The 230,686-nt window shown below is 44.9% G+C and carries 203 protein-coding genes, 1 tRNA gene and 8 pseudogenes; 138 read left to right on the forward strand and 74 right to left on the reverse strand.

The genetic code is table 11. The features are described 5' to 3' along the window. Nucleotides 1–134 precede the first annotated feature (134 nt). Nucleotides 135–971 carry an HAD hydrolase-like protein gene (locus MHI21_RS02630; RefSeq protein WP_023986748.1) on the forward strand — a complete coding sequence of 279 codons (837 nt, stop codon included), beginning with the start codon at nucleotides 135–137 and terminating at the stop codon, nucleotides 969–971. A 171-nt stretch (nucleotides 972–1,142) separates the two neighbouring features. On the opposite strand, the gene MHI21_RS02635 is transcribed toward MHI21_RS02630, so the two are convergent. Next, complete coding sequence (locus MHI21_RS02635) at nucleotides 1,143–2,093, reverse strand: beta-ketoacyl-ACP synthase III (RefSeq protein ID WP_025723691.1); 951 nt, start codon at nucleotides 2,091–2,093, stop codon at nucleotides 1,143–1,145. Between the two features lie 245 nt (nucleotides 2,094–2,338). Between MHI21_RS02635 and MHI21_RS02640 the strand changes: the two genes are divergently transcribed. After that, nucleotides 2,339–3,019 (forward strand): Lrp/AsnC family transcriptional regulator, encoded by a 681-nt coding sequence (locus MHI21_RS02640; RefSeq protein ID WP_209949297.1) that lies wholly within the window; start codon nucleotides 2,339–2,341, stop codon nucleotides 3,017–3,019. A 115-nt stretch (nucleotides 3,020–3,134) separates the two neighbouring features. After that, complete coding sequence (locus MHI21_RS02645) at nucleotides 3,135–3,941, forward strand: patatin-like phospholipase family protein (RefSeq protein WP_025723693.1); 807 nt, start codon at nucleotides 3,135–3,137, stop codon at nucleotides 3,939–3,941. A gap of 180 nt (nucleotides 3,942–4,121) precedes the next feature. On the opposite strand, the gene MHI21_RS02650 is transcribed toward MHI21_RS02645, so the two are convergent. From MHI21_RS02650 to MHI21_RS02660, 3 genes are all read right to left on the reverse strand, one after another. Next, the gene (locus MHI21_RS02650; RefSeq protein WP_342419377.1) at nucleotides 4,122–5,873 is read right to left on the reverse strand and encodes a methyl-accepting chemotaxis protein; all 1,752 of its coding nucleotides are present in this window, start codon (nucleotides 5,871–5,873) and stop codon (nucleotides 4,122–4,124) included. A 165-nt stretch (nucleotides 5,874–6,038) separates the two neighbouring features. After that, nucleotides 6,039–7,070: a ribonucleotide-diphosphate reductase subunit beta gene (locus MHI21_RS02655; RefSeq protein WP_029517885.1), complete on the reverse strand. Its 1,032-nt coding sequence runs from the start codon at nucleotides 7,068–7,070 to the stop codon at nucleotides 6,039–6,041. 20 nt (nucleotides 7,071–7,090) lie between these two features. Beyond that, nucleotides 7,091–9,424 (reverse strand): ribonucleoside-diphosphate reductase subunit alpha, encoded by a 2,334-nt coding sequence (locus tag MHI21_RS02660; RefSeq protein ID WP_342419378.1) that lies wholly within the window; start codon nucleotides 9,422–9,424, stop codon nucleotides 7,091–7,093. Nucleotides 9,425–9,949: 525 nt separating this feature from the next. Here MHI21_RS02660 and MHI21_RS02665 point away from each other — a divergent pair. The 6 genes and pseudogenes from MHI21_RS02665 (at nucleotide 9,950) to MHI21_RS02690 (ending at nucleotide 13,673) form a co-directional block, all read left to right on the forward strand. Then, the gene (locus MHI21_RS02665; RefSeq protein ID WP_013308518.1) at nucleotides 9,950–10,297 is read left to right on the forward strand and encodes an MTH1187 family thiamine-binding protein; all 348 of its coding nucleotides are present in this window, start codon (nucleotides 9,950–9,952) and stop codon (nucleotides 10,295–10,297) included. A 73-nt stretch (nucleotides 10,298–10,370) separates the two neighbouring features. Beyond that, nucleotides 10,371–10,442: transfer RNA gene (locus MHI21_RS02670), tRNA-Thr, on the forward strand. A gap of 514 nt (nucleotides 10,443–10,956) precedes the next feature. Then, nucleotides 10,957–12,375: a transcriptional regulator gene (locus tag MHI21_RS02675; RefSeq protein ID WP_342419379.1), complete on the forward strand. Its 1,419-nt coding sequence runs from the start codon at nucleotides 10,957–10,959 to the stop codon at nucleotides 12,373–12,375. A gap of 280 nt (nucleotides 12,376–12,655) precedes the next feature. Continuing rightward, nucleotides 12,656–12,763, forward strand: a complete 108-nt coding sequence (locus MHI21_RS02680; RefSeq protein WP_226887801.1) for a YjcZ family sporulation protein — start codon at nucleotides 12,656–12,658, stop codon at nucleotides 12,761–12,763. Nucleotides 12,764–13,209: 446 nt separating this feature from the next. Beyond that, nucleotides 13,210–13,380, forward strand: a pseudogene (locus MHI21_RS02685) (transcriptional regulator); the annotation flags it as partial. A 62-nt stretch (nucleotides 13,381–13,442) separates the two neighbouring features. Next, nucleotides 13,443–13,673, forward strand: coding sequence for a hypothetical protein (locus MHI21_RS02690; protein WP_342419380.1), 231 nt, complete (start codon nucleotides 13,443–13,445; stop codon nucleotides 13,671–13,673). 113 nt (nucleotides 13,674–13,786) lie between these two features. Here the strand turns inward: MHI21_RS02690 and MHI21_RS02695 are convergent, their stop codons facing one another. The 4 genes from MHI21_RS02695 to MHI21_RS02710 form a co-directional block, all read right to left on the reverse strand. After that, nucleotides 13,787–14,884, reverse strand: a complete 1,098-nt coding sequence (locus MHI21_RS02695; protein WP_342419381.1) for an endospore germination permease — start codon at nucleotides 14,882–14,884, stop codon at nucleotides 13,787–13,789. Nucleotides 14,885–14,913: 29 nt separating this feature from the next. Beyond that, a complete protein-coding gene (locus MHI21_RS02700; protein ID WP_342419382.1) occupies nucleotides 14,914–16,140 on the reverse strand; it encodes a Ger(x)C family spore germination protein in 1,227 nt (408 codons plus the stop codon). A gap of 12 nt (nucleotides 16,141–16,152) precedes the next feature. Beyond that, the gene (locus tag MHI21_RS02705; protein ID WP_342419383.1) at nucleotides 16,153–17,769 is read right to left on the reverse strand and encodes a spore germination protein; all 1,617 of its coding nucleotides are present in this window, start codon (nucleotides 17,767–17,769) and stop codon (nucleotides 16,153–16,155) included. Between the two features lie 390 nt (nucleotides 17,770–18,159). Further along, nucleotides 18,160–18,654, reverse strand: a complete 495-nt coding sequence (locus tag MHI21_RS02710; protein WP_061830029.1) for a MerR family transcriptional regulator — start codon at nucleotides 18,652–18,654, stop codon at nucleotides 18,160–18,162. Between the two features lie 173 nt (nucleotides 18,655–18,827). Here MHI21_RS02710 and MHI21_RS02715 point away from each other — a divergent pair, with 173 nt between their 5' ends. After that, nucleotides 18,828–19,679: an aldo/keto reductase gene (locus MHI21_RS02715; RefSeq protein WP_342419384.1), complete on the forward strand. Its 852-nt coding sequence runs from the start codon at nucleotides 18,828–18,830 to the stop codon at nucleotides 19,677–19,679. Nucleotides 19,680–20,146: 467 nt separating this feature from the next. Beyond that, a complete protein-coding gene (locus MHI21_RS02720; RefSeq protein WP_342419385.1) occupies nucleotides 20,147–20,269 on the forward strand; it encodes a hypothetical protein in 123 nt (40 codons plus the stop codon). 90 nt (nucleotides 20,270–20,359) lie between these two features. On the opposite strand, the gene MHI21_RS02725 is transcribed toward MHI21_RS02720, so the two are convergent. Beyond that, nucleotides 20,360–21,352 (reverse strand): YiiG family protein, encoded by a 993-nt coding sequence (locus MHI21_RS02725; protein ID WP_342419386.1) that lies wholly within the window; start codon nucleotides 21,350–21,352, stop codon nucleotides 20,360–20,362. Between the two features lie 604 nt (nucleotides 21,353–21,956). On the opposite strand from MHI21_RS02725, the pseudogene MHI21_RS02730 reads away from it, so the two are divergent. Together MHI21_RS02730 and MHI21_RS02735 are read left to right on the forward strand one after the other, a co-directional pair. Then, nucleotides 21,957–22,121 (forward strand): annotated as a pseudogene (locus MHI21_RS02730) (transcriptional regulator); the annotation flags it as partial. Next, a complete protein-coding gene (locus tag MHI21_RS02735) occupies nucleotides 22,084–22,206 on the forward strand; it encodes a hypothetical protein (RefSeq protein WP_341162412.1) in 123 nt (40 codons plus the stop codon). The pseudogene MHI21_RS02730 and the gene MHI21_RS02735, both read left to right, overlap by 38 nt. 97 nt (nucleotides 22,207–22,303) lie before the next feature. Here MHI21_RS02735 and MHI21_RS02740 read toward each other — a convergent pair whose 3' ends face one another. Continuing rightward, complete coding sequence (locus MHI21_RS02740; protein ID WP_029516021.1) at nucleotides 22,304–22,822, reverse strand: DUF3231 family protein; 519 nt, start codon at nucleotides 22,820–22,822, stop codon at nucleotides 22,304–22,306. A gap of 155 nt (nucleotides 22,823–22,977) precedes the next feature. Between MHI21_RS02740 and MHI21_RS02745 the strand changes: the two genes are divergently transcribed. The 4 genes and pseudogenes from MHI21_RS02745 (at nucleotide 22,978) to MHI21_RS02760 (ending at nucleotide 25,495) form a co-directional block, all read left to right on the forward strand. Then, nucleotides 22,978–23,223, forward strand: a complete 246-nt coding sequence (locus MHI21_RS02745) for a WGxxGxxG family protein (RefSeq protein ID WP_341162411.1) — start codon at nucleotides 22,978–22,980, stop codon at nucleotides 23,221–23,223. 230 nt (nucleotides 23,224–23,453) lie between these two features. Continuing rightward, a pseudogene (locus MHI21_RS02750) lies at nucleotides 23,454–23,690 on the forward strand (glycosyltransferase); the annotation flags it as partial. Nucleotides 23,691–24,358: 668 nt separating this feature from the next. Next, a pseudogene (locus MHI21_RS02755) lies at nucleotides 24,359–25,241 on the forward strand (glycosyltransferase). A gap of 146 nt (nucleotides 25,242–25,387) precedes the next feature. Then, entirely contained in the window at nucleotides 25,388–25,495 is a 108-nt protein-coding gene (locus MHI21_RS02760; protein ID WP_023986758.1) for a hypothetical protein, read from the forward strand. A 347-nt stretch (nucleotides 25,496–25,842) separates the two neighbouring features. Here MHI21_RS02760 and MHI21_RS02765 read toward each other — a convergent pair whose 3' ends face one another. Continuing rightward, nucleotides 25,843–26,484, reverse strand: coding sequence for a hypothetical protein (locus MHI21_RS02765; RefSeq protein ID WP_342419387.1), 642 nt, complete (start codon nucleotides 26,482–26,484; stop codon nucleotides 25,843–25,845). A gap of 421 nt (nucleotides 26,485–26,905) precedes the next feature. Here MHI21_RS02765 and MHI21_RS02770 point away from each other — a divergent pair, with 421 nt between their 5' ends. After that, on the forward strand, nucleotides 26,906–27,961 hold the full coding sequence (locus tag MHI21_RS02770) for an acyltransferase family protein (RefSeq protein ID WP_341162409.1): 1,056 nt from the start codon (nucleotides 26,906–26,908) through the stop codon (nucleotides 27,959–27,961). A 257-nt stretch (nucleotides 27,962–28,218) separates the two neighbouring features. Here the strand turns inward: MHI21_RS02770 and MHI21_RS02775 are convergent, their stop codons facing one another. Then, complete coding sequence (locus MHI21_RS02775) at nucleotides 28,219–29,121, reverse strand: discoidin domain-containing protein (protein WP_342419388.1); 903 nt, start codon at nucleotides 29,119–29,121, stop codon at nucleotides 28,219–28,221. Between the two features lie 503 nt (nucleotides 29,122–29,624). After that, complete coding sequence (locus MHI21_RS02780) at nucleotides 29,625–29,870, reverse strand: helix-turn-helix transcriptional regulator (RefSeq protein WP_061830021.1); 246 nt, start codon at nucleotides 29,868–29,870, stop codon at nucleotides 29,625–29,627. Between the two features lie 520 nt (nucleotides 29,871–30,390). Here MHI21_RS02780 and MHI21_RS02785 point away from each other — a divergent pair. The 3 genes from MHI21_RS02785 to MHI21_RS02795 all read left to right on the forward strand — a co-directional run bounded on the left by MHI21_RS02785 (nucleotide 30,391) and on the right by MHI21_RS02795 (nucleotide 32,086). Continuing rightward, a complete protein-coding gene (locus MHI21_RS02785) occupies nucleotides 30,391–30,765 on the forward strand; it encodes a hypothetical protein (RefSeq protein WP_061830020.1) in 375 nt (124 codons plus the stop codon). A gap of 76 nt (nucleotides 30,766–30,841) precedes the next feature. After that, entirely contained in the window at nucleotides 30,842–31,075 is a 234-nt protein-coding gene (locus MHI21_RS02790) for a hypothetical protein (RefSeq protein WP_342419389.1), read from the forward strand. A 195-nt stretch (nucleotides 31,076–31,270) separates the two neighbouring features. Further along, complete coding sequence (locus MHI21_RS02795) at nucleotides 31,271–32,086, forward strand: DUF2935 domain-containing protein (protein WP_342419390.1); 816 nt, start codon at nucleotides 31,271–31,273, stop codon at nucleotides 32,084–32,086. 133 nt (nucleotides 32,087–32,219) lie between these two features. Here the strand turns inward: MHI21_RS02795 and MHI21_RS02800 are convergent, their stop codons facing one another. The 3 genes from MHI21_RS02800 to MHI21_RS02810 all read right to left on the reverse strand — a co-directional run bounded on the left by MHI21_RS02800 (nucleotide 32,220) and on the right by MHI21_RS02810 (nucleotide 34,122). Next, nucleotides 32,220–33,119, reverse strand: coding sequence for an alpha/beta fold hydrolase (locus tag MHI21_RS02800; RefSeq protein WP_342419391.1), 900 nt, complete (start codon nucleotides 33,117–33,119; stop codon nucleotides 32,220–32,222). 77 nt (nucleotides 33,120–33,196) lie between these two features. Beyond that, on the reverse strand, nucleotides 33,197–33,562 hold the full coding sequence (locus MHI21_RS02805; protein ID WP_023986767.1) for a cupin domain-containing protein: 366 nt from the start codon (nucleotides 33,560–33,562) through the stop codon (nucleotides 33,197–33,199). A 17-nt stretch (nucleotides 33,563–33,579) separates the two neighbouring features. After that, nucleotides 33,580–34,122: a GNAT family protein gene (locus MHI21_RS02810; protein ID WP_061830017.1), complete on the reverse strand. Its 543-nt coding sequence runs from the start codon at nucleotides 34,120–34,122 to the stop codon at nucleotides 33,580–33,582. 175 nt (nucleotides 34,123–34,297) lie between these two features. Here MHI21_RS02810 and MHI21_RS02815 point away from each other — a divergent pair, with 175 nt between their 5' ends. From MHI21_RS02815 to MHI21_RS02825, 3 genes are read left to right on the forward strand one after another with little or no spacing between them, the layout of a single operon-like run. Further along, nucleotides 34,298–35,152, forward strand: a complete 855-nt coding sequence (locus MHI21_RS02815; RefSeq protein WP_342419392.1) for an aminoglycoside 6-adenylyltransferase — start codon at nucleotides 34,298–34,300, stop codon at nucleotides 35,150–35,152. Then, nucleotides 35,136–35,729: a dienelactone hydrolase family protein gene (locus MHI21_RS02820; RefSeq protein WP_341162403.1), complete on the forward strand. Its 594-nt coding sequence runs from the start codon at nucleotides 35,136–35,138 to the stop codon at nucleotides 35,727–35,729. The genes MHI21_RS02815 and MHI21_RS02820 overlap by 17 nt, the downstream gene beginning before the upstream one ends. Then, nucleotides 35,726–36,310 (forward strand): hypothetical protein, encoded by a 585-nt coding sequence (locus tag MHI21_RS02825; RefSeq protein WP_341162402.1) that lies wholly within the window; start codon nucleotides 35,726–35,728, stop codon nucleotides 36,308–36,310. Before MHI21_RS02820 ends, MHI21_RS02825 begins: the two co-directional genes overlap by 4 nt. A gap of 24 nt (nucleotides 36,311–36,334) precedes the next feature. Here the strand turns inward: MHI21_RS02825 and MHI21_RS02830 are convergent, their stop codons facing one another. Then, nucleotides 36,335–37,024 carry a winged helix-turn-helix domain-containing protein gene (locus tag MHI21_RS02830; RefSeq protein WP_209940884.1) on the reverse strand — a complete coding sequence of 230 codons (690 nt, stop codon included), beginning with the start codon at nucleotides 37,022–37,024 and terminating at the stop codon, nucleotides 36,335–36,337. 98 nt (nucleotides 37,025–37,122) lie between these two features. Between MHI21_RS02830 and MHI21_RS02835 the strand changes: the two genes are divergently transcribed. From MHI21_RS02835 to MHI21_RS02845, 3 genes are all read left to right on the forward strand, one after another. Next, on the forward strand, nucleotides 37,123–37,761 hold the full coding sequence (locus tag MHI21_RS02835) for a flavin reductase family protein (protein WP_341163734.1): 639 nt from the start codon (nucleotides 37,123–37,125) through the stop codon (nucleotides 37,759–37,761). 152 nt (nucleotides 37,762–37,913) lie between these two features. After that, nucleotides 37,914–39,206 (forward strand): homocysteine synthase, encoded by a 1,293-nt coding sequence (locus tag MHI21_RS02840; RefSeq protein ID WP_341162401.1) that lies wholly within the window; start codon nucleotides 37,914–37,916, stop codon nucleotides 39,204–39,206. Nucleotides 39,207–39,387: 181 nt separating this feature from the next. After that, nucleotides 39,388–41,052 carry a CoA-disulfide reductase gene (locus MHI21_RS02845; RefSeq protein WP_342419393.1) on the forward strand — a complete coding sequence of 555 codons (1,665 nt, stop codon included), beginning with the start codon at nucleotides 39,388–39,390 and terminating at the stop codon, nucleotides 41,050–41,052. Here the strand turns inward: MHI21_RS02845 and MHI21_RS02850 are convergent. Continuing rightward, nucleotides 41,037–41,405, reverse strand: a complete 369-nt coding sequence (locus MHI21_RS02850) for a VOC family protein (RefSeq protein WP_209940887.1) — start codon at nucleotides 41,403–41,405, stop codon at nucleotides 41,037–41,039. The genes MHI21_RS02845 and MHI21_RS02850 overlap by 16 nt on opposite strands. A gap of 141 nt (nucleotides 41,406–41,546) precedes the next feature. Here MHI21_RS02850 and MHI21_RS02855 point away from each other — a divergent pair, with 141 nt between their 5' ends. From MHI21_RS02855 to MHI21_RS02880, 6 genes are all read left to right on the forward strand, one after another. Then, nucleotides 41,547–41,876: a hypothetical protein gene (locus MHI21_RS02855; RefSeq protein ID WP_023986776.1), complete on the forward strand. Its 330-nt coding sequence runs from the start codon at nucleotides 41,547–41,549 to the stop codon at nucleotides 41,874–41,876. A 338-nt stretch (nucleotides 41,877–42,214) separates the two neighbouring features. Further along, nucleotides 42,215–42,337 (forward strand): hypothetical protein, encoded by a 123-nt coding sequence (locus MHI21_RS02860; protein ID WP_257785344.1) that lies wholly within the window; start codon nucleotides 42,215–42,217, stop codon nucleotides 42,335–42,337. A 99-nt stretch (nucleotides 42,338–42,436) separates the two neighbouring features. Further along, nucleotides 42,437–42,745 carry a hypothetical protein gene (locus MHI21_RS02865; protein WP_023986779.1) on the forward strand — a complete coding sequence of 103 codons (309 nt, stop codon included), beginning with the start codon at nucleotides 42,437–42,439 and terminating at the stop codon, nucleotides 42,743–42,745. A 785-nt stretch (nucleotides 42,746–43,530) separates the two neighbouring features. Continuing rightward, nucleotides 43,531–45,033 (forward strand): HD domain-containing phosphohydrolase, encoded by a 1,503-nt coding sequence (locus MHI21_RS02870; protein ID WP_341162399.1) that lies wholly within the window; start codon nucleotides 43,531–43,533, stop codon nucleotides 45,031–45,033. A gap of 173 nt (nucleotides 45,034–45,206) precedes the next feature. Further along, nucleotides 45,207–46,652: an ATP-binding protein gene (locus MHI21_RS02875; protein ID WP_342419394.1), complete on the forward strand. Its 1,446-nt coding sequence runs from the start codon at nucleotides 45,207–45,209 to the stop codon at nucleotides 46,650–46,652. 48 nt (nucleotides 46,653–46,700) lie between these two features. Further along, nucleotides 46,701–47,420, forward strand: a complete 720-nt coding sequence (locus tag MHI21_RS02880; protein ID WP_342419395.1) for an NAD(P)H-binding protein — start codon at nucleotides 46,701–46,703, stop codon at nucleotides 47,418–47,420. Between the two features lie 77 nt (nucleotides 47,421–47,497). On the opposite strand, the gene MHI21_RS02885 is transcribed toward MHI21_RS02880, so the two are convergent. Beyond that, the gene (locus MHI21_RS02885) at nucleotides 47,498–48,766 is read right to left on the reverse strand and encodes a DUF4179 domain-containing protein (RefSeq protein ID WP_342419396.1); all 1,269 of its coding nucleotides are present in this window, start codon (nucleotides 48,764–48,766) and stop codon (nucleotides 47,498–47,500) included. After that, the gene (locus tag MHI21_RS02890; protein ID WP_165178857.1) at nucleotides 48,763–49,290 is read right to left on the reverse strand and encodes a sigma-70 family RNA polymerase sigma factor; all 528 of its coding nucleotides are present in this window, start codon (nucleotides 49,288–49,290) and stop codon (nucleotides 48,763–48,765) included. The genes MHI21_RS02885 and MHI21_RS02890 overlap by 4 nt, the downstream gene beginning before the upstream one ends. 263 nt (nucleotides 49,291–49,553) lie before the next feature. Between MHI21_RS02890 and MHI21_RS02895 the strand changes: the two genes are divergently transcribed. Next, nucleotides 49,554–49,934, forward strand: a complete 381-nt coding sequence (locus MHI21_RS02895; protein WP_069290971.1) for a RidA family protein — start codon at nucleotides 49,554–49,556, stop codon at nucleotides 49,932–49,934. 329 nt (nucleotides 49,935–50,263) lie between these two features. Here MHI21_RS02895 and MHI21_RS02900 read toward each other — a convergent pair whose 3' ends face one another. Continuing rightward, entirely contained in the window at nucleotides 50,264–51,019 is a 756-nt protein-coding gene (locus MHI21_RS02900; protein ID WP_342419397.1) for a tryptophan-rich sensory protein, read from the reverse strand. 241 nt (nucleotides 51,020–51,260) lie between these two features. On the opposite strand from MHI21_RS02900, the gene MHI21_RS02905 reads away from it, so the two are divergent. The 3 genes from MHI21_RS02905 to MHI21_RS02915 all read left to right on the forward strand — a co-directional run bounded on the left by MHI21_RS02905 (nucleotide 51,261) and on the right by MHI21_RS02915 (nucleotide 54,280). Further along, entirely contained in the window at nucleotides 51,261–52,211 is a 951-nt protein-coding gene (locus MHI21_RS02905; protein ID WP_061830004.1) for a bile acid:sodium symporter family protein, read from the forward strand. A 246-nt stretch (nucleotides 52,212–52,457) separates the two neighbouring features. After that, nucleotides 52,458–53,582, forward strand: a complete 1,125-nt coding sequence (locus MHI21_RS02910; RefSeq protein WP_165178861.1) for an NADH-dependent flavin oxidoreductase — start codon at nucleotides 52,458–52,460, stop codon at nucleotides 53,580–53,582. 110 nt (nucleotides 53,583–53,692) lie between these two features. Continuing rightward, the gene (locus MHI21_RS02915) at nucleotides 53,693–54,280 is read left to right on the forward strand and encodes a GNAT family N-acetyltransferase (RefSeq protein WP_341162396.1); all 588 of its coding nucleotides are present in this window, start codon (nucleotides 53,693–53,695) and stop codon (nucleotides 54,278–54,280) included. Here MHI21_RS02915 and MHI21_RS02920 read toward each other — a convergent pair. Together MHI21_RS02920 and MHI21_RS02925 are read right to left on the reverse strand one after the other, a co-directional pair. Next, nucleotides 54,246–55,880 carry a response regulator gene (locus MHI21_RS02920; protein WP_165178862.1) on the reverse strand — a complete coding sequence of 545 codons (1,635 nt, stop codon included), beginning with the start codon at nucleotides 55,878–55,880 and terminating at the stop codon, nucleotides 54,246–54,248. The genes MHI21_RS02915 and MHI21_RS02920 overlap by 35 nt on opposite strands. A 7-nt stretch (nucleotides 55,881–55,887) precedes the next feature. After that, the gene (locus MHI21_RS02925) at nucleotides 55,888–57,702 is read right to left on the reverse strand and encodes a sensor histidine kinase (protein WP_342419398.1); all 1,815 of its coding nucleotides are present in this window, start codon (nucleotides 57,700–57,702) and stop codon (nucleotides 55,888–55,890) included. A 208-nt stretch (nucleotides 57,703–57,910) separates the two neighbouring features. Between MHI21_RS02925 and MHI21_RS02930 the strand changes: the two genes are divergently transcribed. The 3 genes from MHI21_RS02930 (at nucleotide 57,911) to MHI21_RS02940 (ending at nucleotide 61,147) form a co-directional block, all read left to right on the forward strand. Beyond that, entirely contained in the window at nucleotides 57,911–58,792 is an 882-nt protein-coding gene (locus MHI21_RS02930) for a sugar ABC transporter permease (protein WP_025721893.1), read from the forward strand. After that, nucleotides 58,793–59,629 carry a carbohydrate ABC transporter permease gene (locus MHI21_RS02935; protein ID WP_025721894.1) on the forward strand — a complete coding sequence of 279 codons (837 nt, stop codon included), beginning with the start codon at nucleotides 58,793–58,795 and terminating at the stop codon, nucleotides 59,627–59,629. A gap of 222 nt (nucleotides 59,630–59,851) precedes the next feature. Further along, nucleotides 59,852–61,147 carry an ABC transporter substrate-binding protein gene (locus MHI21_RS02940; RefSeq protein WP_342419399.1) on the forward strand — a complete coding sequence of 432 codons (1,296 nt, stop codon included), beginning with the start codon at nucleotides 59,852–59,854 and terminating at the stop codon, nucleotides 61,145–61,147. Between the two features lie 81 nt (nucleotides 61,148–61,228). Here the strand turns inward: MHI21_RS02940 and MHI21_RS02945 are convergent, their stop codons facing one another. Continuing rightward, nucleotides 61,229–61,768, reverse strand: coding sequence for a dihydrofolate reductase family protein (locus MHI21_RS02945; RefSeq protein WP_342419400.1), 540 nt, complete (start codon nucleotides 61,766–61,768; stop codon nucleotides 61,229–61,231). Nucleotides 61,769–61,874: 106 nt separating this feature from the next. Between MHI21_RS02945 and MHI21_RS02950 the strand changes: the two genes are divergently transcribed. From MHI21_RS02950 to MHI21_RS02990, 9 genes are all read left to right on the forward strand, one after another. After that, nucleotides 61,875–62,828: a YafY family protein gene (locus MHI21_RS02950; RefSeq protein ID WP_076295418.1), complete on the forward strand. Its 954-nt coding sequence runs from the start codon at nucleotides 61,875–61,877 to the stop codon at nucleotides 62,826–62,828. A gap of 157 nt (nucleotides 62,829–62,985) precedes the next feature. Continuing rightward, nucleotides 62,986–66,111, forward strand: coding sequence for a DEAD/DEAH box helicase (locus MHI21_RS02955; protein ID WP_342419401.1), 3,126 nt, complete (start codon nucleotides 62,986–62,988; stop codon nucleotides 66,109–66,111). A 20-nt stretch (nucleotides 66,112–66,131) separates the two neighbouring features. Beyond that, entirely contained in the window at nucleotides 66,132–66,857 is a 726-nt protein-coding gene (locus MHI21_RS02960; protein ID WP_342419402.1) for a phosphoribosylglycinamide synthetase, read from the forward strand. Between the two features lie 151 nt (nucleotides 66,858–67,008). Next, nucleotides 67,009–67,914, forward strand: coding sequence for a M15 family metallopeptidase (locus MHI21_RS02965; RefSeq protein ID WP_342419403.1), 906 nt, complete (start codon nucleotides 67,009–67,011; stop codon nucleotides 67,912–67,914). Nucleotides 67,915–68,004: 90 nt separating this feature from the next. Beyond that, nucleotides 68,005–68,562, forward strand: a complete 558-nt coding sequence (locus tag MHI21_RS02970; RefSeq protein WP_342419404.1) for a hypothetical protein — start codon at nucleotides 68,005–68,007, stop codon at nucleotides 68,560–68,562. Continuing rightward, complete coding sequence (locus tag MHI21_RS02975; RefSeq protein ID WP_023986799.1) at nucleotides 68,562–68,900, forward strand: hypothetical protein; 339 nt, start codon at nucleotides 68,562–68,564, stop codon at nucleotides 68,898–68,900. Before MHI21_RS02970 ends, MHI21_RS02975 begins: the two co-directional genes overlap by 1 nt. 1 nt (nucleotide 68,901) lies before the next feature. After that, the gene (locus tag MHI21_RS02980; RefSeq protein WP_342419405.1) at nucleotides 68,902–70,335 is read left to right on the forward strand and encodes a glutathionylspermidine synthase family protein; all 1,434 of its coding nucleotides are present in this window, start codon (nucleotides 68,902–68,904) and stop codon (nucleotides 70,333–70,335) included. A 94-nt stretch (nucleotides 70,336–70,429) separates the two neighbouring features. Further along, nucleotides 70,430–70,843, forward strand: a complete 414-nt coding sequence (locus MHI21_RS02985; protein WP_341162388.1) for a DUF350 domain-containing protein — start codon at nucleotides 70,430–70,432, stop codon at nucleotides 70,841–70,843. A 227-nt stretch (nucleotides 70,844–71,070) separates the two neighbouring features. Next, nucleotides 71,071–72,147 (forward strand): Gfo/Idh/MocA family oxidoreductase, encoded by a 1,077-nt coding sequence (locus MHI21_RS02990; protein ID WP_342419406.1) that lies wholly within the window; start codon nucleotides 71,071–71,073, stop codon nucleotides 72,145–72,147. Nucleotides 72,148–72,312: 165 nt separating this feature from the next. Here the strand turns inward: MHI21_RS02990 and MHI21_RS02995 are convergent, their stop codons facing one another. Then, entirely contained in the window at nucleotides 72,313–72,813 is a 501-nt protein-coding gene (locus MHI21_RS02995; RefSeq protein WP_061829990.1) for an NUDIX domain-containing protein, read from the reverse strand. Nucleotides 72,814–72,948: 135 nt separating this feature from the next. After that, a complete protein-coding gene (locus tag MHI21_RS03000) occupies nucleotides 72,949–74,418 on the reverse strand; it encodes an MFS transporter (protein ID WP_165179027.1) in 1,470 nt (489 codons plus the stop codon). Nucleotides 74,419–74,582: 164 nt separating this feature from the next. Here MHI21_RS03000 and MHI21_RS03005 point away from each other — a divergent pair, with 164 nt between their 5' ends. Then, on the forward strand, nucleotides 74,583–75,005 hold the full coding sequence (locus tag MHI21_RS03005) for a MarR family transcriptional regulator (RefSeq protein WP_069290990.1): 423 nt from the start codon (nucleotides 74,583–74,585) through the stop codon (nucleotides 75,003–75,005). A 98-nt stretch (nucleotides 75,006–75,103) separates the two neighbouring features. On the opposite strand, the gene MHI21_RS03010 is transcribed toward MHI21_RS03005, so the two are convergent. After that, complete coding sequence (locus MHI21_RS03010; RefSeq protein ID WP_104497208.1) at nucleotides 75,104–75,682, reverse strand: TetR/AcrR family transcriptional regulator; 579 nt, start codon at nucleotides 75,680–75,682, stop codon at nucleotides 75,104–75,106. A 189-nt stretch (nucleotides 75,683–75,871) separates the two neighbouring features. Between MHI21_RS03010 and MHI21_RS03015 the strand changes: the two genes are divergently transcribed. Next, nucleotides 75,872–77,095 (forward strand): MFS transporter, encoded by a 1,224-nt coding sequence (locus tag MHI21_RS03015; RefSeq protein WP_342419407.1) that lies wholly within the window; start codon nucleotides 75,872–75,874, stop codon nucleotides 77,093–77,095. Between the two features lie 17 nt (nucleotides 77,096–77,112). On the opposite strand, the gene MHI21_RS03020 is transcribed toward MHI21_RS03015, so the two are convergent. Then, a complete protein-coding gene (locus MHI21_RS03020; protein WP_342419408.1) occupies nucleotides 77,113–77,541 on the reverse strand; it encodes a DUF3995 domain-containing protein in 429 nt (142 codons plus the stop codon). A 12-nt stretch (nucleotides 77,542–77,553) separates the two neighbouring features. Further along, nucleotides 77,554–78,117: a TetR/AcrR family transcriptional regulator gene (locus MHI21_RS03025; protein ID WP_341162386.1), complete on the reverse strand. Its 564-nt coding sequence runs from the start codon at nucleotides 78,115–78,117 to the stop codon at nucleotides 77,554–77,556. Between the two features lie 548 nt (nucleotides 78,118–78,665). On the opposite strand from MHI21_RS03025, the gene thrS reads away from it, so the two are divergent. Next, a complete protein-coding gene (gene thrS / locus MHI21_RS03030) occupies nucleotides 78,666–80,579 on the forward strand; it encodes a threonine--tRNA ligase (RefSeq protein ID WP_013308583.1) in 1,914 nt (637 codons plus the stop codon). A gap of 157 nt (nucleotides 80,580–80,736) precedes the next feature. On the opposite strand, the gene MHI21_RS03035 is transcribed toward thrS, so the two are convergent. Then, a complete protein-coding gene (locus tag MHI21_RS03035; protein ID WP_061829985.1) occupies nucleotides 80,737–81,537 on the reverse strand; it encodes a GTP pyrophosphokinase family protein in 801 nt (266 codons plus the stop codon). Between the two features lie 277 nt (nucleotides 81,538–81,814). On the opposite strand from MHI21_RS03035, the gene MHI21_RS03040 reads away from it, so the two are divergent. Genes MHI21_RS03040 through MHI21_RS03050 form a run of 3 tightly spaced genes read left to right on the forward strand, consistent with a single transcriptional unit; the run spans nucleotide 81,815 to nucleotide 83,962 of the window. Next, on the forward strand, nucleotides 81,815–82,276 hold the full coding sequence (locus tag MHI21_RS03040; RefSeq protein WP_029515967.1) for an S-ribosylhomocysteine lyase: 462 nt from the start codon (nucleotides 81,815–81,817) through the stop codon (nucleotides 82,274–82,276). A gap of 5 nt (nucleotides 82,277–82,281) precedes the next feature. Then, a complete protein-coding gene (locus tag MHI21_RS03045; RefSeq protein ID WP_165178874.1) occupies nucleotides 82,282–83,052 on the forward strand; it encodes an SDR family NAD(P)-dependent oxidoreductase in 771 nt (256 codons plus the stop codon). A 25-nt stretch (nucleotides 83,053–83,077) separates the two neighbouring features. Beyond that, on the forward strand, nucleotides 83,078–83,962 hold the full coding sequence (locus MHI21_RS03050; RefSeq protein ID WP_023986814.1) for a MetQ/NlpA family ABC transporter substrate-binding protein: 885 nt from the start codon (nucleotides 83,078–83,080) through the stop codon (nucleotides 83,960–83,962). Between the two features lie 163 nt (nucleotides 83,963–84,125). Here MHI21_RS03050 and MHI21_RS03055 read toward each other — a convergent pair whose 3' ends face one another. Continuing rightward, entirely contained in the window at nucleotides 84,126–84,965 is an 840-nt protein-coding gene (locus MHI21_RS03055) for an AraC family transcriptional regulator (RefSeq protein WP_165178875.1), read from the reverse strand. Nucleotides 84,966–85,205: 240 nt separating this feature from the next. On the opposite strand from MHI21_RS03055, the gene MHI21_RS03060 reads away from it, so the two are divergent. The 6 genes from MHI21_RS03060 to MHI21_RS03085 all read left to right on the forward strand — a co-directional run bounded on the left by MHI21_RS03060 (nucleotide 85,206) and on the right by MHI21_RS03085 (nucleotide 94,563). Next, complete coding sequence (locus tag MHI21_RS03060) at nucleotides 85,206–87,389, forward strand: alpha-galactosidase (RefSeq protein ID WP_342419409.1); 2,184 nt, start codon at nucleotides 85,206–85,208, stop codon at nucleotides 87,387–87,389. A gap of 131 nt (nucleotides 87,390–87,520) precedes the next feature. After that, nucleotides 87,521–89,302: a sensor histidine kinase gene (locus tag MHI21_RS03065; protein ID WP_341162385.1), complete on the forward strand. Its 1,782-nt coding sequence runs from the start codon at nucleotides 87,521–87,523 to the stop codon at nucleotides 89,300–89,302. Next, entirely contained in the window at nucleotides 89,299–90,849 is a 1,551-nt protein-coding gene (locus MHI21_RS03070) for a response regulator transcription factor (protein WP_341162384.1), read from the forward strand. Before MHI21_RS03065 ends, MHI21_RS03070 begins: the two co-directional genes overlap by 4 nt. Before the next feature lie 86 nt (nucleotides 90,850–90,935). After that, complete coding sequence (locus MHI21_RS03075; protein WP_069010822.1) at nucleotides 90,936–91,892, forward strand: sugar ABC transporter permease; 957 nt, start codon at nucleotides 90,936–90,938, stop codon at nucleotides 91,890–91,892. 14 nt (nucleotides 91,893–91,906) lie between these two features. Then, nucleotides 91,907–92,845 (forward strand): carbohydrate ABC transporter permease, encoded by a 939-nt coding sequence (locus tag MHI21_RS03080; RefSeq protein WP_165178879.1) that lies wholly within the window; start codon nucleotides 91,907–91,909, stop codon nucleotides 92,843–92,845. A 38-nt stretch (nucleotides 92,846–92,883) separates the two neighbouring features. Next, nucleotides 92,884–94,563, forward strand: a complete 1,680-nt coding sequence (locus MHI21_RS03085; RefSeq protein ID WP_341162383.1) for an ABC transporter substrate-binding protein — start codon at nucleotides 92,884–92,886, stop codon at nucleotides 94,561–94,563. Nucleotides 94,564–94,782: 219 nt separating this feature from the next. Here MHI21_RS03085 and MHI21_RS03090 read toward each other — a convergent pair whose 3' ends face one another. Both MHI21_RS03090 and MHI21_RS03095 read right to left on the reverse strand, forming a co-directional pair. Then, the gene (locus MHI21_RS03090) at nucleotides 94,783–96,753 is read right to left on the reverse strand and encodes a glycosyl hydrolase (protein ID WP_342419410.1); all 1,971 of its coding nucleotides are present in this window, start codon (nucleotides 96,751–96,753) and stop codon (nucleotides 94,783–94,785) included. A gap of 324 nt (nucleotides 96,754–97,077) precedes the next feature. Next, a complete protein-coding gene (locus MHI21_RS03095; RefSeq protein WP_342419411.1) occupies nucleotides 97,078–97,971 on the reverse strand; it encodes an AraC family transcriptional regulator in 894 nt (297 codons plus the stop codon). Between the two features lie 157 nt (nucleotides 97,972–98,128). On the opposite strand from MHI21_RS03095, the gene MHI21_RS03100 reads away from it, so the two are divergent. Continuing rightward, entirely contained in the window at nucleotides 98,129–99,034 is a 906-nt protein-coding gene (locus MHI21_RS03100) for a DMT family transporter (protein WP_342419412.1), read from the forward strand. Nucleotides 99,035–99,090: 56 nt separating this feature from the next. Continuing rightward, nucleotides 99,091–99,423 (forward strand): chaperone CsaA, encoded by a 333-nt coding sequence (gene csaA / locus MHI21_RS03105; RefSeq protein ID WP_053324545.1) that lies wholly within the window; start codon nucleotides 99,091–99,093, stop codon nucleotides 99,421–99,423. A gap of 266 nt (nucleotides 99,424–99,689) precedes the next feature. Here csaA and MHI21_RS03110 read toward each other — a convergent pair whose 3' ends face one another. Then, nucleotides 99,690–102,116: a UvrD-helicase domain-containing protein gene (locus MHI21_RS03110; protein WP_328801621.1), complete on the reverse strand. Its 2,427-nt coding sequence runs from the start codon at nucleotides 102,114–102,116 to the stop codon at nucleotides 99,690–99,692. A gap of 310 nt (nucleotides 102,117–102,426) precedes the next feature. On the opposite strand from MHI21_RS03110, the gene MHI21_RS03115 reads away from it, so the two are divergent. After that, complete coding sequence (locus MHI21_RS03115; RefSeq protein WP_342419413.1) at nucleotides 102,427–103,278, forward strand: zinc ribbon domain-containing protein; 852 nt, start codon at nucleotides 102,427–102,429, stop codon at nucleotides 103,276–103,278. Between the two features lie 65 nt (nucleotides 103,279–103,343). Then, nucleotides 103,344–104,132: a TrmB family transcriptional regulator gene (locus tag MHI21_RS03120; RefSeq protein WP_165178885.1), complete on the forward strand. Its 789-nt coding sequence runs from the start codon at nucleotides 103,344–103,346 to the stop codon at nucleotides 104,130–104,132. A gap of 7 nt (nucleotides 104,133–104,139) precedes the next feature. Here the strand turns inward: MHI21_RS03120 and MHI21_RS03125 are convergent, their stop codons facing one another. Beyond that, nucleotides 104,140–104,772 carry an NUDIX domain-containing protein gene (locus MHI21_RS03125; RefSeq protein WP_165178886.1) on the reverse strand — a complete coding sequence of 211 codons (633 nt, stop codon included), beginning with the start codon at nucleotides 104,770–104,772 and terminating at the stop codon, nucleotides 104,140–104,142. Nucleotides 104,773–104,945: 173 nt separating this feature from the next. Here MHI21_RS03125 and MHI21_RS03130 point away from each other — a divergent pair, with 173 nt between their 5' ends. Continuing rightward, the gene (locus MHI21_RS03130; RefSeq protein ID WP_025719794.1) at nucleotides 104,946–105,239 is read left to right on the forward strand and encodes a hypothetical protein; all 294 of its coding nucleotides are present in this window, start codon (nucleotides 104,946–104,948) and stop codon (nucleotides 105,237–105,239) included. Nucleotides 105,240–105,310: 71 nt separating this feature from the next. Further along, complete coding sequence (locus MHI21_RS03135) at nucleotides 105,311–106,012, forward strand: histidine phosphatase family protein (protein WP_025719795.1); 702 nt, start codon at nucleotides 105,311–105,313, stop codon at nucleotides 106,010–106,012. Between the two features lie 83 nt (nucleotides 106,013–106,095). On the opposite strand, the gene mscL is transcribed toward MHI21_RS03135, so the two are convergent. After that, on the reverse strand, nucleotides 106,096–106,587 hold the full coding sequence (gene mscL / locus MHI21_RS03140) for a large conductance mechanosensitive channel protein MscL (RefSeq protein ID WP_209949353.1): 492 nt from the start codon (nucleotides 106,585–106,587) through the stop codon (nucleotides 106,096–106,098). A gap of 151 nt (nucleotides 106,588–106,738) precedes the next feature. On the opposite strand from mscL, the gene MHI21_RS03145 reads away from it, so the two are divergent. Beyond that, on the forward strand, nucleotides 106,739–107,182 hold the full coding sequence (locus MHI21_RS03145) for a carboxymuconolactone decarboxylase family protein (protein ID WP_209949355.1): 444 nt from the start codon (nucleotides 106,739–106,741) through the stop codon (nucleotides 107,180–107,182). An 18-nt stretch (nucleotides 107,183–107,200) separates the two neighbouring features. Then, complete coding sequence (locus MHI21_RS03150) at nucleotides 107,201–108,151, forward strand: sigma-70 family RNA polymerase sigma factor (RefSeq protein WP_342419414.1); 951 nt, start codon at nucleotides 107,201–107,203, stop codon at nucleotides 108,149–108,151. Nucleotides 108,152–108,214: 63 nt separating this feature from the next. Here the strand turns inward: MHI21_RS03150 and MHI21_RS03155 are convergent, their stop codons facing one another. From MHI21_RS03155 to MHI21_RS03180, 6 genes and pseudogenes are all read right to left on the reverse strand, one after another. Further along, nucleotides 108,215–108,553, reverse strand: coding sequence for a hypothetical protein (locus tag MHI21_RS03155; RefSeq protein ID WP_342419415.1), 339 nt, complete (start codon nucleotides 108,551–108,553; stop codon nucleotides 108,215–108,217). Nucleotides 108,554–108,652: 99 nt separating this feature from the next. After that, a pseudogene (locus MHI21_RS03160) lies at nucleotides 108,653–108,748 on the reverse strand (YggS family pyridoxal phosphate enzyme); the annotation flags it as partial. Nucleotides 108,749–108,864: 116 nt separating this feature from the next. Beyond that, nucleotides 108,865–109,548 (reverse strand): MOSC domain-containing protein, encoded by a 684-nt coding sequence (locus MHI21_RS03165; RefSeq protein ID WP_342419416.1) that lies wholly within the window; start codon nucleotides 109,546–109,548, stop codon nucleotides 108,865–108,867. Nucleotides 109,549–110,102: 554 nt separating this feature from the next. Beyond that, entirely contained in the window at nucleotides 110,103–110,384 is a 282-nt protein-coding gene (locus MHI21_RS03170; protein WP_134904816.1) for a transposase, read from the reverse strand. 30 nt (nucleotides 110,385–110,414) lie between these two features. Beyond that, complete coding sequence (locus MHI21_RS03175) at nucleotides 110,415–111,566, reverse strand: glycosyltransferase (protein ID WP_342419417.1); 1,152 nt, start codon at nucleotides 111,564–111,566, stop codon at nucleotides 110,415–110,417. Nucleotides 111,567–111,610: 44 nt separating this feature from the next. Continuing rightward, on the reverse strand, nucleotides 111,611–112,648 hold the full coding sequence (locus tag MHI21_RS03180) for a serine hydrolase (protein WP_342419418.1): 1,038 nt from the start codon (nucleotides 112,646–112,648) through the stop codon (nucleotides 111,611–111,613). Between the two features lie 365 nt (nucleotides 112,649–113,013). Here MHI21_RS03180 and MHI21_RS03185 point away from each other — a divergent pair, with 365 nt between their 5' ends. Both MHI21_RS03185 and map read left to right on the forward strand, forming a co-directional pair. Beyond that, a complete protein-coding gene (locus MHI21_RS03185) occupies nucleotides 113,014–113,202 on the forward strand; it encodes a hypothetical protein (RefSeq protein ID WP_007428354.1) in 189 nt (62 codons plus the stop codon). 105 nt (nucleotides 113,203–113,307) lie between these two features. Further along, nucleotides 113,308–114,090 (forward strand): type I methionyl aminopeptidase, encoded by a 783-nt coding sequence (gene map, locus MHI21_RS03190; RefSeq protein ID WP_081317543.1) that lies wholly within the window; start codon nucleotides 113,308–113,310, stop codon nucleotides 114,088–114,090. Between the two features lie 66 nt (nucleotides 114,091–114,156). Here map and MHI21_RS03195 read toward each other — a convergent pair whose 3' ends face one another. Further along, a complete protein-coding gene (locus MHI21_RS03195; RefSeq protein ID WP_342419419.1) occupies nucleotides 114,157–115,443 on the reverse strand; it encodes a hypothetical protein in 1,287 nt (428 codons plus the stop codon). 112 nt (nucleotides 115,444–115,555) lie between these two features. On the opposite strand from MHI21_RS03195, the gene MHI21_RS03200 reads away from it, so the two are divergent. Next, nucleotides 115,556–116,068 (forward strand): GNAT family N-acetyltransferase, encoded by a 513-nt coding sequence (locus tag MHI21_RS03200; protein ID WP_342419420.1) that lies wholly within the window; start codon nucleotides 115,556–115,558, stop codon nucleotides 116,066–116,068. Here the strand turns inward: MHI21_RS03200 and MHI21_RS03205 are convergent. After that, nucleotides 116,057–117,316 carry a DUF438 domain-containing protein gene (locus tag MHI21_RS03205; RefSeq protein ID WP_341162373.1) on the reverse strand — a complete coding sequence of 420 codons (1,260 nt, stop codon included), beginning with the start codon at nucleotides 117,314–117,316 and terminating at the stop codon, nucleotides 116,057–116,059. The two genes, MHI21_RS03200 and MHI21_RS03205, sit on opposite strands and share 12 nt — an antisense overlap. Nucleotides 117,317–117,330: 14 nt before the next feature. After that, a complete protein-coding gene (locus MHI21_RS03210) occupies nucleotides 117,331–117,558 on the reverse strand; it encodes a DUF1858 domain-containing protein (RefSeq protein WP_209949371.1) in 228 nt (75 codons plus the stop codon). A gap of 235 nt (nucleotides 117,559–117,793) precedes the next feature. Here MHI21_RS03210 and MHI21_RS03215 point away from each other — a divergent pair, with 235 nt between their 5' ends. The 5 genes from MHI21_RS03215 to MHI21_RS03235 are packed head-to-tail and all read left to right on the forward strand — an operon-like array spanning nucleotide 117,794 to nucleotide 122,151. After that, nucleotides 117,794–118,513: a hypothetical protein gene (locus MHI21_RS03215; protein WP_209949373.1), complete on the forward strand. Its 720-nt coding sequence runs from the start codon at nucleotides 117,794–117,796 to the stop codon at nucleotides 118,511–118,513. A gap of 42 nt (nucleotides 118,514–118,555) precedes the next feature. Beyond that, nucleotides 118,556–118,957, forward strand: a complete 402-nt coding sequence (locus MHI21_RS03220; RefSeq protein ID WP_039270421.1) for a GntR family transcriptional regulator — start codon at nucleotides 118,556–118,558, stop codon at nucleotides 118,955–118,957. Between the two features lie 41 nt (nucleotides 118,958–118,998). Then, nucleotides 118,999–119,934: an ABC transporter ATP-binding protein gene (locus MHI21_RS03225; RefSeq protein ID WP_342420166.1), complete on the forward strand. Its 936-nt coding sequence runs from the start codon at nucleotides 118,999–119,001 to the stop codon at nucleotides 119,932–119,934. 2 nt (nucleotides 119,935–119,936) lie between these two features. Next, a complete protein-coding gene (locus MHI21_RS03230; RefSeq protein ID WP_023986841.1) occupies nucleotides 119,937–120,839 on the forward strand; it encodes an ATP-binding cassette domain-containing protein in 903 nt (300 codons plus the stop codon). Further along, on the forward strand, nucleotides 120,832–122,151 hold the full coding sequence (locus MHI21_RS03235; protein WP_342419421.1) for an ABC transporter permease: 1,320 nt from the start codon (nucleotides 120,832–120,834) through the stop codon (nucleotides 122,149–122,151). Before MHI21_RS03230 ends, MHI21_RS03235 begins: the two co-directional genes overlap by 8 nt. Before the next feature lie 215 nt (nucleotides 122,152–122,366). Here MHI21_RS03235 and MHI21_RS03240 read toward each other — a convergent pair whose 3' ends face one another. Both MHI21_RS03240 and MHI21_RS03245 read right to left on the reverse strand, forming a co-directional pair. Further along, nucleotides 122,367–122,948 (reverse strand): TetR/AcrR family transcriptional regulator, encoded by a 582-nt coding sequence (locus tag MHI21_RS03240; protein WP_013369248.1) that lies wholly within the window; start codon nucleotides 122,946–122,948, stop codon nucleotides 122,367–122,369. Between the two features lie 93 nt (nucleotides 122,949–123,041). After that, complete coding sequence (locus tag MHI21_RS03245) at nucleotides 123,042–124,052, reverse strand: fumarylacetoacetate hydrolase family protein (protein WP_342419422.1); 1,011 nt, start codon at nucleotides 124,050–124,052, stop codon at nucleotides 123,042–123,044. Nucleotides 124,053–124,217: 165 nt separating this feature from the next. On the opposite strand from MHI21_RS03245, the gene MHI21_RS03250 reads away from it, so the two are divergent. Further along, nucleotides 124,218–125,240 carry an MBL fold metallo-hydrolase gene (locus MHI21_RS03250; RefSeq protein ID WP_341162370.1) on the forward strand — a complete coding sequence of 341 codons (1,023 nt, stop codon included), beginning with the start codon at nucleotides 124,218–124,220 and terminating at the stop codon, nucleotides 125,238–125,240. Nucleotides 125,241–125,384: 144 nt separating this feature from the next. Here MHI21_RS03250 and MHI21_RS03255 read toward each other — a convergent pair. Continuing rightward, nucleotides 125,385–126,333 (reverse strand): annotated as a pseudogene (locus tag MHI21_RS03255) (transposase); the annotation flags it as partial. Nucleotides 126,334–126,914: 581 nt separating this feature from the next. Here MHI21_RS03255 and MHI21_RS03260 point away from each other — a divergent pair. Next, a complete protein-coding gene (locus MHI21_RS03260; RefSeq protein ID WP_341162369.1) occupies nucleotides 126,915–127,067 on the forward strand; it encodes a hypothetical protein in 153 nt (50 codons plus the stop codon). A gap of 268 nt (nucleotides 127,068–127,335) precedes the next feature. Next, a complete protein-coding gene (locus MHI21_RS03265) occupies nucleotides 127,336–127,506 on the forward strand; it encodes a hypothetical protein (protein WP_155399775.1) in 171 nt (56 codons plus the stop codon). A gap of 1,190 nt (nucleotides 127,507–128,696) precedes the next feature. Here MHI21_RS03265 and MHI21_RS03270 read toward each other — a convergent pair. Next, nucleotides 128,697–129,071: an aldo/keto reductase gene (locus MHI21_RS03270; protein WP_341162368.1), complete on the reverse strand. Its 375-nt coding sequence runs from the start codon at nucleotides 129,069–129,071 to the stop codon at nucleotides 128,697–128,699. Between MHI21_RS03270 and MHI21_RS03275 the strand changes: the two genes are divergently transcribed. After that, nucleotides 129,030–129,425 (forward strand): hypothetical protein, encoded by a 396-nt coding sequence (locus MHI21_RS03275; RefSeq protein ID WP_341163792.1) that lies wholly within the window; start codon nucleotides 129,030–129,032, stop codon nucleotides 129,423–129,425. The genes MHI21_RS03270 and MHI21_RS03275 overlap by 42 nt on opposite strands. Before the next feature lie 177 nt (nucleotides 129,426–129,602). Here MHI21_RS03275 and MHI21_RS03280 read toward each other — a convergent pair. The 3 genes and pseudogenes from MHI21_RS03280 to MHI21_RS03290 form a co-directional block, all read right to left on the reverse strand. Beyond that, a pseudogene (locus tag MHI21_RS03280) lies at nucleotides 129,603–129,863 on the reverse strand (Tn3 family transposase); the annotation flags it as partial. 136 nt (nucleotides 129,864–129,999) lie between these two features. Then, entirely contained in the window at nucleotides 130,000–130,563 is a 564-nt protein-coding gene (locus tag MHI21_RS03285) for a receptor-mediated endocytosis protein 6 (RefSeq protein WP_341162367.1), read from the reverse strand. 141 nt (nucleotides 130,564–130,704) lie between these two features. Continuing rightward, nucleotides 130,705–131,145 carry a nuclear transport factor 2 family protein gene (locus MHI21_RS03290; protein WP_341162366.1) on the reverse strand — a complete coding sequence of 147 codons (441 nt, stop codon included), beginning with the start codon at nucleotides 131,143–131,145 and terminating at the stop codon, nucleotides 130,705–130,707. Nucleotides 131,146–131,283: 138 nt separating this feature from the next. Between MHI21_RS03290 and MHI21_RS03295 the strand changes: the two genes are divergently transcribed. The 4 genes from MHI21_RS03295 to MHI21_RS03310 all read left to right on the forward strand — a co-directional run bounded on the left by MHI21_RS03295 (nucleotide 131,284) and on the right by MHI21_RS03310 (nucleotide 134,519). After that, nucleotides 131,284–132,177 carry a helix-turn-helix transcriptional regulator gene (locus tag MHI21_RS03295; RefSeq protein WP_341162365.1) on the forward strand — a complete coding sequence of 298 codons (894 nt, stop codon included), beginning with the start codon at nucleotides 131,284–131,286 and terminating at the stop codon, nucleotides 132,175–132,177. Between the two features lie 119 nt (nucleotides 132,178–132,296). Further along, entirely contained in the window at nucleotides 132,297–133,625 is a 1,329-nt protein-coding gene (locus tag MHI21_RS03300; protein ID WP_341162364.1) for a replication-associated recombination protein A, read from the forward strand. 46 nt (nucleotides 133,626–133,671) lie between these two features. Next, complete coding sequence (locus tag MHI21_RS03305) at nucleotides 133,672–134,019, forward strand: MmcQ/YjbR family DNA-binding protein (protein ID WP_341162363.1); 348 nt, start codon at nucleotides 133,672–133,674, stop codon at nucleotides 134,017–134,019. Nucleotides 134,020–134,093: 74 nt separating this feature from the next. After that, complete coding sequence (locus MHI21_RS03310; protein ID WP_342419423.1) at nucleotides 134,094–134,519, forward strand: MaoC family dehydratase; 426 nt, start codon at nucleotides 134,094–134,096, stop codon at nucleotides 134,517–134,519. Between the two features lie 672 nt (nucleotides 134,520–135,191). Here MHI21_RS03310 and MHI21_RS03315 read toward each other — a convergent pair. Further along, the gene (locus MHI21_RS03315; RefSeq protein ID WP_328801634.1) at nucleotides 135,192–135,764 is read right to left on the reverse strand and encodes a DinB family protein; all 573 of its coding nucleotides are present in this window, start codon (nucleotides 135,762–135,764) and stop codon (nucleotides 135,192–135,194) included. 812 nt (nucleotides 135,765–136,576) lie between these two features. On the opposite strand from MHI21_RS03315, the gene MHI21_RS03320 reads away from it, so the two are divergent. From MHI21_RS03320 to MHI21_RS03335, 4 genes and pseudogenes are all read left to right on the forward strand, one after another. Next, on the forward strand, nucleotides 136,577–137,395 hold the full coding sequence (locus MHI21_RS03320) for an alpha/beta hydrolase (protein WP_190298551.1): 819 nt from the start codon (nucleotides 136,577–136,579) through the stop codon (nucleotides 137,393–137,395). Nucleotides 137,396–137,748: 353 nt separating this feature from the next. Next, complete coding sequence (locus MHI21_RS03325; RefSeq protein ID WP_341162361.1) at nucleotides 137,749–138,408, forward strand: hypothetical protein; 660 nt, start codon at nucleotides 137,749–137,751, stop codon at nucleotides 138,406–138,408. Between the two features lie 527 nt (nucleotides 138,409–138,935). Next, nucleotides 138,936–139,631, forward strand: a pseudogene (locus MHI21_RS03330) (DUF418 domain-containing protein); the annotation flags it as partial. A 240-nt stretch (nucleotides 139,632–139,871) separates the two neighbouring features. Further along, nucleotides 139,872–140,297, forward strand: coding sequence for a MarR family transcriptional regulator (locus MHI21_RS03335; RefSeq protein ID WP_025719952.1), 426 nt, complete (start codon nucleotides 139,872–139,874; stop codon nucleotides 140,295–140,297). A gap of 266 nt (nucleotides 140,298–140,563) precedes the next feature. On the opposite strand, the gene MHI21_RS03340 is transcribed toward MHI21_RS03335, so the two are convergent. Then, nucleotides 140,564–141,538, reverse strand: a complete 975-nt coding sequence (locus MHI21_RS03340; RefSeq protein ID WP_076295395.1) for a bile acid:sodium symporter family protein — start codon at nucleotides 141,536–141,538, stop codon at nucleotides 140,564–140,566. A gap of 115 nt (nucleotides 141,539–141,653) precedes the next feature. Next, complete coding sequence (locus MHI21_RS03345) at nucleotides 141,654–142,535, reverse strand: helix-turn-helix domain-containing protein (RefSeq protein WP_342419424.1); 882 nt, start codon at nucleotides 142,533–142,535, stop codon at nucleotides 141,654–141,656. Between the two features lie 136 nt (nucleotides 142,536–142,671). Here MHI21_RS03345 and MHI21_RS03350 point away from each other — a divergent pair, with 136 nt between their 5' ends. Genes MHI21_RS03350 through MHI21_RS03360 form a run of 3 tightly spaced genes read left to right on the forward strand, consistent with a single transcriptional unit; the run spans nucleotide 142,672 to nucleotide 149,686 of the window. Then, nucleotides 142,672–146,028, forward strand: coding sequence for a DUF5107 domain-containing protein (locus MHI21_RS03350; protein ID WP_342419425.1), 3,357 nt, complete (start codon nucleotides 142,672–142,674; stop codon nucleotides 146,026–146,028). Continuing rightward, nucleotides 146,021–147,307, forward strand: a complete 1,287-nt coding sequence (locus tag MHI21_RS03355; protein WP_342419426.1) for a cellulase-like family protein — start codon at nucleotides 146,021–146,023, stop codon at nucleotides 147,305–147,307. The genes MHI21_RS03350 and MHI21_RS03355 overlap by 8 nt, the downstream gene beginning before the upstream one ends. Before the next feature lie 21 nt (nucleotides 147,308–147,328). Continuing rightward, nucleotides 147,329–149,686: a beta-galactosidase gene (locus tag MHI21_RS03360; protein ID WP_342419427.1), complete on the forward strand. Its 2,358-nt coding sequence runs from the start codon at nucleotides 147,329–147,331 to the stop codon at nucleotides 149,684–149,686. A gap of 94 nt (nucleotides 149,687–149,780) precedes the next feature. Here MHI21_RS03360 and MHI21_RS03365 read toward each other — a convergent pair whose 3' ends face one another. Next, entirely contained in the window at nucleotides 149,781–150,764 is a 984-nt protein-coding gene (locus tag MHI21_RS03365; RefSeq protein WP_341162355.1) for a glycoside hydrolase family 5 protein, read from the reverse strand. Between the two features lie 496 nt (nucleotides 150,765–151,260). Here MHI21_RS03365 and MHI21_RS03370 point away from each other — a divergent pair, with 496 nt between their 5' ends. The 5 genes from MHI21_RS03370 to MHI21_RS03390 all read left to right on the forward strand — a co-directional run bounded on the left by MHI21_RS03370 (nucleotide 151,261) and on the right by MHI21_RS03390 (nucleotide 157,157). Next, nucleotides 151,261–151,827 carry a hypothetical protein gene (locus MHI21_RS03370; protein WP_342419428.1) on the forward strand — a complete coding sequence of 189 codons (567 nt, stop codon included), beginning with the start codon at nucleotides 151,261–151,263 and terminating at the stop codon, nucleotides 151,825–151,827. Nucleotides 151,828–151,948: 121 nt separating this feature from the next. Continuing rightward, nucleotides 151,949–152,743: a Nif3-like dinuclear metal center hexameric protein gene (locus tag MHI21_RS03375; RefSeq protein WP_342419429.1), complete on the forward strand. Its 795-nt coding sequence runs from the start codon at nucleotides 151,949–151,951 to the stop codon at nucleotides 152,741–152,743. Between the two features lie 79 nt (nucleotides 152,744–152,822). Next, nucleotides 152,823–155,165 (forward strand): glycoside hydrolase family 2 TIM barrel-domain containing protein, encoded by a 2,343-nt coding sequence (locus MHI21_RS03380; RefSeq protein ID WP_342420167.1) that lies wholly within the window; start codon nucleotides 152,823–152,825, stop codon nucleotides 155,163–155,165. A gap of 211 nt (nucleotides 155,166–155,376) precedes the next feature. Further along, complete coding sequence (locus MHI21_RS03385) at nucleotides 155,377–156,567, forward strand: MFS transporter (RefSeq protein ID WP_342420168.1); 1,191 nt, start codon at nucleotides 155,377–155,379, stop codon at nucleotides 156,565–156,567. 20 nt (nucleotides 156,568–156,587) lie between these two features. After that, nucleotides 156,588–157,157 (forward strand): sugar O-acetyltransferase, encoded by a 570-nt coding sequence (locus MHI21_RS03390; protein ID WP_342419430.1) that lies wholly within the window; start codon nucleotides 156,588–156,590, stop codon nucleotides 157,155–157,157. A gap of 113 nt (nucleotides 157,158–157,270) precedes the next feature. Here the strand turns inward: MHI21_RS03390 and MHI21_RS03395 are convergent, their stop codons facing one another. After that, complete coding sequence (locus MHI21_RS03395; protein WP_342419431.1) at nucleotides 157,271–157,822, reverse strand: XRE family transcriptional regulator; 552 nt, start codon at nucleotides 157,820–157,822, stop codon at nucleotides 157,271–157,273. 113 nt (nucleotides 157,823–157,935) lie between these two features. Here MHI21_RS03395 and MHI21_RS03400 point away from each other — a divergent pair, with 113 nt between their 5' ends. The 7 genes from MHI21_RS03400 to MHI21_RS03430 all read left to right on the forward strand — a co-directional run bounded on the left by MHI21_RS03400 (nucleotide 157,936) and on the right by MHI21_RS03430 (nucleotide 167,824). Beyond that, complete coding sequence (locus MHI21_RS03400) at nucleotides 157,936–158,517, forward strand: LysE family transporter (protein WP_341162351.1); 582 nt, start codon at nucleotides 157,936–157,938, stop codon at nucleotides 158,515–158,517. A gap of 272 nt (nucleotides 158,518–158,789) precedes the next feature. Beyond that, nucleotides 158,790–160,529 carry an alpha,alpha-phosphotrehalase gene (gene treC, locus MHI21_RS03405; protein WP_342419432.1) on the forward strand — a complete coding sequence of 580 codons (1,740 nt, stop codon included), beginning with the start codon at nucleotides 158,790–158,792 and terminating at the stop codon, nucleotides 160,527–160,529. Between the two features lie 90 nt (nucleotides 160,530–160,619). Next, a complete protein-coding gene (gene treP / locus MHI21_RS03410) occupies nucleotides 160,620–162,578 on the forward strand; it encodes a PTS system trehalose-specific EIIBC component (protein WP_069291029.1) in 1,959 nt (652 codons plus the stop codon). Between the two features lie 76 nt (nucleotides 162,579–162,654). After that, complete coding sequence (gene treR, locus MHI21_RS03415) at nucleotides 162,655–163,404, forward strand: trehalose operon repressor (RefSeq protein WP_342419433.1); 750 nt, start codon at nucleotides 162,655–162,657, stop codon at nucleotides 163,402–163,404. A gap of 210 nt (nucleotides 163,405–163,614) precedes the next feature. Continuing rightward, entirely contained in the window at nucleotides 163,615–164,355 is a 741-nt protein-coding gene (locus MHI21_RS03420) for a LytTR family DNA-binding domain-containing protein (protein WP_342419434.1), read from the forward strand. Between the two features lies 1 nt (nucleotide 164,356). Next, on the forward strand, nucleotides 164,357–165,658 hold the full coding sequence (locus tag MHI21_RS03425) for an ATP-binding protein (protein WP_341162347.1): 1,302 nt from the start codon (nucleotides 164,357–164,359) through the stop codon (nucleotides 165,656–165,658). A gap of 123 nt (nucleotides 165,659–165,781) precedes the next feature. Then, nucleotides 165,782–167,824: a serine hydrolase domain-containing protein gene (locus MHI21_RS03430; protein ID WP_342419435.1), complete on the forward strand. Its 2,043-nt coding sequence runs from the start codon at nucleotides 165,782–165,784 to the stop codon at nucleotides 167,822–167,824. A 112-nt stretch (nucleotides 167,825–167,936) separates the two neighbouring features. Here MHI21_RS03430 and MHI21_RS03435 read toward each other — a convergent pair whose 3' ends face one another. The 3 genes from MHI21_RS03435 to MHI21_RS03445 are packed head-to-tail and all read right to left on the reverse strand — an operon-like array spanning nucleotide 167,937 to nucleotide 171,936. After that, nucleotides 167,937–169,136, reverse strand: coding sequence for a Ger(x)C family spore germination protein (locus tag MHI21_RS03435; RefSeq protein ID WP_342419436.1), 1,200 nt, complete (start codon nucleotides 169,134–169,136; stop codon nucleotides 167,937–167,939). Continuing rightward, nucleotides 169,129–170,232 carry a GerAB/ArcD/ProY family transporter gene (locus MHI21_RS03440; protein WP_342419437.1) on the reverse strand — a complete coding sequence of 368 codons (1,104 nt, stop codon included), beginning with the start codon at nucleotides 170,230–170,232 and terminating at the stop codon, nucleotides 169,129–169,131. The genes MHI21_RS03435 and MHI21_RS03440 overlap by 8 nt, the downstream gene beginning before the upstream one ends. Before the next feature lie 24 nt (nucleotides 170,233–170,256). After that, nucleotides 170,257–171,936, reverse strand: a complete 1,680-nt coding sequence (locus MHI21_RS03445; protein ID WP_342419438.1) for a spore germination protein — start codon at nucleotides 171,934–171,936, stop codon at nucleotides 170,257–170,259. Between the two features lie 233 nt (nucleotides 171,937–172,169). On the opposite strand from MHI21_RS03445, the gene MHI21_RS03450 reads away from it, so the two are divergent. From MHI21_RS03450 to nirD, 8 genes are all read left to right on the forward strand, one after another. Next, a complete protein-coding gene (locus MHI21_RS03450; RefSeq protein WP_341162342.1) occupies nucleotides 172,170–173,180 on the forward strand; it encodes a LacI family DNA-binding transcriptional regulator in 1,011 nt (336 codons plus the stop codon). A 408-nt stretch (nucleotides 173,181–173,588) separates the two neighbouring features. Further along, nucleotides 173,589–174,245 (forward strand): ribulose-phosphate 3-epimerase, encoded by a 657-nt coding sequence (rpe, locus tag MHI21_RS03455; protein WP_341162341.1) that lies wholly within the window; start codon nucleotides 173,589–173,591, stop codon nucleotides 174,243–174,245. A gap of 19 nt (nucleotides 174,246–174,264) precedes the next feature. After that, nucleotides 174,265–174,714, forward strand: a complete 450-nt coding sequence (gene rpiB / locus MHI21_RS03460) for a ribose 5-phosphate isomerase B (RefSeq protein WP_023986894.1) — start codon at nucleotides 174,265–174,267, stop codon at nucleotides 174,712–174,714. Nucleotides 174,715–174,756: 42 nt separating this feature from the next. Further along, on the forward strand, nucleotides 174,757–175,716 hold the full coding sequence (locus MHI21_RS03465; protein ID WP_023986895.1) for a hypothetical protein: 960 nt from the start codon (nucleotides 174,757–174,759) through the stop codon (nucleotides 175,714–175,716). A 137-nt stretch (nucleotides 175,717–175,853) separates the two neighbouring features. Next, nucleotides 175,854–177,713 (forward strand): beta-glucoside-specific PTS transporter subunit IIABC, encoded by a 1,860-nt coding sequence (locus tag MHI21_RS03470; protein WP_342419439.1) that lies wholly within the window; start codon nucleotides 175,854–175,856, stop codon nucleotides 177,711–177,713. Next, nucleotides 177,710–178,381 carry a DUF4867 family protein gene (locus MHI21_RS03475; RefSeq protein ID WP_342419440.1) on the forward strand — a complete coding sequence of 224 codons (672 nt, stop codon included), beginning with the start codon at nucleotides 177,710–177,712 and terminating at the stop codon, nucleotides 178,379–178,381. The genes MHI21_RS03470 and MHI21_RS03475 overlap by 4 nt, the downstream gene beginning before the upstream one ends. Before the next feature lie 258 nt (nucleotides 178,382–178,639). Then, a complete protein-coding gene (nirB, locus tag MHI21_RS03480; protein ID WP_342419441.1) occupies nucleotides 178,640–181,069 on the forward strand; it encodes a nitrite reductase large subunit NirB in 2,430 nt (809 codons plus the stop codon). A 39-nt stretch (nucleotides 181,070–181,108) separates the two neighbouring features. Then, the gene (nirD, locus tag MHI21_RS03485) at nucleotides 181,109–181,438 is read left to right on the forward strand and encodes a nitrite reductase small subunit NirD (protein WP_250267393.1); all 330 of its coding nucleotides are present in this window, start codon (nucleotides 181,109–181,111) and stop codon (nucleotides 181,436–181,438) included. A 72-nt stretch (nucleotides 181,439–181,510) separates the two neighbouring features. On the opposite strand, the gene MHI21_RS03490 is transcribed toward nirD, so the two are convergent. The 3 genes from MHI21_RS03490 to MHI21_RS03500 all read right to left on the reverse strand — a co-directional run bounded on the left by MHI21_RS03490 (nucleotide 181,511) and on the right by MHI21_RS03500 (nucleotide 187,430). After that, entirely contained in the window at nucleotides 181,511–182,914 is a 1,404-nt protein-coding gene (locus tag MHI21_RS03490) for an exosporium glycoprotein BclB-related protein (RefSeq protein ID WP_342419442.1), read from the reverse strand. A 235-nt stretch (nucleotides 182,915–183,149) separates the two neighbouring features. Further along, the gene (locus tag MHI21_RS03495; protein WP_342419443.1) at nucleotides 183,150–187,040 is read right to left on the reverse strand and encodes an immunoglobulin-like domain-containing protein; all 3,891 of its coding nucleotides are present in this window, start codon (nucleotides 187,038–187,040) and stop codon (nucleotides 183,150–183,152) included. Nucleotides 187,041–187,088: 48 nt separating this feature from the next. Further along, a complete protein-coding gene (locus MHI21_RS03500) occupies nucleotides 187,089–187,430 on the reverse strand; it encodes a tail fiber protein (protein ID WP_342419444.1) in 342 nt (113 codons plus the stop codon). Nucleotides 187,431–187,669: 239 nt separating this feature from the next. Between MHI21_RS03500 and MHI21_RS03505 the strand changes: the two genes are divergently transcribed. From MHI21_RS03505 to MHI21_RS03515, 3 genes are read left to right on the forward strand one after another with little or no spacing between them, the layout of a single operon-like run. Beyond that, on the forward strand, nucleotides 187,670–189,370 hold the full coding sequence (locus tag MHI21_RS03505; protein WP_342419445.1) for a spore germination protein: 1,701 nt from the start codon (nucleotides 187,670–187,672) through the stop codon (nucleotides 189,368–189,370). A 25-nt stretch (nucleotides 189,371–189,395) separates the two neighbouring features. Beyond that, entirely contained in the window at nucleotides 189,396–190,490 is a 1,095-nt protein-coding gene (locus MHI21_RS03510) for a GerAB/ArcD/ProY family transporter (RefSeq protein ID WP_160789451.1), read from the forward strand. Next, a complete protein-coding gene (locus MHI21_RS03515) occupies nucleotides 190,487–191,686 on the forward strand; it encodes a Ger(x)C family spore germination protein (protein ID WP_342419446.1) in 1,200 nt (399 codons plus the stop codon). The genes MHI21_RS03510 and MHI21_RS03515 overlap by 4 nt, the downstream gene beginning before the upstream one ends. Nucleotides 191,687–191,750: 64 nt before the next feature. Here the strand turns inward: MHI21_RS03515 and MHI21_RS03520 are convergent, their stop codons facing one another. After that, complete coding sequence (locus tag MHI21_RS03520) at nucleotides 191,751–192,299, reverse strand: PadR family transcriptional regulator (RefSeq protein ID WP_285061831.1); 549 nt, start codon at nucleotides 192,297–192,299, stop codon at nucleotides 191,751–191,753. Nucleotides 192,300–192,465: 166 nt separating this feature from the next. Between MHI21_RS03520 and MHI21_RS03525 the strand changes: the two genes are divergently transcribed. Further along, nucleotides 192,466–192,957, forward strand: coding sequence for a phenolic acid decarboxylase (locus MHI21_RS03525; protein WP_104497281.1), 492 nt, complete (start codon nucleotides 192,466–192,468; stop codon nucleotides 192,955–192,957). 103 nt (nucleotides 192,958–193,060) lie between these two features. On the opposite strand, the gene MHI21_RS03530 is transcribed toward MHI21_RS03525, so the two are convergent. From MHI21_RS03530 to MHI21_RS03540, 3 genes are all read right to left on the reverse strand, one after another. After that, nucleotides 193,061–193,507, reverse strand: a complete 447-nt coding sequence (locus MHI21_RS03530) for a hypothetical protein (protein WP_342419447.1) — start codon at nucleotides 193,505–193,507, stop codon at nucleotides 193,061–193,063. A gap of 270 nt (nucleotides 193,508–193,777) precedes the next feature. Next, on the reverse strand, nucleotides 193,778–194,164 hold the full coding sequence (locus MHI21_RS03535) for a winged helix-turn-helix transcriptional regulator (RefSeq protein WP_250259483.1): 387 nt from the start codon (nucleotides 194,162–194,164) through the stop codon (nucleotides 193,778–193,780). Nucleotides 194,165–194,328: 164 nt separating this feature from the next. After that, a complete protein-coding gene (locus tag MHI21_RS03540; RefSeq protein WP_342419448.1) occupies nucleotides 194,329–195,672 on the reverse strand; it encodes a glycoside hydrolase family 30 protein in 1,344 nt (447 codons plus the stop codon). A 211-nt stretch (nucleotides 195,673–195,883) separates the two neighbouring features. On the opposite strand from MHI21_RS03540, the gene MHI21_RS03545 reads away from it, so the two are divergent. The 7 genes from MHI21_RS03545 (at nucleotide 195,884) to MHI21_RS03575 (ending at nucleotide 201,701) form a co-directional block, all read left to right on the forward strand. After that, nucleotides 195,884–196,564, forward strand: a complete 681-nt coding sequence (locus MHI21_RS03545) for a response regulator transcription factor (RefSeq protein WP_342419449.1) — start codon at nucleotides 195,884–195,886, stop codon at nucleotides 196,562–196,564. Continuing rightward, complete coding sequence (locus MHI21_RS03550; RefSeq protein WP_342419450.1) at nucleotides 196,561–198,330, forward strand: HAMP domain-containing sensor histidine kinase; 1,770 nt, start codon at nucleotides 196,561–196,563, stop codon at nucleotides 198,328–198,330. Before MHI21_RS03545 ends, MHI21_RS03550 begins: the two co-directional genes overlap by 4 nt. A 23-nt stretch (nucleotides 198,331–198,353) precedes the next feature. Beyond that, entirely contained in the window at nucleotides 198,354–198,863 is a 510-nt protein-coding gene (gene pssA, locus MHI21_RS03555; RefSeq protein WP_025677988.1) for a CDP-diacylglycerol--serine O-phosphatidyltransferase, read from the forward strand. Nucleotides 198,864–198,885: 22 nt separating this feature from the next. Then, nucleotides 198,886–199,380 (forward strand): DedA family protein, encoded by a 495-nt coding sequence (locus MHI21_RS03560; protein ID WP_013308662.1) that lies wholly within the window; start codon nucleotides 198,886–198,888, stop codon nucleotides 199,378–199,380. Nucleotides 199,381–199,467: 87 nt separating this feature from the next. After that, on the forward strand, nucleotides 199,468–199,884 hold the full coding sequence (gene psiE, locus MHI21_RS03565) for a phosphate-starvation-inducible protein PsiE (RefSeq protein WP_254327328.1): 417 nt from the start codon (nucleotides 199,468–199,470) through the stop codon (nucleotides 199,882–199,884). 55 nt (nucleotides 199,885–199,939) lie between these two features. Beyond that, nucleotides 199,940–200,947, forward strand: a complete 1,008-nt coding sequence (locus tag MHI21_RS03570) for an AI-2E family transporter (RefSeq protein ID WP_023986914.1) — start codon at nucleotides 199,940–199,942, stop codon at nucleotides 200,945–200,947. A gap of 196 nt (nucleotides 200,948–201,143) precedes the next feature. Further along, nucleotides 201,144–201,701, forward strand: coding sequence for an NADPH-dependent FMN reductase (locus MHI21_RS03575; protein ID WP_342419451.1), 558 nt, complete (start codon nucleotides 201,144–201,146; stop codon nucleotides 201,699–201,701). 129 nt (nucleotides 201,702–201,830) lie between these two features. Here MHI21_RS03575 and MHI21_RS03580 read toward each other — a convergent pair whose 3' ends face one another. Together MHI21_RS03580 and panB are read right to left on the reverse strand one after the other, a co-directional pair. Next, on the reverse strand, nucleotides 201,831–202,754 hold the full coding sequence (locus MHI21_RS03580; RefSeq protein ID WP_342419452.1) for a ketopantoate reductase family protein: 924 nt from the start codon (nucleotides 202,752–202,754) through the stop codon (nucleotides 201,831–201,833). Next, complete coding sequence (panB, locus tag MHI21_RS03585; RefSeq protein WP_342420169.1) at nucleotides 202,754–203,626, reverse strand: 3-methyl-2-oxobutanoate hydroxymethyltransferase; 873 nt, start codon at nucleotides 203,624–203,626, stop codon at nucleotides 202,754–202,756. The genes MHI21_RS03580 and panB overlap by 1 nt, the downstream gene beginning before the upstream one ends. Before the next feature lie 624 nt (nucleotides 203,627–204,250). On the opposite strand from panB, the gene MHI21_RS03590 reads away from it, so the two are divergent. From MHI21_RS03590 to MHI21_RS03600, 3 genes are all read left to right on the forward strand, one after another. After that, nucleotides 204,251–204,622: an MmcQ/YjbR family DNA-binding protein gene (locus tag MHI21_RS03590; RefSeq protein ID WP_165178939.1), complete on the forward strand. Its 372-nt coding sequence runs from the start codon at nucleotides 204,251–204,253 to the stop codon at nucleotides 204,620–204,622. A 140-nt stretch (nucleotides 204,623–204,762) separates the two neighbouring features. Next, a complete protein-coding gene (locus MHI21_RS03595) occupies nucleotides 204,763–205,389 on the forward strand; it encodes a nitroreductase family protein (protein ID WP_039270528.1) in 627 nt (208 codons plus the stop codon). 55 nt (nucleotides 205,390–205,444) lie between these two features. Further along, the gene (locus MHI21_RS03600; RefSeq protein ID WP_341162323.1) at nucleotides 205,445–206,395 is read left to right on the forward strand and encodes a ring-cleaving dioxygenase; all 951 of its coding nucleotides are present in this window, start codon (nucleotides 205,445–205,447) and stop codon (nucleotides 206,393–206,395) included. A 93-nt stretch (nucleotides 206,396–206,488) separates the two neighbouring features. Here the strand turns inward: MHI21_RS03600 and MHI21_RS03605 are convergent, their stop codons facing one another. Continuing rightward, entirely contained in the window at nucleotides 206,489–209,848 is a 3,360-nt protein-coding gene (locus tag MHI21_RS03605; protein WP_342419453.1) for an SNF2 helicase associated domain-containing protein, read from the reverse strand. Between the two features lie 158 nt (nucleotides 209,849–210,006). Here MHI21_RS03605 and MHI21_RS03610 point away from each other — a divergent pair, with 158 nt between their 5' ends. After that, nucleotides 210,007–211,095, forward strand: coding sequence for a site-2 protease family protein (locus MHI21_RS03610; protein ID WP_039270534.1), 1,089 nt, complete (start codon nucleotides 210,007–210,009; stop codon nucleotides 211,093–211,095). 152 nt (nucleotides 211,096–211,247) lie between these two features. On the opposite strand, the gene MHI21_RS03615 is transcribed toward MHI21_RS03610, so the two are convergent. Further along, complete coding sequence (locus MHI21_RS03615) at nucleotides 211,248–212,168, reverse strand: AraC family transcriptional regulator (protein ID WP_235307181.1); 921 nt, start codon at nucleotides 212,166–212,168, stop codon at nucleotides 211,248–211,250. A 349-nt stretch (nucleotides 212,169–212,517) separates the two neighbouring features. On the opposite strand from MHI21_RS03615, the gene MHI21_RS03620 reads away from it, so the two are divergent. From MHI21_RS03620 to MHI21_RS03645, 6 genes are all read left to right on the forward strand, one after another. Continuing rightward, nucleotides 212,518–214,524: a beta-galactosidase gene (locus MHI21_RS03620; RefSeq protein WP_342419454.1), complete on the forward strand. Its 2,007-nt coding sequence runs from the start codon at nucleotides 212,518–212,520 to the stop codon at nucleotides 214,522–214,524. Between the two features lie 133 nt (nucleotides 214,525–214,657). Beyond that, nucleotides 214,658–216,457 (forward strand): sensor histidine kinase, encoded by a 1,800-nt coding sequence (locus MHI21_RS03625; RefSeq protein WP_342419455.1) that lies wholly within the window; start codon nucleotides 214,658–214,660, stop codon nucleotides 216,455–216,457. After that, nucleotides 216,454–217,521, forward strand: a complete 1,068-nt coding sequence (locus MHI21_RS03630; RefSeq protein ID WP_341162319.1) for a response regulator — start codon at nucleotides 216,454–216,456, stop codon at nucleotides 217,519–217,521. Before MHI21_RS03625 ends, MHI21_RS03630 begins: the two co-directional genes overlap by 4 nt. Before the next feature lie 219 nt (nucleotides 217,522–217,740). After that, nucleotides 217,741–219,021, forward strand: coding sequence for an extracellular solute-binding protein (locus MHI21_RS03635; RefSeq protein WP_341162318.1), 1,281 nt, complete (start codon nucleotides 217,741–217,743; stop codon nucleotides 219,019–219,021). 38 nt (nucleotides 219,022–219,059) lie between these two features. Further along, the gene (locus tag MHI21_RS03640; RefSeq protein WP_023986930.1) at nucleotides 219,060–219,944 is read left to right on the forward strand and encodes a sugar ABC transporter permease; all 885 of its coding nucleotides are present in this window, start codon (nucleotides 219,060–219,062) and stop codon (nucleotides 219,942–219,944) included. Further along, nucleotides 219,941–220,768, forward strand: a complete 828-nt coding sequence (locus MHI21_RS03645) for a carbohydrate ABC transporter permease (RefSeq protein ID WP_028541047.1) — start codon at nucleotides 219,941–219,943, stop codon at nucleotides 220,766–220,768. The genes MHI21_RS03640 and MHI21_RS03645 overlap by 4 nt, the downstream gene beginning before the upstream one ends. Before the next feature lie 406 nt (nucleotides 220,769–221,174). On the opposite strand, the gene MHI21_RS03650 is transcribed toward MHI21_RS03645, so the two are convergent. Beyond that, nucleotides 221,175–221,573 (reverse strand): hypothetical protein, encoded by a 399-nt coding sequence (locus MHI21_RS03650; RefSeq protein WP_342419456.1) that lies wholly within the window; start codon nucleotides 221,571–221,573, stop codon nucleotides 221,175–221,177. A 173-nt stretch (nucleotides 221,574–221,746) separates the two neighbouring features. Between MHI21_RS03650 and MHI21_RS03655 the strand changes: the two genes are divergently transcribed. Next, nucleotides 221,747–222,793 carry a hypothetical protein gene (locus tag MHI21_RS03655; RefSeq protein WP_134904622.1) on the forward strand — a complete coding sequence of 349 codons (1,047 nt, stop codon included), beginning with the start codon at nucleotides 221,747–221,749 and terminating at the stop codon, nucleotides 222,791–222,793. A 268-nt stretch (nucleotides 222,794–223,061) separates the two neighbouring features. Here the strand turns inward: MHI21_RS03655 and MHI21_RS03660 are convergent, their stop codons facing one another. Further along, nucleotides 223,062–226,361: a DUF5695 domain-containing protein gene (locus MHI21_RS03660; protein WP_342419457.1), complete on the reverse strand. Its 3,300-nt coding sequence runs from the start codon at nucleotides 226,359–226,361 to the stop codon at nucleotides 223,062–223,064. 151 nt (nucleotides 226,362–226,512) lie between these two features. On the opposite strand from MHI21_RS03660, the gene MHI21_RS03665 reads away from it, so the two are divergent. Then, nucleotides 226,513–227,151, forward strand: coding sequence for a pentapeptide repeat-containing protein (locus MHI21_RS03665; RefSeq protein ID WP_342419458.1), 639 nt, complete (start codon nucleotides 226,513–226,515; stop codon nucleotides 227,149–227,151). 9 nt (nucleotides 227,152–227,160) lie between these two features. Here the strand turns inward: MHI21_RS03665 and MHI21_RS03670 are convergent, their stop codons facing one another. Then, on the reverse strand, nucleotides 227,161–228,675 hold the full coding sequence (locus tag MHI21_RS03670) for a PLP-dependent aminotransferase family protein (RefSeq protein ID WP_342419459.1): 1,515 nt from the start codon (nucleotides 228,673–228,675) through the stop codon (nucleotides 227,161–227,163). Between the two features lie 115 nt (nucleotides 228,676–228,790). Between MHI21_RS03670 and MHI21_RS03675 the strand changes: the two genes are divergently transcribed. From MHI21_RS03675 to MHI21_RS03685, 3 genes are all read left to right on the forward strand, one after another. Further along, nucleotides 228,791–229,402 (forward strand): pyridoxamine 5'-phosphate oxidase family protein, encoded by a 612-nt coding sequence (locus MHI21_RS03675; protein ID WP_061831284.1) that lies wholly within the window; start codon nucleotides 228,791–228,793, stop codon nucleotides 229,400–229,402. Between the two features lie 200 nt (nucleotides 229,403–229,602). After that, nucleotides 229,603–230,187, forward strand: a complete 585-nt coding sequence (locus MHI21_RS03680) for a TetR/AcrR family transcriptional regulator (protein WP_342420170.1) — start codon at nucleotides 229,603–229,605, stop codon at nucleotides 230,185–230,187. Between the two features lie 113 nt (nucleotides 230,188–230,300). Beyond that, a complete protein-coding gene (locus tag MHI21_RS03685) occupies nucleotides 230,301–230,402 on the forward strand; it encodes a hypothetical protein (RefSeq protein ID WP_014599460.1) in 102 nt (33 codons plus the stop codon). Nucleotides 230,403–230,686: the final 284 nt, after the last annotated feature.

Here is a 230,686-nt window from a genome sequence, read left to right on the forward strand (position 1 = left end):
AACCAATCAAGGAATTTATTTTCAATTACAATCCGCTTACCGTTTACGACATTTCAGTTTACGTTAGCTGTGTATCATGTTCCTAAGCAAAATAAAGATTGCGGATAGCCGCGGTACGGAAAGGCGGGGATTGCATGATACAGGCGGTTATTTTTAATCTCGAAAGTACATTGTTAGACCCCGGAGGACGAGGCTTAACCCAGGGAATGCGTGACATTTTCAGATGGAAAGGTATACAGGTAACTGAAGAACAGGTATCTCATGGGCGAGGAATGCCGATCCGGGATCATATTGCGAATGTGCTGGGACTTTCAGAGGTTCGGAAAAAATGGCTGGAGTGCTTTGGTGCGCATCCTGGCAGAGCGGATATTGAGCATATTTATCTTGAGCTTGTCCCTGTTCTCCGCTCCTTGATCCAAGGGGCTGAGCCTGCTATCGGTATAGACAGGGCGCTGCAGGAGTTGCAGGATCGTCGCATTCAGTCAGGCGCCACTGCATCCTGTCCGATGGAAATGCTCAGTCACAAGTTTACGCCTGCACAGTCACCCTATACGTTGGATTGTATGGTAGCCCCTTGTGAAGTTTCGCAGGGGAGGCCTTATCCGTGGATGATCTATGAAATTGCACATCGCTTGCAGGTATTCCCACTTAGCGATATTGTGAAAGTAGGAGATACAGTAGCCGATATGCAAGAGGGACGGAACGCCGGTGTATGGACGATTGGTGTGTTGAACCATAACGAAAGCGTGACGACCGCAGCTCAAACGACCAGCCATGAAGCGGATGACAGAGTGGCTGAGGAACGGCGCAGACAGAGTGTATATGGTTTGAAAAGGGCAGGAGCCCACATCGTGATGAACTCGGTCGCTGACTTGCCGCGTATTTTGCGTGAAATCGAAATGCTCCAGCATACGGGAGGCTATCCTTCTTATACGAAACAGGTGAAAACAGCCGCGCTACCTCCATCATAAGAACAGGTATGAGTCTGGAGTGCTTGAATACACACTTCTAGGTTATATGTATGCACCTACTCGGATAAAGGTGAACTCTGCTTGGCTTTCAAAACATAAAAATGGAGCACTCGCTACGTTTGCGAATGCTCCATTTTAGTTTACTCCTTTTTGTCTGTTGAACTGAAGAATTTATGCGATCTGAATAACTTGAACACCCCAGGCTAATCCTGCGCCGAAGCCAGCCAGGACGACAATATCACCAGCTTGAATTCGCTGCTGTTCCATAGCTTCCGCGAGCGCAATGGGAATAGAAGCAGCTGACGTATTTCCGTATTTTTCGATATTTATAAAGAACTTATCCAGTGGAATTTTCAACTTAACTGCCGCATGTTCAATGATTCGGATATTGGCCTGATGCGGAATGATCAAAGCAATATCATCTATGCTTAATCTTAATTCCTCCATAACTTTAGTCAGCATAGATTCCAGAATGCGCACCCCAAACTTGAAAACCTCTCGTCCATGCATTGTAATAGGCCCTGTGACGGGGGAGATCAGCATGTCTGCTCCACGTTCTTCCGAGCCAAGCAAGGAAAAAGACGAGAAAGCACCGGGATGAGATTGAAGGACAACAGCACCTGCTCCATCTCCAAATAAAACGGCGGTATTACGGTCCTGCCAATCTACGATTTTGGAGAACTTGTCTGCTCCAATCACCAGGACGTTGTGGTATGCACCCGCCTTCATCATGTCACTGCTGATCGAGAGGGCATATACAAAACCGGAGCAGGCTGCCGATAAGTCGAATGCAGGTGCGCGGCTTCCTAGCTTTTGCTTGACCAACATGGCCGTGGAAGGGAAAGCATAGTCAGGGGTGGACGTTGCCACTACAATAAGATCCACATCTTCCGATGATAATTGAGCACGGTGTAAAGCATGAGTTGCAGCCAGGACGGCAAGATCAGAGGTTTCTGCGGATGCTTCTGCGATATATCGCTGACGGATACCTGTTCGCTGAGTGATCCATTCATCGGATGTATCCAGAGATGCGGCTAATTCCAAATTGGTGAATAGTGATGCCGGTACATAGAATCCTGCACCCGTAATAGTAATGCCGTTGGGCTTGAGAGCTGATTGCATGAACGTTTCCCTCCAATAAAATAATCACACAAAAGACCGTAAAGACCAAAAAAACCAAAAAACGATATGGATAAAAATATAACACAAGCCAATTAAAAAGGAAATATGTAAAAGAGCAGCCCGCTGTGTGAGAATCAATAATCATTATGAGGCTTGCTTATATGGGTATTCAGTGCTAATATTTAGACACAAAAAACCCAAAAACGAATTCATAGAGAATTACACAGGGAGGTTACAACGCTATCGTGTCACTTACTAAACGCCGACTGCAATTTTTGCATACATTAGTGGAACTGTACCAAAAAACAAAACTACCTATTCATTATGAGGCCTTGGCTAAATCATTAGGGGTTAGTAAGTGGACGGCCTATGACATGCTGAAAGAAATTGAAAAGCTCGGGTTTATTACGCGCAGCTATGAGGTGAATACCAAGGTAACCGGACGTTCACAGGTTGTATTTGTACCTACAGATAAAGCTTCGGATTTGTTCAACCAGTCCCGGAATGAATTAGTGGATCTGGTGGATTGGAAAAATACCGTCGAGAATATCTCGGGACTGCTCAAGGATTTGAACAATACAGGTCCCAATGAGGCGGTCCGAAAAATTTGGGCTGAAATTCCTGAAGCCAGTGTCAGAATCAATTTTTGCGCCTATATTATAGGGCTGCTTTTGATGTACTTGAAGAAGCTGGGAGGTAAAAGAGGTCCCTGGATTCAGCGGATTGTCCTTACAGCGCCAAGCAAGGAAATGGGCATGACCATGTTTGTTGGCACTGTGTTGGGTATGGCCTTACAAACGATGAACGATGAACTAGGCCTTGAAATTACGGAGCTGGTTTCCCGTTTTCTGCAATCCATTTCGGATCTTTCTGACGAGGAAAAAGGGTTGCTTTCCGATTTTCTAAGCGAGGCTTTTCATTTTTGAATATGACAGGAATGAGTCATTTGTGAGGAGAGGAAGCTGGCCTCCTTACGTTTAGTTTTTGGGTCTTTTGTGTGTTTGGACGCATGCAGTAAATACATGTAAAGGGGTTGCGTATATGCCGAAGGTAGGATTGGTTTTGGGTGGGGGAGCAGTCAGAGGACTTGCTCATTTGGGGGTACTGAGAGCGTTCGAAAGACACGGGATTCAGGTCGATTGTATCGTCGGTACGAGTATGGGCGGCATTGTTGGCGGACTTTATGCGGCGGGTGTTCCTACGGATGCTCTATTGGATTGTATTAAAAAGACACCTAAATACCGCCTGTTGGATATCGGCATACGCCATCGTGGTTTAATTGGCGGTAACAGCATGAATACGGTGGTGAATGAGCTACTGCAGCAGTATGGACAGCATACGCAGAAGATTGAGGATCTTCTTATCCGTTTTGAAGCTGTTTCTGTCGATTTACTGGAAGGCAAGCAATTCATTTTTGAACAAGGTGATTTGGTGACAGCACTACGGGCTACGATGGCGTTTCCTGGCTTATTCGCTCCTGTGATGCATGAAGGCAAGATGCTGGTCGACGGAGGGGTATTAAACAATTTGCCTGTAGAAGAGATGAGTCGGGAAGCAGATTGTTTAGTAATTGCTGTTGATGTGGCACGGGGACATGAAAAGAAGCCGCCGCGAAATATGGTGGAAGTTGTATACCGCTCTTACAGCTTGATGACCGCCGAACGAAAGCATAATAGTCTCCGGCTAGCAGACGTTGTTATTCGCCCTGAAGTCGGACATATTGCGGCGTTTGATTTTACAAAATGGCCTGAATGCGTCGAGGCTGGCGAGGAAGCGGCTGAATGCATCATGGATGAACTGAAGCCGCAAATAGCCAATCATGGGCAATCAGCACAGATGCATGTTTAGTATGTAAAGAAAAGAAGTGCCTCTTAGTCGACACGCACGCATAGATCATCTGCCACTGATCCGCTCCAGACACATCTTGTATTCATCTGTTGAAAATGCAAATGACCCGTAAAAGAAACGCTTTTTCAAAGGTTCATCTTACGAGTCACAATTCATCATGCATGGGTAATCCCTTTTTTACTATTCAGCGTTTTTCACCCGGAACTGGTCAGCATGTCGCTGCAGATTGTTTGATAGTGTGGTCAGATTGCGGGCTACTTCGGATAGTTCTTTTACCGCTAGGGCCTGCTTCTGAGCGCTTGCTGATACATCTTCGGTCATTCCGGCAGTCTGCTGTGCCGCGCTGGCTGTGTGATTTAAATGTTGATCTACGCTGTGACGTACCTCTTGCATCTCTGCCGTCAATTGAGCCAGATGTGCAGCTAACTCCTGAACTTCCTGTGAAACCTGGGTGACTTTGTCAACAGACTGTAGACATACAGAAATTTGGGTTTCTTGTTGATTGACGGTCTTTATGTTTTCATCAAATTGATCACCCATTTGCTCAATTTGCTCAACAAAGCTTTTTAAGATTTCGTCGATTTCACGAATCGATATGGCGGATTGTTGGGCAAGTTGTCCCATTTCATGAGCGACCACAGAAAAACCCTTGCCAGCTTCGCCTGCACGTGAGGCTTCAATAGATGCATTAAAGGACAAAATCTGCGTCTGCTTTACGATGCCCTGTACCTGCTGACCGATGTTAGCCGCCTCGCGGGATTTTTCGGTTAACGCGTGTGACATGCACTGCATCTGCTTGATACGCAAGGCGCTTTCTCGTCCTTTCTCTAATAACAGTTCATGCTCACTGGCTACCTGATTACGAACCTCATTGAGATGATGGGCCGTATCCGTAAATTGTTGCACATGGCTTCCGACTTCATCCAGCGTTTGTCCTAATCGGTCAGATTGTTGAACCGATTCCACTGCTTGATCCGCTTGGTTAATAGAGACATCGGCAATTTGCTGGAGTGTGCGGGACAGTTCCTCAGTTTGGTGGAGTGTCCCCTCCGTTGTCACGACGATATTCTCTGATGCATGCTGGAGTGTGCTAGAACTGCTTTGAATATCCACAATCATATTGGACATGGCTTCCACCATTTTGTTTGTCAATTTGCTGATTTCGCCTAACTGATCATATGTTACTTGCGACGATGTAACCGTAAGGTTGCCGTCGGCTACTTGCTCCAGTGTATTTTTAATAAATCTCACCTGACGCAGTATCCGCCGGGTTACCATCATCATAGCGGCAATTGAGATGATCAGAATGATGGAGATAACAGGGATAACTAATCGGTAGGCCTCGGGCAAGGTATGTTCGTATACTTCAGTCACAGAGGACAGGGATCTGTCGATTCCCAAATAACCAATGATGGTTCCATCTGTATCCTTAATGGGAGTGAAGGAGGAAAACATCGTCCCCCACTCAGGATCCGTTGTAATATCAGTAGTTACCGTTTCCCCTTGTTTTAATTTCTCTTCCGTTTCTTTAAGGGTAAAACTTACAGGAGTTCCGAATGGACTGTAGTCTTTGTCGTCCCATGCGGCTCCATCCACTGTAATTTTCCATTCATCTCCAACCCGGTTGTACATATAGATGTACAGAATTCCAGTTTGCAGTCTGAGCGTATTTAACTCGTTCCGAAGCTGCTTATACTCGCTGCTTTGCTCAGATGAATCAGTGTTTAAGCTCTTGACTGCAGATTTGTCCAATGACTGGGCCGTGTTCTTTGCCAGCGTTTCATTGTTTAGCTGCATGGTTGATAGAGAAGCATTTTGGATAGATTGATTGGTCGTCCACAGAACAATGACGCCAATCACTATTAAAGGAATGAGCAAGATGAAGTAGAGTTTGGATTGTAATCCCATTCTTTTTTTAACGCTGCTTTTCATAATATGCTCCTTACTATATTTTTTTCACCTTCATATATATCGTGTACAAATAGGAAAATATGAATAGTTATTTAGATGTTTCATGATTTTTTTGCGTATTTGCGTAAATTCTCATGAAAAAAGCCTTAGCCCGGTAAGTACCGAGCTAAGGCTGTATCTTATGAGTTACAAATCGTCAAATCCGTTGTCATCTCCGACCTTGCCATAATTGCGTGATTTTGCTTCAAAAAAGTCCGTTTTTGTCGCATTCAGCGCTTCATCTGAGAATGGCTTGATCCAAGGCATACAGTTTACATCTACGCCTTCGTACGCTTTGTCCATACCAAGCAGTCTCAGGCGCATATTTGCCATGTATTTGATGTAATCGCTCAGCTCGTTCAAGTCGATGCCGCGAACCTCTTTGAGCGTATAATGCGCCCAATTCGTTTCCAACTCCACAGCTCGGTCAATCATACGATAGACATAGTCCGTATTTTCCTTGGTATTCAACTCAGGGAAATCGGACAATAGCTGCTTGAACACTTCGGCGAAGAAGTAGCAATGCTGATTTTCATCACGCTGAATATACGAGATCATTTGGCTGGTTGCCATCATTTTCTGATCACGGGCCAAATTGTAGAAGAAAGCAAATGTGCTGTAAAAGAAAATGCCTTCCAAAATCAAATCGGCTACCATCGCTTGGAAAAAGGTTTGTGGGTTCTGCTCATCGCGGAACTCCTGATAAATATCCGAGATGAATGTGTTACGCTCCAGCAGGACAGGATCGTTTTTCCAGTATTCAAAAATTTCCTTCTGTTCCTGATCTGACACCAAAGAAGACAGAACGTAGGAGTAGGACTGGTTATGCACCACTTCCTGCTGCCCGATAATCGCTGAAATAGCTTCCAGTGACGAGTCGGTAAAATAGCGTTTTACATCCCCGACAAACATCGTTTGCATCGAATCCAACACAGCCAGCAGGCCGATGTTAATTTTGAAGGTGCGCTGTTCTTCGGCATCCAGCACAGGGAACTGGGACGCGTCCTTGGACATCGGAATTTCATCTGGAATCCAGTGGTTCAGCAGTAGCACTTTATACAATTTGTACATATGCGGCATCCGAATATCGTTCCAATTCAAAATACCGGAGCTTTCGCCTTCAATAATACGGGTAGAGCGATTTGGCGCTTCCGTGTTAAAAATTTTCTGTAACTGCATGAGAGCTTCTCTCCTTTAGTTTAGGATGCGCAGCTATCACATTCTTCAATCGTCAGTGCGCGGCTGCGTACATAATAGGTCGATTTCATACCTGATTTCCAGGCATGGATGTGCAGCTCTAAAAATTCAGTTGCTTTAATATCAGGCCGTACATACAGGTTAAAGCTTTGGCCCTGGTCAATATGACGCTGACGTGCAGAAGCCATGTTGATCGAAGCGTGTTGATCCAGCAAGAAAGCCGTCTTGTAGTACCAGATGGTTTTTTCGTTCAAATCCGGTGCAGGGTTAGCAATCTTGTAAGTTGTTTTCTCTTCATAGGAAAGCAGCTCGTACAATGGATCAATGCTGGCGGTAGAGCCTGCAATAATAGACGTGGACCCGTTAGGCGCGATGGCGAACAGCCATGCGTTGCGGACACCATTTTGTTTGACTTCTTCTGCAAGCTCGCTCCACTCGGACGTAGTGACAAATTTGCCTTCACGTGTACCATCCGTATAGCCACGGGAAGTGAAATAGTGCCCAGTAGACCAGTCAGAACCCTCGAATTTGGCATAACGGCCTTTTTCTTTCGCTAGCTCCATGCTGGATTTGACTGCCAGGTAGTTAATTTTTTCATACAAATGATCATTATAGGTTACCGCTTCATCGGATTCCCAACGGATACCTTCCAGTGCGAGTAGATGATGCAGTCCAAATGTACCCAGACCGACAGCGCGATATTGGCTGTTCGTATATTGTGCTTGCAGTACTTCAATGTTGTTGATATCAATAACATTATCCAGCATACGTACCTGAATCGGTACGAGGCGATCCAGCACACCTGCCGGAACCGCACGAGCCAGATGGATGGAGTTCAGGTTGCACACCACAAAGTCGCCAGGAATTTTGGAAATAACGATGCGTGTTTGTCCGTCCTTGGTGACCAATTCTTCTTTTTCTACTACAGTTGCAGATTGGTTTTGCATAATTTCCGTACACAGGTTGGAGGAATACACCATACCATGGGCACGGTTCGGGTTCGCCCGGTTTACCGTATCACGGTAGAACATGTAAGGTGTACCTGTTTCCAGTTGTGACTTCATCAGGCGCTTCATAATGTCGATGGCAGGCACTGTAATACGAGAGAGAATGGGATGCTGCGACGCCTCTTCGTATTTCTCGCGGAAGGTACCTGAACCGAAGGTTTCATCATAGAAATCTTCCAGTCCCAGTGGACGACCGTTGTCATCTTTCCAGCCCATCACCTTCTTCACTTCATGCGGACAGAACAGATTCCATTCGCCCCGTGCTTCGACCCGCTCCATGAACAGATCAGGCAGACATACGCCATGGAACACGTCATGTGCACGCATCCGCTCGTCACCGTTGTTCAGCTTCAGGTCAAGAAACGCGAGGATGTCCTTGTGGAATACGTCCAGATATACGGCAATTGCACCTTTGCGAGTACCCAATTGGTCTACGCTAACAGCTGTATTGTTCAACTGGCGAATCCACGGAATGACACCGGAACTTGTATTTTTATGTCCACGGATATCGGAGCCACGCGCCCGTACTTTACCGAGGTACACGCCGATGCCGCCGCCCATTTTGCTAAGACGGGCTACATCCGTATTGGAGTCGAAAATGCCTTCCAGCGAGTCGTCTACGGTGTCGATAAAGCAGCTGGAGAGCTGTCCGGCCACCTTTTTTCCGGCATTGGACATGGTTGGTGTAGCTGCTGTCATGTACATGTTGCTCATCGCCCAGTATGCTTCCTTGACCAGATCCATACGCTTGTCAGCAGGCTCTTGGTGCATCAGGTACATCGCGATGATCATGTAGCGTTCCTGCGGCAGTTCCATTACGCGTCCGTCAAAATCATTGGCCAAATAGCGCTCAGACAGCGTTAACAACCCGATATAATCGAACAGCAGATCATTTTTCGGAAATATGGAATCGCCCAACTCATCAATCTGCTCCTTGGTATAGTAGTCGAGCAGTTCTTGACGGTAAATTCCTTTTTGGACCAAATCCGTGATCAGTGGATAAAAAGCACCGTAAGGCTCGTCCGCATAGGATTTATAACGGCGGTGAGTGGCCGCTTTTTTATACAAGGAAGTGAGCAAAGCACGTGCAGCGGCAAATTTCCAGTCCGGTTCTTCCTTACTAACCAGTTCAAGGGCAGCCATCGCAAACGCGTTGCTGATGTCATCCCCCGTGACTTCGTCCCGGCGCAGCTTGCTAGTTACACCGCGAATGAGACGATCTTTATCCAGCTTGTCTAGCCCGCTGAGTACACGGTCGGCATATACGGAAATGCGTATTTCATCAAAAGCCAACTGGCGATTGTTTGGTTTGGTTACGAGTTGTGGCATAGGATTAATTCCTCGCTTTCCTGATTTGGAATCATACTTGGGAATAGGCATGAAAATGATCATGATGAGAAGATAATGGCGAAAAAAGCGATGGTCAGACAGCATTTGGGGGCTGTATGTAATCCAATAACATAGAAATAGCGATGCACCTGCCAATGAAGGGGGAAAAGATGGTTCCCGTACGATTTATCGGCTACATCACTATATTTAGACGTGTTATGAATATTTAACCCAACATATTGTGTGTATAAACTTAAAATTTCAAATAAGTGCAAGGAGTATTATAGCAACATTCGAAGCCATACGTAAAGGAAAAGGAATGGAAAATCAAAATATGCAGAGAAGTCGCGGGCTGTATTTGAATTGAGGCAGTTTGAACGGTACAATGAATGATAGAGTGTTTCCTACAGAAACAAGCAGCATACATATGAACTTTTTTTATGAAATAGGGTTACTCGCTCTATCGGACTGAGATTTTAGATTTTTAAAGAAGCGACGATTTTAAATTAAAGGAGGAACTTGGCGATGGCTATTGCAGAAGTGACAGTGATCCCGATTGGAACGGGGAGTACAAGCCTGAGCGACTACGTTGCCCAGATGCAAAAAGTGTTGAAGACGCAAAAAGGAATTACCTATGAGCTTACCTCTATGAGTACGATTATTGAAGGTTCGTTGGACGATGTGTTCACCGCCATTGCTGCGCTGCACGAAGCGCCATTCCTGTCTGGAGCTAAGCGTGTTTCCACTTCGGTCAAAATTGATGATCGCCGTGACAAGCCTTCCTCCAGTCACCAAAAGCTCCGTTCCGTCGCAGAGAAACTATCTGGCACCGCGACAGGAAATGTTACCGAACTAAATCCAAATCCTAGTTGATAAAGTTGATGTAAGTGATTGATTTTTATGTAACTAAGAGTATAATAGTTTTTGTTGTCAGTTACACTGACCTGCTGGTGTAGCTCAGGGGTAGAGCAACGCACTCGTAATGCGTAGGCCGGGGGTTCAATTCCCTTCACCAGCATAGCTATCAACTCAAGCACAGCGTGACTTCCAAGCTTTTTGGAGGGCGTGCTTTTTTGTGATTCTGGGCAATCTTCTAACAATCTTCTAACCTTTAGTATAGTAAAGTGGTTTTTTCAGTGTTCATGAGTTCCCTGTTATGAGCGTGTCTTAGATCATAGAAACGAATCCGCGGAAAGTCAGGGTGCTCTTTTACGATTGTGTCTAAAATACGATAGTAATGTCGTGATTCGGTGCAGTGATTGCTTATATTCTGGCTGAGGCTTATGTGGATGGTAAGTCGGCTGACAGTCCAACTACAGATAATGAGGAATAATCACAAGCGTTTGGAAATACGAAACACCCTGCTGGCTTAATGTCGGTGGGGTGTTTTTTTGTTTACAGGGGTGCCCTTATGACAAACGTGGCTTTTCCACATGATTCGCAAAAAAAGATATTGACAACTGTTAATTACTGGACAAAAATAGTAAATGATTATAAAATACTGGAATTTCTATGCGAAGGGTGGCTATGGCATGAAGCATACACCTACGATTCGAGCAGAATTAGACAGATACCTACAACAAGAAGGATTGAGTCTAACACAATTTGGTCATATTGCGGATATGAATAGGGGAGCAGTAAGTGCTATCGTGACAGGAAACAAGCCTTTGTCTGTTAACCAACTGGATCGAATTACTGAGGCTATGGGTTTACCAGAAGGTCACTTTTATGACTTGTTCATAGAAAACTACATCATCGACCATCCTCCGAATATGAGGCGAATCGAGCCATTTTTGTTTCGCTGTGCGGAGTTGGACAAGTTGGATGCGATCCGTCGAGTGGTTGGAGCCATCATGGACAATCTACTGTATTCACCCAAGCTATTTGAAATTGCAGAAGAATTGTTGGCGCAGGGAAGACATGCGGCTGCATTGCTGCTCTATAAGGGGGTAGCTGAAGCGGAGAAATATCAACATTCAGAACGATTGGCAGTCTGTCAATATCGTATATTTACGATTCAAGTTGGAGACGATCAAAGCCGTAATCTTAGTGCAGCTACGATTTTTGAAGTTTTTGTTGAGCGCCTTGATGAAATAGACCAACTTGATGCTTTAAAGGATTTAGCGAACGTATACAGGTCTTTGCGTAAATGGGACAAGGTTGACGAAATGGCGAAGAAAATGAGAGCTAAAGCCGAAATCCAATATACACTGAAACATCAACAGAACAGTCGAGAACACACTGACTCTACTGATAAGCTAAGCCGTCCATTGTTTGTATACATTTCCTATGCTGACCTGTTGTGTGCTAGCGTCTGTGAAGCCCAAGGCGATTATCAACAAGCTCTAGACTATACATACACCTACGCTAATTTAGATTGGGTAATGGAGACTGACGAAGATACCCGGCACTGGATTAGCTTGTTCAAAAGTTGGGCAGAAGGTAATACTTACGTATATAAACTTTTATCAGGAGATATAAATGTGCTGCATGATTATGTTGAATATATTGTAGCCACATCAGCGACTAACGAAAACGAGAAGATATCAAAACTACTCAATGTTATAATTGCCGCAAACCAATATAGCATAGATGTAGACGAAATACTCAAACGATTTGAATCAGAGATTAATTCGTTTTCTGAACATCCTCTATCCGATGATATGTATACACAGCAAGTGATACCGGACTATATCGCGTGGTTTGGTTACGAGTTAGCTTATTATTATTTACATCGAGGCTCCTACAATGATGGTTTTAAACATTTGATGTATTCAACGGTAAGTTATCATACACTAAATAATGAGACTTATTTCATTAATTGTATGGGGCTATTTTTACATTTTCGGGATCATGCTGTTCCTGAAACCAAAGCTGGTTTTTTAAATCTTATTGAAAAGGTGTGGATGACTAATGTTGAAAAAAACGGTACTGCTGATTATTGCGGCTAGCTTTTTGTTATTTATTATAACTGTGCCGGATCAAGCCTTAAACCACCATAGTATCCAGCCTCAGGTTACCATTGGAGGAGCTTAAACATCAGTCCCGAAAATCCCCGCAAGCCTTAACTGGTCGGCGGGGATTTTTGTTTTATTAGACGATAAACTCCTTAACATCTGACTACGTAATAACCCCGACTGGTAGAGTGTCTTTCTTTTTACCTGAATGGCCCGGTCACAGAACGTATTTACACATATACTAAGGTGACGATAAATAAAGGAGGGCTAAGCAATGAGTGGATGTGCAGGTCCAGCTGTTTGCAATGTGTGGACTTCTACAGCGGCAATTTTGGTGCTCTATATCCTTTTGGTTATCATCCTTAAATCATGTTGGATTTAATTCTGTGAGAAAATGTATGAATCCCACATTAATCAATTTTCATCCGCGATTTGCCCGAAATCAGATTAGATAGTGAGCTCTGCTATCCTTATGGTCGGCAGGGCTTTTTATGCTCTACATAGACGGAGAGAGGTATTTTAGAGAGTATTAAAGTATCTGTCGCGTACTTGTTATCTCGGCTACTTTCTTCTACCAAATCTTCTACCGAAATACGGATATTTATACTACCTGCGGGAAGTTTATTTCTAATAGAGCGGGCTACAGAAGCCTTATTTCAACGCACTCGTAATGCGTAGGCCGGGGGTTCAATTCCCTTCACCAGCATAGCTATCATCTCAAGCACAGCGCGGCTTCCAAGCTTTTTGGAGGGCGCGCTTTTTTATGATTCTGGACAATCTTCTTTGTTTTTAGAAAATATGGAATTCTATGCGAAGGGTGGCTATGGCATGAAGTATACACCTACGATACGAGCAGAATTAGACAGATACTTAAAACAAGAGGGCACGAGTCTAACGCAATTCGGGCATATAGCAGGCATGAATAGGGGAATAGTAAGTGCTATTGTGACAGGGAATAAGTCTATGTCTGTTAACCAGATAGATCGCATTACTGAGGCCAGATAAATAGTTGTAAAATGACAAGACATGCTGATTTGGGTGCCAACATTTGGAAGCTTGTCTTGGTAAGTGTGAGACGTGTACTGGAAGCCCTAGTCGCTGTGAACGACCAGTCCGGTCACGTCTTTTTGCTTGGCAAAGGCTTTGGCGAACGTCTATACAATCAATTCGTTGTCGTTATGTTCGCTGAGTTGGTGGGCTACAATTTCATTGTTGAATTATCTTTAATCGCAGATAGATATACCCAGCAACCCCCTACACGATATTGCGTGATATCTGTGACCCATTTTTGATTAGGTTTTTGCGCCTTGAAATCCTGTTTTAGCAGGTTTTTCGCCACACGACCTTCCGTAGAAGAAGTTTCAACCGGTGCGTAAAATCAACATGCTCATGCCTACAGTAGCTGCTAACTATAAGCCCTTCTCTTCTTCTTCCGAATTAGCATGGTCAGGAAAAGGAGGACAGGTAGAGCAATCTGAAAGATAGGCCAGATTTGAATCAAAGCAACATTAAGACCGAACCACAAAAATTCGGTTAACCTTGGGGAGAGAAACGTAAGGCCGTATATGATAATGCTCAGCAACAGTAACGCAGGCTTATATCTAAAAGGGGTTATCGTTTGAAGTCCAATAACGGCACCAAACATAAAACCAGCTGTTTTGACTCCGATTCCAATAAATAGAATCATCGAAAACAGAACATCAGCTCTCTCGAATGTTTTTGGTAGCTGAATAAGTTGTGTAACCTCAAATAAGGGATAGGTGCTTGATGCTGCCCATTTCGGACCTAGAACGAGGATTGTTAGCTCATTCATTACAATAAGGAACACAGCAGTGATCCAGTAAACAATGACGATCGACCGCTGTAATTTACGTTTATCCGTGACAAGCTTGAACAGCACAAGAAAAAGAATCGTCTGACCGAAGGGAAAAGACATGATCTCGGGAATGGCAGCCTTCACTACGGGAGTTAAACCGTTCTCCAATACAGGAAACAAAAACTCAAAGTGAATGAGTCCCGTAAAAGGAGTAAGCAAGAGTAAAGTGCTGTAACCAAAAAAAAGCAGAAGAAAAAATATATGACATAGAAGGAACCAGACTCTCGGCCCAAACCATACCACATCGGCACAGGCAATTAATGCTATAAATGTAATAACTTCGGTAGGGGTTCTGTTCAGCAATGTCAATGCGCCGAGCTCACCCATGTCTCTGACATTCCTGGAAGCTTCATAAGCAAAGTAACTGATGAACAGAAGACCACCCAGACTACCAACCCATTTTCCCCAATAATGGCATAGGAGTTCATACAAATCCCGGTGTGGGTCAAGCTTATGCATGTATAAATACATGATTAGCAGGACGAAGCCTGCAAGTGCACCGATCAGCATGGCTAGCCATGCATCCTGCTTGGCTTTAGCTCCCAATAGGAATAATGTTGTACTGCCAACCTGAAACAAGGAGAAGGCGATAGCTAACCCGGATACCCTGGTGACGGTTTCCCTCATACTTTTTGAGTCCTTTCATACAAATTGGTTTAGGTTTGACTTCCGATACCCTTTTGTAGGAGTCCAGGACGCTTAATCCGTGCATCCACTCGAATGTCCAGTTCTATCCTCTTGAATTCCTGTTCCCAGTCTTTTTTCACTGTGTTCCACTCTTTTGGGAACCTCCGGTGAATCCGGTCAGCGAAACCAGTTGCATCTACCCCAAGTTCCTGAAGTTTAGCCCAGCCCTCATTTATCGTACTGGTCACTTCTTTTGCAATCTCTTCTTCCAAATCATGTATGGTCTTCATCTTGGAAATATCCTTAGTGCATGTTGTTTCACTTAAAGTCCCGTTAATTTTCACTCCAACCTGCATAGTGTAATGAGAACTCGTTTTTTGTGGTGTGATCTTCACATTAGTTGAGTTTACTAGCAGGGAAGAGTACATTTCCCTACTGGGTTGTTCGTCGCATGGGAACGAAACTTCAGTATTGCTAACCTTTTGAGACAGATAAGATACTCCCAGACTCTCTTTCTTGTTGAGAAATCCTTTAAGCTTTCCGTTTTGGAATATCGCCAATTTAGTCAATGCCAGTTTGAGCGGGGCCGAGGTTTTTTTGAAGACATCTAGACTCTCTGCTTCCTGCTCGTTCTGGTAGTCTCTTTCTCCGATCAACTCGGCGACAGGTACCCCGATGGATTTGGAATCCGAGTTCATGCTTAATACAAAATCATATATCCTGACTTTTGGAAACATCGATAACATATTACTCTCTTTGTCAACTAATTCAGCCATAGCGGCGCCTTGAAGTTTTTCAGGCGGCAACAATTTCTTTATTAGATCGGATGCTAATCCGTCCGTTACAATCATATTGACCATCTCCCTCGCTTCCGTATTACGAAGATAAAAATCGATTAAACGGTCCATTCCCTTCTCAGCCGCTCTTTTGCCGATAAATACAACACGATTATGTGCTACGTAAATTCGTCTTGATGTTTTTAAATTGCTGTACGATAACGCCTGGCTATAGGTTTTGGACTTTACAGAGAATACATGGAATGCTGGTTGAGAAGACCCTCCGGTTCCTCCTCCGGTACCACTTGCAAGGGCGGAGGGAACAATAAGCTGATAGGACACCATCCACTGTCCATCGTCCATCATATCTACTCCTGTAGCTGCAGTTACCCACAGCTCATTCAGTTCGACTCGGTTCCAGCAACCCGGCAAAATGAATAATATGACCAAGACCCAAATAAACCTGCCTAATTGAGACAAATCGATTCCTCCTTACGCCATGGGATCTCGGCCGTGTTCCCCCGCCTGTTCTGCAAATGATTCCTGTTCCGTTGCCTGCTTTACTGGATTGGAATCCCCAATCATTACAGGGCGCTTCTTCATCTTCCACCTAGGTACACGCACAAACAGGTCTTTCATATTGCTCTTATAGAAAGGTGCGAGCGGCATCATATAAGGAACGCCAAACGAATTCACAGATACTAATCGAACGAGGATGGGAACCAAGACTGACAAAACGCCGTATAACCCCAATAAACCTGCCATTAGCATAAGTCCAAATCTGAGCAAACGAACAGACCCAGCCATACTGAATGCAGGTAACACAAAGTTGCAGATGGCTGTGAATGATACCACAATGACCATAGCTGCGGAAACCAATCCCGCCTGAACGGCAGCTTGTCCAAGAACCAAAGCCCCAACGATAGAGATTGCAGGCCCTACGGCACGAGGCATTCGTACTCCTGCTTCACGGATGACTTCGAAGGTGAGCTCCATTATCATTGCCTCAAGTAGGGCTGGCAATGGTGTATTTTCTCTCTGTGCAGCTAAAGTGATGAGCATTGTTGTAGGTAGCATTTCCTGGTGAAATGTAGTTGTTGCAATAAAGAACGCGGGTAAAAGCAATGCCAAGAAAAAGGATGCCATCCGAACGATCCGAAGAAAAGATGCTAGATCATAACGTTGGTAGTAGTCCTCACTGGAAGAGATGAACCGAAAAAAGGTTACGGGAGCAATCAGGGCAAATGGGGTCCCATCAACCAATATCGCTACTTGCCCTTCAAGCAAGCTGCCTGCTACAGTATCCGGCCGCTCGGTGTTAACCATGGTTGGAAAGGGTGTCCATACCCCATCTTGAATAAATTCCTCGATATATCCACTTTCGAGAATACTATCAGTGTTAATGGAATCTAACCGTCTGGAGATTTCCTTAACCACCTCTGGATCTGCAATGCCTCGAACATAAGCTACCGATACCTTCGTCTGCGTGTATGATCCAATAATTCGAGAATCAAAGTGGAGTTCAGTTGATTTGATCCTTCTCCGGAGGAGTGCGATATTGGTGGAAATATCCTCGGTAAACCCTTCTTTAGGACCGCGAATTACTGTCTGCGATGTTGGCTCCTCAACAGCTCTTTTAGCCCCGCCGCTGATAGAAGCTGCAAAGGCCTTGGATCTGCCTTCGACGAGGAGAACTGCCTGTCCATAAAGAACGGCATCGATAAGTGATTGCTCATTTTCAAGGCAAGTGATACCCCCAATAGGGATAAGACTCATCAACCAACTTTCAGCATTACGATTAGAGAGATCTCCATTTCGAATACCTGCAGTGAGTTCCTCCAACAGTGTCGTTAAAATTTGTTGATCAATCAAACCTTGAAGAAAACCTACAGCGAGAACCGGATTGCCCTGTTCATCGTTCAAACAACGAAGGTTGAAATCCGTGCTATGTCCTATTTTCTGCTTCAGTAGGGTCATGTTGTCCTTAAGCGTGATACTCAGCTCTTCGGATAGCTCAGTCGATTTTTCGTCATTAACTGGCTCAAGGCTCGTGCCACTATTAGATCGTGAAGGCTGCTTAAATAGCCATTTTTTTAGCTTGTCAACCATAGCAATACAGTTCCCTTCTAGTTAGCGGTCAATTGTAATATGCTGCTATTCCACGATTTATATGTACTGTTCTTGTAAAAGATGGTTGCAACCCAATCCATTGCAACTATGATTACAATTGTGGAGGCCCCTGTTGCCTAACGACGTATTATAGTCTACAGGCTTATTCATACTGAAATATATTTTAAAATCCGCAGTATTAGAGCAACAGAAGTAATTTAAGATATAAGTTTAGAAAAAAGCAGACTGACTCTAGAAATTGAAACAGCGACAGCAAAGGACGGAGAAATCAAAGTCCTAGACTGTCGCTGTTTTCATTGAACTCACGCTTCTGTGCTTAGTGCAATCTAGACTGATGTAAATCTTGTTCATCCTAAGCCAACCAGGAGTTTAAAAAAGAGTATTTTCTTCGAGCAGTTGTGTTTCACGTAGATCTCTAGCCTTCCGAACAGAGGGCGAGTAAAAAACGTCACTATGCATATGCTGAATTTTATCCCAGTTGCCAGGATTGGTCGTGTCTGGAGAACGATGCTCCAGAATGGCCTGATATAGGGCCGTTTTTTGTTCCAAATGGGCAACGTGCTGTTTGGCTTCTTCGAGCTTAACGAGCGCCGCTTTCTTATGCTCCATCATGAGTGTGTAGCGTTGCGGAATGGTCGAATCCCCTTCGAGACAGAAATCGACGTACATTTTTATGACTCCAATCGGCATCCCGGATTGCTTGAGACATTTGACGCCATGTAACCAGTTGATCGATTCTTCGTCGAACATCCGAATGTTGTTTTGATTGCGCTGTACGCTTGGTACTAGGCCTTTATCCGTGTAAAAGCGTACAGCGTGCTCGGTGAGTCCCGTTATCTGGGCGGCTTCTTTGACTGTATACATGTGGAATCCTCCTTGGAAAAGTAAATTTTTTTGAAGACGGCTTGACTTCGTGTAACACGAAGGCGATAGGTTTATTGTAATGCAAGTCGACCGTAAGCGGAATCCCACTGAGGTGCCCGATTTCCCAGTTCCGCGGCCGTTTGCTTTACATTTGAACAATGGGAGGAATTACAATGCAAACCGTGACATTAAACAATGGTGTGAAAATGCCGATTATCGGCTTTGGTGTCTACCAAGTTCCAGAGGTTGAAGAATGCGAGAACGCCGTATATGAAGCGTTGATGGCTGGTTACCGCCTGATCGACACCGCCGCCGGTTATCTGAATGAGGAAGCGGTCGGTCGTGCGATCAAGCGCAGCGGCGTACCGCGTGAGCAACTGTTCATCACGACCAAGCTATGGGTTCAGGATGCCGGCTACGAGAGAGCCAAGCTCGCGTTTGCCAAATCCTTGAAGAAGCTGCAACTCGACTATCTCGATCTGTACCTTATTCACCAGCCGTTCGGCGATTACTACGGTGCTTGGCGTGCGATGGAAGACCTGTACCGGGAAGGCAAGATTAAGGCGATCGGTGTCAGCAACTTCCTACCCGACCGCCTTATGGACCTCATCGTTCATAACGAAATCGTGCCCGCCGTCAACCAGATCGAAACGCACCCGTTCTACCAGCAGACAGAGAGCGCAGCTTTTATGAAAGAGCAGAGAGTTCAACACCAGTCGTGGGCCCCGTTCGCTGAGGGACTTAACAACATGTTCAGAAACGAAGTGCTGGTCTCGATCGCAGAAAAACACAAAAAGTCCGTCGCTCAGGTCGTATTGCGCTGGCTTGTTCAGCGTGAAGTCGTTGTAATTCCAAAATCGGTGAGAAAAGAGCGGATCGTTGAAAACTTTGACATTTTTGATTTTGAGTTGAGCGCGGACGATATCGAACAAATTTCGACCCTCGATACGCGGGAAAGTCTTTTCTTATCGTACCGCGACCCGGAAGTCGCCAAGATGATGGGCAACTGGAGATTCGATCTGTAAACCTTGAATCGAACCGTAAACTGATCACGCGTTTATCCTCATCTATAAAGAAAGGACAGGGCGGTCACCCCTGTCCTTTCTTTACTTGGATTGACCCTTGGATTCGCTTTTCTGCTTTATAATGATGTCATCTTTGGCTTAATCATAATAAAACCTCCTATTAGAGCAATTAATTCTAGTCTGCTTATAATAGAGATTTAGACTGATTTATTCAACGAGCGTCTCTGTTAGCGCAATTCTCAGCTTGTGTTCGTGACTATTATTTTCCGGTTTTGTCAGTTGGAAGCTGGGACACACAAATATCTACGCGAAGTGCCGATTCGTAGGCCGGGGGTTCAATTCCCTTCATCAGTATCCTATGAAACTAAAGCACAGCGCGGCTTCCAAGCTTTTGGAGGTCGCCCTTTTTCGTTGGAGCGAGCATTTTTCTAACACTCTTAAATCTTATTGAAAAGGTGTGGATAAAAATGTTGGAAAAATCGGTACTGCTGCTTATTGTGGCTAGCTTTTTGTTTATGGTTAATGTGCCGAATCAAGCTTTTAACCACCATCATAGCATTCACTCTCAAGTTACCATTGGAGGATTTTAAAGCAAAAGCTCTGCTGACCTTATGGTTGGCAGAGCTTGTTCGTTACCGGAACTCCGTATTTGTTTTCGCAGCCCCTATCGTTAGATACGCTTAATTTATTTCATTATATCGTTCGACTGCCTTGCTTAGCTTATAATTGAAATTCTCAGGTGTGCCATCCGTAGTGTTCAGGAACTGGCCGTTCAGGTCAGAATCAGATACAGGTTCCTTCTTATTGATGCGTTCAATGACTTTCGAAGCAGCCGCTTTTGCCTCAGTGGCTGAATCAACATAGTTCCTGATACTGAAGCTGTTAATCCCTTCTTTTTGAACTCGATTCTTGTCTTTTGAGATGGTCATGAGCGCACTCAGATCTGCGGTCATAATGTCGTATTTGGCTTTAAACTTCGTCATATCAAGCTGCAGCACATTATCGGCGGTGATACCCTGCTCATCCATTTCAATGGCCGTAGCCTCGGCATCTATCATGAACTTCAAGGCATTATATCTGATCTGCTGGTCTGAATCCTTGAGTTTTTGCAGTTCAGCCAGACGCTGCTCGTTACCCAACTTTTGCATAGCCGTGAAGTATTGTTTGGAGACAGTCTCGTAAGCGAGATTGGCACTTACCAGCTTGGTATGCAGCTGTTTTCCTTTTGCGAAATCATCATCCACGTAGCCTTTTGTATCATAGTAGGCTTTCATCTCGTCCAGGACGGACAACAGATCATTGATGACCGGTGTCAGTTTGATCACTACGGGGTCTGCGTTCGCAAAAGCAGGTTGGCTTGCGGTATAGCCGTTCGCTTTATCAATAACTTCCCGCTCACTTTCAGCAACGCCGAGCATGATGAAGCTGAAGTTCTTCTCGATTACAGGCTGTGTATCAACTCCGAACTTCTCGAAATAATGAACCAGAACCTCATTGATTCTGCCTGTCATCAAGTTATTCAGCCTCACATACGCATTGTATTTTTCGATTTCTTTGCTCTCGCCGGACGTAACACCTGCAGACGCTTGATCCACGGTGGATGTAATGGCAGAACAAGCGGACAACATTGCACCTAACATGATAATGGCAATAAAGAATGATAGCTTTCTCAAAATAGTGATTCCTCCGACTGAGTAATTTAACGTGCTTTTCTTTTGTAAGATGTCTGAATAGAAGAGAGAACAACTGACCTCTTCTGGTCGATTAAATTCCCTCTTCGCCGCATATCAATGTTGATTGTGAACAATCTATTCAATTTTAAAATTATTTGGTGAATAGGTCTTGAGACTTGAGTAGCATAATTTTATAAATTTCTTTGTTGTTGACGATTGTTCTGCCAACTTCCTAAAAGCTTGTATTCCTCTAGTCTCAATGGTGATTTCCCCATTGGAAATATTCCTGAATATGATGTCCCTTATTTCTTTACTAACCATAATCGTACTCCTCTCCTTCACATAAAAGATGATACCTTTGTTTACCTAGACGAACTCATTCTCAGTACAGTTTTACTATATATTGGAATTATCCTGCCCGTTAGCTTAACGTCGCCGTTCAGACTAGTCTGCAACTTTTCGGCAGGCTGCTGTAATATGCCAATATGAAGGATCTGGGGATAAAGACAGGGAGGCGCACAGAGGACATAAAAATTAGGCTGCTTGCTTTAGAACAAGATAACTATATTTATGGGACGGATAATTCTACACTACGGGACTAGGTTATCATACACTAAATAATGAGACTTATTTTATAAACTGCTTGGGCTTGTTTTTACATTTTCGGGATTATACGGTTCCTGAAACCAAAGCAGCGTTTTTAAATTTTATCGAAAAGGTGTGGATGACCAATGTTGAAAAAAATGGTACTGCTAATCATCGCGGCTAGCTTTTTGTTTATTGTTACTGTGCCGGATCAAGCCTATAACCACCACAATAGTATTCAGCCTTACGTTACCATCGAAGGTGCTTAAACGTAAGCAAAGCAAATCCCCGCAAACCTTAACTGGTCGGCGGGGATTTTTGTTGAACAATCTAAGGAACGGTGTGTTGAAGAATCGTACAGGAAATTTAGGCTTTAACTGGTTCAGGTCTTTTTAATTGAAGAGGAGGAGGTATTAGCCAACCCTTTTCTTTGTTCATTTTTAGAATACGGACTCCCAAAGCAGTCTTAGTTAGATGATATTTCGCAAATAAAGCCCCGATGTCTTCTCTAATAGATTGACCCATAGCTTGGCTGCAAGATGTCAATCCCACAGAGGTATCTAATGCGATTTTAGCTGCAATTTCGGGATCAGTAAACCTTGCACCAACCGGGATATCTTCAAGTTTCACAGGGGGTCTTTCAGGCAAAATAGGAGCTGGGGCAATCCCATTATCAGTAAGCATTGCGTCGCATTCTTGGATTTCCAGTTTAGCTTGATCAATAAGATCATCCAGTATTTTTTTGAGCTCTTTGTCTCCTGCGTGGTTTAAACATGCTTGGTAAAATGAAACGCTGCCTTTCGCTAACGCTGAAAACTGCCACACACTATAAACTTCTCCGTAATGCATGGGCTCGTCTTTTGGATTCCCGCTTAGGATACCCATTATAAAAACCACTCCTTTTTTAATTTTAATGATGTACAAATTTATGATTCCCAGTAGTGAAGATTTAATGTGTGTATAAGAAATAAGTTCTACTGGGCATGCTAAATACATTAAAAAATTGATTGCAAACACAAATTTAAAGGAGTGATTTAGGTATGTTGAAAAAAATGAAGATAATGGTTGTTGTTGCATTAATGATTTCAAGCTTTGGAGCGGCAGTAGCATTTGCTGAAAACAGTCAAAACAATATGGGCACAAACGACAATGGTAGAACACAAATGCTAACTACTAATAATAATAATGATGACGATAATAATAATTGGGGGTGGCTTGGTTTGTTGGGGTTAGTTGGATTGGCAGGTTTAAAACGTCGCGAGCCTGAAAATCACAATAAAAGATAATCGTAAATACAACTCAAAAACAACTTAATAATCCCCGCTAACCATACTTGGCCGGAGGGGATTGTTTTTATTCGAACTATGTCTTCAGACGGAAAATAAAGATTAAGACACCACTTTTGAGCAAGTTTCTCTTTCGCGTTCAAAATATCAGCAACCTTTTGGTTTGACACTGTATTTCACCCATAATAAGACAGCCTGTTTTATTCCAAGCGTAAGAGAAGCAGATGAATGTGAAAAATAAATGGTTACTGGCGTTGCCGTTAACCTTGGCGTTCGTTTTTAGCATGACTCCGTTAGTAGTCGCGCAAGCGAAGGTAGGCGAGGAGAAGGATTCTGCTTGCCTAAGTTCCAAAAATGGCAACTGAAAGGCGATATGCAGAAGGTATGGATCGATCATACGATATGGACGAGAAGCTATATTGTGCGCCATATCTAATCGTCAAGATCAAAAGGACGTATTGGACCGGTTAGCGGACATCTTGACAGAAGGCATTGTCAAACAGTTTCCTTGAAAAATTTTAAGTGAGCGCTATAGACGCTGCCAAGCAGATTAGCTTTCTATAATCACCCCAAAGGGTGGTATAGAAAGCTTTTTTATCGGTTTAATGAATCGTTAATACAATTATGAATGCAGTTCGGCATGTCGAACCGAAATGCGTTCTCCCGCAAGCTCAATTTTATTGACTCTATTTCAACGTACTCGTAATGCGTAGGCCGAGGGTTCAATTCCCTTCACCAGCATTCTATGAAACTCAAGCACAGCGCGGCTACCAAGCTTTTGGAGACCGTGCTTTTTGTTGGAATGGGTATTATTAAACGATTAATCGAATTAGAGTAAGAGTTTGAAGATTTCACTTTAAGTAAACTTAAAAACCAGGGTAGTTCATGAACAAGAAAATTTATAATAATCCTATTTTATTTCAATAATTTTAAAAAAGAGGAAATTATATTATCGGTTCAACAAGTTCTTTTTAGTAGAACCTTTTTTACCAAGAAGCCGCCTCGCAATGTATTCCAATACATATACTTAGAACATGATTATATGAAGAACTAGTTATCGAGAAAAATAGGGAAGTTCGCTTTTATGTAAAATAATATTTTCTTAATTTAAAACGTAGAATGGAGGGAACTTCTTGTGCCACGAGCTTCAGTTATACTGCCAGTTTATAATACTGTGGCTTTTATTTGGGAAGCAATCCACAGTATTTTAGTTCAAACCTACTCCGATTTTGAATTAATTATTATTGATGATGGCTCAACAGATGGATCTGCTTTTCTATTTCACAGATAACAGATCCTAGAGTGGTTAAAATCTTTCATAGTACCAATCAAGGTTTGGTCGCTACTTTAAACGAGGGATTCAATAGAGCAACTGGTGAATATATCGTTCGTATGGATAGCGATGATATTTCTACGCCAGATCGATTGGATGTGCAAATATCATTTATGGATCAAAACCCCTTAATTGATGTATGCGGTGCTGCTTTTACTACATCTAGTGGAGGGGCACTTAAGGTGAATCCGGCTAGTCATGAAGAAATTAAAACATGGTTGTTATTTCATTGCTGTATCTGCCATCCTGCTACAATAATACGCAATAGCATGATACATCGGCTAAACATTCAATATGATAGTAGTTATCCTCATGCCGAAGACTACGAACTGGTTGGAACCGATTAGCCTCTCAGGTACAAATAGCGAACCTCCCCATAAACTTATTGTTTTATCGTCAACATAAAGGACAAGTGTCCATTCAGCACAGAGCAATACAAGACGACACCGCTCGGAGAATTCGGCAAAGACAGTTTAGCCAGTTGGGCTTGGAATTATCAGATGAAGAGAATCAGATTATGCTGGATATTCTTGAGTTTAAAATTAATCCCTATGATTATAATTGCTACATTAAAGCAGTAGGATTTGCGAATTGGGTGTTGGATCAAAACTGTAAGTATCAGATTTACAATCAGGAACTATTAAGCATGGCTTTTTCACGGTGTATATCTCATCTTCCATATTAACAAAGATATCAGCAAGCGATCGGAAAGTATCCTAATATCCCGCTGGCATAAGTAAATGGGGTGTTTATATGTTTACCTGAATGCCCGGTCATAGAACGTATTTACACATATATTAAGATGACGACAAATAAAGGAGGGCTAAAGCTATGAGCGGATGTGCAGGTGCAGCTGTTTGCGGTGTATGGACTTCTACAGCGGCCATTTTGGTGCTCTATATTCTCTTGGTTATCATCCTTAAATCTTGTTGGGTTTAATTTTGTGAAAAGAATTGTATGATTATGACCCATCCATCAAGTTCAACGACTTTTTTTCATAATCTGCCCGAATTTAGATTAGATAAAAAGCTCTGCTAACCTTAGGGCTATCTGTTTATTTAAGCCGAGTTTACGGGCCGCATTTCAAATGTTCTATCCCCCCTGCTATAGAGGGCCGACCCTATTCCAACGCACTCGTAATGCGTAGGCTGGGGAGGGGAATGCAAACAATTTGCCCTTTAGTGAATATAAAAAAAGGACTCTTCGGGCATTTATCCAGATAGAGTCCTTCTTGTTGTTTATTTCGTTGAATACTCGTTAAAGATAAGGGCTTACTTGATTAAAATTTATTGATTTTCCTTCGTGAGAAAAGAGGCTGCTAACAGTGTAGTATTCGTATAGCCACCTGAAACATTTTCATATGAAAAATTAGCGATAGGAACTCCAATAACTGTAGCAACGTCTCCTTCAAAAATTTCTCCACTTGCTCCCGGATAAACTGCCATTACTGTATTATCATTTTCATCACTAATATAAACGATAGCCGTTGTCCCTATAGGAATGTTATCTTCTTCTATATCTATTACATCCCCGCTTATTTTTACAAAGTTGTTTAAGTATAAGTTCAAATTTTTATTTAAGTGTTTTGTTGTTACGGATTTGTCTACTAGATTAATGACTTTGCTTTTATCTGTGGAAGGAAATAAGTCACTGTTTTTAGCAATGAAGTCATAAGAGGTTTGTTCCATAGAAGCTTGATCTTCTGTTAACACGGGTGTTCCATCTTTCAAGAATTCAGCAAATAAATATTCTTTATCTGTGACCTCATTTGTAGAAGCTTGCTGGGCAGTACTTTCATTGCTTGCTGTTTGTTTAGTAGCAAAGGATGTACTTGAAGACCCAGACCTTGTCGTTGTTTCCTTAAAATTGCTTCCACAAGCTGTTAAAGCTACAGAAAGTAGAGCAATAGATAAAACTTTTTTTAACATGACGAATTCTCCTGTGTATCCTCATCGGTTGAGGTAGTTGCTCATTTTATCTTGTTACCTTTATTATCGAATATTAATGTTGAATATATAATACTTTTAAGTTTTAACAACAAGGATATAAACAGTGGCTCAATCTTTTCTAAAGGTATTTTTTTTAGTATACGATATCGGATGCACTGTATTGTTAGAAATTGTATAAATGACTCATTCTATCAAATTAGGCAACGTCGCAAAGACGGGGGCTAATCCCCTTCGATAGTATCTAAAAAACTCAAGCAAAGCGCGGTCTATACGCTTTTGGAGACCGTTTTTTTTGTATAAAAATGGAGAGTGTTATGGTATTTAAAAAAATAAATATTTTATATTTTTGGTTTGTGCTAATATATCTCTATTCAATTACAACTAGAAAAGAGGATATTGTGTGCACCATGACAAGGAATTAAAGCTTGCAGAAACAAATATTGCAAAAGGTATTGCTGTAATACTACTTTTGATCCATCACCTCTTCGCTTTTCCTGATAGATTAAAGTATGACTATGTTTCATTATTTAGTTTATTTCATGAAAGAGGGGAATTTTATTTAGGACATTTTGGTCAAATAGCAATATCTATTTTTTTGTTTCTAAGTGGTTATGGATTATATAAGAGCAATGTTCAAAATCCACATCATTTAATGCAGAAAAGCTTTACAAGATTAAGCAAAATAATGATAAATTACTGGGTTGTTTTTTTGCTTTTTATCCCAGCTGGTCTATACTTCTTTGGAAATTCTGATAGATTTCAACATAATTCAATAATGGATTTTTTGCGGAATTTTATAGCCCTATCCAGTTCATATAATGGTGAGTGGTGGTTTTTATATGATTATATTCTGTTGCTATTAATTTTTCCGGTCACCTTTCAAGCCTTTCAACGTAACGCATGGGTAACTCTACTCATTTCCGGTCTTGTTTTTTATAATTCATATTCACAAGGAAATTATTACAGTATTATGTATTGGCAGTTGCCGTTTATGATAGGGTTGTTCTTTGCTAAATATAATTTGTATTCATGGATGAGTAAGATTTATAATTCCATCATATTTAATAACATACTGTTTGATATTATAATAATTGTAGTGTTATTTCGCTTTCGTACCACGAGTCAACTATTTGAGAAGACAACAATTGATATGATTATTGCCCCTTTATTTATCCTCGTTAGTATTCATTTAATGAATAAATTAAAACTAACCAGACCTTTTGCTTACTTAGGTAAAAATTCAATGAATATTTGGTTAACCCACACTTTTTTTTGTTATTATTATTTTCAGAGTATTGTTTTCTTCCCCAAGGTATCTATCTTGATCTTGTTGTGGCTAACGTTGTTAACGGTACTTACTTCAATTGTAGTTAACAGCATCATTAGTCTCATTAATACCAAAGTGTATACAAAAAATATTGATCTCAATCCAAACAAAGTAGGGGGCCAAGTGTAAAGTCTTACTATCTGTTTGGAAAAGACTACTGAATTGTACTTCACGGTCACTCATTCGAGAGTATTTTATTAAACTTAAGCACAGCTTCCAGGCTTTTTGGAAGCCGTGCTTTTTTTATTGAAACAAACGATTTGCAAACCTTTAGTCTAGAAATAATGTATCGTCCAGTACAGCAATTTGGGCGTGATCTCGAGATTACAGTAAATGTAAAGAAGGACTTCATCGGCATGTTAGCCGACATGAAGCCCTTCATATGTTTATTTAGTTGAATATTCGCTTACTTCAAATGTGAGAATTTTGTTGAAGATTACGTAGTCTTTGCGATTGCTGAATGGACCTTTGTTGTTATTGTGCTTGTCAATGGCAAAGAAAGAGGCACCTCTACCAGCATCTTTAGCGTCATACCAAGCGATGAAGGCATTGAGTTCTTTTTTACTCAGATCGAATTCTTTATCAAATCCATTGTCCATCGTTACAGTCAGAATGGCGCGATCACCAGTTGGTTGGGAGGCCCCATCTGTATCTGACGGATCAGGTGTTGTAGAAGGATCCGGCGTAGTAGAAGGATCAGGCTTTGTAGATGGATCCGGCTTTGTAGATGGGTCTGGTGTTGTAGGTGGAGCAACTGGGTTAGTATTATACATTTCAAAAGCTCCAAGAGTCAGAATATTTTGCCCATTATTCATTGATACATTTAGACGATACTTTATATATTCTTTTGTGTTACTAAATGTAAATTCTTTTTTTACAGGTTGGTCCCAATTACTTTGATTTTTTTGTGTATCAAGAATGATCCATGATGTTCCATCCCAGCCTTCAAAAGTCCAATCTTTTGGAGATTCGGCTTTGTAATAATTGCCTCCACGAGCTTGTAATACATATTTGTTTACAACAACTGGTTTCTCGAATTGGTAACCAATCCATCCAGGGATGCCATTTGCAGCTGTAGACCATCCGTTATCATTAATGAATTGATCAAAAACGGTCCATGGTTGATGACTATCACTATAACTACTGCTAGCACTAGCGATTCCAGAGGGAATGTTGTTCCCTGACATTTTTGGGATTAAGTTAACATCACTTGAGCTAGCAAAAGAAGAACTTGCAAACACAGATGCTAATAAAAAGATAGATAATAGCGAGAAAAATATTTTTTTCATGTTAAATCCCCTTTTGTTTTATTTGCTCATTAAACATACAAAAGCCAAAAAGGATTGTCTAAACATTAATTACTATATATATAAATAAAGGGTTAATTTAGGTTTTGAATTTTTGAGATAATGATCGGATACTTTGAGATAGAAGGGCTTAACGAATTATATGGAGATTATTTATTCTCAAATGGTGTCTTTTAGCTATTATTTTTCTGGTGATTCTGTTTTGTTCGAGGGTATATTTAATGATCTTCAATAACGAAGGTTCCTACAATAATATTATACGAGCAATTCGCGTCCAGTTTAGTTGTGGGAGTATCTAATTTAATTGTTTTTGTATCACTATTTGCTAAGTAAGAACACGTGTTTGGGATTTATTTCTATTGTTTTAGTAAACGATGGATTCAGCTTAAAGTTTATTTTACTATCGACAAAATGTCCTTTTCGATAATAATAGAAGCTTTGTCCCAACGTAAAAAGGACCCTCAGCATCTGCGGTCCTTTTTGGGTTATTCAGTACTTTCCTTGGCATTTGATATGTAATCAATTTCAATAATGTCCCCGATATTTGTAATTTCAAGTACCTCAATAATCTTTGCCAGATGGTCTTTATTCAAAACACTACGGGAGCCACGGACAATTTCACTAATGGTACTTGGGCGTAGCCCTGTTAACTGAGATAAAGTCCCTTGTGTCATTCCTTTTGACTCCAGAATCTTTCCAAGCTTGACCACGATTATAGCTTTTTTTGACATATAACCGACCGTTCCTTCCCCTTGATTCTTGCTTAGTTATGCTTGTGTTGATTTTAAGTGAAACTAAAAGATAACGCAAAAAGATGTTGACAATAACGTTATATGGTTATATTATGAATAACGAAATAACGTTAAACTGTAACGTTGATTTATGCGATGGTAGCAATCTCGTTATTGTCATCGTTGATGATAAGGTAGTGTCGAAAATACGCATCTAATCAGAGTGATTCTTTCCTATTGTACAGCAAGTAAATCTGCAATTCTACGTGAGTGAACATGAGGCATGTATATATTCTTGATGCGATGAACACAGCTGTTAGCATTTTAAATCCCAATTTTGCTTATAACAATGTATTTTCGATATAAATATGTTGAATTGTGGTAGCTTCAATTACTCCCTCTATAGCAAAAAACTAAATTCCCTTCTTACCTAATGGGTTATGTAGCAGCGATTCACTATCATTACGATCAGGTACCCTTACCAAGTTGGACGGATAACACTACGAAGGAGTGCATAAAAATGGAGACTAAATCAACCATACTAGAATGGGCGGCAATGGTATATGGACCTTTTGACCATTTATATATGTATGAAATATATGAAGGTGTGCTTTATGGTGGACGCTACTTCTTTCACATTGAGGACGGACGTTTGTGGATGCGTCATGTACGCAGAATAGAACACCCCGAACATACACGCTTATTCGTCGATGGAGACAGTGGTGGGCTGCAATTGGCAGAAGGCATTCAGCGTGACCTCATGGAGGTTGTTTCGGAAACCATTGACCAGCTACGCTCAATGGATGGCATGACTTTTTTGCTTAACGAACTGCTGTGGTTGGAAGGAGAGGATCGCTATGACATTCAGTTGAATCTCGTAAAGAACAAAGGCTAACACGAACATAAAGAAATTTTTGTCATAGAAGGAGTTGTTATACTGTTCACCGAATGGAATATTTGAGGTGATCATCGTGAAACGCACATATAAAGTAATGAAGACAGACATGGAGTTGTTTGGAGCTGCTTTGGTCCAGGCACATGTATACGTTGTATCCGTTGATGAGGAATTGCGTGTGACATTTGAGGATTATGGGGGAGTAATAGAGGAGGTTAAGCCAGAATCAGTTAAGATAGCGGGTAAAATTTTTATGCGAGACCAGCTTGAATTTCGAATAGACCTAGTATCAGGAGAGGACCCAGAATAACTAATAACTCCGACGGTCAATAGCCAGTATAGAGAAATATTTCACGTACATAAATAAGGCAACAGAGTTACGAGTCACAATAGCTCAACTTCGGAATTAGATTGTATGAGGCGTAGGATTCGATATTCATAATGACAAGGCATATCCCATATGACTAAGTAAGTGCTTTTTTGCTCACATAGAGGAGGGATATGATTGGATGCATTCGTTTCACGCTCATTAGATGAAATACGATTTTGGTCCAGGATCATGAAGGAGCATTCCTTTTTTCTGGGGTTAGGTTTTCGAGCGGAGGATACTCAACTTAAAACAGAAGCCAATCGGTTCTACGCCATTTTTGAGGATATTGAGAAAAGGTCGCATGAATTTAATACCGAGACAGATCCTTATACAATCAAAGAGTTTAATACGGAAGTTCAGAATGCGGCGACGAATATTTGGGCATTTAAGAGAATGGTATTGGGCCTTATATTACAATGCAAGCTTCCTGGACAAACCAATTTTCCTTTACTGGTAGATCACGTAAGCCGGGAAGCCAATTATTTCAGAAATCGTTTAGGGGAACTCAATTCAGGAAAGCTTGAACCATTACCCGATGCAATTATTGATGAAAATGTATTTTTCTTAAAAATCATGGCTGATCACGCAAAATTTATAGGCCATTTGCTTGATCCATCCGAGCGTAAACTGGTTGAACAAGCTAGGGAGTTTAGTAATGATTTTGATATGCTGATGTTTCAAGCGATTGATTTAAGTCATATGCGGCCACAGTCACAAACCGTTCCACTTCTGAGTCAATTTGTTGATGAAAATCGTGTCTCTGTGAAGTCTTTGCGTGATTTTAAGAAAACAGCGCGCGATTTAATCGACGAGTGCCGAATAAAAAGCATTATCCATCCTTTATTGGCCGATCATGTATTTCGTGAAGCGGAGAGGTTCCTTTTTATTCTCGAAATGTTTGATCAATCCTTATCAGGTGTTAAGGTGAATAAGAGAGAAATCATGCACTGAGAGAGCCCAGTAAAAGGAGTACAGTTTCTGTAAAATATCCAGTGGAAATAAAGCTTTAGACTGAACAAAAATCAAACAGCGGCAGACCAAGACTTAAAAAATAAAGTCTTAGACAGCCGCTGTTGCCATCCAACTAACGTGTATGAGTACATAGAAAATCCAATATGTCAGCATTAAGCTTCCTATGGAAATGTTCGCGATCAAAGCCGGGAGGGTCTTGCGATGGGAGAAATGCCGGAGTCCTCATCGATTCCGGGAAAGGACTCAGAAAGGAGAAATGTCCGGCGTTTTTTACGGTTTTATATTGTACCTTCTTAGGATCTGGCACGCCATCCAATATTATACGCGCATGTAAAGAAGGAGTGTACTGATCCTTCTCTGCATCCATCATTAAGATAGGTAGATTAACCGCACGTAGGCTACCTTCAGCTCGAAACCAGACCGACGCTGGTGCGAGTAAAACGAGGCATTTTACTCGGTGATTTGGTGTAGCCTCTATAAGCTGAGGTTTCCCATCCGGGGTCTCGTGAGGAAAAGAAGTCGGTACGCCACCCACCGCTGCTAATGCCGTGTAACCGCCCATGGAATGTCCAATGAGCGACACAGCATTCTGTATTAATTTGTCCTTGAACAGCATACTATCAAAAAACCAGTCGGTGGACATATTAAGATGTCTAGGTCTATAGATAAGATTCTGGGCTGTTCCTTCCAAACTATTGTCATTACGATTGTTAAATGGATGCTCTGGAATGCCGACAATAAAACCGTTGCGTGCTAAATGCTGCGCCAAAATCCGATACGCAAGCGGCGTACTGCCAGTACCGTGAGAGATGATAACCAAAGGGAACCTTCCTTCCGATGGCTCTGCCTCTCTCGCCAACTCTAACTGGTATGGACCCAATCGCTCTATTTGTTCGGGCTCGTCCGCTGGATACATTACCGTCATGGGAAATGTAATGCCTAGGGAGGAATCCTTTATTTCTACTTCTCGCCATCCTGCATAACTATTCTTAAATTCTGCGTTTCTTATCATCCACCATACCTTTCCTTTCTCGAATTAGCACAAAATACGTATGTTTATTCTGTATTAAAGCTTGTCATTATTGCATTTTAAATCCAAATATCATTGACTGCCGTTAATTCTGACTCCGCTCCTCCAGTATTTACTACACCTCTCGGCTCTACTAGCATGATATGGCACTCTTCATGTGCGAAAGGCTTGTGTTCGACTCCCTTAGGCACAATAAACATTTCTCCCTGAGAAACCTGTACCCGTCCATCTCTAAAATCAATGAACATCTCGCCCTCAAGTACAATAAAGACCTCGTCGGTATCTTGATGATCGTGCCATACAAAATCCCCAACTATTTTCACCAATTTAAATTGATAGTCATTCATTTCACCAATAACTTTCGGAGACCAATGATCACTAAATTTAGATAACTTTTCATGCAGTTTGATGGATTGATACTTCATAATACCCTCCTTTTAAACTAGATATCCTCAGACGGATTTATAATCGCCAGTACCTGGTGATCCTCCCACTTTCCGTTGATCTTTACGTTGCTTCGAGAAATGCCTTCTTTGTGAAAGCCAGCCTTCTCAAGCACACGGATGGATCCTGGATTCCGAGGAGAGGCTTCCCCGAAGATCCGGTGAAACTTTAGCTCATCGAAAGCATAGCGAACCACCTGCTTCACCGCCTCCGTCGTATAACCCTTGCCGTTATATGCTTGGTCTAGGCTGTATCCGATCATACAGCTCTGAAGCGGTCCTCTCACCACAAAAGATAGACCTATGCTGCCTATAATCCGGTCGTCCTCCTTGTGGCATACCACAAAGGAATATTTCCGATCCTCCATCATGTCGGTCTTGCTCTTAATAATCGTCTGGAGCTGGTACTCCTCCGTATAGTACTTCTCTTGGTTGTTTGGCGAAAACTTATCAAAGAACTCCTGATTGCGCTTGTACATTGCTGCCAATTCTGCGGCGTCCGTTTCCTCAGAGAACCGGATGTATACTTGCTGCTCCGACATCTGCACCATCCTTCCAAACTGTAATATTGAAAGAATTATATCACAGGATGAAGATTGGGAAATGATTTGATGAATGGTGTATATCAGGCAGCATTCCTTTGAATGTTAACTAAAAATATATACCATAATTATTGGATTGGATATAATGTTTTCTAAAAAAGGAGGATATATTGTAATGAATAATGCTTACGAAGTGCTTGAGGAGCGTATATCCGAATGGGGAATCTCTAATGAGGAAATTATTGCGGTTTATATCGTTGGGTCCCGGGCAAGAGAGGACAAACCTTTTGATGAGTTTTCTGACTTGGATGTAGTCGTCTTTTCAACGAATCCAGATTACTATCTTCAAAATGATCAATGGTTACTAAACATCGGCAAGGTTTGGACCAGCTTTATGTTTCGAACGGCAAAAGGAGATCCGGAAAAACTCGTTCTCTTTGACCAAGGGGCTGAGGTTGATTTTCTATTCCGTCATACATCCGATCTGGATCATATAATCAAAAATGGACGTATTCCTGAAGGGTTTCAGCGGGGGGTCAGGATGCTGCTCGATAAGACGGGAAATGGAAACCAAATCATCCCTCAAACCACTACGATCACGGTTACTCCTCCGATATCTGAAGGTGCTTATCTACAGGTTGTTAACATGTATTGCTTCGCCTCTCTCTATGTGGCTAAACAAATTTTGCGCAATGATCTGTGGGTAGCTAAGCAAAGAGATATGGACTGTAAACAATTACTGCTGCAAATGATAGAGTGGCATGCAAAAGCTGTACATGGATCGGAATATGATACTTGGCATGCAGGGAAATTCATAAATGAATGGGCTGATCAAGATGTCGTTGCTGATTTGAAAAAATCTTTTGGGGAATATGATCCCAATCATAGTTGGGAAGCACTGGTCGTATCCTTTGAGTTGTTCAAACGATTATCCTCGGAAGTGGCAGCTAAGTATAAATACGCGTATCCGGATGAATTATTTTTCCATATCCAATCCTGGTTAGGGGGACAACATGATAAGCATAGATAAAAAGTCGGACACCCTAATTGTTGTGCTGCATGAGATTTATGGGATTAACCAGCATATACAAAATTTTTGTAGCTTATTATCGGATCAGGGTTATGACGTCATTTGTCCAAATTTACTAGGCAAGGAAACGCCTTATGACTATTCTCAAGAGGAAACTGCCTACACCAATTTTATGGAGAATGTAGGATTTGACCGCGCTTTCTATCATATCGAAAGTTTATTATTAAGTAATCGAGCTCGTTATAAAAAGGTATTTATCGTCGGCTTTAGCATAGGGGCAACGATTGCCTGGCTGTGTAGTAAAGAAAAGTATGTTGATGGAATCGTAGGATACTATGGCTCTCGTATTAGAAATTATTTAGAAATAGCTCCACATGGTCCAATACTGCTTTTTTTCCCACAGGAAGAACCATCATTTAATGTGGATGAGCTCATTTCAACTTTAGACAACCGTAATATCCGGGTACATAAATTCAGTGGACAGCACGGATTCAGTGACCCGTACTCTCCCCGATATAACGTACACTCAGCTCAGCAATCATTTAAAGAAATGGTAAACTTCTTCAAGGAAGGTTGATCAATAAAAGCAGTCGTTTGCTTCCAGCCCACACCTTTTTCATTGCTATTGCCAATTCAAACAGTCTGCTTAACCCGAGGTATCTGATTAACCAGAGTGGTGGCCTCATTACCGTACCCGGGCACTTATTGAGCTACCGTCTGGGAATGACGTTTAAAAGAATGGCTAAAACCAACGGCTTTGCCAGAGGAGTCGTGGAGGCGATTGGCGTGGAACAAAGGGTGAGAGGCGATTCGGGAATCAAGATTTTCCGTGATCAAACGGTCATTCGTTTTACCCAGAGACGAACTGGGCCTGGAGATTCAGGTTCCGTATGGTTGAATGACAGTAACGATCGGTTGAACAACTATGCGGCCGCGGTCCATTTTGCCGGATCTACAGACGGAACGCGTTCTACATCTTTCCCGATTGAACGAGCGATGAGAACGTACGGAACCTTGGTCGCCATCCCGGCTGGAGCTGGAAGATATAAAGCAGGTGTAGCAAAGGGAAAGGCTCCAAAAAACAATTATGCCTATGTCCGTCCAATGACGAGAAAACAACTGGCCTTGTCTCCAATCATAAAATCCAATGCGGAATAAGAGAAGGACTAGAACTATGACGATCTAGTCGACTTCTATCGAAAATATCTCTTTAAAACCTCTTTTACCATCGGCTGTAATACGTATCGCTCGGGTTGTGGGCAGACGCTCGATCCAATTTAATTCGAATAATCTGTCTAGAACAGCACTTCCTAAAGCACCTGCAAGGTGATGGCGTCGTTCACTCCAATCCAGGCATTTATGTGAGAAGGAGCGGCGCTTTTGTCTTGTTTTTTTTAGATCAATCTGAAAGTCAGTGAAGAAAGCCTCTCCTGGTTCCGTGATATGAAGCCCGTCCTGATCCTCGAAAAGAATCCCCTTTTGAATGAAAAAATTCATGAGCTGTACGCCTAATTGACCCGCAACATGATCGTAGCAAGTTCTTGCCAACCGTAGGGCCTCGTTTTCAGAGGCATGTTTGAATGAATGGATAGGGACAGGCGGAGCTATGGATAAAAATGACTCCATCACCCGGGCAACTTCGGGGTCTTGAATGCCATAGTAACGGTGCCGCCCTTGTTTTTCCACAGTAACGACTTGTGCCTCGGTCATTTTTGCCAGATGGAAGCTGGCTGTTTGCGGTTTGATGCCTGCCATATGGGCCAATTCACTTGCCGTGTGGAACCTGCCGTCTAATAAAGCGGTGAGTATAGCTGCACGGGAAGGCTCGCTAACAAGAGAAGCAATCATGGCTACATTTGACTTGGTACTCATGGCACGGTTATCCCCCTTTGTAATCCATACTTCGATGAAGGTTGAAATATTTATATTTTACAATAGGGAGGTAGATCTGAATAGAAGGAGAAGAGATGATGAACCCAATACATCAGATGAATGAGATGAATCATAGCCCAGACGTTAAAACGATTAACCCTAGCATTTTATATTACGGAACCCCTGTGATTTTACTCAACACGCTGAATGAGGATGGAACAACCAATATTAGCCCCATTTCCTCCTCGTGGGCATTAGGAGATTGTGTGGTACTAGGTATTGGAATTGGTGGCAAAGCATTAGAAAATATGGAGCGGCATCCCGAATGTGTAATCAACGTCCCGGGTCCTTCCATGTGGGAAAATGTAGAACGTTTGGCTCCTTATACAGGCAAGAATCCTGTTCCAGCGGAAAAGAAGGAAAATGGATTTATGCACCATAAAGATAAGTATGAGATCAGCGGACTAACTTCGATTGAGTCGAATAGGGTCAAGCCCGCCCGAATCAGGGAATGTCCTATTCAAATTGAAGCCAAGGTGAAGGATGTGAGAATCCCTAACCATTCTCCTTATTTTGCGATCGTCGAAACTCAAGCCATACAGGTGCATGTTCATCAGGATATCATCCTCGGTGAGAACCATATTGATCCGACAAAGTGGAGCCCACTCATCTATAATTTCCGTCATTATTTTGGTCTGGGTGAGCATTTGGGCAAAACCTTCAGATCTGAAACCTGATATTTCAATAAAATTATAATATCCTACCTGAATAATGAGAATTATCTTCCCAAATCGTTCTTTTTGTGCGAGAATGATTGAAAAATCATCCATGAGTACGCATACAGGAAGAGACGATTCATACAGCACGTATAACAAGGGAGGAAATAATCATGTCAGAAGAACGCAAGCTGTCATTCGAAACTTTGGCTGTCCATGCCGGACAACAAATTGATCCTACTACCTTTGCCCGCGCCGTTCCGTTGTATCAAACCACTTCATATGGATTTCGGGATGCGGAGCATGCGGCTGATTTGTTCTCGCTGAAAGAATTCGGCAACATTTATACGCGTCTGATGAATCCGACCACGGATGTATTCGAGCAACGGATCGCCGCGTTGGAAGGCGGGGCTGGCGCGTTGGCAACGGCTTCGGGAGCGGCGGCGATTTCATTCTCCATCCTGAACATTGCGGGAGCTGGGGATGAGATTGTGTCGGCCTCCAGTCTGTATGGCGGTACATATAATCTATTTTCTACGACACTGCCGAAATTGGGCATTAAAGTACATTTTGTCGATTCGGATGATCCAGAGAACTTCCGTAATGCCATTACGGATAAGACGAAGGCATTATTTGCCGAAACGATTGGTAACCCACAGGGCAATGTGCTGGATGTGGAAGCTGTAGCGGCGATTGCGCACGAATATGGTATTCCGCTGATTGTGGATAATACGTTCCCAAGTCCTTACTTGTTGCGTCCTATTGAATACGGAGCAGACATTGTCGTGCATTCTGCAACGAAGTTTATTGGCGGACACGGTACGTCTATTGGTGGGGTGATCGTGGACAGCGGCAAGTTTGACTGGAAAGCGAGTGGTCGTTTCTCTGGACTGACTGAGCCGGACCCGAGCTACCACGGAGTTGTTTACACCGAGGCGGTGGGACCTATCGCATATATTATCAAGGCACGGGTGCAATTGCTGCGGGACTTGGGAGCGGCCATTTCTCCGTTTAATTCATGGCTGCTGCTTCAGGGCTTGGAGACACTTCATCTGCGGTTGGAGAGACATAGTCAAAATGCCTTGAAGGTAGCGCAATATCTCGAAGGCCACAAGGATGTGGAGTGGGTCAGCTACACCGGGCTGCCAAGCCACCCGTCCTACGAATTAGCTCAGAAATACTTGCCAAAGGGACAGGGAGCGATTCTGACCTTCGGTATTAAAGGTGGAAGCCAAGCGGGAAGCAAGCTAATTGCGAATGTAAAGCTATTTTCTCATTTGGCGAATGTGGGTGATTCCAAGTCTTTAATTATTCACCCGGCAAGCACAACACACCAGCAGTTGAATGTGGAAGAACAGGTCGCTGCCGGAGTCAAACCAGAGCTGTTACGCCTATCTGTCGGGACAGAAGCGATAGACGATATTTTGTACGATCTGGAGCAGGCGATCGCGGCCAGCCAGCAGTAGACCCTTCTTAGACTAAGTGTGACAGAGCAATCGTGTAGCATCGCAAGTGATTTTTCGACCCAGATCAGTATTCGTTCAGGGTTGATCAGGCGGGGGGCGACCTCCGTCTTTTTTTGCGTGTTGACATCATACCCCCATAGGTATATATTATACCCCATAGGGTATATAAGGAGGGGAAGAAATGGGTAGGAAAATAGTTATTATTGGCGGGGTAGCAGGTGGAGCTTCTGCTGCTGCGAGATTGCGTAGATGGAATGAGGAAGACGAGATTATTCTGTTTGAACGCGGAGAGCATGTTTCTTTTGCGAACTGTGGCCTTCCCTACTATATTGGCGGGACAATCCATGCGCGGGAGAAGCTGTTTCTCCAGACGCCTCAAGGGATAAGAGACCGTTTTAATATAGATGTAAGGGTACTGAAAGAAGTGATACAAATAGACCGCGAGCAGAAGCTCGTCCGCTTCCGCGATATGATTACAGGGGAAACGGATGAGCAGCCGTACGATATTGTGATATTGTCGCCAGGAGCCAAACCGATGATACCGGACATTCCCGGATTACATGAAGCTGTGAATGTATTTACATTAAGAAACATTCATGACACGGACGTTATTAAGGCATATGTAGATGAAAGGCATCCAAAACATGCCACGGTGATCGGGGCCGGATTTATTGGGCTGGAGATGGCCGAGAATCTGCGGGAGCGTGGACTTGCAGTAACCATTATTGACATGGGACAACAATTGCTGAATCCGCTAGACCCTGAAATGGCCAAATGGGTGGAACAACATATGAAGCTGAACGGGGTGGAGGTGCGTTTAGAGGAAGGAGTCACGGCTTTTGATGAGCAGGGTACACGGCTCCGTTTGACCTCCGGGGGTGTGCTTCAGACGGACATGGTTATTCTGGCGATCGGTGTTGTTCCTGAAAATGAGTTGGCCAAGCAAAGCGGATTGGAACTTGGTTTTCGCGGCGCCATTCAGGTCAACGCCCAACTGCAAACCAGCGATCCGGCCATTTATGCGGTGGGGGATGCCATCCAGGTCAAAGACCGCAATCATGGGTTTGCAACGATGGTATCACTAGCTTGGGGAGCCAATCGTCAGGGGCGTTTGGTAGCGGATCATATTAACGGTCAAGCAATTTCTTATGATGGGGCGCTTGGAACATCCGTAATTAAGACCTTTGCATTGACTTCAGCTTCTACAGGTAATAATGAAAAAACATTACAGCGGCTGGGCGTTCCTTATCAGGCTGTTCATATTCATCCTGGTTCGCATGCCGGCTATTACCCTGGCGCATCACCCATTGCTATGAAGCTGCTCTTTAATCCTGAGAACGGGATGATCTATGGGGCGCAGGCTGTTGGAGCTGATGGAGCAGACAAAAGGATTGATGTCATTGTGACGGCTATTCGTGGCCATTTGAACGTCCGTGAACTGGCTGATATTGAACTTGCTTATGCACCTCCCTATTCTTCAGCAAAAGACCCTGTGAATATGGCGGGTTACGTGGCTTCGAATATCATGGATGGGCTGGTCCAAACGATACAGTGGCATGAAGTTGATGATTTTCACCGCAATGGTGGTCTTATAATTGATGTAAGGGATGCGGTGGAGCTACAGGCAGGAGCCATTCCAGGTTCTGTTCATATTCCTCTGGCCGAGATTAGAGAGCGGATGGCAGAAATCCCTAGTGATCTGGAGATCGCGGTATCCTGCCAAGTCGGTCTGCGAGGCTATATTGCGGCCAGAATTTTGACTCAATACGGTTATCGGGTGAGGAACGTTGATGGTGGCTATAAGACGTATTCGGTTATGGCTGAACGTGATCATCTCTTAAAATAGTTCATCACCCATCCAATCTGGTTGAGGTGATCCGTTACTTCGCCGTGCAGCGCACCAAAGAAAGTATCTTGTAGCTCCACGGTAACGGTACCTTTTTCTGTTAGTGCGTGGTAAGCTTGCTTAAGCTCGTCCTCACTTTCACAGTCGAGAATGATTTGAACATGCTGCGCTTTCAGCGGTTTACCGTAGGAATCTGAAAAATGGATATGACTGCTACCCAGGTGAAGTTCAGCGTGCAAGAGTCTGCCTTCCTGCTTGTTTAACACTTTGATTTTCCCGCCTAACACCGATTGGTAATAATCAATGGACTGCTGCACATCGTTTACAATGACAAAAGGACTTGCACTTCTCATGGGATCATTTCCTTTCATGTCTTTGGTGTAGGATCGCTACTGTACATTATTTACGTTATCCGCAGGGTTTACCCCTTTTCTGATCAAATTATGGCTTGGTTCACTGTGTGACGTCTGTTACAATAGAATAGGCATATACGAATGGATAGAAAAGAGGTTGAACAGGTGGGCACTTCAGTGATTTGGGAAGCAGTTATATATTGGGTGATCTTGGTGATTTCCGCTCTGTGCGTGATCGCAGTATCTGGTACTCGGAAGACAGCAAGCACGATTATTTTAGCGCCCGTTGTTTTGTTCTGTACCATATTTATGATGCAGGGATCAGTGTTTACTGCCATGAATCACCCGACGATGGGGTCTAATGTCGGTTTGGGTATGGCATTTCTGACAACATGGGTGGTCAGCGGAATATTGTTTGCTGTAGCGCTTGTAATTGCTTTTATTAAATATAACAAGAAGAACAAGGCGTAATTTTAGCCTTAACCTCAGAGGGATAAAGGCTTTCGGTGATGTGCCGAAAGCCTTTTTTTGTATTTTTTAACGATGGAGGATGACTCTGCTTATCTGCGTCTTCTCATAAGCAATACAACGATCAGCACGACGATGATCACGATCAATAGGAATTTCATATTCAATAACCTCCTTGGTCTGTCTCATATTTGGTATTAACCACTTTGAGTTAGTATGTACCGATGGATCTCAAGCAAGTATCTATTGTCGAGGGCTTGGGGAAAATTAGAATGTGGGACTAAAAAGAGGTTTACAGGCTTAGCTGGAAAGTGTATACATAAAGTAAGGAGGCGATTGCCATGAGTGATCGTGCATTTCATTTGTTCTATATTATTTTCTTAACGGTTCTGGCACTTGGAAGTGTTGGTGGAATCGCCTGGTGGTTACGCTCTATTGGTCGTCAGGAGAAGGAAAAAAACTAAATTCAACATGGGCATACAAGCCCGAATGCATCTTCCAGTAGGAGGGTGCATTTTTATATGTTATAATGGGAACATATGTTCTTTGTAGGAGGGAAGACGATGTTGCCAGATTTGGAACGAAAGCTGCTACGTATTTTGTATAATTATTTCGCCCAGCATCGCCACATGCCCACAATGGCGGAATTGACCGTAAAAACAGGCAAGCGAGACGCTGAAATTACAGTCGCCTTGCGACATATGGAACAGGAGCGTTACATCACTTGGGAAAACAATTCAGGTACCCAGCATGTTGTTTTACTGGAAGGGTGGGAACGTCCCTCGACCCAAAGGCGCACCCAAGCGGAAACAAGACGTTCCACTACGCAAACGATGCCGCCCGATGGTACAGAATATTGGACGAATTATTAGAAGGTATATAAAACTGGAAAATTAATGAGTTTTTAAGGTGCATATCATTTAGTTTTAAGAAAGCGAGACTATAATGACCCTATTAACCCCTTTTTGATCAAGCTATAGGCCCTGCCGATGTATCGGCAGGGCCACTTTTTTGTTCATAGATATGCTTTCCGTATATGAAAAATCCCCCGGGGATCATCCGGAGGATGGTGCAGTTTGCATATACTGCACGGCCTGCTCAAACTTCATCGTTTGATGGCATAATATATATTCAACCCCTGCTACCTTGCATTATATGGTCAGCATGTTCATAAGGGGCAGTGTGATTCCACTGTTCATTTTCCAAACGACAAAAGCCCTACCTCTCTTTCGTCCTTGCGGCTCCGATGACCGCGCCAGTGTGAATGTGAAAATCTTCGGCAAAAGCTCAAAATTCTACATTAGGGTTATACATAAAATTTGGAGAAGCTCCATACGGTGATTAGGAGTAATAGCTTGTTGCGTGGAATCTTATGGGGTTAATACATATTCTAATAGTATAGCAAGAATGATTATAAAACACAAGTCATTTTTTGCTTTTTGATGATAGACTGGAAAAAATGTTGTCTAAAATGTCCTTCCCTCGCGAGTTTCTTAATTAAGAATAAGATGATTTTCCATCTATAAATTGCAGATTAAAAGCCGTCCTCGTATTTATGTAAAATGCTCGAGCAAGAAGGTAAACTTTTGATGGATGGACTCCGATATTGAATACACAAGATATTTTAGAGTGTACGGATGAAAAGAGGGGTAGCAATTTGCCGACCTATAAGCGTTTTATTCAGCATGTTATCCTGAACTATATTATAGGTTCGTTTATCGCTGTATTGTTGGTAGGTATGATTTTTGTATTTTCCACGTTAAATGTAGCCCACTATGAAATTCTGGGTCTTGTAAAAATTATTGCATTTTCCAGCGTCATTATGATTGCTTGTGAAACCATAGTGTTTCGAATGCATTTGAGACCCGTTCATCGTTTTTTTTACGGCAATCAGGAAACACTCAAGGATGTAGAAGCGGTGTATATCCGGGTTCATCATCTGCCTAATTTGTCAGTTTTACGTATTGTTGGACCGCATTTGTTAGGCTTCTCTATCCCGGCAGCCGTCATTGCCTTATGGATGATACATACTGGACAACTTACCTTTCCCTTGTATTATGTAGGAATCGCCTGTATAGGAGCTTGTCTGGTTGCTTCGATGCACGCACTGGTTGAATTTTTCCTGACAATGAGAGCAATCAAACCGCTTCTGGAGGAAATTCGTGATCGAACCTACCAGCAATATGGATTAAACCTGTCTCTGCGAGGACGAGTCCTGCTATCGCTTCGGCATAAATTTCAGTTAAGTGCGACGCTCATTGGTGCTTTTCCTTTATTTTTATTTTGTTTAGCTACACAGATTCGCCTGGAACGTTTGGAGGCGACGGATTCTAGCTCCTATTGGGCTTGGGCGGGTACGATTTTAATTTTTGGTGTAGCCTTTGCTTATCTGGGCGGCAGGTTGCTGACCCGTGAGATCGAACAACCGATCCACCATCTGCTGGAAAAAATGAATGAAGTGAAGGAAGGCCGCCTGAACAGTAATGCCAGCGATTTGTATTCGGACGAATTTGCGGAGCTGGTCGAAGGATTTAACATGATGATCGAGGGCCTGAAGGAACGGGAAGAAAAGAACGGTCAGCTATTGGACAGTTACTTCGCCACCTTGGCGGCAGCACTGGATGCGCGAGATGCCTATACAGCAGGACATTCTTTGCGTGTAGCTGAATACTCCGTACTCATTGGGCGCAAGGGAGGTTTGAATGAGACGGACCTCGACTTGCTGCGCAAAACAGCCTTGCTGCATGATATCGGTAAAATCGGCGTAGCTGACGCTGTGCTGCTCAAGGACGGCAAGCTGACGGACGAGGAGTTTGATCAGATTAAAATGCACCCGGTTATGGGAGAGAGCATTCTCCGGCAAGTTGAGCCGGCTTATGCTATGGCCCCTTATTTGCCCGGCGTGCGCTCGCACCATGAGCGTTATGATGGCAAGGGATACCCTGACCAGCTCGCAGGGGAAGATATCCCCTTATTCGGGCGAATCATTGCTGTAGCGGATGCTTATGATGCGATGACGTCTGATCGTCCCTATCGGCAAGGTATGAAGGAAGAGAAGGCGGTTATGATATTGGAAGAGGGAAAGGGAACCCAATGGGACCCTTATTTTGCCGAATTATTTGTCAAAGAGTGGCGCCGGAACAAAGGCATCACAAGCTGACTCTATAGGTATCAGTACTAGGGCGAGCCATTGAGGTTCGCTTTTTTTATATACGGATATAAGATCTTTTGACATGTCGAAAGATGGGGCTTCATGTTATGATGTACAAGAAAGGCAAACGCGGTTAACATAGGCCTGGCATCCAATTTTTTGCGCTATGGGAGTGTGAGTCCATGCAATTTTCAATGATGTTTTTAATGAATTTGGGGATGCTGATTGCCGTTGCCTATGTGGCGAACGTGATTTATAAATATGGTTTGAGTCGTACCTCTTCGCGGTTCAAATATGTCAGCTCGGTGCTGCTAGTGATATTTGGCGGATGGGTCAGCTCTTGCTTTGGTTTTAACTTTAGTGAAACAGTTATTTTTGATCTGCGTTTCGTACCGCTGATTATCGCGGCGTTGGTGTATCCTCGCTCTTATACGCTTATTATTATTGGGGTCGCAATCGGACTTACGAGATTTACCTTCGGCCTGCATATGGCGGCGTGGGTCGGCTTTTTGAATATGAGCATTCTGGGTGTCCTGTGCGCTGGATTGAATTACTGGATGCGCCGTTCCACCTGGCGTTTGATTATCAAGGCATCGGTAACCATTTTAGCGGTTAATATCGTAAATACGTTAAATATTGCCTGTCTAGGCGTCATTCCCTGGCGCTATTATGTAGCGGAGGTTGTTCCTCTTACACTGCCAATCGGCATCGTCCTCAGTTTTTTATTTGCTCTGATTTTACGGGACTTTCAGATGGAGCAACAGCGCAATCATCAGATTAAGCAGGCGAATGAGTTGTTATCTGAGCAGCGAGATGAGTTGCAGAAGGCAAAGGTCATTCTAGAGGAACGTGCCAAGCAACTGATGATGGCTTCCCAATATAAATCAGATTTTATGGCAACGATGTCGCATGAGTTACGTACACCTCTTAACAGCATCATTAATCTGGCGCAAATTATCAACGAGCAGGGAAAAGAGCTGGATGAGGACGAGCTAGACCAGTACAGTGATCTAATTTATGCCTCCGGGCATGATTTGCTCCAATTGATCAACGATATTCTGGACCTATCCAAGGTCGAGGCTCGGCACATGGAAATCGTAAGTGAGCCAGTCAGTGTGCGTGAGATTGCGCAGGTGATGATGATGCATTTTGAAGTCACAGCGAAGGATAAAAATCTGGAATTCAGCTTGAAGGAGCATGAGCCTATACCGAATGAAATCAGGTCTGATTCCAAACGCGTACAGCAAATTTTGCGTAATCTGTTGTCCAATGCCTTTAAGTTCACTCATGAAGGACGTGTATTGCTGGAAATCAGCACACAACATCTGGATCGAAAGGGACAAGAGGGAGATTGGGTTGTATTTGCTGTAAAAGATACGGGCATCGGCATTTCCAAGCTTCAGCAGCATGTTATTTTTGAGGCATTCCAGCAGGCGAACGGTTCCATTAATCGTAAATATGGAGGAACTGGGTTGGGATTGTCCATCAGCCGTGATTTTTCCCGCTTGTTGGGCGGGTTTATCCGTCTGGAGAGTGAGGAGGGCAAGGGAAGTACATTTTCCCTGTACCTACCGATGTGTCCGTCCAAAAGCAAGGAGGCGGACGAACAGCCGTTTAAATTAACCTAATCGCAATTGTAGGAGCAGGAGCGCTATGGCACAAAGGAGAGGTCTATCATGGAACGCAAAGCGGTCGTTGTGGGTGCAACAGGGCTTGTCGGGGGTTATGTTGTACGAGAGCTGCTGGTGCAAAAGGAATACAACCACGTCATGGTTATGGGCAGACGTCCATTGGACATCAAGCATCCCAAGCTGGAGCAGGCGCTCATCGATTGGGAACAGCCGCAGAAAGCGGCGTTCGCCTTCGAAGGAGTGGATGATGTTTTTTGCTGCCTTGGGACAACGATGAAAAAGGCGGGCTCCAAGGAGCAGTTCCGTCAGGTGGATCTGGACTACCCGGTGCTGACAGCCCAGTTGGGCAAAGAAGCTGGAGCGGTACAGATGCTTGCGGTCTCTGCGATGGGTGCCGATCCAGACTCACGCGTGTTTTATAATCGTATCAAGGGTGAGGCTGAAGAGGCGCTTGCTGCTGTCGGATTGCCTGCGCTGCATTTGTTCCGTCCGTCGCTGATTTTGGGCGCGAGACCTGAACGACGTTTGGGCGAAGCCGCTGCCGCTGTTGTCATGAAGGCACTGGACGGCCTGATGACGGGCAAGCTCGCTTCCTACCGCGCTATCCCGGCCCCGGTCATCGCACGAGCCATGGTACGAATTGCTCTCGCACAGGCGAGCGGCGTACATATTTATCCGAACGACATCATTCGAGTCATCGGTGCAGAACTAACATCCGATGATGAGAAACCCGGTACAGGAACGGCTCCTGATGAGAATATGTAAAACCACAGCTAGGGTTAAAAATGACAATAACGCTGCTGCTGCCCGATGATTCGGACAACAGCGGCGTTATTTGTGTTTTATTGGCGGTTTGTATGTTGCGACACATCTATCGTAATCTCTAATTCATCAATATAATGACGTGTCCAGTTGCCATTAGCATCGAGTAGGGCACTGCCTCCTGGTTGTGTTGGCAAGATATAAGGCTTGAAGATGATCTTCTGGGGAGTGTCCACAAAAGCAGTAAATAGGGTGATCATTTTGCTGTTACGTTCTTTGGTAAGAGGAACTCCAGAGCCGCTTAGGAGTTGGAGTTCTCTTCCCTGCTCGTCGAATACAGCATAATCAAGCATATCCAATTCCTTTTTGGTGTACTGGATCGTTTGTCCGTTTTTGATGTCATTGTACTCTCGCTCCACGGTGTACTCATCCGGCATATGTGCAATATCGGTCAGCATTTTGAACGACGTTGTGATCTTGGTCGTGATGGGTGTGATTTCTACCTTTTCTGCCATAAATGCAAGATACGGATTAGACTTACTCATTTGCAGCTGAAGTATCTTGTTATTTATTTTAGTTTTGTGAACCGTGGTTTGTATGCGAAACGGCTCGGCTACACCTTTTAACTTTGCATATACCTCTAGCTCAAACTGATCTGGTAAGGCAGGTTTACCACTGGCAGGGTCACGTATATACGCAATCAGCATAGAATTACTATCTTTGCCTGGGCGGCCATACATGAAATTAAAGGCGCCGTTATTGCTATTGACCGATGTCCCATTGATGAACAGGTCCACTTTCTCCAGAATGTCCTCTTCGGGCTGTCCTTGCGTTTGGATCGCCGGATATAGGGTTTGATGTTGTGAATCTCCGCCGCTCTTTTCCAACGCCACGACCAAGCGTGTCCCGTCAAATATGATTTGTGGTACCTTTAATGTAATACCGCTATGGGTAACACTGAGATTCGAGGAAGTTGCCAATCCTTTCTGATCAGCGGTTTGCAGCCCGAGATCCCCAGCAAGCTTGAACACGCTATCTACAAGGGGGACCTGTTTCAATGATTCTGCCATTGTAGGCGAAACAAAGGCGCTACCGATGATCATAACGCTAATGACAGCCGCAGAAGCAGCGGCAATTGCGGTTCCCCGGAGAAATTTTTTGCCCGGTCGATGTAAGGAAGGAGACTTGGATAACGGCCCCCCATCCGATTCCATTTGTGTGTAAAATGCATCTAAGCGTTCTCTTACCAAATCGGGAATCATTACCGTGTCTGCGTCCAAGTTTACTTTTTCTGATTGTAATTTCCGATCCAGCTCTTGATTCTGTTTCTCAATCTCTGAAGGGCTCATTGAAAGGTCACCTTCCTTTCTCCACGATTTTGTAGCAGGTCCATTAATATTCTGCGAGCACGGTGCAATCGTGTTTTGACGGCCCCCTCTGATACATCCAGTACCTCTGATATTTCTCTGATCGGCATATCGCGCAAATAGTGCAGGGAAATTACGGTTCGCATGGATTCCTCCAAGTGGTCGATGGCCTCGCGCAGTTCGATTTTTTCATATCCGCCCGAGGTGGAGGGTTCCTTTATAAATTCCGCCACGGGTAAGATCCGTTTTTGCTTGCGGATAATGAGATGGCACTCATTAATGAGGATACGAAGCAGCCATGTTTTAAAATAACGAGGTTCACGCAGCTCACCCAGAGACTGGTATGCCTTGAGCATCGCTTCTTGCATCGCGTCCGCGCAATCTTCATTGCTGCGAAGAATGGAACGCGCCATGCCATACATATCGGATTCCATATGTTTCATCAAGGCGACGAATGCCTTGCGGTCTCCCTGCCTTGCTTGGTGTAAGTTTGTTTCGAGATTCAAAGGATGGTGCCCCTTTCCCGTCTATACTAGCTATGTTCATTGTACCTGTATCTGGATTTATAAAATTTATTTTGTAGCTGGTTATAGGAGTTAGATGATACATAGGTGCTAAAGGTTACAGCGGAAATAAAAAAATATAGCACCTTCCCAATGAGGTGTCTTAAAAGAAACCCTGTGCGTTATTCCGTCGCACGGAATAGTGGCTTTGGACTGCACATGCTATAATACGGTGAACCAGTATCAGGAAGGAGAATCCAACCCATATGAAAAAAACAATTGCTACTGAAAAAGCACCTGGTGCTATCGGCCCTTATAGCCAAGCGGTAGAGGCAGGCGGGTTTATTTACACTTCGGGACAGCTTGGACTGAATCCGACAACAGGTGAGTTTGGTAAGGATGTACAGGAGCAGGCACGCCTGTCCTTGAGCAATGTACAAGCCATTCTGGAAGAGGCAGGCAGCAACATGAACCAGGTTGTGAAAGCGACTGTATTCCTGAAGGACATGAACGATTTTGTCAGCGTCAATGAGGTGTACAGTTCTTTCTTTGAACAACCCTACCCAGCACGCAGTGCGGTGGAGGTAGCTCGTCTGCCTAAGGATGCACTGGTAGAGATTGAAGTCATTGCATTGAAGGGCGAATAGTCTGAAAGATCCGTTCATAAAATAAAAAGTTTGCATGGCAAACGGGTGTCCCTGTTAAATAGAGACACCCGTTTGCTCAAATTTAATGTGTTTTGTTTGGAATCTGAACGATTTGTTGACATGATTCTTCGTATGTATGAAAAAAGGTCGGATTACATTTTCAATATGAAGAAAACAAATGCAGATCACTCGACAAGCAAGCTTATAGATTTGATTAAAGTCTATACCTAATCATATTGGATAAAATGAATAAACAAAGCAAGCGAGCTTGGGCTAGATGATTCAGACCCAAACTCGCTTGTTCTTGCTAGAGATCATATTCGTTTTCTTTAATCCCGGTCTCGATTACGGGCAAAGAATAGCCATAGCGCGTACACCAGAATGATTGCCGCCAAGATCAATGCGGCTAGCCGTGCATTTTCATTGTTGGGATGCTCGACGGCGATGGCGACATAGGCCCATACAAATACGAGAGGATAAATGCTGTCGCGATAAGGGAAGCTGACCATGATCGCCAATGCGGTGCCGATGAGCAGGAAAATGATCGCCCATGTCGTATCGCTGAGTCCCCAGCCACTCCATTCATTCTTTTCCAGTGCCACTGCAATGTTGATAATAGTAGCAACGGATACCCAACCGAGATTGAGGCTGAATGGTAGCTTGACGAACCACATTTCTCCAAGGGTTGGCTGCGGCGTGCGGGTACGTACATATACGACGCTCAGGGAAAGCAAGTATAGAATAATGACGATGACGCACAGCTCTACGTATACATACTGCCAGAGGAAAATCCAGATGATATTGAAGAGACAGCTTAGAATAAAAAAAATACCGATGGACTGAACGCTTGTCTTGGATTGCCCTGTAGGTGTAGCTTGGTACACGACAAAGCAGGCGAGCAGTACGTAGATGACCGACCAGATGGAAAAAGCATAACCCGCTGGTGTGATCAAGGTAGGGTACATGTTGGATACAGCAGCAGTGCTTCTGCCGCCGATAGGAAGTGTAGAAGCCAGAATGTTAACGAGAACGACAGCGATAAATGCAATAATATTCCACCATTTATACGGATGACTTCGTGACATAGGGATATCTCCTCCTCAACGAATGATGATCCAAAATGACCGACTGGTCACAACTTCTATTATGAATATACCCACTTTGCTTTCGAATATGTCCTAACGGAAAAAGTTTCTTGATCCCAGTATAATCATAAAAAGTTGTATGTATATGCAGTCATATGTAGTACAATGGTGAAAATTTTAAGCACTATATAAGCTGAAATTCCTCAGATTCGACTTATATAGAAGTAAGGAGATAAGTAGAATGAATGGCTTGGAGAAAGTAGGGAAATTTGTAGGAGGAACCTTTTCCATCTGGGTACTTTTATTTGCATGCTTGGGATTTTTCTTTCCTGCGGCGTTTACAGGGTTGAAAGGATACATACAGTTATTTCTGGGCATTGTCATGTTTGGGATGGGATTAACTTTATCTGCGGCTGACTTTCGTGAAGTATTCCGGCGCCCAGTGGATGTGGCTATTGGTGTGGTCGGGCATTATCTGATTATGCCGTTTCTGGCCTTTGGATTGGCATTAGTATTGCAGCTGCCACCGGATATTGCGGTAGGTGTCATTTTGGTAGGCTGTTGTCCGAGTGGAACTGCCTCCAACGTAATGACGCTCTTATCCAAAGGCGACGTGGCATTGGGCGTGTCGATTGCTTCGGTGTCAACGCTGATTGCTCCACTGGCTACTCCGGCGATGATTAACCTGCTTGCTGGACGTTGGATGAATATTGATGCGAAGTCGCTGATCATGGATATTCTCATCGTAGTTATTGTCCCCATAGTGCTGGGTGTTATCGTTAAGTCGCTATTTCGCAAACAGGCAGAAGCCAGTGTTCAGGCGCTGCCGCTCATATCAACACTGGCGATTGTACTCATCGTGGCTATTGTGGTTGCAGGCAGCAAAGGCAAGATTTTGGAGACAGGTCCGATTATTTTTGGTGTGGTTATTTTGCATAATGGTATCGGGTTCCTGCTTGGATATTGGTTTGCCAAGCTATTCGGTATGAATCTTTCCAAGCGTAAAGCTGTTACGCTGGAAACGGGAATGCAGAATTCCGGACTGGGCGCTGCGCTTGCAGCAGCTCACTTTAACCCGATTGCTGCTGTACCAAGTGCGATTTTTAGCGTGTGGCATAATATTTCCGGCTCGTTGCTCGCGACCTGGTTTTCCCGCCGGGAGGAGAAGAACAGCACAGCCGGGAACCATTAAAAGCTTTGTCAGTGGCTTGTGATAAGTAGCTGCGGTTCAGCTTCTTCGAACAGTTTAGAGAAGGTCAGAAAGGATAGATTTGACTTTGTAGTTGCGGATCTTTATACTGTGGTTATTACAACCACTGTATTTAAGTAAGCAACAGGAGTTTAAGTTCGTTATGGAAGGAAAACTGCATCGTATTCGGCTTCATGCTCAACAGCCTTATATTATCTGATCTGATTTAAACTGAAGGAGAGAGAACGAATGAACCCAAAATATAAGTCTCTATTTGAAGCTTTTACCCTGCCATCCGGTGTTACGTTGAAGAACCGTATTACCATGGCACCTATGACTAACTTTGCTTCCCACGAAAATGGTGAAGTCAGTGACCAGGAGCTGGCATACTACCGTGAACGTTCCGGTGGTGTGGGCGCGGTTATTACCGCTTGTGTGTATGTAACTCCAGATGGCAAAGGCTTTGTTAATGAGTTCGGTGCGGACAAGGATGAAATGATTCCGAGCCTGCGTCGTCTGGCGGATACGATTCATCAAGAAGGCGCAAAAGCGATCCTGCAAATTTATCATGGTGGCCGCCTGTGTCCACCAGATCAAATTCCAGATGGACAGCCGATCAGTGCAAGCGCAGTAGCCGAGGAAAAAGAAGGTGCGCCTGTGCCGCGTGAAATGACCTCCGATGATATCCACCGCGTCATCCGTGCCTATGGCGAAGCAACTCGCCGAGCGATTGAAGCAGGCTATGATGGTGTGGAGCTTCACGGAGCGAACGGTTACCTGGTCCAGCAGTTCTTCTCCCCGCACTCCAATCTTCGTACCGATGAATGGGGAGGAAGTCTTGAAAAACGATTGACCTTTCCGCTGGCGGTTGTTCACGAAGTGAAGAAAGTGATCGCAGAACATGCAAAGCGGCCATTCATCTTTGGATACCGCTTGTCTCCTGAGGAAGGACACACACCAGGCATTACGCTGGAGGATACGATGGTGCTTGTAGACCGTCTGGCGGATCAAGGGCTGGATTACCTGCACATTTCCGTAAATCATTTCTTCGGTGGTTCATTCCGTGACCGCAGTGACGAACGGTCACGTACGGTTCTCATCCATGAGAAGGTAGGTAACCGTGTGCCGATTATGGGAGTCGGGTCGCTGAATACACCGGACGAAGCGCTTGCAGCACTGGAGACAGGTGTACCGCTTGTATCGCTGGGACGTCCGCTTTTGATGGAGCCACAATGGGTTCAGAAGGTACAAAACGGCACAGAAGATACCATTCGCACGACATTATCCAAGCAAGCCCAGCAGGAGCTAGTCATTCCTGACTACTTGTGGGGTGCGTTGACGACCCTTCCAGGCTGGATGCCTGTTACGGACTAAATTTTGAATGATGGAGATACCCTAGGCTGCTCTCATGCACCTGGGGTATTTTCCTGTCTTGTGACCGTGAACAATAATATAGGAATAACTGAGAAAGAAGGAAAATGACAATGTTACATAAAGCTAATGGCGCCATTTTGATAAAGTCCACCCATTTGGGGCTACAGATTCGATTGTTACAAGTAAGTGATGCAGAACGTTTATTAGAGATCAGACGTGAAAATTTTGATTTTTTCAAACCGTTCGAGCCAGAACGACCTGAAATTTACTTTACGCTGGAAGAACAGGCGCGTCTGATTTCTAACGGTTTGGAAGCGGCACAAGCCGGACAGGGATATACGTTTGGACTTTTTTTGCCGGAAAATGATAAGCTGATCGGCAGAATGGAGCTGTCGGGTATCGCTAGAGGCCCCTTTCAAAACGCCAGTCTGGGTTACTTTGTAGATCCTGCATACCACGGACAAGGCTATGCCACTTCCGCAGTGAAGGATATTGTACGCTACGCCTTAAATGAGTTGGAATTACACCGTATTCAAGCTGGAGTGATGCCAAGAAATACGCCTTCCAATCGAGTGATGGAAAAGGCAGGATTTCGCCGCGAAGGGCTGGCTCTCAACTATTTGAAGATTAATGGTGTGTGGGAAGATCACGTGTTGTATGCGGTCACGGCTGAGGATTTGCAGAATGGCGTTTTCTGAATTCGCCGGGCGTGACCCCCTCCAGTTTTTTGAACACCTTGCCAAAATATTTTTCATCCTGATACCCGACCATACCGGCAATATGATGAAGGCGCAGCTTGTCATTCAGCAGCAATAGTTTTGCCTTGCTCATCCTGATCTGACACAAATAGTCTGACAGATTAACCCCGTACTCCTGCTTGAATTTACGTGAAATATATTCCCGACTGAGATAAAAGCGGCTCGCCATATCCTGTAGAGAAATGTCCTCGTCATAGTGTGCATCCAGATAGCGGGCAATATCACGGATGGTCGGGTTGTTTGGGCTATGGTTTGGTGTAAGTGCCTGACCGGCTGCTAGCAGTCGGTTTTCAACCTGTCTTTGCCATAAGGGCAGGGAAAGCATGCCACGGTTGTCGACCGGCAATGCATGAATGGAGCCAGACTCATCTGCCAGTTCCTCGCCATCGGTATCTCCGGGTCTGTCATTCAGCCAACGGGCCAGCATCCAGTCCAACTCCTGATTCCAACTGGCTAGCTGCTCTGCTGTCACCGAAGGCAGCTCGGCTACGGCTGCTATCCAGTGGCCTACCGCTATCGACACACGATTGGCATTACAGCTGAGCGCACTAAGCCGTAGCTCTTCTTCCATCTCAGGCAACTGGGGAAGACGAATGTTCTGCCGTGTCTGGGAACTCTGGTGCATCCAGTCGGCGGTTTGCAACACATCCCGTTTCCACAACGCTTGCCGTGCCTCTTGGTAGGCAGTGGCTGCCGCTATGGGAAAAGCGCCAAAAGAGCCATAAGAGCCAACCCCGATGTGCATGTAACACCGCAAAGCCGTTTTGATCCCTGTGTGAATATCCTGCAAGAGCAGCGGCCAACGAGATGGCTCGCCCCAATATAGCAGAATAATTTCGTCCATACGCTCCAGATGACGGAATGCAATTCCGGTTTGAGAAGTTCCAAGAAATTCGTTGCAGATGTTAATCAGGGAAAAGCTCAAAAGCGCACGACGCGTTTTATATTTGTCCAGTATATCGGCATCCAGCTGCGTGGTACTCATCACAGCTGCATTACATATCTGAATAGCTGCGGGAAGACGTAACTCCTCACGTAAGGGTGTAATGGAAAGAGGGGTACTCGCTATACCGGAAACGATCTCAGTCAGGAGCTTGTCAGCATAGTGCGGCCTCATCCGGTTGACCTCCATGGCCTGCATCGTCTGCCTGTTCCGGTCTTGCTCCGCTGTCCGCCAGGCTTGAGTGGCTTTATTTAGAGCCTCGTTAATCTCCACTGGATCTACGGGCTTAAGAATATAGTCCATGCCTCCCCGGCGGATGACCTGTCGAACCAAGTCAAAATCATCATAACCACTAACCACCACAACTCGGGTTGCTGGGGAATTCACTTGAATCCACTCCATCAGTGCTACTCCATCCTTGCCGGGCATCCGCATATCCGTAAGTACAACGGGTGGGGAAAGGGCGGTAATGACCTCAATCGCCTGATCGCCCGACTCAGCTTCAAGTACCTCGCTCACACCGCACGCTTCCCAATGTACGAGCATCCGAATGGCATGGCGTACATGCTTCTCATCATCCACAATCAGGACTTTCATTGACAGATCACTCTCCCTTAATATGAATTTCTGCAGGGGCTTCAGTACGAATTTCGAGTGTATAACGGACGCCATGAGGCAGAATGTTGTCTACGCACAGGGTGTTAGATCCATCCTCCGAGTGAAGCTGAATACGCAATAGAACATTACGAAGGCCAATGGAGTCCTGCTCGCTAGTGTCCGGCTCCTCGTAGGCTTTCAGCGGACGTTTTAACATATGCTGGAGCTGCTCCAACTCGGCCTGTGGAATGGAAATTCCGTTATTTTCCACGGTTATTTTCACAATACCTTCCCGGATTCGGCTGCCTGTAATGCGAATTTCACCGGGCCCCAGCCGGGGATCGGCACCGTGTTTAAAGTAGTTTTCCACCAACGGTTGGAGAATCATTTTAGGCACCCGATCATTCAGGACCTCATCCTCCCACTGGTAAGTAACCTCTAATTGCTCACCGAAGCGTTCCTTTTGTAAATCAAGATATTGTTTTACATGTTCGGCTTCTTCCTTAAGTGTAACGACCGTATGGTCCCTCATATTATAGCGCAGCATTTTGGCAAGGGAAGAGAGCAACGAATAAATTCGCGGTACCTCATGCTGTAGAGCCAGGGTTCCAATCGACTGTAGCGTATTATATAAAAAGTGAGGATTAATCTGTGCCTGAAGCGCTTTCAATTGATGTGTCTTGTTAGCCAGCTCCAGCTTGTATTCCTGTAAAATGAGGTTATTGATGGTATCCATCATCTGTCTGAAACGGCGCGACAGTACTCCGATTTCATCGTTACTCATGGCCCGAATGTCTACATCCAGTTGACCGGACTGAATCTGGTTTATGTAGCGAGTCAGTCGCTTAATAGGTGCCGTGATTTTTATCGAAATCCATAACGTGGCCACAATGGCAAGTAGCAATGCTGCGCCTGTAATGACCGCATTGATCTGAGTCAGGCGGGTAGCCCGTAAATACAGCGTACGATGTGGAATTTTCTTGACGAGCGTCCAGCCTGACAGGTTGGCATCCAGCTTGCCGTACACGTGCAGTGCCGTATCATCCTCAATCACTCCGTGCTCGCCTTCTTTAGAAATTCGATTAAGCAGGTCAGATTCCTTCCAGTGCGTTCCAATCGCTGCTTCTTTTCCGCTATATATGATTGTTCCGTTCCGATCGATCAAAAACAGCTCTTCTGTATCCGCATCATACAATTGACGGCAAATACTGCGCAGCGGCTCCAGATCAACATCTATAGCCAGTACCCCAAGTGTCTCTGAGGCAGGAATGTTCCGAATCGCCCGATGAAGTGTAAATACCTGCTGCTTTGTGCTGTGCTCCGCATAGGAAACCGCCGAAAAGCCGTACAAATGCTTCATGTGCGAAGGCTGTATGAATAGTCCGGAAGGGCCGTAATGAATAGAACCAGTAAAGGGCTCCAGTCGGAATTCCCGTAGCGGGACTGTACTGGTAATCAACGTGGATTGCCCAGCCTCAAAAGAATGCAAATACACTTGGTCAATGCCTGACGAAGCATTCATCATCGTTTGCAGTGTGGTGTAAATTTCAGCGACGGCCCGGTAATCATCTGGAATTTTGGCCAGATTACGCAGAAAATGGGGGTCATTATAGACTCCGATGGACGCACGATTCAGTCCCTGTAAATAGTTATCCAGATTCGTAATTCCCTGAAAAATAAGCCGTTCATTTTCTTGTGTGGCCTGCTCCCGCAAGGATTGCTTGGTGAGAACGAAGGTCATAGTCATCGACAGCAGTAGCGGCAGAGTGACCGCAATGAGCAAAAACCAGATCAGGCGGGAACGAATACTGTGAAATTTCATGCAGTGAGCTCCTTTCACAATTCAAGGCGAGCCAGAGGTCAATATTTTCCCCCCTAATGGTTCACGATCCTACGTGTTCTCCAGAGCGCTTATTCGACATAATGAACATGTGAATCGCATATCCGTACGGCCCAAGCATCATGCTGCTGAAAGAAAGCCGTAAGGGAGCGTTCCAGACACCAACAGACAACAAAAGGGGGGGATCGGATTGAATCGCGCCAAGTCGTCGCAATGGCTCCAGCAATGCATTTTTGTAGGGCCGTCGACGTTATTTTTCGTTATCATTATTGTAATCCCTTTTATGCTCGGAATGTACTATTCTTTTACAGAGTGGAATGGGGTAGCCAATGAGGCAAAGTGGGTCGGGCTGGATAATTTCAGTCACATTTTATGGAATGATGACAAATTTGGGACAGCGTTCTGGTTTACGGTCCGTTTTACGGTGGTAGGAGTGGTGGCTGCGAATATTTTTGGCTTTCTGCTGGCGTATTTTCTAACCAAACCGCTGAAAACAAAAAATGTACTCAGGACCATCTTTTTTATGCCTAATGTGATCGGAGGTCTGTTGCTGGGCTTTATCTGGCAGTTTATTTTCGTCAAGGGATTTGCAGCAATCGGAGAGAGCACGAACTTGTCCTTCTTCAACCTGTCCTGGTTGGGAGATGAGATCACGGCCTTCTGGGGCATTGTAATCGTGTTTATCTGGCAAACTGCCGGGTATTTGATGGTTATTTATATCTCTTCCCTGACCAATGTGCCCCGCGATATGCTGGAAGCAGCCGAAATTGACGGAGCAAGCCGGATGCAAATTTTGCGGTCGATTATACTTCCTTTGATCATGCCTGCCGTTACGGTATGTCTTTTCCTGGCGATATCATGGTCATTCAAAATGTTCGATCTCAATTTGTCACTGACCAAGGGCGGTCCCTTCGGGTCCACAGAGTCGGTTGCACTTAATATTTACAATGAAGCGTTTGTGAATAATCGTTATGGGCTGGGAACAGCTAAAGCACTCATTTTCTTTATCATTGTTGCTCTGGTTACGAGCCTTCAGGTACGACTGACGAAAAGTCGGGAGGTGGAAGCGTAAATGGAAACAAGCAAGCGCTACCGCTTTGGAACATGGGCGACCGAGATGGTGATGATCCTCGTCGCATTGTTATTCCTCGTCCCGTTTTACTTTTTATTCGTGAATTCGGTCAAAAGCTTTGGTGACCTGCTCACCGATTCTGCGGCCTGGCCACAAACCTTTGTATGGAGCAACTACGCTAGAGCGTGGAGCATCACGCGTTTTCCCGAAGCTTTATGGAATTCACTTGTAGTTACGGTAGTTAGTAATCTACTGCTCGTACTGATCAGCTCAATGGCTGCTTACCGAATGGTCCGGCGTCCGACGCGTTATAATCGAGTGTTGTTCAGCCTGTTCGTAGCTGCCATGGTCATTCCTTTTCAATCGGTGATGATTCCTTTGGTCAAGGTTGTAAGTACACTGGATTTAATGAACAGTATAAGTGGTCTGGTAATCTGTTATCTGGGATTTGGAGCCCCTATGTCGATCTTTCTCTTTCATGGATTCGTCAAAGGTGTGCCAGTCGAGGTGGAAGAAGCAGCTACGGTGGACGGCTGTACGCCTTACGGAGTATTTTTCCGAATTGTGTATCCGTTGATGCTACCGATGATGGTAACTGTTATTATTTTAAATACGCTCTGGATTTGGAATGATTATCTCCTGCCTTCTCTGGTACTGCAAAAGGCTGAACTGCGCACGATTCCGATTGCGACCTATGCCTTTTTTGGACAATACACGAAGCAGTGGGATTTGGCTTTGCCTGCTTTGGTGTTGGGCATCTTGCCAGTCATTGTATTCTTTCTGGCCATGCAAAAATATATTATACAAGGTATTATGGCTGGTTCGGTCAAAGGTTGAGTGTGGCGATGAGCTGAAAATGTACACGGTGTGCCACTCCGAAAACGGATGGTGCTTACCATCGCTGTTGCCTCCAGATTCCCCAGAATAAACGAATAAAGGTGGGAATTTAGAGACAAAGGCGAGCGCTATCGCTTGTTCAGCACCATTCCGTTTGCTCCGTTTCCACATGAATTTTTCGAGTTCATCTGATATGAATTTAGAATAGAAAGGAACATAAAAATGAAAACGCATACTTTTAAAAAGAAAGCTCAAGCACTAATCTTGCTTCTCGCGGCCTTTGCCCTGGTTTTGGCAGGTTGTAACAGCAGTGGAGGACAAAACGCAGGCAAAGAGGAAGTGAAGGAAAAAACAATTCACATTTTTCAGTTTAAGGTAGAGATTGCAGAAGCGCTGAATCGCATGAAAGCGGAATACGAAGCGTCTCATCCAGGGATCAAGCTCGATATTCAGACCGTGGGCGGGGGCAGTGACTATGGAGCGGCGTTAAAGGCGAAGTTCGCCTCCGGGGAGCAGCCGGATATTTTTAACGTAGGAGGTTACCGCGAGCTGGATACGTGGCTGGAATATTTGGAGGACCTGTCTGACCAGCCTTGGGTTGGCGATGTGGTCGATGTCGCCAAAGAACCGATGACCAAAGACGGCAAACTGTATGGCCAGCCGATGAATCTGGAGGGGTACGGCTTTATTTATAACAAGGATTTGTTCAAGAAGGCGGGGATTACGGAGACCCCTAAAACATTGTCCGAACTGGAGGGAGCTGCGCAAAAGCTCCAAGCCGCAGGGATTACTCCATTTTCTAATGGATATCAGGAGTTTTGGGTGCTAGGCAATCATTTGCTGAACGTGGCATTTGCCAATCAGCCGGACCCTTCGGCCTTCGTCAAAGGACTAAATGATGGAACAGCAAAGATTCCGGGCAACGCTGTATTCGCGGAGTGGGTTAAGTTGTTCGATCTGACACTGAAGTATGGCAATTCGAAGCCGCTCACGACCGATTACAACACGCAGGTAACGAACTTCGCCACTGGAAAGGCTGCCATGATGCAGCAAGGGAACTGGACTCAGGTCCAAATTGACGGTATTAATCCGAAGCTGAATCTGGGTATTTTGCCTATGCCGATTGGTGAAGACGCAACAGCCGGAGATAAACTGTTTGTAGGTGTCGCCAACAACTGGGTGGTGAATAAAAATTCGTCTGTCAAACCCGAGGCGAAGGAGTTCTTAAACTGGATAGTAACATCCGAGCAGGGTAAAAAGTATATCACCAAGGAATTTAAGTTTATTCCAGCGTTCAAGAATATCGAAGGGGCAGAGGCTGATATGGGCCAATTGGGTGCTGAAGTGGTGAAATACAGTAAGGAAAACAAACTGTTGGGCTGGTTCTTTAGCCGCTATCCTGAAGGAGCACAGCAAGAATTCGGAAGTCAAATGCAAGCCTATGTGGCAGGTAAATCGGATGCTGGGAAGCTATTCGAGGATTTCCAGAAAACATGGGATAATTTGAAGACCAAATAAGAACAAAAGCACGCGATAAAGCCTTCATATTTCAGGGAGATTGCATGATCCTGAAATATGAAGGCTTTTCTGTAAACAAAATTATAAATGGTAATGGAGCAGAGCGATATCGCCACGGCATTCTATTTCTTTGAGCTTAAATGTACTTGGTAGCGTTCCTTCTGGAAATAACGGTATTCCTTGTCCAAGCACCTTGGGAATGATCGCAATGATAGCCTTCTCCAGCAGTCCAGCTTGTAAGAAGGCCTGAACTAACTGGCCTCCACCGACTAGCCATACCGCACCTTTCGATTGTTCTTGTAGACGTGGAACCAGTTCAGTCAGAGCTTCGTCCGTAAATGTAACATGTGGCGCTTGCTGTTGTTCCGTTAATGCTCGTGTGAGCACATAGCATGGCTTTCCAGCATAAGGGAAATCATCTGAGAGCTTCAATACTTCCTCATACGTCAGTCTGCCCATCAGCACTGTACCTACGGTGTCGTAAAAGTCGGCATATCCATTGTCCCCGCCATCCCCTTTAACATCATACAGCCAGTCCACCGAACCGTCCGGCAAAGCGATATACCCATCGAGACTCATGGCAATATACAGCACAACTGCGTTTGATTTCAAATCCTTCATAGTTCATTCACTCCTTTCTATATCCTAATGTTACAATGTATTTATGACATAGTATGTCGTAGTTAAACGTTCATTTTAAATTAATTTTTGATTAGAGGGGTACCTTATGAACGAACGCAGAATTGCTCTTATGAGAATACTGGATTCCCGAAAAAAATATACGGCGCGTGAGTTGGCTGAACGTTTTGGTGTCTCCGTCAGAACGATACAAAGAGATCTCGACTATTTGCAGCAGACCGGGTTACCCCTTTATACCGAAATGGGTCCTCATGGTGGGTATCGGGCACTTCCCAATCGGCTTCTTCCTCCCCTTCATCTTGCTCGTGACGAGGCCTTGGGTCTTTTCCTCATGCTGCAACTGTTGGAGAACATTCCAGATATCCCTTTTGGCTCGGTTCGTGGACATTTATCCGAGCACTATTATGCTGAGCTTCCACAGGATGTGCAGGACAGTATTGATCAATTAAAGGAGTACATTTCTTTTCGTATGCTACCCACTCACGAAGAGTCACCCTACACCTCAATCATTTTGGAGGCTGCGCTGAATAAGCGCCGGGTGAACATGCATTACCGCTCCGCTTCCGGTGAAAAGTGGACTGAAGTATATCCGATTGGACTGTATTTTGATCACGGATATTGGTACATGCCAGCGCATAGCAGAGACCGCATCATTCTGTACCGTTCAGATCGGGTGATTACAATAACGATGCTGGACGAAACCTTGGACAGCCTTCCCACACTTCAGGAATGGTTGGCTTCGGAGGATTCCCGTATAGGAATTCCGTCTAAAATAAAATTTACCGCATTGGGTGCCAGGCTGGCCGGATCAGATGCCCTCTTCCAAAATGTTTCCCATCAGGAAGGGCAGGGTCAGGAATGGCAGGGATATATTCCGGTCGAAGAGTTTAGATATGTGTCCCGACTTTTGCTAAAATACGGGCCAGAGGCCGAGGTCATATATCCGAAAGAACTGCGGATGAGGGTCAAGGAATTGCTGCAAGACAGCCTGAACCCTTATCTGAAGGATGCAAAAGCAGATGATGAAGAAAAAGACAATTAATCCTGTAAATTGATTCTCTTATTTATAGTTAACCACATGAATATTTAAGGTTATTAACTTATGACTTTCCATTTATTTTTGTGATAAAGTTTTGAAAAGAGCCCGTTTTCGTATATGATGAAGAGTAATAATTCAAAAGGCTGGACGGGAGACAGATATGAATCAACCGCTTTATGGAATATGGCTCGGAGATGTGTTTTTTTGCTTTTCTGGTGAGACGTCGGAACCACGTATCGATGCGTGGAGCAGTGTAATCCGCAGGCTGACGCTAAAGGGAGACCTTCGGCCGTTTCGGCAGGCTGCGTTGCGTCTTGCTGAGGTACGGATACCGAACACTGCTCGTGTGGAAACCGCGGGCAGAGGTGGCAAAAGACGTTCCATGTTGGGGCGTACATTGGAGGGTTTGGCGCTGGAACCGCGCGAGACGATGGCACTGCTGACCCGCATGGACGAGAAGGGCTGTGCGGCATCGGGCATTACGCTGGGCGAGGAAATGCAATATTGGCAAAAAGCCGCTTATTTTGCGCTAGAGCTGATGCAACGGGGCGAAATTGCGCCATCGCTTACAGAGGCGCGTCCATCGGGACCGCGTCGTCGTGGTCCGGAAGCGGCTGTCGGGGTGTGGATTCCTCGACTGTGTCAAGAGGAGGACATACGCCGCTTTCATGAGCTGGCTGCTGCGATGCCAGCTGTTTGTATGGCGGCTCCGGCCGTTTTTGCGGGTAAGGAGCCTGAAACACGCGAGGATGCAGCCGGAATCGTGCTGTACTCCTTCTTGTGTGCGGTCATCCATGCGGAAACGACCGCGGTGCTGGCAGCATCAGACCGTGAGCTGGGTCGATATCGCGCAGAGTATCGGCGCGGAGGATCGCCGCTGGCGGAGCTGTGGTGGAACAGTCTGCTGACAGGTTCCCGCCCGGTGGCGATTCAGGGAACGCCCGCGGAGATGGAGGAGCTGGTGCTTCAAGCGTCCTCTCTTGAGGGAAGCGCAATGCCTGTCACGGAACGGGAAGACAAGGAGCCGATAGAAGGGCAACTGCGGTTGTGCCTTCGTTTGGAGCCTTCCCTGGAAGAGAGTGTCAAGGATTGGCGCATTACCTTTTGGGCAGAAAGCGATGCTGAGCCGGGGTTGCGACTGCCTGCTCTGGCACTGTGGGCGCATCCTGAACGTGATCTGGTTCGAGGCGGAATTGTATATCGTCAAGTGCAGATGCAACTGCTAATGAGGCTCGGACAGGCGGCTGAAGCGGCGCCTATATTGCAAGAAGCGTTGAATCGTCCTTATCCCGAGGGGCTGACACTGGAGCCAGAGTTGTTCTTCCGCTTCCTGATGGAAGCCGTTCCTGCACTACAAAAGAACGGTATCACCGTGCAAATGCCTTCACGCTGGAGCCGGGAGGGCCGAAGACGTGCAGGCTTGCGGCTCAAAATGCGTTCGACAGAGCAGGGTGCCAAGCCAGAGGGTGTGATTGCCGATACATCGTCTGTCGGCATTAACCGCATGATTTCGTTTGATGCCGAGGCAGTGCTGGGTGATACGACTTTGACGATGGAGGAACTGGAAAGCATCGTCGCGGCCAATTTGCCGTATGTACGTCTCGGAGGGGAATGGATCGAGGTCGATCCTAAGGAAATCCGTCAGGTGCTACGCTTTATCAAGCGCGGGGAAAACGGTGAGATGAGCTTGTCCGAATGGATGCATCTGGCTGCAGAAAATGAAAGTGCAGGCGAGGCCTCGTGGAAAGGCTTGTCCATCTTTGGCGCGGAATCCGCCGGATTGCTTGCGTCTTTGGCTGAGGGCGGCGTACTCCGTTCGGTAGAGCCGCGGCCTGTGCCGGAGACGCTGCATGGCGCATTACGGCCCTATCAAGAGCGAGGCTTTCAATGGTTGGCCGCGATGCGCGGATTGGGCTTTGGCGTCTGCCTTGCGGACGACATGGGGCTTGGTAAAACGATTCAGGTCATCACCTGCCTGCTCGACGGTGGCATCGGCGCAGATGATCAACGTCCGGCGTTGATCATCTGTCCGACGTCCTTGCTCGGCAACTGGCAGCGCGAGTTGAAGCGTTTTTCACCAGATTTGTCACTGTATATTCACCATGGCAACCAGCGACTCCATGGCGAGCTGTTTCAGGAAAGTGTACGTGAGTATGATATCGTCCTCACTACCTATCATTTGGCGGGCCGGGACGGCAGCGATTTATCTGCGGTATACTGGTCCTCTATCGTGTTGGATGAGGCGCAATATATAAAAAATGCACGAACAAAGCAAGCACAAAGCGTCATGAAGCTGTCTGCTCCACACCGGATTGCCATGACAGGTACTCCGGTAGAAAATCGGCTGAGCGAGCTGTGGTCTATTTTTCAATTTCTGAATCCAGGTTACCTCGGTACGGCTTCTTCATTCCGCCAGCGTTACAGTCTGGCAGGAGAGGAGCGGGGGTCCGCGTTGCGTGAGCTTCATCGCCTCGTCTCCCCGTTCATGCTGCGTCGTCTCAAAAGCGACCCAGATATACGCAAGGATTTGCCAGAGAAGCTGGAGTTGAAATCCTACTGTGTACTGACACCAGAGCAGGCCGGATTGTATCGGGGCGTGGTGGATCAATTATTGGGAACACTGGATGGGCAGATCGGTATGGCTCGCAAAGGGCTTGTTCTATCTTCGCTGACCAAGTTGAAGCAGATTTGTGACCATCCGGGTCTGATCATTCCGGGCCGGGCTGATAGTGGTAAAACTGAAAACTCGGGCAAAATGGAGCGACTGCTGGAATTGGTAGAGACGATTCGCGAGAACGGCGAATCGGCGCTGATATTCACCCAATATGTGTCGATGGGAGAATTGCTGGTCTCTCGTTTGGCCAAAATCTTCGGGGAAGAGCCGTATTTTCTGCATGGAGGACTGGCGAAAACCAGACGTGATGAAATTGTTCACAACTTCCAGCAGGGAGAAGGACCGAATATATTCGTACTTTCCCTGCGTGCAGGTGGCGTGGGCCTGAACCTGACACGCGCCAGCCATGTCATTCACTATGACCGCTGGTGGAATCCTGCAGTGGAAAACCAGGCGACGGACCGCGTATTCCGTATTGGTCAAAGCCGCAATGTACAAGTGCACAAGCTGATTTGCCAAGGTACGCTGGAGGAGCGGATCGACGAGCTGATCGAGAGCAAAAAGGCACTTTCCGAGCAGGTTGTCGGCTCCGGTGAACATTGGCTCACCGAAATGTCTGATGATGAATTGCGCGGTCTGATTGCGCTGCAAAATGATGTATGGATTGAGTGAGCAGAGAAAGGATGAAGGCGATGACGAGGCCGCGAGTGAAGCTAAAAGTAACTGACGGTCAATGGATAGCGGAATTAGACGGATTGGGGTTGGAAGGCGAATCAACGGGTGTACCTTCCACACATGCTGTCCAATGGACTGGCCCAGCGCCTGTACTTAACCCCGAACAGCGGAAGGCATGGCTGGAGCAGCTAAAAGCAGATCCTTTGGATATCTACCATTTTTTGCAAGGGAAAACCTGTCTATCGCTGGATGAGATCGTTCAGCTAGCAGCTGAGACAGCCACTTCCAGCATGGAGGATGGCGTGGGTGTAGTCGACGATGTGAAGAAAGCTCTTCAAGCCGGTCTGGAAAGCGAGCCGCAGACCTGTCTGGAACTAATCGGAATGACGCGGGAAGAGCTGCTGGAGTTCGTATTTAGTGCTTGGGCCGGAGAGTTATCCCATGTGCAGGGGACATCCCCTGCGCTTGAGTCTACCTCACGGCAGGAAGGCGGACGCAGCGGATCGGCAGCGATTAGCGAATGGATTGCAGAGTCTGCGGCAGAAGGAGCATTGCATCGTCCCGGTGCGGGCTTTCATGCGATTGAGATTCGTCTGCCGCAGAAGCTTGCTCCTAAGAAGGAAGCGGATATTACGGCTTTGCTGCCGGGTTTACCCCGTGCGGAAGAGGCATTGAAACTCATACGTGAACGGGTAGCCGAGCGGGCCCGAGCTGCAATCCCGCAAAAACGTCATACTCCGTAACAATTCGGGTATATACTTCCTTTTTCGAGTCTATTCGCCTTCATCGAACGGGATAATGGCTTCGAAGAGTGCTAAAAGTTCAGTTACAATGGGGAAACGGAAAAGTGACGGCAAGTCATGCATCAATTGCAATATTGGAGGAGATACCAGCATGAAACGACATATACAACAGACGCGAGCATCTAAGCGCTGGACCAAAGCACTCATTCCAGGGCTGATCCTGCCAGGGCTATTACTGGCAGCCTGCCAGCAGGGAGGATCAGGTGGACAGGAAAGCGAGCCGTTGAAGTCATCTACAGCGGTACAGGAGAATGTACAGCCTTCCGCCCAGCCGGATACGGGCAATGGCAGCACTAGCGCTGGACAAGCCTCTGCAGGTACAGAAAGTGGACAAGCCGACCCTGTGATGGCGTTGCGGAGCCAGAGTGCGCTGCAAGCCACGGTTAAGCAAGAGGATGGAACCGCGATCGTCACTAATGCGACTTCTGATACAGTCGTTGTGAACAAAAAGCGCAGCTTGCCTGTAGGCTATGTCCCCGATGACCTGGTGGAGCCGCAGGTGCCATTTTCCTTCGAGGGACCGCATGAAAAGCGGCATTTGCGTAAGGAAGCGGCAGAGGCACTGGAGAAGCTGTTCGACGGTGCGGAAAAAGACGGCATTGAGCTGCGTGCGGTATCGGGATACCGTTCCTATAAGCGTCAGGTATCTATTTTCAACAACAATGTAAAGACAAAGGGGCAGGAATATGCCTCTAAAGTTAGCGCTGTACCGGGTACGAGTGAGCATCAGACAGGATTGTCCATTGATGTATCCAGCCCAAGCGTAGGTAATGTGCTGGAGCAATCCTTCGGAGCTTCCAAGGAAGGCGAATGGCTGGAAAAAAATGCACCGGAATACGGATTTATTATTCGTTATATGAAGGGTAAGGAAGATGTAACCGGCTATGTGTACGAGCCTTGGCATATCCGTTATGTGGGAATAGACATTGCGGAGGATGTAGCCAAGCAGGGGATGACGCTGGAGGAATATTTCGACGAGAACAATATCAAGCTGTAGCAGTGAAAACCAAGCCGTAATCCTAGGGATTGCGGCTTTTTGTCGTGTTTTTCTTCCAAATTGAACCTTTTCAAGGTAGAATCTCGTATAGTGAACGACGACATAAGCGCTTTGATTTGTTGCAAACCTCATGACAGAAGCGTACAGGAAGGGAAGGGAATCATCATTTATTATTCATTAACGTATCGCGAATGGTCGGAAGACACTCAAAAGGAACTGCGCAGCCTGACACGGGAATCCGTATCGGGAGATGAGCTGTTTCTACGCAAGCTTGTAGACGCTACGCGTCTCCATGACAAACTATGGTCGCATATCTCGAATGAAAGTGAGGAACATACGGATCATTCCGTCTATGTGACTGAATTTACAGGGGAACGTGCAAAGCCTTACGGTGCGTCCATCACAGACCTCGTGCTTACCAGTGAGGGAGGTTACACTTCCACATACAGTGCAATGTACTGGATATGGCATGAACCTGCATTCCGTAGTATGGATCAGCGGGAAGGTTCGGTATTTACTTTGGAGTTGGCCCAACGGCTATTAGATCACTATACAGTACTGGGTGGCAAAACATATGAATTTATATATTCGGTATTGGACCCTCAGCTGAAAAAGGTACATCTGTTTGTGAAGGAGGTCGATCTGTGATGGAGCATTCTTGGGAAAAGATGAAATCCAAGCCCGGCTCTCGTACACGGATGGCGGCTTTTGCCCTGATGTTGGCTGTCCCAGCTGCTCTGACGGGGTGCGGTGACGACGAGTATTATGACTGCGATGAGCTTCCTGTATCGGAACAAACGGCGTGTCGGGATTCAGGCAGCAGCGGGTATTACTATGGCGGATCGACTTATTATAGTGGAGGCTCCTCATACCATAGCAGTCGTTCATCTTCCAGCTCATACCGCAAAAGCTCATCCTCATCTTCCAGCTCACACAGCGGTTTTGGCAGCAGCGGCTCACGCAGCGGCTTTTTCTCTGGGGGTTAAGATGAGCATGCGTACGATTCGGCAATTGCCTTATGAACATGATGAGCTTTTTAAGGGTGAAATCAGCCGTATCATCCCGTATCACCGCATGTATGGCAAATCCTATTGCGTGCCGGCCTTAACGGTATATCGGGAAAGCGAGCTGGCAGAGCTTCAGGTTGCTTCTGAGGCGGTACATCGTATTTATCGCAAGGTTCAGCAATTCGTTCAGCGCTATATGCCGGATGAATACCTGGTGGAACGGTTGGGGATTCATCCGGGCTTGCTGCGTGCTGCACGTATGGAGGCCGAGCCGGATGGGATAACCCGCCAGGACTGGATTGTGGGGGAAGCGGGTATCAAGTGCATTGAGAATAACACCGATACCCCAACCGGGATTCCCGAGGTGGCTTATCTCGAAGGAAAGCTGCTGGAGGTGCTGAGTAGGGATGGAATGTCGGAAGATGACAATGCACTACATGGGCCCTCATCTGGAATGGACGAGGCGATTCAGTCTGCCTTGACGGAGCTTATTCATTTTTATAGTCGCAAGGGATTAGGGACAAAGGTGTATTTTGCTTGCTATGACTGGCACATCGAGGATCAGACCAACACCAAATATATTATGCATTTATGTGAACAAGCCGGATTCGAAGTCGTTTATGCTCCTTTGGAAGAACTGGAGATTATCCCGAATGAAGGATTGTATCACCGGGGAGAGCAGATCCACATTCTCTATCGCCTGTATCCGCTGGAATATCTAATTGATGACCGGGAAGAGAATACGGGGCTTGAGGTGGGGCAGGCGCTAATGGATATGGTGGCAGACGGGAAAATAGGATTAATCAACCCGCCACAGCATATCATTACCCAGAGCAAAGGGTTCACCGCAACCGTGTGGTCACTGTATGAGCGAAATGAGCAGACACCAGAGTTCTGCGGTTTTCGCTTGTTTGACGATCGCGAGCTGGAGGTGATACGAACCTACCTGCTGCCTACGTATTTTGAACCCTCGGTGTTTATGCAAAATAAAGAGCCTTATGTGGCCAAAGGTATATGGGGTCGGGAGGGTAAAGGGACGCACTTGATTGAACATCCTCAATCCGAGGAGATGCTGAAAGTCGCTTTGGGAGAGGTTGAACCTGCGCAGACTGACAACCCTGATCTGCTTCACCAAGCTGATGCTTCACGAACGCCTGAGCAGGAGGAAGCCGCACATATTGCCGCTTATTACGAGGGACAGCCTAAGATTTATCAGCGGCTGTGGCCGATGCAGAGTGCAGAGGTACAGACCGAGGAAGGGCTATTCCACGGCTATGTGCTGACAGGTATATTCGTGATCGGGGGGCGTTTTGCGGGTGTCCTGCCGCGAATCGGTGAAAAGGTAACAGGTGATATGGCCTACTATTGCGCCGCCGCCGTTGCCACCGCACCTCCTAATCCGCACGTTATATAAGCTGAATTAAAAAAATGTACAATATTCGAACTTATCTGTTCATTTACAAGTGAGGATTTGGCAAAATCCTGAAGTATCATAAGGAGGAAGAAAATTGGACTCTTATATCAGTTTGGGCAACGCATTGGGCAATGTAGGTATCGGCCTGCTTATCCTGTTTGCCATCTTAATCGTAGGTTATTATGTGTTCAGCTTGCTGACACGTTATAACGATAATCAAGAAATCGCACGCGGCAATGAGGCGGCAGGCATCTATATGGGTGCAAAGCTGCTAGGTCTGTGTATCATCGTGGGGATGGTGTCGTACAGCAGTCATTCATGGCTAGATATGCTGACCTGGTCGGCTGTGGGCATTGTAGTGCTGTGTCTGGTCTATGTGATTTTTGATCTGGTGACGCCGCGTACCAAGGTGTGCGAGGAAATTGCCAAAGGCAATGTGGCTCTGGCACAGCTGCTGCGCTCGATCATCGTCGGGGTGTCTTTTGTGGTAGGTACATTTTTGATGTAGTCGATATAGAGAAGGAATACCAAGGATCTGCAATACCGGACAACGGAGCTGCAGATCCTTTTTTTATGGAACATTGCATTCACTGCCCGGCATCAGACTGTTGAATTGAAGGTTGCAACGATCACTTCCTGTGGGGACTATTCTATAAAGCAACGGGTGATACTGCATAGCAAAAGGAATTTGCTACAGAGTTCAAACCAAATAGAAGAGAAGGGAATTCTGAACATATGAGTACCTCCACCTCCCCAACCAAACAAATTCGGATGGGTATCATTGGCCTGGGTCTTATCGCTGAATATCACATAAGATCACTGCACAGCATCTCGGGGGTATCTATTGTGGCCGTTAGTGATGTGAATCCCAATCGCCTTCAAGCCATCGGAGAACAATTGCAACTGCCTGCTTCCAAGCGGTACGCCCATTATGAAGCATTAATCCGTGACCCAGAGGTAGATGCGATTCTGTCGCTGACACCCAATGATGTGCATTTTGACATTATTCGTATTGCGCTGGAAGAACACAAAGCTGTACTGGCAGAAAAACCATTGACTCTCACATGGGAGGAAGCGGATCAGTTGAAAAAGCTATATACAGCGAATCCGGTGCCTTTACTGGTTCACTATAAGCATCGCTACGGCGCGGCCTTCCAATATACCAAGCAACTGCTGGATGAGCAAAAGCTGGGCAAAATCTATAACATTCAATTTCGTTATCTAATGGATGCATTTGCGCCGTATCGTCAGCATCCGTATACATGGCGTCACAATTTAGCCAAGGCTGGTTCTGGAGTAGTGGGGGATACAGCATCCCATATCATTGATCTGGCCCGTTTTCTGGTGGGTGAATTTAAAAGTGTCGCAGCGCTGCTACATACCATTACACCCGAGCGGTTCGATCCGATCACGGGTCTGCCTGTAAAAGTGGATGTGGAAGATCTCGCTGCCTTTCATGGCATCGTAGGCGACAATACCGTGGGAACCTTTATCACTCATAAAAATGCCATCGGCATACGGCACGATATCGAAGTCGATATCTATGGAGAACTTGGCACACTGCACGCCAGCCTCAATAACCCGGAAAGTATCCGCATCGTGCTGCGTGACCTGGAACACCCGGGTGCCGAATACGAGACTTGGGCTGTCCCTGTAATCTATAATCATACGGCTTATGAAGATTTTGTTGAGCTGGCAAGGGGAAAGTCTGTGGATCGTGCTCCCATATTCGAGGACGGCTACAAAAATCAGTGGGTACTTGAGAAAATACTGCAATCCTGGAAAGAGAATGGACGTTTAGTAGAAATGTAGGAGATGTAAGGGGAGTCGCTGAAATTCCAGCAATGACAAAGAGTATAAACATGCTGTGACCCGCAAGAGGGTTCCTTGGAAAGAGCAGCCATCTTGCGGTTTAGCAATTCAATATCTGTAAAGACATCTTTTTCATCATTTTTGCATCGCCACGCTTATATCACTTCAAATCAATCCTGCCTCAATCTTTTCAATAATGGTCAGCAAGAAGGATTCAGCTAAGCTGTTTTTCAAAATGGCTTGCTTGGCTTCCTCCAGTGTAAACCAACGTGCTTGATCTACCTCCGTACTAAGAACATCTAACTGATCGTCATTCACAATGGATACAAAATTCAGCATCAGTGTATTGCTTCGTTCAAAATACTCGCTGCGCATATATTGATACTCATCGACTTGTAATCCTACTTCTTCCTTAACTTCACGCACCAATGTCTGCTCGGCGGATTCACCCTTGTTCACATAACCTGCCAATAAAATGAAGCCTTGAATATTGTACTGCTGTATGAGCAGCACCTTATCTCTCTGACTATTCAATACAGCGGTACTGATCGCAGTGCTGAATATCGGGAAACGAAAGACCTGGCATGTATGACAAAAGGGGATAGGGCCTTCGCCTTCACACTCCTTCACCATCAATTTTGTTCCGCATTCATAGCAATATTTCATGTAAGCTCCACCCTTGTATCCCATTTTTAAAATTGTAAATGTTGCTTTTAATGCTGTGTTTGTACTGCAATACTCATCATCTTAATTCTACGATCATTGTTCTGTCTACGGACGCTTTATTTCTTCTCTTGGTCTTTATCCCTTTTCTTGCTGCGTTCTTGCCCGTCTAGCCCCGATCAGCCGCCAGCCTGTTAACAATGCCGCCACAAGACAGATGGACGCGGACGTCATAAAGACTACATGCATGCCTGACAGAAAAATTTCTGGATGACCCGAGACCAAGCCGGTGACCCGATAACCAGCCTCTTTACTCATAATATAAAAGAGGATGGATGTGGCCAAAGTAATCCCCACAACCATACCGACGTTGCGAACCAGCGAATTGACACTCCCGGCTGAGCCGAGCTGTGTGCGGGGTACTGTAGACATAATCAGCGAGTTGTTCGGCGATTGAAATAAACCACTGCCAATGCCCAGCATGGCAATCCACAGACCCACGAGCGGGATAGAGCTGCCTGCATGCAATTGGGCCAATCCAATTTGGGCAATAACCATAACGACCAGCCCGGCGAATGTAAGCAGTTCAGATCCGATTTTATCGGAAAGCGCACCGCTGAGAGGGGCCACAATAACCATCGAGATGGGGAGCAGCATCAGCAGGAACCCGGCATGAAAAGGCGACAAGTTCAGCATATTCTGCGCATAAAAGGGCGAAATGATGTTAAAGCAAAAATTAGCGACGAACACCAGAAAAGCACACAAAATACTGAGCGAAAATAACGGGTTTTTGAATAGCGCGAGCTGTAAGAGCGGCCCAGGACGACGAAGTTCCAACCTAATGAACATGGCAAAAGCAACTACAGCCACCACCAGCGAAGCAACGATGCGTTTGTCGCCATACCCGACCTGCTGTCCCAGCAACAATCCGACGAACAAAGTGAGAATAAAAATAGCAAATACCAAGCTACCGGGAACGTCAATTTTATCTTTCACCTTGATCAAATCCTTTGGCAGAAGCTTCCAGCCAAGAAAGACAGCGACCAGCCCTACCGGTACATTGACCCAGAAAATGTACTGCCAGCCCAGCGACGAGACAATAATACCGCCCAAGCTTGGCCCGGCGATACTGCCCAGAGAAACGAAGGTTCCAATGAGGCCAAGTGCTTTGCCCCGTTCATTGGACGGGAAGATATCTGTCACGATCCCCTGGCTGTTCGCCATGGTCATGGACGCTCCAAATGCTTGAATAATGCGGGAAATCAGCAGCATAGAGAGCGAAGAGCTAAGACCGCACATTAGGGAGCCAAGAATGAATACGATTGTGCCGATTTTGAATATTTTGATTTTACCGACGATATCTCCAAGCTTGCCAAAAAATAAGATAGCGGTACATATCGCCATTAAATAGGCGGTTGTCACCCATTCAATCTGTGCCACGGGTAAATGTAGCGTGCGAGACAACACAGGAAGAGCGATATTGACGATGCTTCCATCCAATGTGGACATAAATGTAAACAGATTCAAAACAATTAAAATTAGCCAACGTTTCTTCTGGACTTCGATATTCTCTTGATAGGTTGTAGCAGCTGTAGCAGTTGAACTCATCATTACACCTCGTTATCGTTAACAATTTCTATTTAGTTGCACGCGCAACTAAATGAACGGTTCTAGTGTACAGCAAATTAGTTGCGTGCGCAACAATATTGTTGTAAACTTTGCTTTGGTCCCAACTGGGGATTTGTCATTTTCAAGCCAATGAGGTGTATTTGATGAGAAAAAAACCGATTGGAAAGCTAATTTCCCACTTGTACCGTCGAAATCAAAAAATACTGTCCAAAAAACTGGCCCCTTACGGAATCGGCAGTGGAGGACAACACAGCTTTTTAAAGCTCATTTTGCAGCGGCCAGGCATTACACAAGAGCAGTTGACGAATGAACTTAAATTTGACAAGGCAACCACGGCACGCTCTGTAAAACAATTGGAGGAATCAGGCTATATTGAACGGAAAACGGACCCAAATGACCGCCGTTCCTATCTTGTATCTCCCACGGCCAAGGCGTTAGAGTTTGCCCCTGTCTTACAAGGAATATTGGATGAGCTCAATGTCAGCCTTGTCCATAAACTATCCGAAGAGGAAGAGGATCTTCTTATCGACTTACTGCAAAAGATTAGTATAGACCCTGACGAATAAACAAATAAATAAGGAGTTAGCCAGAGGATCGTGGCAGGTAAAAGAAAAAGCAGCCCTCATAGAGGATACTCTGTGAGGGCTGCTTGATACCACGTCATTCAGTCCAAGCCAATTCCTTTGAACGCATTCGTGACTAATTGTCGCACATAGGAATCGTCTAATGGATAACCGGTTACCAGCAATCGATAAAAAACCGGCCCATAAATGAGATCAATACATAATTCAATATCGAGATTTTCCTTCAATTCTCCGCGCTCTATTCCGCGCTCAATAAGAAGCCTGGCCTCAAGTCGCCGAGGGTGGAAATATCGGGTCCGGTATGCCTCTGACAATCCTGAATCAAGTTGCCCTTCGCCTATTAACTCCGTAATGATTTTACCCTCTCGGCTTATTAAGAACCGCATTAAATTCGTGGCATGAATGAGAATGTCATCTAATACACAACCCGTGTCGGGCACGGGCAATCTTGCTATGGTGGCTGACAGGAAGCCATCCATTACTACTGCAGCTTTGTTGGGCCACCATTTATAAATGGTGGCTTTGCTAACTTTCGCTCGCTCAGCGATTTTTTCTACCGTCACCGCCCCAAAGCCTTGCTCCAACAGTAGATCATAGGAAGCGTTAAGGATAGATTTTTGCGTCTCGACATTACGTGGACGTCCTCTTTTGCTCTGCACTGGAATGCTCACCTTCTTAACAGATATAAGTAAACGCGTAAAATAAACTATACGTTCAGTATATCAAATATCATGTGAAATAAAAAAAGTTGATTTTGCCTATTTACAAAACGAAACGTTCAGTATATTATTTGATTATCGAATTAATGAACTATACGTTTAGTATTTAAATTAATGAGGAGGATTATCATGCAAAGAGAACAACAAGCCTTAGAAAGTAACCGTATCTCAAATTGGATGATGTTTTTGTTGGCAGCCGCATGCGGCCTTATTGTTGCCAACCTGTACTATGCTCAAACCCTTGTAGGACCTATTCACGTTGCTATGGGTCTTTCTTCTACAGCAGCGGGCTTCATTGTCACCTTGACTCAAATCGGTTATGTGGTGGGATTGCTATTTATCGTACCGCTCAGCGACATTATTGAAAATCGACGGCTCATGGTCATATCGTTAATCATTACAGTCTGTGCCTTGGTTGTTGCCGCTTTTGCCACCAATGCCCCGTTGTTCCTGACCGCATCCTTATTCATTGGAATTGGATCTGTGGTAGCCCAAATACTGGTGCCGTACGCCACCTATTTAGCCTCCGAAGAGCAGCGCGGCCGCGTTGTTGGGAATGTCATGAGTGGACTCTTACTAGGCATTATGTTCGCACGGCCAGTAGCAAGCTTTATCACCAGCATCTGGGGATGGCAAGCCGTATTTATTTTGTCAGCCATTGTCTTGACGCTGTTGACGATTCTGCTCTCCCGAGCTCTTCCAGAGCGCAAGCCTGTGCCTACGGTATCTTACAGTAAATTAATTTTCTCGCTAGGCACTCTTTTAAAACAAACGCCTGCACTGCGCCGCCGTGCCCTGTATCAAGCCTGCCTATTTGGTGCCTTCAGCCTATTTTGGACTGTTGTTCCTCTACGTTTGGCGGATGATTTCGGAATGTCTCAACAAGGGATTGCATTGTTTGCTTTAGTAGGCGTAGGCGGTGCAGTAGCTGCTCCGATTGCCGGGAGATTGGCTGACAAAGGTTGGAGCAAAGGTTTAACCGGGTTAGCTATGATCATTGCAGCCTTGTCTTTTTTGCTCATCTATCTTTTTCAAAGTCATTCGACGGCTGCGCTCGTACTTCTCTTTATTTCAGCGATTACACTGGATATGGCTGTATCGGGAAACCTTGTACTTGGACAGCGTGTGATTTACTCCTTGGGAAGTGAGGCGAGGGGGCGTCTGAACGGATTATTCATGTCTATTTTTTTCATAGGCGGAGCGATTGGATCATCATTAGGCGGTTGGTCGTATGCGTTAGGAGGTTGGAATTTTAGTTCTCTGATTGGAGTCGTCCTGCCTGTGCTGGCTTTGCTGTACTTTTTCACTGAGAAAGAAACGAGTGGAGACGTGCGAAAGAAACAAACCACCTGATAGAGGTCAGCTTTAAGCTATGCCGTACGCAAAAACATAATGATTAAAATGGCTGTTCCCAAGAGAAAACAAAGGGGCGAGTAGAGCACAGTGTCCCACTTTGCAAAAACAGTTCCTTTTTTTCTCTTGAAAAACCCTACCCATTTGAAATCTCCTATAGAACGTAAAATAAATACGCACGACAACAAGCCTGCACCGTAGGAATGAAAGGTACTGAAAATCAGGAATTGTGTAACTCCACCTAGTTCTAGGACGAACCAAGCGGCTAAAGCTAGTAGAATAGCTACAATTGATGTCCCTATCTTGGAGGGCTCAAAGAGCAAAGCCGTTCCTGTGCTTGGGATCGTTGCCTTTGCACCTTTTTGTCCGCCAAATACCCAATATAGATGCATGCCGCTCAGTACCCATAGAATTCCGCCTACTGCCCATGTAAGTAACTCCAACATGTGGCATCCTCCTTAATTGAATTCATTCGAAATCCACTCTGTCCAAATCATGTGAATATGCTGTTGAATGGCTTCGTCACTTAATGTCTCTTGCTTGTGACGCTCATACCAGCCTAAGTAGTAATGGTACAACATCCATGATCTCTGAAAGGCTTTCTCTGGCTGCATTCCCTTCTGTATTAGAAGCTCTTTCATAAACTCCATTCTCATCTGTTCAACTTCATTGAGCAGGGAACGGTAACTATCATCCTTCAATGACAGTTTTCGCAGATAAAACAGAAAATCTCCTCGTCTCGTTTTCCCGAACATCTGGGTTAACAACTCTCTGATCCGCTCATCTGCGGCAGCATGGATGATGGACGCTGCAATAATCTGTTGTGTCGTCTGTTCCTTCCATGTCTCCACAATCTGTCTAATGTAGCTGCTGCGATTGTTAAAATACCAATAAAAACTGCTCTTACTGCACCCTAGAGAAACGGCCATTTTCTCAACAACAAGTTGATCTATTCCACCCTGTTCAAAACATTCGATTCCTTTCTGAATCCATTGTTCTTCTGTGACAATAATTTTAGGCATCTCTCCTTCCCCCTTTCTGTACGGTATCGTCTAGATAAGTATATATTATAGTGTTTCTAGAGCTGTGTAAATATGGGCACATGAGCTCCCTTAGCTAGCTGATGCATAGGAGGCATGAAATTACATAAACGCCCACTTGAAATACCTGCGAATTTGATCTATAATGCTGTAGCATATAGTGATATTCAAGGCATTGACCAAAGACATGATTTCCTTGAAGGGCCGTTCAGAGAGAAAAGACGAGGCTGAGAGCTTTTCCGGCAACCGCATGTGAAGTTACCCCTTTGTAGCCGTGACGTTGAACATGTAGCTGTGTAATCTGGCAGTAACATCAGTAAGCGCCTACCGCTTTATCCCCGTTAACGGATACCAATGGAGGGTCACGCATGTCGTGCATGAGCATGTTCCGATGAACATAAATGTACGCACAGGAGCGGGCCGAACTAGGGTGGAACCACGAGCTGAACGCACTCGTCCCTTGAGGGAGAGAGGCGTTTTTTTGCGTTCAATTTTGATATAGAACACAATTTGAAATGGAGGCTTTAATCGTGAGTATTCAAGTGAAATTGCCAGATGGAGCCGTACGCGAGTACGAGCAGGGCGTAACGATCGCCGACGTGGCGGGTTCGATCAGCTCCGGGCTGAAAAAGAACGCCGTAGCAGGTAAAGTGAACGGGAAGGCTGTAGATCTGAACACCGTTTTGGATCAGAACGTTGACCTTGAAATCATTACGCTGGACGGTGCAGACGGTCTGGAAATTTATCGCCACAGTACAGCGCATTTGCTCGCTCAGGCGCTCAAACGCATTTACGGTGAGAAAAACGTGAAACTGGGTATCGGTCCGGTCATCGACAGCGGCTTCTACTATGACATTGATATCGAAAACCCATTGTCCGTTGACGACTTGGCCAAGATCGAGAAGGAAATGACGAAGATCGCACAGGAAAATCTGCCGATTACACGTCGTGTGGTCAGCCGTGAGGAAGCCACTCGTATTTTTGGAGAGTTGGAAGATCCACTGAAGCTGGAACTGATTCGTGATTTGCCGGAAGAAGCGGAAATTACGATCTATGATCAAGGCGAATTTTTTGACCTGTGTCGTGGCCCGCATTTGCCATCTACTGGCCGTATCAAAGCATTTAAACTGTTGAGTGTAGCGGGTGCATACTGGAGAGGCGATTCCAACAACAAGATGCTGCAACGTATCTACGGAACAGCATTCCCGAAAAAAGCACAACTGGATGAGCACCTGCATTTGCTGGAAGAAGCGAAAAAACGCGACCATCGCAAGCTGGGTAAAGAGCTGGAACTGTTCATGTTCTCCGAAGAAGCACCAGGCATGCCGTTCTATCTGCCTAAAGGTATGGTTGTCCGCACTGCATTGGAAGATTACTCCCGTGACATTCAACGTCTGCATGGCTATGAGGAAGTACGTACACCGCTGATGATGAACAACCGTCTGTGGGAACAATCGGGACACTATGAGCATTACAAGGAAAACATGTACTTCTCCGAAGTGGATGAAACTACATTTGCTCTGAAACCGATGAACTGCCCAGGGCATATGCTTGTGTTTAAAAATGAGCTTCACTCTTACCGCGATCTGCCAATTCGTATAGCCGAATTTGGACAAGTGCATCGCCATGAGCTGTCCGGCGCGTTGAACGGTATGATGCGTGTTCGTACATTCTGTCAGGATGATGCGCATATTTTCGTCACACCAGGTCAGATTGAACAAGAAATTACAGACGTAATTAAGCTGATTAACGAAATGTATAGTGTGTTTGGCTTTGACTTCACAGTGGAATTGTCCACACGTCCAGATGACTTTATGGGCGAGCCAGCACTGTGGGATCAAGCGGAACAAGCTCTGCAAAACGTGCTGGATCACCTGGGCATCAACTACCGTATTAATGCGGGAGATGGAGCATTCTACGGTCCGAAAATTGACTTCCACATTCTCGATGCGCTCAAACGCAGCTGGCAGTGCGGAACGATCCAATTGGACTTCCAAATGCCTGAAAAATTCGACCTGACTTATGTGGGCGAGGACAACCAGAAGCACCGTCCAGTCGTTATTCACCGTGCCATCTATGGTTCGATTGACCGCTTCATGGGCATCCTGACTGAGCATTTTACAGGTGCATTCCCATTGTGGTTGGCTCCTGTTCATGCGAAGCTGTTGCCAGTATCCGAGAACTATATCGAGACTGCCAATGAGATACAGGATGCGTTGCTGAAAGCAGGTCTGCGCGTCGAAGTGGATACTCGCAATGAGAAGCTTGGTTATAAAATCCGCGAGGCGCAATTGGAGAAGGTTCCATATATGTTCGTTATCGGGGAAAATGAAAAAACAACCGGTACTGTAGCGGTTCGTAAACGCGGCGAAGGCGATCTGGGATCACTCAGCATTGCGGATATCGTTGAGAAAATCAGCACAGAAATTCGCGAGAAACAGTAATATTTGATCAGAAAATGTGTAAAAGAGCCATCAAAACCATGATGAACGTGGTTTTGATGGCTCTTTTTTGTACCCAATACATAAGAATCCAGCGTAAGACTGAACCATAGTTTTTGCAGCCTCAACTGAATTCTTGAATTATCTTATACACAAATACTTAGCAGGTTTGTGGCCGTGAAGTGGCGTGATCTGCTGGGAGGGAGAGTGTCTTCAAGGACGTCTCTTCGGATTGTTTGGCCGGGGATTCTTCCGCATCCTGTTCCTCGCTAAGCGATAAAATTTCGCCGCGCAACTTCAGCATTTTCTGATCCAACTCGTAGGTTGCACGTGCGGCTTCGGTCAATCCATTAACGACATGTTCAGGCACTTTCTTATCGAACTTATAGTACAAAATATGCTCCATACTGGCCCAGAAATCCATAGCCAATGTGCGCAATTGAATTTCAACCTTGATCCAGCGTGTGCCCTCAAACAGGATCAGTGGAATTTCCACAATGACATGCAGGCTCTGGTAGCCGTTGGGCTTAGGATGGGCTATATAGTCCTTGACCTCCAGAATACGAATGTCTTCCCGTGTGTGAAGATGATCCATCAGACGATAAATATCTTTCACAAAAGCGCATACCACGCGCATTCCCGCGATATCATGAATTTCACGCAATATATTGTCCAAGGTAACTTCATGCCCTTTGCGCCGAACCTTTTCCACGATGCTGTGGGGCTCTTTGATCCGGGTTTTAATATGCTCAATCGGGCTAAAACCGTCTAACAGCTTCCATTCCGTCTGAATCAGCTTAATTTTATTCTTTAATTCCTCCAGAGCCAGCTGATAAAGGACGGGAATCTTTCTCCACTCCTCTAGTTGCTTGGCGTCGACACTGTTTTGATCCAGCTGTAGCTGAAATTCCTGCAAGGGTAATGGGACAGCATTCAGGTGCTTCCAATCCGGTTCATTCACAGAGCATTCTCCTAAATGAGGCTTATGATGTCCTCGATCTTTTTCGTAAAAATGCATTATCGTATACATTGTACACTATGTCAAAACCTACAGGCAAAGGAGAGACGGTCAAAGAAAAAAAGAAATACCACAAGAATTATAGTGGTAAAACCGAGTAATCCGATGTATAATTACAAAAATGCTGATTGGGAGCATTTAATTCTTTTAAAAAAATCACAAATGTAGAGTATCCATCATTAGATTAAAAATATAAATTACAGAAAAGAGGAAAAGAAAAATGGCAAAAGTAGAAAGTTTTCAATTAGATCACACGATTGTAAAGGCTCCTTATGTAAGAGCAGCGGGAGTAGAGCATGATGAAAAAGGAAGCACAGTACAAAAGTATGACTTGAGATTTTTACAACCTAATGAAGACGCACTTCCGACAGCAGCTGTACATACGCTGGAGCACTTATTAGCGACGTACCTGAGAGATGAAATCAAAGGAATTATTGATATCTCTCCTATGGGATGCAGAACGGGGTTCTACTTGATTTTGTGGAATGAACATGAGCCTGAGGAAATTGCACTCGCTTTGGAAAAAACCTTGAAAAGAATTCTGGAAACGACAGAGGTTCCGGCTGTTACTGCTTTGGAATGCGGGAACTACAAGGATCACTCTCTTTTTTCCGCGCAGGAATATGTGAAGATTGTATTGGAAGCTGGTATTAGCCGCGATCCTTTCGAAAGAGTACTTTAAAATCTATGATTTCGATTGACCTATCTCATCAGACAGCGGTAGTGACAGGCGGCAAGTCAGGCATAGGCAAGGGAATTGTAGAGCTTTTCATTCAAAGCGGAGCTAAAGTGATTTCTGCTGATATTTCTTATGAAGAGCCGTATAGAGTGGTCAATCCACAGTTGGTTGAAACGCAATTGGACATATCCAAACCGGATGATATCGAAAGATGGTGCGATCTACTAATCAGCGAGGCGGGAGTTCCTGATATATTGGTGAACTGTGCTGGTACTTCTACGATGGATTATGTCATTGATAGTGAGTTAGCTGATTGGGAGAAAGTATTTTCGATCAATTCAACTGGGCTGTATGTAGCGTCCAAACGGTTTGCCAAGGAAATGGTGGATGCGCGCAAACCAGGACGAATTATCCAAATTGCTTCGCAGGCTGGAAAAAATGGATATCGGGCCATGGGCGGATACTGTGCTTCCAAACATGCGGTTCTTGGCTTGACCAAGGTGATGGCCATTGAGCTTGCTCCGCATCAAATTTTGGTGAATGCGGTTTGTCCAGGTATCGTAGAAACGCCGATGAAACATCGTGAACGGATTGAAGGGGGCGTCATTCGCGGAATGACCGCTCAAGAAATATACGAAGAAGATTGTTCACAGGTACCTTTGGGGAGAACGGCCGAGGTGGAGGATGTCGCCAATGTGGTGCTGTTTCTGGCCAGTCCGCTCTCAGCATATATGACAGGACAAGCGATTAATGTTACAGGTGGAATGACGATGCACTAGCATACATGATCTGGGGGAAAACAACATGAAGAAATCGTTCGTTTTACTATTAGGGATTAGTTTATTATTGGTTGCCGCAGGATGCGGTAATAAAAGTTCAGACAGCAATGGCTCCAGCGCCGCTTCCGGTTCGGAAACGCAAAAAGTAGTCATCGGCTCCATGGGCTCTGACGCCCAGATCTGGAAGCATATTGCCCAGTCTCAGGCCGCCAAGGATGCCAAGCTGGACATTGAAGTGAAAGAAATTAACGGCGGAATCGAAACGAACAATGCGACCAAAGAAGGCGAAGTAGACGTGAATGCATTCCAATCGTGGGCGTACCTGGTTAGCTATAACAAAGAGAGCAAAGCTGATTTGAAGGCTATAGCCACAACCTACCTGGAACCCATGGGGATTTATTCGCAAAAATTCAAAAGCATCGATGAAGTGACCGACGGGGCTCTGGTAGCTTTGGCAGATAACCCAGCCAATACGGCAAGAGGTTTAAAGTTATTGGAAGCCTCCGGTTTGATTAAGCTTAAGGCTGACTTTAATGATGCCTTGGGTACAGTCAATGATATTACTAGCAATCCTAAAAACCTGAAATTTGAACTCATTGATGACAAAACAGGACCACGAGTGATTCAAGATGTAGGCTTGGTGCTAATTGGGAATACGATTGCTTTAGAAGGGGGCCTGAATGTACTGAAAGATTCCTTGTTCCATGAGGAGATCAGTCAGGCAACCAAAAATAATATTAACGTTCTGGTTACTTCATCTGATAAGGCGAATGACAAAGGGCTGCAAAAGTTAGCGGATCTCTATCATAACGAGGATACTCAAAAATACATTAAAGATGAATTTGGCGGCACCAAAGTAGAGGTTAAAGAGCCGGTTTCTTATTTGGAAGGACAAACTACAACAAAATAAACTTATGAGATCAGCCAGTTTTTCTGGCTGATCTTTTTTGTTCGTAAGAGCCCCGTACCGGTAGTCGGGTAGAAGTCATCTCTGCTCTTAGACTCCACGCCGAATATGTGACAAACGTTGAGTTGATGTCTCCCATCTTCCACATGAGCCAGTGATTGTATTTTTAGTAGTCGACTTGAGTTTGAGTATGGGTTTCGGTTCGATAATGTTTGGGGGAGAGTCCCTTTACCTTTTTAAAAATTTTTGAGAAGAGTAAAGGGTCGTTATAGCCGACTGAACGGGAAATATCACCGATCGAAAGTTCAGCGTTTCCCATCATTTCACATGCTCTGTTGATCCTATAGCGAACCAAATAATCCTGAATACTTGTGTTCACTTGTTGTTTGAATAACGAACATAAATAGCTTCGATTGAGTCCGATAAAATTTGCAATGTGCTCAATGGTAATTTTCTGAGCATAATTCATTTCGATAAAATCCTTCACTTTTTCCACGTAAATTTCCGACCGGCTTTCCTTTTGTTCGGGAGGTGTTACCGGACCGAATTCTATAAGCTCCGATAACATTAAGCAAAGCAGACCGGTCAGTCTGGTTTCCCGAGCTTTATGGCATTCACTTGATTCGTTCATTCGCTGCAAATACTGATGAATCAAATGGTCTCCTTCAAAGTTGAGGATTGGACGCGTCATCGTTAGGCCTGCTTGCTTGAGGAGTGTTTCTGCCAGTGCCCCGTCAAATCCAAACCAGCAATAAGACCAAGGGTTCACTACATCGGCTTGATAATAAGTAATGACCTGGGGGCAGATTAGAAACCACTGTCCTTTTCGCAAGCGATAACTGAACCCACCGACCTCGAAGGTACCTTCTCCGTCCAAAATATAATGAAGCAGATAGTGATCTCTTATCGCAGGTCCAAAAAAGTGACTCGGTATGCATTCCTCTATGCCAAACTGAGTTAGATACAATTCAGAATGCTGTTTACTACGCGGCAAATATTCTATCACGCTAAATCTCCTTATGTAAATTATCAGCATTATAACATAAATAGTGAGCACCATGCCATGTACTTCATATCTAAAGTTAATATATCATTTCTATAGAACCTATTGCGAATATTATGAGGAGATTATCAAGCTTTACACCATGTGAACTTAGTTGATGGCTGCTACAAAAAGGTTCTTCTATGTACCTTTTTAGGTGCGGATTTCCGAGAGGTATGATCTAGAGGAAGGGGTTATTTTTCCATGGGTATCATTGTTCAAGAGCAAACGGGGCTGTTTCATTTGCAGTCGTCGGACATGAGTTATATTATTCAGATTGTAGATGGATTTCCTGTACATGTATATTGGGGAGGCAGGCTGAAGCACCGTGAACCCATGGCCGATCTATTGCTTCACACTCCTGCGATGGTTGGATTGGATCGGTTGCCGCAAGAATATCCGCAGTATGGGAGCGGGGACTTCCGTAACCCGGCGTATCAAGTAGAGCTTGAGGATGGAACTCGTATCACGGAGTTAAAGTATAATGGCTACCGAATCACTAAGGGAAAGCCATCATTAACCGGGCTTCCGGCCGTATATACCGAAAATGAAGGCGAAGCGGATACGTTGGAACTGGAGTTACAAGATGACTTTTCAGGCCTTAAAGTTGTTCTTCTTTATACCGTCTTCACGGATCGAAACGTAATCGCTCGTTCGGCTCGTTTGAGTAATGCGGGAGCCAAGAATCTTCGGCTTCTCCGTGCTCTAAGTGCCAGTGTCGATTTTTCAGGTAAAAGCGATTTAGAGTTCATGTATCTTTCGGGAGCATGGGCTCGGGAGGGGAATATTACCCGCAAACCGATTCTTCAAGGTGAAACCCGAATTGATAGTAAAAGGGGCATGAGCAGCCATCAACTCAACCCTTTTGCTGCATTGGTCACTCGGGGAACAACGGAAAGCTATGGTGAGGTATTCGGCTTTAGCCTCGTGTACAGCGGGGGCTTTGAGGCGGGAGCAGAAATAGATTCATTCGGCTCTACACGGTTTAGCATCGGCGTGAACTCCTTTGATTTTTCGTGGTTACTGAGCCCAGGGGAGAGCTTCCAAACGCCAGAAGCCGTTATGGTTTACTCCGGTCAAGGACTGGGAGATATGTCGCGGACGTATCATCGCTTGTATCGGACTCGACTTTGCCGAGGGAAATATCGGGATGAAGAACGCCCTATTCTGGTCAATAACTGGGAAGCTACCTATTTTGACTTCAATGCAGATAAGCTGGTATCGATAGCGAAAGAAGGGGCTGAGCTAGGCATCGAACTATTTGTCTTAGATGACGGTTGGTTCGGAAAACGGGATTCCGACAATTCGTCTCTCGGTGATTGGTACGAGGATCGTCGGAAGCTACCAGACGGACTCGCGGATGTCGCGAACCGTATCAATCGGCTGGGCCTTAAGTTCGGGCTCTGGTTTGAGCCAGAGATGATCTCTCCAGACAGCGAGTTGTACCGGGAGCATCCGGATTGGTGCCTTCACGTTCCGGGACGGCGGCGCAGCGAAGCTCGATGGCAGCTAGTGCTGGACTATACTCGCAAGGAAGTGCGCGATTTCATCTACGATTCGCTGGCTGCCATTTTCTCCAGCGTGCCGGTCTCTTACGTGAAATGGGATATGAACCGCTGCCTGACGGAAATTGGTTCCGCAGCTCTGCCGCCGGAGCGCCAATCTGAGACTGCCCATCGCTATGTTCTTGGATTGTATGAGCTGCTGGAGCGCGTCACCACCGAATTTCCGCATATTCTTTTCGAGAGCTGTTCAAGTGGCGGAGGACGTTTTGACCCAGGCATGCTTTACTACATGCCTCAAGTCTGGACTAGTGATAATACCGATGCGGTGGAACGCCTGAAGATTCAATATGGAACTAGCCTTGTCTATCCTGTAAGCGCCACCGGAGCGCATGTGTCAGCAGTTCCGAACCATCAAGTTGGACGCATAACACCCCTTGATTTTCGAGGTGATGTGGCCATGTCCGGAAATTTTGGATATGAGCTTGATCTCACGAAATTCACCGATGAGGAAAAAGAGACGGTCAAACGCCAAATCGCAGTATATAAGCAGATACGTGGCTTAGTTCAGAAAGGTGACTTGTATCGTCTAAAGAGCCCGTTTGAAGATAACGAATCGGCTTGGATGTTTGTTTCTGAAGACCAAGAGGATGCCATCGTCTACTATTTCCAAGTGATGGCTGTTCCGAACGCGCCTTGGCGAGCCCTGCGCCTTGACGGACTAAATCCAGAGCTCGAATATGAAGTTAAGTCAGGAAATAGCGGGCAAAAGTCTATCCATGGGGGGGATCGGCTTATGAAGTTGGGCCTCCCTCTTCTCTACAGACAAAAAGACTATGAAAGTGGATGGTTCAGGCTTCGGGCATTAAGGTCCAACAAGGCTTAAGGCTTAAAGGATCAGTACAACAGTACAATTGGCAAAAGATAAAAAACAATCGATTGAGTTATGCATGCCCCTTTTTGTATAAAAGGGGCATTTTGCGCGCAGCAGCCGTACTGATCGGGGAGGGGCAAGCCATGTTTTTTATACGAATGATGAATGACATGAAACTGAGAAAGAAGATGACGCTTACATTCATTTCGGTAGCTGTTCTTCCCTTGCTGTTATGTGGCCTGTTTCTGACGGGGAAGCTTCGAGAGTCCGTCATTAAGGACGCCTTTATGCAAGTGTCCAACAATGTCGAGCGGGTCCGAAATCGTACAGAAGAACTGATCAAAGTGCCGCTGGACATCTCGTATCGGCTAACCAATGACAATTGGATGAAAATGGTAGCCAGCCAAAAGTATGACAGCTACATCGAAGTCATTCAGGCCTACCGGGAGTATACAGGTATTCGTGACTACCTCCAATTGTACAAAGAGATATCCGGCATCCGTGTCTATGTCCCTAATCCTGGAGCACTTAATAATTGGGAATTTATCCAGCCGGACGAAAGAATCACAACCGCAGATTGGTACAAGGAGGCCATCGCGCAGAAAGGATTGGCCGGCTGGAATTTAATCAAGGATGAGAGGGACGATGCTGATTATCTCAGCTTGATTCGTTCATTTTCAGTGGATTCACCAGGGCGAAAAGGGATTCTGGTCATAAATGTTAACCAGCGCCAATTAAATTCAATCCTGAATCAGGAATCGTTCCCTACCTTAATCGTGGATAACCGGAATCAGATTGTCGCGTCCAATGAAGCAGAGTTGTTTGGGAAGAATCTTTCTGAAATTCATGCCGACGAAAATATACTTTTCCAACAGGAAGGAAGTTACAACACACTCATTAACGGAAAAGCATCGAAAGTGGTGATCGCAAATCTAACTCCACAGAACAGCTGGAATGGACTTCGCATTATTTCCATTTTTTCCGTTTCTGAGATTACCCGAGATGCTAATCAAGTGATATGGCTTGGCGGAATCGCGATCACAGCCAGCCTGATATTTGCAGCCTTGCTTATCTATGCTTCTGCTTCGCTATTATCCAGAAGGCTTCTTCGCTTGAGCAAGCATATGACCCAAGTAGGGGCGGGCTCATGGGAAACCTATCTCCATATCGATGGGAAAGATGAAGTGGGGCTATTATCGAGGGAATTTAACGCGCTCGTCAGTAGCGTGAACGATTTGGTTCAGGAGGTTCAAGAGACGAATCGCCAGAAAAGTCTCGTGGAGCAAAGACAAAACGAGATCAAGTTCAAAATGCTGGCAAGCCAGATCAATCCGCATTTTCTCTTCAATTCTTTGGAGTCTATCAGAATGGAGGCCCACATTCGCCAACAGGACGATATCGCTAAAGCAGTCTGGCAGTTGAGCGCGTTGTTGCGCAGCAGTCTGGAGGCTGGTAACGACAAGATTCCACTGCGTAAAGAGCTTGAGCAAGTGTGCTGTTATCTCGATCTTCAAAAGTTTCGGTATGAAGACCGTTTGGAGTATCGCTTAACCGTTGATCCAAATTTGGAGAAAATGTTGGTTCCACCTCTGATTATCCAACCATTGGTGGAAAATTCCATTGTACATGGTCTGGATAATCAAGCAGAAGGAGCTGTCATTGAAGTGAAAGTTAAGGAAATCCCGGAGGGGGTTCGAGTTATGGTATGTGACAACGGCGCTGGTTTCACGGCCGATCGTCTCGCCCTAGTACAAGCAGAGCTTGCTGCATCCGTACATGAACAGGAGGTCCAGCGAATTGGACTACGAAACGTAAATGATCGTTTAGTCTTACTGTATGGGACCTCAAGTGCTTTACATATTGAGAGCGAGCCTGGGAAAGGCACTTGTATTCAGTTTTTCATACCTGGAGGTGAATCCAAATGATTAAGGTAGTCATCGTTGACGATGAGCCGAAGCTTCGTCAAGGGCTTCAAACGCTGATCCCATGGGAAAGCCTCGGATTTATCGTTACAGCTACGGCAGCCAATGGAAAAGAAGCACTGGAAGTCATCGAGGAAAAAGCCCCTGATGTCGTAATCGTCGATATCCGCATGCCGGTTATGGATGGCCTACAGTTGATTGAGCACTTGAGATCCAACGGTCATCATTTGCACTTTATGATCCTCAGTGGATATGCCGACTTTGAGTATGCCAAACAAGCGATCAAATATGGGGTATTCGGCTATCTCGTTAAACCGGTCGACATTGATGAAATGTCGTCCAGTTTAAAACGGATACGCGAGCGGATCGAAGAGGAGCGTCTTCAAGGGGAGTGGCGTAAGAGAGAGGTTATAAATCGGGATTTATACCTGCATAGCCTGCTCGTCCCTCAAGAGAGAACTGAAGATCCGGCCAAGTTGAGAAGTAAGGCAATAGAAGCGGATTTGTTGTGGAGCAACTACGAAGTCGTGGTCGTCTACCCGCGTGTTTCTGAAGTGGACCGTTCTGATGTCGCATACCAGCTTTCGAATGGATTGAAGGCAAAGATCGAGGGGCAGATGATGGGGCTTGTCACAGTAATCCCACCGTATACAGTCCTGTTGCTCAACGCGCCGTTGCGTGGAAGAGAACGGCGTGAAATTCTGCACAATGAGATTCGTAATGCTGCGGATAATGTTAGGTTCGTCGCTGCAACCGGAGGGGCAGTATCTGCTCCTGAAGATATTTGTAAATCTTTTTTAAAGGCCCAGGAAGCGGTAAAACAATCCTTTTTCAGTGAGAAGAACCGACTGCTAGGTCCGTATCCTTTCTTTTCTCCTGCGCTGGATTCCCCCCGCTTGTCTGCTGATAAAGCTGAGGAAACGATGGAGGAATTCATCTTCCGCCTGTATTACAGTCTGGAAGTAGGAAACCAAACCGCAATACTGCCATTATTGAACGAGGCGGCTGCATTTTTTCTCCAACAGGGGCAAGATGAGAAGTCAATCAAAGAGTCGTTCTTTTTTATGTCCAATGCGGTCATTCATAAGCTGACCGCGGGTTTCTGTATCGAGTTGAAAGAGACGGAGGAAGTTTCCCGTTTTTTGAATGGGATATACCAGCATGATCATTTACATGATCTTTTGGAAGAGACCTACCGTTTCCTGCTAGCTTTGGCGAAAGACTCCGAACCTCGTGGAAAGGAGCAGGAATTCAAAAAAATGATCGACTTCATTCACAGTCATTATACAGACAACCTGAAGCTGGAAACGCTGGCTGGACTACTAAACTATAGTACTGCCTATTTAGGCCAGCTATTCAAGAACAAGACTGGGGAGTACTTTAACACCTATCTGGACAGAGTCCGTATCCACAAGGCAAAGGAGTTGCTGGACCAGGGAATGAAAGTTTACGAAGTCGCTGAAAGCGTCGGCTATACAAGTGTTAACTACTTTTATAGCAAGTTCAAAAGGTACGAAGGCTGTTCACCGTCGGAATATAGAAATCCATAATTTGTGGATGATTTTTCCCGAAATCCGTTGTATGGGCTCTGACTCTCCTCTGTTTTATGATGGATTTAAGAGAGGGGATGAAAAAAATGAAAGCGGTAACAGCAAATTCGGAAAACGTATACAAAAAACCGAAGCGGAATGCTTGGAAGGTATTTAAAAGCCAAAGGTATCTTTATTATATGTCCATTCCGTTTGTGATCTGGGTCTTTATCTTTCAGTATTTGCCGCTATGGGGCTGGACAATGGCATTTCAGAAATACAGACCCGGTTTGAGTTTTTTTGAACAGAAGTGGGTGGGCTTGGAGCATTTTCGTACTTTGTTCCAAGATGATCATTTCTACCAAGTACTGCGGAACACGCTGGCTATGAGCCTTATGGGACTGGTCGCTGGTTTTATTGTACCCGTTGTCTTTGCTCTATTGCTCAACGAGGTCCGCATACAAGTGATAAAACGATTTGTTCAAACCGTATCTTATCTGCCGCACTTTGTTTCATGGGTGGTTGCTGCAGGCATTGTCACCAAAATGCTTTCAGCGGATGGCGGTGTCGTAAACGATATGCTCATGGGTCTAGGCATCATCGATCAGCCAGTCCAGTTTATGGCCCAAGGTAAATTATTTTGGTGGGTTGTAACTTTCGGAGACATCTGGAAGGAAACGGGGTGGAACGCCATTATTTATCTGGCTGCCATCGCCGGTATTGGTCCTGAATTATACGAGGCTGCGCGGGTGGACGGCGCTAGCCGATTACAGCAAATGTGGCATATCACGCTGCCGGGGATCCGGCCGACTATTATCATTCTCCTAATTATGTCTATTGGTCATCTGCTCGGTACAGGATTCGAGAAACAATTTCTGCTGGGCAATCACCTGGTCATTGATTACTCTGAAGTACTTGATTTATATGCGCTTAATTATGGTCTGGCAATGGGACGTTACTCTTTCGGAACGGCCATTAATATTTTTAATTCGGTGATAAGCCTGATCCTATTGTTTGCGGCTAATGGAATCTTTAAGCGCTATACCAACGAGAGCATTATGTAAGGAGGAGAATGGACATGGAGGCTGTCAAAAGCACTACGCCGGTCGGCGGATTAAACAACAAGCTTCAGGCGAAATCACCACAAGACCGAATCCTGGGGATAGTTGTTTATGTTTTCATGATTGTGGTCACCGTTCTGACGATCTACCCGTTCTTAAATGTGCTAGCTATCTCTTTTAACGATTCGGTAGACACCATTAGAGGTGGGATCACCATCTGGCCAAGGCAATTTACGTTGAAGAATTACGACTTGATTTTCACCTATGAGGGGTTAATCACTGGATTCAAAATCTCCTTTCTGCGAACCGTCATTGGCACCGTAGCGGGCTTGGTCAGCGGCTCGATGCTTGCCTATACGCTTGCACGAAGTGATTTTCAAGCTAGAAGGTTCATCTCCATCTTTCTGGCCGTCACCATGTATGTTTCTGGAGGGTTGATTCCAGGTTTTATCCTGATGAAGGAATTGCATTTAATTGATACATTTGCCGTCTATATTTTACCAGGTCTTGTAAGTGCGTTTAATGTCTTCATTATTCGTTCCTTCATTGATGGTCTGCCTTATGCGTTACAGGAATCAGCCAAGCTGGATGGTGCCAACGATTTCACGATCTACTGGCGCGTTATTCTTCCTCTTTGCAAACCGGCATTAGCGACCGTAGCGCTCTTCTTGGCAGTTGGGCAATGGAACTCTTGGTTCGATACTTATCTGTTTAATGGGTCTAACGAATCGTTGACGACTCTGCAATATGAATTGATGAAAATTCTGCAAAGTACGACAACAAGCGCAACCAATTCCCAGGACGCTGCCAATATGGCCGAGCGTATGGCACAGGTATCCCCGGAATCGGTCAAAATGGCAATCACCATCATTGTTACTGTGCCAATTCTTATCGTCTATCCTTTTCTACAAAAATATTTTGTTAAAGGTATGACGCTCGGGGCGGTAAAAAGCTAACACGAGGCAACATTCATTATAATGGGAGGTTTTGCTCCATGAAGCCAAGAAAAAATAGAATGGTCGTATCTTTCGTAATATCACTGACTTTAGTCGCGACCCTTGCAGGGTGCAGCGGTAATAATCCGTCTGAGGCTACCAAGGCCGTAACAACAGGAGACATCACACTTACTTATTTTTCGGAAGACTCCAGCACAAATTGGAATAGCATGAAGGATCAAGTCGGTAAGGTCATCGCTGAAAAAACCGGAGTAACTCTAGATGCTGAATTCGCTGTCGGAGACCCGGTCCAAAAGATTTCGTTGATTGCAGCCACAGGAAACTATCCTGATTTAATCGCTGCTAAGGCGGATGTCGGCAAACTTGTCGATGCTGGCGCAATCATTGATTTGACAGATTTGATCGACAAGCACGCACCGAACATCAAAAAAATGCTGGGAGATAAGCTTGTTCGGACAAAGTACAGTTTGGACGACCCATCGATCTATGTGATTCCGACTTGGTCCGCTGTAGAAGAGAAAAAAATCAAACCCGACGTAGGATTTAAACTCCAGCATCGTGTCGTCAAGGAAGCGGGATACCCCGACATTCGTACGGTACAGGATTTTGAAAAAGTCATTAAGGACTATATCACCAAGCATCCGACGGACGAAAATGGCAATAAAAATATCGGATTGTCCCTTAATGCCGACGATTGGCATATGTACCAGGTAACAAACTCAGGATTCCAAACGACCGGGGGACCAGACGACGGCGAATACTACATTGATCAAAAAACACATCAAGCGACCTATCACTTCCGCCGACCGGAAGAAAAAGAATATTTCCGCTGGTTGAATCACATGAACGCCACTGGATTGCTGGATCCGGAAAGCTTCGTGCAGAAGACCGATCAGTTTAAGGCGAAGGTGGCTTCAGGCCGCGTACTTGGCCTTGCCGATCCAGAATGGGACTATGGCGATGGGCAAAATGCGCTAAAAGCGGAGGGCAAATTCGACCAAACGTACGGTCATTATCCAGTCACCATGAGCAAGGAATATAAGGACACCAACTTTTGGCTTCCTGGCTTTGATGGGGGATATGGAATCTCGATCTCTAGCAAGTGCAAGGACCCGGTACGCGCTATCCAGTTCCTCGACTTTCTGGCATCGGAAGAGGGGCAAATCCTGAATAATTGGGGGATTGAAGGAAAGCATTACACGGTTAAAGACGGCAAACGGACGATTATTCCGGCTGTGCTGGAACGGATGAACAATGACAATGCAGCTTTCCAAAAAGAATCTGGAATCGGTCTATATTGGAACTTGTCGGTCCATTATGGTGATGGCATCAAGGACTCCACCGGCAACTACTTTACTCGTAGTTATCCGGAGATGCTGACAGCAACTTATAACAAGTCGGAGAAGGAAGTCCTAAAGGCCTATAAGATTGATCATTGGAAAGATCTATTCCCAAAAGAAGAAGAATTCCAACCGAGAGCATACGGAGCAGCCTACACGATGTCTCTCCCCAATGACGATCCGGCTGTTATTCTCGGAGCCAAGATGAAGGATATTACATGGAAACGAATTCCGGAAGCTGTCATGACCAAGCCGGAAAACTTCGATAAGGTTTGGGATACCTATATGGCAGAGCTGGAGAAAGCCGGAGTACAAGAAATGGAACAATCCTTTACCAAACATATTCAAAACCGGATTAAGCTATGGTCCACCAATTAATTCGTTTTGCATAAAAGAACGGGGCCGTTTCCACTTTCCAATTGGAGAGGAGACGGTCCTTTTTCATTAAGGTTTGCTATAGACTGCATTCGTTCAAGTTACAAACCAACAGCGGCCGCCTCGGTTATTTTCTGAGGTGGCCGCTGTTCTTTAGCGACAGGCTTCTACGCTGCTTCATAGTGCTGGGTGGAACGGTACGGTGAGTCCCGTAGGAGCGCCTTACTCCGCTTCATTCTTGGAGGAAGTAAATAGGTCTTGAGGAAGCTCATCCCTCGTGATCACGTAATCGCTGTTGAACACTTTTATGAGATGATCCAGGGAATTATATTGTCCGTTGCGGACGAAATCGCCCGTCCATGTGGTGAAAAAGAGCCAATGCGCTGAATATGCTTGAAGCAATTCGGGATCGCCAATTGGACCGTTTTCGGACAGACCAACCAGCTTCTTGTCTTGCACGAGATTCACCAAGCTGTCGTACTTGCCGATACTTGGACCGTAATTAGCCGCCGGGTTGTAGATATCCACACTTACAATATCGACGACATCGTCCCCCGGATACCATTCGGGGCTCTCGGAGTTCCATACCCAGATCAGATTGTTCAGGTGATGGTAGTGTGTTAGACGGTCGTACATGATACGGTACAGCTGCTTTGCGGAGTCTGGCCCTTGGGCGCCCCACCAAAACCATCTGCCTTCCGCCTCGTGCAGTGGTCTCCACAGCACCGGAACGTGAGCGTCTTGAAGGCGTTTCAACTGAGCGGCAATGGCATCAATGTCCCGCTGGATAAGCTGATATTCTTCCGACTCGGGATGATTAAGCGCATATTGAACGTCGAATGTAGTCGCCTCGGTGTAAAATCCGCGGTACCATTCTTTGCCTGGAATGTCATGTAGACCCTTAGGGGCATTCCAGTGCCATACAAACGTGACAATTCCACCTTCTTTGGCCCATTGGATCGCCTTGTCCACCTCAGTTGAAGTGGCACCGTGCTCGACGCGAGAGGGGGAGTAATCCATCATGTCCGTTGATAACATGGCAGGGTACTTTCCGGTGTGGTCTTTAATCCACTGGGCATCCTCCAGAGTGTGCTGACCGGAAAGAATGTTGCTCCCGTAACCCTCGACGAGATAACTCATGAGTGCCTTGGTTTCCATAGTCGCATTCGGGTTTACCGGCTTTTTCTCAATCTGATGCAGTTTCGGGGGGAGCACTGCTGACAGCTTGATGTAGTCGATATGATACTGGCCCAAGTCGACATTGAACTGTATTGTATTGTTTCCCGAATTCAGCATGATTTTACCGCCGGATACCTCGGTATAGCTTTCTGTTGTCGGAAGGGATATTTCGCTTGCCTGACCGTTGACCACCATATGGGTCTTTTTGTCACTATTAGGATTACTGTAACCGATTGCAAGATTGTAAAGACCACTTGAAGCTGCGTTATAGGCAAGGGTTAACGACCCTGTGCCTTTAAAGGCTGCGTAACCGGTACCAGAATAGCCCGTGCTGGCGGTTTCAGTGCTGACCTTACCAGTAATGACTCCGTCTTCGGCTTCAATTTTGATGTTTGTAGCAGGCAAACTGGCGAATTCAACCTTCACGTATTCGATCCCGTAATATCCCCAGCCTCTTGAAAAAGTAACCTCGTTTGTACCGGCATTCAACATGATCTTGCTTACCAACTTCTCGTTTACAACCGCACCTCCCGGAGGGGGAACCAGCGTTATGCTTTCAGCCATTGTACCATTGACCTCGAAGCTGGTATCCTTGGAGCCGGTGTCCGCCGGAATATAGTAACCGAGGCTCAGCTTATATAGACCTGCTGTCGGCACATTCACTTTAAACGTAGCCGTCCCGTCAGACTTGCCCGAATTTGGGTCATAATCATAAAAGAAGGATACATAACCGTCGCCTTTATAAAGTGTATCGCCGGTATAGGGAGTATCCCGTTTTTCTACGCCGTAACCTTGAATAATTGCATCCTTGGAGCTGACAACTGTAGGAGGAGATTTGCCATTAGTGGATAAATCTTGACTTGCACCCATCGTCGTTTCATCTTCAACTTCGGTGACCAAGTTAGTTGATTCTGCTTTTGCTAAGCTTGGAATTAAATCGAGAGATACCAACAAAAAACATAAGAGAACAAAACTAAGAATACCAAAAAACCTTCTTTTCCACGGATCTGGCATATGACTCACTCCTTGAATTAGATGTTACCGTCTTAATTGTCCTGCGGCGCAGCTTGAAGAAATCGTTTTCAAAAATAAAAAATTAAATAATAAACAACTGCTTCCATAATCCCATCTTTATTTGTATGCGTTTTCAATATTTCCTTTTAAGTTTTTTAGTTCATCACCTCGCTTTAATTTCATCATAAATTAGAGGCGAGGCAGGAACCATACAATGAATTTCGGAAGAAATCATCCTTAAATTATGGATTTTTAACTCCGATGGTAAACAAACTTCATATCTTCTGAATTTGTCTGGGCGAAATTTGCTGAACGAATTCTTCCTTAATTGATGAATTCATTTCTAAATTTCCGGAATTCTTTAGGTGTTTTTTTATGATGTTTCTTAAAAGACTGAATGAAGTGATTTACATGATTGAACCCCACTCTGTGGGCTATTTCAGTTATTGTAGAATCTGTTGAAATTAATAACTCGCTGCTTTTCTTGATACGGTACTTAATTAAGTAGTCGTAAGGTGTCATATGAATAGTTCTCTTAAAACTACGAGTGCATTCCGAAATACTTAAATGTGCTATAGCAGCAATTTCTTGCAGTGTTATATTGTCTGAGTAGTTTTGATGGATAAAGCTGAGCATCAATTGAAGTCGCTCCTGTTGCAATTTCATGTATTTAGGTGCTTCCTCAGAAGACAGCGAAATATTAGATATTAAGACTAACCATAATTGTGCCGTTTTGATGGAAACCTCGTATTCCCAGCCCCACTTTTTTTTCATATCAAATTTCTGTTTCATATCCCAAAGCATTTGCAATATTTGAATTTGCCATTCAGCATCTCCTTTGATTACGAATGACAATAAGAGAGAGTTTGTATAAGGCAGTACATAATTTTTTTCCATCGCACTATCTGCATAAAAGGCCAACAGCTTCTCAGGGAAATTAAAACTGACATATTGACCGTTATGTGTAAGGTGAGTAGTAACGTGAAGAACACCCTTATTAATTAAAATGGCCTGACCTGTTTCTAATTCATGATCAATCCCGTTAACTTGTATCACTAGCTTTCCTTTGGTAACCAAAGTGATTTGTAGTTCCTCATGCCAATGTAAATCGTTGAATCCTCTACCTTCAGGATTACTTGCATGAATAGTATGGGTGTACATGATGTATGGAAATGAAACATCGGGATATAGAATGGTCTCATGCAATTGTTTTTCCATTTTAGCGAGGTCCTTTCTGATGACGATATTTCTATATAAATTAAAGATATAGTTATACAAATAAAATAAAAGTGGTGATATTATTATACCAGATCTTCGGCTTATCATTACAATCCTGTGCACAGGCGATTGGATAAGACATCTTGGAGGCGTACATGTGAAAATAAATCAATCGTCGTTACCGTTTCATCCGTATATCTTGCTTTTAATCAGCATATTGTCTGTTTCTATCTCATCCATCATGATAAAATCCTCTGATACTCCAACCTCTGTGGCTGGGATGTACAGATTGTATATGTCAGTACTCATAATGCTTCCTTTTGTACCTTGGAAAATGTTCCGTTCCTTAGAAATGAACAAAAAAGATTGGAGTACCGTTTTCATTGCGGGTCTTTTTCTCGGGTTATATTTCTTATTCTGGATGGAATCTTTAGTATATACCTCAGTTGCGAGCTCCATGGTCATCTTATCCTTACAGCCTTTATTTGTAATGATGGGTTCATACTTTATGTTCAGAGAACGAGCAAACATATTGACCCTTCTTTGTTTGATCGCCGCTCTTGTCGGTTCAATCATTATAGCTTGGGGAGACATTGGGATTTCGAGAGAGGCATTAATCGGAGATGGATTATCTTTAGTAGGAACAATTTTGGTTTCAGCATATATGTTGGCAGGACAGAAAGTAAGCCACAAAATAAATGCAAATGTATATAGTGTTATTGTTTTTTTTATTGGTGGCAGCGTCATGCTGGTCTACAATTTGTTGAATCATTATGCCTTGATCGAATATGACTCGTCGGATTGGATTTATTTCTTGTTACTTGCAGTAATTCCAACTATTTTTGGACAATATATTTTTAATCTGTTGTTGAAATCAATGGGTGCAACTACGGTCTCAGTTGGTATTATTGGAGAGCCTGTTCTTGCCATAATTCTCGCCTACTTATTCTTGGGAGAAATAATCTCTGCATTTCAATTCATAGGTGGAATCATGACTTTATTCGGTATGGGGATGTACTTTTGGGCAAAATCTTTAAAGTATACTACGGTTGCAAAATATTAAATTTGAAATTCATTATCGCGAAATTGAATAAAACAATAGATGAGGAGAATGTTTAGATGGCAACGATTGATGATTTTTTGAAACTAGATATTCGAGTTGGAACCATAATTAAAGCTGAATTCTTTGCAGAAGCAAAAGTACCTGCTATTAAACTTGAAATTGATTTTGGACAAGATATCGGAATAAAAGCTTCGAGTGCACAAATTACAAAAAGATATGTGGCTGAAGATATTATAGGGGAACAAATCATAGGTGTAGTCAACTTTCCACCTCGACGGATAGCAGGCTTTAAGTCAGAGGTATTGGTCCTTGGAGGAATTCCTGAAAAGGGGGATGTGGTTCTATTGAAACCGGATATCAAACTACCTAACGGAACACCTATTGGGTGATAGAGCGCTTGTTTAATCATTAAAATATATAACTTCACAACAGGCAAGTCATTGAACTAACGGGATACGATTCTTCAATAGCAAGTTGAAATAGATAGCGGCAGACTAGGACTTTATTTTCACGTCCTAGTCTGCCGCTTTTTCTTTTATTGGTCTGTCTAAAGCTTATTTGATTCATTAAAATCTGCAACAGTTAGGCTGGAAATCACGAGTGTCACCAGTCCAGTAAAAGCACAGTTCTCCAATACCAGCTATACGCCTTATACCTATCTGGCTGGGATGCTGCGTGTCCCCTCTGTCATCGGGGAGGCGCAGAGCGGGCACACCGGCGGCGTGCCTGTGCTAGCCGCGCTTGTACGGCGTCCGCTTGTTGTGTCGCGCCGCATCCACGCTTTGCAGGCACCGTCGGTGCATTTCCACACGGGCACGTTGATGCGTGGCTCCGCCGGAGACCCTGTCACCGACGAGGTCGTCCGTGTCGTAGCGCTGCCTGGTCCCGGCCTGCTGCTTACGCGGGTCGCTGTGCCAGCCGCTGGCGATCCAGCACCAGCACGGTTGCTATACCCGGAAGCACCCTTCGGTTGGCCGAAGCTGCTGCGGCGTGCTTCCGGCTTGGAAGCCTCAGGGGCGACCCCATAGGCTTCCAGCAGGAAGCGTGACACGGCGGCAGGCTTGCCATGATTAGAGGCGGGAGAGGTGATGTATAGCAACTCCTTCGCCCGGGTGACGGCCACATAAGCGAGGCGGCGCTCTTCTTCAAGCGCTGCATCGTTATCCACAGCGGTAGTCGGGGCGGCGCCTGCCCGCCGATCCTCTGGAAGCTCGCTGTGCAGCGCCGAGCTGTGCGGCAGAATGCCTTCGCTGGCTCCGATCCAATATACGCAAGGGAATTCCAGCCCTTTGGCGCGGTGGATCGTCATGAGCCGAACTGCATCGCTGTCTTCTTCTCTGCGCAGCGATTCCATTTGGCGGTGACGCTCGGAAAGCTCGTCCGCAAAGCTGACGAACGCCTCCACGGTGTCAAACCGCTTGGCTGCCGTTTCGAGCTCCTCCAGACTTTCTTGCATCGTTTCCTTATAATGAGTCCACGCGCCCGTATCTCCGCTTTCCAAATATTTGTCATAAAAGACGCGCCGCATTTCTTGAATGGCATAGGCAGGTTTCATTGTAGTGAGACTGCGAATCAGACGAATACGTTCTTTTACCTGTTCACGCTGAAAATCACGTAGTCGATCCCAGCGGCTGAGATGAATCAGCGGGTATTTTTTAGCCTGCTGTTTCTCCTCGCGCATAATCCATTCCATCCCCGCCTCACGGGAGACGTACAGCGGCCCAAGGGTGCTCGGAATGGATTCCATACGCCGGGGATTCAGCGACAAGCGCAGGTGATCCATTAAGGGACGAATCAGGGACTGATCATAAAATACAGCCCCTGCTCCGTACTGAATAAATGGGACATCCCGCATAATTAATTGCTCAAAAATAGATCGGCTTCCGCTGGCTGTCCGGTGCAAAATAGCGATATCCCGGTAGCGCAGCCGACCTTCCTCTACCTGTCCGAGTAGATGGGTAACAATATGCCCCGCTTCCTCCTCGGGTCCGGATGGGGTGGCAAACTGCGGCGGCAAGCCTTCACGCCCGGCAGCTGAAAGACGCTTGGAGCGTCGATGAACATTTTTGGCGACAATGTTAGAACCAAGCCCTAAAATCCGCGCATCGCTGCGATAATTAATATCCAGGGTAATGACCTTTGCATCCTTATAGACCTTGTCAAATTCCAGAATGGATTCCTGGCGTGCCCCATTAAAGGTATAGATCGTCTGATCATCATCTCCCACAACCATCAGATTGCGATGTCGGGCAGCCAACCGCTGCACCATCTCATATTGCAGGGCATTCGTATCCTGAAATTCATCGACCATGATATGTGAAAAACGCCGCTGAAGCGGCTGAAGCACATCCGGGTCACGCAGCAGTGCGGAGGCACGCAGCAGAATATCGTCAAAATCCATTTTATTGCGCTCCTGTTTCCACGCTTCATAGGCGAGCATGGCACGCTTGGCATCCGATTCCTCGCGCACGCTTTCCGGCAGCTCGTCCGCGCTGCGGCCTTCCGCTTTCCAGGCGGAGAGGGCAGACAGCAGGCTTTCCGGCTGGAAAGCCTCGCTGAGCCCAAGCTGACGCAGCATCATTTTCATGACGGTATGCTGGGCCTGCGTTTCACCGAACACTTCATCTTGCACGCCGCGATGACGCAGCATCGCCAAAGCGAATGAGTGAAACGTGCGTGCCTGAACTGCACGTGCAGCGGCAGGGCGCACACCGGGTAATCCTGCGATGCGCAATTTCATTTCGGCAGCTGCCTTGCTGGTGAAGGTCACCAGTAGAATGGACGATGCAGGGACATCCCGCATCGCCATGAGGTAGCCTGCGCGGGCAGCCAGCACTGTGGTTTTGCCGCAGCCCGCCCCTGCAAGGGTCAGAAGGGGGCCTTTGCCGTGGCGAACGGCCTGGATCTGCGGGCGGTTCAGGTGAATGCCGGCGTTCTCTAAAGCACGAAAATAGGCAGAGTCTTGGTCGGTGTCGGGCACCAGCGTCATACTGGTATCCATGGAAGCACGACGTGCCTGAGGGCTCGACGTTGAATAAGGAACCCCGATGGGTCGGGGGTAAAAAGAAGGATTTGGGTCCATAATCCTGAAACCCCTTTCGTTCTTAAAATCTTCCATTTTCACAAATGGGGGTAGTTTTTGGTATGATAGAGTTCTAGTCAGCTTTAGCTGACGATAAGAACAAGGCGATGGACTAAAATAATGCTGAAATTCATGCGGATCTTGGCGGAGCAAGAGAACGTCAATACGTTGACGCTAATGCCTATAGCCTTCAATCAGGCGATATGACCGCATTCCATTATACAGGAGTTCGAGGTTTGCCAACAGAAAAAAACTTTGGGATATACGGACGGTACAGTGAAATCCGGCTGGATATGGGGAGGAAATAACGATGAAGCTGATTCAACGTATAAAGGAAGGCGCTAATCGCGCCACAGAAAAGGCGCAGCATGCTGTCGAGATTAGTAAGATCAATTCACAAATTACAACGATTCAGCAGGAAATGGATGTTCATTTCTTACGAATGGGTCAGATCTTTTACGAAGGCTACCGAGCATCCGACATGTCGGTGGCAGAAACCGAGATGACACAGCTATCCACCGCATGTGATGAGCTTCAGGATGAAATTGACGAGCTGCGCAGTAGAATTGCAGAATTGAAAAACGCTCATTTATGCACCTGTGGAGCGGTTGTGCCTCTGGATGCGAACTTTTGCCCCAAATGCGGACGCAAGCTCAATGAAGGACAGGCTGCTTCCAAACAAGTAGCTGCTGTGCGTGAAGAGGTGCCAACGGACGTCTATTCTTTTGATCTGCGCAAGCCAGAGGTAGTGAAGGATGCTGCACCTGCTTACACGGAGTATGCAGAACATGAAGTAGTCGATCGGCATGAACAGGAACAGGATGAGCGGTATGAAACACACGAACCAGCGGGACTAGAACGCGATTACACAGTGTCTGATTTTACACCGGAAGAAAAAGCGGCATTCGACGCTGAGTGGGAGCGCCGTCGTCAGGAAGAGCTGGAAAAAGAACACCGTCGTCTTGAAGAACTGGCACGTGAGCGTGAGCGTCAGGAAGAGCTGGACGAGCGGATTCGATATTGGAAGGCCAACAACTCCGGGGCTGATAAGCCGGCAACGCCGTCTGCACAAGTACGTGAAAATGTAAAATGCCAAATCTGTACTGCAGAACTACCCAAAGGGTCCAAATGGTGCCCGCGTTGCGGAGCTGAACAGATTTGACGCAGCCGAACAGGCTGCTGCAGGACACAGACATAACGCCGGGCAGCATAGGGGGAACAGAATATATGGAGCGTTTGCTGCATCATCTGCGGAATCTGGGTTTTACGGAAATGGAAGCCAAGGTTATGGTCGAGCTTTCGAGGCAAAATGCGGCTTCCGGCTATGAAGTGGCTAAGCGTCTGGGTGCATCGCGTTCCAACGTGTACGCGGCTTTACAGCGTTTGGCCGGGCAGGGATACCTCAGAACCAGTGCTGGAGAGCCTGTTCGTTACAGCATGCTGCCACCGGGTGAATTGACCCGGATGATCGAAGGACAAATGCAGGAGTCCCTGCGTGCGGTGGAGAAGGAAATGCCACGAACAGAACCAACCAAGCCGACCTTTTATAATGCGGAAGGCGATCGGAAGGTGCTGGAAAGTCTGACACGTGAATTGGAACGGGCAGAGCATGAGATTGTGTTGGATTTGTGGCGCGAGGAAGCCGAACTGCTGCGGACAGAGTTGGAGAAAGCCGAGAGTCGAGGTGTGCGTCTGCTCTGGTCCTGCGATAACGGGGAAAGCATGATGGGACCGTGGTTACCGCTTAGGTCTGGTACAGACGGACAGGAACCAGCAGGACGCAAGTTTTCTTTTGTTATTGATCGGCGTTGGTGCATGCTGGGTATGCGGGGAGAGAATTGCCTGACACAGGCGCTTATTACCGAGCATCCGGTAATGACAGGTCTGCTGCTTAATCATTTTGCTCAGGATCTTATTCTGTATGAGCTGGAGCATGATATGGGCAGAGAGCTGTCGACCCGGTATGGCTGGCGGTATGAAGGCATTATCGGCAAATATATGTCAGCTGGAGAATAGCTAAAGATTACCGGTTAGGAAGTTCCATCAGTGCCCGGCATATAGATGTAATATAGCCCGCCTTATGAGGCACGAATTGATCCGATGTAATCAGGCGGCGAGTTTTTTCTGGGTTCGGCCCTGACGTAATGCCTTGGGCTTCGATAAAGGGAATATGGCCTTCAAAAAGGGCCAGTGCTTGGTCAAGATCTGCTTCGTACAGTCCGGCTACTTCTTCTTGCTGGAGGTGATAAGCTTCCAATGGCTGGTTCGATAGCAGTCCAAACACCGAGCTAACCTCCCGGTCCCAAAAAGAGGTGCCTTGTGCGGTACCTTTGCTTTCATACCGAACGGTCATCAGCGGTGTTAATGAGGTAAAGGGAACATGAATACCCAGTTCTTCCTCCAGCTCACGAGCCGCCTGAGACATATCTTCGCCTGCCGTCAAGTGACCGGCTGCTGTAATATCGTAGCATCCGGGGAAGGTGTCCTTCGTATCCTGACGCTGTTGGAACAGCAAGCGACGGCCTGTCGAAGTGTCTCGTGCTAGCCAGCAGTGAAAGGTATGGTGCCAGTATCCCTTGGCATGTGCGTCTTGTCGCGAGGCTGTGCCAAGAGAGTTGTCTTCATCATCGTAGATATCTAGAAGCTCGCTAGTCATCGTGGTTCCTCCTATAGTAAGCAGAAATTCAAAGGTCTACTTTACAGTATAACGTGTTTTCTGTCCTGACGATATGAAGGCGGGTGTGGAATGTGGAGTGGCATTTGGGGTATGCTGGGAACATAAGGATTTGCAACATTACACAGGTTTATGATTGAAAGGAGCGATTTTACATGGAATGTATAGTACATTTTCGAGTCATGCATCCGGAGGAACCCAAGGAACTTCGTGGGTTAATTATGCTGGAAAGTGGGGGCAAGCCGGGGATTGATCAAATCACGGATATGTTCAAAAATATGGGCTATGATGTCCGCCCAGACAATCCGGACGAATTGATTTTTAAACCAGTCGATGTCAGAGCCAATTATACATATATCCGGGTTATTGAGCTGGATACGGGTGAGGAAGTCTACCAGGAAGATAGGGATTTGCGCGCGATTTTGGAAACTTTGCTGAATAAACGTTAAAGATCAGGAGAACTAATCGATGAAATGAGATAAAGCGATCCTGTCGCCATTCATAGGAACGGAGAACAATGATGAGATTGTATATTATCCGACACGCTGACCCCGATTACCCCAATAACACCATCACACCGGAGGGACATTTGGAAGCCCAGGCACTAGCCAAGCGGCTTTCCAGTCACGGACTGGATCGAATTTATGCCTCTCCTTTGGGGCGGGCTTTGGATACGATGCGCTACACCGCCGACTCTCTGGGTATGACTCATGAAGTAGAACACTGGACGCAGGAGCTGGCTCTAAAGCTGGAGGAAACCCCCTACGGCCGTCTTTCCCATTGGGATTTGCCTGGTGAAGTGATCCGTTCCGAGTTGCCCCTGCCCACTCATGACTCTTGGCAGGAGATTTCCTATTATCAGGGAACGCAAAGCCCTGAAACCTTCGAGCGGCTGAAGCTTCATTCCGATGAGTTCCTGAAACGGCAAGGCTTTGAGCGGGTGGAGGGCAGGTACCGGATTCTGAAGCACACTGAAGATCAGGTGGCGGTATTTTGTCATGGCGGCTTCGGGCTGACCTGGCTTGCTCATCTGTTGGAGCTGCCATTGCCCTTGGTCTGGTCCGGTTTTTGGATGCCGCCTAGCTCCGTAACCACGATCTTGTTTGATGAGCGCTCCCAGGAATGGGCAGTTCCCCGTTGCATCGGCTTCGGTGATGTTTCCCATCTGTACGCTGAGGGCTTGCCCGTCAGACCCCGTGGCATTATCACCAATTTCAACTAATTGGATTTTTTATACCATGCCAAAACGGCTTAAGACGATACACCGTCTTAAGCCGTTTATTGTAGTCATATAAATGGGTTGAGTCAGCGTGCTTCCACGTACCCTTCCAGCTTGGAAGTGCAATGTGCGCAACGGGTAGCGGCTACAGGAATTTCGGATAGGCAATGTGGACATTCCTTGATCGTTTTTTCCTGAGGAGGTTTTTCTTCCTCTTTGCGTTTCAGCATGTTAATCCCTTTGACCAGCATGAACACACAGAAGGCCACGATCAGGAAGTCCAGCAGGACGTTGAAAAATTGCCCGAACGCCATAACCGCAATGCCGGCTTCCTTGGCCTGTGCCAGAGTCATGCGAGTGTTATCTCCGTTATATGGATTCGCGCCTATAGCATAATACAAATCAGCAAAATCAACGCCGCCCAGAAGTTTACCAATCGGGGGCATAATAATATCGTTTACCACAGAAGTGACAATCTTGCCAAACGCTCCACCGATGATAACACCGACCGCGAGGTCAATCACGTTACCCCGTACAGCGAATTCTTTAAATTCTTTTATAATACCTTTTCCGCTCATGTGAGTGCTCACCTTCTTTACATAAAATCATTTATCTATAATACATGCTATGCCAATTGAGGGCAATTCCAAATTGATGTATTGCACTTTGTCACAAAATCACATGTTCATTTGTCTTCTATATGTAAACCAATAATGGAGGCGATGTATCGTGAGTTTAAGATTCAATCACAGAGCAGTGAGTCCTAGTACGTTCAAGGCGATGCTGGAGATGGAAAAATATATTTCCGGTCGTTTTACAGACAAAGTATTGTATGAACTACTGAAAATTAGAGTATCCCAAATCAATGGGTGTTCCTATTGTCTGGATATGCATGCGAAGGATTTGCTCAAGCTGGGGGATTATGCTGACCACATTTTGCAGCTAGCCTTATGGCGGGAGGTTCCTTTGTTCACGGAAAAAGAACGTGTTATGCTTGAATTAGCTGAAGCGGTCACCCGTATTTCTGAACAAGGGGTACCTACGGATTTGTACAATAGGGTCAGAGAACAGTTTACAGAGGAAGAATACGTAGATTTGATAACCGCAGTTAACGTGATTAACAGTTGGAACCGGATTGCAATTGCAACGGGGATGTATCCGGGCATTCTTTAATGAACAGGGGGCTATGCTTTGTCTGGCAAAGAACATAGAATTGAACAAGAATCGGTGGATTTAAATCTGGAGGAGCTGTATCAAAGATATCGCAAATATTCTTTTGCCATTGCTTATCGCATGCTTGGAACGGTTACAGATGCCGAGGATGTAGTTCAAGACTGCTTTGTCGAGCTGAAGAATAAGCCCCTGGATGATTTACACAATCCCAAAGCCTATGTAGCCAAAATGACGATGAATCGGTGTCTGAATCTGTTGAACTCTGCGCGCAAGCAAAGAGAGACATATGTAGGACAGTGGCTGCCGGAGCCGTTGGGTGAAAGCGCAGATCTCCCTGCGGATTGGTTAGAGCGTAAAGACATGATATCTTACGCTTTTCTGGTTTTGCTGGAGCAGCTAAAGCCGATAGAGCGGGCTGTTTTTGTGCTGAGGGAAGCTTTTCAATATGATTACAAAGATATTGCGGAATTGCTGGGGAAGACTGAGAGCAACTGTCGTCAGTTGTTCAGTCGCTCCCGTCGTATTCTGTCTTCGGGAGAATCTGCTCTTGAGGCTCAGTCCAGTTGCAATGTGAATAACTCTTCCCGAATAAAACTACTAGAACGTTTTACAACCGCCTTTCTTGCCTACGATGTGACTGCTATGCTGGAACTACTAGCTGAACAACCTGTATTCGTGTCAGATGGCGGAGGTAATGTGCATACGGTGATGAGACCGATGGTTGTACGCAAAGGTGTTCTTGCCCTGTTGACTTCTCGTCGGGTATTAACCGTTTTACGAGAAAGAGATGTGTTCCACACCGTCATCAATGGCGAGGTTCAGCTGGCATTTCTGGAAGACGGAAAAGTGAGAGAAACCTTATGTCTCAGACTTACACCGGACGGGGAGCATATTCAGAGTTTTTATTTAATGGTCAACCCAGATAAGCTGCGATACATTCATATAGCAGAAGAAGTGAACATGCGATAAAAAGTAATCATCGAAACAGCAAAAACCTTGAATCCTGCTAAGGATCAAGGTTTTTGGTTGTTTTCACAACTGCCGGGCTTGATGAAGAGCCAGATCGCCTACCCAGGGAAGCTTGAGCCACTTTCCTTGGCCCGCACGAATTAACAAGATGGCCCACAAAACAAGGCCTGCCAGCGTTAACAGGGAAGCGAGCAGAGGACCGAGCAGCGGAATGAATCCAACAAGCACATGCCCGATCATGAGGGTGACAAACAAAAATATGGATTGCAGCGCGTGAAATAATACGAATCGACTTTTCTTTTCCAGCATGACAAAGGCCAGTGCGCCAATACATGCGAACAGATAGCACAGGACAGCTGCTATATTTTCATCCAATCCCGTGGAAGACTTATAGACTGACATGTCAGGCAAATCCCCCTTTATAAGTTATCCGTACTATACAAGCTATGAGGACAGGATTGAAGGATATGCCCGATCTCGGTAAAAAAGTTGACTCTACACCAAGGATAAGCGGTCAAGCGAATGGATATACTCGAGTTTGGCGATAACCTTTTTTACTTTTTTGGTTTGCAAATGACCGATAAAGTGCCATGTTCCGTGGTTGAAGGGCCTCCCATTTGGACTGCGCTTCTGTCGCATCGCCCACAAGCTTCGCAGATTCGATGTTCGACTGCAGCCAGACGAGCTTGCAAATTCATTGAACCACTTCCACCTTACGAATTGCCTGATAGTCTTTCCCGAGAATCCGTCTCGGTTCCCGCCAAACGTTTTAGAAACGTATTTCTCCAGTTTACGGACAATTCTTCCACTTCGAGAATTTGTTTAATACCCTCGATATGAGCCTTCTCTTGATGCATAATTCGATTGGCAAATGAAACCGTAATTGCTTTCGGATGGCGATGAAGGAGGGATAATCCCTCGGCTTTAGAGACAACTCCCTCTTCCAGAACGCGGAAGTAGAATCCCGTGTAGCCTGTTTGCTGTACCTTCAAGGGCATGTCCGGTACGCCGTACTTGATGGACAACTTGTAGCAAGGCTGTCTCGGCTGGCTAACTTGAACGATAGCTTTGCCAAGCTTAAAGACGTCTCCAATGCAAACGTCGGATTCTAGCAAACCCTTTATCGTTAAATTTTCCCCGAACGCGCCGTAATCGAGCGGTCTCCGCAATTCATTTTCCCAGAACGGATAGTGCTCGTAGGGATAGACGCATACAGCTTTCTCTTTACCCCCGTGATGAACTAGATCGCCCTGCCCATCCCCTTCGAAGTTTAGATAAGATAAATACAAATATTCATCTGTGGCCGACTTGAATATCCCCGTAGAAACGTCCTTCTGATTAAACTGGATCTGTTTGGGCATGCCGACATTAAGTGAAAGGATTTTAATAGATGCCATTCGGATCACCCCTACTCTAAATTTTGGTCAACGAGTTTTGCTAGATGCTTCTATATACCGCGTTCCTGCATATGTTCGCCCGCCTGAAGCGAGAATTTCTATGATGATTACGCCTTTTACATTTCGGTAATTTCTCTTTTGACTCTGTTCGTCCCCGTGTCCATTTTACACTCCTCTATGGGCTATTTGCGAATTTTCGATTAGTCTCCGTTAATGGGATAGAGTCCTTTTTGGGCAACTCATCATTCCGGGAGCGATGTTCTTGTTCGAACATACCCGATCTCGGTAAAAAAATGAATTAGAGAATGTGTATAAAAATACGAAAAAGGCTGAACGAAAAAGATTCGCTCAGCCTTTTAAACGGTTATGCACATGTTTTGCACATGTTGTATACACTTTATCCACCGCATATTAATGTTTATCCACAGAAATAACATGGTTTATACACAAAATGTGCACAATCTGTAGATAATATTACGATGATTCATACTTTGCACACAGTTTGTCCACAAACTATCAACATATTGGGTGTAATTGTGGATATACTTCCATAATTATCGGTCACCAGTTTTTAAATGGCGGCGTGGGTGTGTGATTTTACCCATTTTATTCTTGTCATCCTCTTTGGGGATAAGTCGTTCATCGGTACGTCCTTCGTGATGATTATCAAAGGCATATTCGGTCATTTTCCACTCGGAAGTACCCAGAACAACATCAGCGGGAAAATGCTGGCCTCTGTGCAAATGCTGCTCATGTCCATCCTCATCAATATAAACACCGTCCACTTCTACCTTTTCACCCGTTAGCGGGAGTAAATCCTTTCCTTTGCGTTCCATTGGTATCCCCTCCGTCTGGCTTATTCTTCGTTAATTTGTCCGTACGGAAGGTCTTTTATCCACAAGCTGATGCAAAATATCCTCGGCAATCTGGTCTGCGGGATGAGGCTTGCGAAGCAGCTCAATCGCCTGCGTCATCTCTTCAGCAAGAGAGGGGGTGGAAATCAGGTCGAGACAATGCTGAATCAGCTCCTCCGTCGTGCGAGCAATACGGGCAGCTCCTTTTTGCTGCAAATACAGAGCATTATTTAGCTCCTGACCAGGTACGGGCTTGAACACAAGAATAGGCAAACCGGATGCAATGCTCTCTGAGAGTGTAATGCCGCCGGGCTTTGTAATCACCAGATTGCTCGCACGCATAAGTGCTGGAACAAAGTCCACGAATCCATAGGTGTAAATGTCCGGGTGGTCTGCATACAGCGCATCCAATTCTGCTTTCAGTTGCTGATTACGTCCGCAGACGATGAGTAGCCGCAACTGAGGCAGCTGGCTTAATTGCCGACAGATATCCAGTATGCCGGATAGCACACCATAGGCGCCTGCCATAATGAGTAGCGTAGTAGTCTCAGACTGTAGTGATGGAATTACCTGTTCCTGAACAGGAACTTCGTTAGCAGACATGTTATAAAAAGAAGCGTGAATCGGAATACCCGTAGCGATAATGCGTTCGATAGGTATTCCCCGCTGGGCGGCTTCCTGCTGGATATCCTCAGTGGCTACATAGTAGCGGTCAATATCGGGATGCAGCCAGCGCCCATGCAGATCGAAATCTGTAACCACGTTGACAATAGGCAAATTCATTCCCATTTTGCGGCGTAACGCCGGGAGCGCGAGCTGCGGGAACGTATGTATCACGAGATCCGGCAACTCCTTTTTCAGTGTGAGCGTAAGTTGACGCATTCCGAATGAATGCAACACATGGCCGAAGGCCGATTTAGCCTGCATACCGCGCGTGATGTTATAGACCCAGCCGTAAAGCTGAGGAATGGTTTTGAAGCTTTGCATATATACAAATTTGGTCAGACCGTTCAACCAGGGATGAGATTCAGCCATGAGGTCGAGAAGTTGTACCTCGCAGCGTCCGAGTCTTCGCAAACTGTCCATAATCGCCCGAGCGGCCTGCACATGGCCTTCCCCGTAACTGGCGTATAATATTAGAATTTTTGGTGCTGAGACTTCCATGATTGTTTAGCCTCCTATATTCAATAAGCACATTAAAGCTCATTTCAGGAACGTTCTAAGTTGAGGGAGGATACGGCTGGCAAAACGTAGCGCTCCAGCAGTGTTCGCGGATTTTTCCAACGGCTCACCTTGCTATCTGCTGTAAATACTGCGACTGCGTTCGCTTCTGGCACAAGATAAATTTGCTGTCCTCCATGTCCGTGCGCACACGCGTAGTTGATACCGTGGAGTCGTCCTGTCCACCATTGGAATCCGTAATCTCCGAATTCTGGATACCCTTCAACCTGTCGCTGTGTCGCCTGATGCAGCCAATCGGCCGGAATCAATTCTTTTCCGTTCCAGCTGCCTTGATGAAGGCAGCAATCGCCGAATTTAGCCATGTCACGCGATGTCAGATATAGCCCGATGTGTCCCATAGTGTAGCCCTCTGGATCTTGTGCCCAACCACTTCTCCCGAAACCTAAGGGTTCAAACAGATGCTGGAGAGCGTAGGTATAGGCGTCAATCCCACAACAATGGGTCAGCAGCACGGACAACAGGTGCGAATCAACACTACGATATTGGAATACACCGAGTTGATCCTCCTGTACAGGTAAGCGCAGGGCAAAGGACGGCCAGCTTTTGCTGCGATGAAAACGGTGGATAAAAGCTTCTCCGAGCTTTTTGCCCGTCTGCCAATACAAGCCGGATGTCATGGTCAACAGATGGCGAATCGTAATCTGCTCTAGCAGTGTTTCCTTCCGCTTAGGTAAATACTCAGGCAACAGCTTATGCACAGCCGTCTCTGGCCCGGGCATATCACCGCGAGCCATAGCTATGCCGATGAGCGTGGAAGTGATGCTTTTGGTCGCAGATCGCAAATCGTTCAGAGAGCTTACTTCATGCCCGTTATAATAGCGTTCCCAGATCAGTTTGCCATGGCGTAGTAGCAGGAAGCTGTGCATTTTAGGAACCTTGGCTTGGATTTCACGGTCTGCCTGATCAAGTAGGGAGACATTGATGCCCTCCTCTTCACAAGTTCCTATGTTCAGGGCAGACATACGGGCAACAGGTGCAGTGAACAGCGGAGCAAAGCGGCTCATCCTTTTCCCTCCTTGTTATGTTTATTTATTTTACCCCAAACACATACACTCCAAAAACCGATAAATAAGGTATATCCCCTGTGCAACAGCTGATTGAGTACCCCAAATGACATGATGCGTAAAAGATAGGTAAAATCAATGTAAATTTACTGGAAAGCTGAAAGCTGTATCTGAATATGTTATAATGGGGTAGTGATTCAGCCAAAAGAAAATCGGTTAATAATAGTGTCAGGTACATGCCTTGTATAAGGTGTTCCCGACCTAAGCTGCAATTAGACATACTACTTCACTGCATAAGGACATCAATACTTTTCGGCATTCTCTTCAACGGAGCACTTATTTTCAACGTTTTGGGAGGGAGTTACATGGCAACGAAAGGTCACAATGAAGTTAAGGAAAGTCTGCGGGAAATGACTCGAATTTTCCGGCCTAAGGATCCCAAAAAATTTGTAAAGGAATATGTGCGAAAATACCGGATTACAGGAGGGTATGAGGAAGAGTTGACCATGGTGGTGGAAAACGAACTCGGTCGCATAAATTCTTCAGTATCTTAAAGGGTTCGATTACCCGAAAAACTAGAAATACGACTTTTATAAACCGTCTAGCCACAGAGGAGACGGTTTTTTTGTGTCCGCCTTGCATACAATGGGATAGGTTTAGTGAATTTGTATGCTCAAAGGAGGCGGATTCCAATAGAGATAGCGATACGAACACCGGAGGAAATCGGCTACATGAGGGAGGCCGGACGTATTTTGGCAGATTGCCATCGTACGCTGGAAAGTCGTATTCTTCCGGGAATTACAACGCTTGAAATCGATGCTTGGGTGGAGCAGTTTTTAAGCAAGCGTGGAGCCACGCCTGAACAAAAGGGCTATAAAGGTTTCCCTTATGCCACCTGCGCTTCGGTCAACGAGGTGGTGTGTCACGGTTTTCCATCGGAGCGAGTGCTTCATGATGGGGATATTGTGACCATCGACATTGTGGTTAACAAGGACGGTTGGCTGGCTGACCGAGGATGGACCTATGCGGTAGGTAACATTAGCCGCCCGGTAGCACGACTGTTGCGGCAGACCCATAAGGCGTTGATACGAGGTATCGAGGCTGCCCGCCCGGGGAGGACGTTGGGGGATATCGGGCATGCTGTGGAAAAAACGGCAGGCTGGCGGCGGTTCGGCAACGTCAAGCCTCTGATCGGGCATGGCATTGGTCGCCAAATGCATGAGCCGCCAGAGGTTCTGCACTATGGTCGTCCCAAAACGGGATTACCGCTGCGCGAAGGGATGGTGATTACCATTGAGCCGGTATTTACCCTCGGAACCGAGGGCGCGGTGCTCTGGGGAGACGATGGCTGGACCATCAGCACAGCAGACGGCAGTTGGGGAGCTCAATACGAGCACACGATTGCGATTACAAAGAACGGTCCTTATATTTTGACCTCGTAAAAGAGAGTTGTGCCATAGGGAGTCAATGTGCGGGTCGTTTGCATAAGGCTCTCTAGGTAAGTTTTTTCAGGATGACACATTCATCGTGCTTGTAGAGATTTTTCGATAAAGCAACAGATAAATCCCCAGCTCGACAGGCGAGGAAACAGCCATCACAATTCCCGCCACTTTGCCATCCAGTCCTGGAAAAAAGCAGATACACAGAATAAGCGCGAGAATCGCAAAGCTTACAGAAAACAGCCTACCAATAAAGATAGGTTTGGTATTGCCGATTAATATCGACCGTCCAATAAAATATTCCACCCAAGGATAAAATGCAACATAGACAGCCAGTATGCGAAGCAGTCCTCTGGTTTCTAGCAACAGTTCTCCTTCCAATCCCAATACATTCCGTAACACAGGATCACTAGCAAATCCGAAGGAGAGTAACAGTAGTAGCAGCGGCGACAGGGTAGACAAAAAGCTCAAAAATATCAGCACTTCCCTGCGCTTGGTCGTATAAAATTGAATCACAATTTGATGCAAAGAGCTGCAAAACCAGACAAATAGATTTAGGATTTGCAGTGCTACAGAAAAGGATGCCACGGCCAAAAGTGGATCAGTTGTATTGTTCAGCGCAGCTTGGATGGAAGGATTCAGGATAACCAGCACCAGCGCCGAATATAACAAAGGAAGGTAAAAAGGTAGGAGATGCTTCGCGTGATGGATGGTTTGCTCCCCGTTGTCAGGAGGCAGCTTTCTTTTGAGAACCCGGCCTTCTAAAAAAGTAACGATCAGCTCTATGAGAATACCTGCAATAAAAATGGCGGCACCGACTCGTCCGTCATTCGTCCAGTCAGCACGGATCAAAAACCAGGAAGCAATTAGCATCACGATAATACGTATGGACGAGCTGAATGTCATCCATGCCGTTCGGTGCTTGTTAATAATAAGTCCCTGATATATGTTACGGACAGCTACCAATATGTATAGTAAAGTAAGAACCTGAAATACGTTCTTGGTGGGTTCGATCAATACTGGGGACACGCCAAATACATATTGAAAGACTAGATTGCCTACGGGCGTCAACCCGATGCTCCAGCCTATGATCAATACAGCCACAGCCACGAACGTACATAAAATACCGATAGAATGAACGGACTTGCGATCATAACCGAATTTCGTGGTCATTTGCCGTACAGCGGTTAATGGAGTTTCCAACAGTAGGCACAGGCTGACGGCGACCGCATAGCTGCTTAATGTAAACGAAGGATGTTCCGAACGAGCAAGCACGGCATTGACGATGACATGCGTTAGTGCAGCAATTAATGACGAAATGCCAAGCGGCACATAAAATGAAACAATTTTATTCAAGTCGAATCCTCCAGTAATGAATGAATAGCAATGAATATCCTTATTATAGATCAAGATTTGGATCGTCGATATAATAGAGTGCATAATATTGGAAACTAGGAGTGGAACTTACATGAACATCAGGGAAGCAACGATATCAGATGCCGAGGGCATCGCCAAGGTGCACGTAGATTGCTGGAAGACGACGTACAAAGATATAATGCCTGCCCAGGTTCTGGAACAGATTTCCTATGAGCAAAGAACAGAACTGTGGAATGCGAATCTATCCAGTGAAGACAGTCATCGGGTATATGTTGCTGAAAATGAGAAGGGGGAAATCATCGGATTTGTGAGTGGGGGTCCAGAAAAGTCAGGTGAATATCCCCCGTATGGGGGAGAAATAACGGCTATTTACGTTTTGAGTGAATACCATAGTTTAGGCTTGGGGAAGAGACTATTTTTACGTCTGCTTCAACATTTTAATAGTATGGATATTCACTCTGTAATCGTATGGGTGCTAGCAGATAATCCAGCATGTACTTTTTATGAAAGGCTGGGGGCCAAACTTATAGTAGAACAACATATTATAAGTTTGGGTGGCAAAAACCTGAACATGGTGGCTTACGGTTGGATACTATTCGGATAGAATACGCTTTTGTCCTTCCAAAGCACGAATCGGTGCGATATTTTGCGTAAATTCCAACGTTCCCAGATAGCGGCCCTCTGCATCACGGATAGCAAAATAACGGATGTAGACAAATTTGTCCTTGATTGGAATCCAAAAATCTTCAACATCTTTGCGGCCTGCTTTAAAATCTTCCAGCAGCTTCTCAACGACATGCACGCTTTGGGGTGGATGGCAATTCTGTACGGTACGACCAATGACGGCTTTCGTGCGCGCGAAGATTCGTTCTTTACCATGGGAAAAATAGCGAACAACATCGTTTTCATCGATAAAAGTCAGGTCAACGGGTAGATGATTCAAAAGCAGTTCCAATTGTTGTACAGATATAATCCCTGTCTCGAATCTCACGAAGCCTTGCGGTGTTCCAGATGTGTTTTCCGTTTGCTCAAGGGCTTCTGCAGGTTCCTCTGCCCGTTCAGGTATCCATTCACGTTCGGGAGCGGTCAGGCAGAATCCGATTTCCTCGCTTTCTCGGGCTATTTTCAGCCACTCATCCTCTGTCAGCTTACTGAGTGCCATCGGCAGCAAAATATTCTCTTCCTTGAATATCATTTCATTCACTTCGCTTATGATATGGGCAAGTGCCTTCCCAATCTGTTCACGATCTCCATTATATTCGGTGAGTAGACTCTTCGCCTCCTTAATCGCGGCACGAATGCTGTCGTCCACACCCCACATGACTTTGGTTGGGCCAAAAATTCCATAGCGTTCTAGATAAGGAAAGACCAGGTTTTCTTTGCGACTATAGTGCTTGTCGAGATCGAGCAGCAGACTTAAATCTTCCAGTAGCTTGTAGATGATTTTGGGGCTGTCGTCCTTTTGAAATTGGTCCGCGTGCAATGACAACTTGAAGTTGACCAATCGTTCGATCTCTCGATTTTCCAGCTTGAAGGTATGAACGGGATGTCCCGGTTGTTCCTCTGGTCCTGAAGGACGGTGAATATCCTCAATGGAACCCTTGAATATCGATGTATGCACGGAACAAAGACGCTGCACTTCCGATACGGGAATTCCCTCCTCAGTCATCAATGCATGCTCCATAGCCGAAATTTCCGCTACGCTTACTCCGCCAACTGCCTCTGCGAAACGTGCTTTGACTTCCTCCACGCTTTTCCCGGCATGTAATTCTTTTATAATTTCCTTTAGCGTTTGTTGGCGTTCCGTTAATTCCTCTGCTGTATGTTCACGGTTATTAATTAGCTCGCTCATGATTGTTAGCTCCTTTATTTTTGAATGGTAAAACCATGTTGCAAAAACGTGCGTTCCACGGTTTCCATAGCTGATTTTTTCAATGCAATACCTTTGGACAGTGTCATAAAACGACCTGCGGTTTGTAACATACCAGGCTTGGCGATATCGTGAAAACCCAGCTCTACCATGATGTCCTTCACTTCGGGATAACGGTTAACAAGGTTAAATATCGGCTCATCCCAGTGCAGTATCTTATCCATTTGGTCATCCCCTTGATTGAGAACGTTTATCATTTACAGAGTAGCATAGGTTCTGACGAGCTTTTGTGATTGTACGCACAATTTACATTCAGGTGTTGACAGTTGTAATTCATGGTTTATATACTGTGTATAAAGATATATACAGTAATAACACTGATTACTGTAATAATAACTTCGTATGAAGAGAGAACGAGGTCGTCATTACAGGCAGTGCAGAAGGGATCGGGATAAGAAAATGACAATTATCAAGCAGGCATGGAAGATTACCCGGCAGGATTTTCGCAACAATCCATATGTCATGCTGTGGACATTGCTGTTTATTGCGTATTTGGGATTTACCATGAGTTTTGCTGTAAGTGTGCATTGGGATGAACGTGGAAACTTGAGTCCAGTAGCCGATTTTATCATGCTGGTGTTGATTCCGTTTCTCGGATTCATTTATAACCGTCGTGCATTTAAATATCTTCAGGAAGATTCCTATACGCATATGCTAGCCTTTTTCCGCACCTTGCCTATACCGATGAACGCGGTGATTATGAGTCGAATTCAACAAGCGATTTTGGCGTTTATTGTGAATAGTGTAATATTTTTCACTCTCTTGTTTACGTTGTCAGCTACGTTTCGTGTATATGCCAGTACAGGTTTCTTTGTATCGTTTGCACTTACCTGGATAGGCTACGGAATGCTGATTCAAGCCATTTATATTCATTTGGAATTTCTTAAAAAAGGAAAATCCTACTTTTGGATATCCATTGTCATTATGCTCATTTGTGGGATAGTTACGATTATAGTTCGAGTATGTGGGGCCAATCTGGTATTGATAACGGCATTTTATAGTAAGGAATGGCAGCTGTTGTCTCCGGTGATGTGGGGAGCGTTGCTGGCAGGAGTTCTGGGTATGTGGGTGTCCTATAAGGTGACACAGCGTAGGCTTATGAAACGGGACTTGACTTAGCGGTATGTGTACAAAGATAGATAAAAAGGGGGGGAGAAGCAGGTGAATATACCAGTGCAAATTGATGAGAATAGCGCGGAACCGCTGTATGCACAAATTGAAAAGCAACTTCGTTCACTCATCGTAACCGGACAGATTGCAGCGGGGACGCTGCTTCCCTCCATTCGGGAGTTTGCAGGGACGCTCCGCTGCAGCGTCATCACCGTCCGGCGGGTTTATCAGGATTTAGAGAACGAGGGCTTGCTTCGTACCCGGCAGGGGACGGGCACCTTCGTAGCTTTGGTTGAGGACGATAAGCGCTCAGGTTACCGCCTTAAAGCAGTGACCGAGGCGTTGGAAACGGCGATTGACACAGGCATTGCTGTGCAGATGACAGAACAGGAATTGTTGGAGCTTTTCGCAGAAATGGTGAAGAGAAGGTATGAAGTCCAAGTGAAGGAGTGAAGCCCGTGAAAAACGATGTAAACCATCATGTGGAAGTTCCTATGGAGATACAGATAAAAACACCCATTATTGAGATGAGCCAAGTCTATAAAACCCGAGGTAACCGGGAAATTGGACCGATTAATCTAACCATTGAACCGGGATATGTAGTCGCTTTGGCTGGACATAACGGATCGGGCAAAAGTACATTGATTCATCTGCTGACTCAGCTTATCCACCCGGATTCCGGTGAAATTCGTTGGTTCGGTCAAGCGTATCCAGACGGCATGCCGGCAGATACACGACAATGGGTTGGGTATATGTCAGAGCAGCCGACCCGTGAGGAAGATCGACTCACAGCAGAAGCAGCAGCGGCTTTTCGAGCCTTGTGGTATCCCGGCTGGGATGAAACACGTTTTCGGCGTCTGATGGACCGATTTCAGGTTCCTCAGCATACGAAATTATCGCGTATGTCCAAGGGAGAGCGCCGTAAGTTTGAGCTGGCTGCAGCCTTGGCACCTCACCCTCGTTTGTTGCTGCTGGATGAGCCTTCGTCGGGTTTAGACCCTTTTGCCTGGAAGATCATGCTGGAAGAACTACGGGATTGTATGGAGAACGGCAAAACGACGGTCATTATTGCTACTCATATTATAGACGAGATTAAGCGTTTGGCGGATTATATTGTTCTGATGCATGATGGCAGGCTGCTCGGCAAGCTGGAAAAAGACCATTTGCTCGAAAATAGCAAGGAAATGTGGTTTGAGGGCACGCCAGAGGAGGCATCGGAGCTTCCGGGAGTGGTAGAGACGGAGAGCGAAGGCGGATTGCAACGAATTGTAACGTTGGCAGCCGGAGAGACCAGCGCCATATTGGAACAAGCGGGCATTCGCCCTATCCGTGTGCGGCGTTTGGAGCTGGATGATATTTTAATACATTGGTCTGCGGGACAACTATCAGATGATGCGGAGACATACACGCAGAAAAAAGGAGCGGAGTAATCATGAGCATGCTGCAATTGAAAGAGGTCGTGAAGCAATATGGGAACCACACGGCGGTGAACGGAATTTCGCTAAATGTGAACGGCGGGGAGATTTACGGACTACTGGGAGGCAATGGAGCAGGCAAAACGACAACGATGCGCATGGTGCTCGGTCTGATTTACCCTGATGGAGGAAACATTCAATATGAGGGCAAGCCCTACAGCAAGGAGCTTCAACGGACGATGGGCTATTTGCCCGAGGAGCGTGGACTATACCCCAAGGTGAAGGTGAGCGAGCAAATTAACTATTTGGGCAGGCTGCGCGGCATGTCGGCCAAGGAGGCGGACAAAAGTCTACGCTACTGGCTGGAACGCTTTGGAGTGCCGGAATACTACGACAAGCGGATTGAGGAGCTATCCAAGGGGAATCAGCAGAAAATGGGCTTTATTGCCGCTGTTGTGCATCGCCCCACGCTGCTTATTTTGGATGAGGCCTTCAGTGGGCTTGATCCGGTGAACGTTGAATTGCTTAAGGATACGGTGAAAGAGCTGCGGGACGATGGGGCTGCGATTTTATTCTCGACCCACCGCATGGAGCATGTGGAGGAACTGTGCCGCCATATTACGATCTTGCATCGCTCCAATACAGTTGTGCAGGGAAGTGTGCAGGAGATTAAGGGCCGTTACCCACGTGAAAAGGTTCGTCTCATTACTACAGGTGAAGTGAATGGACTGGAGCAGCTGCCCGGCGTGCGCCGTGCAGAGCCTATGGATCGCGGCTGGATGCTGCATATTGAGCAGCCGGATGCGGCGAAGTTGATTTTACAAACGGCGTTGGAGCAAACGGATGTAGAGCATTTTGAGATCAAGGAACCTACGCTGAACGAGATTTTCATTAGAGAGGTGGGGGATTCCCATGAATAGACTGGGTACGGTGATCGGTTTTACGTTTCGTCAGAAGGCGAGAACCAAATCTTTTATCATTACAACGCTGGTACTGGCCTTGCTCATTACAATTGGTATGAATCTGCCGTATATGATTTCTTTGTTTAAAGGAGATGGGGCAGGAGGTTCGGGCACAACGGCAGCCGAGCATCATCGCTTGGGACTGATTGCTGGGAGCCGGATAGAAGTGGCGAATCAGCTGGAGCAATTTACAAAGATGCAATCCAACCCGGCAGCCATCTGGGTGCGTTATGACAACGTACAAACGCTGGCCATGCAGCAAGCCTTGAAAAACGGGGAGCTGCAAGGTTACGTGCAGTTCACGGAGCCTGCCACTAAGGGAGACACATTTCCTAAAGTGGAGTACGTCTCTGTAGAAAAAGAGCCATCTCCTGCTGTAATTACATTGTTGCAGACGGGACTTCAGGAAGCTAAGGTCAAAGCCATTATGGGCGGCAATGCATTGACCAGCGATCAAATTCGTGAAATTAGCACACCTGTATTGGTGGATAGCAGGGAAGTAGACGGTCCGTCTGAGGCAGGGGGAGCCGTGGGGACAGAGAAAAAAGAGACCTCTATGATTAACTATGGTTTGGTCTACGTACTGATGATTTTATTCTTCACCTCCTCCATGATGACGGGGAATATGATTGCTGCAGAGGTGACATCGGAAAAAAGCTCACGTATCATGGAGATTCTCATCACAAGCGTATCGCCGTTGACCCAGATGTTCGGAAAAATTATCGGCATCTTCCTGGTCGGTCTACTGCAAATTGCTGTTTTTGCAGCCGTTGTATGTGCCAACCTTATGCTGCCGCATAATAATGTCATTCTTAGCTCAGCCGGGCTGGATCTGTCGCAACTGAATATCGCGGTGTTGGGCTATGGTCTGGTATTCTACATCCTCGGCTACTTTCTGTACGCAGTATTGTTCGCTGCGGTGGGCTCCATCGTTAGCCGTACCGAGGAGTTGGGACAGGCGATCATGCCGATTACCGTGCTGTCACTAGCAGCCTTTTATATCGGTATCTTCAATATCGCCGCACCTGATACGATTTTCGTAAAGGTTGCCGGGTACATCCCATTTTTCTCGCCGACCGTCATGCTGTTGCGGATTGGTCTGGAGCGGGCGAGCCTGCTGGAAATCTGGCTGTCCCTTGGTATTCTGGTCGCCTCTATTTTGTTGTTCGGTTGGCTGGCCGCCAAGATCTACCGTACGGGCGTATTAATGTATGGCAAACGTCCTTCGTTCAAAGAGCTAAGAAAAGCCATGAAGGCTTATAAGATTTAAATTTTTAGCAATACATTGTGAGTAACCATTATAGTTGAGACAAATGTAATTAATAAATGAGATTTTTTTCAATATATGTTTGAGACAAAGTGGGGGCCTTGATTCATCAGAAGTACCGATGGATCAAGGCTTTTCTACTTTATATGGTGATGATTAATAATTGGTGATGTTTTGAGAGGAGAAGTTAGACTTATCATTAAATAAATCAATAAAGCTTATGACTGAGACAAGATTCCTTTAACAAACAATGAGACACTGTGCTTGTAGAACTCTTCCTCGGTGACGAGTTGGGACTGATATTGCCGGTGAATCAGCTCGCTCATCTGAAATCCGTAGCACATCGAGAGGAAAGTCATGGCGGCAAGACGCTCATCCTGTCTGGCTATAACTTTTTTCTTCTGCAGGCGTTCAAAATATTCAACCAGCAAGGAGTGCAGCTTCACCGGCGGATCGGCCAGCACTCTGTCCAATTCGGGAAGCATTCCTTTGTCACGGATGCCAATCAAAATGATGTCCGCATTTTTATGGAAAAACAAACGGTACTGCTGACTTACATTCAGCAGATCTACTTCCGGATTATCGGTCGCATCCTCTTTTAACAGCTTCTCAAATTGCGGGATATCCGAATGTCTTTCAATGATGGCTTCCAATATGCCTTGCTTGCTTCCAAATTGCCGGAAAATCGTAGATTCATTGACTTTAGCTTCCGTTGCAATGGCTTTGGTGCTTACTCCCCGATAGCCCTTCTTTTTGATGAGTCGTGTCGCGGCTTCAATGATTCTGTCTGAAGTTTGCATTGCATTTCTCCTTTTACATATGTTAAACCTATTCTACTACAAGATTTTGCATATGCAGCAGGGTCGGGGTTCATCATTTTCATAAACGTTTATTTAAGGCAAATCGCTTCTTTTTTCCCAGCGGCTTGGTTCAGTAATCTTGACATGATCAGGCACCAATTGCGTGAGCGAGCCTAATTTATCAAATGTAATCTGGATTCGGTCAGAGGGCAACAGCCATTGTTCGGTCTCGATTGCGCAGCAATCCGGTATCGTCCCCATTCCTATAATCGTGCCCGGGAGCGGCGTGAAAACTTTGAGAATCTCCTCCATCACTTTAGCAGGGTGTACAGAATACTCGGATGTGCTTCCCTTCCAGTGCAGTCTCTCCCCGATCCGTACATCCACATCCAGTGCCAGCGGGTTGCCGATTTCATCCGGCGTAGCCAGAAATGGTCCTATTCCTTTGCTGCGATCAAAATCTTTGCAGCGCGTCGGTCCAGTCAGCGCCAGGAAATCAGGCCACTGCACATCGCGAACAGTACTGTCGTTAAAAATAACATAACCTGCAATGCAGTTCCCCTTCCCTGTAACAAAGGCCAGCTCCGGCTCGATATCCAGGTAGGAAGAGTACGAAGGCCAATGTATCGTATCCCCATCGCCGATTAATGCATTATGGTTACACTTGTAATAACTGAAAATTACTTTATTCGGATCTTGCTGAAATTTTTCAGCAATTTTTCGTTTAAGTTCTTCTCTTTCCGGTCCTGTGTATTCTCTTTGCAGCAGATTTCCGCCAGCATTTCTCAGATGTCTTGGCGTCAGCCCGAAATCGATAAGCGCAGCCGGATGCGGAACCGGCGGCAGCAATTTTACCGCTGCAATCGGGCAGACTTCATTTTCATTGAATTGATGCGACAGTTCGACAGCATATTGCATCAATTCCTTAGCGGCATCATAACTTGCCGGCAAATAATGAAGATAGCTGTCCATACTTTCAAGACTGTCAACGAATGTTCCCTGCTTTTTCATGATTGCGGCAAAAGACACGACAAATTTCTCGTTAATTACAAGCCCAAACAAAGGTTCCTGAGATGTCTTGGTTTGAAAGGTTACTAGCTTCATGTTGCAGCGCCTCCATCCATGTTGTTTGATGTTGTTCTGTTACTATCATATTGCATAACATAAATGCATGCAAGTGCTTGCTTGCATTTATGTTTTCGATTCTCTATACTAAAGACATAATCAGTGTGCTTTACCCCAAAAACATATACGCAAAGGAGAATTTTCATGAAGTATGGACGTATTATCCAAAAACCTCGCGTTAAATTTTTTGAAGTCGCAAATGGCGTCTTTGCCGGTATTTCGCCGTATCGCGGCATCAGTTGGGCCAATGCCGGGTTCATCAACAAGGGCGGAGGGCTGGTGTATGACACGTTCTTCGATTTGTTCCATGCGCGGGAAATGCGGGAGGCTTTTAAGGAAGTAAGCAACGGCGGCTCTCCCGCATATGTGGTGAATTCGCACTATAACAGTGACCATGCTTGGGGAAACAAAGTGTTTGAAGATGCTTCCATTATTATGCACAAGGAAGCGTCCAGAGAGCGTCTCACCGAAAATATCGCCTGGATGGATAGCGTCATCAGAAGAGGAAAGAATTCTCCGGAATCGACTTCGGGCGAGCGGTTTTTTGCAGCGGAATTTGAAGGATTCGACCTGGAAGGCGTAGAATGGGTGCTCCCGAATATTGAGATAAAGGACGATATCAACATCCGTCTTGGCGATATGGAAGTTATGATTTACAACGTAGCTCCGGCCCACTCTGACAGTGACTTGCTGCTGTGGATGCCAAAAGAAAAGGTGCTGTTCGCCGGCGATGTCGTGTTTAACGGTTGTACGGCATACAGCGAAGAGGGAACCCTCAATTGGGTTAAAGTGCTTGATCGCATTATTGATGAAATTAAACCCGAAATCGTTGTTCCAGGACATGGCGCCATCTGCGGCCTGGACTTCGTGAAGGAGCAAAGAGACTACCTTCTGAACCTGATTAGCGAGTTTAACAAGCATTACAATGACGAAATTGATACCTTGTCCCTGACCAAGCAAATTGATATTTCCCGCTTCCTTCATTGGATTCAGCCAGAACGGTTGTATGTTACAGTGGATATCCTATTGAAAAGCAAACGAGGGTTACCACCCCTTCCAATTTGGAACGAGGTGCCTGCTAAGCTGGAAGACATGAAAGCTTTTTTGGCCGGAAAATATGGCGATCAGATCAAGCCATGGGACCCTATGAGTGTTTGGCAAGAATAGCAAGTTGAAGCTAGCGTACGAAAAACAAAAAACGGCCTTGTCGCAAACGATGCGAACAGCGGCCGTTTTTTTATTATTCCATGGAATTAAAATCGGCGTTTAGAACCGATTATAAAGAAAAATGGAGATGGACTTATGACTAACTTAACTTTCGCAGCTCAAATCTCCAAACAAACCCTTGATGTAGCTGGGTAAACCGGAGATCCATTCCTGGAGTCGACAAAAAACAGCTGTTTTGTTCTTCTTTGTTTTGCCTGGGACATTTCGAAAAATAAATTCATGAGTTGCTCAAGCGCAGTCTGGTAATCCAGATTGCGGACTTCATCGGCAAAGAGGAAAAAGAGTCCTCCGAGTGTCCGGTCATCACTCGATTGACGTCGTTCGTATTCCATCGCTAAATATCGGCTGAATACAATCGTGGTGTGGCTAATCAGCCCATCAAAAGAGCGTCCTTGAAATTCTGTTCCTAGTTTCAAATAACTTTTGGTGACTTTAAAAAAAGTTTCAATACGCCATCGCATGCCGTAAATGCGTACGATTTCTGCGGCATCCAGCGTGACATCTGTACTTAAAATGGCAAGCCATTCCCGTTTGTTATTCCGGCTGCGAACAAAAACAAGCTTACCGGTAGCCCGCAAGCCGTCTGTACAATGAGGGAGCCTTTAATGTCTTTTGCATTCGATGCAAGTAGACTTTGAAACACTTCGCGAAGCGTCATTTGCTTGCCTTGCACCAGATAGCGTTGTTTCATTTCTTTCACCATACCAATCACGGGAAGCCCTTGGGCGGCGAACTCACGAAGGAGTGGAGCTTGCGTAAACCAGCTATCCATAAGCACGTAGTCAGCGGTGAAGCCTGCACGTAACGCTCGTTCCAGCAAGGCTACGACAGCATCCGGCTTCCGAGTAAAGGCCTCCATCCGGCGTTTGTAGCCGTGACTGCGTTTGGAAAGATTCGAAGCCATTTCACACAACCGATTGGTGATTTTGGCGGAAGAGAGCATAACAAAATCAAGTGGAGCAAAGCTAAACCCGTCCGACCAACCTAGGGTTAACATAGTGTAGCCTTTGATAAATTTGCACGTGGAATGGTCAACAAGATAATTCACTAAAAAAATTATTATCCGACTGTTCCCAGGAGGTAATTAATGACGAATCTCTTTATGAAGAATTAGCATCTACGACTTCTTTATATACATTTCCCAAAAAAGACACCGTAAATAATGCTGTAAATAAAAGCGATATGATAAAAATATATGATTACAGAATGGTCGGAGGTACGGGCGGTCTTATTATGATACTATCTTTCAAGCCCCAAAACAGGGGATTTGTCCATCGTCGTTTGAACGCTGGAGGAACTCCTGCACCTTAACCTCAACTGGGGAGGTAGGAGACGTGGAGGTTCCGAAACCGGTTCTCTATGCTGTCGGATTCGGGAAGAGGCCGAAAGAATGATAAAACGCTACTGACTGCTGTTGTCAGTAGCGTTTTTTATAGTACGCTAAGCATGGCGTCATCTCTAGGGTGAGAGTCCCGAACGTAGGCTGAGCTAACGCCTACCGTTACCAAGAGCAAGGGTGTTCAAGGGGGTTCATCGCGAGGTGGAATCTAGAGGAAGCTGGAGGCAAATGCACGAGCCAAGGTACACGAACTGGATTTGAGGCAGGGATCGTAGATGAGTCACTTATGCATAACGAAATCCGAAGTCGCCAAGGGCATCCCTGTAGACTCCAGTGGTTGCGGGCAGAAAAATGGCGCTCTTATCTGGGGAGGCGTGCGAGGACAGGGGCTTGCCGCCCGTTTCTACTCGATCTGGGGTTATATCTAGAATAAATGAGGAGTGTTGTTTTCATCAGAAGTACAGCAGAAGCATTGCAGGTCTTTTGAAACGACGGTCCAACGGTATTTAGTTGAACTAGAAAACCTCAATATGGAGCAACTACATGCAAAACCGCATGAGAAAGAAGGTCGATTGGGCAAATGTATATGCATTTGATACAATTCATGCATTTGCGTAATGTTGACCAAAGTTTGGCCGGAAGCGAAGCCGCATTGGGGATCATGGGAGAAAAAACAGAGAGTGGTAAGGCAAGGCAGTGTCTGAGCTTGGAAGTTTTCCACCCATTCGGATACGGGTCCCGGATTCGCCGCAGTACACACCGCAGCAGCCGAAGAGTAAGGAGCAGTTTATAGAAGGACTTCGTGGTGTAGTGGAACGGATGAAACGTACTGAAATCACCTTGCGTCAGGCACCCGGATTTGAATAAAATCCTTCATCCCGGTTTCGATGCATTTAATGCTACAGAGTGGTTTTTACTAGTTAAAATGCAATACAGCATCATCTATTGCAGCTAGGGCGTTTGCAACATTTTTTAGAAAATAACGATGTATAAATTGCCAAGTAGAAGTGGTGTAACGATGTTAAATGTAAAAAAACAGCAGCAAAGTCGCGGCTGGAATGGCGTTGTATCTGCTTTGAATGTTCTATATGTTGGGTTCGCGCAGCTCTGTCATGGCAAAGCCCCGCCCGAAGTGATTCTTCTAAATTCATATTTTTTACAAGAAAGCAATTCTAAAACCACGATAACATTGTCCCGCTGAAAGTCGCTATTTTAAGTTGAAATTAAACATTGAAAAAGATTGTCGCTGGCAAGCTTTTTTTGATGTCTTTTGAGCTAATAAAGATAATATGAAGCCTATACAAGTGGATGTATACTTATGCATTACAGTAATGAGGATATTCTCATTAATTATGATTTTTATGGCTTACATGAGTTGGATAGCGATAATTTTCTCACTAATTATGACACCGCACAACAACTATATAAATATTAAGGAAAGTGTTAAGCACACTATGGAGGCGATTGAATATGATTAATCATTGGATACAAGAACGTATAAGTTATTGAGCACAGGGGTAATTATTTTACTCTTAGCATCAGCCATAAGTAGAGAAGATTCTGGAATGAAGGATGCTGTTCAAGGAGCAATGGTTGGTGCTGGAGCTATTCTCGCTGTAGTTGATCTATGGCTGGCTGGTAGCAAGAAATAATGAAGGATTAGGTGCTACTCCAAAATGGAGTTGCGCCTTTTTACATAGAATCAAATAATAATTACATTTCCTCATTAAAACCTTGAGAATGCCAGACAATATATCAATCTTCAATTCTACTGATTAGATTGTCCATGAATCTGAGTTCTCTTTAACCCGATCGTTCACCGTTCCTTTGCGCACTCCGAGCTGTTTTGCCTCATAGTATGCATTTGACTTAAGTTCAAGGCATCGCTGTACGACATGTAATTTCGTTTCTAAAGAGGTTGAACTTCATTTAGACAATTGGAAAAACTCCCATCACTGTAGCAGTAGAAGTTTTGTTTGTTCTACTGTCTCCTATGATAGGAGCATATCATCCTTAGTTAGCTGTTTTCTTATTCAATTTTTTAATTGTAATTATTATCAATCTCTAGTGAAATTCTCTAGTATCCCAGCTGGATACCGGCTACCGGCTGATCCGTGTGGGAGGATCTCTTTAATACGTTGAAGATCAGCTTCAGTAAGATTAACATTAACAGCATTAATGTTTTGCTCAAGCCGCGTAACACTGCGTGTACCAGGGATTGGGACGATATTCTCTCCTTGGTTAAGAAGCCAAGCTAGTGCCAATTCTGCTACAGAAATCCCTTTGTTAGAAGCGAGTTCTTTAAGTTGTTCAGTTGCATTTAGGTTGTATATAAAGTTTTCCCCTTGCCAACGCTCATCGAATCGACGCATATCTTCTTCGGGGTACTCGTGGGCTGGTTTAACTGCATCTGTCAGGAAACCTCTACCCAATGGAGCGTAAGGGACCTTGAAAGTAGTTATCCTGAGACCTATGAGCGCCTAAAAGAAGCTATGAAGCAACGAGAAGATCAGGAATTGGCTTTCTATGATGAAGGGATTAAAAGTGGGGTCTTTAATAAGATTGAGGGTAGACTTATCGTTATGCAAGATGAGATTCTAAGTAATGTTTTAGATGTAAAGTACTTGATGGAGAACCAATTGACCGTGTTTCAAGTGCTATTTGACTATTACAATCTAAAGAAATTCCAGTTGTTTAAACCCGATAAAATGAAAATGATAGATGACAATTTGATGATTCCTAGAATTGAGCATATGGCACAAAAAATCTCAAAAAACTTATATTAAACTAATTATTAATGACAGATAACAAGAATATTTCTTCTTAGTAAGTATTTAATAAAAAGCCCGATGAGCACGTATCATCGGGCTTTTTATTAAATTCAGAGGGTGACTGCTTAGGTTTCAATCAGAGCGAATATAAATTGCATAACAAGTCAAAAGCTTTTGAATCCTTTCCTGTTAGCGAAATCCGAGCAAATGCGTTAAACCAAAGACTTGATCGGTGTAACCGGCTGTATCCGTATAATGCACCTCGATGGCCAAGTCTGTTTCATGGTGGAGCAAACCGTCGATGACGTGTACGGCATCCCGAGTGTTCGTATTGATGACTTTCGTGTAGAAAGAGGAAAATTGGTCGCTCACGAACCGATAAATCGTAGCTCCTTTTCCCGTCCTGTAATAGGGATTCGCATCTACGTGAAGCGTCGAAACTCCAATCTGGAGGGCATTCCATCAGTGACATTCTTTTACATACAAAAAGAGCAGCCAGTTTAGTTGCTCTTTTTGTATGTAAAATATATTGAGTTTTCATCAATTGAATCTCCTAATAGAGAATATTAATGTCCCATTTCCTTGCAGATTAATCAATTGTGCATAATTTCCCCTTTAGAGGATACTTTCTACTAGAAGATAAGAATATAGTCTTTTCGTCAAAATATTTATTAAAATAGTTGTTCGTTTTTAGATGAATATCAGGCTGATACCATTTAGAAAACCCATTTCGCTGAAACAACAAAGGCATACCCAATTGCTCGGATCGCTTCCCCTTTAAACCATCTCCAATGTTCAGCGAATCAATATATATTCGATCAACAATCCCCTGTAATCTTTTGGGGAAATCTGGCGTGAAGGGCAAAAGAGGAGAAATGGATGCCTGTGTAGCAATTCCTGCTGCATGGACATTTCTAAGAGCCTTTAAGCGCAGGTTGATTCCTGGAGCTAAAGGTGCAGAAAGTCGCTTTACATCTTCTCGGTCTGTTTCAATAGTCATAGAAACTAATAACTCACAATGTTGTTGTAATTCTAAAAGTATATCGAGGTCTCTAACCACCAGAGGACTTCTTGTTTGGATTTGAAGGAAATCTGGTGGAGATTCAATCATCTCCGTTAATATTTTTCTTGTTATCTCAACCTTACGCTCCATGGCTTGGTATGGACAATCTGCATGGTAGATACCCCTTCATTTTAAATATTTATATAAATGAAATTCCGAATGAACAGAAACTCCCTCCACCAGTTCAACTGATAAAGGGAGTTTTAATTAATTTTAGTAAAAGATGTGTATTTAGAACGCATCAAGACCCGATATAATCCCAGGATGGCGGACAAAAGACCAATGGGAATGTACTGTACGCCATTCGCCATTAATTAAACGAAAAACTTCAGTAGTATTCCAACATTTTTGAAGTTTTTCTTGTCCATCTTCTCCTGCTACATAATTGTGTAAATTATAACTCAACACAGCCAAATCACCAGCTTCACTGACAGCGAGATCTGGATTGAGATATTCACTCCGAATAATATTAGGATTTTTATAGCGTGACAAAATATGTTCTCTCACCGCTGAATTACCTACAATAAGTTTTTCAGTCACAGGATCGAAGTATGAAATATCATCACTGTAACTATCCAGGTACCCAAAGCAGTCTCCTTGATTCCACCGTTCATTATTAGCGCGTTCTATATTCAATACAGTTTCAGCTAATTCTTTGATATTTACACTCATTTTTTTTGCTCCTTTTTTTTAGATGTTGGAAGTGATATGATCATTTTAGGTCATTAAACACAAATGATAAAGGCAAAACCGGGAAAATAAATGATACTTTTCGGACATTCTACATTTTGAGTAAAGGAGGTTTATGTAGTGGTTCGCATATCAAAGCAAAAAATAAATATAGAACGTCTTAAATATCAACCTGTACTACCTTATCCATACGATTTAGAAATTTTTCGAGTCTCTGATCTTAAACAACGGACACCCAAAGAAAGGATGAGTGTAACTTATAGATATGAATTCTATATGCTTATATGTGTTACTCAAGGTGAGTGTATACAATGGGTCGATTTTGAGCCGATTTCCTGTAGCACAGGAACCTTTCTTGCCATATCCCCAGGTCAAGTTCATAATTTCGGACATGATGAGAATTGGGATGGTTGGATTATTTTGTTTCGTTCGGAGTTTCTTATACCTAACACATCAACATTAAATGAGCTTAAACTAGCTTTTGATTTTGGAAGGCTACCAAGCATTCTAAATTTAAATCATAATGAGTTGCGTCGTAGCATCGCTTCTATTGAACGAATGATCGAAGACTTGTTGATTGAAGGGACAGAAGAAGATATTCATATGTTGTTGCGTTACCAACTCTATGCATTTGTGACTTGGCTCAGTATTCTTCATAAATGCAAACGGATGAACGAAACAATAGATTCTCAAACATCGCTGCGTTTTATAAGCTTCCAGAAACTCGTTGAGAAATACTTCGCTAAGTTGAGCCATGTCAGTGAATACGCTACTCGTCTAAACTGTACGGAAAAAACTCTAACTCGAGCAACTATGGCAGCAGTTGGAATAAGTGCAAAAGCTTTCATTTCGGCCCGGATTAATCTTGAAGCAAAACGTCTGCTGATGCATACGGACTATTCTATTAGTGACATTGCGGAAAAGCTTAACTTCAAGGAGGCCACCCACTTTAGTAAATTTTTCAAACGTGAAACAGGTTGTACGCCTGCAGAATTTCGACAGCAGCATCTTTGAAATTATTAACTTACTCGAGTGTCTACTACCTTTCATATTGAATAAAACACTAATTGTAGTTATATATTAATGTTTTCTCGTGTACTTTTTTAAAATATGTTGTTTGAGGAAGTGATTTTATGATCCAGGGATCTTTATTTGATGATGATTATGATCAGGGACGGCCTTTAGCAAATCGGGTACGTCCACAAAATTTAGAAGAATTTGTAGGTCAAAAACATTTGCTTGAACCCGGAAAAGTATTACGTGAAATGATTGAGAATGATCAAGTTTCATCTATGATTTTTTGGGGGCCACCAGGAGTGGGAAAGACGACGTTAGCTAAAATAATCGCCAATCAAACCCAATCTAAATTTATTGATTTTAGCGCTGTGACTAGCGGTATCAAAGATATTCGTAGTGTCATGAAAGAAGCTGAAGGAAACAGGCAATTAGGTGAGAAAACACTTTTATTTATTGATGAAATTCATCGTTTTAACAAAGCACAGCAGGATGCCTTTCTGCCTTATGTGGAAAAGGGAAGCATTATATTGATTGGAGCAACAACCGAAAATCCATCGTTTGAAGTGAATTCAGCCTTGCTTTCTCGTAGTAAAGTGTTTGTGCTTCATCCACTCAATCATGCAGATATTTTAGAGCTATTGCAAAAAGCATTAGCGAACCCAAAAGGGTTTAATAATCAATCAATCGAGATCGAAGACGGTGTTTTATCAGCGATTGCTGAATATTGCGATGGAGATGCCAGAGTAGCTTTAAACACACTAGAGATGGCTGTATTACACGGGAAAAAATCAGATGGAGCCATTGTAGTGAATAAAAATGATTTAGCACAAATGTTAAATCGCAAGTCATTATTATATGACAAAAATGGTGAGGAACATTATAACATCATATCTGCTTTGCATAAGGCGATGAGAAATAGTGATGTTAATGCTGCAATTTACTGGTTATCGCGCATGTTGGAGTCCGGGGAAGATCCATTATTTATTGCTAGAAGATTGGTCAGATTTGCAAGTGAAGACATTGGTTTAGCAGATAACCGAGCTTTGGAGATAGCAGTAGCTGTCTTCCAGGCTTGTCAGTTTATTGGTATGCCAGAGTGCGATGTACATCTAACCCAAGCTGTCATTTATCTCACCTTGGCCCCGAAGTCCAACGCAGCTTATTTGGCCTATAGAGCTGCAAAAAAAGACGCCCTGCATTCCGTAAATGAACCTGTTCCCTTACAGTTACGAAATGCTCCGACTAAATTGATGAAAGAACTGAATTACGGGAAAGGTTATAAATATGCCCATGATACTCAAGAAAAATTAACAATGATGCAGACCATGCCAGATTCTCTCATCGGACGCGTATATTACCACCCCACTATACAAGGATCTGAAATGAAATTTAAACAACGGATGGAAGAAATTTCAGCATGGTATGCAAGCCACAAAGAAACTTAATTGCTTTAATGTATAGATGATCCAATAGAAATCGAGGAAATTCGTCATGACAATAGAAAAAATTATTAAGCATTGCTTATCATACCCAAGTTCATATGAAGATCACCCTTTTGGAGACGGATGGACTGCGATGAGACATCAAGGGAACAAAAAAATTTTCGCCTTGATATACAATCATGATGAGCATCTTTGCGTCAACCTAAAATGCAACCCTGATCATGCTGATTTTTTGCGAAAAGCGTTTGAAGAGGTAAAGCCTGGTTATCACATGAACAAGGAACATTGGAATACAGTAATATTAGATGGTGATCTGCCAGAAGATGAAATTCACGATATGGTGCATCATAGCTTCGAATTGACCAAGCCAAAAAGCTCCAAAAAACATACTAGCTAAAGATAAATTTCTTATTGACAATTAAATTTTGCGGAATTCATTATGTAAAAGTATCCGGTTTCGAGAGGTGTAATATGAAGTTTAATGAATTCTTTGTAGGGCAGCGGTTCGAGACTGATTCTATAAAAGTAACCAAAGAAAAAATTATGGAATTCGCATCTGAATTTGACCCTCAGTACATGCATTTGGATGAGAAGAAAACTCAGGAAGGCATGTTTGGAGGAATTATTGCTTCAGGAATCCAAACATTAGCCCTAACATTTAAACTATGGGTAGAGTGTGGTTCATACGGTGAAGATGTAGTGGCTGGTACTGCTATGGATAATATCCGATTTATAAAACCTGTATACCCTGATGATGAGTTACATGTAGTTGTTGAAGTCATTAATCTAGAAGATAACCGAAAGAATACAGGAATTGTAACTGTGAATTTATCTACTTTTAATCATACGACTCAAAAAATTTTTGAAGGGGATCTTTCTGTAATAATAAAAAAATAACGTATCTTTAAATAAATGAAATTGACGGGATATCTTTCATTCACGTATTCCAAAGCGGGGAGAAAACATAGTAGCTCCTATCGTCAGCGTAAAGGAATGCACAAAAGATAATTGTATCCGTTCAGAGAATAGCTCCTGCAGATGCAGGAGCTGTTTTTGTCTGCACTAAACATTCAGTTGGCTGCATCATTGACACTGACCAGCACCGGGAAAATCCAGTGATTTGCTGTTGTGGGAAGCAAAATTTAAGGAACTCCTTTATGAGAAGATATATCCTTTGATGACATGAAAGAAATTTTAGGTACTACCTTTTACTGGATAGAAAAAGAGCTTAAAAAGTACGAAGATCTAGTTTTAGAACTTCTATTAGAAAAATTGTATTCTAAAGAGATATTAGAAAATATAAAAACGGACGCACATATTAATATAAAATGAAATTAAAATAAGTACTTTAATAATATTATTAGTACTATTTTTTTAATGAATTAATTAAAAATACTGGACTTCAGTACACAACTTTATTGTATGTACACAGAAAAATAATCATAATTGATGCCCGAAGAAAATAAAGTTTTAGACTGATCCGACAAATGCAACAGCGGCAGATAAGGACGCGAAAATAAAATCCTAGACTGGCCGCTGTTGTGGTCAACATTCAACTATCGTGTCCTGTTAGCCTAATAACTCTGCAGTTTGTAAGAAAGCGTCCAGCCGCTCCTTTTGAAGAAGATGATGACGGTAATGCATCTCCACCATCGTGAACCATTCGACCGCGTTTAACGCGCCGAAGGCTACGGCCGGATGAGTCGCCTTTCGCTGCAGCCGCTCTGGGTCTATGTTCTGCAGCGACGCCCCAATCTCATGCATGCGGCGCCTTGCTTCCTCCAGCTTGGCGACAAGCTGCTCCTTGCTCTCTGGCTGAGGAGGCGTATATAGCAAGTCGGCCGGTACCTGAATGCGAACCGGTGGGAAGCTCCCTTGCTCAAACACGGCATGGCCGGCCTCCGTCTTCCCGCCGCCCTCCTCGCTGCCGCCACCGAGCGCCATGCACTGCTCCGCAAGAAGGAGCTGCAAGTTCAGCGTGGAATGAGGCAGATGCAGGTACATTTGCCCAAGCGACCATTCGTTCTCGCTTGGCTTGCGACACAGTTCCGCCAGACTATACTTGTCCAGCTCCCGAACATAATGCTTCGAAATCTCGTCGAACCTTACCAAAATATCCTTAATCCCTATGTTCTTGTTCATCAAGATCATCTCCTCGAATACTGAATTACTCTCATCATATGAGAGGACCCAAGAAAAAAGCATATTCGTAGTTTATATCTTTAATACTTTATTTTCCAGTCTAAGACTATATTTTCTAATTACACCGGCCGCCGTCGCTAGCGCGCCAATCGCAAAGCTGGACTTCATTCCGGAAGAGCTGGGGAGCAAGCTGCAGCTGCGCATGCGGGCCACGCGTCGCCAGTCTATAACTTTATTATCTCAGTCTAGTTCTTTATTGTTTAGTCTAAAACATTATTATTCGCTAACAATTGACAATGAAGAAGTAGTACAACTTCTTATTGATTGTATAAATACGCCTTTTTAGAGTTGCGTATATTCTCATAAAATTTTGAAAAATTAGGGTGGACCGAATAAATTCGAGTCAATGAGTTCTCACTAATTATGAAAATGATCGTTGAATTATCATATATTCAACTTGTTGTTTTCTCATTAATTATGACACCACACATGTGAGTAACCATTATAGTTGAGACAAAGGTAATTAATAGATGAGATTTTTTGCATACATGTTTGAGACAGAGTGAGGACCTTGATTCGTCAAAAACACTGATGAATCAAGGTTTTTCTACTTTATATGGTGATGAATAATAAAACAGGCAGGTTAGTTTGACTCCGGAAATAAGAATGGCGAACAAGTGTTCTTTACATATATTATATATGCGTATATAATCAAAACGAAACGGAAACGGAGATCTGGTGTGCTAGATAAAGCAATGTAGATTTTTTTTTAGTATAAGCACATTATAAATAAATCAATTGGAGGAGTCTGTATGCCATATTGTAAAGTCAAGAATGCCAATATATATTACGAGGAAATTGGTAAAGGCAAACCGATTATAATGATCCATGGTTTTACACCAGACCATCGGTTAATGAGTGGGTGTATGGAACCGATATTTGAAGATATCCCCGGTTGGCGTCGTATCTATCTTGATCTACCTGGAATGGGACAAACAAAGGATTACGATCAAATATGTAATTCAGATGATATGCTAGAAGCAGTTATAAATTTTATTGAAACTCTTGTCCCAAACCAAGATTATCTCATAGCAGGCGAATCATACGGTGGTTATATTACAAGAGGAATAATTAATAGACATAAGGATCGTATTGGTGGAGCTGCACTGATTTGTCCATTAATTATTCCTGAACACAAAAGAAGAATACTTCCCGAGCATTTTGTTGTTCATTGTGATCGCGAGTTTATGGACACCTTAAGTGAAGAGCAAATAAGTGATTTTAGCGCAAATCAAGTTGTTCTCAATGAATATAATTGGAAAAGGTATTCTGAAGAGATCGTGGCAGGTTGTAAGATCGCTGACTACGATTTTCTTAGCAAGATTCAAAGAAACTATGGATTTTCCACCAATATAGATGAATTAGTTTTCGATAAACCAACAGTATTTACTCTTGGGCGACAAGATGCAGTTGTTGGTTACATAGATGCTTTTAGAATTTTAGACAATTATCCTAGAGCAACCTTTGCCGTTCTAGATCGAGCAGGCCATAATCTTCAGATTGAACAGGCTCTATTATTTGAGTCACTTATGCGTGAGTGGCTTGAAAGAGTAACAGAGTTTGGATTTTAGTTGTATATGAATCCATTGAACTAACGGGCAGTGTAGTTTAATTCACATGGTTTAAAAGCATAGGGTATTATTGAATAGGTATTAAAAAAAGTACAATTTTCTTCGTATGTTCAAAGGAAGAGTGAATTCATGAGTGATTTAGATAAAATTAAGCTCGTGAGGCCGCCATTTCCCAAGCTACGATGTTTTTCTTCCAACCTATTATGATCTAGGAGAGGATTTCTTTGAAGAAAAACATCGGAAACAAAAAGCTAAGCTTATTATTACTGATTGTTTGAGTAGGCTTCCCACAAATTAGTGAAACGATCTTTAGCCCCTCATTACCTTCTATCGCTGTGACGTTCGGAACTTCAATGAGTAAAGCAGCTGCTGGCAAGACCTACCCTGCAGGTTCATTTATCATAAATATGCACCAGGCAAAACACGGCATTGCAAACATGGTTTTATATGATGGTATTAACGTCTCAGATTATGCTTCCGTAGCTGGCGGGATTGTGCAGGATTTTCCAGTCCTACGAGGATTTGAATGTGATGTGGTTAGAGAAGCTGAAGTGTTTGAGGGCCAAACCTCTCCGGTGACTTCCGTATCGATTCCGGCAACACAAATGCCGAATCATTCTGCCTATGTTTTAATTCGAAACACCAATAACGATGCCATCAAAACCGTTAATGAATTGCTTAAATCCGGCAAAGTGGTCACGATGCTATCAAAAAGCGGAACAGGATATGAAACGGGTGACTTTGCAGTCGCCTATGACGATCTGCACCCGCTGGCCTCAAAATACGATCTTGATGTAACGGCATTAGGCAATAACCAACCCGTTGGCAAAGTTCTTAAACCTTCTACGGTAGCTGCTCTCGGCGAACCGGCTTATGTGCTCAAAAATCTCGGTTTTAAAGTGACCGATGATCAGCAGCATGCCGATGTGCTTGTGAATCATTCGATTCCGATAAACTTGTCGAGAAAGGGAAGCCTTACATTGCTTATGGAAATATGGGGATGGTTAATGTGAAAAGCTGGATTCCTCAATTTGCGTTTGCTGGCCAATTCAATTTTTAATGCCGTCCCTGGCAAATCGTGAGTGAATTTTAATGATATTGAAAACAACCTTATTCCAGTGATCAACTGCGAATAAGGTTGTTTTTTGTGATAAACCAGTTTCGTCCGTTGTGACATTTTGTTTGCAACTTGATCAAACTTTAGCGACATCTGCAGGCTATATTGGACTACAGCGTAACATCAATCCTGAACATGCGGGTTGATGAAAAATGTGAGTTCAGGATTTTCAGGGACGAATGCAAGTTGCTAAGCAGTATTAAACTGATGAGCAGATCCTCAGAGAGTATGAGGAAGAGACAAAGATTAAAAACCGAGCTTTTTCCGTAAACAGCCAGTTGAATGAAAATCAAGTAAATGAAAAGACGGTTGCTAATAAATTGGATGAAAAAGCAGTAGATACAGCAGGTATATCCAATTCAACCTACGACGGTACACAAACCGATATTCCTTCTCGAAGCTCTGTAGAAGAGTCGAAGAGAAGGTGATATCGCGGGAGGTCCGATGTCTGCTCTCGCCTTGACTCCTGCGTTTGTTGCTGGTATGGCCATTGGCCGCTTTGACCTCACCAGATTACGCACAGCTCTCATACTCGCAGGCAGTGGTATCGTTATGCTTGTTATTGGCAAAGCGCTGGCCGCTTTTATACTTCCGAATTGGAATCTTCACTTTGGACAATGGCTGATAAGTGTGCAAGGAGTTGTTCCTGTACAACCGACGGATGAGTACGCAATTTGGCCTCTTAATACGGAGACACCTATGTGGCAGCTCCTTTTGGGAACGGCTCCGCACACCCCCTCGACATTCCAGACGATGCTAGGATTAGGGATTTCATTTCTGGTAATGGGAGTTGCATGCCTCGTATCCAAAAAGGCTTCCGCTGTATTAATGCCTTTCGCAGCAGTCGGACGTGTGGCCCTGACCATGTATGCCTTTCAGTTTGTAGTGGTGTGGATTCTCGATCTGACAAAGATTGGGCATAGTCTGGATGGAGTCCTGTTCGGCGACGTAATGATCGCAGTTGCAACACTGCTGCTGGGGTTATTGATTGCCCAGCGTCCTGTTGGTCCGCTTGAAGGATTGATGCGCCGCTTTGACCGATTGTTCAGCCCTCCCAACCAGTCTCACAAAAGTAAACGGACTGATCAAAAAAGATACCAGATAAGAGCTATAAGATGATTATTGAACAGATTGAAAAGGAGAAACTAATAATAAAAATATTAATACTTAATTTCTCCGGAAGGGTGGGTTCAATTGTGAACCCACCCGTTTTCCATTGAACACAGTTATGGTTCTTTCTGTAAACAAAATCACTCACATCTTGTTAATATTGTATGGGTTTTGACCATTCTAATTAAGCTTGATACAATAGGTTAAACTAAGTGGAGATACTTCAATATAGAATGGTGTGGTCTAAACTTGCAACATGAAAACGAACTTTTGGATGTATGGTTGTCTTTGTCTCACATCCATTCCACTTTAAATGATAAGTTAGAACAAGCTCTGCTACAAAATTATGATTTATCCTTGAAGGAGTTTTACGTTTTGGGTTTTATATCGAATTCCGAGGAAAAAAAATTACGACTGCAGCAACTTCAAGAATTGGTGGGATTAAGTCAAAGTGCGACATCGAGACTCGTAGTGAGAATGGAAGCCAAAAACTGCGGGGCCTTACAAAGACATACATGCGAGGATGATCGACGAGGTGTGTATACTCGGATTACGGAATTAGGTGAAAATAAATTCCAGCGTGCACTTCAAACCTTTAATCAGGTTTTACAATCAGAACTTCAGAAAGATGGAGTGAAGTCACAATTTCAAAATCTTACGCAAAAGCTGTTTTAGACTTTGCGACCTGTGTATATCGTTCTTAGTTTCCTTAGGGTAATATGTGGCTTGAACGTTGTGCCACGAAAGGCTCTTTACAGGGGCTTAGTTTATTACCCTAGACGATTCAATAGAAATGTTATGATTGGAAAGTGAACATTTACATGATTGCGCATGCATGTTTTCATCAGGCTTCCAACCATGTACGTATAGAAACGCCCTTCCGAAACTCCTCCTCATAAGGAGGAGTTTTATCGTCTGGAACCGCCGCCAGCCCCCTTTGCTTAAGAAACTGAGGCCGTATTGCGCTTTTCCTTGGCGTTGCCGCGGTCGCGACGACTTAGCAGAAATCCGACCAGAGATGCCGTGGATTGCTGGAAAATCATCCCGAGTACAACAGGCAGTGCTACCGGGGCCGGGAAATAGGTGATGGCAAGCACGGCTCCTGCGCTAATATTGCGCATGCCGCCGTTAAAGACAAGCGCCGTACGGTCTGCATTATTCCACCGCATCAGTCCTGATATCAGATAGCCGATTGCATATCCAGTGGAAGCAAGGACGACTATAGATAGGCATACTCCGACAAGCTTGAGATTAAAATCGACCAGATAAGGCGCGATGACAGATCCGTTAATCATTACGACAAGAGCCATAGCCAGCTTGGAGAACGGTCCCAGCCGAGGTCCCCATACCTGCTTGATCTTCCCTTTAGTCCATTCGTTCAACACCATGCCGATTAGCGAAGGAACGACAATCATCCAGAATAGGCTCTGCATCATCGCCCAGGTATCGAGCTGCACATCCGCTCCGATCAGCAGGGACATGATGCCCGGAACGGCAAATGGGGCCAAAATCGTATCAATTAAAATGATCGCCAATGTCAGCGCCGTGTTGCCTTTATAGATGTTGACCCACACGAAGCTGGAAATGCCCGTAGGGATAGCCGCACCAAGAATAAGTCCAGTGATCGTATAAGGATCATTACTGAAAGCCAGATGCCCCAGCATCATGGCAAGAAGCGGCATAGCCAGGTGAAGAATAAACAGACAGGCGATCAGTGGACCAGGATGCTTTATCACATGGACAAAATCCTTAAATCCCATACTGATGCTGCCCGCGAAGGTCATGAATGCAAACAGCCAGGGAGAGAGTTCTGTATATTCTGACAACGGCGTACCGATTAGGACGCCAATTAGAATGCTGATTGGTGTAATTAGCGGCATAGCTGCATTTAGTCTACGATTCAACGTGAGGAGCATACAAAACTTCCTTTTTTAACCTTAAGTATAGACCTTGCACCCCCGATTCGTAAATGATCTGTGACCTTGCGGCAGCCCGATAGAAGCAAATTTGAACACTCCTGATGAACATAGATCAACCCTTCAAATTATTTCGGTATTCCAAAGGAGAGCAGCCCATTATTTTTTTGAATAGCCTGGAAAAGTAGTAAGGGTCCCTAAAACCGAGTTGTATGCTAATTTCTTTAATAGAAGCATTCGTCAAATCCAAAAGCTGACTGGCCCTCTGTATCTTCATTCTTAAATAGTAATCGACAGGAGAGTAGCCGGTGGATTGCTTGAATATCAAGTTCAGATGCTGCTTGGATACCTGAACATGCCGACTAAGCTCCTCAAGCGAAACGGTGGATTCCAATTGTTCACTCATATAGCGTGTTGCCTTATCCACATGACTCTGGTACGTACTGTCTTCCTTGCGAAATGCAACGGATACAACAAAACTCAGCAGATAACGGACAGTTTGCGATACTTGAACTAAATGTATGATGGAGTATGATTTGTTCAGTAAAAGGTCGTAACACTGATGAAATAGCTTCAGTAGTTTGACTTCATCACTGGCGGCCATGGAAATATACGTTTTAAAAGACTCAAATAATGCCATAAAGTCATCCACTTGGTCTCCTTTAAGATGAAACCAGTAAATCGTCCAAGGATCTCCATCGTCAGCCCCATAAGCATGCGGCATGTCCCTGGGAATGTACGCAAAGCTTCGCTCCGTCATGTCAATCGTTAGGCCATCCTTTGTTCGTATCCAACCTTTTCCGCTGGCACAGTAGATGAATATATGAGAGTCACATCCGTACATTCTTTCACGAAAATGATGGCGGGCATGGCTGAAGCAGCCTATATCCGTAATATATAGATTTTTTGTAAGCGGATTCATATTTAATTTATCCAGCATATAGGGTGGAAGGACATATAACTTTTCACCCTCAAATCCATCAGCTTTCTTATTCATGATCTATCCATCTCCCAGCCGTAAGCGGCTCTAATGATGAAATACGTATATAATCCATCATAAACAGTGGATTGTCAATTGTCTGTACTGTCGCTTACTTGTAAGCTCTGAATATAAGGGCGACTATGAGGGAGTGATGGAATTGAGCATTTTCGACGCTAGGGCACGCGTGTGGGAGCAAACTGTGCAGATCCCCACGTATGGAATTGGCAAACCCGACAAAAATCCAATGTTTCTGGAGAAACGTGTCTACCAGGGAAGCTCCGGTCGAGTGTACCCGCATCCGGTAATTGATAAAATTGAGGATGAGAAGAAACTTGAAAATTACCAAATGGTTTTTCTGGAAAATAAATATTTGCGCATTGAGATCATGCCAGGGCTGGGAGGCCGCATTTATCGTGCGGTCGACAAGACCAACGGTTACGATTTTGTATATTATAACAGGGTCATCAAACCAGCGCTTGTGGGCTTATTGGGGCCGTGGATATCTGGAGGGATTGAGTTCAACTGGCCGCAGCATCACCGTCCCAACACTTATGGACCCGTTGAATACAAGTTGGAAGAACATGACGACGGAAGCGCAACGGTATGGGTGAGCGAAATTGATCGTATGTTCGGCACGAAAGTAACAGCTGGTTTTACACTACAACCAGATAAAGCATACCTTAAAGTTGAGGCCCAGCTATACAACCGGACTGCCGAGCCTCAAACGTTTCTATGGTGGGCCAATCCAGCCGTAGCGGTACATGAGCACACACAATCCGTTTTTCCTCCAGACGTATCAGCCGTGTTCGACCATGGAAAGCGTGATGTATCCCGTTTCCCGATCGCTACAGGCACTTATTATAAAATGGATTATTCTGAAGGTGTAGATATCTCCCGATACAAAAATATCCCTGTCCCCACTTCATATATGGCCTATAAATCGGATTACAATTTCATAGGTGGTTACGACCATATGAAACAAGCCGGGCTTTTGCATGTGGCCAACCATCATATCTCTCCTGGAAAAAAGCAATGGACATGGGGAAATGGCGAATTCGGCCAAGCATGGGACCGGAATCTAACAGACGAAGATGGTCCCTACATCGAGTTGATGACGGGGGTATATACCGATAACCAACCAGATTTCACTTGGCTTCAGCCGTATGAAGAAAAATCGTTCTCGCAGTATTTTATGCCTTACAAACATATTGGTATGGTCAAAAACGCTTCAATTGACGCAGCCGTTAATTTGGAATTAAATCGCAGCGAAGGGACAGCACAGATTGGAGTCTATGTAACTTCATCATTTCGTGAGGCTGTTGTGGAATTAAGCAGTCAACGGAAAGTTTATATCCAAGAAACCTTAGATCTGACGCCTAATAAGGCCTTTATACAGAAGACAGTTATTTTGGCTGAGGATGAGGATTATGAACTATGCTTAATCGTCAAAGACGCGACCGGAAGGGAGTTGATTAGCTACCAGCCGAAGAAAAAGGAAGTTGAACAGATGCCGGCTGCCGCTGCCCCCCTGCCAGAACCGGAGGAATTAAGAACGAACGAAGAATTGTATTTAGCAGGACAACATTTGGAGCAATACCGTCATGCTACCTTTGAACCCGAGGCGTACTATCTTGAGGGCCTGAAAAGAGATAAAAATGACAGCCGCATAAATGTGGCATATGGTACGTTGCTTCTTCGTAGAGGGTTGTATTCAGAAAGTGAAGAGTGCTTTCGTAAAGCCATCTCGCGGGTAACCTGGCGTAACTCTAATCCCTATGACGGTGAGGCCTACTACCAGCTTGGTTTGTCGCTAAAACACCAAGAGCGGTTGGATGAGGCGTTCGCTGCATTTTATAAATCAGTATGGAGTGCAGCATGGCAAGACAGCGGATATTTCTCACTGGCACAGATTGCGACAGAACAAGGGAACTATGAAGAAGCATTGGAGCTCGTGGAGCGTTCAATCATCCGCAATGCTCACAATTACAAAGCACGCAACCTGAAGTCGGCTATTCTTCGTAAGCTCGGCAGCTACGAAGCGGCAATAGCCTTCTCCAAGGAAACGATGAAGCTCGATATCGCCGATTTTGGAGCTTACCGTGAGCAAGCATTATCATTAGAGGCTCTCGAGTTACGAGATGATGCTAAAACGGTCCTCGAAGAGTTGGGAAAATGGATGCGTGGAGATGTGCATAATTATATAGCGGTAGCATCGGACCACGCGGCGGCGGGACTCTATGAGGATGCAGCATGTGTGCTGGAAGAAGCTCCAGAGCAGGCGAAAACATACCCTATGCTGTATTACGTTCAGGCCTTCTGCTATGCTAAAATCGGCAAGCATGAGCAGGTGAACAATGCTCTCGCTCAGGCCGCAGATGCAGTACCCGACTACTGCTTTCCTAACAGTCTGTTGGAGTTGGATGTGTTACAATTTGCAATTCGAACGAGACCGGGGGACGGAAAGGCGCATTATTACTTAGGTAATTTACTCTATGATAAGAAACGGCATCTGGATGCCATTTCCAGATGGGAAACGTCTCGTTCCATTGACGATACTTACCCCGTTGTTCACCGTAATCTTGCTCTTGGATATTTTAACAAACAAGGCCAAGTAGAGAAGGCTCGCCATTCGTTAGAGCAGGCCTTTGCGTGCAATACTTCAGACGCGCGTGTTCTTTATGAGCTTGACCAGCTGTATAAGAAGCTGAACATCAGGCCCAACGACAGATTGAACCTAATGGAGAGTTATCCGGGAATCATAAAGCTTCGCGATGATCTGTTTTTGGAATATGTAACCGTTCACAATACGATGAAGCAGCATAAAATAGCGTTGTCCTTGCTGACAGGGCGAATATTTCACCCATGGGAAGGCGGAGAGGGGAAGGTAACTGGACAGTATAGGCTTGCCAAGGTAGAGCTTGCGAAGTCCGACCTGAGGTCTGGGCGGATTGAACAGGCTGTAAAAGGGCTGCGGGAGGCTTTAGTGTATCCAGAGAATCTTGGCGAAGGTAAGCTAGAGGGTTCCCAAGATAACGATATCTATTATTATTTGGGCTGCGCGTATGAGCTATTGAAATTAACAGATGAGGCAAGGCAGGCCTTTTCCACGGCCTCTCAAGGACTGGGGGAACCCATTGATGCCATGTATTATAACGATCAACAGCCAGATATGATATTTTATCAAGGATTGGCCTGGAAGAAACTTGGTTATGCGAAGGAAGGCATGCGTCGATTCAACAAGCTCATTGATTACGCCGAAAGGCACTTATTTGAACCCGTGAAAATGGATTACTTCGCGGTCTCGTTACCCGACTTTCTCATCTTTGAAGATGACCTGAATATTCGTAATCAGGTTCATTGTACTTATATGAAGGCACTTGGTTTGCTTGGATTAGGGCGACAGGACGAAGCTATCTTGCATTTTGAATCGGTGCTTAAGCTGGAAGCTAACCATCAAGGAGCATTGAACCATATGGACTGGAGCTGGGAGGGGGAATCAAATGAGTAATCTCATGAGAAATGTACCGCGCAAATTGACGATCACCATGTGGGACTTTTCTTGGTATACAATGACGCAGGAAGGTGAGCCCTACAGCGATCTTGAGGCCCGTTTTAAAGAAGCGGTCGAAAGAGGGTACAATACGATCCGAGTATGTGCTATGCCATTCATGTTGTTTACAGCGGATGGCAAACGTCCTGGACCCTTGGAGTTTGCTAACCTTGGGGAAGTAGGCCAGCGTACGCGTTGGTATAACTGTCGTGGCGGCGCAGTGCTGGACGGGCATGCTCATTTACTTGAACTGTTTAAACAAGCAAAGGCTCATAACTGTTACATTATGTTATCCTCTTGGGAATATCAGCAGAGTCCCAGCTTTCTGGCTCATGCTGAGCTTAGAGATGAATTAGCTGCAATACCTCCTAAGGAGAGATTCATGGCCATTGCAAAATCAATGGATCAGTTGATCCGTTTCGTCACAGCAGAAGGCTATAGGAACCAGATCATCTATACAGAGTTGCATAACGAAGTGGAATTTGGGCAGTTAAACGCTGTTGGGACGTCTGAAGGCATAGCCGAAACGAATGTACCAGCGCTTATTGAAGCCATGCAGCCCTATGTAGAAGAAGCGATTGAATATCTTCGCCAATGTCATCCCGATATTATGATGACCGCAAGCTATACGTTAAATGAAGCCTACCCTAAAGCTTACGTCGCGCGCAATATGCAGGTTGCCCATTTTCATCTTTATATTAAAGGGGTACTCAATGAGCTTATGGAAGCGGCAGCGCTTTATGATGAGTTGGCGCCGTTCCCCAATCCATTCGTACAATCCCTATTAAGAGAAGATGCTCCTCCATTTGCAAAGTGGACCCTGCCTCCGGAGCAGAATTGGCGGATGGAAGGCAATCCAGTCGGCATGAGGCTTATTTATTTACACGACTGGGTAGATCCCGACCAATGGGATTTATTTTTGTACGATCGGTATGGAGACCATAAAATTGCCATGTTGCAGAAGGCCGACACCCGCTTGGAAGAAATTCATGAATGGACTCGTCATTCCGGTATTCCAATAGTCATAGGAGAAGGTTATGTAGGCTACACGCCGCTGTATGCCCAATTTGAAGAAGGCCCAGTCGGCAAATTTATCGCTGAATATGTGTTGCGAAAAGGAATGGCACTTGGGTTCTGGGGAATGACCCTCTGCTCTAACTGTGCTCCCCATCATCCATTCTGGAATGATATCGCTTGGCAGCGCAAATGGAATCAATTTATCTTGAATTCAGATTAACGAGTGAGGGGAGTGAACTCCATGAGAACCTATCGGGTTACAGTCAAAGACGATCAAAAGCATATTATTAAAGGACATATCAAACTTGGCGGCACCAATCCAAAAGGAGAGGAAATCGGATTCACCAACTATTTTATGGAGAAGGACGGAGAGCCCTTTTTCGGTATTTGTGGTGAATTCCATTATGCCCGTTATGATGAACGCTATTGGGAAGACGAAATCATTAAAATAAAAATGGGCGGCGTAAACATCATTGCCACTTATATTTTTTGGAACCTACATGAAGAAGTTGAAGGTATTTTTAATTGGAGTGGGAACAAGAATCTTCGTCGTTTCATCGAGTTGTGCGGCAAACATCAGGTATACTCCATTATTCGGATCGGACCCTTCAATCACGGGGAAATTCGAAACGGAGGTATGCCGGATTGGTTATTTGGTCGACCATTTGAGGTTCGCTCTAATGATGAGGGGTATCTGTTCTACACGAGAAGATTGTATAACGAAATCGGTACCCAGGTTAAAGGGCTGCTATATAAGGAAGGGGGGCCGATTATCGGTACCCAAATCGAAAACGAACATCATCATTCATCTGCCCAGTGGGCATGGACTGTAGGAATTAATGATATGTGGTTAAACAGCGGAAGTGACGGTAACTCGCATATGTTAAAACTTAAAGAAATAGCTCTGGAAGCGGGGATTGATACTCCGATCTATACGTGCACAGGATGGGGAGGAGCAACAACTCCTGTCCCTGATATGCTGCCATTATGGGGCGGGTATGCCTATTGGCCATGGATCTACTACGAAGAGGGACGTTTGGAAGGGATGGACGAGCATCCTGCGACACCGGAATACATTTTCCGAGACAAGCATAATAACAAGATTCCAAAGAGCTACAATTTTGAGCCTCAATATGCCCCTGAAGACTATCCGTACGCTTGCTGTGAAATGGGTGGCGGCATGGTTCAGTTTTATAAATATCGGTTCGCCTTTCCCTACCGTAGTGTTCCAGCGATGACTGTCATGAAGGTTGCAGAAGGCTGTAACCTGATCGGATACTACATGTATCATGGGGGTTCCAATCCTCGAGGTCAGGTTAACCCGTTCACAAATGATCTAGCCACCCCTAAAATATCCTATGATTTCAACGCTATGATCGGCGAATTCGGTCAAGTAAGAGAGTCATATCAAAGAACAAAGCTGCAACATTACTTTTTTTCAACGTTCCAAAAGCAATTCTCTCTAACAAAGACTATTCTGCCAGGGGATACGTCCCAGATGGACCCTTATGATGTGGAAACGTTACGATATGCTGTGCGATCCAGTGCCGGATCGGGGTACCTATTTCTAAATAATTTCCAAGACCATGTCGAAAATGACGACCTGTGCGATTTTAATGTGAGCATTGAGCTGCCCGAGGAAACGATTGTAATCCCTAGTCAAGGTGAACTAACGTTAGGACGTGATAGTTTTGCCATATTGCCATTTAACTTCAATTTAGATGGAATGAAGCTCAAATATGCTACGGCACAGCTGATAACAAGGATAGAAGAAGATGGAGAAGTGTATTATTTTTTCTTTGTACCAGAGGGCATGAAAGGAACGTATGCAATGGAGTCAAAAGGCATGATCAGTGCCACAATCGACAAAGGTTCGATAGAGCAATTCGATGGGAACACGATCATTAAGGTTGCTGAAGAGGAGGATAGTCTCATCCATCTGGTATCTGAAAGTGGCAAAAATGTTGCCATCTACACGATGACTGATGAGCGAAGTCTTACATTTTGGAAGGTGAACATGCAAGGCCGCGACAGAGTGATGCTGACAAATGCCAATGTACTTATATCTGAGGGCGATCTAAGGCTGGAATCAACGGGCCAAGAAAGGGTAACCCTGAGTGTATTCCCGGATTTTGACGCCTCATTCACATCTATTTCTGGTGGAGAACTGCTTGAAATAACAGAAAGTGAATTATTCAAAACGTATCGTTTAAAGGCTCCTAAGAAAGAAATCCATTTCAATTTGAAAAGGGTAAATAAAGATAAATTTACTATTGATTTCGAAACAGATGCGTTTCATGGAATCAAGGAGGCTCTGCTGCGTATCGATTATACTGGAGATATCGGTTATGCTTTTATGGATGGCGAACTGATCAACGATAATTTCTGCAACCATACGACCTGGGAAATAGGTTTGAAAGCATTTGAACATCGGCTCATCAAGCAAGGGTTGTACGTATATGTTTCCCCCATTCGAAAGGGTAAGGTTCTCAACAGCAATACGACTATGGCGGGCTGGAACGAGACGACAAAGGAACGTATCGTAGATATCAGTTCGGTTAGCCTTGTACCTGTATATGAAATCAAAATCACCATATAACCCAGAAGGTTATATGGTGATTCTTTTCCAGATTCATTTCACATAAAGTAAGGAGCCAGTGAATACATGAGTCTTTTTTATTTTCTTAATGTGTTTAGTAGATACCAGCTTTTTTTGATGTTTGTTTGATCCCGTTGCTTCCGTTGACTACAGTTTTCCCCCAATCTGTCAGATTGCCATTAGGTCCTGTTACAAGATCAAGGTAGGAAAGGTTGGAACTATTACCATACCAGGACCAGGCTAACCAGCCTACTCCTTTGGATTGGCCATATCTCATGATTTCTGTCTCGTCGACGTCTGCTCCTTGATGGTAACCGCCAAATTCACCAATAATCAGAGGAAGTCCTTGATTCAGAACGTTATCAATATTGGTTCGAACAGTTTGAGCATCTTTACCCGCGAACTCATACATATGGATGGAGAATACCGTATTTTTCAAAGAATCAGCTGCAAATACAGATTTACCAAAGTCATTGATAGACTGAGGATATTGTCCCCATCCGGCACAATCGACGATAAGCGTATTTTTGATACCTGCGTTTCTCAACTTGGGAATCGCTTGCTTGTATCCATCAGCCCAACCACTTCCATTCCAAGAACCATACCATTCGTTCGCAATGTTTACGATAACCCGGTCTTCCTTGCCGATCAGAGCATCCTTTATGCTAATCCAGTAGTTCACAGCTGCATCCAAAGACGCGTAGTCGTCTTTGCCCGTAGCGTCATGAACTTCAAGCACAGCAATCATTTTGTAACTCGTGACGAGAGAGATCATATTTTTCACGGAATTAATGTCATCCTTGGTGTACTGGTTTCCGTTAGAAAGGACAATTCGGACGGTATTAGCGCCTGTCTGGGCAATTGCCGGGATAGCTGTATAAAGATCGTTTTTGTACCATGTGTGAGCATGATTGACGCCTCTCATAACAAATGGCTTGCCTGTAGAATCATACAATTTGGTACCGCTTACATAAAATCCTGAAGCAGCTTGTGCCTTGGAGAAGAATCCCCCCAAACCAATCATGATAAGCACACCGACGAGTCCAGACAATAATGCTTTTCTTAACAATACCTTCATTTTTTTACCTCCCTAAATATATTATTCAACTTCCTGCTATATAGAGATGAAGTAGGTGTGTAAGTATGTATACAGCAGTAAGCTAAACACAACATAAAACGCTTTCATTTTTGGTAATAGTTATTTTTTGTTATTCTATCATTTGTGTTTTTGTTATGCAATTGATTTTTTTTAGCTATTTTTTTGCTTTTGAAATTCAGACACATAGATTACTTATTTATGTGTGATTTTTCTATGATTTTATTGTACTCGTTGCTTATATTAAGGTGTATTCCTTCGATATTTATTTGTAATTTAGTTTTTTAAGATAAAAATAACCTAACTAGTTTTTCTTTAGTGTCCCTAACTTATGTAGATAAACCTAACGTTCTGCTTGGCTGATTATCTTGAACAAAGGTGAGATCTATCGGAAGCAATACCTAAGCTTCACCACGATATTAAATTATAGTATGATATTCTTATGAAAAATTTTACCAGAGTGAATAGGGGCAAGCTGATGAGAAAACCAATCATTGCAGTCGATATGGACGATACCATCTGTCATCTCGTCAAACGAGCCATATACCATAACAATAGTGAATTTCCCACTCATCCGCTTCGGTATGAAGAAATGTTAGATTGGAATACTGATCATCTACGTCATCCCAAAAGCACGCATGATGTATTTTATGGGCGACCGGGTTTATTTGAGGAACTTGAACTGTATGACGAGTATGTTGTAGAAGAGATGGAGAAGCTTTGCAATGCTTTTGATGTCATTATTGTGACAGCGGCAGAACCCAAGACCGTCGTAGAGAAATGGAACTGGCTTCAAAGACATATGCCATTCATTCCGATTGAGAACTTTTTCCCATGTAAACGAAAAAACCTGATTAACTATGATCTCCTGATTGATGATGGTCCTCATAATTTAGTGCCTGCGCTAGAGGAGGGGAAAAAGGTGCTTTGCATTCCTCATCCATGGAATCTGAGAGCAAGAGAGCAATATGAGTTCCCCGTCATGACATCCTGGCAAGGGGCAAAAGAACGAATCGACTCCATTTTAGGGGCTCTGTATAAATAATAGAACCATTCGTAAAACAGCTGGCTCCTTTGGAACTGGCTGTTTTGCTAGAAAGAATAGCACTTATGATTGAAATAAAATGGTACAGTTGATATACCTTATCCATGAGGAGGGAACGTGTATGACCATGACTATGGGGCAGGTTGTGAATCATCTAACCAAGGGAATAAGCATACCCAACACCACCGTAGATCTGCTGGAACCAGGATTTATAGATACTGAGGTACACGGAATTGTAACCGCTTTCTCCGCTTCGCAGTATGTGATAGAACAAGCTATTTCTCTAGGTGCAAATTTTATCATTACGCATGAAGGCATCTTTTATAGTCATCAGAGGATGCATGAATGTTTACTACATGATCCTGTTTTTTTGCAAAAATCTCGCCTCATTGCCGATGCAGGGATAGGCATTTATCGGTTTCATGACACCATACATCGTTATCAACCGGATGGAGTGATGGTTGGGCTACTTCAGGCGCTTGGCTGGCACAACTACATTGTGAAGCAGCAGCCGACGGCCACCATTTTGACTATTCCGGTTATGGAAGTTAAGGAGATCGCTGAATATATCAAAGCCAAACTACATATTCGTTATGTACGGGTGGCTGGTGAGGTTTCCATGCCATGTGAACGAGTGGGAATCTCAGTAGGATACAGGGGAGGTGGTGATCTAGCCATTCCATTATTTCTAAATGAAAATGTAGATTTAGTCATTGCCGGTGAAGGCCCAGAATGGGAAACACCAGAATATGTTAAAGATGCTGTCTATCAAGGTCAAAGTAAAGCACTTATCATGCTGGGACATGCTGAAAGTGAAGCACCTGGGATGAAGTATCTCGCAGATGTACTTTCCGCCCAATTTCCAATGCTCCCCGTACACTTTATAGAAGATCGCCCGGTGTTTCAAATATTGTAATGAGAACACGTCTTTTGTGATGGTCATCCAGCACTGCTGTTATATCCGTTCATCCACTTTATGAAATGGAGGCAAGATGATGGGAAGCAGAGTGATTATGCCGTTCAAAACGGACTGGAAGTTTATAGAGGGTAATTACGCAGGTGCTGAGAAAATGGACTACAACGATGAGCATTGGCGACTCCTTCAAGTCCCTCATGATTGGAGCATTGAGAAGTCCTTTGATCCACATATGCTGTATGGTGGCAATCAAGCTTATTTGCCGAGATGGTCTGTCGGATGGTACAGAAAGCATTTTAATGTGAAGCCCTCCTCTCCAAAACAGCGCGTATACATACAATTTGATGGTATTCACAGTAACAGTGAGGTTTGGATCAATGGGCATTTTGTGGGCAAGCGGCCCTATGGATATGTTAGCTTTCAATATGATTTGACTCCATATATTCGGTGGGATGAGGAGAATGTGATTGCTGTCAAAGTGGACAATACGATTCTTTCACCTGACAGATGGTATTCCGGGGCCGGTATTTATCGTAATGTTTGGCTGATTTGTACGGATTATATTCATATAACCGAATGGGGGACTTACATTACCACACCTGAAATTTCGCCAGATGAAGCCAAGGTAACTGCCAGAATCCAGGTCACTAATCATCACGCGCATGCCGTAGAGTGTACTATTATGACTGAAATGCTGGACCCACAGGGACAAATCAAAGGAAAAGTTGAAAACCGAGTCACTCTTTCGAGCTGTGAAACGGGGGAAATAGAGCAAATAACGCGAGTTTTAGAGCCAGAACTGTGGTCACCGGACAACCCAGTGCTCTACGAAGCCCAGACGACGATCTATTGCGACAATACAGAGGTGGATCGTTATTGTACCCCTTTTGGCATAAGAGAAGTGAAGCTGGACACTCAAAAAGGTTTATTTCTGAATGGGCACAGCTTAAAGCTAAAGGGAGTGTGCATTCACCATGATTTAGGCTGTCTGGGGGCTGCTTACCATGATACAGCCATGAAAAGAAGGCTTCAAAAGCTGAAGGAAATGGGCTGTAACTCGATCCGTTTTGCTCATAACCCGATGGCGCCCGAATTATTAGATTTATGTGATCAGATGGGGTTCTTGGTGGTTGATGAGGCTTTTGACAAATGGAAATCTCTTTTCTATGAGCATTTATATGATGAGTGGTGGGAAAAAGACCTGGAAGCAATGTTGCTCAGAGACAGGAACCATCCCAGTGTTTTCATGTGGAGCGTTGGGAATGAAGTGGAGAATCAAGGTCAGCCATCCATGCTCAAAATGTTGGAGCAGCTCGTGGGTTTCTGCCATGAAAAAGACCCAACCCGACCAGTTATATGTGCGCTTGAGCCGCATAATACACCGATCAGCTTGCGTGAGGGTTCAATTGAGGCCAAAGTGGAGCATACCAAACAGCTGGCACAACGAGTGGATGTTCTAGGGTTAAACTATCAGGAGCAGTGGTATGAGCACTATAGGGCGGCCATGCCGGATACGCTTATCCTTGGAACAGAAACATTCCCATACTATCGGGGTAAGGATAACCGGGTTAAAGGTTATTTGCCTATGAATCCTTGGTTTGATGTCGCTAATCATGATTATGTGATCGGTCAATTTGTTTGGAGTGGAATTGACTATTTGGGAGAAACGAGCTATCCCTCTAAAGGGTGGTCTTCGGGCCTGATTGATACTTGCGGATTCCGCAAACCAGTATCTTATCTCCAACAAAGTTTATGGTCTAATCAGCCTGTTGTGCACATAGCCGTATTTAACGAACATATGAAATCGGAATTTAATCCGACATGGACGATGCACTGGAAATCTCCGGCTATGGATGATCACTGGACATTTCCTGAATACGGTGGAAAATTGATACGGTTGGTTACTTTCACTAATTGTGAGAGCGTGGAATTGATCATGAATGATGAATCATACGGTGAGAGGAAGTTAGTGGACTATCCTAATCATTTAATCCTATGGGAGCTTCCCTATACACCGGGCAAAATCCGGGCTGTGGGTCGTAATGGAAACAAGAAGGTTTGTGAGCATGAATTAACCACTGCCGGACTTCCTTATGCTCTAAAGTTGGAGGCTGATCGGGTAATTCTACCTGCTGATGGGCATGAGATATCTCATGTGGAAGTAACCGTCATAGACCAAAATGGGATCATTGTACCTAACCAGGATTTTGATGTAGCCTTTAAACTACAGGGGGATGGTCGTATCCTTGGAATAGACAATGGGGATCTCACCAGCGATGAATCCTTCAAGGGGAATGAGAGACGAACACACAGAGGAAGGTGTCTCGTTGTTGTACAATCCGGTTATGTGGCTGGTGAGTTGTTGCTTCAAGCGTCAGCAGATGGAGGGTTGCTGGGAGAAACCAGACTGAAAATAGAATAAGAACCCAAATGATAATTCAAGGCTGATTCAGTCTAGAGCTTGTATGGTTTTTAATATGTTTACAACTGACGGTCAATAACGATCTATGACTATAATTCTCTTTTTGACAAATAGTTTGGATGTGAATAGAATGACTAATTATAATATATCTTATTAAAAGATTAATAAAAAGTGGTGATAAGGAGTTAAGTAAATGCCAGTAGAACCATCCATGAATCCTCGGGTAATTCGTAATATTTTGTTCTTATTATTCGCTTTACCAGGTGTAGCATTTGCTTCCTGGGTGTCTCGAACGCCTATTATACGGGATATTTTGCATGTCTCGACTGCCGAAATGGGAATCATTATTTTTGGATTAGCTGCAGGTTCTTTAGTGGGACTACTCGGTGCAGGCAATATTATTTCTCATATAGGTGGACGGGCGGTCATTCTGGGAAGTGCGATTTTGATTGTAAGCGGTTTTGTCATTGTAGGGTTGGGAACTGCATTTTCGCTCACGAGCATCGTGTTTGCTGGTTTAGTCATCTTTGGAGGTGGTTATGGGACAGCAGAAGTAGCTCTGAATGTCGAAGGTTCTGCGGTAGAAAATCAATTGCAAAAAACGCTTTTGCCGGCTTTTCACGGTTCATTTAGTATGGGGACACTTGTAGGTGCAGTCATCGGTTCTGGAGCAGCGGCACTACACATACCTGTTGTGGTCCATTTTGGAGCGATGGCTGCCATGATTGCAGTGGTAACTTTCTATTTTTATCGTTTTCTGCCTCACGATACAGGTATAGAGAAAGAAGTTCCTACTCAAAAGGTTGGATCTAATCTCAAGGCGCAGCTTGCTGTATGGAAAGAAAGACGAATTTTATTGATCGGTATCATCGTGTTAGGTATGGCGTTTGCAGAAGGGTCTGCGAATGACTGGCTACCGCTAACGATGGTGGATGGTTATGGCGTGGATTCTTTAACAGGTTCCTATATGTATGGACTATTTGTGGCAGCGATGACCATTGGACGTTTTACCGGAGGATTCATACTGGATAAATACGGCCGTGTCCCTGTATTGAAAGGAAGTGCTGTCCTGGCTGCTATCGGTATCATTCTAGTGATCTGGGGACAGCATTACCTCATAGCCGGAGTGGGCGTCGTATTATGGGGGCTTGGAGCCTCACTTGGTTTTCCTGTGGGCTTATCTGCTGCCGGAGATGACCCTCGTGGTGCAGCTATCCGGGTTGGAGCCGTAGCCACGATCGGTTACATTGCCTTTTTAGTAGGCCCCCCAGGATTAGGGTTTTTAGGTGAACATGTTGGACTTCTGCATGCCTTGATCGTAGTGCTTGTTGGCGTTATTGTTGCTGGCTTGATATCCGGTGCAGCCCAACCTATTGGGGTGAAAGAAAAGAAATCAGATTAAAATATAAAGGGGATTGTCGCATGACTATGAAAACGGAAAAACAAAAGATGATGGATGGGGAACTGTATGTAGCTGCTGATCCTCAATTAACGCAAGAAAGAGAGTATGCGAGAAGATGTGTACGTCTTTTTAATCAGACGGCAGAGACGGATCGTGAGTATCGTGAAAAGTTACTAAAGGAGCTTTTCGGGTCAACTGGTGAAAATATAGGCATGGAACCCAACATACGCTGTGACTACGGATACAATATCCATGTTGGGGAAAATTTCTACGCCAACTTTGACTGTACCATTTTGGATGTTTGCGAAGTGCGCATTGGAGATAATTGTTTCCTGGCTCCAGGAGTTCATATCTACACAGCGACTCATCCCATAGATCCGTTTGAACGAATCGCTGGCCCAGAGTATGGGAAACCTGTAACGATTGGCAACAATGTATGGATTGGCGGTAGAGCAGTTATTAATCCCGGTGTTACGATAGGTAATAATGTCGTCGTGGCATCAGGAGCAGTAGTGACCAAGGATGTTCCAGATCATGTGGTTGTAGCTGGAAATCCAGCACGAGTGATAAAGCAAATTAAAATCTCCTAAACAGCATACAGGCAAATCATTTAATATTTGTACCGATGATCCTATTAAAAGCGCTCCTTATTTTAATAGGATCATTTAATTTAAAGACTTGAACACTTAGGATCTCTTGAGGACTATACAGAGTAATAAATAATCATATTCATCCGAACCAGTGTTTCTCCTAGATTATAGTAAATGTGTGGGCGGTCTGCTTTAAAGCGGATCGAATCTCCAGCTTTAACCGTGTACATTTCTTCGCTGATTTTTACCACCATCTCACCCTCAAATACCGTAATAAATTCTTCTGTACCTTCACGGTGCGGCGCTGAACTCAGTTCCCCGCCTGCTTCAATCTCTACGGTGTAAACCTCAAAATTTCTACTTCCTTCATAGGGGAAAAACGGATACAACCTATAGTGATTATTTTCTTCAAGCACTTGTACTTTGCTTTTAGGAACGACTACCGCATCTGCAGGTGGTTCATTAATCAGAGCAGTGAAAGAGATTTTCAAGCCGTTCGCAATTTTCCATACGGTTGTAACCGAGGGATTAGATTCTCCGCGCTCAATCTGACCGAGCATCGTTTTACTGATCCCCGTCAGATCAGCTAATTTATCTAAACTTAATTTTCTTTCATTTCTTAGATGTTTCAAATTTTTACTTAAAATCAGATTAATATTCTCCATAATTCTTCGCTCCTATTGTGCTTTATAAAGAACATATTGTACAATCATAAAGTACAAATGTACGTCTCAACGTACATTTCATTCAATTATAACATACGGGAGTTGATTGTTGCATGCCGTTTATTCCGTTCCTTTCTTATGCACTTGTTAGCAGCTTTACGCCAGGTCCCAACAATATTATGTCTTTAGACAGTGCCAGACGGTTGGGTTTGAAAAAAGCATTCCCATTCTTGCTGGGAGTAACAGCAGGCTGTTTCGCTATTATGCTGTTAGCCTGCTATTTTAATCTTGCTTTGTATCATTTTTTGCCACGAGTTAAGATCTGGATGAATGTCCTCGGCAGTCTGTACATGCTCTATCTGGCGGTGAAAATTGCAAAGAGCAAATCCTCTACGGACGATAATGATCACAATGAGGGATATTCCTTCAAATCAGGACTGTTGCTGCAATTTATCAATTTAAAAATCATTTTGTATGGTATTACGGTCATTTCAACGTTTGTAATGCCTTATGATGTATCATATATAGAGCTTATTACGATTTCATTACTCCTGACCTGTATTGGTTTTGTAGCTGTAGTGAGCTGGGCGATTTTTGGCGCTGTGTTTCAACGTTTCTTGAATAAGCATGAGCGTTCCTTCAATATCATAATGTCCTTATTGCTCCTTTATAGTGCACTATCGATATGGATGTAAATGAGCACCCTATTCATCAAAGAAAAGAAAGGTTCCTGACTATAGGCAGGGGCCTTTTTTCGTGTGAATTGAGCTTATTCTACGAGTCATAACATACAATCGAACAGAATGGATGAGTCTCCTGATCATTTAGCTGCAAAACGGGTATTACCTTAATAGATAAAGCTGTTGACAACTTGTATATACATGACTTAATCTTGTATATACAAGATGTTGAAAGCGTTATATTGTTTTTTACGCTACTTCATTTCGCAAGAAAGGAATGAGCATGAATGGAAGCAATGAACAAGACTTTAATTCCTCAAGATAAAGACTGGTGGCGTAAATCAGTAGTCTATCAGGTTTATCCCAAAAGTTTTAACGATACGACGGGCAAAGGAACCGGTGATATAAGAGGACTGACGCAAAAGCTGGATTATTTAAAAAAACTGGGTGTTGATATTGTCTGGTTGCAGCCTGTATATGTCTCACCACAACGTGATAACGGGTATGATGTAGCCGATTATTGCCAGATTAATCCCGATTATGGAACAATGCAGGATTTTGAAGAATTGAGCGAGGGAATCCGGGCACGTGGGATGTACTTAATGATCGACATCGTGGTTAACCATTCTTCCACAGAACATGCCTGGTTTCAGGAGGCACGGCTTTCTAAGGATAGTGAGTATAGGGACTACTATATCTGGCGTGATCCAGCACCCGATGGTGGACCACCAAACAATTGGGTTTCCAAATTTGGTGGACCTGCTTGGCAATATGACGAGACAACAGGCCAATATTTCCTGACACTATTTGATAAGACTCAGGCGGATCTAAACTGGGAAAATCCCAAAGTCCGTCAGGAAGTTGTCAATCTGCTGGAATTTTGGGCTGAGAAGGGAGTCAGTGGTTTCCGGCTCGATGTCATCAACTTGATCTCCAAAGATCAACAATTCTCGAATGATGATGGGAGCACGGTTCCTGGCGACGGACGTAAATATTATACGGACGGTCCACATGTGCATGAATACATTCATGAGTTACATGAGAAAGTATTTGCCAAACAAAATAGCGTCACTGTGGGTGAGATGTCCTCTACCTCCCTAGAGCACTGCATCCGTTATTCCAATCCAGAGAGAAAAGAATTGTCCATGACCTTTAATTTTCATCATTTGAAGGTGGATTACCCAAATGGACAGAAGTGGGAACTCATGCCATATGATTTTGAAATGCTGAAAAAGCTATTCTCGGATTGGCAAACGGGCATGCAACAGGGTGGCGGCTGGAGTGCATTGTTTTTTAATAATCATGATCAGCCAAGGGCAATCTCTCGCTTTTTGGATGATGGACAATACCATGCGGAAAGCGCCAAGCTGCTGGCAACCACGCTACATGGTCTTCAAGGTACACCTTATATATTTCAAGGTGAGGAAATTGGGATGGCCAACCCGCAGTGGGCAGACATTGAAGAGTTTCGGGATGTTGAATCTCTGAATATGTATCGTATTTTACAGGAGCAAGGCAAAAGTGCAGAAGAAGCATTGAATATCATTCGAGAGCGGTCTCGTGATAATTCGAGAACACCGATGCAGTGGGATGGCACTCGCAATGCGGGCTTCACTACAGGCACTCCTTGGATTAAAGTAGATGAACGATATCCACAGATTAATGTTCAGGCTCAGTTAGAGGACCCGAATTCTATTTACCACCATTATCGTAAGCTGATTCATCTGCGTAAGACGGTGCAGGTCCTTACCGATGGGAGTTATCAACGTTTGGACGAAGCTCATCCTCAGGTCTACGCCTATCAACGTAGCAATGAAGAGGAGACTTTGATTGTCATCTCTAATTTTAGCGAACAGGATACGCAATTCCGTATACCAGATTCATTTTATTCACGATTAAAAAATCAAGCGTTGGATGCGGCTGAGCTCTTAATTGGTAATACCCAGCACGCACCAGAGCTAAAACAAGTGATCTCTTTAACCCCATATGCTTCATATATGTGGATTGTTCGTAGACTTAGTGAATAGTATGGAGACATCTAGTAGCACCCCGGGCACGTTATTTTGATAACCGGGGTTGCTACTTTAAAATGAGCAAACGTTAAGGGAGTGGGCTAAATGGCGATTGAAAGATCACAGGTAGAAGACATTATAAAAGCCGTTGGTGGCAAAGACAACATAGAGGCCTCTACGCATTGCGTAACTCGTCTGCGATTTGCCCTTTATGATGATAAGCTGGTTGATAAAGATGCACTTGAACAAAATGATCTGGTCAAAGGCCAATTTTCTTCACAAGGACAATATCAGGTCGTGATTGGCCCAGGTCTGGTGGATAAAGTATATGACGAAATGATCTCCATTACAGGAGGTAGTCGGGCTTCTAAAGATGATGTCAAAAATGCGGCAAGCAAAAAACAAAATCCAATTCAGCGTGCCATCAAGACGCTGGCAGATATATTTATCCCCATCTTGCCCGCAATCGTGACTGCAGGCTTATTGCTTGGAATAAATAATATTTTGACAGGCAAGGGAATTTTCTTCGAAGGTATGGCTCTGGTTCAAGTCTATCCTCAATGGACCGACTTTGCTGCTATCATTAACACCATTGCCAGCACCGCCTTTACATTTCTACCTGCCTTAATTGGATGGTCGGCTGTTGTCCGGTTTGGCGGCAGTCCTTTACTCGGGATCGTACTGGGTTTGATTCTGGTTCATCCGGATCTGCTAAGTGCATACGGTTATGCAGATGCTGTTACCAAAGGAACCGTCCCGGTTTGGAATTTGTTTGGGTGGGAAGTGAACAAGATTGGTTATCAAGGACAGGTTTTACCCGTTTTAGTATCCGCTTACGTGCTCGCGCACATTGAGAAATTCCTAAATAAGAAGATAGCAGATTCATTTAAACTGTTACTTGTAGCACCGATTACATTATTAATAACGGGATTTCTGGCATTTACAGTAATCGGTCCGGTTACTTTTATGATTGGTAATGCTATTACGTCTGGTCTTGTATACGTTTTCGATTTGGCTCCTGCGCTGGGAGGCCTGATTTATGGAGGCTTGTACTCCTTGCTCGTGATTACGGGAATGCACCATACTTTCCTGGCGGTGGACGTGCAATTAATTGGTACGCAGGGTGGAACATTCCTTTGGCCGATGCTGGCGCTGTCCAATATCGCTCAGGGTGCCGGAGCACTGGCAATGATGCTGGTATTGAAGGAGCAAAAGGGAAAAGGATTGGCTCTTACCTCTTCAGTGTCTGCATTTCTGGGTGTAACCGAGCCTGCCATATTCGGGGTGAATATCCGATATAAATATCCGTTTGTATTCGCAATGATCGGTTCCGGTATTGCAGGTATACTGCTCACCGTAAATCATGTGATGGCTTCTTCCATTGGTGTGGGCGGGATTCCAGGCTTCTTGTCTATTTTCCCAAACAACTGGGGTGTATTCTTCATCGGGATGGCGATCGTGTTAATTGTGCCATTTGCTTTAACTTTAATGTATGGCAAGTTGTTAACTAAGCGCCGTCAGGCTGCACCAGCCAATGATTCCGTACAAAAAGACTCGCTTCCGCAAAATACCGCAATAGATGTGCTTGAAGTGAGGACTCCCGTACGTGGACGTGTTGTACCGCTGGAACAAGTTCCTGACCCGGCTTTTGCCGAACGGCAGATGGGGCAAGGTATTGCAGTGGAACCGAAGGATGGCAAGATTCTTGCCCCATTCAGGGGAAAAGTTATTCATATCATGATGAAAAGCAAGCATGCCTTGATTTTGGAGCATTCGACAGGTGTACAGATTCTGGTACATGTGGGGATCAATACGGTGTCACTGAAGGGTGAGGGATTCACCATGCATGTGGAGACCAATCAAACCGTGGAGCAAGGACAACTACTGATGGAATTTGACCGTGATCTGATTCAGAAATCCGGATATCCCGTCATTACACCAGTCATTGTCCCGGATGGTCAGAGTATGATTGAATCGGTTGAAGAACTGCCAGGTGAGGCAGACGATTTGCAGTATACCTTAATGAGAATTCATTTGAATTCTTCATCAGGTCATAGGAATTAATTCAGATTCAATTCGCACAGTCTATTATAGTGAACAGGGAAGTGAAAGAATGCTACAATGAACGTGGTGATGAAAATTGACAAAGAATATATTTTTGCAAATTTATCAGGAGTACTCGGGACGAATCCAGACAGGCGAATTGGCTCCAGGCACTAAAATGCCGTCTGAAAATGAACTGGCCCGAGAGTATAACACTTCTCGTGAAACCGTACGTAAAGCACTTCACTTGCTTGCACAAAATGGGTATATCCATAAAATAAAAGCTAAAGGATCTTTTGTTCTGGATATTGGACGGATGGATTTTCCTATAGGAGGACTGGTCAGTTTCAAGGAAATGTCTGAACGAATTGGGCGTACATCACGTACCATTGTACATGAAAATCAGCTAATTCCAGTTCCAGATGACATCGCCAAGCATCTTGAGATTGACAAAGACAAGTATTTGGTCTGGAAAGTTATTCGTGCGCGTGAGATTGAAGGTGAATGCGTCATACTGGATAAAGATTACTTTCGATCAGACATTGTACCTGTGCTTACGGAGGAAATTAGTCGGGGGTCCATCTACGAATATTTGGAGGGAGAGCTCCATCTTCAAATCAGTTATGCCAAAAAGGTCGTTTCCGTAGAAAATGCAGACGAAGAAGATCTTAGGCTGATGGACCTTCAGAACTACACTCATGTGGTCGTAGTACGTAACTATGTTTATCTGGAAGACACCACGTTGTTCCAGTATACCGAGTCAAGGCATCGGCTAGACAAATTCCAATTTATCGACTTTGCCAGACGTTCCCACGGTGAAGACAAGAGAGCAGATTTTTTAAAATAACGATCAATAAAATAGTTAAGAAACCCCGTCTTTTAAGACGAGGGTTTCTTTTTTACCTTGGATGCAACTGCTGAGCAGCTTGTATACTGGCATTTGAGGGATTTGAATTTGCGTTTTATCCAAAAGCTGTTTATTGAATATTAAAAGGTTATATACTGTTTAGAATACAATTCCATGATCAATGCAATGGGAACGAGGTGTATGTTATTTATGTATAGAGTGGCTATCTGCGATGATGAGCACAAGCAGAGAGAACTTGTTAAAAATATGCTGATTACTTTGTCGATAAAGACCAGTATAGAATTTAAAGTTGAATTATTCGACTCCGGAGAACAGCTGGTATCTCATTATCAAAACCATGAGTCTCCATTCCATATCTTAATATTGGATGTTGAAATGAATGGCATGAACGGAATTCAAACCGCCCAAAAAATAAGGAGTTTAAATCACCTGGATGAACAGATTGTTTTTTTAACGAACTACCCTGAATATATGGTGGAAAGTTTTGACGTAGTCACATTTCAGTATTTAATAAAACCGATTGCTCCCCATATCTTTGAGGAAAAAATGATAAAGCTGTGTCAATATTTTCAATCTCTCGATAAAAAATTCGTTATCATCAAGTCAGCTTATGAGGAAGTGCTTTTAAAATATGATGATATCATTAGTATTGAAGTGGTCAAAAGCTTAACCATAAAAAACAAACTGCATTTTGTAACCTCTACTCAAACCTATGATAGCAAAGGGATTCTTTCGGACTATGCTTCAGCATTAAAAGAACACAATTTTCTACAAATTCATCGTTCGATTATTATAAACTTAATTCATGTGAAAAAATTTGCTGGCGGTGATGTTTTGATGTCAAATGATGTGAAGTTACCTATTGGGCGTTCTAAAATAAAAGAAGTTAAAGATTTATATACCAAATTTATGATCATGAAGATGCATTAATATGATGGAATATAACTCCCTGCTTCTTAATCTTTGCGTTGTCCTTGTTATGTGCTTCCAAGTGAATTTTTACTTTAACTCGGTTTTTGATAAGTCCAATCGAAAGCCGAACAGATTCGTATACTTCATTATTTTTGGGTTGCTGGATTCCTTATATTTAAGTGTTTATTTGACTCCTGCGGTATCTTCGATTTTAGCATTACTTGTCATATTTAGTTTAGCGCAATCGTATACAGTGGAAATAAAGACAAAGATCATTTTTTCTATCCTTTATGCTGTATTGATAACCATCGTTAATTTTATATCTCTTTATATTTTATATGCTGTAGGCTCCGTTAAAATTAGCAACTTTAGCCATTTGAGTGGACAAGATCACTTGATATTCTCTAAGGTTATGTTACTCAGCTGCATTATCATGTTTGCTGTCATTCAGATTATACGTCTATTTGCCAAACGCAGAACCTTCCCTTTGCAGCATCGTTACTATATTTTATTTCTAATCGTTCCCATCATAAGTTTATACCAGGTCAATGTTTTATCTGTTTATAGTGAAAAGAATATGTATTATTTTGGTTCTATTATTGGCTTTATTTCCTTAAATGTTTTTATCATATATATTTTTGATAATGTCATTGAAAAATTTCAATTAATGCATGAAAATGCTCAATTACAACATCAGATGGACTACCAAGATGCTAACTACGAAAAAACGGTTCACAGCTTCAAAAATATAAAAAGAATCATTCATGATACACACCAACAGTTTTTGTATATTGAAGAATGTATCAAGAGAAATGAATTGGCTGAGGCGAGTGAACATATTAAGGTTACATTAAATAAAATCGAAGGAGCATATCAAAGAGTGAATACCGGTAATCTGGTTATAGATGCCCTTGTCACGAACAGCCTTAATATTGCTCTGGCCAATGGCATCAAGGTAGATACCCAGCTTAACTTGTATTCACAGAAAGTAAATATTGAACGTTATGACTTATGTGTCGCTCTGGGCAATATGCTGGATAATGCCATAGAAGCATCTAAAAGGGTCAGGATTGCGGATGATAGGTACATTCTTATTAAAATACATTCCAATGAGTCCGCGCTGTTCATTCACATCCTTAATCATGTGGAGAATGAAGTTGCCCATTTGCATAGTCAAAAATCAAACCCGGATGTTCATGGCATTGGCTTAACCAATATATCTAGAATATGTGACAAATACGGTGGGAATATGACCATTGAAACGAAAAATAAAGTATTCGATAATATGGTTTTATTGCCATTTTATAAGGACATTCCTTAGACATCATGTTGTTTAGGGATTGTTTTTTTCGTTTAAGGGTGTTTTTTTATATAGAATCCTCGTTCATTGTATGATCAGGTCAGTAATAAAGCCTGGTGAAGCTATAAGAGGAGGAAATATGGAATGAAGAAAATAATAGCTGTGTTCGTTTCTGCTATGCTTTTTGTACTGCCGATGACGAATACTTTTGCTCAAGGCACTGCTGAACCCATCAAGGAAAAGGCTCGCAGTCTAGCCTCGGAGCTGGTATCCAAATACGGTGCTAGCGGTGTGCAGTATGCCATTATGGACCAAGGAAACATTGTATTATCGGATAGCGTGGGTGTAAAGAATAAAGCAACCAACGAGCCGATCACCAAAGATACGATGTTCGGTATAGGCTCTACAAGCAAAATGTATGTATCTGCTGCAACGATGATGCTGGTCGATGCCCATAAGGTAGATATTGATCAGCCGCTAACAACATACATTAAGGACTTTAAAATGTCTGATGAAAGATACAAACAAATTACACCCCGTATGCTGTTAAATCATTCGTCAGGTCTTTACGGTGCTCACTATAAAAATAGTATGTTATTTAATGACAATGATACAGAAAATCATGATGAGCTCTTGCTAAGGTTGCAATCAGAAACTTTAAAATCAAACCCTGGCGAATATTCCGTATATACCAATGATGGATTTCAATTGCTTGAAATATTGGTTGAGCGGGTGAGCGGTCTAAGTTACACCGATTTCCTGGCAAAGCATATTAGTACACCTTTAGGTTTGAAATCTACCAAAACACCTCTCGATCAATTTGATAGACAAAAGCTGTCCAAAACTTATTTTCCTGCGGTTGAGGGGGCTTTACCGGTTGAAAATGCCAATGTCATCGGGACAGGGGGCTTATACTCCACCGCAGAAGAGGTGGCTATGTTTTCAGAAGTATTAACGGGGAACAGACCCGATATTCTATCTGTACAATCGGCGAAGTCCATGAAAAGTCATGAATATCGAAATGGAATATGGGTACCTGAAGAGACAAACAGCTTTAATTATGGACTTGGTTGGGATGCGGTTCAGTTGGCACCGTTTAGTGATTACGGAATAACTGCGTTATCCAAGGGTGGGGATACTGTTTTGTATCACTCTACTTTGATCACCATACCAGAGCATCATATTTCTATGGCTGTGCTTTCATCTGGAGGGTCTTCCATCTTAGATAGTATTTTTGCTTCTAACATTTTATTGGAAGTTTTAAAAGATAAGGGCATCATTAAAGACATCATACCGGAGAAAACATTTGAGCCTCCTGTAAAAGTGGAAATGCCATCTGATTTACTTTCTTATTCGGGATTATACGGTTCTGTGGGTACAACCATCAATGTAGAGATTAAAAACGGTGAGTTTGATTTACCTGCTTTCTTGGATGGATTCGTCCCGGCGCAAAAATATGTGTATACAGGCAATGGACAATTCAAAAGCAATGATGGCAGTGTAGCCATAAGCTTTGACAAACAAAAAAACGGAAAAACGTATATTAAGGCTAACCTATATTTAAACTTTCCGGGATTAGGTCAAATGGTTATGGTGACTTATGAATATCAAAAGCTAGATGCCAATCCTGTAAATCCCATAGTTAAAAAGGCATGGGAAAACAGAAACGGGAAAAATTATTATGCTTTGGATGAAAAGATATCTTCCATATTTTATCTGGCCCCCTCATTTATAACGAAAAAAATATCCTTTGATCATGATGGATACGCAAGTGGTACTAAAATTGTGGATGAGAATAAAGCAGTAAATGCCGTTGAGATTCCTGTTATGAGTGGAAGAGATGCATTTGACCTGAATTTTTATACCAAGGATGGTTCGGAGTATTTAACCATAGATGGACAATCCTATATCAGTGAAGATGCTGTTAAACCTATCTTGGGAGGAAAGTCAGTGTACACCATACCATCTAATGGCCAAGCCACGTGGTATAAAATAGATAAAAACTCAGCCAATAAAACGATGACCGTTGATTTTCCAACAAGCGGAGGGTTCGCTGTCTATGATGAAAACGGAGCGGTTGTACAATTTTCAACTGCTAGCAATAACAATTCGGTTGTACTGCCCAAAGGTGGCTTGATTGTTTTGGGTGGCAATGCAGGGGATGTATTTAAAATCAATTTGAAATAAGCGTGTAGCCGCTTCTGGAAATTCAGGAACGACCGTTGCAGCGTTGGAGGTTAAGTAGATAACCGCGAATCTTAAGTCGAATTGGCCTTTATATAAGGCCAATTCGACTTTTTCATTCAGCAGATGAGCCTAAATCCGTAATGGATAATTTTATATCAAAGGTTACGGGTATTTTGCTGAATTTGTAATCCCAATCATCCTTTACTTTTTTCCACACCTGCGGTTTCTCAATATGCAAATGGTCACCAAAACCGGCAACATCGACTTTATATTCTGACTGTAATTTGTGCATAAGAGACTTAATCCTGCGAGTCACTTGTTTTTCAAACTCTTTCTCAGCCTCCTTCATGTTTTGTGTCTCAGTCGGGTCCGCTTTATCATCCCAGTTTTCGATTAAACGTCCTTTGGATTCAATTTTTACGTGAAACGAGATATCGTTGCCTTCGGTTACTTTAGTTGTTATTTTGCTTTTTACCGATTTGATTTCGTAAGTGATAGCTTCATTCCGCTTGTCATATGTTTTTACAGCTCCGCCCTTAACATCACCTGTAATCCATCCAATACTCTCCACGTCTTGTTGGTCCAAACTGCCTATCCAGTGACCGGTATCTCCTTTAATAATACCAGCACCTGAAAATTCCAATTCCCCATCGGATTCAGTGATGTTTTGCAATATATAGCTTTTTTTGGAATGCATCATCCCATCCAATTCAGACAAATTGACCCCCCTCATTACCTTGCTGGTTCTGAAATGGTTACGAAGCATATACAGAATATGAATGGATGGGACTTCTTCCTTATATTTGGTGACTAAAGTACTAGCTGCTCGTCCCTTGCTTAAAAAGACCAAACAACTCGGGCGAATATCATTATCACGAAGCGCAAAATCCATCAATTGCTGCATCGTCTGTTCTTTCGCCAAATCGGTGGCAACCACCATGACCTTTAGATGGTGGCCAATAACGGGGCGATCCAAACGGAGAGAGAGTTGGCGGAAGATTTCAAGCAAAGAATCTCCTGTGCCAGTTATGTTGTTATAGTTTGGCTCTTGTCCCCCTCCTCCGCCTTGTTGGTTTGGGCTTCCAGATGATTTTTTGGGGACGATTTGTACGCTGGCCGTAATTTTATTTTTCTTGAAGTAACGGCTGCCTTTCTTCTCCAGATCTTGTTCCAATGGAGTGAGCTCCCCCTTATCCAGAGAAATTCCTGTATATATGCTAAGTTCCTCTACTTCTTTGCTGCTCCAACAACCGACTTGAGTCACCAGAAGAATAAAGGCAAGCAGTACAGATAGGATAGGTCGTCTACACATTTTGCTTCATTCCCTTCTTCCTGATCATGAACACAATGGAGAGAAATACCGGAATCAAAATAAATAATATGATTCCTATATATCCGATCGCATCGCCCAGGCTAAACACTTCCATCATACGAACAGGAGTCATTGTGGAGATAAAGATTAGCGGGATTAAACCGAAAACCGCATAACGATATTTAAAACCAAACACCTGTGAAACACCTAAGGATGCATTGAAGAAAAAACTGCAGGAATTACAAAACATTTGCATCATCCAGATCACTAGCAGTGGAAACTCTAGACGTTCAAAAAGAAATCCGGGGATTTCAAAACTGCGCATCAAATTAATGGTAGGCCAAGTACTTGTCACAGTGGAATCTACCGATAGCCCGCCGATCACCATAACTACGGTCAAAAAGTACAAAATTAAAGGGATACTGATCCCCACTACCATGGCCTTAAATGCTTTCTCGGGGTGCTGCATAAAAGCGACCAGTGTCATGACGACTTCACATCCACTGAAAACAAGGATAGTTGATTTCAGCCCCTTGATGACGGGTAAAACCCCTTCACTCAATACGGGACGAAGATGATCAATTTCAAAAATCCTTAAGCTAAAGAGAAAACAAAAAAGCAGAAAGAAAAGACTGATTGGAAGTACAATCTGGTACAGTCGCACGATGGGATTAATGCCTCCAAAAACTAAATAACTCCCTACCCAGATAAATGGAATCACAATCGCCCAGATGGGTGTGCCTTCGAGCAGAAAAAACATGGTCACTTCAGCTAACACACGTATTTCAAAGCCGGCGATGATTATAAAGTATATAATTAATAGCACGCTTAAGATTCCTCCCGGAACAGTGCCTACAATTCTTCTGGAGTATTGATATATGGTGTTTCCGGGAAACTGTTGACTTAATTTCACCATGACCCAGACGACGAATATGACAATACCTCCACCGATGAGGACTGAAAGCCATGCATCAGGAGTCTGTACTTGTTCAGTTACACCCCTCGGCAGTGTCAAAATTCCTGCGCCCAATACGGTATTGGTCAGGAATACAGCCGCCTGCTTCGTTGTGATCTTGTCATCAGAGCGTCTAAACACAGTGGCTCCTCCTTCGTCTTGGCATCATGGTCTACGTTTGCGTTGCTGCGTTTTCATCATAACAGGTCTTCGTTTCATCAGAGATATAGGAGCCCGGATGTACACATCCTTCCAATCGCTTGGTCGCATGGGAGAAAAGGGAGTTACATACGGTACGCCAAAGCTTTTCAACTTCGTCAGATGGATACAAATCAACAGAAAGAACAATATGGTTCCGAGCATGCCCAGGAGTGCTGCGAAGAGCATTCCAACAAAACGCAAAAGACGCAAGGTAATGCCCGCACTGTATGTCGGTATCGAAAACGAAGAGATGGCAGTAACCGCAACCACAATCACCAGGAAGGGGCTAACAATGCCCGCATTTACAGCAGCGTCGCCGATGACCAAGCCTCCCACAATGCCCATCGCAGGACCAATGGGTTTGGGCAATCGGATACCGGCTTCCCGCAGAATTTCGATCGAAATTTCCAGAATCATGACTTCAATGACGGAAGGAAAAGGGACACCTTGACGGGTCTGAATGATGCTAATGACCAGCTTGGTCGGAATCAAACCGGGATGAAACGAAATAAAAGAGATATACAAAGCAGGACCCATCAGCGCTATGAAAGCTCCAAAAAATCGCAGCAAACGTAAAAGTGAACCTGGAATCCAGCGTTCATAATAATCCTCGGGAGATTGAAGCAGCATACTGAAGGTCACCGGGACAATAAGTGCAAAGGGAGTCCCGTCCAGAAGAATGGCTATTCTTCCTTCCAGTAATGCATTAATGACACGGTCGGGTCGCTCTGTGTTGTGAACCTGCTGGAACGGACTTAAATAATTGTCTTCAATGAGTTGCTCCACATAACCGGATTCAGCCAAAAAATCCATGTCTATTTTTGATATTCTGCGCTTTACTTCTTCAAGAAGATCCGGATTCACAATATCCTTGATGTACGCGACAACCAGATCCTTTTTGATTCGGCTTCCAACCTGGAATTTCTTTATTTCCAGATTTTTATTTAAGCCCTGGCGTCGAAGCATCGAAGTATTTTCACTTAATACTTCCGTAAAACCGATTCTAGGACCCCGAAGTAATGCTTCAGAGGTTGGTTCATTGACGGAGCGAATAGCGCCATTAGGCGAGCCCACTAGTAGTGCTTCCTTCATTCCTTCAATTAATAAGGCGGTATGACCTAAAAGGATGAACTCGTACAGTTCCTCCATACTGGTAACTTCACTAATTTGCGTAAGTGGCATCAAGCTATCTTTTATAAAAGAGGTACTTATACTTTCCTGTTGGTCCTGCTGGCCCTGCTGGCCCTCAAACATCAAGACCTCCAATACCTGATTGCTCATAAGCTTTTCATCCTGCATACCTTCTATGAAGACTAATACGGACCGAGCATGAAATTTCTTCAACATAAACTCACGAAAATGCACATCACTATTTTCGCCTATAGACTCTCGGATCGAATCTAAATCGGAATCGTAATTCCCTGTAATTTTGGAGCTTGGTTCATGCTGTTGATCAGCATCGCCTTCGTTATGTTCGTCGGAAAGCGGACGATCAGAAGAATGTTTGGATTTTGCCCCCTTACTGCCGACAAACGAATAAATCGATGTGTTTATATAATAAATTCCTAAAGGAATAACCAACGCGAGGCCTGCTTGAAAGAGTGTACTCCAGCTTGGAATATAAGAAATAATTTTAGACCACATGATGATCACCTCCATACGATTCAATTCATGTTTCCTTAAGATACAAGTTGTTCCTAAAGTATTCCTTATAAAGGTTGTATTTACTCATTAAACGGTATGTTAACTTGCGGTCTCTTCGTATTTTGGCGGAAAACTCTTTCTATACTAGTGCGTCAGTTGACACCTATATTAGGATTATGTTAATCTCCAATCAGGAAAACGTTTACTCAATATAACTATTTGAGGGAAATAATATGAAAAAAAATCAAGTGTCCATAAAGGATATTGCCAGGTTGAGCGGAGTTTCTGTAGCTACGGTTTCCCGTGTGATTAACGAGAATGGTCGCTTCTCTGAGGAGACACGGCAGAAGGTTATTGAAGTAATCCAAAAGTACCAATATGAGACTAACAGCATCGCCAAAAGCCTGCGGATGAGTAAATCACAGACGATTGGCGTTTTGGTGCCGGATATTAATAATGAATTTTTTTCAGTCATTGTCCAAAAAGTGGAAAGCTTCTTTTTTAAACAAGGATATTCCACCATTATATGTAATACTGCTAAAGATGCGGAGAAGGAACGAGAATATTTGAAAACTTTGGATGGGAAGATGGTAGATGGTCTGATCTGTATTTCAGGGCAGGAGGAGCTTTCTGCTGAATTGCTTAAACGTCCCATTCCGATTGTATGTATTGACCGTCGACCGAAGATTAATACGAATGTAGCTTTTATTGAGTCCGATCATTATGAGGGTGGATTTCTGGCGACAGAGGAGCTGATTAACAAAGGCTGCAAGGAAATTTTGCTGTTGACCAAGCAAAACAATCTATCCTCTGTTAATGAGCGTCTGCACGGGTATAAAGATGCTCTGCAAAAGCATGGACTGCATCCATCCGAGGATCGCTTGGTTGCAGTTCACAATGATGGGCCTACTTTGGAAAACGCACAGGCTGCTATTAAACATGTCTTGGAAAAAGGACTGCGGTTTGACGGCATTTTTGCCACTAATGACTGGTTGGCTTTGGGCGGATTACTGGCGTTACAGAAATTCGGAGTACAGGTCCCCGGAGAAGTCAAGATAGTGGGTTTTGATAATGATACAATTTCCCAATACTGCAATCCACCATTGACTACAATTGAACAGGATAAAGAAACACTTGCAGATAAAGCCTCCAGTATGCTGCTTCGTATGCTGAGTGGAGACAAGATGGAACAAGAGCAGCATTATTCCATCCCAGTACGGTTGATACAACGCAGTACCACCTAGTTTCGCGGTCAGATATCATCTTGCATTAGCCAAGGGAGAGGTAAGCATAGGTACTGTTTACCTCTCCAGAGTAAGATGGTCGAGCTGTACTCTATCATGCTGTATACTTCCCGTTTAATATCCAACAAAAAATGGTTTGACAACAATATCAGAAAATGATAACTTTAATTATGTTAAATGTAATCGTTTACTCAAAGAGATCAGAATCCATATGATGTGTGAGGAACCAACAAGTGATGGAGTTCGAGCCATGAACTGTTGTTATTTTTTTAATGGGTAAACGTTTTCCTAATTGGTTTATTCAATACCAAAGAGCAGAAGAATTAACGGTTGCTTTTTGGAAAATGTTAAACAGATTATGTCGTTTGAGTAATCGTTTACTCTATTTTAGAAGAAGGGTGATTATGAATGAGTATGTTATTATGTCCTTCCATGATGTGCGCTAATTTCAGATCCTTGGAACATGAAGTAAACGCGCTGGAAGAAGCCAATGTGGATATTTATCATATTGATATTATGGATGGTAGATTTGTCCCTAATTTCGGAATGGGGCTTCAGGATTTGGAGTTTATCCGTAAACAAACCCAAAAAACAATGGATGTACATCTGATGATAGACAACCCTTCCGCCTATATTGATTTATTTGCCGATAAGGGTGCAGACATCATTTATTTTCACCCGGAGGCCGATATGCACCCGACGCGCACCATTGACCGAATTGTTGGAAGAGGGGTAAAAGCGGGAATCGCTCTTAATCCGGGGACAGCCATTGCTGCAGTAGAACCTTTACTTGGCATGGTTGACTATGTGTTGGTCATGACCGTAAATCCGGGTTTTGCAGGGCAAAAATATTTACCCTTCGTGAACGACAAGATTAAAGCGCTGCAAGCTTTTAAACGCGAAAAGGGATTGAATTATACAATCGTGGTTGATGGGGCTATCTCCGAAGAGAAGATCAACGAATTGGCACACTACGGGGTTGAAGGATTCGTACTGGGGACATCCACTTTGTTTGGTAAAGAAGAATCTTACAAAACCATCATTAACAGATTAAAAAATATCTAATTCGGGGAGGAATAAAGCCATGAAAATTGCCATCGGTAGCGACCATGTGGCTGTAGAGCTTAAAACGACGATTTCAACTTATCTTAATGAACTGGGTCATGAGGTCATGGACTATGGACCGCAAACTTCAGAAAGAACCGACTATCCGAAGTATGGAAAGCTCGTTGCAGAGGCTGTGGTCGGAAAGCAGGCTGACGCAGGCATTCTGATTTGCGGCACAGGCGTGGGAATATCCATCTCGGCCAACAAAGTCAAGGGAATTCGGGCTGTAGTATGCAGCGAGCCTTATTCTGCACAGTTGTCCAAGCAGCACAACAATACAAATGTTCTTGCATTCGGTGCACGTGTCGTCGGAAGCGAATTGGCGAAAATGATAGTGAAATCATGGCTGGAGGCTGAGTTTGAAGGAGGACGCCATGGCGACCGCATCAAGATGATATCCGACATCGAGGAACAGCATTTGTGCTGACGAACGACCACTTAAAACATAAATGACTTGGAGGAGATTACATTGGCAAAAAGATTAATCGCAAGCACGAAAACGGATATTTTGAAATTTAGCGCAGCAGATCTAAAAGAATCCATTCTGGCTTCTGAAGGGCGCGTCATTATGGGACAGCATCATGTGATGCTGAATTCCGGCCTGGTCGATGGCGTTACCAATGCGGAGATCCAAGCAGCTTACGGCGCAGATATGGTTATGCTGAATGGCTTTGATATGATCAAGGAAGAATCCAATATCGGATTGCGTGAAATGAAGCATGGCAAGCTGGCTGATAAGCCGTATAGCCTGAAGCAAATCAAGGAATGGGCCGGTGTTCCGCTCGGTATTTATTTTGAGTGTCCAAGCCCGGATGCTCAGGTTGCGGGAGAACAATATGTGGAGGCCAAAGAAGGAAGAATCGCTTCCAGAGAGAACTTCCTGCGTGCCTTAGAGATTGGAGCTGACTTTATCGTATTGGGAGGAAATCCTTCCGCAGGTACAACCTTTGAACGGATCATTGAGGCTACCAAGCTGGCAAAAGAAACACTGGGAGACAAAATCCTGATCTGCGCCGGAAAATGGGAAGACGGAACCATTGAGAAAGTATTGGGTGATCCACTGAGCGAGAGACCTTCCAATGAAATTATAAAGGACTTGATCGATTCTGGTGCTGACGTTATTACGTTGCCTGCACCTGGCTCCAGACATGGTATTACAGTGGAGCACGTCAGACAATGTGTAGAATTTGTCCATTCATATAAACCCGGAACGCTTGCTCTTTCTTTCCTGAACAGCTCAGTTGAAGGGGCAGATGTTCAAACGATTGCCTGGATCGCACTCATGATGAAACAGACGGGCGCGGATATTCATGCCATTGGAGATGGTGGTTATGCAGGAACACCTCTTCCTGAGAACGTATACCAGCTTGCGCTGTCCATTAAAGGACGCAGACATACAATCAAGAGAATGGTAGGAAGAAGCCGGTAACGATTGACCCCGTGTAATTCAGAGACTCTATATTCTTTTCGTACTCCTTGGAGTGCGCGTAGAGTCTTTGAATTACCACCATCAATGTAAACGTTTACTTTCATAGATGCCAAATGAGGATTAAAGGAGCGAGCAGTATGTCCGATGAAAAACTGGCAAAAGACATTTTAGCGTCCGTTGGCGGAGAAGGAAATGTCTCTAGCTTGGTGCATTGTGCCACTCGGTTAAGATTTAAATTAAATAGCAGGGATCAGGCCGACAAGAACCAAACACAAAATATTCCCGGGGTTATTACAGTTGTTGAAAACGGTGGACAATATCAAGTAGTCATTGGAAATACGGTAGGGGACGTATATAAAGACATTTTAAAGATCAGTAGCCTTGGAGATGACGACAAATCGAATGCATCCGCTGCTCCTGAAGGCAACTGGTTCAACAAAACGGTGGACATTATTTCCGGTATTTTTACACCATTTTTGGGGGCACTGGCAGCTTCGGGGATTTTGAAAGGGCTTTTATTAATGCTCGTCTCGTTAGGATGGCTCACCAAAACAGGTGGTGTCTATTCGATCTGGTTCGCTGCCGCAGACAGTATCTTTTATTTCCTGCCGATCGCGATTGCTGTGACCTCTTCGAAGAAATTTGGAGCCAATACCTTTGTTGCGCTTGCGGTAGCAGGGGCTCTGGTGTATCCGAATATTATTACTTTGTATAACGATAAAACGGATATTTCGTTCTTCAATATTCCTGTTGTTCTTATGAGTTATACTTCTTCGGTTATTCCAGTGATTATCGCGGTTTGGTTGCTATCCATTCTGGAGAAATTCCTGAATAGAGTAATTCATGATAGCGTGAAAAATTTTATAACGCCACTTATCTGTCTGATGGTCATTGTTCCCTTGACTCTGATTGCGGTTGGACCAATTGGAATATATGCGAGCTTGGGGCTGGCTAAGGGTTACACTTTCTTATACAATTTGAGTCCGATTGTAGCGGGAGTCATTGTAGGTGCCGGGTGGCAGATGTTAGTTGTTATGGGGCTCCACTGGGCGTTTATTCCTATCATGTACAATAACATTGCGGTATACGGTCATGATACTTTGAAACCATTATTTGCGCCTTCTAACTTTGCACAAGCAGGTGCGGCACTGGGTGTATTCCTTAAAACCAGAAATCCAAAAGTGAGAGCGATTGCAGGGCCTGCAGCGATAACAGGTTTGTTTGGCATCACGGAACCGATCATCTACGGGATTAGTATCCGCTACAAAAAACCGTTCGTATGGGCTATTATCGGGGGCGCTATCGCCGGGGCAATCACAGGTGCGGCGGGTTCCGTGGCAATTGCTCCAGGTATACCGGGCTTGGCATCCCTGCCGATATTCTTCGGCACAGGATTTGCCGGATTCGTAATTGCCATTATCGTAGCTTATATATTCACAGCCATTACCACGTATTTCTTTGGATTTAATGATTCCATGGAAACAGAAATGATTGCAGTCCATGAAGAGAAGAAAGAAGCTGCAACCCCAGCTCATGCGCTAACGAACGAGAATATTTCCAGCCCGCTGACGGGTGCTGTCAAACCGTTATCTGAGATATCTGATGAAGTGTTCTCTACGGGAGCCATGGGTAAAGGCGTTGCTATTGTGCCTGAGGATGGCAAACTGCTCTCTCCATTCAATGGAACTATAGCTAATGCCTTCCGTACAGGCCATGCGATTGGCATTGTATCGGATGGAGGAACGGAGATCCTAGTTCACATTGGTATGGACACCGTCAAGTTGAAAGGACAGCATTTTAAAACACTTATCTCAGAAGGGGATCGGGTTACCAAGGGCCAACTGCTGGTCGAGTTTGATATTGGAGCAATTAAAGCTATGGGCTATGACATAACTACTCCGGTTATTGTAACGAATACAGCCGAATACTCTGAAGTTAAGGTGCTGGGGAACAACCGAGTGCATACGGGAGATTCATTGCTGGAGGTCAAGTTATGAAGACTATCGAAAGACTAAATCAAGTCAATGCACCTTTGGTCATTTATGAGGTAATGAGCGAAGCATTCCGCCCGTATGGGAGGCTGCTGTCTCATTTCAATACCACGGAGCTCATCAAGTATGCAAAAGATACGACCAGCGTACCTGATCAGGGAAATCATTATGTACCTTCGGTCACAGAACTCGAAGACTTCGGTGTAATTCACCAGATTCAAGATCAGGTGTACGGTCAACTTCCAATTCAGGCTGGTTTTTGCGTAGGTCAGAATACGGGTCTGACCGGGTTGGAATATCATCAGGGCAGCGAGGTGGTGATTGCCGCTACAGACTGTATTCATCTTGTCGGTAGAGTACAGGACATTGAAGACAATTCCTATAACAGTGCAAATGTTCAGGTGTTTTTTCAGCCTAAAAACACGGTTGTCGAGATATATTCAACGACACTTCATTATGCTCCCTGTAAAGTTGACAGTGAAGGATACTTGACGATTGTGATCCTTCCGGCAGGAACGAATATGCCACTTGAAGCGGGAGAAGGTAGCCGGGAAAACCCACTGTTGACTAAGAAAAATAAATTTCTTATGGTTCATAGTACACAGATGGAAAAAATCTCGGCTGGCGTCCATCCCGGGCTACGCGGGAAATTGCTGAATATTTCACCCATTTGAGTCAAAGTCATCATTCATAAATTTAACAAAGCGACCAGCTAGCTGGTCCTTTTTTTTAACTCAATTTCAGCTCCTTACCTTTATCCCTTGAAATAGAATAGGGAAATCCCTAAACATTCTTAATTTGAACTATATTGTGACTGTAATCACATATAGCTCTGTCTGCTGTATTAGAATAGAAGCATAAGCAATATTCATAGGAACGTAGGAGATGTCGTCGGATAGGGAGTATCGTCGAATGAATGGAGGAACCGGTATATGATAAACAGTAAACAGAAACTTGTGGTTATAGGGAACGGGATGGCTGGTATCAATACGGTCGAACAAATTTTAAAATTAACAGATAAGTATGAAATTACGGTCCTGGGAAATGAGCCGCATCCGAACTATAACAGGATCATGCTCTCTTATGTGTTGGAAGGCAGTAAAACGATTGATGATATCATACTGAACGATTTGCAATGGTATGTGGATCAAGGGATTACTTTGTATACAGGAAAAATGGTGAAAAGCATCGACGGTGAGAACAAGAAGATTCACACCGAAGACGGACTGGAAATTGATTACGATGTAGCTTTGGTAGCTACTGGCTCACAATCATTTATTCTGCCTATTCCGGGTAAGGAATTACCGGGTGTCATCGGTTTCCGAGATATCGCCGATTGCTCGGCAATGCTTGAGGCAGCGAAGACCTTTAAAAAGGCAGCTGTCATTGGTGGAGGTCTGTTAGGGCTGGAAGCAGCTAAAGGCTTGGTCAACCTGGGAATGGATGTTACGGTCGTTCATTTAATGGAGGATTTGATGGAACGCCAGCTGGACCGGGAAGCCTCTGCGATGCTGAAAGCAGAACTAGAACGCCAGGGAATCAAGTTTGCTATGCAAATGCAAACTGCGGAAGTGTATGGTCAAGATCGGGTACAAGGGCTGCGGTTTTCAGACGGAAGCGAGCTAGAAGCGGATTTGGTCGTTATGGCCGTCGGGATCAAGCCTAATATTCAGGTGGCTGTGCAAAGTGGTATGGAAACGAACCGTGGTATCATAGTCGATGATTTGATGAGAACCTCCGTACCGGATGTATACGCCGTAGGGGAATGTGTTGAACACCGCGGAATCTGTTATGGTCTGGTAGCTCCGCTGTTTGAGCAGGGAAGTGTCATTGCCAAACATTTGGCAGGCGCGGAAACTGAAGGTTATATGGGATCGGTGGTTTCTACCAAGCTCAAAATTTCAGGGGTGGATGTTTTCTCAGCTGGCGAATTCATAACTCAGCCTGAACATACGGTGATTGTTGCAAAGGATGAGTGGAAGCGCACATACAAAAAAGTGCTGCTTCGTGAAAATAAGATTGTTGGAACTGTACTGTTTGGCGATGTGAGCGAATCTGCTAGTCTTCAAAAATATGTACGTCAGCAAACATTGATGACAGATGAGATATATGGACAGATCATGGGTACTGGATGTAGCAATCACGGGGCGAAAACATTATCCGCTGAAACGATGGCGGATGATGAAATTGTCTGCGGCTGTAACGGTGTGACTAAAAAGGCGATTGTGGATGCAATTAATGATAATGGACTGACAACAGTCGATGAAATTAAGGCATGCACCGGAGCAACGCGTTCCTGTGGAGGATGTAAGCCTGTCGTTGAGCAAATTTTACAATATGTTCTTGGAGACAGCTTCAAGACGTCAGCCAAGCAAGGAATATGTGGTTGCACATCATTGAGTCGGGACGAGATTGTGGAAGCGATCAAAACCAAAGGGCTGACAACAACGCGTGAAGTTATGAATGTACTGGGTTGGCATAATGATGAAGGATGCTCCAAATGCCGCCCGGCGCTGAATTACTATTTGGGAATGATTAACCCGGATACCTATGAAAATGAGGGAGATTCCCGTTTTGTAAATGAGCGATTGCACGCAAACATTCAAAAGGATGGAACGTTTACAGTTGTTCCTAGAATGTACGGCGGTGTAACGACCCCAGAAGATTTGAAGAAGATAGCAGATGTTTCTCTTAAATACAACGTTAAGGTCGTTAAAGTAACAGGAGGACAGCGGTTGGATTTGATCGGTGTCCGTAAAGAGGATCTGCCTAAAGTATGGGAAGAACTCGATATGCCGTCGGGATATGCCTACGCGAAGTCACTTCGTACGGTTAAAACCTGTGTTGGATCGCAATTTTGCCGGTTTGGCACACAGGACTCGATGGGAATGGGAGAAGTGTTGGAACGAAAATTCGAACGACTGGATTTCCCAGCAAAATTCAAATTAGCAGTTAATGGATGTCCACGTAACTGTGCGGAATCATGTACCAAAGATATCGGAATCGTAGGTAATGATGGGGGCTGGGAGATCTTTATCGGTGGTAATGGCGGTATTAAAGCACGGTTGGCTGATTCACTCTGTAAAGTGAAAACCGACGCCGAGTTGATTGATATTGTAGGTAGCGTAATGCAACTCTACCGGGAAACAGGACAATACCTGGAGCGCACGTCGGAGTGGGTGGAACGGATCGGTCTGGAAGAGATTCAGAAGGCTGTCGTTCAGGATACAGATCATCGACAAGCTTTAGTAGAACGCATCGAATTTGCACTACAACAGGTGGAAGACCCGTGGAAAAAGATCATCAATGATGAGGATACACGCAAAAATCTATTTGAGGTTGTCACTCCGTCTATTGTGTAATTGTATCTAAAATGCCTGAGGAAGGGAGCGATCAAGCAAATGATCAAAAATGCCGAATGGCTTGTCGTCGGTCACAGTAAGGATTTTCCGATCAGAATAGGGCGTACCATCCATATCAAAGGTGCTGAAATTGCTGTTTTCCGCACTTCGGAGAATGAGCTTTATGCCGTTGAAAATATCAATCCTCATCCCAAAAGAGGTCCTCTTACAGAGGCGATAGTATCTGGTCATTATATCTATGACCCTTTATATGACTGGAAAATTGATCTGCAGACAGGCATCGTTCAAGAGCCTGATCACGGACAAGTTAAAACTTTCGCCGTTTGTGAAGAGGGAGAAGAAGTTAAAGTATCACTCGAAACGGTTTAGTTCGTCTGATGGAATACAAATAAAAAAGGGCTTGACAGGAACAATTCTGTTGGGCCCTTTTTTCGTCTTGGATCAGGTAATGGTAACGCCTGCACTTGCATAACCTACGATAGTGTTTACGAGGGAAAGTCCCGTAGCTGTTGCAGAGAAGACAAGGAGCAGACGAGTCTGTGCGGTTACCGGTATAGCCAACCCGGTAGTAATACCGCTAGAGATCGTTCCCAAAGCAATAATGCCAGCCAGTGAAGGGGCCAATGTAACGATAGCTCCGGGAACTGCTGTGAAGGTATTATTAGGTGTTGGGGAACTAAACAACTGGGCAGTAATCGTCGCAGTTGAACCCACGAGAGTTAACGCAGCTGTTGTACTGAAGTAACCAGCAATAGATGTAATTACGCCATCCCGTGGTACGGAAAAAGCAAAGTTGATCAGAGGTCCTACAAGTGTACCTGTCAGGTCAATGGCCCCGCCTACAAGGCTAATCCCTGTTGCTGAGCTTCCAAAGCCGATCAAACTGGTGGTTCCTACCACCCCGCCAAGAACGGTTGTCAGGATAGCAGGTCCGCCCGAAGCAAACGGAATGATGGCTCCCGAACCGGTCGCTCCAGTAACACCAGCCGTGCCCGTGGCTCCGGTAGCACCAGCCGCACCCGGCAGCCCATCAGCTCCGGTCGGCCCTGTGACCCCAGCAGGTCCGACTGCGCCAACCGCGCCCGGCAACCCATCAGCCCCGGTCGGTCCTGTGACCCCGGCTGGCCCGATCAATCCATCCGCGCCCGTAGCGCCCGTGGCGCCTGTCACACCCCCGGCAGGTCCCGCAGCACCCGTAGCGCCGACAGGTCCGGCCGGGCCTTCCGGTCCAGCGGCCCCGATAGGCCCGGCGGCGCCAATAGGTCCAGCCGCTCCAACTGGTCCGGCAGGCCCCGCAGGCCCGGGAGGCCCTTGTGGGCCAGGTCCACCTGCTGGTCCAGGCGCACCGCCGGGTCCCGCAGGTCCAGGAGGTCCTTGTGCACCTGGCTCCCCTGACAAGTATGTTTCACCTAATACGTTGCTAACCGTCGTTCCAGCGATTCTGATCGCGCTGATTAAGCTGTCTTTAAGAGCAGGATCGAGGGATTCTTGTAAAACGATGGACAATAGGGCATCCAGCAATTGTTGCAGTGCAGTACCTACGCCGATCGGAGAGAAGGGTGTAGCTTCTAACGCAACAATAGCAAGCTCCAGCGCTGCCAGTAGGTCTGCCTTAACCCCGCCTCTAAGTCTTAAGCTTTTCGCCAGAGACAACAAACGTCTTAAAATCTGTTGCAAGGAAGATACATTAGCCGCAGAGGGGTTTGCGAATACGATGGGGATGATCGCGGTCAATTCATTAATCAGTCTGAGAAGAGCTTCGATACTTCTATTTACTCTTGTTGGTTTACAGTCTTCGTCTTTTTTTGAAGCACCACTGAACCTGAACGGTTTTTTATGTTTCATGCTCAAATATCTCCTCCTCATCATTCTTACTACTGTAGAGGTGACAGGTGGTTTATCGCCCCGCTTCGCAGATATTCATAATATATTTACTGAAGCGAAAAGGGTGAATAAACAAGCAAAAATGATTGTTAAAGGCTTGTACATAAAATATACATAAAAAAACACGGCCCCCAAAAAGCATGGAGGCCGTGTTGTATTTGCTTATACTCATCTGGTCTATGAAGCTTAAAAAGTCTTATTTAAGAATACGTACCAGCAGTTCAGCCATCTCACCTCTGCTGATAGCCGCTTTTGGCTTGAGTGTTCCATCTGGATAACCGCTGATCCAACCGGAGGATACTGCATTCTGGAATGCTGCGGAGGCCCATGCTGCAATCTGCTGCTCATCCTTGTAGGATTGCAGTGCAGCAGTGCTGGAAATGGATGTCTGATTCTGCATCGCGTGTGACAGGATCACCATCGCCTGTTCACGGGTAAGACTCTCATCAGGTCCGAAAGTTTGAGCGGTTAGCCCTTGAATCCATCCCTGGCGGTGAGCAAAATCCACGGCTGATCCAGCCCAGTGTCCCTGCATATCTGTAAATGAGGTAGAAGGGCTCTCATCTCCAGCAGTTCCCAATGCTCTGGTCAGTATGGCTACAAATTCTGCACGGCTTACAGCGCGATCAGGGCGTATGTTTCCGTCTTTATAGCCTTGTATCCAGCCTTTGTCTGCAAGAGATTGCAGGGACTTCGCTGCCCAATGGCCTTGTACATCCGGCCATACCTGAGCTAGCACTTGTGGATCTGACGAATTGCTTGGGTCATTTTGCACACTGGCATTATTGGTTTGAGTCTTTGCGTCTGTGGCGACGGCAAAGGTACCTAACCCGGTCGTATTCAGACTCACACCCGACAACATCCCTTTTGAATCCATTACAGCAGTCCCTTTTAAAATCTCACGCTCACCATTCTCGTGAATAACAAGAATGGAGAACTGGGGCTCTGTATTGTGTAACTCACTTAAGGATTCGTTATCCAGCGGTAGAATGATCGACGAGGTTCCAGTCACATTGGCTTTGATGTCTGTAACCGGACCCATCAGCGTCAGGCTGGATTGTTGCTCGGCCCAGTCACGGATCTGCTGTGCACGTTGTACATCTGCCTGCTGGAATGACAATGTAACGTCCTGCTGGCCTGAGGCCATGCTGGTTAAGGTGTCACTGGATATCAACAGTGTTCCATATCGGGATATTACCGATGCACCAATCTTATCCCATTTATTCAGTAAAGAATGAGAAAGGATAACACGACTCAGTTGCTTCTCCTGCTCCAAACGAATGTCTGCGTACGCTTTGCCTTCGCGAAGTGCTTGCTGTATCTGCTCATCCAGAAATGCCGGCGAAGGAACAAAGAGGGAAAACTCTTTCCCTTGTTCGGAAAATCCGATCTGTGGTACGAAAGCAGATAGATCCTCATTCTTATCTTTGTTAGATTTGCCTGTGTTCGCAATTACCTTGGCAGGGACGGTGACTTCTATGGCTTGCGTCAAAGCATGAGAACCATCGCTTACCCTCATAACATCCAGCATGATAGTTACAACGGAAGGAGTATCTGCTTGAATAATAGTTCCGTCTGTACGCACGATGTCTGGCTGGCTACTGCTGCTGATGGTCACACGGAAACCATCAGGTACAACAGGCAACCTAAGCAGTGTATCACTTGTTGTAGGAGCTGCTATGCTTGTGATGGATTCCGCAACGCGCTGCGCGGTTAACCCTTGCGGATACACTAGCCCTGACGGAGCGCTCTTCATGCCATTTACGTTCTGCAGCACATAGTAGCTGGCTCCTTCAGGAACAGGTGTAAATGTATATCTTCCCTCTCCCGAAGCAATTCCTTCCGCTATAAGCTCCTGCTGGGCATTGTACAGCTCAAGCCTTGCGTTCGGCAACGCGCCTGTAACGATCACTGAGGCTATATCCTCATTGCCTGCTGAAGCTGTAACAGCACGAGGCAGCACGTTTATACGGCGTTCTGCCGGTTCTGCCGTCCAGCCCCCATTGTCGCTATAAGCATAGTTCAATACGTATACGCCAGGTACATTTGTATCGACATTCCCGCTACCTGAAAGCTCAGGGATCAGGATATTGCCGTATACGCTGTCCAGTACGTTGGCTCCTGGATCAGTGAAGCTATCGCCGGTTTCCAGAACAATCGGATTGCTGCCGTTCAATCGTACGTAAGGTGTATTCGGTAATGCCTTCAGCACTGTGATCGTGAATGTTCTTTGTACAGAAGCTGCACCTTTAGAAATAATGGCAATTAATTGTACATTCACATCACCGTCTGTATATTTAGGCCGATTCACTTGACCGCTGTCACTGAGGATGTCCGGTTGATCCGAGGCCCAATCAATCTGGGTGTCGAATGCTCCTACACGAGGCAAGGCAATGGAATCCTTAATCCCTTGCGGGTAATCCAGATCCAGTGTATTTGCTGCCAAATTTACGGCTTCATCAGCGCTTACAGGCAGTGCGGGCACGAGCAGGCTAAAGGTTTTTCGAAGCTCAATCCCGCCTCTTGACACCACTGCTTCGAGCGTGACGGTCTGATCGCCCTGTACATAGGTTGGGAAGGTTACATGCCCAGTATGATCCAAGAACTGGGGTTGATTCGATGACCATGACACCTGAACACCATTCAGAGCATCTTTTGGCAAATATACGTCTCCCGTTACTGTCGTTATCGGCAGTTCAAGTGCTTTGTATGCTCCCTCTACGGCTTCAGTGTCGCTCATCGGCAGACGGAGTACGTGTGCAGTAAAATCCTTTGTTTTCGTTAAGCCTGCAAGTTGCAGGGTAGCCGTTAGGGTAACATCCGTATCTCCACTGTTATAGGAGGGTCTGGTGAGTGTTCCATCTGCTGCAATGACAAGAGGTTTGGACGAGGACCATTCGATCTGCGCTCCACCATAACCGGATAAAGGAAGAGAAATATTTTCTGTTAGCGCAGATAAATCGCCAAGCGAGAGGGTGTCTGCTGCTTGATTCAATGTATCTTGAGCAGTGATCTTCGCTACGGTAACCTCAAAAGTTTGGGTATCTGAGGCGCTTCCCTTCGCAATCGTTGCTGTCAGTTTTACTTTTCGGTCACCCAGATCATACTGCGGGCGTGTGACAGCCCCCTCGTTCGTAATGATGTCAGGAGTATCCGAACTCCAGCTCACCGTCGTATCATTCAACCCAGCGAGTGGCAGCGTTAGCTTTTGAGATACCGAATCAGCTGTATCTCCAGATGCGAAGCCTAATGCAAGAGCGGCTTTTGCCTGTGCAACTCTCTCTGCATCGGTAAGTATAATCACTCTAACCTCTGAAGGAGTGCTCTCCCCTTTAGCATTCACAGCCTGAACCGTATAAATTGCTTCACCTGGCGGCAATGCTGAAGTGTCTATGAATTGGGTTAGGCTACCTGTATAGAGCGTTACACTATCTCGAATGACTTTATATGAGGTTGCATAAGGAACGGCATCCCAGCTTAATTCCACAGTACTTCCATTTTTAGTACCTGTAAAATGACCCGGGGCCTGTGGAATGGGCAATCGTTCCCCATAAGCTGCGAATTCCATGATGGAAGCCCATTGATTGTTTCTTGCATTTCCTTGATCAATAGTTAATCGCAAGTATCGTGTAGTTACAGGAGCAATGCTCTTTTCAACATTAGAGCTTCCATTATTCTGAACGGTATCAACAGTCACCCAATTACTTCCATTGTTGCTCGTCTGCAATCGGAAACTGTATGGATCACGTTGATCGTTCCACCCATAATGGACACCCATACCTGTAACAACGTATCGATCTACGATATACCAGTCTCTCAGATCTACCTGGATCCATTTTTCACCATTGCTGGCTTGATACCAGCGGCTTGTCGGTTCGATTGACCCATCCACAGTCTTGGAGGGATCATAGGGCTGGGTGTAACCGCTTGAGCTTGCTGGCTTGTGCAACACCACATTTTCCCAACCGGCAGCATGGGCTTCATTCGTCCCTATGAGCAGGAACGCACCGCCGATCAATGGCATGAGTGGAACCAACACACGGTAGGGTTTTAATTTATTGCGTGTGAAGTTATTGCCTTCGAGCACGCTATCACCTCTTCTTTATTAAATAGCACACTATTGAGCGTATTCATATTATGGGCGGGACGGGTATGACCCCTCGGTAGCGATGTAGTAGTTTACATTTGGCAACGGGGAAGCTCCGCGTAAGTCAGGCAATGCAAATGTGTTCATTCCATCACCGCCAAAATTAGTGCCCAGCAGGCTGAACAATGCAGCATTCTGATTAATGCTCAAGAGTTGACCCTCGCATTTTAGCCAGCCCTGGGGAGCGAACATGTAAGGATACATCGTAATTTCCCCAAGATAAGGTTCGGGCGATGCTTGAGCCTGCTGGGGACTGATCGCTGTTCCCCCTAACAAAATGCCCGCTAACAAACTCAACACAGCGGCTTTCTTCCAAAAATGCTTCTTCATACCTACAACTCCTTTTTTAGATTCGAATAATGGCCCACGAATTCAACAAATTTGTGACATTAGTCATAGAATGAATAGATATTATCATGGAATTCCACTTTTGGCACTACAGTTCATCTATCAAATTCACCTTTTTATTCCTTTTGTGAGTAAAGAAATTTATTCCATTGCCCATGCATCTTTTTTCTAATCCAGGTAAATCTATATACAAATCCTATGGAAGTGAAGGAGGAAAGAGTGTGTGGCAGGTCATCGGAACTCATATGCCCAAATGGAACGTATGGATGGAAGCTTTCTTTTTGTTCATCATCCCTTTGATTATTTTTCTGACGGTACGACAAATTAGAGCGATGGATGGTCGAGAGAGCAGACGTATGGAACGATTAAAGCTTTTAGAAGAAGAAGACCGTTCGCAGCATGCAGATCATGATCCATCTGTAAGTGAGGCTGAGAAGGAAAAAGGAACCTTTACCGAAGATTATGAAGCCAATGTAGCAAAAATCAGACAAGCCGTCACGGATATGTCGGACGTGAACGAACGATCCATTTTTCTGGAAAAATTGAACGCTGTAGGCACACTTTTTTTTGTGGATGGATTAACAGACAAGGTTGGCATGGATCAGAACATTTTAAAGCCACTAATGGATTGGGGGAGTTCCGGGCAAGGGGGGGAGGATCTTCCGAGAGGAGAGGAGCTTCGGAATATGTTTATTCGTCAGGTCATGCTGGTATCGGAAACAGAGTATACGTTAGAGGTGCAGTTCTCCTTGCAAAAGGTGCTGTTCGGTTCTGTCATACTCATGATTCAGGGCATACCAGGCGCTTTTGTGTTGGGTACACCCAGAGGGAATACACGAGGGGTGGAAGACCCCATATCGGAATCGGTGCTACGGGGACCACGAGTCGGATTTACAGAGACGCTCAGTGATAATACAGCGATGCTGCGCAGACATGGAGAAAGTACGGAACTAGCCATGTCGTCCTTCAAAGTCGGCAAAAGAGTGGAAAAACAGCTGATGGTAGTGTACTTCAGAGACATTGCCGACCCGGAGCTTGTAGATGAGGTGAAGCGGCGGGTTCAAACCATTGATATGGATGAGGTACTGGAATCGGGCTATGTGGAGCAGCTTATTGAGGATAATTTTCTTAGTCCCTTTCTGCAAATTCAAAATACAGAGAGACCGGATCGGGTCATGGCTGCATTACTGGAGGGACGTGTGGCGATTCTGCTGGACGGTACACCTTTTGCGCTTCTTATGCCTGTAACGTATGGGATGATGCTCCAGTCCCCCGAAGATTATTATGAACGATGGATACCAGGTTCGCTTATTCGATTCCTTCGTTTTATGGCAACTTTCATATCGCTGTTCGCCCCGGCGCTTTATATCTCCTTTATTTCGTTTCATCCCGGATTGATTCCAACCAAGCTGGTCATTTCCATTATCAGTGCGAGACAGGGGGTTCCATTTTCAACGCTGATTGAGGCCCTGATTATGGAAATTTCCATCGAAATTTTACGCGAGGCAGGACTTCGGCTCCCCAAACCCATCGGTCCAGCGATGGGTATCGTCGGCGGTTTGATTATTGGACAGGCCGCTGTTGACGCCGGGATTGTAAGTCCGATCCTCGTTATTGTGGTAGCAGTCACGGCGATTTCTTCCTTTTCCTCCCCTGTATACAGCGCTGGAATTTCCATGCGTGTCATGCGCTTTGGAGCCATGTTCACGGCGGCCACCTTCGGGTTGTATGGCGTTATTATGTTTTTCCTGCTGCTGAGTATTCATATGGTGAAGCTACACAGCTTCGGTGTTCCGTTCTTTAGTCTAACGGTCCCCCGTTCGTTGAAGGACTGGAAAGATTACTTCATACGAGCACCGTTGCAATTTATGAAAAATAGACCCATTCTATTGAAGCATAAAGACCCTAAGCGACAAGGATGAGTTTAACAACACAGGAGGGAGCAAGATGGCCCGTGGGAAAAAAGCGGATAAAATTACAACGTTACAGACAACGGCAATTGTGGTTTGCTTTATGCTGGCTGCTGGGTTGCTTACCCTTCCCCGAGTAGCGGTTGAAGTTGCAAAAACACCGGACGTGTGGATGTCTGTCATTTTAGCAGGGGCGGGCACTTTCCTGGTTGGATGGATTATGATCAAACTAAGTTCACGGTTTCCAGAAAGCACCTTTTATCAGTATGTTCAGCGGATAACAGGCAAAGTCATTGGCAAAGGGATTGGTATGCTGATTGTTATTTATTTTGTTTGTATAGCCGCATTTGAAATCCGATCTGTGGAGGAAGTAACGTCGTTCTTTCTGCTTGAAGGCACTCCGGCGTGGGCGATTTCAGCACCTTTTATGTGGCTCTCACTGTACCTATGTATGGGAGGAGTGGGTTCGTTAGGGAAAATATGTCAATTAATATTCCCGATTACGGCGGCTATCTTTTTGTTGATATGCTTGCTGAGTTTAAATATTTTCGAATTGAATAATTTGCGTCCTGTCTTGTCGGAGGGTGTGATGCCAGTAGTTAGAACGCTCAAGACTACATTCCTGACATTAACGGGGACAGAGTCCTTGCTGATTATTTTTTGTCGGATGGAAAAACCTGAGAAAGCAACCAAGGCAATCGGACTGGCGATTGGGATCGCGGTCGCTTTTTATACAGCTACGCTGATCCTGTGCATTGGCGCTTTTTCGTTGGAAGGAGTCTTGAGCAGAACCTGGCCATTTTTAGATTTGGCCCGCAGCTTTGAAGTGGAGTATCTGTTATTGGAACGGTTCGAATCCTTATTGTTGACCATTTGGATCATGCAAATTTTTGCTACATTCAGCATTGCTTTTTATTGCGCTTCGCTCGGAGTTTCTCAAATTTTGAATAGCTCTTATTCCAAGATGCTGTTCATTTTGCTTCCGATCATCTACTTCCTATCCCAAATTCCCAAAAATCTGAATGAGTTATTTTCTTTTGGAACGATCCTGGGGAATGGAGCTTTCGTTTTATTCGCTCTGCTTCCACTGCCACTTCTGCTTATTTCTCGCTGGAGGAAGGTGCGGTCATGATGAGGGCACGGTCAGCATTACTCGGGATAGTGGCTCTCCTGATATGCAGTACACTGTCAGGTTGCTGGAGCAGCTCGCCGGTGGAGGATCTAAATCTGATGACAGGCATTGCTATGGATGTAGAGGCAGAATCTTCGCAAGAAGAGCAAATTAATCAGAAAGGAGGAGATTATCCAAAAAAAGAGTTAATCACCGGAACCTTTCAATTTGTCATCCCTGAGGAAAGCGGAGGCTCCAATAGCTCCTCCCCACAAGCTAAAAAATTTTTTAATATTACGGAAACGGGAGATTCCGTTTTTGAAATGCTAAGAGAAATTTCATTAAGGACCAATCGGCCTCCCATCGGGCAACATCTGAAAACGATTATTATCAGCTCCAGTCTGCTTCGCAAGATTCCGTTGTATGAGCTGCTGGACTTTTTCTTAGGGGATAATGACATTCGGCCCAGCGTACAGCTACTGATTAGTACAGACAAGGCGGGCAAAGCTCTTCAGGAGAAAATTCCTGGTCAAATTCCTGCCTATATCTTAAAGGATATTTTCCAAAATCGTAAACGGAACGCACGGTTGATAAAGCCCGTGGCTTTGGTTAAAGTGGTCGGGCCCATGAAGGGTAAAAGAAGCTTTATATTGCCTAATGTTATTACGGCGGAGAATGAAATCAAGCTTGCAGGTGCGGGAGTCATCAAAGGAAAGACGCAAACATACGCTGGTTTTCTGAATGAATCAGAGGTCGAGGGTCTTATGTGGATCAAAGGCGAGCTGGATGGAGGCGTGTTGAAAAGTAGCGATCCCCAGACCGGTAAAAATATAGCCTATGAGATCAAAGCGGTGAAAAGCAGGATCAAGGCCATTGTTCAGGGGGACGACATTTCCTTCCAAGTGAAAATGACCTCAGAGGGACGCGTTTCGGAGGTGCATATAAAGAATGAAAATTTACGCAACAACAATGTGCTTGGACAAGAAGAGGGTCTCTTTCAGGAGAAAGTAATTTCATTAGCTGAACAAACGTTAGCTAAAATGCAAAAGCTGAAGGTAGACGTCGGAGGTTTCGGAGAGGCCTTGAGGATTCAGCATCCTAAAGTTTGGCGTAAGGTCAAAGAGGATTGGGATACCACTTTTAGCACCATTCCTGTACGGTTTAGCACAGATATCCATATTGAAGATTACGGCTCTTCGATTACGACGGCAGACTAGTTTGCACGTATTTTAGAAAAACCTTCAATACCACGAATCTACGTGGCGTTGAAGGTTTTTTAGGCTATTCAAACAGGGACAGTGTTTCTTCCAGCCACGTAATATAGCTTTCTTCCCGATTAATGGCACGGCTCAGCACCAGATAATGCCCGAATTGGTTAGAGCCGGGGGATTGAAGGTTGTCGTCCAGCTGTTGGAGGGATTTTTTACTTTCGTACAGATACTCCAGTTTTTCTTTACGTTTGGCAATCTGGTCCTCGAACAATCGCTTGTTCTCTTCCTTGGGGATGGCCGCTGAGAAATACAGCATAAGCATAAACTCATCCTTTTCCGTTTCCGGTAACTCCTTGGGGCTTAGCAGCCATTCGGTCAGTTCTAGGGTTCCTTTGGGGGTAATGTAGTACAATTTTTTTTCCAGCTTGGCTCCTGTAATGGAGGTGCGATATTCAATGAGTCCCTCTTCAGTCAGCCTTTTTAACTCGGGATAAATCTGACTGTGTTTGGCGCTCCAAAATTGTCCGATTTCCTGCTTGAATTGGCTCGTAATATCGTAGCCGCTCATTTCCTCTTTGTGAACCAGGCCCAAAATGGCATATTTTAAAGTGCGTTTCAACGTAGCTCTCCTCGTAAAACGGTATTTGACACTAGTATACCACAGTGCTACAATTTATATGTACTTAAAAACATGTTTATATTTACATGTTTTGAATTGAATAATTATTATCTTTGGTATCCTATTCAATTCATGAAAAATTATAATTAGGAAAGAAGGATGCAAGATGGACAAGTTTATCGGCAGCCACATGATTTACACCTATGAGAATGGTTGGGAGTATGAAATATATATTAAAAATGAAGATACGATTGATTATCGCATTCATAGTGGAATGGTAGGCGGACGCTGGGTACGTGATCAGAAGGTCAATCTGGTGAAGCTGGTGGAAAATGTGTATAAAGTATCGTGGACCGAACCGACAGGCACTGACGTTTCTCTGAACTTTATGCCTGAGGAAAAACGTATGCACGGCATTATTTTCTTCCCTAAATGGGTTCATGAGCATCCGGAAATCACTGTGCGCTATCAAAACGATTTTATTCCGCTGATGGAGGAATCGCGTGAAAAGTATGAAACGTATCCGAAGTATGTGGTTCCTGAATTTGCAGATATTACATTCATCGAAAATGCGGGTGTGAACAACGAACAATTAATTTCCCAAGCACCTTATGAAGGAATGACAGACGATATTCGTGCAGGTAAACTGCAAGTGTAATTAACTCTGTGCTGAAAGTGTAAAAGCCTGGCCTGTGATAAACAGTCTCAGGCTTTTTTACGTGAACTGGAAAGTGGATTGACAATGGAGTGGTGAATGATATTTAGAATGAATAGTAGACTAGGCCATGCTCGATGAGATAAGAACGACTAATCCGAGGGGGGAGGATGGTCGCTGTTGGGGAGAGAATGTGCAGGTTCGCATGGGCAGTCAGATCGGATAAGGCAGATAGAGCCAGCTCTGTTTTATCAGGTCCCCAATGATCAGCGTGGTGCTGAATATATTGCTCAGCCTCGGTTAAGGACAGACCCTTGAGCGAGGTAAACACGGAAGCCCAGCGGACGAGGTCAAAAGCGCCTTTAATTTCAGGCAGCTCATATTCCGCCAGACCTTGAGCGCCGTTACACGACATAGTAAGCAAGCCACAGCAATGGTGTTGATAAGGTTTTGAGTCAGGAAATTGACGATAGTCGTATTGAATCATTTCCATGGAACCAACGCGTAATTGGGTCGCTTGGGACGTTGTGGGCTGGGCAAGCGTCATGCTCATGCTAGAACGGCCTCCTTCTTGGATTCACTGTAAATAGGGATGGAAGAATCATACGTCACAGAGGATGTAATGTAAATCACGGATACAAGTGTAAAATGGGGATATGCAGCGAAAAACGAGCTTTAATGTCAATGGAAACGGATACTTGCATACATTTCTTTTGTTATCTTGGGGAACGTCTTTATATCATAAAAAACGACCCCAGATCTCCCCAGGGTCGTCTCTACTAAAAATATAGTTCAGCATTTCGCAAAATGCTTGTATTGCTGATCACACGGGTGTGACGTCCTGAATCTCTTCTTCTTTCCAGATCACGTTCTCGCGATAGTTTGATCCCCAATCGTACATTGCTCTCAGTACCGGAATCAGGCTTTCGCCATGCTCTGTTAGTGAATATTCCACATGCGGAGGGACGACGGGATAGACTTTACGAAGAATGAGCTTATCTTCTTCCAGCTCGCGCAATTGGTTGGTCAGCATTTTTTGCGTAATGTGGGGAATTAGCTTCTTCAATTCACCAAACCGCTTGGTGCCTTCCATACCGAGATGCCACAAAATAATCAGCTTCCATTTTCCACCGATGACCGCGAGAGTCAATTCCTTATCACAATTAATCAGTTTCAAATCAATCCGGTCTTTTACAGTAGTGATATTCATCGACCTCCTGTCCGTAGTTATTCCAAGTATACTATTTATAGCTACTATACGCAAAAGGATATACATCCATTTTGGAAACTATACATATGGCTTGGGCACTTATAGACCGGACAGGGACACCTGACGATGTGTCCAAGACTGGAAGAGTCCAGAAATCTGCGGTGTTAAGAAGGAGCCACAATAGTGTTAAAGGATTCCGGCTCCAGCTCCAAGCGGTGTGTTGTTTTGCCGAGAGACAGATTCAGCACACGCGATTCCTTGAACGGATTGGCGATGACTACCACCCTTTGCCCGTCTGTATTTTGAAAAGCAACTGCATTTCCAGTCCATGAGCCACGAAGTCCGATGCGTCGGGCACCCGGTAATACAAAATGAGAAAAGTGCTTCATGACATAATACTCTGGATTCAGGATAGGTTTTCGATCCGCTGGATCAACGGTGATCATCGAATTTTGCTCCCAGCCCCATGTACTCTTGCCTTTCGGTTCCAAAACCATATTCCAGTAAATATAAGCATTCACGCCATTGGTGAAGTAGTGCTGGTACAGATTATATACATATTTGGCGTAGTCCCATGAGTTTTCTCCGTTCCCGCATTCATTTTCTGTTTGCATGTAACGAAGCTCAGGATAACTGGCAACGGTGCGTTGAATGGCATTTTTGCCTGCCCACTGGTAGCCTACGCCTTTAATATATTTGTAGGCCTGGGGGTCACTCAACACGGTATGGGCATACTCATCGAATCCGGTCGAAGTCTTCTTCATTAATTCCTCCCACGGATCGGGAGCGTTAATGGTCCCCAACCAAATTTCCGTATCCAGTCCGTGTTCCTCAAAAGCAGGACCCAAATAGTCCCGAATAAATTCACGCAGCTGCTCCCCGGTCCATACACAGGAAGGGAACTTCTGATCGGCAATGACTTCATTTTGAACATGAATCTGGTGGATCGTAATACCTGCCTCGTGATAAGCCTGAACAAATTTGACAAAGTATAATGCATACGCTTTCAAAATATCCTTTTCCCAGCGCAGCGTGCCGTAATTGTAGGCCTTTGGTGATTTCATCCATGTCGGCGGGCTCCAGGGTGAAGCGAACAACTTCAGGTTCGGATTGAGTTGTAACGCTTCCCGAATAAAAGGAATGAGATATTGCTGATCACGCTCAATGGAAAAGTGCTTCATCTCCACGTCGCCGTCTGTTTCATTGTGGCTGTACCACTCCAGCGCGTAGTCACTCGCTCCAATAGGAAGTCGGCAAATCGCAAATTTGTGCTCGCCCTCTGGATGAAAGAGAGAATGAAGCACCCGATCTCGTTCGTCCTTTTCCAAATGATTCAGGGCCACATAACCTAATTCATTAAAACAGCCACCAAAGCCTTCGACAAGCTGATGCGTTTCTCCCGTAAGGGTTAGGTTGGCACTCTCTTGGGTATCGGTTAAATGATGAGCTTGGGAATGCCAAGCTTTAGCTTTGGAAGTGGAAAACCACTGAATGGTTTGATTACTCATGTATTACCCTCCTGTTCAGGCTTTTGTATCTCTTCTTATTATAGGGTAGGATCATAGGAGATGAGATGGTCTGAGCCACGACAAATTTGCCCTAATCCAAGGTTGAATTTGCGGATGAGAATTTCTGCTGATAAGAGGTATCAAGAACACATAAAGTACACATATCTTTGATATGCTGGTGTCCTAGAATGACCGAAAGAGGGAAGTCGATTTGAAGAAAAGAGTTCTTCTCGTGGAGGATGAAATACGTATTCGTGAAGTGATTGCGGATTATTTTAAACAGAATAATTGGGAAGTCTATGAAGCAGGCAATGGAAAAGATGCACTGATCTGGTTTGATTCGGTGCAGCCGGACCTGATTATACTCGATATTATGATGCCGGAGCTGGATGGTTGGGAGGTGTGCCGCCAGGTGCGCAGCCGCTCAGGTGTGCCAATCATTTTGTTGACAGCCAAATCCGGTGATGATGATAAAATATTGGGCTTTGAACTGGGAGCCGATGATTACGTTACCAAACCTTTCAGCCCCAAGGTGCTGATCGCCCGCGCCAACGCGCTGATGAAACGGGTGGAGGGACATGTACAGCCGGAGTCGCATATTTTGCGGTTCGGTAGTGCCATTCTCAACACGATGGCTCATCGGCTTGAGGTGGATCAGGCGGAAGTCGAGCTGACGCCCAAGGAGTATGAGCTGCTGCGGCTGCTTATACATAATAAAGGCATAGTTATTTCACGGGATGCGATACTGAACCGAGTGTGGGGCATCGACTTTGAAGGAGACACACGAGTTGTCGATACGCATATCAAAAAGCTGAGAAATAAGCTGGGGCGTGAATCACGCCATATTCGCACGGTTTTTGGTACAGGCTACAGGTTCGAGGAGGAAGAATGAACAAACGGGGAGTTACCTTTAAGTTGTTCATTATGACAGTTGTGTTTTTTCTGTGTTTTTACGGTATGGTGATTTTAAGTCAATTTCTGTTTTTTGAAAATTTTTATCAGAAACAAAAGATTGGTCGTGTAGAAAGCCGCTTGCAAAGCTTCGGTCAAAGTTATGTCCAGGAGGCTTGGGGATCGGGCAGGGTTTCGCGTGAGGCAGCACGCTTTATGCTTCAGAATAAAAACCAGTTGGCGATTGTAACGCTGGACGGCAAAGTAAAGCTGGATGATGCGTTTCATATCAATCTTAGAGAAACGGATGGTAAAATCGTTAAAATATCGCTGTCTCTATTTATGAACGAGTATGGAGACGAGCTGAGAGCTGCCCGGATTCAGCCTGGTGATCAGGTCACTGTTGAGGGTGAGGTGTTGGGAACAGACGGCATCTCTTCCGCCAATTTAATTTATCCAACCGGTATACAGAAGCTTGGTTTCAAAAATATAGGATCGACTTCGGAAGAGGCAAGCACAGATGGCCGTGTAAGGTTTTCCGGTACGGTGACAGAGATTGTACTGCCGGATCTGAAAACATGGAGTCAGCGACAAGGTCTACTGTATAGTGCGCTGGAGGAATGGTTTCCTTTATCCCAGGATCATCTGGAGAAACTTAAGAATTTCGAAGTGTTGGAGGAAGAGTGGACGGAACCTTGGACAGGGGTACGTAATGCAGTCATAGTCCATCCTGTTCGTCAGAGCACAGGCGAGATCGACCTTCTGTTTACAGTGACATCATTGCAGGAAATCAGTGAGACGAATGAAGCTCTGCGTTGGTTTTATCTGTACCTGGGAATCGGGGGATTTGCACTCATTCTGATTTTGTCCCTGTTCTATTCCCGAATGGTGACGCGTCCGCTCATTGCTTTGAATAATACCGCCAAGCGGATGGCCAAGCTCGATTTTACAGCCCATACACCAATTCGGCAAAATGATGAGCTGGGCAGCCTGTCCTACAGCATGTATACCCTATCTCAGAACCTGGACACGGCTTTGCGCGAGCTTCAGGAGGCCAACCAGCAATTGGTGGAGGACATGGAACAGAAGCAGAGGATGGAGGCTGTGCAACAAGACTTTTTTGCCAACGCTTCTCATGAACTGAAAACCCCGCTGAGTATTATTAAAGGCTTCGCAGAAGGATTACAAGATGGGGTTAGCGCCGGGAAGCAGGATCATTATATGAAAGTCATTGTAGAGGAAGCGGACAAAATGGAGCGATTGGTCAAAGATATGCTGGACCTCGCCAAATTGGAATCGGGTACCCTCAAGCTTCGCAAGACGACCTTTATCTTGAGTGAGCTAGTGGAGGAAGTCGTGGACAAGTTATTCCATTTGTTGAAGGAGAAAAAGCTGGAAGTGGTCATTATCCCCGCCAATGAGATGCCGATCCATGCCGATGTAGGATGGCTGGAACAGGTGATTATCAACTTTGTTGTCAATGCCATACGACATGCTGAGGAAGGAAGCTCGATCACGATTCGTATCGAAGGTGCTGGGGAAATCAGTTTTTTTTCCATTGAAAATAAAGGTGAGACCATTCCTGAAGATCAACTGGAACAGATATGGGATCGCTTTTACCGGGCCGAGCTGTCCCGAAGCCGTCAGACAGGTGGGACAGGGCTCGGGCTATCGATCGTCAAACGAATTTTGGATTTGCACGAATTCCGCTATAAGGCGGAGAATACCAAGGACGGCGTCCGTTTTGTTGTTATATTCGGAGGCTAAGCAACGGCAAAGGAGTTAAGAGTATGAAATGGAATTGGTTGCCCTCACTATGCACGATTGCAAACCTGGGGGCAGGGGTCTTATCCCTGTATTTCACGATTCATGAGCAATACATGACCGCTTTTATTCTCGTGGTGGTGGCTGCTTTATGGGATGTATTAGACGGTTTGCTGGCAAGGCTGCTGCATTGCTCCAGTGATTTTGGCAAACAGCTCGATTCGCTGGCGGATGTGGTCTCATTTGGGGTTGCCCCTGCTTTCTTGATCTTGTTATACAAGCTGGGAGATACCCATTGGATAGGACCGCTTGTGGCTGTTTTGTTTGTCATATGCGGTGCGGTAAGATTGGCAAGATTCAACCTAATGGCTTTTAGCAAAGGCTTTGTAGGTATGCCGATTACGGCGGCGGGTGTGATTTTGTCCTTTATGTTTTTATGGAGTGAGCATTTGAAGCCGGGGTTGTTGCTTGCATTAATGGTAGTGCTGTCGTTCCTGATGGTTAGCCGTATTCCCTTTCCGTCCTTCAAAAAATAATCGGTCAGGAGGTGGCTCCCCTATGGAATGGGTCATCAGCATGATTACACAATACGGATATATCGCTATTTTTGCTCTTCTTGCTCTTGGGATTATCGGCCTACCGGTTCCAGATGAAATTATTATGGTGTTTGTCGGCTATTTATCTTCTATTATGGTACTGAATTATTCGGTGTCTATATTAGTCAGCTTCATCGGTGCAATGACAGGGATGATGATCAGCTACACGCTAGGCAAAAAGCTGGGTCAGCCCTTGGTGGATAAGCACGGCAAGTGGGTTGGATTGACACCGAAGCGATTTGCAAGAGTTAAGGGGTGGTTTGCACGCTTTGGGTTGTGGACCATTTTGTTCGGTTATTTTATCCCAGGAGTCAGACATGCGACAAGCTATTTGTCGGGCATTAGTGCGATGCCTGTCCGAAAATATATGCTGGTGGCAAGCGCAGGTTCTCTGATATGGACGCTTATCTTTATCTCCATTGGTTATATTGCAGGGGCGAATATAAACTTTCATTAAGGTGACCCCAAAAGTAATGTAGCATTTTTCACGTATACCACCGATAATATAAATAAAGATACTGTACAACCAGTGAGGGGATCTGTATTGAATGTACTAATGAAGTATATTGAGAAGTTACCTAGTTTTCTGCAAATGATCTTGAATATCTCGCTGTTTCTGGTTGGGCTGATTTTAAGCTTCTTACTGCTAAAAGAAACATGGTCCATTTTTTCTTATGTTTTTTTGTACGCAGAGGCCGACAAAAATTACTATGAATTCACGGAAGAGTTGCTTGTGTTTTTCTTGTACTTTGAATTCATAGCATTAATAGTTAAGTACTTTAAAACCAATTTTCATTTTCCATTACGTTATTTTATCTATATTGGGATCACGGCTGTCATCAGGCTCATTATTGTAGATCATGATGATGCTAAAAATACATTCTGGTGGTCTATTGCTATCCTAGTCATGGTAGGTTCTCTATTGATCGCTAACAGTAAATTGTTAAAAAGAGAAAGTTAATGCTCAGGAAGATTGCAAAGTTGACAGTCAAGTGGGAGAGAGGGAATAAAGACGAATGGTAAGAAACTGGATGAATCATGCGGGCGTCAGGCGGGTAGCCGTCCTTGCGATAATCGTTTTGCTGTTGTTTATGTTAAGAAGCATGATGAATATTATGTTGTTAACACTGTTGCTTACGATCTTGATTGGCAGTATATATAACGGAGTGAATAAGCTGGTCAAGCGGTTCGTCAATGTGCCGTCAATGATCGTGCTACTACTGGTGTATGGGTTGCTAATTCTGATTATGGTGTGGGGCGTTTACCGAATGGTGCCGCTAATCGTTGTACAGGTCAAGCAGGTGTATCTCATGATTCAGCAAGCGTATATGTATCCTGATCGTAATCAATGGAACGAAACGATTATCGAATTTATGGACACGCTGAATGTTCAGCGGCTATTTGAGCCTGGCCTGAGTGCAGTGATGAAGGTCAGTCAATTGGGAACACAGCTTCTGGTGTCGATTATTTTGAGCTTGTTCTTCCTGATGGAAAAATCCTATATTACACGTTTTACAGCTACGTTTGTAGATAGCAAGCTGGGTTGGTTTTTCAAGGAAGTGGGTCATTTTGGCCGTATGTTCCTGGATACGTTCGGGAAGGTATTGGAGGCTCAACTGCTGATTTCACTTATTAACTGTATATTGACCACGATTGCGCTCTGGATTATGGGCTTCCCTAATCTGCTCGGTCTTGCACTCATCATTTTCGTACTGGGATTGGTCCCAGTGGCAGGTGTGTTTATCTCACTGGCACCGCTCGGCCTGATCGCTTTCAGTGTCGGTGGCATTCAATATGTAATCTATCTGGTTATATTGATCGTGGTGATTCATGCGATTGAGGCCTATTTCTTAAATCCGAAGCTGATGTCATCCAAAACGAATTTACCGATCTTCTTTACCTTTGTCGTACTTATTTTCTCTGAGCATCTGATTGGTATTTGGGGCTTGATTGTAGGTATTCCGTTGTTTGTTTTCTTCCTGGATCTGATTGGGATAAAACGCAAGCAAGAGAAGGATACTTGATTCAGCACTACAGATTCCACCCTAGTACAGTGACTATTGATTCATCACGAATGCCTGCGAAGCCGCAGGCATTTTTTTATTGCCCGTTTGTTCATAGGAAGAATCGCTGACGCTCATCCACTTTTTAATTCTCTTGTTAGCTATAGTACACTAAATATGCAAGATTAGATCAAGATAAAAGAAATGAGATGATCGGATGGAACAGAAAATTAAGGTATTGGCTATATCGGGTAGCCTTCGTCAAAAGTCCTCCAATACAGCGCTTATGAAGGCTACTATGGGGCTGGCTTCTGAAAATATGATGTTTACAGTCTATGATGGATTGGGGGATCTTCCGCATTTTAACCCTGACTTGGATGTAGAGGAGGGGTCAGCTTCCGTAAGAGAGCTACGGGAACAATTGAAACAAGTGGATGGAGTGCTGATCTGTACACCGGAATATGGGAATGGGGTGCCGGGTGCTTTGAAAAATGCCTTGGATTGGCTCGTATCTTCAGGTGAATTTGTAAATAAACCTACAGCGGTCATCAGCGCGTCACCGTCTCCTATGGGCGGCCATCTGGCGCATGCCTCGCTGCTGCTCACATTGCAAATGATCAATGCAGAGATTGTGGAGAATGGAAAGGTCATTATTCCGCATATCACCTTGAAGCTAAACCAGGAAGGTGAAATTACAAACGCTGAAACTAGGCAGGAGCTAGAAGCATTACTTCAAGGGCTTGAGCAAGCTTGCTTAAGCACAGGAACTCTTTAGATTTTTGAAGTTTAATATTTGAAGTTTAATATTTGAAGTTTAATAAAGGAAAAGCAGCGGCAGTCTAAGATTTCATTATCACCTTCGAAGCTGCCGCTTCCTCTTTTAATTGATTTTAAAGTTTGAATGTTAGACGGTGTCCAATAAGTTCTCGTATACCTTTAATCGGGCATATACCGTTTCGAGTATGGGGTAAACAGTATTACTGGTTGAAGCCAATGTAAGCAGTGAACCATGTAGATGACTGGCTTCAATCGGAAGCTTTTTATGCATATCGCGTTGCATGGATGACATCATCTCTGGTCGTAAGGATTCCATCGTTTTCAGTGTATGAGCTTCCATCTCCGAATCAATCGGCATCCCTGCGTTGCGAGCAAGTGTGACAATCTCATGCAGCAGCTTTTCGTATATAGCACGTGACTCTGCCGTGGCAAGTATAGTCCCAACCGAGGCATCCATCAGTGTTGTAATTGCAATCAAGCTGGCAACGAATATATATTTCTGCCACACTTCACGCTGAATATCGTGACTTCGTGCCACTGTGAAGCCTGCATGATCAAGATGATTCAGCAGCAGTTGTGTACGCTCTGATTGCACTCCGTTCCATTCACCGAAGACGATACGGTGGAACGGACTTGTCTGAACAATAGAACCATCATGATCCAATGTAGTTTCAATATAACAAAGTCCGCCCAGCACTTTTTCAGAACCGAATTGTTTGCGCAAAAAGTCAAAATGTTCGTAACCATTTAGTAACGGAAGAATCATGGTATGATCACCGACATAAGGCTCAAGATCAAATTGCAATTGGGGAAGATGATACGCTTTAACTGAAATGATAATACAGTCGAACGGATCGGCGTCTTCACCATTTGTAATAGCACGGATTGGCGTCTGGAAATCTCCATGAACACTTCTAATAATCAGACCGTCTTTTGCCAACTGAGATTTTTTTAAAGGGCGTACGAAGAAGGTCACGTCTTCTCCTTTTTGAACAAGAAGTCCCCCGAAATAGCCTCCAATCGCCCCTGCACCTACAATCAGAAATCGCATTATAGGGTCCCTGCCTTTACTTTTGCATTCCCGTATAGTCCTTCTACTACGTTCTCATCTGCCTTAAAAACATGCTCCTCGCCTGGAAAAGAACGATTCTTCACGTCTTCGACATATTGCCCGATGCTGTTGCGAATCAAAGCACCTATATCCGAATAGGTTTTTACGAACTTCTTCTCCCGGTAAGGAGCTGAGTATTGTAGCATGTCATGATATACCAAAACCTGGCCATCACAGTATCTCCCCGCACCGATGCCAATGACCGGAATAGATATCTCCTGGGTGATGTTCTTCGCCACTTCCTCTGTCACCAGTTCCAGCACGATGGCAAAAGCTCCCGCTTGCTCCAGGGCCCGGGCATCATTTAGAAGGCGCTCAGCGGCCTGTGAGTTTTTACCTTGAATGAAGTATCCGCCGATTTGATGCACAGACTGGGGTGTAAGTCCGATATGTCCCAGCAGGGGAACGCCGGATTGAACAATTCGCTTCACAGTGTCGCAAATTTCCATGCCCCCTTCTAGTTTCACGGCATGGGCATGTCCCTCTTGCATGAGCCTGCGCACATTAGTAAGGGCTTCTTGACTACTCCCGTGGTACGTCATAAATGGCATATCCGCGACAATAAAAGTATGTTCCGCACCGCGCACGACAGACCGTGTATGATAGACCATATCATCCATAGTGACGGGCAGTGTGGAGTTATAATTAGATAACACATTACCTACGGAATCACCGACAAGGATGATATCGATCCCGGCTTCCTCAGCCAAACGAGCAGATGGATAGTCATACGCCGTAATCATACTTATAGGTGAACCTTCTTGTTTCATTTTCTTCAATTGTAAAATATGAAGTGCTTTCGAGTTTACCATGGTTGCATTCAAATCCTTTCCTACCTTTATTTTAGATCACAAAAAAAACCTTTCAGCACATGGCTGAAAAGGTCCGAAAGGCAAAAAAAGAGTCAATTTGCGACCGTTCTTTTGTCTCGGTCCTTGCGGATCAGAGCAAAATCCAACGAGTTCACCTCCATAGGCTCACACATCTACATATTGAATTACACTAACTAGAGTACCGTTCGAATGTATCGATACAGCCTCTCACGGAAGTATACCAAAATATAGGGCTGTTGCATAACATTCTCTACTATATGAACAAAACAAGCCCCTCTAACTTCCTATTCGGAAGTGAAGGGCTGTCAGCTTGCAGATACAGTATGTAAAATATCGCTAAATCTTTAGGACGTGTATGAAGTCATGGACGGTCGATAAATTCATATAGAAAGGATTGACCCTTCCGGCAGAAACGCCTTTTTGCTTGCGCCGTATAAGGCCAAGCCAAACAATGTGTGTGTGATGGTATCCATAATGACTCTCCTTTTAGCACAGTTCCCTAATTGTAGCACGGACCCGGTGTATTCGGAGTGCACGGAGGTGATATAATAGGGCGCAAATAGGTTCATAGTTCGACAACTTGGAGCAGAGGAGAGAAGGCTGGTGTTTGAGCAAATTGTAGCATATGGTCTGAGCCAAAAAGAGGCCGTTAAGGATTATCCATTTGGTGCTGATCCCCTGGTATTAAAAGTAGGGGGCAAGATGTTTGCACTTCTAACTGAAAAGGATGACATTTGCCACGTATCCTTGAAATGTGATCCAGTCATTGCGGTAAATCTGCGTGAACAAAACAAGGCGATTAAGCCAGGCTATCATTTAAATAAAAAGCATTGGAATACGATTGAGGTTGATGCTACCTTCCCACTGGAGGATTTGTACAGCATGATCGACCATTCGTATGAGCTGGTCTTTAAGAGCTTAACCAAAGCGCAACGCGAAGCAATTACGATGAGAATACGGGCAACGGATCTGTAAAGGGCTGGTGAAGCCCTTAAGTTGTATCCAAAAATACTTACTAACATTATTATAGTTTCACTTGACAGAAATCACGAATGGATATATTCTTAATTTAAAGATAATTCATTTGAAAATAATATCAAGGAGTGGAACTTAACATGAGCGAACTGGTGAATATTATTCAAGAGAGAAGATCAGCTTCTAAATTTATTCCTGATGTTACTATAGATGCAAAAGAACTAGAAGAAATATTTCAGCTGGTGAAGTTTGCTCCATCGGCTTTTAATTTACAGCATGCGCGTTATATCGTAGTGCAGGATGCGGATACCAAACAAAGATTGCATGATGAGGCAAGTAAGCAGTATAAAATATTAACGGCTTCGGCGACCATTGTAGTGCTGGGGGATACAGAGGCTTATACCAAGGTAGCCGACCTCAACGAAGGATTCCTGAATTTGGGCGTTCTGAGCAAGCAGGAATATGATAGCACAGTAGAATCGGTAACTCAGTTTTATCGCGAGCGGGGACCTGTCTTCCAGAGAGAAGAGGCGATCCGTAATGCCAGTCTGTCGGCTATGCAATTGATGTTGATTGCCAAGGACAAAGGCTGGGATACGTGCCCGATGATCGGTTTTGATCCGGCGAAGGTGCAGGAAGTACTGAATATTCCAGAGCAATTTGTACCGGTAATGATGATTACCTTGGGTAAAGAGGACGAATCGGGTCAGCGGGCACGGGGATACCGCAAGCCGGTTGGACAATTTGTCAGCTACAATGGATTTTGAAATTTGTAAATCATTTGTGTAAATAAATCAACATGTTAATGAAGGAGTGATAAAGATGTCATTGAAAACCGCTGGAATACACCATATCACGTCCTTTGCAGGCGACCCGCAGGGCAACGTTGATTTTTACGCAGGCGTACTTGGTCTGCGATTGATTAAAAAGACGATCAACTTTGATGCTCCAGAAGTATACCATTTGTACTTTGGTAATGAAGAGGGCAGCCCGGGAACGATCATTACCTTTTTTCCAGCTCCGGGTACACGCAAGGGTAAGATTGGAGGCGGACAGGTCGGGATTACGACGTATGTCGTGCCGTCCGGTGCTTTGGAATACTGGGAAAACCGTCTGCACAGCTTGAAGGTATCTTTCACGAAGGCCACTCGTTTTGGCGAGTCATTCATCCAGTTCCGAGACAACGAGGGCTTGCATCTGGAGTTGGTGGAGCGGGAAGCTGGCCCGTTGAACACGTGGACAGCAGGCGGCGTGCCTACGGATAAAGCGATCAAGGGCTTTGGCGGGGCGGTACTGTACAGTGCGGATTCCAAGCATACGCAAGAGGTGTTGGAGAACGTCCTGGGGATGACTCCAATCGGAGAAGACGCAAATGCAGGCTACATCCGCTATCAGACGACAGGTGATTTGGGCAACCTGATCGATATTCCGGTCAAAGATGTCCCGTGGGGGAATGGCGGCGCCGGTACGGTTCACCATATTGCCTGGCGCGCGCAGGATGATACGGAGCATCAGGCGTGGAACGAATGGGTTCATCAGCATGGTTTTGGGACCAGTGGTATTGTAGATCGCCAATACTTCAATGCCGTATACTTCCGCGAGCGGGGCGGTATTTTATTCGAGATCGCAACCGATCCACCCGGATTTACCGTGGATGAGGAATTGAATGAGTTGGGGCACAAGCTGATGCTGCCTGAATGGTATGAGCCTCAGCGCACCCAGATTGAGTCTAACCTGGTCCCCATTGAACCTAGAGTATTAAAACAGGATTAATCTGCTCGATCCAAACAATCATATTAGAACGAAAAAGGTCCAATGCGGGAAAATTTCTACCGTAATTGGACCTTTTTGTGCATGTGGAATTGGCTAGATCATGAGCAGTTCGCGAATCTCCAGCTCGGTCAGTGCCGAAAGGGTTTCTTGCCCCGGCTGAATGACCTGGTCGATCATGTTTTTCTTTTTTTGTTGCAGCTCATACATTTTATCCTCTACCGTACCTTGGGCGACGAGACGAATAACCTGTACGACTTTTTTCTGGCCCATTCGGTGTGCGCGGTTGGTAGCCTGCTCCTCTACAGCGGGATTCCACCACAGGTCATACAGAATGACCGTATCTGCACCAGTGAGATTCAGGCCAGTGCCTCCTGCCTTTAGAGAAATCAGGAACAGCTCGCGTTCTCCTTCGTTGAAGCGACTGCACAGCTCGACTCGTTCCAGAGCGGGAGTCTGCCCATCCAGGTAAAAGTAGGACACCCCTTCTCGAGCAAGCTCGCGTCCGATCATTTGAAGCATTGTGGTGAACTGTGAAAAAATGAGCATCCGTTTCCCGGAGCTGAGACATTCCGTAATGATCTCCAACAGCTGTTCAAATTTGGCAGAGCTACCCGTATATCCTTCGATGAACAAGCCAGGATGACAGCAGAGCTGACGAAGTCGAGTCAAACCGGCGAGAATTTTGATCCGATTTTTCTGAAATCCTTCCTCGTTGAGATGCTTCAACGTTTCATGCTGAAGCTTGGCCAGATAGGCTGTGTACAGCTTTTTTTGATCTGGCAGAAGCCGGGATACCTGCACGGATTCGATTTTCTCCGGCAGCTCCTTGAGGACATCGCTCTTAAGACGGCGCAGCAGAAATGGACGAACCCGCTTGGCGATCACATTTCGAGGCATGTTGTGAAACGCTCTTTTCCCGCCGGGAAATAGCGCGGGAAATACAACGTCAAAGATGGACCACAGCTCTTCCAACGTATTTTCTACGGGTGTTCCTGTCAGGGCAAAACGATAACGAGCTTTTACATCCTTAACAGCCTGTGCCGTCTGGGTGGCATGGTTCTTGAAAGCCTGCGCCTCGTCCAGAATGAGCGTATGAAACGATGGCTTGCTGTACACATCTGCATCGCGCCGTAGCAGCGGATAGGACGTAATGACGACGTCATAACTGGCGGCATCCCGTATGATTCGGCCGCGTTCTTCCGGGCTGCCATCTGCGATAGTGACGCGGACGTGTGGAGCAAATTTCTCCAGCTCATTCCGCCAGTTGTACACCAGTGATGCAGGGGACACGATCATGGCTGGAAGCTGCTGGCTGCGAATCTCCGGCAATACTGAGACGAGAAAGGCGATACTTTGCAGCGTTTTACCCAGCCCCATATCATCTGCCAAAATGCCCCCAAAACGGTAATGCGCCAATGTCTTAAGCCATTGAAAGCCGTAAAGCTGATAATCTCTCAAGATTGGGGCAAGCATGTCTGGAACTGGAAAGTCGAGATGGTCTGGGTTGCGTATATTTTCCAGTAGCTGGCGAAAGGTTTTACCCAAAGTCAGATTTTTCCCATGATCGTGAGGATCAATTAAGTACAGTCCTTGCGTGACGGGAACACGAATTTGTGCTGCATCCAGATCACTTTTGCGGATACCTGTTTCATTCATGAACCGAATCAATTCCTTGTACTCTTCTGTTTCGAGCGGCAGCAAGGCACCATTCGGCAGACGGTGATATTTCTGTTTTTCCTCTAACGATTTGAGCAGTTTGCGAATTTCCGGTTCCGGTATGCCCTCCATATCAAATTTAAATTCAAGCCAATCTGTACGTTCATCCCACTCCGCCCGTATCCTTGGGGTAGGCAGAGTATTGTTTATTTTCGCTTTGACTGCACCTGTAGCATAGACATCGAGCAGCTTTTCCAGTTGCGGAACAGTATGGTACAAAAAATCATACTCTGCATCTTCATTTTCCATAAAATATCCGCTGTCTGTTCTGGCGAAGGAGCTATGCTCCATCAGCTCCAAAATCCGCTGCTCCTGTTCCCCATCACGTATCAGAATACGGTCGTTACCAGGAGTTCGTGGATCTGTTTCCAGCGGGTTGATGATGATATCCCCATATTGGAACTCCAGCCCTGCCAGCAGCTTGTCTCTTACCCGGTCCAGATATAGCTTTGCCTTCAATGGCTGCTGTGTGACCCGATCTGAGACGGACCGAGTCATATGAACACGTCCGAGCTTCATTAACCCGGGTACAACCTTGTCCATAAAAGATTCCATCTGCTCTGGCGCAATCTGAACTTTTCGCCTGTGGTGTACTTCTACCATCCGTTTTAGCTCGGACAAACGCCGTAAGGGATCGGCTTTCTGTTTGACAAGCTTGCCATCGGCAATGACGACACCATAGTCTTCCATGATGGTCAAGTCATCTAATCCTTGTATGCTTAGCTGGTAGCCTTCGATTTCGGCCTCATCAAATTCAAATTGCAGCGGAAGCATCAGGTCGGACTGGGGAATACCCTCGCTCATGTTTCCGTGAATTTCAAAGTAGATGCCCTGTGCTGCTGTCAGCAAGGGGAGCAGCTTTTCCCAAGCCGCAGGCGGGATGAGGAGCATTCGCTCGCCGCTCATATGACTACCGGAAGATGAATACGTACCTGAGGTTTCCCGAATCATACGCTCATGGTGGCACACCTGGGATAATTGCTGGAGAATAGCGTCATGTTCAGGTCGGAAGCGGTATACCTCAGGCTCGTATGAGAAGCTTTTCGTGAACATGTAGCTATCCCCACGGTCAATACTATCCAGAAACGGACGAATTTTCTGGACGATATATAATCGTTTGGGGCCAGCCTTCATTTCTACACCAAACATATATTTTTGGTAACCGTAGGCAAAAGGCCGGATGACGAACTGAAAATCCAAGACCGCGCGAGTATCCAGCAGGGTAGGCGTGCTGCGAAGCGGTCGCTTGCGGGCAAATAGTTTTAACATACTGTCGGTCAGCTGGAGATCCCCTTGTGTGATGTCAGAGGATCGTGCCGTTCTAGCAGTGTGATCATATGGAGCATCTGTAGATGTGTACATCCCGTCTGAATCCATGCTTCCTGCTGTATCTGGGGTAGTACCGGGATGAAGTCTGGAGGCGTAGGAGCGTACAGACAGACTTTTTCCACGGCGTATATCATGCGCGTTAAGGAGAACAGCAGCGATATGCTTACAATATCGTCCGGTGTTCTGAAATGTGCTACAGGTGCATTCTGCTCGGATACTTCCATTGGATCGGATCATCGCCGCAACAGCATAAAAGCTGCTTCCTTTGACCGTAGCTTCGTATACACCTTCATCATGATCTATTTGTGTAAAGGCCACTCTTTTGGCCCGGTAATAGGCATCCCCGTCGTCATAAGCGGCTTGACTGCATAGTTGTCTGATGGCTCGCCGGGTAAGTTCAAAACTCATGATTCGTAATCCTTTCCTGGGTTATTCCGTTTTCTTACATGATAACAGAACAGACAGGAGGATGAACACTTGGGTGCTTATCTGTGGGTTAGAGAAGTTTTTACAAGCTGCACATAGCAGGATACAATGGAAGTGTTAAAGAAAGGAGACGGATACCTTTGCAAAATGAAGAGAAAAAGACCGATTCCAAATCCGGCTCATCCAAATGGTACCTTGGTAGTGCAGCAGCATTGCTTCTTCTGAAAGGCAAGTCGTTACTTGCCCTTTTAAAATTCAGTAAATTTGGCGGTGCGCTGATATCTATGGCGATAACGATTAGCACATATGCGATCATTTACCCGTGGGGATTTGCGGTTGGATTCGTGTTGCTGTTGTTTGTGCATGAGCTGGGACATGTATGGGCTGCCAAGCGCAAGGGGCTTCCCGTGTCAGCACCGTTATTTATTCCTTTTCTCGGTGCGCTGATCACAATGAAACGGCAACCTTTGGATGCGCAGACAGAGGCTTATGTAGCCATGGGCGGCCCGTTACTGGGGACGGTTGGGGCTATGGCGGTATACGCAGGAGCCTATGCAACAGGCAGTCCCCTGTTGTATGCGCTCTCGTATGTCGGTTTTTTCCTGAACCTGATCAACCTGCTGCCGATTCATCCACTCGACGGAGGACGGATTTCCACGGCAGTGACGCGTTGGCTGTGGCTGGTGGGCTTATTGGGTGGAATTGTAGTCGTAGTATATTTAAAATCCTTTTTATTTTTCTTCATATGGGCGTTCTTTGCCTACGATTTGTACAAAAAATATGTTAAACGCAATAAAGGAGAGGTCAAGATCCAATCCTTTTTGCAAAAGCCGCTGGTGAACGTACAGCATCTGTATGAGCAAGGATATCCACTGCCCGGACCGGAGCACACACGCAGATTATCCTTTAATACCTACTCGGATTTGGAGGGGCAGCAATATGTGACGGTGTATATGGAAAGTTTGGATGTGGAGCAGACACTTAAGCTGCCGCAGCAGTGTCTTGTCCAGCATGTATGGCTGAACGGTGTGGAACATATACCGACGCCGGATGCGTACCAGCTCAGATTGCTGTGTGGGATTGATTACATTCCGTTTGAAAATGATAAATATTACGAAGTGCCGGCATCATCGCGCTGGAAATTTGGCATCAGTTACTTAGCTTTGGCTGTATTCCTAATGGGGATGATGTATGTGGTGCACCAGCATATAGGGGATATTAGGCTGTGATCTGAATAATGAGTGTTTGGTCAAGATTTTAGATCATTAAGGCAACGGTACAGCTTATAGAAAATAGAGACAAAAGAGCGCGACAACCGCGATATTCGGTGTCACGCTCTTTTTTTGGTTGAATAACACGGTGGAGCTTTTGCTATCCGTCCTTATATCTTAATCCTTTGCTCATCAGTAATCGGTTTTAACGTCTGGCGGTATTTAAGTGGGCTGGTGCCTGTCCAGCGCTTGAACTGCCTGCTGAAATGAGCCAGACTGGAGTATCCGAGCAGGGAAGCTACCTTGTTGAGTGGCAGATTGGGCTGCTGGATCAGCACCTTAGCCTCATGCAGTTTGGTCTCCGATAGATAGTGACGTGGAGAATAGCCGTATACCTTGCGGAACACTTCCTGGGCATAGCCGGGACTGATCCCGAGGGAAGCCGCCACATCTTCAAGACGGAATGCTTGCTCGCCAGATTCATCTTCCCGATAAGGCTTAAACCTTGATTGAATGGCTTCCATGATGGCCTTGGCATATTGAACGGATGAAGGCGCAATTCTGGGCTCCAAACCGGTAGATATCATTTGCGAGAATATCCCGAATAGCTCAAATAAGGCAATTTGCATACGAAAACGGTCTGCTGTCGTATATTCTCCGCTTTCCTGCACCATGCCAATCCAGCTATGGACGACCTTTTGCAGCTTGGTATTTGTTTCAGTACCCGCTGGAAAAAAGAGCTGATTGCTCTTAATCATTTCCTGACGGAACAATGGATCATCGACATTAAAATGAGAGCTAAAATAGTACATGCCGTTTGGGGAAACACATTGACTCACATGCTTGAAACCCGGTGGAATAATTAAAATATCACCTTCCCCAACCGAATATACGTTATTTTCCATAATCGTTTCCTGACGACCTTCTAAAATGAGTGCAATTTCAAAACCGATATGAGATTCCTCCGGCATGCACCAATCTGCTTGGACCCGGTGAATATGGGCGCCAAAAAATTTCACATTCCAGTCAATAATGGGCAGCCATTGGCAATCATGAAATAGAGCTGGATCAACATCAGGATTTAATATCATCAGATCACCTTCGATTAGGGCAAATTTTACACCGCTTAGACAATCTCATTGTATCTAACATTTAACTATAATAAAAGAGCGTTTACAAATGCTATAGTATAAGCTTTTATATATAAAAGAAAGCGCTTGCTCTACTGTTTATACGGATTATGTTGGCATATCTGTTTCTATTATCGGTACTTTATTTCGTACTAGCCCGTATATGGGATGCACTTAGCGCTCCGATCTTCAGCGTGATCATTGACCGGGCCAATCTAAAGAGCGGCTTGGTTCGTCTATATCTTGCACTTCGAAGCGACTGGAATCGAATTTTGCAAAATCCTAACGAACCTAATTGGAGGACGACTTGATGAAAAAGCTACTGTACGGTGTTGCTTATTATGATGAATATATGCCATATGACCGTTTGGACCAGGATATCCAAATGATGAAGGATGCGGGCATCAACGTGGTGCGGATTGCCGAATCCACTTGGAGTACGCATGAACCGCAAAACGGCGTGTTTGATTTTACTTCTGTGGATCGGGTGCTGGACGCCATGCATAAAGCGGGCATTGAAGTCATTGTGGGAACGCCCACCTATGCCGTACCCACATGGCTGGTGAAAGAGCATCCCGATGTATTGGCGACAACGCCTCAAGGTCCGGGCAAATATGGAGCTCGCCAGATTATGGACATTACGAACCCGGTGTACCTGTTCCATGCCGAGCGAATCATACGCAAGCTGATTGGGCGGGTGAGTCAGCATCCGGCGGTTATTGGCTTTCAGACGGATAACGAGACGAAGCATTACAACACGAGCGGGCCCAATGTGCAATTGCAATTTGTAAAGTATCTGCGGGGGCGGTTCGAATCGCTGGAGGAGCTTAACCGCAAATTTGGTCTGGATTACTGGAGTAATCGCATCAATAGCTGGGAGGACTTTCCTTCGGTGGTCGGAACGATTAATGGAAGTTTGGGCGCAGCCTTTTCCCAATTTCAGCGCAAGCTGGTGACGGACTTTCTGGCATGGCAGGTTGCGCTGGTGAATGAATATAAGCGGGAGGATCAATTTGTTACGCAAAACTTTGATTTTGAATGGAGAGGTCATTCCTTTGGTGTTCAGCCAGACGTGGATCACTTTGCGGCATCGCAAGCCTTTGATGTGACTGGGGTGGATATTTACCATCCATCACAGGATGACCTGACTGGCATTGAAATTTCCTTTGGTGGCGATGTGGCGCGTTCGACGAAAAATAACAACTATCTAGTGCTGGAAACGGAAGCGCAGGCCTTTACCCACTGGGTTCCCTATCCGGGGCAATTGCGTCTGCAAGCGTTCAGCCATCTGGCTTCCGGGGCCAATATGGTGGCATACTGGCACTGGCATTCCATCCATAATTCTTTCGAAACCTACTGGAAGGGTCTGCTCAGCCATGATTTTGAGCCGAATCCTGTGTATGAGGAAGCACAGACCATAGGGAAGGATTTTGCAAGATTGTCTCCGCATCTGGTCAACCTGAAAAAGAAAAATAAAACGGCGATTCTGGTCAGCAACGAAGCATTGACGTCGATTGACTGGTTTAAATTTAATATGAGTAGCCCGTTAAATTACAATGACATCGTACGTCGTTTGTATGACGAGTTGTATAAACTGAATATCGGGATGGATATCGTTCATCCAGGTACAGAATCGTTTGACGACTATGATCTCTTGATCGTCCCGGTCCTCTATTCTGCCCCAGACGCACTACTGGAGAAGCTGAACCGATATGTGGAAAAAGGTGGTCATGTCGTATACACATTCCGAAGCGGATTTACCGACGAGCATGTGCAGGTAAGAACGTCTCGGCAGCCGGGCGTGATTAGCGAAGCCTGCGGCATTCATTACAGCTTGTTCGTGGAGCCAAAGAAGGTGACGCTTAAGAATAATCCTTTTGAGGTGGCACCAGAGGACAATCAGGTAGATACGTGGATGGAGCTGATTACCCCGACGACCGCCGAAGTATTGGCCTATTACGATCACCCGCATTGGGGAAAATATGCCGCGATTACGCAAAACCGCTATGGTCAGGGAACAGCGACCTACATCGGCTGTGTCGTCAGTCCGGCGGTCATCCGTGAACTATTCAGCTCTGTAGCCAAAAAGGCAGGAGTATGGGGACTGGATCAGCAAGCGTCTTATCCGATCATTGTTAAATCCGGCACGAATGAGCTGGGACGGAAAATCCGGTACTATTTTAACTATTCCGAACAAGCAGGCTCGGTGGTATATTCGCATGGAGACGGCAAGGAGCTGATTGGGGAGCATGCGGTTACCCAAGGACAAACGCTTACATTAGAGCCTTGGGGTGTTATAATTATCGAAGAAGCGTAAATGATGAATAGTGAGCCGAAACCGACTCACGAATAATATCATATAGGTATTCTCCGGGAGTATCCGGTACATGAAGCGCCCCTGCGAATTGCGGGGCGTTTTCGCATATGGCTGAATAGAGGAGTGCATCGCTATGACAACCCGAGCAGTCCACTGGTTCCGGGCGCTGACAGCCCCGTATCGACGCAGCATTCAGCTCAAGCTGATCTTGACGATGATTGTTCTATCTGTGCTGCCGGTCATTGCTGTCACGGTGCTGGCTGCGGAAAAAAGTAGAGCTTCCATGGAAGCTGAAGTAGTAGAGACGAACATGTCCAATATGAAATGGACGGGGATCTATATCAGCGACCAGCTAGATCGTCTGAATCATCTGATTTACAGTATTCAGATCAGCCCTGATCTGAGCGATTATTTGAATGAGCGCGAGCCTGACAATCTTTCAAGCCAATTTAATGCCCAGCGAAAAATGCTGAATACGATGGCGAATGTGTATTATTCGGCCGGAAGTCATGTGATCGGCATCCAGCTTTATTTGAAGCAATCGCAAACCTTGTTTACCTTCAATAGTATGCAAAATGAAATTACGACAGTGAGCGGTATTCCCCCACAGTATGCCGAGATGTGGCAAGCGAATAAGGATTATTCGATTCGTCCAAGCTTTGCTGACCCGGAACGCTTTATTTTGACGCGCAGTATTCGGCGTTTTGAAGACCAGAAGCAGACGGGGGCTATTTCTTTGGATGTATTGTGGTCGCAATTCGATCAGACGCTGGGCTTGCTGGGACGAGGGGATCAGCATCAGGTGCTTATTACAGATGCAGATGGCGGAGTTATGTATCCAGCACAGGCTCGGCAGTCGCCTCCTCCTGCAAGTGTGCTGTCAGCTCTTCGTGACGTTAAGCCGGGTCTCGGGATGATTCAAACTGCTGAACATTATGTGTTCTATAATGATCTGGATGTAGTTGGGCTGAAGCTGGTCAAAATCGTACCCACTTCCTCCATTAACCACAGCGCTTTTTCAACGATGCTGTATGGTATTATCGTCGGCGTGATTTCAATCTTGGTTTCCATCTGCATTGCCGTTTTCATCGCATGGCGGACTGCACGTCCGATTGTTCATTTGGCGCGTTCCGTACAGGAGTTGGATATGATCAAAGGACCGATTGGACAGCCAAGTACACGCCCGGATGAGATTGGGCTGCTGGAAAGAAGTCTGCATGGGATGGCAGGGCGAATTCGCAAGCATATTCAGGCGGAATACAGTATAAATTTGCAAAAAAAGACGGCTGAATTGAAAGCGCTCCAAGCGCAGATTCATCCACATTTTCTGCAAAATACGCTGCAAATGATCGGAAGTATGGTGTTTTCGCAAAAGCCGGAGGACACCTATGAAGTCATTCGGTCGCTGAGTGAGATGTTCCGTTACGTGGTACGGGAACCTCAGGATTTGGCCTCTTTACGCGCAGAGCTCGACCATGTGGGACACTATATGCGCATCCAGCAACGGCGATTTCCACAAAGATTGGTGTTTCGGGTGGAGACGGAAGAACAGGCGATGGATATTCGATTGCCTAAGCTATCGCTTCAGCCATTGTTGGAAAACGCGTTTCAGCACGGTCTTGATCGAAAGGCGGGGGCATGGAGAATGGGAATTCGGGTGGAGATTATGAAAGAAGATGTGTGTATTACGGTTTGCGATAATGGAAACGGCATGGCCCCGGACAAGCTGGAAAAAGTACGGGCAAAGCTGGAAAACGCGTCGGAGGAACCGATCTGGGCGCAGGGTAGTCATATCGGATTGAGCAATGTGTCTTCACGCATACGGATGAATTTTGGAGTGCGCTACGGAGTGACGATAGATAGTGAGCAGGGAGTCGGTACACGTGTCACTATCCGCATTCCATTTACCTCAGCAGAGGAGGGAAAAGTATGATCAGAGTATTAATTGTGGACGATGAGCCATGGAACCGCGATATTCTAAAGACATTTGGCACATGGGAAAAACTTGGAATGTTGGTAGTGGGTGAGGCTGAAGACGGAGACGAGGCGTTCAGGCTGGTCGGGGAGTTAGCTCCCCATATTGTGATTACTGATATGCACATGCCGGGTGCGGACGGAGTGGAGCTGCTGCAAGCGCTAAATAACCATTGTCCTGATGTAAAAATCATTGTCGTGAGCGGATATGATGACTTTGCGTATGCCAAACATGCCATCCGTTACAAGGCCGTCGATTATTTGTTAAAGCCAGTCAATCCTGCAGAGCTGAATGCAGTGTTGCTCAAATGCAAAAACGATCTGGAGGTCAAGGCTGCTGAACAGCAGCAAGAAGCGACGGAGCTGGATTATGAGTTTTTTCACAAGCTGACCCGGTATAAGCAACTGCTGCGTCTTTATTTTAATGAGTTGAACCGTGACGGGGTGAATATAACTTGTAGGCAGGTTATGCAGGAGCTGGAGAGTTATGGAGCACCAAGTCCACATATGCTGGGCAGACTGGTGCAGGAGCTTCTTTCCCTGCTAAAAGAGCTCGCAGCGGATAACGGGCTAGATACTTCTACGGCAAAGGCAGGATTCCCACTGTCGCAGGATGCCGTATCCTCTGTAGAACATGCGCTGGAATTCGTATCGTCGTGCTATGTTCAGGAACTGGATCAGCTCATTCGGCAGCGGAAATACAAAAACAAACTGAATTTAGAAGAGGTACGGCGATATATCGACAGTCACTTTGCTGGGCCGATTACACTGGAGCAGTTGGCAAAAAACTTTTTTGTGAGTAAAGAGTATATGAGTAAGGTATTTAAGCAGGAGTATGGTCAAAATGTAACGGACTACATCGTAGAGCGAAGAATGGAAAAGGCGCGGGAATGGCTGGTCAATAAACAGATTTCAATCAAAGCAGTCGCGGAGATGGCAGGATATGAGGATGTGTCTTATTTCTATCGGGTATTTAAAAAGCATTTTGGCATGGCACCCGGTGAAATGAGGAAGGAAGTTTAAAAAAGTCCAATCCAATAAGCTAAGGGCGTCCAATGGCAGAAGTGATCTCTCATTCTATAATGAAAGCGTATACAAAACGAGCAGTACAAAGGAATTTGACCTTTATGAAGTTCGCACAGAGCTGAATAGAGGTTGAAGACCGGCGGCATAGCTGCTTTGAATAACAACTGATTTGCCGATGGGCAACGGTTATTTTCAAAATAGGGGAGGTCATTTTTCATGAAAATGTGGAAATGTGTATTGAGCACGATGCTGGTTGGCACGTTATTGGCCGGGTGTGGAGCGAATTCTTCAGGCAGTGACAGCAGCGGTTCCGGTGGAGACGGCAAAACGGTGAATCTCAAAATGTTTATTGCTCAGCCCCGTTTGAAGGAGCACTACGATAAATACATTAATGCTTTCGTAGCGAAAGAGAAGAAAGATAAAAATATCGACGTTACGGTGCAACTGGAGATGCCGCCTGCTGACAACGCCGCACAAATTTTGAAGACAAGACTCGCATCCAACGATGCGCCGGACGTATTTGCATTGCACGCGGTGAATGAAATTCCTCCGTTTTATAAAGCGGGCTATTTGGAGGATTTGTCCGGTCAGCCTTTTGTTAACAAATTGATGGATAGTGTGAAGCCTTCGGTGACAACCAAAGACGGAAAGGTCGTAGCGGTTCCTTTAGAAACGATCTCGTGGGGCTACTTGTACAATAAAAAGATATTTAAGGATTTGGATTTGCAGCCGCCGGGAACGTTGACCGAAATGAAGGCTGTGGTTGAGAAGCTGAAAGCGAATAATGTAAAACCGTTCCTGTTGTCTTACAAGGAATCCTGGATTCCACAGCTGTTCGTGCCTCTGACAGCAGGTGCGATGATGAACACACAGAACAAAGATTTTATCGAACGGATGAATCAGGACCAAGGCTCCTTTTCCGAAATGAAGAGCATGTTCGATATTATTGATCTGGTGAATAGCAACGGTACGGACAAGGCGCTGGAAATCGGCGGGGATGATGGATCGGCTGCGTTTGCCTCGGGTAAAGCGGCGATGTGGATTCAGGGACCGTGGTTTGCGGAAACGATTTTAAAATCGGATCCGAAGATGGATTTTGGGGTAGCACCGCTTCCGATTAATGACGATCCCAATGCGACATTGATTAATTTGTCCACTTCGACTTCGCTGGCTGTATCCTCCACAAGCAAGAACAAGGAGGTTGCGCTCGATTTTGTTAACTATGTGCTGGATGACAAGGATTCTAGCGCGTTCTATGAAGCATTGAAATTTAACCCGATCTCCAAAGTGCATACGTTTAAAAGCTATCCTTGGGTTAATGACGCTACCGAATATGTGAAAGCAGGCAAGTCGTACCAAGATCCATCTATCCCGCAAGCGGTCAAGGACGAGGCAGGCAAATCGCTACAATCCTACTATGCAGGCCAACTCACGCAGGATGAAGTCATTAAGGCGCTGGATAAGGCATGGAAATCGTATAACAAAGTGAACAAGTAACGGTAACCTATAGAATTACACCAGGAGGGAGAGACTCCATGCCTTTTAAAATCTATAAAAAATACGTCATGCTACTGGCGTTTACGGCTCCGGCGCTGATCTTTTATGCTATCTTCCTGCTCATTCCAACGATCAGCGGCATGTACTACAGCTTTACAGACTGGAACGGATTGAATCCCAATTACAGCTTTATCGGCTTGGGGAACTTTGTGGAATCGTTGAAGGAAGACCCCGATTTTCTTAATTCCCTTTGGTTTACTCTTAAATACGTATTAGTGATGATTGTGCTGCAAAATGTACTGGCACTGGCATTGGCAGTGTTGATTGAGTCGCGTACACGTACCAAAGGATTTTTCCGGACAATATTTTTCATGCCCAATATGATCAGTACCATTATTAGCGCATTTATGTGGACCTTCGTTTTTTCTTCCGTGCTGCCACAGATCGCCGAAAAGACGGCTATCGCCTTTCTGGGCCAATCGTGGCTGGGCGATCCGAAAGTATCTTTCTTCTCTATCATTATTGTGTCGCTCTGGAATGGTGTCGGCTATATGATGATCATCTATCTGGCTGCGCTTCAAGGTGTACCACAAAGCTTGAAGGAGGCTGCTATTATTGACGGGGCGAACGCATTTCAGACATTGCGAAGCGTAACGATGCCGATGATTACTCATGCGATTACGATCTGTTTCTTCCTGACGCTGAATGGTGCCTTCAAGGTGTATGAGGTCGTATACGGATTGACTGGCGGGGGGCCGGGGCGCAGTACACAGGTGATTACGATGAACATTTATGAGGAGGCCTTCTCCAACAACTTCCGTTATGGTTATGCGAGTGCCAAATCCGTTATTTTGTTCGCGATCGTTCTAATCTTCACCCTGATTCAGCTGCGTGTCATGAAGAAGAGGGAGGTGGAGGCATGAGGCTGAAGAAAGCCAATTCCTTGCTGGTTACGCTGATTCTGTGCGTGGGCGCTGTCGTGTCCTTCTTCCCAATCTACATGGCGGTAATTAACTCGTTTAAAACACAGGGTGAGATGTTTGCATCCTTTACGACGCTGCCGACGAAGCTTCACTTTGAAAATTACAGTCAGGCTTTTCATCAGACTCATTTGCTGAACAGCGCCCTTAATTCCACGATTATTTCTTTTATCGGCATTGGTGGCATTGTGATCTGTTCGGCACTGGCAGGCTACAAGCTGTCTCGTACACAGGGGAAACTGAGCGGTGCGATTTTCTTCCTGTTTGTCGCATCGATGCTGGTACCGTTTCACTCTATTATGATACCGCTTACGCGAATGGCAAAAGATTTGTCCGTTCAAGGCAGTACGTACGGCTTGGCCCTGATCTATATCGGCTTGGGTGTGAATATGGCGATCTTTTTGTATCATGGATTCGTCAAATCCATCCCGCGTGAGCTGGAAGAATCCGCACAAATGGACGGCTGTAATGAGTTTCAAACGTTCTTTCGCATTATATTTCCTTTGCTGCTGCCAATCACAGTTACCATCGCGATTTTGGATTTTCTGTGGATTTGGAATGACTTTTTGCTTCCATTGTTAATGCTGACGGATGTGAACCATTACACCCTGATTCTCTCGACCAATATGCTGTTTGGAGAGTACAACAAGGATTGGTCGCTTATTCTGGCCGCACTCGTGCTGACCTCCATCCCGGTTATCCTGATCTATGCATTCTTTCAGAAATTCATTATGGAGGGCATCGCAGAGGGAGCGGTTAAGGGATAAGGTGAAAGCCTTCCTATCAACAAGGAAGGCTTTTTCTCTGATTCAGCTTTTTTCGCGCCAACGTTTCAATAAAAAGATAGGAAGGGTTACAAACGAAATTGCAAAGGCTACAATGATCCACCACTGAGGGTCAATGATATACAACACGACTCCGATCAGCAGAACTGTTGTTATTAAGGAAATTCTCACTTTCAACATTGTTCTCTTACTCACCCTAGCTTCTAATTTTGGCAACGTTATGAGGGTGATTGCAGTTAACGCAGCAATAAATATGGAGGTAAATGAATTATAGATAATATCAGCTCCTTGATCTAATTACCCACCCAGGATTGTTCGGAATTAATGTGATAAAACAGAAACCCCCCGCTGAGGAAGGCTTTTGTTTTGGAACGACGCACATCCAACGTTACTTCGAGAAAATACTTATAATAAAAAATAAAAGCGAAATGATGATCAAAGTTAGATATATACTGGAAATCCGTTTTCCGATTGTAGCTCCAAACTCCTTAGGATTTTTATATCCAATGATTAAACTGGGAATAAAAAAAATACTGGATAGATAAATGGTGTAGTGAAACCTAGTATTATCAACACTGTTAGACCAGGCGGGCAATCCTAAAAAGGAAAGCAACTGGTCTCCCAATATGTAATTGCCAAATTCGAAAGAAACAGCCATACCAAGAAGAGATAAAAGCAGTGAAAGTGATCCCCAGCCTATTTTTTTTCTGTTTTTTCTCAACAATTCAAAGATAATCAGTAAAATTACAATGGCTTGTATGCTGTATGTCAACATGATTGAAAACATAAAGTACCTCCTTGAACATTAAGATCCAATGATAAGATGTCAATTTCGGAAATGAGTATACCATTTTTTGGAATGTTTTCATATGCTTTTCAATACAGCGATCGTAAGATCAAATGGAACGTGAAGCGTCTCTAGCCATACAATATTTCATCTGAATGTAAAAGGAGATGATTATGTTGGCTACCTTCTCGGCCGCGCTTCAAGTGAAAAAGCGGATGGCCAAGCGAGTCTTAAAAATGTCCGGTGTCCACGGCATTGGCGTAGGATACAGGGACCCTGCCCATCCCAAAAAGGGAGCCGCTGTCATTGTGTATACGGACCGTCTAGCGTCGGCCTCTACTGGACTCCTGTCGGCCACCGCCTTAGGAAAGAAAACGAACGTTCCAGTCCGAATTGTAAAAACTGGAAAGATCAGAGCCAATGCCACGGACTACAAAGTGCGCATACGCCCGGTCATCGCCGGCTACAGTGTCGGGACGATTGAAGGCTCTGGTTCAACCGGACTCATCGTTGCCCCAACTGGAGCGCCGGCGACGCGTTATCTTTTTAGCAATAACCATGTCCTCAATCCCTCCAATACAGACAATCGGGAGGCTACAATACAGCCAGGCGGAGCCGATGGGGGGACGGTTACTCAGGATCGTATAGGAAGGCTGTATCGTTACGTACGCTTGAATCCCACCGGTACAAACCTGATTGATGCGGCGCTTTCGCTTCCGACCCGTAACAACCTACTCAATCCGCGTTACGCTACGGTAGGAGCGATTCCAGGTCATGTTACCGCATATCGCATAGGAGAAAGATTGAAGAAGGTTGGGCGTACGACCGGACGGGTCAATGGCACGGTAGAGTCCGTCTATACGGACCTGCAAATCAATTATGGCGGAGAGTTGGGCCTGCTGACCTTCGAAGATCAGACGGTTATTAGAGGTACGACTCCCGTATCACTACCTGGGGATTCTGGCTCTGTATGGCTCAGACAGTCAGATAATTATGCAGCTGCGGTCAACTATGCAGGCACGGCAGATGGTCGCTTATCCATAGCCTTTCCGGTGCAGTGGGCGATGCAGGTATTCAACACACGGGTAGCCCGCCCCAACGGGGCAGGCAGGGTGCTCAGGGTAGATACAGGTTCTTCCCCTCGCTCCTATACTAGGCAACTCACCAGTGAGGAACTGGTTCGCTTAAGACCAAGAACGACACGCATTAGACGAAGCTAAACGTCCTACAGATGGAAAAGCTGCCGCTGATCGTCCCGATAAAGCGGTCGCTTTAAAAGCTTTCGAAGGACTGCTTGCTTCGGAAGCATCATCTCCCCGGATGTCTCCCCTGATTATAGACTTAACTTAAGTAATCCGGGGGTGGAGCTAATATAGGAAGAATCATTCACGATACCAATTATTTATGACGATAATGATTCACGACGCAAATCATTCACGGTACAAATCATTCATAATCTAAAACGTTAACGGCATGAATGAATATATTCTAATCTGCTCCTTCAGCATATGAATGGGCTCCCACATCATGGGCTGTAATGGTGCTGCTTGCCGAGGCCAAGCCCCGGATTTCCTGAGCGGTTAGGGCTCTGTTGTAAATAATCAGTTCATCCACTGCACCGTTCAGGTAGGGATCATCAAACTGGGATTTCCCAATGTAGTTCCGGTCTGTCAGTCCAAGGCTGGAAGGCTTGAGCGTCATGTTCGTGTTACGCGTCGCCTCTACACCGTCCAGATACATCATTCCAGTATTGCCTGACAAAGTCACGGCGACATGCTTCCAAACCCCTGTTGCCAGCTCTGGTGCATTCAACTGTTGTTCCTCTCCGTTCCCCGAGACGGTGATAGCAAAACGCATACCGGTTCCCTCGGCCTTGGGTGTCAAAAACATATACCGATCCGTGCCTGCTCCAAAATCAAACAGGCGTGCCCAGCCGTTATGCGTGTTCACCCGTACCCACGCGGCAATCGTAAAGTCATTTATGCTGCTAACGATACCACCGGGCAGGCTAGCATAGGCGTCTGTACCGTTAAAGTGCAGGGCATTGCCTTTCCGTCCGACTCCCCACGCGCCTCCACTTACACTGGCCTGCTGTCCATAACCTGACGAATCGGCTGCGGTAGATCCGGCCGTTTCGTCAAATTCATAACGGGCTACAATGTCTCCGACGGGAGACGGGTTGTCTGTACTCGACTGGATACGGATATCATAGTTGGCTGCCGTACCGATATTCAGTCTGACCGTGGTCGCAGAGCTGTTAGCAGCCGTGACTGATCCGGTTTTTGTGCCGTCTACGAGCACGTCATACGTACCTGCCGCGAGTCCGGTCAAGCTCATAACGGTAGTATGAGTCGTGCCTGGGGTCATATTTTTCAGTGTCAGGCGGATATTGTTCTTGGACTTGGACACGTTGGCCAAGCTATATTGGTCCCGATTCAGCTCCACACTCAGCTTTTGGGTGATCAGATGCAGTCGTTGGAATACACCGTCCTTTGGAGTGATCGCGTAGCTGTTATTGCTTTCCGTAACGTCACATCCATAGCCGAACAGGCCGAATATTGGATCTACAGCCACATCCGAGCTTAGGATTTTAATGTCTCCAAACAGCCCCAGGTCGGCTTCCCCGGACATGCCGCGCCATCCGTTAAAGAGGGGACCGCCGTCCAGACCGAGTGCGCCATAATTGCCCTTGCCCGCCTGATATGTCCACGATACCGCCCCGATATTGGCAGGATCAGAGCTGATCTGTCCCGAGTTAATCGCCCCGATGTTCGCCAGCTTGGCGGCATAGGACAGACGCTGATCCACTTCAGGCTTGGACGAATGCCGACGTGTCCAGTCATCCATCGCATAGCCGGCCAGTGAAGTGGTGTACTGGAAGTTCCACCAATTCTCTCCGGTGATGGTGACCGGATCGGCGTAATAGTACCAGACAGGCATATGACCGCGTGCAGCACGCGTTTTGGCGTTGATTTTGCTCATCATGGTCGTGTTGTTGTTCATTTTGGCGAGTGTATATACGGCTTCTTCACCTGTGTTGTCATAGTTATACTCAGAGCCATAAGGATAGGTGGTGTTTTTGAAATTGTTGTACTTGGTAGCCATTTTGGCAATCAGGTCGTTAGCCTCGGTGGTCAAGCCTTCTTCCTGAAGCGCTTTAATAATATCAGGTGTAGTTAGCTCACCCATGAGTCCCGTGTTCCAATTATAAGCAACAGGGCCTTCATACAACGTTTTAAAAATACGATAAGCACGTAGCAAATATGTGTTTTTGCTATTGCGATAGCTGATCAGGTTGGGATACAGCTTGGCAAGTTTATACATGCTAAAAAATGTATTATAAATGTGCGGATAGGCATAGCCCCGGTACGTTGGTGTCGTATTAGGCTGCGGCATCAGGAAATCAGGAACCAGATAATCGGTATGATGGCCTTCCATCAAATTCATCCAGATGGCCACCTCCAAATAATCATCGACTGCCTTGATTTCAGATGCTACGGGCTTCTGAACGTTTTTCTCCGCCAGAAACTGGCCGTGAGTTAGTCCCCAATCATCACCCCAGCCCCAGTAGCCAGCAAAGCTGTTGCGTTTGGCCTTGTATTGCATCATCCAGTCATCAAAGACCTTGTCCCTCAGGTCGCCCGGCACGTTCCATTGGGTGCTGTTGACCATGAAGGTAGAGTGACGCTGAAGTGCAGCTTCGACTGGCTCGATGGCATAGAACTGGAGAACGGTTTTTTCGCCGTTACCATAGTTTACAGTAATATTGTTATGTCCCAGTCGTCCCAGGGTAAGTTCATATATTTTATGGTTTGTAGGGGCTGTTTCCAGATAGCTGATGGTCGTTTCGGACGGATATTGCGCTGTGACAGAGGTAATGGATTTGCTGGTATGCAGATCGAATTTGGCCTTGAGATTGGTCGGGACAATCATACCCGGAACCACGGTCACATCCACATGTCCCTCACTGTACAGCCTGTCCTTTACAGCCTGCTCGTCCGCTACTTTATAAAATTTAAAGGCATACGTTTTGCTTTCACCAGGAGCCAGCCACAGACTGGTGCTTCCGAGATAACCACGGTTGGTGCTCTTGATGACATTGGAGTGGATATAGAACACATTCAGTCCTTCGGACCAGCCGCCTTGCTCCATAGCCCAAGTGCTGCCGGGATGCTCCTCAGTTCTCCAATGGTCCTGATATTCGAGACCAGCACCCGTTGAGGCATCAGGGATTAGCAGTACATACGGTCCGATGCCGCTAGGTCGTCCGGCGGTAATAAAGGAGCTATTATGGCCTACAAAGGAGTGTGAGAGTACTCTGGTTTCATAAATTTGTTCATTATTGCCGCCGGACCAGTACTCGTTAAACGGAAGCGGCAGTCCCCAATCTCCGATTTCCAACGTTTGATTAGAGGCGTTCGTTACTTTCATTTGCCAGTGCAAATAATCGTTAACCAACGAATAAGTTTCATGTAAAATGAAATTACGTATTCCCTGATTGTTTGATGAATTCTGATAGGCTACCTGGACACTGTTTCCAGAAGAGGTGATCTGGCGCGCATCAGCAGAATTACTTGTCCATGCCCGAGTCCACGCTCCGTTGCCGAGACGATAGGTGAACATCAGTTCACCTAGCCACTGATGATCCGACGTATTCTGTTTAGGTGCGTTGGAACTGTTCATGACATAGTTGGTATTAAAAGTGTCCCCTACCAGCCGTAAGGAAGAGAGATCGCCGTAATCTCCGACAGAGATGGAGAACACTTGATTAGATAGCTGTACTGCCATGCTATCAACCTCCTAACAAAGGTTCGTGAGCGTGCTCACAACGTTAATATATGTGTGAGAAATACTTTTGCTACCCTATGTATGAGAATTGATAGAAAATAGATTCATATAAATGTCCTAGAGGGCTCTCAATCGTGGAGGTAGAGGTATTATGAAAATTAAAATGGAGTTGCCAAAGATTCCTGTCGACTTGCCCGTATTAAATGAAGAAATGTATTCCTTACGATCCAAAGGCGAATATCGTATGGGGTCTGTAGAGGATATGATTTTGGATAATGTGGAAGCGGTTAAGGTTTCCTTAGAGAAGATGACTTTTAAAAATGTAACGATCATGGAATCGGCATTGCCGGAAAGTGAATGGACAGACGTTATTTTTGATAAATGCGATCTATCGAATGTTCATTTTTCAGGCTCCTTTATCCATCGGGTAGAGTTCAGAAACTGTAAATTGCTTGGAACAGATTTCTCCAGAAGCAGGCTCCAAAACGTTCGCTTTTCGGATTGCTTAGGGGATTATTCGATGTTTCGTTTTGCTAATTTTAAGCAAGTTGGTTTTGAAGATTGTTCTTTAATAAGTGCCGATCTGTATCATTTAACACTACAAAAGACCTTTTTTAACCGTTGCAATCTGGATCAAGCGATGCTATCCGGGTCCAAGCTCAAAGGGATTGATCTGAGCGATTGCGAATTTGATGGGTTACAGGTGGATATAGAAGATTTGAATGGCTGCATCATTTCACCGCATCAGGCTTCATCATTTGTGGGGCTGTTGGGGCTAGTGATTAAATAAGGGAATTCCTCATTGATTTTTAATATGGTCCCAAGCCTGGCTCAGACGATTAAACCCTTCAATAATTTGTTGCTCCGTTAAATGGGCAAAGATAAAGCAGGCAGATGGAGGTCCCGGTGTCAGTTGGTAATCGGCGGCATCACGCCATGTGACTCCGTAAAATCGTGCTGTCTGCATCAAATGATGGTACTGGGCAGACTCATGCTTCCAGATGGCATAGGCATGTAGTCCACAATCGTTCTGATGCCAGTGAAATAGTTCACTTAACTGCTGTATTTCACGCTGAAACACGTCGTAGCGTGATCTGTATATTCGAGTCATCCGACGCACATGGCGTACATAGTCGCCGCGCATCATAAAGCGTGCCAGTGCGCGCTGTTCCAAGCGGGCAGGCGGCAGGGGATCATATAGTCGTTTGGCAGCTGTCAGCGCTTGGGCCAATTCAACGGGCAGAATCGCAAATCCGAGTCGAAGGCTGCTGAACATGCTTTTGGAAAAGGAACCGACATAGATCACACATTCCGCGCGATCCAGTGCTTTTAACGGCTCAATGGGTCGTCCTGCCCAGCGGAATTCACTGTCATAATCGTCCTCAATGATCCACGCTCCCTTGGATGCTGCCCATTGCAAAAGGTGTTGACGGCGTGCTAATGGCAACACAGCACCCGTTGGAAACTGACGTCCCGGCGTAACAAACAGCAATTTGGAATCCCAATCCTGTGGGACAATTCCATGTTGATCCATTTCAGCAGCATGTATCTGTCCGCCTGAGGCAGTAACTGCACGATAGATGCCGGAATAACAGGGATTCTCCAATACAATTCGATCTTGTTCATGAATAAGCAACTGACTTAATAACGTGATCACTTCCATGGAACCACTGCATAATACGACTTGATCCGGGGTAGCCGTTATTCCGCGTGTTCTGCCAACATGATGGCAAATCGCTTCGCGCAGCCATTCATCACCGTTCACTGGTGCAGTCGTCGTATCAGCCGAGGGCCTTTGCAGATCTTTTCCAGCGGCAGTCATTGCGCTTTTCCATGCGATCTGTGAATTGCCCTCCAATACAACTTCTCCTGCCTGGAAAGAAATCAAAGGCGGTTGCGCACGGTCTCTATCTGTAGCAGAAGCAGGAGACGACTGTAAGTTTCGTTCCCTTTCGATCTGCATGATTCGTTGTCCCCATGCTGATAGAGCAGGGGCTTTTTGTTTTGCGACAGGTGAATTTTGGTTCTGCTGGCTGATTAGAGATTTGTCGGGCAGCACCGCTGTCTGTTCCATAACAAAGGTTCCTCTGCCTACTGTCGAATCTACATATCCTTCTGCCAACAGCATATCGTATGCTTCTTTAACGCTACCTCGCGAAATTCCATACATCACAGCCAGATCACGAGTGGAAGGCAGACGCGTACCACTGGCTAGGGAACCATTGAGGATTCCCTCACGAAGAGCATGATACAATGCCAAATATTTTAAATGATACTTTTGAAGCGCACGCTGATAAGCAATCGTAATATTCATACTCTTCTCCTTCGATTGGACCACTCATTTTCATTCATATTGGATCTTTTTATGAATCCATTTTCAACATAATCTGAAATGTATCATTGGTCAATAGATGGAAGGAGAGTTCCCTGTGAGAAGAAAAGAATTTACGGTGGCAGAACAAGAGGAAATAGAGCAGTTTCTGAGCGAGGTCAGTTTCGGATTTTTAGGCATGAACAGCGAGGATGGTTTTCCGCGTGTGGTTCCCTTGAATTTCGCTTATGGAAACGGCGTTTTTTATATTCATGGCAGCCGTGCTGGAGAAAAGATGGAACGGATGAAAGAGGATAATCGGGTTACTTTTTCAGCCGCCAAAGAATATGCGCTCATTCCGTCTTATTTTACGGATGAACATATGGCATGTCCTGCGACATCATTTTTTAAAAGTATTACCGTGCGTGGTCATGCGGAGCATGTAGTGGATTTGGAAGAAAAAGCATCGGCCTTTTCCATTTTTATGAGTAAGCTGCAACCGGAAGGCGGGTATGACACGATTGATGCCAGCGATTCTCGGTATGCTTCACGCTTGAAAGGGGTCGCTCTGATCAAAATTGTACCAGAGGAATGGACTGCCAAGTTTAAATTCGGTCAAAATGTCAAAGATCAGGAACGTCAGCAAATTATCGACGGCTTGCAACAACGGGGGCTGGATGATGATCTGACAACGATTGAGATGATGCGCAAATATTGTCCTCATCACTGAGCGTAATAAATTCCTGCTCGCTCACCATCAGTTTGGTTAATTATACCTTGTAGGCAGATGCCCTTGATTTTCCAAAACTTTCAGTCCTTCTGTATTAGGACTTTTGAAGGACAGGTATATATCATCCTCAAGCCCATTGTTCTTACTGCAAAGGAACTTTATAATACGATAGATTTGTGGCGTAAGGGGGCAAGACCGTGATGAGAGCAGGAGTCAGAAGTCGGGAAAGTCGAAGGTTGTTACTGGAAGCGGGGGCTGAAGAGTTCGCTCAGACGGGGTTTTATCAGACTAAGGTAAGTTCGATCGCGGCACGTGCAGGATTGACGCAGCCGGATTTTTATATTCATTTTGAAAGCAAGGAACAAATGTATGAAGAGCTTGTGGAGAGCTTTCGTACTTTGGTGAATGATACGGTACAAAGCATGAAGATTGGCCCAGACCAAAGCGAGGCTGAAATTTTGAGACGGGGACAAGTGTTTCTGGAAGCTATTTTTCGCGTGTTGTCTAACAATCCGGCGATCACTCGTGTCGGATTTTACCAGGCGGCAGACTCGGTGCGCATTAAGGCGGAAATGGCCGAGCAAATTAAAAAGCATCTGCTGGCGGCGCAACGATGGGGCTCCTGCCGTGAGGAACTGGACCCTGAATTGACAGCAGAATGCGTGATCGGCTTGATTGAACGGCTGACGTTAACTAAATTGCTGCCTGGACGTGAAAGTCCGTCTGTGCTTGCCAAGCAGGCACGAAACCTCCTGTATCACGGCATGCTCGGGTCCGAAGAATAACAGGACAGTACAACCCCAACCTAGATTTGGGCGGTTGGTGCGGCATTTGTCCCTATCATGAATGATGGCATAAGCATAAGATGCTCTTGTAAACCATGAAGGGAGGAATCACCATGTCTGGAGTAGGCGCTGGTTATGGAGCTTTTACATCTACAGGAGCGATTCTGGTACTTTTTATTCTGCTCGTTATTATTTCCAAAGCATTCGTCATCTAATTCGTAGCTCATGAATCTGATTTCGGGCGATTTGTTGTAATCGACAGAGGGAGGAGGAACTTAAGATGGGTGAAGTAGAAAGAGGTTGCGGTGGTGGTGGCTACAACATGTTTACTTCCACTGGTGTCATTCTGGTACTCTTCATTTTGTTGGTTATCATCACACGTACCATTTTCATCTAAAGCGATATTCATGGGCTTGAGCACCGATGCTCGGGTCTATGACCGTGCAAGCCAAACTAGGAACCGTCTCTAATAGAGGCGGTTCCTTTTTTATATCAAAGT

Origin of the sequence: Paenibacillus sp. FSL H8-0168, from assembly GCF_038592955.1 — a bacterium.
GTDB lineage: Bacteria > Bacillota > Bacilli > Paenibacillales > Paenibacillaceae > Paenibacillus > Paenibacillus polymyxa_B.

Excerpts from the sequence above, each read along its gene's own strand:
- MHI21_RS02630 (WP_023986748.1), top strand. The coding sequence starts at position 135 with ATGATACAGGCGGTTATTTTTAATCTCGAAAGTACATTGTTAGACCCC.
- MHI21_RS02635 (WP_025723691.1), bottom strand. The coding sequence starts at position 2,093 with ATGCAATCAGCTCTCAAGCCCAACGGCATTACTATTACGGGTGCAGGA.
- MHI21_RS02645 (WP_025723693.1), top strand. The coding sequence starts at position 3,135 with ATGCCGAAGGTAGGATTGGTTTTGGGTGGGGGAGCAGTCAGAGGACTT.
- MHI21_RS02650 (WP_342419377.1), bottom strand. The coding sequence starts at position 5,873 with ATGAAAAGCAGCGTTAAAAAAAGAATGGGATTACAATCCAAACTCTAC.
- MHI21_RS02655 (WP_029517885.1), bottom strand. The coding sequence starts at position 7,070 with ATGCAGTTACAGAAAATTTTTAACACGGAAGCGCCAAATCGCTCTACC.
- MHI21_RS02660 (WP_342419378.1), bottom strand. The coding sequence starts at position 9,424 with ATGCCACAACTCGTAACCAAACCAAACAATCGCCAGTTGGCTTTTGAT.
- MHI21_RS02665 (WP_013308518.1), top strand. The coding sequence starts at position 9,950 with ATGGCTATTGCAGAAGTGACAGTGATCCCGATTGGAACGGGGAGTACA.
- MHI21_RS02675 (WP_342419379.1), top strand. The coding sequence starts at position 10,957 with ATGAAGCATACACCTACGATTCGAGCAGAATTAGACAGATACCTACAA.
- MHI21_RS02680 (WP_226887801.1), top strand. The coding sequence starts at position 12,656 with ATGAGTGGATGTGCAGGTCCAGCTGTTTGCAATGTGTGGACTTCTACA.
- MHI21_RS02695 (WP_342419381.1), bottom strand. The coding sequence starts at position 14,884 with ATGAGGGAAACCGTCACCAGGGTATCCGGGTTAGCTATCGCCTTCTCC.
- MHI21_RS02705 (WP_342419383.1), bottom strand. The coding sequence starts at position 17,769 with ATGGTTGACAAGCTAAAAAAATGGCTATTTAAGCAGCCTTCACGATCT.
- MHI21_RS02710 (WP_061830029.1), bottom strand. The coding sequence starts at position 18,654 with ATGTATACAGTCAAAGAAGCCGCCCAGATAACGGGACTCACCGAGCAC.
- MHI21_RS02715 (WP_342419384.1), top strand. The coding sequence starts at position 18,828 with ATGCAAACCGTGACATTAAACAATGGTGTGAAAATGCCGATTATCGGC.
- MHI21_RS02720 (WP_342419385.1), top strand. The coding sequence starts at position 20,147 with ATGTTGGAAAAATCGGTACTGCTGCTTATTGTGGCTAGCTTTTTGTTT.
- MHI21_RS02735 (WP_341162412.1), top strand. The coding sequence starts at position 22,084 with ATGTTGAAAAAAATGGTACTGCTAATCATCGCGGCTAGCTTTTTGTTT.
- MHI21_RS02740 (WP_029516021.1), bottom strand. The coding sequence starts at position 22,822 with ATGGGTATCCTAAGCGGGAATCCAAAAGACGAGCCCATGCATTACGGA.
- MHI21_RS02745 (WP_341162411.1), top strand. The coding sequence starts at position 22,978 with ATGTTGAAAAAAATGAAGATAATGGTTGTTGTTGCATTAATGATTTCA.
- MHI21_RS02760 (WP_023986758.1), top strand. The coding sequence starts at position 25,388 with ATGAGCGGATGTGCAGGTGCAGCTGTTTGCGGTGTATGGACTTCTACA.
- MHI21_RS02765 (WP_342419387.1), bottom strand. The coding sequence starts at position 26,484 with ATGTTAAAAAAAGTTTTATCTATTGCTCTACTTTCTGTAGCTTTAACA.
- MHI21_RS02775 (WP_342419388.1), bottom strand. The coding sequence starts at position 29,121 with ATGAAAAAAATATTTTTCTCGCTATTATCTATCTTTTTATTAGCATCT.
- MHI21_RS02780 (WP_061830021.1), bottom strand. The coding sequence starts at position 29,870 with ATGTCAAAAAAAGCTATAATCGTGGTCAAGCTTGGAAAGATTCTGGAG.
- MHI21_RS02785 (WP_061830020.1), top strand. The coding sequence starts at position 30,391 with ATGGAGACTAAATCAACCATACTAGAATGGGCGGCAATGGTATATGGA.
- MHI21_RS02800 (WP_342419391.1), bottom strand. The coding sequence starts at position 33,119 with ATGATAAGAAACGCAGAATTTAAGAATAGTTATGCAGGATGGCGAGAA.
- MHI21_RS02805 (WP_023986767.1), bottom strand. The coding sequence starts at position 33,562 with ATGAAGTATCAATCCATCAAACTGCATGAAAAGTTATCTAAATTTAGT.
- MHI21_RS02810 (WP_061830017.1), bottom strand. The coding sequence starts at position 34,122 with ATGTCGGAGCAGCAAGTATACATCCGGTTCTCTGAGGAAACGGACGCC.
- MHI21_RS02815 (WP_342419392.1), top strand. The coding sequence starts at position 34,298 with ATGAATAATGCTTACGAAGTGCTTGAGGAGCGTATATCCGAATGGGGA.
- MHI21_RS02820 (WP_341162403.1), top strand. The coding sequence starts at position 35,136 with ATGATAAGCATAGATAAAAAGTCGGACACCCTAATTGTTGTGCTGCAT.
- MHI21_RS02830 (WP_209940884.1), bottom strand. The coding sequence starts at position 37,024 with ATGAGTACCAAGTCAAATGTAGCCATGATTGCTTCTCTTGTTAGCGAG.
- MHI21_RS02835 (WP_341163734.1), top strand. The coding sequence starts at position 37,123 with ATGAACCCAATACATCAGATGAATGAGATGAATCATAGCCCAGACGTT.
- MHI21_RS02840 (WP_341162401.1), top strand. The coding sequence starts at position 37,914 with ATGTCAGAAGAACGCAAGCTGTCATTCGAAACTTTGGCTGTCCATGCC.
- MHI21_RS02845 (WP_342419393.1), top strand. The coding sequence starts at position 39,388 with ATGGGTAGGAAAATAGTTATTATTGGCGGGGTAGCAGGTGGAGCTTCT.
- MHI21_RS02850 (WP_209940887.1), bottom strand. The coding sequence starts at position 41,405 with ATGAGAAGTGCAAGTCCTTTTGTCATTGTAAACGATGTGCAGCAGTCC.
- MHI21_RS02855 (WP_023986776.1), top strand. The coding sequence starts at position 41,547 with ATGGATAGAAAAGAGGTTGAACAGGTGGGCACTTCAGTGATTTGGGAA.
- MHI21_RS02860 (WP_257785344.1), top strand. The coding sequence starts at position 42,215 with ATGAGTGATCGTGCATTTCATTTGTTCTATATTATTTTCTTAACGGTT.
- MHI21_RS02865 (WP_023986779.1), top strand. The coding sequence starts at position 42,437 with ATGTTGCCAGATTTGGAACGAAAGCTGCTACGTATTTTGTATAATTAT.
- MHI21_RS02875 (WP_342419394.1), top strand. The coding sequence starts at position 45,207 with ATGCAATTTTCAATGATGTTTTTAATGAATTTGGGGATGCTGATTGCC.
- MHI21_RS02880 (WP_342419395.1), top strand. The coding sequence starts at position 46,701 with ATGGAACGCAAAGCGGTCGTTGTGGGTGCAACAGGGCTTGTCGGGGGT.
- MHI21_RS02885 (WP_342419396.1), bottom strand. The coding sequence starts at position 48,766 with ATGAGCCCTTCAGAGATTGAGAAACAGAATCAAGAGCTGGATCGGAAA.
- MHI21_RS02895 (WP_069290971.1), top strand. The coding sequence starts at position 49,554 with ATGAAAAAAACAATTGCTACTGAAAAAGCACCTGGTGCTATCGGCCCT.
- MHI21_RS02900 (WP_342419397.1), bottom strand. The coding sequence starts at position 51,019 with ATGTCACGAAGTCATCCGTATAAATGGTGGAATATTATTGCATTTATC.
- MHI21_RS02905 (WP_061830004.1), top strand. The coding sequence starts at position 51,261 with ATGAATGGCTTGGAGAAAGTAGGGAAATTTGTAGGAGGAACCTTTTCC.
- MHI21_RS02910 (WP_165178861.1), top strand. The coding sequence starts at position 52,458 with ATGAACCCAAAATATAAGTCTCTATTTGAAGCTTTTACCCTGCCATCC.
- MHI21_RS02915 (WP_341162396.1), top strand. The coding sequence starts at position 53,693 with ATGTTACATAAAGCTAATGGCGCCATTTTGATAAAGTCCACCCATTTG.
- MHI21_RS02920 (WP_165178862.1), bottom strand. The coding sequence starts at position 55,880 with ATGAAAGTCCTGATTGTGGATGATGAGAAGCATGTACGCCATGCCATT.
- MHI21_RS02925 (WP_342419398.1), bottom strand. The coding sequence starts at position 57,702 with ATGAAATTTCACAGTATTCGTTCCCGCCTGATCTGGTTTTTGCTCATT.
- MHI21_RS02935 (WP_025721894.1), top strand. The coding sequence starts at position 58,793 with ATGGAAACAAGCAAGCGCTACCGCTTTGGAACATGGGCGACCGAGATG.
- MHI21_RS02940 (WP_342419399.1), top strand. The coding sequence starts at position 59,852 with ATGAAAACGCATACTTTTAAAAAGAAAGCTCAAGCACTAATCTTGCTT.
- MHI21_RS02945 (WP_342419400.1), bottom strand. The coding sequence starts at position 61,768 with ATGAAGGATTTGAAATCAAACGCAGTTGTGCTGTATATTGCCATGAGT.
- MHI21_RS02950 (WP_076295418.1), top strand. The coding sequence starts at position 61,875 with ATGAACGAACGCAGAATTGCTCTTATGAGAATACTGGATTCCCGAAAA.
- MHI21_RS02955 (WP_342419401.1), top strand. The coding sequence starts at position 62,986 with ATGAATCAACCGCTTTATGGAATATGGCTCGGAGATGTGTTTTTTTGC.
- MHI21_RS02960 (WP_342419402.1), top strand. The coding sequence starts at position 66,132 with ATGACGAGGCCGCGAGTGAAGCTAAAAGTAACTGACGGTCAATGGATA.
- MHI21_RS02965 (WP_342419403.1), top strand. The coding sequence starts at position 67,009 with ATGAAACGACATATACAACAGACGCGAGCATCTAAGCGCTGGACCAAA.
- MHI21_RS02975 (WP_023986799.1), top strand. The coding sequence starts at position 68,562 with ATGGAGCATTCTTGGGAAAAGATGAAATCCAAGCCCGGCTCTCGTACA.
- MHI21_RS02980 (WP_342419405.1), top strand. The coding sequence starts at position 68,902 with ATGAGCATGCGTACGATTCGGCAATTGCCTTATGAACATGATGAGCTT.
- MHI21_RS02990 (WP_342419406.1), top strand. The coding sequence starts at position 71,071 with ATGAGTACCTCCACCTCCCCAACCAAACAAATTCGGATGGGTATCATT.
- MHI21_RS02995 (WP_061829990.1), bottom strand. The coding sequence starts at position 72,813 with ATGAAATATTGCTATGAATGCGGAACAAAATTGATGGTGAAGGAGTGT.
- MHI21_RS03000 (WP_165179027.1), bottom strand. The coding sequence starts at position 74,418 with ATGAGTTCAACTGCTACAGCTGCTACAACCTATCAAGAGAATATCGAA.
- MHI21_RS03005 (WP_069290990.1), top strand. The coding sequence starts at position 74,583 with ATGAGAAAAAAACCGATTGGAAAGCTAATTTCCCACTTGTACCGTCGA.
- MHI21_RS03015 (WP_342419407.1), top strand. The coding sequence starts at position 75,872 with ATGCAAAGAGAACAACAAGCCTTAGAAAGTAACCGTATCTCAAATTGG.
- MHI21_RS03020 (WP_342419408.1), bottom strand. The coding sequence starts at position 77,541 with ATGTTGGAGTTACTTACATGGGCAGTAGGCGGAATTCTATGGGTACTG.
- MHI21_RS03025 (WP_341162386.1), bottom strand. The coding sequence starts at position 78,117 with ATGCCTAAAATTATTGTCACAGAAGAACAATGGATTCAGAAAGGAATC.
- MHI21_RS03040 (WP_029515967.1), top strand. The coding sequence starts at position 81,815 with ATGGCAAAAGTAGAAAGTTTTCAATTAGATCACACGATTGTAAAGGCT.
- MHI21_RS03045 (WP_165178874.1), top strand. The coding sequence starts at position 82,282 with ATGATTTCGATTGACCTATCTCATCAGACAGCGGTAGTGACAGGCGGC.
- MHI21_RS03050 (WP_023986814.1), top strand. The coding sequence starts at position 83,078 with ATGAAGAAATCGTTCGTTTTACTATTAGGGATTAGTTTATTATTGGTT.
- MHI21_RS03060 (WP_342419409.1), top strand. The coding sequence starts at position 85,206 with ATGGGTATCATTGTTCAAGAGCAAACGGGGCTGTTTCATTTGCAGTCG.
- MHI21_RS03065 (WP_341162385.1), top strand. The coding sequence starts at position 87,521 with ATGTTTTTTATACGAATGATGAATGACATGAAACTGAGAAAGAAGATG.
- MHI21_RS03070 (WP_341162384.1), top strand. The coding sequence starts at position 89,299 with ATGATTAAGGTAGTCATCGTTGACGATGAGCCGAAGCTTCGTCAAGGG.
- MHI21_RS03075 (WP_069010822.1), top strand. The coding sequence starts at position 90,936 with ATGAAAGCGGTAACAGCAAATTCGGAAAACGTATACAAAAAACCGAAG.
- MHI21_RS03080 (WP_165178879.1), top strand. The coding sequence starts at position 91,907 with ATGGAGGCTGTCAAAAGCACTACGCCGGTCGGCGGATTAAACAACAAG.
- MHI21_RS03085 (WP_341162383.1), top strand. The coding sequence starts at position 92,884 with ATGAAGCCAAGAAAAAATAGAATGGTCGTATCTTTCGTAATATCACTG.
- MHI21_RS03090 (WP_342419410.1), bottom strand. The coding sequence starts at position 96,753 with ATGCCAGATCCGTGGAAAAGAAGGTTTTTTGGTATTCTTAGTTTTGTT.
- MHI21_RS03095 (WP_342419411.1), bottom strand. The coding sequence starts at position 97,971 with ATGGAAAAACAATTGCATGAGACCATTCTATATCCCGATGTTTCATTT.
- csaA (WP_053324545.1), top strand. The coding sequence starts at position 99,091 with ATGGCAACGATTGATGATTTTTTGAAACTAGATATTCGAGTTGGAACC.
- MHI21_RS03110 (WP_328801621.1), bottom strand. The coding sequence starts at position 102,116 with ATGGACCCAAATCCTTCTTTTTACCCCCGACCCATCGGGGTTCCTTAT.
- MHI21_RS03115 (WP_342419413.1), top strand. The coding sequence starts at position 102,427 with ATGAAGCTGATTCAACGTATAAAGGAAGGCGCTAATCGCGCCACAGAA.
- MHI21_RS03120 (WP_165178885.1), top strand. The coding sequence starts at position 103,344 with ATGGAGCGTTTGCTGCATCATCTGCGGAATCTGGGTTTTACGGAAATG.
- MHI21_RS03125 (WP_165178886.1), bottom strand. The coding sequence starts at position 104,772 with ATGACTAGCGAGCTTCTAGATATCTACGATGATGAAGACAACTCTCTT.
- MHI21_RS03130 (WP_025719794.1), top strand. The coding sequence starts at position 104,946 with ATGGAATGTATAGTACATTTTCGAGTCATGCATCCGGAGGAACCCAAG.
- MHI21_RS03135 (WP_025719795.1), top strand. The coding sequence starts at position 105,311 with ATGAGATTGTATATTATCCGACACGCTGACCCCGATTACCCCAATAAC.
- mscL (WP_209949353.1), bottom strand. The coding sequence starts at position 106,587 with ATGAGCGGAAAAGGTATTATAAAAGAATTTAAAGAATTCGCTGTACGG.
- MHI21_RS03155 (WP_342419415.1), bottom strand. The coding sequence starts at position 108,553 with ATGTCAGTCTATAAGTCTTCCACGGGATTGGATGAAAATATAGCAGCT.
- MHI21_RS03165 (WP_342419416.1), bottom strand. The coding sequence starts at position 109,548 with ATGGCATCTATTAAAATCCTTTCACTTAATGTCGGCATGCCCAAACAG.
- MHI21_RS03170 (WP_134904816.1), bottom strand. The coding sequence starts at position 110,384 with ATGGAACGCAAAGGAAAGGATTTACTCCCGCTAACGGGTGAAAAGGTA.
- MHI21_RS03175 (WP_342419417.1), bottom strand. The coding sequence starts at position 111,566 with ATGGAAGTCTCAGCACCAAAAATTCTAATATTATACGCCAGTTACGGG.
- MHI21_RS03180 (WP_342419418.1), bottom strand. The coding sequence starts at position 112,648 with ATGAGCCGCTTTGCTCCGCTGTTCACTGCACCTGTTGCCCGTATGTCT.
- MHI21_RS03185 (WP_007428354.1), top strand. The coding sequence starts at position 113,014 with ATGGCAACGAAAGGTCACAATGAAGTTAAGGAAAGTCTGCGGGAAATG.
- MHI21_RS03200 (WP_342419420.1), top strand. The coding sequence starts at position 115,556 with ATGAACATCAGGGAAGCAACGATATCAGATGCCGAGGGCATCGCCAAG.
- MHI21_RS03205 (WP_341162373.1), bottom strand. The coding sequence starts at position 117,316 with ATGAGCGAGCTAATTAATAACCGTGAACATACAGCAGAGGAATTAACG.
- MHI21_RS03210 (WP_209949371.1), bottom strand. The coding sequence starts at position 117,558 with ATGGATAAGATACTGCACTGGGATGAGCCGATATTTAACCTTGTTAAC.
- MHI21_RS03215 (WP_209949373.1), top strand. The coding sequence starts at position 117,794 with ATGACAATTATCAAGCAGGCATGGAAGATTACCCGGCAGGATTTTCGC.
- MHI21_RS03225 (WP_342420166.1), top strand. The coding sequence starts at position 118,999 with ATGGAGATACAGATAAAAACACCCATTATTGAGATGAGCCAAGTCTAT.
- MHI21_RS03230 (WP_023986841.1), top strand. The coding sequence starts at position 119,937 with ATGAGCATGCTGCAATTGAAAGAGGTCGTGAAGCAATATGGGAACCAC.
- MHI21_RS03235 (WP_342419421.1), top strand. The coding sequence starts at position 120,832 with ATGAATAGACTGGGTACGGTGATCGGTTTTACGTTTCGTCAGAAGGCG.
- MHI21_RS03240 (WP_013369248.1), bottom strand. The coding sequence starts at position 122,948 with ATGCAAACTTCAGACAGAATCATTGAAGCCGCGACACGACTCATCAAA.
- MHI21_RS03245 (WP_342419422.1), bottom strand. The coding sequence starts at position 124,052 with ATGAAGCTAGTAACCTTTCAAACCAAGACATCTCAGGAACCTTTGTTT.
- MHI21_RS03250 (WP_341162370.1), top strand. The coding sequence starts at position 124,218 with ATGAAGTATGGACGTATTATCCAAAAACCTCGCGTTAAATTTTTTGAA.
- MHI21_RS03260 (WP_341162369.1), top strand. The coding sequence starts at position 126,915 with ATGAGTCACTTATGCATAACGAAATCCGAAGTCGCCAAGGGCATCCCT.
- MHI21_RS03285 (WP_341162367.1), bottom strand. The coding sequence starts at position 130,563 with ATGGAGCGTAAGGTTGAGATAACAAGAAAAATATTAACGGAGATGATT.
- MHI21_RS03290 (WP_341162366.1), bottom strand. The coding sequence starts at position 131,145 with ATGAGTGTAAATATCAAAGAATTAGCTGAAACTGTATTGAATATAGAA.
- MHI21_RS03300 (WP_341162364.1), top strand. The coding sequence starts at position 132,297 with ATGATCCAGGGATCTTTATTTGATGATGATTATGATCAGGGACGGCCT.
- MHI21_RS03305 (WP_341162363.1), top strand. The coding sequence starts at position 133,672 with ATGACAATAGAAAAAATTATTAAGCATTGCTTATCATACCCAAGTTCA.
- MHI21_RS03310 (WP_342419423.1), top strand. The coding sequence starts at position 134,094 with ATGAAGTTTAATGAATTCTTTGTAGGGCAGCGGTTCGAGACTGATTCT.
- MHI21_RS03315 (WP_328801634.1), bottom strand. The coding sequence starts at position 135,764 with ATGAACAAGAACATAGGGATTAAGGATATTTTGGTAAGGTTCGACGAG.
- MHI21_RS03320 (WP_190298551.1), top strand. The coding sequence starts at position 136,577 with ATGCCATATTGTAAAGTCAAGAATGCCAATATATATTACGAGGAAATT.
- MHI21_RS03325 (WP_341162361.1), top strand. The coding sequence starts at position 137,749 with ATGAGTAAAGCAGCTGCTGGCAAGACCTACCCTGCAGGTTCATTTATC.
- MHI21_RS03340 (WP_076295395.1), bottom strand. The coding sequence starts at position 141,538 with ATGCTCCTCACGTTGAATCGTAGACTAAATGCAGCTATGCCGCTAATT.
- MHI21_RS03345 (WP_342419424.1), bottom strand. The coding sequence starts at position 142,535 with ATGAATAAGAAAGCTGATGGATTTGAGGGTGAAAAGTTATATGTCCTT.
- MHI21_RS03350 (WP_342419425.1), top strand. The coding sequence starts at position 142,672 with ATGGAATTGAGCATTTTCGACGCTAGGGCACGCGTGTGGGAGCAAACT.
- MHI21_RS03355 (WP_342419426.1), top strand. The coding sequence starts at position 146,021 with ATGAGTAATCTCATGAGAAATGTACCGCGCAAATTGACGATCACCATG.
- MHI21_RS03360 (WP_342419427.1), top strand. The coding sequence starts at position 147,329 with ATGAGAACCTATCGGGTTACAGTCAAAGACGATCAAAAGCATATTATT.
- MHI21_RS03365 (WP_341162355.1), bottom strand. The coding sequence starts at position 150,764 with ATGAAGGTATTGTTAAGAAAAGCATTATTGTCTGGACTCGTCGGTGTG.
- MHI21_RS03370 (WP_342419428.1), top strand. The coding sequence starts at position 151,261 with ATGAGAAAACCAATCATTGCAGTCGATATGGACGATACCATCTGTCAT.
- MHI21_RS03375 (WP_342419429.1), top strand. The coding sequence starts at position 151,949 with ATGACCATGACTATGGGGCAGGTTGTGAATCATCTAACCAAGGGAATA.
- MHI21_RS03380 (WP_342420167.1), top strand. The coding sequence starts at position 152,823 with ATGGGAAGCAGAGTGATTATGCCGTTCAAAACGGACTGGAAGTTTATA.
- MHI21_RS03385 (WP_342420168.1), top strand. The coding sequence starts at position 155,377 with ATGAATCCTCGGGTAATTCGTAATATTTTGTTCTTATTATTCGCTTTA.
- MHI21_RS03390 (WP_342419430.1), top strand. The coding sequence starts at position 156,588 with ATGACTATGAAAACGGAAAAACAAAAGATGATGGATGGGGAACTGTAT.
- MHI21_RS03395 (WP_342419431.1), bottom strand. The coding sequence starts at position 157,822 with ATGGAGAATATTAATCTGATTTTAAGTAAAAATTTGAAACATCTAAGA.
- MHI21_RS03400 (WP_341162351.1), top strand. The coding sequence starts at position 157,936 with ATGCCGTTTATTCCGTTCCTTTCTTATGCACTTGTTAGCAGCTTTACG.
- treC (WP_342419432.1), top strand. The coding sequence starts at position 158,790 with ATGGAAGCAATGAACAAGACTTTAATTCCTCAAGATAAAGACTGGTGG.
- treP (WP_069291029.1), top strand. The coding sequence starts at position 160,620 with ATGGCGATTGAAAGATCACAGGTAGAAGACATTATAAAAGCCGTTGGT.
- MHI21_RS03420 (WP_342419434.1), top strand. The coding sequence starts at position 163,615 with ATGTATAGAGTGGCTATCTGCGATGATGAGCACAAGCAGAGAGAACTT.
- MHI21_RS03425 (WP_341162347.1), top strand. The coding sequence starts at position 164,357 with ATGATGGAATATAACTCCCTGCTTCTTAATCTTTGCGTTGTCCTTGTT.
- MHI21_RS03430 (WP_342419435.1), top strand. The coding sequence starts at position 165,782 with ATGAAGAAAATAATAGCTGTGTTCGTTTCTGCTATGCTTTTTGTACTG.
- MHI21_RS03435 (WP_342419436.1), bottom strand. The coding sequence starts at position 169,136 with ATGTGTAGACGACCTATCCTATCTGTACTGCTTGCCTTTATTCTTCTG.
- MHI21_RS03445 (WP_342419438.1), bottom strand. The coding sequence starts at position 171,936 with ATGTGGTCTAAAATTATTTCTTATATTCCAAGCTGGAGTACACTCTTT.
- MHI21_RS03450 (WP_341162342.1), top strand. The coding sequence starts at position 172,170 with ATGAAAAAAAATCAAGTGTCCATAAAGGATATTGCCAGGTTGAGCGGA.
- rpe (WP_341162341.1), top strand. The coding sequence starts at position 173,589 with ATGAGTATGTTATTATGTCCTTCCATGATGTGCGCTAATTTCAGATCC.
- rpiB (WP_023986894.1), top strand. The coding sequence starts at position 174,265 with ATGAAAATTGCCATCGGTAGCGACCATGTGGCTGTAGAGCTTAAAACG.
- MHI21_RS03470 (WP_342419439.1), top strand. The coding sequence starts at position 175,854 with ATGTCCGATGAAAAACTGGCAAAAGACATTTTAGCGTCCGTTGGCGGA.
- MHI21_RS03475 (WP_342419440.1), top strand. The coding sequence starts at position 177,710 with ATGAAGACTATCGAAAGACTAAATCAAGTCAATGCACCTTTGGTCATT.
- nirB (WP_342419441.1), top strand. The coding sequence starts at position 178,640 with ATGATAAACAGTAAACAGAAACTTGTGGTTATAGGGAACGGGATGGCT.
- nirD (WP_250267393.1), top strand. The coding sequence starts at position 181,109 with ATGATCAAAAATGCCGAATGGCTTGTCGTCGGTCACAGTAAGGATTTT.
- MHI21_RS03490 (WP_342419442.1), bottom strand. The coding sequence starts at position 182,914 with ATGAAACATAAAAAACCGTTCAGGTTCAGTGGTGCTTCAAAAAAAGAC.
- MHI21_RS03500 (WP_342419444.1), bottom strand. The coding sequence starts at position 187,430 with ATGAAGAAGCATTTTTGGAAGAAAGCCGCTGTGTTGAGTTTGTTAGCG.
- MHI21_RS03510 (WP_160789451.1), top strand. The coding sequence starts at position 189,396 with ATGGCCCGTGGGAAAAAAGCGGATAAAATTACAACGTTACAGACAACG.
- MHI21_RS03515 (WP_342419446.1), top strand. The coding sequence starts at position 190,487 with ATGATGAGGGCACGGTCAGCATTACTCGGGATAGTGGCTCTCCTGATA.
- MHI21_RS03525 (WP_104497281.1), top strand. The coding sequence starts at position 192,466 with ATGGACAAGTTTATCGGCAGCCACATGATTTACACCTATGAGAATGGT.
- MHI21_RS03530 (WP_342419447.1), bottom strand. The coding sequence starts at position 193,507 with ATGAGCATGACGCTTGCCCAGCCCACAACGTCCCAAGCGACCCAATTA.
- MHI21_RS03535 (WP_250259483.1), bottom strand. The coding sequence starts at position 194,164 with ATGAATATCACTACTGTAAAAGACCGGATTGATTTGAAACTGATTAAT.
- MHI21_RS03540 (WP_342419448.1), bottom strand. The coding sequence starts at position 195,672 with ATGAGTAATCAAACCATTCAGTGGTTTTCCACTTCCAAAGCTAAAGCT.
- MHI21_RS03550 (WP_342419450.1), top strand. The coding sequence starts at position 196,561 with ATGAACAAACGGGGAGTTACCTTTAAGTTGTTCATTATGACAGTTGTG.
- pssA (WP_025677988.1), top strand. The coding sequence starts at position 198,354 with ATGAAATGGAATTGGTTGCCCTCACTATGCACGATTGCAAACCTGGGG.
- MHI21_RS03560 (WP_013308662.1), top strand. The coding sequence starts at position 198,886 with ATGGAATGGGTCATCAGCATGATTACACAATACGGATATATCGCTATT.
- MHI21_RS03570 (WP_023986914.1), top strand. The coding sequence starts at position 199,940 with ATGGTAAGAAACTGGATGAATCATGCGGGCGTCAGGCGGGTAGCCGTC.
- MHI21_RS03575 (WP_342419451.1), top strand. The coding sequence starts at position 201,144 with ATGGAACAGAAAATTAAGGTATTGGCTATATCGGGTAGCCTTCGTCAA.
- MHI21_RS03580 (WP_342419452.1), bottom strand. The coding sequence starts at position 202,754 with ATGCGATTTCTGATTGTAGGTGCAGGGGCGATTGGAGGCTATTTCGGG.
- panB (WP_342420169.1), bottom strand. The coding sequence starts at position 203,626 with ATGGTAAACTCGAAAGCACTTCATATTTTACAATTGAAGAAAATGAAA.
- MHI21_RS03595 (WP_039270528.1), top strand. The coding sequence starts at position 204,763 with ATGAGCGAACTGGTGAATATTATTCAAGAGAGAAGATCAGCTTCTAAA.
- MHI21_RS03600 (WP_341162323.1), top strand. The coding sequence starts at position 205,445 with ATGTCATTGAAAACCGCTGGAATACACCATATCACGTCCTTTGCAGGC.
- MHI21_RS03605 (WP_342419453.1), bottom strand. The coding sequence starts at position 209,848 with ATGAGTTTTGAACTTACCCGGCGAGCCATCAGACAACTATGCAGTCAA.
- MHI21_RS03615 (WP_235307181.1), bottom strand. The coding sequence starts at position 212,168 with ATGATATTAAATCCTGATGTTGATCCAGCTCTATTTCATGATTGCCAA.
- MHI21_RS03620 (WP_342419454.1), top strand. The coding sequence starts at position 212,518 with ATGAAAAAGCTACTGTACGGTGTTGCTTATTATGATGAATATATGCCA.
- MHI21_RS03625 (WP_342419455.1), top strand. The coding sequence starts at position 214,658 with ATGACAACCCGAGCAGTCCACTGGTTCCGGGCGCTGACAGCCCCGTAT.
- MHI21_RS03630 (WP_341162319.1), top strand. The coding sequence starts at position 216,454 with ATGATCAGAGTATTAATTGTGGACGATGAGCCATGGAACCGCGATATT.
- MHI21_RS03635 (WP_341162318.1), top strand. The coding sequence starts at position 217,741 with ATGAAAATGTGGAAATGTGTATTGAGCACGATGCTGGTTGGCACGTTA.
- MHI21_RS03640 (WP_023986930.1), top strand. The coding sequence starts at position 219,060 with ATGCCTTTTAAAATCTATAAAAAATACGTCATGCTACTGGCGTTTACG.
- MHI21_RS03645 (WP_028541047.1), top strand. The coding sequence starts at position 219,941 with ATGAGGCTGAAGAAAGCCAATTCCTTGCTGGTTACGCTGATTCTGTGC.
- MHI21_RS03650 (WP_342419456.1), bottom strand. The coding sequence starts at position 221,573 with ATGTTTTCAATCATGTTGACATACAGCATACAAGCCATTGTAATTTTA.
- MHI21_RS03655 (WP_134904622.1), top strand. The coding sequence starts at position 221,747 with ATGTTGGCTACCTTCTCGGCCGCGCTTCAAGTGAAAAAGCGGATGGCC.
- MHI21_RS03660 (WP_342419457.1), bottom strand. The coding sequence starts at position 226,361 with ATGGCAGTACAGCTATCTAATCAAGTGTTCTCCATCTCTGTCGGAGAT.
- MHI21_RS03665 (WP_342419458.1), top strand. The coding sequence starts at position 226,513 with ATGAAAATTAAAATGGAGTTGCCAAAGATTCCTGTCGACTTGCCCGTA.
- MHI21_RS03670 (WP_342419459.1), bottom strand. The coding sequence starts at position 228,675 with ATGAATATTACGATTGCTTATCAGCGTGCGCTTCAAAAGTATCATTTA.
- MHI21_RS03680 (WP_342420170.1), top strand. The coding sequence starts at position 229,603 with ATGAGAGCAGGAGTCAGAAGTCGGGAAAGTCGAAGGTTGTTACTGGAA.
- MHI21_RS03685 (WP_014599460.1), top strand. The coding sequence starts at position 230,301 with ATGTCTGGAGTAGGCGCTGGTTATGGAGCTTTTACATCTACAGGAGCG.